Origin of the sequence: Candidatus Rhabdochlamydia oedothoracis (assembly GCF_019453995.1) — a bacterium.
Classification (GTDB): domain Bacteria; phylum Chlamydiota; class Chlamydiia; order Chlamydiales; family Rhabdochlamydiaceae; genus Rhabdochlamydia; species Rhabdochlamydia oedothoracis.
Map to the genome: position 1 here is coordinate 342,676 of NZ_CP075587.1, position 227,776 is coordinate 570,451.

Consider the following 227,776-nt stretch of genomic DNA (forward strand, 5'->3'; position numbering starts at 1 on the left):
ATCTCCTTAGCTTTTTACAATACTTTTGAGGAAATTGATTTTTTTATCCATGCTTTAAAAGAATGTCTTCTATTGCTAAAACCTGAAATTTCTTACTAACTAAAAACAAATAGATAGTTTTAAATTTTATTTTCTGTTAGCTTTTTATTATCTATTTTAAACAATTTTTTCTTTTATGAGTATAATTACCGACTATCCTTTAGGGGTAAAAACTATTTTTAATTCTAAGATCCTGTTTAAAATCTTTTCAAAAGTAGAGCAATAAAAGCAAGAACCACCATATTCAGGCTTGTATGTAGTTTTCTTTCGCAATTTTTTCATAGCCTGCGACATTTTTCTATCCACGCAAAAGAACGCTCTACAACCCATCTTTTGGGAATAACTGTAAAAGTATGAAGTGTATTTCTTTTGGCTATTTCTACTATACATCCTAATATCTCCTGCACGCTCTTTGCAAATTTTTCTCCAGAATATCCTCCATCTGCTAAAACATTTTTTACACCGAACAAATGGTTTTTATGTAGTGAAAATGCTTCTATACACCCATTTCTGTCAGTGATATTAGCGGCGGTAATGTGAATCGCATGAGGAAGCCCTTGGGTATCGACTGCTATATGTCTTTTTATTCCTAATATTTTTTTCCCTGCATCATATAGTCTTTTCAAGTTTGAAGTGCACAGAAGAATTAAAAAAAGAATAGGCAGGCGATGAAAGAATCTCTATTGTGATTTTTAACAATCAAACACAAGGAGAGACCTTGCCTAAAGGCTACCATCACCTAACCTATGACCAAAGATGTCAGATTTATATTTTAAAAGCTAGAGGAGATACATCTAGCTCAATAGCAAACATTCTAAAAGTTCATCATAGCACTATTAGTAGGGAACTTAAGAGAAATAAAGGGCAACGAGGATACCGTCATCAGCAAGCTCAAGAAAAAGCATTTCTTAGAAAAAATTCTCAGCCCAATAAAAAAATGACTCCTCAAATAGTTACCCGTATTGAAGAAAAAATCAAGTTGCAATGGAGCCCTATACAAATATCCGGATGGCTTAAAAGACATGGTAAAGAACATGTTAGTCATGAGACCATCTATAATCATATCTGGAAAGATAAACGACAGGGAGGACAGCTTTATAGAGAGCTCCGTCATCGAGGGAAAAAATATAACAAGCAGAGAAAGGGAGCTTCTGGAAGAGGGAACATGCCTGGTCGTATAGATATTAAGCAACGGCCTTGTATTGTAGAAAAAAAGACTCGTTTAGGAGACTGGGAACTAGATACAGTCATAGGGGCAGGACATAAAGGCGTAATTGTATCAATGGTAGAAAGAACTTCCAAGCTAACTAAGCTCGCCAAAGTTTCTCATAAAACTGCAGAGGAAGTAAGTCAAGCGTTAATTGAACAACTTAAACCTATCAAAGATTTTGTACACACATTAACAGCAGACAACGGAAAAGAATTTGCCTATCACCAAATGGTTAGTTTCGAGCTAGAGACAGACTTCTACTTTGCAACGCCCTACCATTCTTGGGAAAGAGGCTTAAATGAGCATACAAACGGACTAGTTAGGCAATATTTTCCTAAAACACAAAGCTTTTTAGATACGACTTCCAAGGATATAGAAAGGGTGGAAACTTTACTAAATAACAGACCTAGAAAGGCTCTCAACTTCGAAACTCCACTAGAAGTGTTTACGAGATTATCTACAAACATGCTATGCTCGGGTGCACAATAGATGTTTTTTCAAGTATTTATATGTTCTTTTTTGTGCACTTCAAGGTTGAAAGGGCCTATCCTTTCTTCTCCGCTGTATCAGTATTTTTAACACTTTGAGCATCAATAATTACAAAGCTTGTTTTCTCTTTCCGACCTCGCCAACCAATTTTTTTTAAAACTATTTCAAGAATACTCTTAGAATTTTTATCATCTTTTTTATTCCAAAGATGGAAATAATAATAACATAATTCCCATTTAGGATATTCTATGGGCAGGGCTTACGCATGAAGAATTTCCTTTGCACCTACTAGATCTAATAAATAATCTTTACGACATGATGCAATGAAGCGCCGTTTACGTAAACTGAATAGATGAAGAATGAATGAATCCTTCCATTTTATACTCCTTATGAAAAAGGAGCCAGAATCATTTTTTATCTCTCAATTATCAAGCAAAATCTTCATGCGTTGGCCCTGATTCTATGGGTAACATACGCCACTGGCAACCACTTTTTAAAATGTACAAAATTCCACAAAAAATATCATATAGATCAACTCTTCGTGGACGTGTTTTTTTGCGTGTAGACTCAAGTATTAGATGGATTTTGCTAAATTGTTTACGAGAAATATCGCTTGGATAAGAGCGGGTCATAACTACCTCCAAAGGTTTTATGAAAACTATCATTACTACTATATACTAGTTTGATTTCAAATTAAGAATTGCATAAATAGGTTTTTTTGAAAAAACTGCTCTATCTTGCAAGGAGATGTTATTTTTTGTATAAAAATGTTTATACATTCAAACTCTTAATTTAAATGCAAACGAGTATACTTGAGTCTACACGCAAAAAAACACGTCCACGACCTGAATATGATGGTTCTCGCTTTTATTGCTCTACTTTTGAAAAGATTTTAAACAGGATCTAAGAAGAGACTAAAGGCGTTAGAAGCAAAAGCAGCTCAAGATCACTATTTAGGCAAAAAGTGTATCATAGTCTAGAAGAACTGCAAATGGATGTGGATAAATGGCTAAAAGAGTACAATGAAGAGCGAGTCCATTCTGTGAAATATTGTTATGGGAAGACACCATGGCAAACCTTTCAGGATGCAAAGCATCTAGCACAAATGAAAATGCTAGATACATTATACCAAGTTGACACTAGACCTCTTTCAAAACCCATTAACATAGCTCCAGATTATAAATGCCCGCAATTAGATTGAAGCAAAGACCAAACCTTTTTCGTCTATTTCTATAACGATCAGCTAAAATTTTGAATCGCTTAAGCAGACCAATAGCATTTTCATTAATTACACGTTCTTTGGAAAGGAATTGATTATTTTTTTTGTCTTGTTTTGTTAAAGGATTTTTCTTGCTTCTTCTTTTAGGCATTTGGGTTTTAGCATGAAGCTTTTTAAGTCCTAGATACCCTCCATCTGTTAGAAGGTTTATTTCGGAATGAAACTTGATTTTAGAATCCTTAAATATCCTAAAATCATGTCTTCTACCTTTGGAAAAAAAGGTACAAATAATCTTTTTTGTGTCCTTGCTCATTACAAGCTGCGTCTTTAAGGTGTGCCTTTTCTTCTTCCCTGAGTAAAAATGTTTTTGTTTTTTTTAGGGCGCTCTATGGGTGTTTCTGTGGCATCTTCCATATCGCTTTTTAATAGCTCTTTACGTCCAGGCAGTGCAAATAGGGGATGTTTTATCAGGGTGTATTCTACCCATTTTATTGTTTTATAAGCTGTACTTTCACTGATATTATAGCGCTGGCTTATGTGAAAATAGGTTCTATACTCTCTTAGATACTCTAAGCTCATCAGTAACATGTCTTCTATTTTTAATTTATTGACGCGGCCTCCTCGGGCTTTTTTCTCTTTGTGACTTATCTCCAAAATCAAGCTCATTTGATCAAATGTGCTACGTTTTACTCCGGTTAATCTTCGGAATTTCTCGTTGTCTAAACTTTTTGCTTTTTCAAATTTCATCATGCCCTTACGTATTTTTAAGGGCATTATTTTATACAAGGGCTTTTTTATTTCCTAGTTTTGAAAGAGCTCTACTGTCAATGAAGTGCTGCCTGTCAACTCAAGTTCTGTCTAGGACAGATTTTAAACAGGCGCTAAAGAAAAAAACACCAGAATTTAAAGCTCTAGTGTTTTTTAAGGATTTTAGTTAGAAGTCAAGGTTTGCATGTAGTGTCCAGCCCTGGTAAGTTAAATCTCCTGATGAAGCTGAGATAAATAGACCTGGATTATATAAGAAACTTTGATGCAAATACACATGGTTTTCCCAGCCCAATTTCAATCCAAAGTGAAAGTCACAGAAGTTATAGTCCCAACCTAGTCCAAGTTGCAGATCTAGAATAGGTCTGCAAATATGGTAACTATCTACAAATGAATAAGCAACAGTTCCAAATTCATTTACAATTTGTTTGATAGATCCATATTCAATAGCACCAGCTACATTTCCGTAAAGGCTAAATCCACCACAAAAACTCCACTGTGTGTTAAGCCCTGATTCGATTCCAATTCCCCACCATTTAACTTTTCTGTTACTTGTTTGGTTAATTGTAGGATCGGCTATTACTCCAGAATAAGATGCACGTAACCTTTGGAGTAACCAATCAGATCTTAGCCCAAAGAAAGGTCGTAGTGTTACCCACTTGCTTACGAAAAACTCGCGACCTGTATTAAGGCTAAGTCGTTCAAGGCGATTATGGTAGTTTGCACTTGCAGTTGTAAAACCTACAAGAACGCTACTTAATACAAGGCCTGATTTTCTTAAAGCATTACCTTGAGCTGCTGTAGTATTACCTTGGCTACTGCTAATTAGATGTGTCCAAGAAAAATCTACATCCCAATTATCATGGGGCAGAGTATAATCCAGACCTATACGGAGTCCCCAATTATATTTTTGTTTTATTCGATCATTTCCCAAAGGAAGAGTAAAAGTTACTGATTCTATAGCATAGACAAGAGCATCTTCTTGTAACTGCCAAAGCAAAGCATCTGCAGATACTTGAAGATCCCATCCGTTTTTTCTTAAAGGCATTCCAGGGGGATTAAACGTTTCATTCGTTTTAAGACAGCAAAGGCAATTTTCTAGGTTATGCGTAGCACAATCGTTAATATCGGCATACGTAAAACTTGTTGCTAATAACATAGATGTAGCAATTATAGGCCACAACTTTTTCAAGTTCCATTGCATATAAGATTCCTCTTGAGTTTAGATTATTTAATTTCAATAAACGACAATTACACCAGATACAAATGCATAACAAAATTTTTTCCAAAGAGTGCATTTGGAGCATTTTTATGGCTTAACTGTAATTCTTATTTTTAACGTATCAATATCCATCTTATATTAATAAAAATAGATTGCAACTTTTTTTTTGAAAAAACTTATATCATTGAGAATAAAAAAACACCAGTTTAAGTGAATAGGTTCACTTAATCCTGGTGTCTATTTTTTTGCGGCAGCAAACACTTCACTTAGAAGTCAAAGCAAGCGTGTAATGTCCAACCTTGATAAGTCAGACTTCCACCAGAAGTGTTGTCTGAATAGTTAACTGTGTTATAAGACAAGAATCTGCTTTGATCAAAATACACATGGTTTTCCCAGCCCAATTTCAATCCAAAGTGAAAGTCACAGAAGTTATAGTCCCAACCTAGTCCAAGTTGTAGATCTAGAATAGGTCTGCAAATATGGTAACTTCTACTAAATGAAGCAGAATTGTTTTCCATAACACCTACCATGTTAATTTCATTCAATTGTAGTTTTTGTAGACCATACTCAATAGCAGTGGCTACATTTCCATAAATGCTAAATCCGTTACAAAAACTCCATTGTGTATTGAGCCCTGATTCAATACCCATTCCCCACCACTTATTTCTTTGATTAGTGAATTGGTCAGTTGTCACAGGATCTCCATTAACAACATTACTAAAACCATAAGATGTACGTAGCCTCTGACGTAACCAATCAGTTCTTAACCCAAAGAAAGGACGTAATGTTACCCACTTACTAACGAAGAACTCACGGCCTACATTAAGATTAATTTGATCAAGACGGTTGCGATATCTTGAATTTGCAACAGCATAACCCTCAAAAGGATTTTTTGCAGAAGCAAAACCTTGTGTTTTTATTAAAACATTTGATGGATCATTTGCTATAGAAGAGCCTTTGCGGCTGCTAATTAGGTGTGTCCAACAAAGAGCTACATCCCAATTATCATGAGGTAGAGTATAATCGAGGCCAATACGGAATCCCCAATTGTATTTACTTTTTACTTCATCAGCTCTAACAGGAAAGCCATTATTTGTTGTTTCTACCGCATAGCTAAGACCGTCTTCAAATAATTGCCATAAAAGAGCATCTGCAGATACTTGAAGGTCCCATCCGTTTCTAGTTAAAGGCATTGCAGCGGGGTTGATCATTCCATTTACGCCTCGTCTTTGCTCAAGGCTATTAAGACGATTTTCTATATTACGCAAGGACGCTGAATCACCAAAATCCGCATACGTAAAACTTGTTGCTAATAACATAGATGCGGCAATTGCGGGCCACACCTTTTTCAAATTCCATTGCATATAGATCCCCCTAGGTTTGGATCATTTAATTTCAATAAACGACAATTCGTAGCTGCCCACGGAGTTAATAACTTCTTTGTAAGAAATTAGCAATTCCGCAAGCAGCTACAATGTAGATATCTTGAAGATCACCGTACTTGCTTACAATGAGCTTTATAAACAGCTACATCTGATGCAAACTTGCCCTAAAATGAAAAAACTGCAATGAAGAATAATCTCTTTTAAAACATATTCTGAGCAGCATTTTTTTTTGATAGCTTTATTTGCATCATTTTTATGGCTTCACTGTAATTTTTATTACGAATTCAAGTCAACAAAAAATAGTATAAGTATGTGATTTTCCTTTTTTAATCGTTGTTAAAATCCTATGTCTGGGATAGGTTAAATATGCCTTATAACTATTTAGGAGGGGATTTTTGTTTTTTAGAGCATTAAATGAATTTCGTGTTTTTAGAACTTAAAAATCAAAAAAAACAATCAGAAAAAATATAAATATAAAAAGAATTTTTTCTAAATTTAATTAAAAACTTAAGACTATTAATAAGTAAAATTAGTTAATTTCAAATGCTATTGAAAGCTTTTTAGAATAACTTCTAGATCTTTTAAATACCCTAATGATTGTATGCCCATTTGTTGCAAAATGAAAAACCACGCAGCACAAAGAACTGCAAGTCCAAGTAATGACTTAAGAGACATGCCCAAAAAAGCAATTTGTACTTGAGGGGCTAATCTATTAGCGATTCCTAAAAACATCTCCGTCATTAATATAGCAATGATAGATGGAGCTGATAATTGAATACCAATTGATACGATTTTTCCGACTAGTGCCCAAACGCTTTGCCAAAAAGCTGCTTGAAAAGTAAAAAAATACGATGGGAGCATTTTATCTATGGGAATAATTGTATAAAAATCGAAAAGAGCATTAAAAAAATAAAAGATACCGTTTATTTGATAGAAGATCACAATCATGATGTAATTATAGAAAATACCAATAGAAGAAGAGGGAGTTTGCATAAAAGGATCTGTCACTTGCAAAGCGGAAGATCCTCTTAGAAAATCGATGTTTACTCCAGCTGTTTCTGCAATGTAGAAAGGGATTGTTATAAAAAACGCAAGAACAAATCCAAGAAAGAGTTCTTTGAAACAAAGAACAATATATTGAAAATTAAATCCGACCATTGTTTGAGAGGTCATAATCATTTGCGGTAAAAATACAAGGGTTAAACAAATCAAAAGACCCATTTTTACAGTGCTAGGAGCTTTATTTCCTAGAAAAGGAGCCAAACTTACAATAGGAGCAAAACGCATCAAACCTAGAAAAAATAAGGAAAGCAGTGCAAAGGGGTCTAGTTCAAAAAGTTTAGAAAAAAAAGCTAGGTAAGAGTCATTAGGGTTCATGTAAGGATCTTATACGAGGTTTATCTTAGCAAGATGGATTAAGGACGTTGTTTGTAAATCGTCAAATTCATACGCTTACTTATCCTCTTGCGCCAGATTAGAATCATAACAAATAATTGTAAAATGGAAACATGAGCAGAGCTATTAACATGAAGGCAGCAACTGCAGGCCCCAATTTAGTTTTTATAAGGAATTTGGTCAACAAAAAGTGAGTGTGAATGACGTTGTATGAAATCTTTAAGAGGCCCACTTAGGAAAATTTGTGAAGATATTATTGGTAAATTGTAAGATTTGTGAACTTAACCATCCTCCAACAATGAGCAAGGTAAAAATCACCGCAAATAGTTTGACCATGAAAGAGAGTGTTTGTTCTTGGATTTGTGTAGCCGCTTGAAAAACAGCAACGGTTAATCCGAGCAAAGTACTGATTAAGATAGGAGGCCCAGATAAAAGAAGAATCAATAACAGAGCTTGGTAGGAAAGCTGATAGATTTCTGTATTATACATAGTTTTTTTCCTTAAATTAGCGAAATGATAAAACTAGTCCCTGAATGATCAATGTCCATCCATCTACCATTACGATTAATAGTAATTTTAAGGGAAGCGCAATTGTTAAAGGAGATAACATCATCATGCCCATAGCGAGCAAAATATTAGAGGTCACTAGATCCACTACAAAGAAGGGCAAGTAGATTAGGACACCTATCTCAAAGGCAGCTTTGAGTTGTGAGGTAATAAAGGCAGGAATTAAAATGATAAAATCGTTGGGTTTTAACCCACCGCGAAACTCCTCTGGTATAGAGCGCTGAGCGAGTTGGTAAAAACCACCCATGTGTTTAGCAGTGGTATTTCTCTGTAAAAAATCACGCATGGGTTCTTTTGTAACATTGATTACATTTACCATGTATTGAGCGCTCTCAGCGGAAAATAAATTTGTAGGAGCTCTGTCTTTAATCTGATTTTCTCCCGCTTTATACATGGCTACAGCGGTGGGAAACATTACATAAATCGTCATTAAAAGAGCAATACCGCTTATGACTTGATTCGGTGGAGATTGCTGAATACCCAAAGCATTGCGTAAAAGAGACAATACAATCACAATTTTAATGTAAGAGGTTAAGAGCATAATGGCAAAAGGCAAAAGCGCAAAAGCCGTGATTGCTGTTAGCTCTTCTAAGATGGTAGGTGTTGGTGCTAGTTGCTCAATAGAAGGTGAAGAGGGAATGACTTCTTTTGCATATAAACAATCTCCTAAAAAAAGACAGGCTAGCAATACAAAAGAAAAAAGCAGAAGGCGTTTATGCATGTTAGTACCGTTTTTTTACCGAATTTAGTATATTCTTAGATTTTCTCTAAGAGAAAAAAGAGATTTTAAGTGCTTTAAGTTTATACTTTAAAATTACATGTATTTTTGAAAGGCGTGCTCTAGGGATTCCCAAAGTTTATCTATTTTGGCATTGATGATTCCACTATCTGTTTCAATAACACAGCCTCCTTGTTCAATATCGTCTCTTTCTTGAATCGTAAAGGTTTTTATTTGCTCGAGACTTTTTTTAAGAGTGGGTTTGTTTGCTTCTAGAATCTCTTTGTCTAACTTGTTGACATAGATGGTAATATCTGGACTTTGCTTCACGCTTTTAAGCGTTTCAGAAACGATTCGCACAATAGTTTCAGGATGTAAAGAGAGTTGTTGGCTAACGATTTTTTTAGCTGCTTGTAGAGCGAGAGGAAGTACTTTTTTTTGGAGTTCTGAATACCAAAAAAGCACTTTTTTTTCTAAATCTATAATATAAGTACTGAATTGCTCAAGTCCTTCATCAAAACCTTGTTGTTTTGCTTGGGCACGTAGTTTTTTACACTCTTTTTCCACCTTTTGTTTATAAAGAACAATATCTTCTTGTGCATGTTCAATAAGCATTTTTGTTTCTAATAAAATACTAAAATCTTTAGCAGGAATCACCTTTTCTGCTGTAGTTGGATGTATTTCACTTTGTTGAATGAATGTTAGAAATTTCATAAGTTAGCTTTGGTAATTAAGTTTTTTCATGAGTAACAGGATTTGATTTTTGAGCAGATTAGCTGCTTGTGGAGCAGTTGTAGCGGTAGATAACTTAGTTAATAACTTACCTTTTTTCCTTTCTAGACGATGACTTATATACCAAGTAAAGCTCGTATGAATAGGATAAATAGCTTTAGCTAATCGATTCATTCCTCTTTGTATTAATGCGTTTTTTAACACCTCTAAATCTGCAATCCATTCCGATAGCCCTATTTTTTTAAAGATCACAGGTTCTTTCTGAGTCAAAAGTTTTTTTAAATAAATAGACTGTTCCTTAGTAAGAGCGCTATCAATCAATTTTAATTTTTGCGTAGAGATAATTTGAGGAATTTCTACCGCTAAATCATGCATTGCTAGTAGTTCAATAAGGGTATTTAATTGTGTGGTACTTAAATCAAGCAAAGATAGTAAAGGATGCTGTGGTAAAAAGCAAGGAGGGATTAAGTTTTCAGGAGCAATTGTTTTAAATAGCTCTTGAGTTAAGTATTTTTTGGCTAAAACTGTGGGCTTTGGAAAGAATTGAGAGAGCATGAGCTCTTCTTTTAACCCTTGTATTTGTTGAAGGGGTAAACAAGAGATAAAAAGCTTAGCATCTTTTTCTGTAAGAGAACGCAGATAGGGAACAAACCAGGAAAAATGTATAGCATCAAGCTGTTTATATATAGAGGATTCTGTATCTGTTACCTCTATATTTTCTTTGTGAGATGTTTGTATTTCCGTTTGCATCTCTTCGGATAAGCAAGCAACCAAGTCTTTTTTTTTTTGAGAGGACATAATAAGAGAGCGTAATGTACAAAAAGCTACTTTATCCATGGCTTACTTTTCACTCTCAGGCGGTTCTATTGTTTCTTGTCTCTCTTTAAAGGGGGCGATTTTAAGCAGATTCCTCCAATTCCCTTTTTCTTTAAGGAGGGGATAGAACTTCCAAACCAGCCAACCGATGAGCAAAGCGAATATAAATAAGCAAAACATAAGAAGAAAGAAGACAACACGGAAACGAGAAGCTGATTGTTTGTTTAATATAATCGACCAAATGCTTACATATTCATTACCAGATCCTTCTAAAGGCTCGCTTATGGGCATTAATGAGACATCAATAAAGCGCGCACGATCTGAAATGACGGTAACATCATTGAGATCAAGACCTGTTACGCTACCAGATACAAGCCGTTTAATTTTAGAAGAAAGATGAGCATTAGGGTCATCGAATATTCCTTGATGTTTTACATAGACTGCCGCTGTAATTTTTTTTATTTTTTCTTGTTGTGATCCATAAGCCATAGAAGAAGTTTCACTAGAGGGAAAAGAAATTTGCACATCTGCATCCAACACCCCATCGATCTTACGGATCATATTAGCAATCTGTTCAGCAAGTCCTGCTTGATAACGAATGGTTTCTTCTTTTTCTGAAGACATCAAGCCCGCTTTTGCAAAAAGATCCAGTAAGCTCATCCCTTTTTTACGAGGCAATCCATTTTGATTTAAAATAGCCATAGCTTTTGTAGAATGAGTCTCATCAACTATGATGCTCCATTTTACAGCTTCATTTCCTGTTGCACCAGCTCCTGTGCTTACAGCTTGCATTTTCTCCGAAGAGATTCCTCTACTTGCTAGAAAGACGATGATCTCATTTGCCTCTCTTTCGTCGACATCATTTATGATGACCATATTACGATCACAGCTTATAAAAGTGAAAAGAAGAGAAATGAAGAGGTATTTTAAAATGTTGTTAATAGTCATAAATCAATAGTTGTAAAGATTGAAAATTGCCCAGTCTGTCATGCTTATGTGACAAGATATCCTATTTCTTAACTTATAGCAGTTTATCTTAGCTTCGTCAAATTAGAACTCTATTTTATTAGCAATGATTAATCCAATCAGGTCCGGGCCCAAAGCGACGCAAGAGATAATCTTTTATACCTTTTAGAGCTGCTTTATAAATTAGCAGTCTATCTCTTTTTTTTTCTTGCTCAGCTTTGGTGTAAAAAAAATTAAAACAAAGACACTGCATAGATCGTAACAAAGAGATTTTTAATAATTGAAGGATTTCAGGAATTAACACTCGTATATAGATGCTTAAAAGTTGGTTGCAAGCGCAGTTGCGTTCGATCCAAAGAAGGCGGTTACGCCACCAAAAATAGGTAATATGTGTTTTACCTTTAAAAGAAGCGGAAACTTTATGCCAAATTTTTGCAGAAGGGTAACTGATAATTTGAAACCCTTTGCGTTTTGCACGCATACAAAAATCAGATTCCTCCCAAATCAAAAAGAAGCGAGCTTCCAATAGTCCTATTTGTGCAAAAACTTCTTTTTTGATCATCATGGCAGCCCCGCAAACATAGTCGATACAGAAGGCTTCATCCCAATTCTCATCTAATGCATGCAGTCCGATTAAATCAAAGATTCCTTTCTTTGGATTCCAAGTTCCTCCAAAGTGATCTAATTTTCTCTCATTTTGCATGAGATAAATTTTAGCGCCAAGAACTCCTGCCTTAGGGAATTGTTGAAATCCTAACATGAAGTGCTTTAATAAATCAGAAGAAACCTTGGTATCATTGTTGAGCAGCAAAATAAAATCCGCTTTGTGATCTAAAGCGTATTGGATTCCCACATTATTACCACCGGTGAACCCTAAGTTGATTTGGTTTTCTAATAGCAGATGATGGGGAAATTGAAGCTTTATAGCAGAAATAGAACCATCATTTGATCCATTATCAACAATGACTATTTGATAGTTAGGGTAATCCAATGATTGCAGAGACTGTAGGCAGGTTAAGGTATCTTGTCTTCCATTCCAATTTACAATAATAATAAAAATCTTAGGAAGATAAGCTGAAGACATAAGAGGACCATCCCGCTTTGCGATATTCGCTTGCTGCTCGTTTTGGGTTTTCTGCTTGATAAATTCCTCGCCCCACAATGATTACATCACTGCCCGCTTTTGATAGCTGAGTATGGGGTTTGGTATGTCTGCGCTAAGCTATCCTTATCGTTAGCGGATTGAATGCCGGGTGTAAAGTAAATCCATTTCGGATTGTTGGAAATTTTTTTTAAGCAAGGGGCAACTTTTTCAAAAATACTTTGAACTGTAGTAATCATATCTTCAACGACTAAACAAAACTGCTTTTTATTAAAAATGCCCTCAATACTGGATTTAGTTCCATGTTCCTTAATCTCCTTACAGCGCATCAGCAAAGGCACTCCACAAATCAGACTAAACTCTAAAGAAGATGCAAGTTGCCAAAGGGCATCGCAGATTTCTTTTACGAGTTTTGGAAAAGAAATAATCCGTCTTAAGTCGATATAAATCAGAGATGTAATACCGCTTTTTAAAACAAAACGGCCAAATTGAATCGATCCTATGCTAAAAAGATCAAGGATCATTTTTTTAGTCTGTAATTGGATCATCTCTACTCTTTGGTATGATATTTTGTTGCTAAATAAGGATCCCACATCATACCTGTTGCGGTCATTGCAGCGTTAGCTTTTGCTTTAAAAAAAACAGAAAAATGCTCTGGTAGGGAAATACCCCCTACTCCGATTAAGGTAAGATCGAGCTTTTCTTTTTGGATGATTTCATGAGTTTGTGTAATAAACCGTATCGCAGTAGAGAGAATAGGTCCTCCACAAATACCACTTGTTGGTCTATCAGAACCCAAAGGAGAGTTTCCAGCTGAATCAACCACTCTAGAACTGACTGAGTTAATCCCAGAAATGGCTTGGATTCCACTTTGAGTAGCTGTGATTAGCACTTCTTGCAATAGTTGTTTAGACGGGAAAACACCCACTTTAATCATTAAAGGAATGGGATGAACAGCTTTAACAAGCGCTCTTCCAATTTCTGCAACAGCAGAGGGAGACAAATAAATAGCACCTTCTTTTGTCTTTACATTAGGGCAAGAGAAATTCGCTTCGATAATCTTAGCCCCTGCTGCTTTAGCTAAGGTGGCAACAGCTACAAAATCTTCTATAAAAGTACGCTCTTTTTGAAAGGAACCCGCTATGGAAACAACCATAACTTGCCCTTCTTGTAAATAAGCATTTGCACGAGGGATATCCTCTAATAGAAAAGCAGGTGATCTAGAAGGCATGCCAAAAGAGTTTGTGATCGCTAGATCCTCTATTTGCTTAGGTGGGAAAAGGACTTGTTTAACACTATATTTAGGATCATTTGCATGTATAGGGCCATTTGTGTCGACATAAATAATATTTGGCATGGAATGAGCTGCATATTCTTTACTACGAATGGTTTTATATACAGGAATGTCGTATCCCAATTTAGCTGCCAGTGAAATCCATTTGGAGTTTAATAAAGGTCCAGCTGCTACACCAATACAAGAGGCTACTGGGAATCCCAAAAAATTAAACATCGCTTCTCTAGAAGGAAGATTTCTTTTGGGAATCAATCCATCAAAGAAAGGACCCTCTTCTGCATTTTCTAGATAACTTTTTTTCATATCGTAAATAGGGAAGTGATCTGGATACCAGATAGGTAATTTAGTGGCAGGCATAGAGGTTATCTCCTAAGAGCCTGTTTAAAATCTTTTCAAAAGTAGAGCAATAAAAGCAAGAAGCACCATATTCAGGCTTGTATGTAGTTTTCTTTCGCAATTTTTCCATAGCCTGCGACATTTTTCTATCCACGCAAAAGAACGCTCTACAACCCATCTTTTGGGAATAACTGTAAAAGTATGAAGGGTATTTCTTTTGGCTATTTCTACTATACATCCTAATATCTCCTGCACACTCTTTGCAAATTTTTTTCCAGAATATCCTCCATCTGCTAAAACATTTTTTACACCGAACAAATGGTTTTTATGTAGTGAAAATGCTTCTATATACCCATTTCTGTCAGTGATATTAGCAGTGGTAATGTGAATCGCATGTGCTATATGTCTTTTTATTCCTGATATTTTTTTCCCTGCATCATATCCTTATCTTCTCCGCTATATCAGTATTTTTAACACTTTGAGCATCAATAATTACAAAGCTTGTTTTCTCTTTCCGACTACTGCTTTTTCTGACCTCGCCAACCAATTTTTTTTAAAACTATTTCAAGAATACTCTTAGAATTTTTATCATCTTTTTTATTCCAAAGAGGGAAATAATAATAACATAATTCCCATTTAGGATATTCTATGGGTAACATACGCCACTGGCAACCACTTTTTAAAGTGTACAAAATTCCACAAAAAATATCATATAGATCAACTCTTCGTGGATGTGTTTTTTTGCGTGTAGACTCAAGTATTAGATGGATTTTGCTAAATTGTTTACGAGAAATATCGCTTGGATAAGAGCGGGTCATAACTACCTCCAAAGGTTTTATGAAAACTATCATTATACCTTAATGAGAAGATTTTAAACAGGCTCTTAAAGCTAGCTTAAGCTAAAGAAGCCTGTTTAGCAGCTTCTTCTTTTCGAGTTCTATAGAGAATGAATAAATTACTTCCAACAATAACCATAGCGCCGATTAATGTATAGATATCTGGTGTTTTGTTCCAATAGGTAAAGTCAAGAGCTACTACCCAGAAGAAGGTAGAATAATCAATAGGAGCAAGAATTGAGGCTTGTGCAAAACGAAGTGATTGTGCAATAGCGTATTGAGCTCCAGCTGTCAGAACACCTACAATTGCAAAAAGACCCCAGTGGGCCCAAGGCATCGGTTTCCAAACAAGGTTAAACTGAGGAGATAGCCAATTTGTGTAAGACGAAGACATCAAACCTAAAATTAGCATCGCTACGATCATTACGAGGTTTGGGTAGATCGCAATAGCAAGGCTATGCTCTGTTGATGCTAAACGGCGCATGAGAATCTTGTTCAAAGCTCCGAGGAAAGTTGCAAAAAGAACCAGAAATGCTGCTGATTCCATTACACTTGATCCGGGGCGCATAGCAATGACAACTCCTATAAGACCAATTCCTACAGCAACCCATCTCTCGCGGGTTACTTTTTCTTTAAGCATCAACGAACCTAAGACAATCATGAAAAAGGGCGAGGTATAGCTAAATGTATAGATTGTCGTTAAAGAAGCGAGCGAAAAGGCAAACATAAAACAAAAAGTATATATCAAATTAACCGTTAGCCGGGTGAGATGGCTAGTTGGGTGTTTTGAATAAAGAATCTTACGCGGCCCTCCTTGGAAGTAAGTTGCAATAAAAAGAGGAACCAAACGAGTAAATGCGCGTAGCAGAGTGACTTGACAGACGCTATATGTGCCCATGAGATGTTTAATGAAAGCATCAGATAGCGGATAAAGCGCTAATCCAAGAATCATTAAACCAACTCCTAGTACAGCTTTATTTTGTAGTTTTCTATCTGCATTAGCCTCACATACCATAAACACTCCTTCTGATTCAAAAAATAAACCATGCTAAAGGGATTTTTTCCTCCATTATTCTTTAAATAATAGATATTTGTATATGTTTTTATTTTTTCTTACATATACAACAGCTTGGCATACATATACTACAACAAGAATGAGTAGGGTGACGAAGAAGCATCTGATTAGTTAATGTTTCTTCTTGTTCTATAATGGTAAGAACTGCTTGAATCCAATCAGGATGATGGTTGAGAGCAGGACAGCGAATAGCGGTTAACCCCTGCTTGCGAATGGATGGTAAATACAGTTTTTCGATTTCAAAAAGAGTTTCTATATGATCTGAAGTAAAGCTTAAAGGAATAACTACTACTGTTTTCCTATCTTGGGTCCAATTGCTAATCTCTTTGCATACATCACTTGTATAAGGACGAAGCCATTCTTGCTTATCAAATTGAGATTGATAAGATAAATGACAAATCGCTTGAGGAAACCGTTTTTTAAGAGCATGAAAACTTAAACCACATTCTTTTTCATAAGGATCCCCTGTACAAACAAACTTTCTAGGGATTGCATGGGCTGAAAAAAGCAAACATACCTCTTCTTCTTTAAGTTTGTGTTGGCTTAAACAAAGGCGGATCTGTTGCTCGAATGCATTAAGATATAAAGGATGGGTTGCATAAGATTTAATCCAAGAGAGCTGGTTTAAATTCTGCCCACATAAATTACGAGAGAAAAAAAGAGCTACGCTTCCTGTTGTAGCATAGCTAAATTGGGGGAACATAGGAAAAACTCGTATCTGATGATCTTTCGGTATTTGCTTAATGGCAGATAAAAAGCAAGCATGCGTTTTAGGCAAATAACGATGAAAAGTAAGAATAGGTGCTTTTCTATATTGCCGCAAAGTTGCAGCCATCTTTTCCGTATCCTCATAAATCGGCGATCTACCACCGATTTTTGCATATTCAGGAATAACTTTTAATGCACGCTTTTTTGCAATGCGGGTAAATAATAAACGATGAATAAAAGAAGGAAAGGGAGTGCGAATGACCTCTTGATCGGTAAGTAGCTCTGTTAAAAATCCTTCAACCTCTTGTAAATCTCTAGGACCGCCAAAATTGATAATGAGATAAGTATTTGACATAATTAGAACCTTAAACGATAAACATACACTTTTTTATCTTATTGTGTTACAGATCATTTTATGTTAAGGAAAATTTCCACCCTATTACTACTGGCTCTTCTTTGCTGCTGTGGAAGTAAAAACCACCAACAAAGAGTGGCTCTTGACCCTAGTTGGTATCCTTTGGATTTAGAGGATAAAAATGCGCAATTGGTAGGATTTTCTACAGAAATTTTGCAGAAGATTTCAGAAAAACTTCCACTTGCTAAAATTATAACAGATGCACACTACTTATTAGAAGACTTGTTCCAAGGAAAATATGAGGCTGTGCTCTCTTCTTTTCCTCCCTATAACTTTAACAAAGACCGCTTTGATTTTTCAGAAAGCTATTTAATGTTAGGTCCTGTAATTGTAGTAAATAAGTCATCCGATATCTCTTCTATCAAACAGTTAAAAGGCAAAGCTATCGGTGTACTCTCTGATGCTAATGCTTTATTAGTTGAATTGGTTCCTAATGTATTAATCCATCAATACACATCTAAAGCACAAGCCCTTGAAGATATAACTTCCGGTGTGCTTGATGCAGCTTTAATCGATATTCTAAGCGCTTATGCCTATTGCGAGGATCTCTATCAAGATAAGCTAAAGGTAGGATCCCTACCTTTAACCAATGAGGCTTTAAGACTGATTACAGCACGGGATAAAAATGGCTCTTTAATCAAAGCCTTTAATAAAGAGATTCATCGGTTAAAGCAGTCTGGAGAATATCAAAAAATAATTGATAAATGGGGCCTTCCACAAAAAGAGATAAAAAAATAAAGATATTTAAGAAGAATTTTTTACAGAGCCATTTGCACTAGCTGGAAAAATACGACATTTATCGTGCTCGCTATACTCTATTCTTATTTTTTCTAACTCTTTAAGATCAACTGGACAAGGTTGAATATCCCAAACTAATTTTGCATAATTTTTAATCGATTCATCGGAAGAAAAATTTCCCATGGCTGCTATGTTCTGCAAAGCATACTCTGCCCATTGTTGAGGTTTTAAAAATAGCTCTTCCACCGATTTTTGAATTCTATAATAATCTAATAAATCGCCTAAGACAAAGTAATAATCCGGTATATAACTCGCTTGGCTATGTAGCAAATTTTGATATAAATTACTAAGAGCTTGATGCTCTTCTTCTGTTTGTGTAAAACTTTGGTCGCGTAGAGAGTCAAGTGCTTTTCGAATAGAATCGTTTTGCATATAGATATCCCAAGGATTATAGTTGCCCGTATGGCGAATTAAATCATTCTCTAATGCGGTTTTACCAAAACAAAAGGGCCAAAAGCGGTCTGTTACCTGTTGATGCATCTCAATATTTGCTCCGTCTTCTGTTCCAATTGTCAAAGCTCCGTTCATTGCTAGCTTCATATTTCCAGTGCCAGATGCTTCTGTCCCTGCTGTAGAGATTTGCTCTGATAAATCTGCTGCAGGAATAATCATTTCTGCTTTTGATACGCTGTAATTCTCTATAAAAACCAATTTTAATTTCTGGTTTGTTTTAGGGTCTTGATTGATTCGCCTAGAAATACAGTAACTTAATTGAATGATTTGTTTAGCCACTTCATATCCAGGAGCTGCTTTACCAGCAATGAACACCATTCTTTTTATACGACGCGCTTCTGGATTTTCTTGAAGTTCATGATAGAGCATAATTACATGGATGAGATTCATCAGCTGTCTTTTATACTCGTGAATCCGTTTGATTTGTACATCAAAAAGCGCACTCTCGTCTAAAAAAGAGTAATGACCAACAGGCTTTCCTGTGCTATCGCGTATAGGATTTGTATGTTGCAAACACTCAAGCAAGGCTTGCTTATTTTTTTTCTTAATTTCTAAAAACTCTTTTTGAGAATCAAAATTATTAGTAAATGAGGCAAGCTTGCGTATTTCTTGAAACTGTGTAATCCACTGTTTACCAATTTTCTTTGTAATAAATGCAGCAAGAAGTGGATTGCAATCTAAAAGCCACCTTCTTGGAGTCACCCCATTGGTTACATTGACGAATTTTTCCGGATACATTTCATAAAAATCTTTAAAGATCTCTTTTTTTAAGATCTCTGTATGTAGAGCAGCTACTCCATTCACTCGATGTGATCCATAAATAGCTAAATTAGCCATCTTGACTCGGCCCTCTTCGATAATCGACATAGATCGTACTCTATCTTCATCTCCTGGGTATTTCTGACGAATCTGATTACAAAATTCTAGATTTATTTTTTCGATGATCGCGTATTGACGCGGCAATAGATACTGTAAACTACTTTGATTCCACTCTTCTAAAGACTCTCGCAGGATGGTGTGATTGGTAAAGTTACAACAAGTTTTTACAACGTTTAAGGCTTCTTCCCATCCAAAATCGTGCTCTGTTATGAGTAGTCGTTGCAGTTCTGCTATGGTCAGAGCTGGGTGAGTATCATTGATGTGAATGCGCACTTTATCCGCAAACTCATTCATATTTGAGAAAATAAAAAGATGTCTTCTGATGATATCTTGTAAGGAAGCGGATACAAGAAGAAATTCTTGTTTTAAACGAATTCTTTTGCCTGTTTCATTGTGGTCATTAGGATATAACACATCGGTGAGACTGGTGTTTTCTGCGGCTGCACCTAGCATTCCTGCATTGTAGCGCTGCAATTGAAAGTTTCGAGGAGATTCTTTTGTAGTCCATAAGCGCAGTGTATTTACTGTAAAATCGGGAGTTTCTTTGTATCCAATAATGGGAATATCGTAAGATAGGGCTCTTACTTCTTCATAATCTGTTAATTCATATACGTCTACGCCTTGTTTATTTTTACCAGGAATTGCTTTCCCTGCATAAAAAACAGAAGCGGCATGCATATCACGACGATATTCCCAAGGATTTTCATGCAATAGCCATGCCTCTGGCCTTTCTACCTGAATCCCATTACATACCGCTTGATCAAAAATGCCATATTGATAGCGGAGCCCAAATCCAATAGCTGGAATTTGCTGAGTAGCAAGTGAATCCATTAAACAAGCTGCTAATCTTCCTAAACCTCCATTGCCAAGACCTGGCTCTGGCTCAAAGCGTAATTCTTCTTGATAGGAGCGGTTTAACTGTTTAAATACATAGTTAATTAAATCAGTAGCATGAATATTTATAATGTTATTCTGACAAAAACGCCCAGGCATATATTCCATACACAAGTAAAACAGCATTCGCGCTTTTTTCTCTCTGTAGGTATGTATACAAGCAGTCCAATTAATCATGATCTCCTCACGTAATGTCAGAGCAAATGCACGATAAAACTCTTCTGGGCTAGCTTCATTAATCGTTACTCCCATTGTAGTAATCAAGTAATGTCTGATTTTTTGTATTAAATTATCCGCTTGAGTTTGCGTTTTCAAATCCATCCGTTTCCTTTACTACTTGAAATTCTTTCGAGCATTGTGTAATTACTTATTATCTAACATAAGCAAGAGTTAATGTGCAAAAATTTGACCTTATTGTAATTGGTTCAGGTCCTGCAGGGGAAAAAGCAGCTGTCAAAGCAGCTTATTTTGGTTATAAAGTAGCGATCATTGAAAAGGAAGAGCTATTTGGAGGAGCTGGAACAGTAACGGGAACTCTACCTTCTAAAACTCTTAAAGAAACCGCTTTGTATTTTTCTGATAAATTAGAAAAAGGTCTTTATGGCATTGATCGCACTTTTTCTCATGAAGCCTCTATGACAGCTTTTATGTATCGTAAGAATTTAGTAAAAGACTCCTCTTCTAAAGAGATTTTTCATAATTTATCGCGCCATCATGTCAGCATCTTTTATGGAGTAGCTAGTTTTGAAAATGCGCACAGCATTCATGTACAAGGTAAAGATCGTGTTTCACTCTTTGGAGAGTTTATCATCATTGCTACAGGATCCTACCCTTATCATCCAGCAAATATCCCTTTTGATAATAAGCGAATTCACGATTCTGATACTATTTTACAATTGACAAGACACCCTTCTTCCCTATGTATTGTAGGAGCTGGGGTCATTGGCTGTGAATATGCAACTATCTTTGCAACAATTGGAACCCATGTCTATTTGATTAACGATAAAGAAAAAATTCTCCCTCATCTTGATGAAGAGATCTCAAATACACTTGTAAAAGAAATGCAGAGCTCTGGCATTGATATCCTTTTTAATACCTCCATCGAATCTATTGATGTCCCCCCTTCTGATCAGACCCCTATAGAGGTTCATCTAAAGAACAACAAAAGTTTAGAAGTTGATATGTTCTTATTTGCCGCTGGACGCAGTGGAAATATAAAACAACTTAAATTAGAACAAGTGGGAGTTAAAACAGGAAAGAGAGAATTGATCATAGTAGATCATCAATATCGTACTAACATATCTAACATCTTTGCAGTTGGAGATGTCATTGGCTTTCCCGCTCTTGCTAGCACTAGCATGGAACAGGGCAGAATTGTAGTAGCTCATATTTTTCAAACACAAGATCTAGAACACTTACCCACCTATTTCCCTTATGGAATTTATACCATTCCAGAAGTATCTACCATAGGTTTAACCACTGAAGAAGCAAAAGAAAAAAACATTCTTTATGCTACAGGCAAAGCCTACTACGCCAATATGCCCAGAGGTAAAATTATGGGTGCAAAAACCGGAATGCTCAAACTGCTTTTTCATAAAGACACTCTACAAATCTTAGGAGTGCATATCATCGGAAGAATTGCTACTGAAATCATTCACTATGGCGTAATTCTCGTAGAAGATAAAAAAACACTGCACCACGTAATATCCCAAGTATTTAACTGCCCTACTCTGCACGATCTTTATAAATATGCAGCCTATGATGGATTAATCCAAACAACGTCAAAATTTAAATAAAGCGATCTTGCTACTCTTTAGATATTGACTCAACAAAGATACAGGTTTGCCATAACAAAAGAATTAGGAGAAATAAAGTTTTTGCAAGATTTGCAAAAATGGGAAAAACAGGAGCAGGATGGTTCTTGGGAATTAAACTTCATTTAATACTTAATGAAGTAGGAGAAATTCTAGCTTTTCAATTAACACCTGGAAATACATCAGACGTTTCTGTAGCTGATATTTTGTCGAAAGGAATTACTGGGAACTTATACGACGATAAAGGATACATTTCAGGAAAATTAGGAAAAAAGTTAATGGATAGAGGCTTGCAATTATACTGAAATGCATTAGAGCCTGTTTAAAATCTTCTCATTAAGGTATAATGATAGTTTTCATAAAACCTTTAGAGGTAGTTATGACCCGCTCTTATCCAAGCGATATTTCTCGTAAACAATTTAGCAAAATCCATCTAAATACTTGAGTCTACACGCAAAAAAACACGTCCACGAAGAGTTGATCTATATGATATTTTTTGTGGAATTTTGTACATTTTAAAAAGTGGTTGCCAGTGGCGTATGTTACCCATAGATTATCCTAAATGGGAATTATGTTATTATTATTTCCCTCTTTGGAATAAAAAAGATGATAAAAATTCTAAGAGTGTTCTTGAAATAGTTTTAAAAAAAATTGGTTGGCGAGGTCAGAAAAAGCAGTGGTCGGAAAGAGAAAACAAGCTTTGTAATTATTGATGCTCAAAGTGTTAAAAATACTGATACAGCGGAAAAGATAAGGATATGATGCAGGAATAAAAATACATATAGCAGTCGATACCCAAGGACTTCCTCATGCGATTCACATTACCACCGCTAATATCACGGACAGAAATGGGTGTATAGAAGCATTTTCACTACATAAAAACCATTTGTTCGGTGTAAAAAATGTTTTAGCAGATGGAGGATATTCTGGAGAAAAATTTGCAAAGAGTGTGCAGGAGATATTAGGATGTATAGTAGAAATAGCCAAAAGAAATACACTTCATACTTTTACAGTTATTCCCAAAAGATGGGTTGTAGAGCGTTCTTTTGCGTGGATAGAAAAATGTCGCAGGCTATGGAAAAATTGCGAAAGAAAACTACATACAAGCCTGAATATGGTGGTTCTTGCTTTTATTGCTCTACTTTTGAAAAGATTTTAAACAGGCTCTTAGACTATGTTGTTGTCAAAATCCCAAGGTGGGACACCCATAAACTACGCTCAACAGAGCGCAGAATTGGCACTGAAATGAAAAGCGTAGACGAAGTAATGGCAATGGGTAGAAGTTTTCCTGAAGCTCTGCAAAAAGCCATTCGCATGCTAAACATTGGAGCCGATGGATTAACCAGTTATCCTTATCCTATTGAAAACCTACTTCAAGAAATTCATGAAGCAACCGATAGGAGATTATTTGCTCTAGCTCTTTTTTTTGAAAAGGGAGCAACCCTTAAACAGGTACGAGCACTGTGTCAAATTGATCCTTGGTTTTTACTACATATCCAATCTATTACACAGCTTGCTTTTCTCTTAAAAAAACAACCTCTAACCAAAGACTTATTACGAAAAGCTAAACAATATGGATTCTCTGATCAGACCATTGGGAAAATAAAAAATATCTCTCAAGAAAAAGTACGAAAACTACGTCACCGTTATCAAATTTTTCCTGTAATTAAACAGATCGATACATTAGCTGGGGATTTTGATGCCAAAACCAATTACCTTTTTTTAAGCTATCATGGCATATCTCACGATATTCAACCGTTTAACTCTCCTCCTATAACTGTACTCGGCTCTGGCCCTTATTCGATTGGTTCATCTGTTGAATTTGATTGGTGTGCTGTGAACACATGTAGAACGCTCCGCTTCTTAAAAGAAAAAACAATTGTTATCAACTGCAATCCAGAAACCGTATCCACGGATTATGATGAATCAGATCGTTTGTACTTTGAAGAACTCACTTTTGAGAGGATTCGAGATATTGCAGACTTTGAAAACCCAAAAGGAATCATTGTATCTGTAGGGGGACACATTGCAAATAATTTAAGTGTAGCTCTTAATAAATACGGCTATCCCCTTATTCTTCCATGGCAACGCTTTGCTACAATTTCCGAAAAAGATCTCACAAATAGAAGGATTACAAAGTGAAAAAAACGGTTAAGTCTTTTAAAAGTTTTCTATTGAAGAAATTTGTAAAGATTTTGCGCTATTTTATCAAACAAAATGATATACAAGAACGATTCTTAGTCGTTTCTACTACTGGATTAGGAGATACCTTGTGGGGAACTCCTTCGATTCGCTCTCTTAGAGAACATTATCCCAAAGGATACATTGCAGTTCTAACGAGTCATATTGGAAAAGAATTACTGGAGAATAATCCTTATATCAACGATCTATTCTTATTAAAAAAACCCATAATCATTTCTCTTATCTCTCTTTATTCAAAGCTAAAGAAGAAAAAAATTTCCTATATTTTGTTCTTTCACGCCTCTCAAAGAATAGTTTTGCCTTTTGTATACTTACTAGGATCTAAAAAAATTATTGGCACGGAAGGATCAAACAAAGGACTCGATTCTTTGATTACTCATCTTCTTCCTAAAAAGCCACAGCATGAAATCGTAAGACGTCTAGAAATCATTGCAGCATTAATCGGTAAAAAACCCATTCATCATCAAATAGAAATTGCGTTAAGCCAACAAGATAAAAAAAACGCACTTCCTGTAATGGACCATTTACAAGATCATTCGCGTCCTTGTATCCTGCTCCATCCAGGGTCTAAAGATCTTTTCAAGCGTTGGCCTGCTTCTCATTTTATTGCTTTAGGCAATCTGTTAAGCACACAACATAAATGCCACATATTTATTACAGGTAATCAATCGGAAAAAGAACTAGTCCTGCAAATTGCTTCTAATATTCCCAATAGCACCTCCTTGATAGATCTGCCTTTAAAAACATTTGCTTTTCTTATTCAGAATATGGACATAATGGTTTGTAATGATACAGGCCCCATGCATATGGCTTTGGCTATAAAAACGCCTACCATTGCCATTTTTTGTCCTACAAATCCTCATTTGTGCGGTCCTTATGCTGTAAAAGACTATACAGTAATTGCAAAGAAAAAAACGTGTTCTCCTTGTCTACAAAAAAAATGTGTAAACCCCTTTTGTATGTTACAAATAGGAATGCAAGAAGTCTATGAAGCTGTTTTACATCAACTCTGTAAATCAGAAAAATTTGCTTTAAAAGCTTTAAGGAAACTTTCATGAATCATGCATTCAAAAATAGAATTATTATTTCCATTGAAAATTTTTCTAGCCATGAAATCCTCTACCTTTTAGAGCAAGCGCGCATCATGAAAAATTTTCCACCTCCACCCTCACTAAACACCTCTATTCTCGCTACCTGCTTTTACGAACCCTCCACTAGAACCCGTCTCTCTTTTGAAACGGCCATGCTTAAACTAGGAGGCCGGTTAATTGGATTTTCTGACGGGAAAAATACCTCTGCACAGAAAGGAGAATCGATTGAAGATACGATAAGAGTTATAGGATCTTTTACAGATGTCATTATATTGCGGCCTTCTTCTAAAGAATCTATATATCTGGCTCATAAAAGCACTAAAACGCCGGTTATTAACGCAGGCAATGGCACAGAAGAACACCCTACACAAACATTAACAGATCTGTTTACCATGCAAGAAATACAAAAAGACCTTCAAGGATTATCCGTTGCCTTTGTAGGGGATCTTAAATATGGGCGCACATTGCACTCTCTTTGTCTTGCATGCGCTTTATTTGGTATGCGTCTATTTTTTTGTTCTCCGGAAGGCTTGTCTCTTCCCCAGGAGACACTTGCCCATTTAACAAGAAAAAAAGTACAATTTTCCTTTCATCAAAATTTAGAAGAGATCATTCCCTGTTTAGAGCCTGTTTAAAATCTTCTCATTAAGGTATAATGATAGTTTTCATAAAACCTTTGGAGGTAGTTATGACCCGCTCTTATCCAAGCGATATCTCTCGTAAACAATTTAGCAAAATCCATCTAATACTTGAGTCTACACGCAAAAAAACACGTCCACGAAGAGTTGATCTATATGATATTTTTTGTGGAATTTTGTACATTTTAAAAAGTGGTTGCCAGTGGCGTATGTTACCCATAGAATATCCTAAATGGGAATTATGTTATTATTATTTCCCTCTTTGGAATAAAAAAGATGATAAAAATTCTAAGAGTATTCTTGAAATAGTTTTAAAAAAAATTAGTTGGCGAGGTCAGAAAAAGCAGTGGTCGGAAAGAAAAAACAAGCTTTGTAATTATTGATGCTCAAAGTGTTAAAAATACTGATACAGCGGAGAAGATAAGGATATGATGCAGGGAAAAAAATATCAGGAATAAAAAGACATATAGCAGTCGATACCCAAGGGCTTCCTCATGCGATTCACATTACCAACGCTAATATCACTGACAGAAATGGGTGTATATAGTGGTTCCGATTCAATCGCATAGAAAAATATAGGATTAACGACAAGTTTTAAGTCAACGACTTGAAACTTGTCGTTTATCCTACATTTCAAAATATCTGTTATTTTCGGTATCTCTTCTAAGAAGAATCCTCTAATTGCCTGAAAAAAAGTCACCGACGTTTCGTAATATCGATTGTATACCTTCTTTTCCTTTAAGATCTTCCACAAGCGTTCAATAGGATTCAAATTCGGCGAATAAGGAGGGAGATAGTGCACTTTAATCCTAGAAGACATCAGAAACTCTTCTAGTTTCTTATTTTTGTTTGATCTTGCATTATCCAAAATTACATGAATAATTCGAGCCTCTGTCTGTTTTTCTAGCTTCTTGAAAAAATCGAGCATTGCATCGGCATCAACTGTCTTATATTCCTCTGTAAAAATCTTCATTCCTGTCAGGCAAAGAGCTCCAGCAAAATGCAATCGCAATTGTTTCCCGGATGTCTGCAAAGTCTTTTGAACGCCTTTTCTCTGAGGTATTTCTGAACAGTGATAGGGCTTATCCGGAGTGTTTTAGCAAGATTTTTTGTTGAGATACCCTCATCATAGCCCAAAATTACACAAAGCCTATTCCGTTCAGAATAGTCTTTTGGATGCTTTAACTTGTGTTCTAAGTCAGCTCTCTGGCTAGGGATCAGTTTTTTCATACTCAATAGCTTAACACAAAACAAAATATTTTTCTATACGATTGAATCGGAACCACTATATACTGAAATGCATTAGAAAAAAGACTTTTCAAACACTAAATTCATTGAATTTTTCTCATTGATTGAGTTATAAATCTTACATCTATGCAACCTGAAGCGAACTTTTTAAAAATAAACCAAAAGACATCCTCAAAGGCTCGTCATCGCCATGAACGGGATAAAAGGCTATGCGATAGAATCAAATCTATTTTATTGTTAGATGAAGGGTGGACATACCCACAAGTAGCACATGCTTTACTCTTAGATGAGGATACGATAAGGCGTTACTATAAAACTTATTTAGAAGGTGGCAAAGAAGCATTGCTGAATTTGAACTATGCAGGAAAGGCATGCCGGCTCAATCAAGGCCAACTTAAACAACTAAAAATCTATGTAAAAGAAGAAGCTCCCAGTTCAGCTAAACAAGTTGTCAATTTTGCCAAAGACCACTTTGGAATATGTTATACACCATCAGCTATGGTTTCTTTATTGCATCGGTTAAACTTTACCTATAAAAAGCCTAAGCTGATTCCTGGAAAAGTGAATGAGAAAGCTAAAGAGCTTTTTTCACAAGAATTGCAAAATCTAGAAAAAGAACTCGCTCAAACAGATCAACTGCTTTATTTAGATGGGGTTCATCCTCAACACAATTCCAAACCCTCTTATGGATGGTATGAAAAAGGATCTAAGGCTATATTGCTAACAAATACAGGACGTAAACGTATCAATATCAATGGAGCCTTAGATGTAAAGCGCTTAGAAGTTACAACTCTTTCTTCCGACTCTATCAATGCGCAATCTACTCTTGATTTGTTTAAAAAATGGGAAGAAAAGTATCCTTTTGCACAAAGAATCGTGGTTATATGCGATAACGCTGCCTACTATAGGTCAAAAATCGTTGCAAATTACCTAAAAACATCCAGAGTAGAAATCAAATTCTTGCCTCCTTATTCTCCCGATCTCAATCTGATTGAACGCCTTTGGCGATTCATGAATAAAAAAGTCCGCAATAATCGATATTATGAAAAATTCTTAGATTTTAAGAAGGCAATTTGTGCTTTTTTTGAAAAAATTCCTAAATATCGGGAAGAACTGCAACCTCTTTTATCTAGGAAATTTTGCTTAGTTAAATCTTAATTTAAAAACAAACGAGTATAGAAGCATTTTCACTACATAAAAACCATTTGTTTGGTGTAAAAAATGTTTTAGCAGATGGAGGATATTCTGGAGAGAAATTTGCAAAGAGCGTGCAGGAGATATTAGGATGTATAGTAGAAATAGCCAAAAGAAATACACTTCATACTTTTACAGTTATTCCCAAAAGATGGGTTGTAGAGCGTTCTTTTGTGTGGATAGAAAAATGTCGCAGGCTATGGAAAATTGCGAAAGAAAACTACTACAAGCCTGAATATGGTGGTTCTTGCTTTTATTGCGCTACTTTTGAAAAGATTTTAAACAGGCTCTAAGTAATTTTTCCTTTCCCTCCATTTAGGAAAGAAGTATAGCAAAAATCTAATTACGCAAGAAGTCTAATGAATCGATATAAAAACTTATTTGCTTACTGCTTTGGCTTGAGAGAGCTGAGAAATAGTAGCTACACATTCCGATAGAGGAATAGGAACGCTTTTTTGTGATGCATATTCGATGTGCGCTCCGATAGAAGAGAGCTTTTCGACGATTTTCTCATACCCTCGTTTCAGATAGTGAACGCCGCTAAGTAAGCTGGTTTCAGGAGCGAGTAGTGCTGCTAAGACATAGGCGAATCCCGCGCGTAGATCGGGGATACAAATCTCTTTTGCATGAAGAGATGTTGGACCTTGGATCACAATGCTGTGTTGGTAATTTTGTGCAGCAAAGCGGCACAAACGACCTCCTAAACACTGGGTGAATAGTTGGATATCCGCCCCCATGCTTTTTAATGTTTCTATATATCCAAAGCGATTTTCATAAACCGTTTCATGGACAACAGAAGCTCCATGTGCTTGGGTTAGCAACACGACAAAGGGCTGTTGCCAATCGGTTAAAAACCCTGGATGTACATCGGTTTCTAAATGAATGCCACCGCGTAGAGAACCGTTGCAGAAGAATTCAATGCCGTTTTTCTTCACTTCAAAGCCTCCATTAACCTCGCGCAATCTATTTAAGAACGAGATCATCGGTTGATGCTGGGCACCTTCTACTAAAACTTTGCCTTTTGTACCAATAGCAGCTAAGGCAAAGGAAGCGGCTTCTGTGCGATCTGGAATGACTGTGTGCTCTACTTCGTAGAAAACCTTAGTCTGTTGGATGCGGATTGTGCGATCTACATCCATTTCAATGGTTACCCCTAGCTTTTGTAAAAAGAGCATCAGGTCAACGATTTCTGGTTCTATGGCTGCATTTTTAATAACGGTTGTGCCTTTTGCGCTAACAGCGGATAGAATGGTATTTTCTGTAGCTCCTACAGAAGGATAGGGCAGGGTAATGATATTTCCTACTAGACCATGATGTGCTCTTGCAAAATATGCACCTTCTTTTTTCATGCGGCGATATTCAATCTGTGCACCTAGCTTCTCTAATGCATGAATATGAAAATCAATAGGTCTTTTACCGATATTGCACCCACCAGCTGTTGGAACAATAATATCTTCATCAGTGCGGCCTAGAAGAGCGCCAATCATTAAAATAGGGATACGGTTAGAACCTGAAAAGCGTTGAGGAATGTAACAGCTTTTAAGCTCTGGTGTGATAATTTCAATGATTCCGCTTGAACGATCCCAAGCGATTTGAGACCCGATTTCTTGACAAAGCGCAACGGTTATCTCTACTTCAGAAATATCTGGCACATTATGGAAAATGCATTTTTTATTGGATAGAAGAGAGGCTACTAAAAGTTTAGTGATCGAATTTTTTGCGCCCGCTACTTTTACTTGACCTTTGAGGGGATGATTCCCTTTGATTTTTAGCATACTATTTAAGCCTTTGAGTAAACCTCAAGAATAGGAGGAATAGATCGTTTTGTCAAATGTTTGTCCTTAAATTGTAAGATTTTATCAAAGTTGATAGCGTAAAATAGCTATTGAGAAATAAGGATCTTTCATAGCATAACAGTTGTACTTAAGGTGAAATCATGAAAAAGAAAGTCAGATTAGGTCTTCTTTTTGGAGGCAAATCAACAGAACATGAGGTTTCTTTAATTTCAGCGAAAAACATTCTTGAAGCACTAGATCTAGAAAAATATGAGCCGGTTTTAATGAGTATTAATAAACAAGGGCAGTGGCATCTAGAAACCCAGGAAACTTTAAGAAAAATGGTTTTTTCTAATGCAATATTAGAGAATTTCACAGAGAAATTAGCCATTGTTCCAATAGAAGAATGTAAACAGATCGTGAGTTATAAAGATTCTAAGCTGCAAGAAAGTTTAGATTTGGATGTTATTTTTCCTATTTTACATGGAGTATATGGAGAAGATGGAACGATACAAGGATTATTACAATTAGCGAATATTCCTTTTGTAGGTGCTGGTGTGCTTGGCTCTGCTATGGGTATGGATAAAGATGTGATGAAACGTCTTTTGCAACAAGCTGATATTCCTGTAGCCCCTTTTATTTGTCTACATGATTACCAAGAGATTCCTGCTTTTGAAGAAGTTGTTCTCGAATTAGGTTGTCCTTTCTTTGTAAAACCCGCCAATACAGGATCTTCTATAGGAATAACCAAGGTAAGCAACCAAGTAACCTATCTTTTAGCGATCAAAAATGCTTTTTTATATGATCGCAAAATTTTGCTAGAAAAGTATGTTCAAGGAAGAGAAATCGAATGTGCTGTTTTAGGTAATGAAGATCTGCAGGCTTCTTTGCCAGGAGAAATAGAACCTTTACATGAGTTTTATTCTTATGAAGCGAAATATCTCGATGCTAAAAGAGCTAAGCTACATATTCCAGCTTCTCTTGCTAAAAAGCAGATTACACACATTCAAACAATGGCAATGACCGTTTTCCGAACCCTATGCTGTGAGGGTATGGCACGAGTGGACTTCTTTTTAACGAAAAATCAAGAACTTTTAGTTAATGAAATCAATACCATTCCTGGATTTACGCGAATTAGCATGTATCCTAAGTTGTGGGAGATCAGCGGTCTTTCCTATTCTCAACTCATCGATCAATTAATTCAGCTAGCTATTATACGACATGAAAAAAGGAAAAAAATACAAACTAGAATCGGAGGGTAAAAATGCCTTACACACGCATAGGGATTGGTCAGGATAGTCATCGATTTTTAGACCCAGGTGCGATCAAGCCCTGTATAATTGGAGGATTAATCTTTCCAGAAGCCCCTGGTTTAGATGCAGATTCAGATGGAGATGTGGTGTTTCATGCGATTTGTAACGCGATTACTTCTGTTACAGGTATTGCTATTTTAGGTGATATTGCTATTAAACTCTGTCATCAAGAAGGAGTGACCAGTTCGCAGATCTATCTGAAACATGCTTTAAAAACCTTAAGGAAACAAGAAGTACAACATGTGGCGCTTACCATTGAAGGCAAAAGGCCAAGACTACAAAATCGCGTTGATGAGATGCGTCAATCTATTGCAAGAGTGATGCAACTAGAGGTTTCTCAGGTAGGGATTACAGTAACTTCTGGCAATGGATTAACAGATTTTGGATGTGGCGATGGGTTGCAGTGTTTTTGCATTCTTACCACGATGGAATGTTAATACACTTCTTTCACATAGCGTTTTTGCTTTTTAAGGGCCTTGATATAGCTCAAGGCCTCTTTTTGGTTCATCTGTCCTTGGTTGCAAATGATTTGTTCTAGAGTGTTCTCTACGTCTTTAGACATCTGTTTTGCATCTCCACAAAGATAGAAATAGGCACCTTCTTGAAGCCAGCGCCAGATCTCTTGAGCTTGCATAAGAAGTTTATGTTGCACGTAGACTTTATCTTTTTGATCGCGAGAAAAAGCTAGATCAAGATGGAGCTTTTTGGTAGCAACTAGATTTTCCCAAAAATCTTGATAAAAGAAATCGTATTTTCGATTCCTTTCTCCAAAGAATAACCAGTTTTTCCCTGTATGTCCTTTAAAGATCCTTTCTTGAATAAAGCCTCTAAAGGGAGCTACCCCAGTTCCAGGTCCTACCATAATTACGGGAGCTGTTGGATCTTCTGGAAGGGTAAAGTCTGTAGTGGATTGTATGTAAACAGCTAGCTTAGTCTCTTCTAACTTGGCTAAGTTACATAAAAAATGACTTCCCGTCCCATATTGAATACGGTTATTTTTTTTATACTCTACTAAAACGACGGTCAATTCTAAACGATGGGGATAAGCTAGTTGTGAGGAGGCAATAGAATAAAATCGAGGTAATAGAGAAGAGAGGTTTTCACAAAATTTTTCGAGAGGAATGTTTGTAGCATCATATGTTTTTAAAAAGTCTATTAAATCGGTTTGGGTTAAATACCGATTTAAATGCTCTTTGGATTGAGGATGTAGTAGCTCTTCTAACCGTTGTTTTTCTTGGGAGTTTTGTGTATGTGCGCAAAATGTTTTTAACATATGAGAGGTCAATCGAGCGGTATTTACCTTTCTTATTAATAGCTCATATAAAGAAAGGGTTTTATTGCTACGAGCATAGTAAACCTGTTGCTCTAGATCTTGTTGTAGAAATTGGGAGATTTCTAATGCTATAAGGGGATCATTTTCAGGATAAATAGCGATGGCATCTCCCGGTTTAAAGGTAATAGCGGTATTTTGGATGTCTAGAACAAGATGGAATGTCTTTTTTGTTGACTCAGGTTTTGTTAAGAGTATACGCTCTGAAATAGAGATAAATGCTGGATTTTTTCGAGAGTATAGCTGGTTACAAACGGAAGAATCTTGGGGAATAGGCATAAAGATCAAAAGGTTGTTATGAAAGTACAGTGTTTTATTTTAGGGATTTCCTTGGGGCTTCTTTGTGCATGTACAGGTGGTGGTGGTTATCAGCGCCATTATATTATCTCCGACAAATCGGAGCAATCTTCTTGCGAAAGCTTCCATTAATTATAAAGATCTGCAATCTTTTGTATCCCATGCTTTTGTCAAGAAATCTAATTTTTTATTAGAAAGTCCACCTAAGTATTGAATAGCATTTAGCAACCTGGCGCGTACTCTATCTTTCCCTAGAAGTTCTACGGAGTCAAACAAAGGCAGTCCATGACGTTTTCCTGTAATAGCTCCATATAATAAGGGAATTACCATTTTTTTATGATGGATGTCAAATTTCTCAGAGACCTCATGAGAAGCTCTTTCAATCCCTGAGCGTTTCCAATTTTCCTGTGCATCCATACTCCAAATGATTGTCTGTAAAACAGAGGCACTTTTTTCTCTTGTCAATTGATTAGGACAGAACAATTCATCTGTATAGGTAAGGTTATTAAGAAACAAAAAGTCGCATAGCTGCATGAAATCGCCAAAGGTTTTCATACGTGTATGACAAAGAGGCATAAGTTTTTGCATAAAAGCATCATTGAATGACCACTCCTTGATTCTTTCCCATAAAGCATCCTCAGGGATGGTATTAATCAAGTATTGCTGGTTAAGCCAATCTAACTTTTGAATATCAAAATAGGCTCCAGAAGTACCAATACGAGAGGGTTCAAATTCACGGATAATTTCTTCTAAACCATAGATTTCCTTATCGTTTAACATGCTATAGCCCATTAGACTTAAGAAATTGATAAACGCTTCCTGTAGATATCCGCTATCTCGATAGTAGAAGATGGAAGTTGGATTTTTTCTTTTTGATAATTTTTTACCATCTTTGCCCAGAAGTAAAGGCATGTGCATAAAAACAGGAGGGGTCCATCCTAAACTTTCATAGAGAAAGATATGTTTAGGTGTTGAGCTCATCCATTCGTCTCCTCTAATGACATGAGAGATGTTCATGAGGTGATCATCAACTACATTTGCTAAATGATAGGTAGGAAATCCATCGGATTTGAGTAAAATCTGATCATCTATATCAGCCCAAGGACAGCTAATTCGTCCTTTAACTGCATCTTCAAAAACGCATTCGCCAGATAAAGGAATTTTAAGACGAACCACATAGGGTTGTCCTTCTTTTTCTCGTATAGCAACCTCTTCGGTATTTAAATTGCGATACCTACGATCATAGCCCAAGCGCTTTCCTAGTTTGCCTGCCATTTCTCGCATTTCAGAGATTTCTTGGGGAGTAGCAAAACATTTATAGGCTTTTTTTTGCTCTATTAACAGTTGGCAATATTTGCGATAAATATCAGTACGTTCTGATTGACGGTAAGGTCCAAAAGGGCCTCCAATATCGGGTCCTTCATTCCATGTAATACCGGTCCATTTAAGAGCTTCGTAAATATTTTTTTCACACTCTGGTCTAGAGCGGCTTTGATCTGTATCTTCAATTCTTAAAATGAATTCCCCACCAAAATGGTGAGCAAAAATGTAATTAAAAAGGGCCATGTATGCCGTACCTACATGGGGATCTCCTGTGGGAGATGGCGCAATGCGAACACGTACTTTTTTCATTTCTTACTTAAAATAAAAGAGGTTTTAGAAAGAATAATTTTTCACTATTAATAAATAGAAGGCAAGCCTTTTCTAAACTAATTCCTTTTAAGCAGATGGAGAGACAAGAGTTTTTTCTTTTTCTGTTAATAAAATATAATCTTTCATTACTTTAATTGTTTCTTCTAATTGTAAATCATTTAAACCAAAGAATAAGGTAGGCTCTCCTAGTTCATCTTTCTTTGCCATTTCTTTCAAAAAATTTTGATAATTTTTGTTAGAAGAAACTCGCTTTTCTGCATTTTTTTTCAAAAGGCTTAAGTTTTTAATAGGTAGAACCGATTGTCTGTCTTCTTGATAAAGCTTGCTAATCCTTTGTTTGTGGATAAAAGGAATATCAGCAAGGTTATCTTCAAAATGGGGCTCAATATGATCTGTTTCTACAGGAAACTTGGAATATTTCTCCCCTATTTCTAAGGTGGATAACACGCCAGGAAGCACAATATCACTTGTCACTCCAACGAGTTGGGGGCTTTTTCCCGAGGCTGTATAATACCTACCTCTAGTTACTTTATACTCTCCCTTAGGGTTTACTTTACCAAAATTATTGCATTCTAGAGTGAAGGTTTGAAAAGTTCCTTTTCCAAATGTTTCGGGATCGCCTATTATAATGGCTCTTCCATAGTCTTTAAGAGTTTGTGCTACGATTTCCGAAGAAGAAGCGCTCATGCGATTGGTAAGGACAATTAATGGACCATCCCACTCTTTTTTATTTTCTAAGTTGCGCAAGTGAAAAACCTTATCTTGGTTATCCTTAATAGAAACAACAATCCCTTTTGAAAGAAATAAACCACTCACCGCTACAGCTTCGGTTAACAGGCCTCCTGCGTTATTACGCAAATCAAGAATGATTCCTTTTAAAAGATAGTTTTTCTTAATTTCCTCTATAGCTTTAGCTAAATCGGTTGCAGAACTGCTGTGATTGTCTTGATAAAAGCAAAATAGATGTAAGATAGCAATCACACCATTACCATATGGCTCTATCTGTGTTTCCAATCTGGATTCTTTTAAAACGATTTCTCCGCGAATAAGCTCAATTTCTAGCTTGTTTTCTTTAACGTTTTCTCCTTCTTTTACCTCGCGCAGCACTGTTAAAATTACAGAAGATCCTTGAGGCCCGCGAATAAGTTCTACAGCTTCTATGATTTCTAAGCCTATAATTGGTTCGTTGTTTACAGCGACAATCCGATCTCCAATTTTTAGCTTATCAGGAAGGCTAGCTGGGCTTTTTTCTAGAATATGCACTACTGTAAGCCCATTAAGATCATCTCTTAACTGCGCTCCAATTCCAAATAAACGTTGTTGTACTTGAATCATAAATTGACTGGCTTCAGCGGGGGTAAAATAGATGGTTTGAGAATCTAAAGCTGAGCTTATGGATTTAAGAACATAAGATAAAACAATACGTTGTTTTTCTTGGTTTGTTTTCCCTTTTAAATCGTTTTCTCGACAGAGCCTTCTTTTTGTTAGTCTTTGTATAAACCGATCGCGGATATCGGGGTCTATTTTTGTTGCAGTGCGAAGTTGCAATGATTTAATACGCAATAGGCGATCTTTTAATACGTCTACATTTTTTGCCCATGGAATATCTTTAAATTCTAAGTGAGAAACATCTTCAGGAAGCGGGGTGTTTTCCAGCTGTTTTTCTAGAGAAGTCCTTCTGTCGATAGCCAGGAGCATCTGTTGGTGCATTTCTTCAAAAACGGTAAATTTTTCTAATGCATATTCCGCCAAAACCTTTTTCAGAAGCTCATCAGAGGGGTCTTTCCACTTAACTATTTCATAATCAAGGAAATAAGTTTTTAAAGGATCTAATTCTTCTAAGTAGTTTTTGAGGGCTCTTTTAATCAGTTCAGGGCTAAGTTGTTGATAAGAAACATGGTTTTTTAAAATTTCTTCTGTTTTTAGCCTTGTTTCTTTAGCTGTTAATTTAGGTGGTTCTACTGCTTCTAAGGCTATTAGCTTAACAATTAATGCGAATATAAGTAGAAGGTGAAGCATGATTCTAAGTCTTTGATTTTAAGTATAATAAAAACATTTATTTAAATATTCTATAATTTTAGCTTATGACAAAGTTAAAGTTTATAGCTAGAAAAAAGCAATTGTCTATTTCTGTTTTTCTAATAGCTGTTCTAATTTAAAAAATTAATATATGCTTGATTTCAATTCATTTATATGCCATAATAATTGTTCGAAGTAACAACTAAAATAGTTTAATTACTAATTTTAATCAAATAGCGCCTCTAGTTTATTGGTTTTTGCGGTTGATGGTTGCTTCAGTTTGATAAAAGATATCTTGATTTTTTGGAGGATATATAAAAATGGAAAGAGAAGAAATCCAAGGTGGATTAGAGGAATTAAATTCTTCAAGTAAGAAGGTTGTGTCGATTACAGAGGCGGCTAAGATCAATAATGTAACGCGACAGGCGATCTATGTAGCAATTAAGCAAAAAAAGCTTAAAGCTAAAAAAGATGCAACAAGATGGACAATTGATCTTGCAGATCTTGAGTTATATCGTAATGGAAAGTATTCCCGTACGAAATCGATGTATAACGGAGAACTTTTATTTGACAATCATAAAGGGTTTTATTCCGTTAATCAAGTTGCTCAAATATTAAATGTGCCTGCTCAGAAAGTATACTATGCAACACGCGTAGGACTTATGAAAGCACATCGTAGAGGAGCTGCTTGGGTAGTTCATGTCGATGATATTAAAGAATATCGAGAAAACTATCTAAATAAGAAAGTGCATCGTTTCGAAGCTGTATAAACTTAAATCTGAATCTCATGATTCGAGAGTTTCTTATGAAGTTTTTATAAAAACCACTAAGTACTTAAACTTAGTGGTTTTTATTTTTTCACTTATAAAATCAAGAATGCGATCAATGATTTATCTATATCTCAAAATTTACCCTGCAGCAGCGCGTATAATATCTGGATCATCTTTAAATTTTTTATGAATGACGAACAATAGAGCTAAGCTATTTTTCTTTTGACTTCCTTTTAATTTATAATAATTATTTAAAATTGAAAGCAAGGCTTTATATAGTTATATTATTGATGAAATTATTAACTCATTATTTTTTTAAAAATGAACTTTTCATTTCTGGCTAAATAATTTTGAACCGCAAGGTTTATACAAAAAAAAATAGAATTATTTTTTTCTTTACTTAATTTCATCTGTAAAAAGTATAAATTTATATACTACTATTAATTATAAAAATTTATATTTTAAATTTATTTTTAAATATATTTGTTTGATTTAATTGATATGTTTTTATTAAAATTTAATTTTTTATATACATATAATTTATGCTTCTGCTAAAAAACAAAAATTTGTTGAAATAAATAAGATTGTTTTTTCTATGGACTAAAAAATGCTTAAGATACACTTAGGAGCCATTAAATGGATTATTTTCGATAAGCTTTTAAGTTTTTATTTAAGCATAGTTTTTTGCTATTTTTGAAAAATAGAATATATAAAAATAAAATGTTAATTATATTTTTATAATATTCACTGTTTAGTTTAAAATTAAAGTATTATTAAAAGATAATTTTTTGCTTTCAACAAGATAATATGTGCTTTTTATAATTAATTATAACTATAAATTAGAGGTGTCTCTATGAATTCAATCGAACCCGCAGAGGAAAAAAAGTTTGTTACGCTATCAGAAGCGGCAAAAATTAATAAGGTGACACGTCAAGCTATTTATGTAGCGATTAAACAAAAAAAGTTAAAAGCTTATAAAAATCCAACTCGTTGGATTATTGATATGGAGGATTTAGATCAATATAAAAAAATGAAATACTCTCGTTCTAAGTCTATGCATAATGGAGAGTTACTGTTTGATAATAAAAAAGGGTATTATTCGATTCAGCAAGCTGCTAAATTATTAAAAGTGCCTTATCAAAAAATTTACTATGCAACACGTATTGGTCTATTAAAAGCCTGTCGTAAAGGATCCGCATGGATTGTGCATATTGATAATATTAAGCAATATCAAAGTTGCTATCTGAATAAAATGATTTCTAATATAGATGAGGATGTTTCCTAATTTATCAGAGAATTTAAAACAAACGCATCAGGACTTTTCATAAGATGCGTTTGTATTTTTAAGGAAAGCTAGCAAGCTGAAAGTCGCGAACTTGTAATTGGATGCTGGATTTATTTAAGAAGTTATTAATATGAGGAGTAAATGCAATATGTAGTATTAATTTTTTCTTAAGTAAACGCTGTCTCTTGTCGGCCATTCCAAAGGCAATACCTTCCAACATGCGATCTTGTTGTTCAAGATAGAGTTTAAGATGGGTTTTACCCACGATTTTTGGAGGCCAAATTTGTTTAGCATCACAATAGAGAATTGGGGCGGGGTTTTCATTTCCAAAAGGCTCGAGCAAATTAAAAGATTCCATAAAATCAAAGGTTAAATCTCCAAACTGTATATTTGCATTTAGATAAATTTTAGCAATGATATCCTGATCTTTGAGGTGAAGATTAGCGGCTTTTATAAATTGCTTTTTAAAAGCGGGAATGTTTTCTTCTTTAATGGTCAGACCTGCTGCAAAATCATGACCACCAAAGTTTTCCAAAAGGTCACTACTCTCACGCAAATGTTGTAAAAGAGGGAATTCAGGAATTGTTCTTATGGAGCCCTTTCCTAAGCCTTGATCAATGGAAATAACCACAGTTGGTCTATTATATTGCTTGGCAATACGAGCGGTAATAATGGGAATAATCCCAGGGTGCCATTTATTAGAAGAGATGACAATGGCTTTTTGACGAAGTATTTGAGGATTACGTAAAATATATTGTTCTAAGTCTTCAGAATCACGTCTTTCAATTTTTTGTCTTTCAATGTTATTTAAGTCTAATTCTTTTGCTAAGGATTCAGCTGCATTAGCATCTCGAATCAATAGCAATTCCACACCTTTAAGAGGATCTGCGATTCTTCCCAGGCTATTGAGACGGGGTGCTACTTTAGAAGCGATATCAATAGGAGTGATCTCTCCTAATTTAAGACTACAGATGAAAAATAACTTAGCAAGACCAATTCTTCTGGTTTTTCGCATTTGGCGTAGGCCATAACGCACAAGGATTCTATTTTCACCCAAAAGAGAACCCATATCAGCAATTGTACCTAAAGCAACTAAATCTAAATAGCGTTTAAGATCGATTTTTGTAGGACTAATAGATCCATTTGCGATCAAGGTATTTGTAATAGCGTGAGCTAGTTTGAAAGCAACTCCTACTCCGGTAAGATTTCGATTGGGATAAGTGCTGTTAAATAACTTGGGATTTAATGTGGCAATACAGTGAGGCAACTTCGAAGTAGGCTCATGATGGTCTGTTACAATTACATCGATATTTTTTTTAACAGCTTCCTGAATTTCATTAGCAGCGGTAATGCCGCAGTCCACTGTAATAATTAATTTACATTGTTTTTGGATAGCAAAGTCAATAGCATCAAGAATTAAACTCTGTTTAAGCGAATTGCGATTAGGTATATAGAAAAAGACATTTCCACAAATAAATCTTAAAAATTCTGTTAGAAGAGTCGCTGCTGTAATTCCATCGACATCATTATCTCCATAGATGAGAATATTCTCCTTTTGAGAAAGGGCTTGTAGGACGCGATGCACAGCTTTATCCATATCAGGAAAAAGATGCGGATCAAATAAATGGGGGAGTTTAGCATATAAAAAATCATGTATCTCTTCTAAAGTTTTAAAATTTCTAGAAGCTAGAACATAGGCTGTAACAGGATGAATGCTAAACTCTTTAATAATTGTTTTATGCCATTCTGGATCAACTTTGGGATAAACCCATATAGGATCGCAGTAGTTTAATATCATGCATGTATCCTATCGCTCATTTAATTTCATTTTGCTTAATTTCTGTAATTCCCGTTCACAAAAAAACTTCATCAGAGGGGCTGCAATGAACAATGATGATAGAGTTCCAAAAATGACACCAATAACCATAACTAAAGAAAATCCAAACAGAGTAGATCCGCCTAAGAATAAAAGAGGAACTAATACAAGCAAGGTAGTCCCTGATGTCATGAGGGTTCTGCTTAAAGTTACATTTAAAGAGTGATTCATGATATCGATTAAGCTCATTTTACGCATAAATTGCATATCTTCTCGAATCCTATCGAAAACGATAATTGTATCATTCAAAGAATATCCAATAATTGTCATAAGTGCTGCAATTGTATTCAGATCAATTTGAATGGGGACATGTAATCTATGTAAGATGGCAATAGCGGCTAAAGTAAAGAATAGATCATGAGCTAAACATAAAATAGCGCTGATTGCATAGTTAAATTCAAAGCGAATGGTAATATATATAAGAATACATAGCATAGCGATACTAATTCCAATTAAAGCATTGTTACGCATTGTATCAGAGAGCTGTCCGCTTACCTCTGTCCATTGCTTATTTAAGCTTTGTAGACTAGAAAGAGTTAATACAAGCCCTGATTTTTCTAATGATTGCACAACCCATACAATTTTTGGATTGGTTTGATAAGGGTAATTAGATTCTTTTAGGGTATATTCAAAAGGCAGATTAGCAAAAGGATGGCCCTCTTCTTGCAAGCTCTTACTCAAAAAGATACGAGCCTGATTGTTGGGAGTAAGCTCTCTTATCTGTATTTCATTACTGGTAGCACCAGCATTTATAAGGGCTTTTTCTATAGATTGTCTATAGTTGTTTTCTGTATTAGGAGTTAGTTCAACAGTAAGCGCATAACCTCCTCTAAAATCCATACCAAAAATGGTATTGCGTTGAGTAACTAGCATAAAAGAGCCTATTAGAATCACGCAAAAAGAAAGAAATAACGCAGGTTTTGCATATTTAAAGAAATTGAAGTCTTTCGTTTTAAACCAATTTAACATGTTCAGTTTTTTGTGATTGGGGTTCTCTACCCATTTAGAGAAGAAAAAGCGTGTCATAAAAAGTGCGGTGAACATGGAAGAGATAATTCCAATAATCATAGTAATAGCAAAAGCTTTAATAGGTCCTGAATCAAAATTCAGTAGAACTAAAGCTGCAATAATTGTAGTGACATTAGAGTCTAGGATTGCAGAGAAAGCTTTGCGATAGCCCACATGAATAGCCATAGCAATACGACCTGTTGTCTGAAACTCTTCGCGGATTCTTTCAAAGACTAAAACGTTTGCATCAACTGCCATGCCAACTGTTAAAATGATCCCTGCAATTCCAGCTAAACTCAAAGTTGCTTGTAGGTTTTGCAATGTGGCCCATAAAATCAATAGGTTAAAAATAACGGCAATTGAAGCAATCATTCCACCAAAGCGGTAATAACTTACCATAGCTGCTATAACGAGGCATAAGGCAATCATGGTTGCAATAATACCTTGTATTCTCTCTTTAGCTCCCAGCTCTGGAGATACATTTTTTTCAGCGAGAATATGAGGGGTAAAACTTAAAGAACCTGCTTTAAGGTCGGCTTCTAATTGGCTAATTTCTCTTTGTGTAAAGCTTCCAGTAATCATTCCGCTATCTTTTAATTCTGAGTCTAAAGTAGGGGAGCTAATTATAGATCCGTTGAGAATAACAGCCATACGCCAGCCTCTTCCTGCAGAAAAAGCTTCTCTAGCTGTGCCTTGAATTTTTTCTTTAGAGAACTGAGAAGTCCAAGCTAGTAAATTATCGCGGGGATATTGCTTATTTCCTGATTTATCTGTGAAGGCGCCTTTAACGGAAAATGCAAGAAAGTTTCCTTTAGAAGGGTCATAAGAAGCGTGAATATTTTCTAAATTAGAGCCTTCTAAAGCAAAATTACGAAACACAATAAGCAAAGGATGGGTTTGTCCATTCCAGCTAGTAAAGTCGCTTCCTCTAAGCATGGCAATTTTAGAATAGGTTTCATTAAAATTGCTGTTTATAGACCCGCTAAGAACAAAACGCAATCCATTTTCATAAAGTGTTTTAGCGGCTTCAGAACGAGGTTGCACTAATTCTGAGTCTAAAGAATCACCATATAAATGTTTGCTTGCAATTAAATGGATGTCTTCAATGTCTTTACAGTTGGTAACTACAGCTTCATTCCAAATTTCTTGTAAAAATTTTTGTGTAGCATCGGCTAGCTCTGGATTATTCGGGCTGAATTTTTCATTAACTATTTGAAAATACATCGAAGAGGACTTTATAAGATCACTAGCCGATAATCCTTGTGCACCAGGGAAATCTAGTGCAATAGTATTGCCTTCTTGGCGAATGTTTACCTCTGATACGCCCATCTTATTTATGCGGGCATATAGCTCATTGATCCCTTGCTTGATATCTATTGGGTCTACTACTGTTTTTCCGTTACGGTCGATGAGTTCTAATTGAACGGTTTTACCACCGGAGAGATCTAATCCCCAATGTAAAATCTTACGGTCATCTCCTCTAAAATATTTTTTTAAACTTAAGCAGAAATTATTCCAATAAATGTTATGAACAGGTTTTGGTACATCGTATTTGTTAACGCCTCTGGCCTGATTTTGGGCAGCAAAATAATCATCTCGCCATTTAAGTAGATCTTCATGCATTTGATTGAGGATTTTATTTTCGGTAAGTAGCCTTTGCTCAAGGTTAGTAAACTCTAGTATGGCAAAACGCTTTGTTCCAGAGACTTTAAAATTTTCTCTTGTTGATTTCATCAGGGTTTGATAGTAATTTTCCTGTTCAAAAATCAGATCCTGGCTAAATTCAGGATCAAAGGCATAACCTGCTGTAGAATAATCTACAAAGCCGCTTTTTTGTAGAATTTCACGAAGCTGGTTAAAATCTTGAATGAATTGGTTGGTTTGAGCGGACTGGCCCTCATTTTGCAAACGAGATAAAATTTTATCCATACCCTTAGCAACTACGTAAATAGAATGGGAACGAAATCCAGGCACAGGGGCCGCATCATAACTAGCTGGTGCATAGACAACTAAAGCGAGTTTTTGCTCTGCAAGTGGAAGGGTTTTATAAGTATCGTAGTCGTAAATAGGCAATGCATTACGTTGTAGATCGGGGTGAATGGGATGCCAAAAGCGTAAGAGCGTTTCTTTAACTTGAGAAGACATTTTATGCGCAATTTGGCCTAGATTCATAGCAAGAAAGCTTTTGCTATCGGATAACTGATTTAATGTGATTTCAAAACGACCTTGAAAAGGAGAAATTATTTCATCTGCTGATCTTGCAATGAAAGCGATTTCATTGTACATCAATTGATCTGCTTGATCCGCTAGATGAGAAGGCGGTAGACTTTTTTCTCTCATCGCTTCTACATCTTCATAAAGATCTAAAAAGATTTTTTCCTGGCTAAAATCAATAGAAATACTTTTAATAAAAGGGTTATATCCCTTTAGAGCAATTATTTGCGTATTATGATCCTGTGTCAAATTCTTTTGTAAATCTTCGTAAGCTAAAGGATTTTTGGCTTTTACAAATAGATCGAGATGTTTCTTGATAGCTTGGGTAGCTTGCTTGAGAGTTTGTGTTTTATCGCTTAAGGATTCAAGCCTTTGTTGCTCTAAAGTGGTTAAGAATATAGCTGTTTTTTCCGCTTGTGCTCTTTTATTTTGAAGCTGCTCTTTTTCTTTTACAAGCTTTGTCTGTAGAGCATCTAAGCTTTGAATCCAGCTTTGCATAAAACCGCGGCGATCATCTAGATTGCATTGAGTAAAGCTAGCAAAATAGCGCTCGGTGATTAAAGAGCTCTCCCCATATACATTGGTAAAGCTAAGAATATTTTTAGCAATTTGCACAAACTGATCTTCTTGAATCGCACCTGTTTGTTTTAAAGCATTTTGTAAATAAAGAGCATTTTGCGTAGAACCGGCAATCGAAGAGGCTATTTGTAGAGCGCGGTCTTGAACAATTTTCTCATAAAAGGGGGTAGGTTTTCCAAGAGAGTCCAACTTATGGGAGAATTGATAATAGGTATGGGCATCAAAATGGATAGGAATGCGTCTTTGCACAATAACCGTTCTGCTATTTGTATCGGTATCTTCATGTAAAAATAGCTGTGCAGGTAAAAAAGGAATCAGTTGACCTGCCCTAGGCAAATAAGTACGAAATAGGTTAGCTTCTTCTGTATTTTTAAAAGAAACTGTAATGAGTTGAGGTTGTCTAGCATCAAGAGCTATTGCTTGTGGTTTTACCTCAAGCAGATTGCAAAAAGAATATAGCCATTTTTCTGCTTCTTCTTCAAGCTGATTGACTCTTTCAGAGATAGAGACAGCGATTTGCTCTGCTTTTTTCCCTTCGATAGGTTGATGTAAAGGTTTAGTGTAATAAAAAACAGTAGGCAATATATTGTATACGGTAAGAGCAATAACAATAAAGAGTAGATATAACTGCCATTTTTTTTGCTTTTTCATGTAAATTCCCAATTGAGATCTAAAAGATTTTAACAGATTTAGAATACGGATAGTGTTCGATTCTGTCTATTAAAGAATTTTTTTACGATAGCAAACGCTCTTAAGTTTAAAGAGGAACACAAAAGACTTATTTTAAAGATAGATGCTTGTTTTTTTGAGTTAAAGTCAGTAAAAGATCATTTTAATTTATGAAAAGACTCGAAGTAACTCTTGACCCTCTATTTTTATTTTTCCCATTTCTAAATTAAGTTCGTTCACGATAAAAGGGTATTGCTCGAAGTCTTCAACAGAAACTCCTATAAATCCTTTTTTAGAGCGTAAAGGCACATAGCCCATATTATCGTTATACTGATCTTGATTGTGTTGTATCCTATGGACTTCAGAGCTATGAAATTTTATAACTTTTTTAATATGTTCTACTCCATGAGGATAATCTTTATTCTTTTCAAGAAGGGTCTCTATTGTTTTTGGGTCTATTTTGAAATAACTAACATCATAAGCATTTAAAACGCCTTTTTGGAAAAAATCGCGAACCATTTCTGAGGAATCTTTTATGTCATTTGCATCATTCAGAGTGCTAATTTTTTCGAATACATCTTTAAGATTAGCAATAAATTCTTCGGGGTTTTGTAATTCTCCTGATTGTAAAAGAGTTTTTCGATACCTCAATATGGAATCATATCGACTTCCTCCCTCATTACCCAGATTAAATCCTTCAGGTATTTTTTCTCTTGTGGTAGGAGAAATGTCATAGCATTTGAGATAGGTTTCAAATGTATTGCGATCATAAACGGTTTTACGATCTGTAGGATCTGTAATCACGCTGCGGGGAGCCCTTCCTAAAATGGAACACTGAATTTTACAGAGGATTGGATCGGTATCCTGTATGCTTTCACGGTATTGTGGTAAGTCTTTTCAAGTTTGAAGTGCACAGAAGAATTAAAAAAAGAATAGGCAGGCGATGAAAGAATCTCTATTGTGATTTTTAACAATCAAACACAAGGAGAGACCTTGCCTAAAGGCTACCATCACCTAACCTATGACCAAAGATGTCAGATTTATATTTTAAAAGCTAGAGGAGATACATCTAGCTCAATAGCAAACATTCTAAAAGTTCATCATAGCACTATTAGTAGGGAACTTAAGAGAAATAAAGGGCAACGAGGATACCGTCATCAGCAAGCTCAAGAAAAAGCATTTCTTAGAAAAAATTCTCAGCCCAATAAAAAAATGACTCCTCAAATAGTTACCCGTATTGAAGAAAAAATCAAGTTGCAATGGAGCCCTATACAAATATCCGGATGGCTTAAAAGACATGGTAAAGAACATGTTAGTCATGAGACCATCTATAATCATATCTGGAAAGATAAACGACAGGGAGGACAGCTTTATAGAGAGCTCCGTCATCGAGGGAAAAAATATAACAAGCAGAGAAAGGGAGCTTCTGGAAGAGGGAACATGCCTGGTCGTATAGATATTAAGCAACGGCCTTGTATTGTAGAAAAAAAGACTCGTTTAGGAGACTGGGAACTAGATACAGTCATAGGGGCAGGACATAAAGGCGTAATTGTATCAATGGTAGAAAGAACTTCCAAGCTAACTAAGCTCGCCAAAGTTTCTCATAAAACTGCAGAGGAAGTAAGTCAAGCGTTAATTGAACAACTTAAACCTATCAAAGATTTTGTACACACATTAACAGCAGACAACGGAAAAGAATTTGCCTATCACCAAATGGTTAGTTTCGAGCTAGAGACAGACTTCTACTTTGCAACGCCCTACCATTCTTGGGAAAGAGGCTTAAATGAGCATACAAACGGACTAGTTAGGCAATATTTTCCTAAAACACAAAGCTTTTTAGATACGACTTCCAAGGATATAGAAAGGGTGGAAACTTTACTAAATAACAGACCTAGAAAGGCTCTCAACTTCGAAACTCCACTAGAAGTGTTTACGAGATTATCTACAAACATGCTATGCTCGGGTGCACAATAGATGTTTTTTCAAGTATTTATATGTTCTTTTTTGTGCACTTCAAGGTTGAAAGGGCCGTAAATGAAAACTAATAGAGTCGATTGCTTTTTCTTCTAAAAGTTTCCAGAACTTGATCTTCTCTGTAATGCTAAAAAGAGGAAATGGAGGGTTACTGGGTACAGCATGAAATAATTCTTGAGCAGCTGAGTGCTCTAGTTTTCTATTTAAAATATTTAATAGCTCCTGTTGGGTACCTAAACGAGATATTCTCATATGTTGATTGATTAAATGCAGGACAGGTTCGGTCCTTACAAGCTTGAATCCTATTTCACTTGTAATAAAATCTAGCCCTTGATTGCTATTTATGAATTTTATCAGGATAAATCTACTGCTAAATAGAGCATAACAAACAGCCATCTTTAAAAATCCGTATGAATAGCTATCTTTAAACCGGCCCTTTCAACCTTGAAGTGCACAAAAAAGAACATATAAATACTTGAAAAAACATCTATTGTGCACCCGAGCATAGCATGTTTGTAGATAATCTCGTAAACACTTCTAGTGGAGTTTCGAAGTTGAGAGCCTTTCTAGGTCTGTTATTTAGTAAAGTTTCCACCCTTTCTATATCCTTGGAAGTCGTATCTAAAAAGCTTTGTGTTTTAGGAAAATATTGCCTAACTAGTCCGTTTGTATGCTCATTTAAGCCTCTTTCCCAAGAATGGTAGGGCGTTGCAAAGTAGAAGTCTGTCTCTAGCTCGAAACTAACCATTTGGTGATAGGCAAATTCTTTTCCGTTGTCTGCTGTTAATGTGTGTACAAAATCTTTGATAGGTTTAAGTTGTTCAATTAACGCTTGACTTACTTCCTCTGCAGTTTTATGAGAAACTTTGGCGAGCTTAGTTAGCTTGGAAGTTCTTTCTACCATTGATACAATTACGCCTTTATGTCCTGCCCCTATGACTGTATCTAGTTCCCAGTCTCCTAAACGAGTCTTTTTTTCTACAATACAAGGCCGTTGCTTAATATCTATACGACCAGGCATGTTCCCTCTTCCAGAAGCTCCCTTTCTCTGCTTGTTATATTTTTTCCCTCGATGACGGAGCTCTCTATAAAGCTGTCCTCCCTGTCGTTTATCTTTCCAGATATGATTATAGATGGTCTCATGACTAACATGTTCTTTACCATGTCTTTTAAGCCATCCGGATATTTGTATAGGGCTCCATTGCAACTTGATTTTTTCTTCAATACGGGTAACTATTTGAGGAGTCATTTTTTTATTGGGCTGAGAATTTTTTCTAAGAAATGCTTTTTCTTGAGCTTGCTGATGACGGTATCCTCGTTGCCCTTTATTTCTCTTAAGTTCCCTACTAATAGTGCTATGATGAACTTTTAGAATGTTTGCTATTGAGCTAGATGTATCTCCTCTAGCTTTTAAAATATAAATCTGACATCTTTGGTCATAGGTTAGGTGATGGTAGCCTTTAGGCAAGGTCTCTCCTTGTGTTTGATTGTTAAAAATCACAATAGAGATTCTTTCATCGCCTGCCTATTCTTTTTTTAATTCTTCTGTGCACTTCAAACTTGAAAAGACTACCCTATAATCTTTGTCAATCCTGGTGTAACTAATGTAGCAAGCCACATGTGGGAAACAATGATCGAAGTCGCTTTAAAAGCGAATTTAAGTCTAGTTGGGTAGTTAAGTCCTTGTAGAGCAGATTTCAAGGCAAAAAGACTTGCTCGAATGCGATCAACTCTTGATTCAAGATTAGATGGCTCTGATATTAAGTATTCAACTCCTTTAGGAATAACATACCAAGCAGCTGATGTAAGAATGATTTGGACCATTTTTTATTCCTTAATAATTATTGATCATGAACCTATCTTGAATTAAATTTACTGTTTTAAAGATACTTGCCGACTTAAGAAATTCATCCAATATCCCAGTAGTCCAAACATTAATAGTCCGTTCCAATATATTGCCTTTCTTTCCCAGCGCACTGTAAGACGACGGAAGCATGTCTTTAACCAAGAAATCGTTCTCTCAACGACCCAACGTTGCTTTTCAAGGTAGCAAATGCCTTTTATCTTATATCCCTTAGTGTTTCTTTTCCGAGCTATCAGAGGAAAAACCTCATGGGAAAGAACATCGATACGTGTTTGCTCTGAGTCATAACCTTTATCTGCTTCAATTATGGGTACTTTTCCCTGATTCCATGCTTTTTTAATGAAGGGAATGACTTTCCTAAGCAGAGGGATCACTTGTTTTTTCTCATCCCCGGATGCTGATGTAAAAGTGATTGCAAGAGGCTTTCCTGATTTTTCTACCAGTAAATGCGATGTCACGCCTTTACCTTTGTAGCCATAATCAACTTGCTCTCCTCCTCCGCTTCCGCTGGAAAAAAAAACCATCTACAGGGAGTCTCTGGGCATCAATACACCCCAGCTGTTCGGCAAGCTTAAGTAGCTCTTCTAAAAATTGATCTAAAAATCCAGCAGATTGCATTCTTCCAAGCCATGCGTGTGCTGTTGAGGGATGAGAAAACTCCTTGTTTCTAGGTGCATCTTTCCAAGGAGCTCATGTCCGAAGCACCCAGAAAATAGTATTTACTACAGGTCTCCATGGCGCTAATTTTCTTCCATAATGGTTACGATTTACCCATTTTTCCATTTGAGGTTCGAGTATTTTAAACTGTTCTTCATTTAATCCTTGCTTGCTCATGTCATCTGTCTTTAGTTAAAAAATAAAAAGATCAGGTATCATAGCGAAAATTTATATTCAATTCAAGATGGGTTCATAGTTAATTTATTTTGATTTAAGAGTTGGGTTTGCAAAAGTCTTCAATCAAATCTTCTTTTTTTGTTTTAATTTTTTCTATTTCTAGATTAAGCTCGCTTTTTATAAAACGAGATTGCTCGACTTCTTGAAGAGAGATGTTTTGGAAAGTTTCCTCTTTTCTATCATTTAGATCTTGATTATGTCTTCTCTTACAGGCTTTGCAAGAATCTAAAGCATGAAGATAGGAACTGTCATAAGCATTTAAAATGCCTTTTTGGAAAAAGGTACGAACCTTTTCTGAGGCGTCTTTTATGTCATTTGCATCATTTAGGGTGCCAATTTCTTCGAATATATCTTTAAGATTAGCAATAAATTCTTCTGGGTTTTGTAATTCTCCTGATTGTAAAAGAGTTTTTCGATACCTCAATATGGAATCATATCGACTCCCTCCTTCATATCTTACATCAAAGCTTTCAGGAATTTTTTTTCTTGTAACAGGAGAGGTTCTGCTGTGTTCAAGCCAAATTTTAAAGCTTTCATAATCATAAACCGTTTTTTCATTGGTCGGATCTGTAATTGTTCTTCGAATAGCTCTCAATGAAATAGGGCATTGGATTTGATTGAGAATTGGATCAGTGTCATGTATATCCTCAGCGTAAAGGGGCAATTCCTGAAGGGATGATTGCATATTTGCGATATAGCTTCTACATGACTTTATACGCCTTATGATGCTTGCTCCAGTTTCAATTAAGTCACCGTCTAAGTGATCTTCCCTAAAAGAACCTCTAATTTCATATTCTCTTGTTACATTTTCTGCCCTTATTGCATTGCTAAATATGGTATTAAACAATTCATCTCTTGCAGATGGGTTATAACCTCTTACTCTATCTAAAGGGGCTAAAGAGGAGTCAAAGAACCTGACAATAATACCCCCCTCTTCAAACAATGTCCTGGAATATTCAGGTGAATAGCTTGCATTTAGCAAATCGTAAGCGTCTGAAGGTCGTAGTTTCTTATCTAAGATGGAAATAAGCTGATCGCTTGCTAAACAGTCTGGTAAATGGCTTTTTATGAAGCGTAATATGTGGGTCTTAGTAAAAGAGAAAGAGGAAAAGATATTTATACACCTTAATCCCCATGAACTTGTCATATATTCTAATGCAGCATCACTCTTCATGAATTTTATGCAATCAGGTTTGCTGAGCTTGCAAATGAATAATATATGACAAGTAAATATCCTCCAAAATATAGAGTCAAAACCTTTAAAAGGCATGATTTTTTGAAAACCCGGCGCGATTAATATAGCAAGCCACATATTGGAATAATACATCGATGCCATACTTTTAAGATTCTCAATGAGGGGATTTGTATTAGCAAGTCTACTTAAAGTAGCTTTATAAGCAAAAAGCCTTGCTCGAACACGGTCAATCCTTGATTCAAGACTAGAGGGTCTAGATGTTAAGTAGTCTATTCCTTTAGGAAGAGCATACCAAGCAGCTGATGTAAGAATGATTTGCGCCATATTTTTTTCTATCTTTTATTTTTTTATAAATATTTTCATATTCGTATTAGACCTTAGCTTGTGCTAAATCAACTTTAAGAAGTTTAAGTGCTTCTTCTAGTGCTTTTTTTTGCATTTTATAATCGAGATATTTTTCTTGAGCATCCTTCTTGAATTGAGGATTTGATGAGGCTTTTTTAAGCTCATTTATCACTTCTCTTGTCTCTTCTATATCAATTATGGTGGATTCAGGGCCGAAGGCAAGAGATACAGGCCATCTAGGGGGGCATAAATCATTTTCTAAAGCTTGTTGTAAATTTCTCCATTCGTAATAGATGGGTTTGTTGTTATCTGATGCTCGTACAACTACCACTTTACGAATAGGTTTACCAGAGATTCTGCACATTCTTTTTTGAAAAACGGCTTCCCCGTGTAAGAGAAAGGGAATTGTATCGAAATGCGTAATATCCCTTCCCTCTATAATCGCTTCGCATTCTCTTAGCTTGCTTCTTATAGTTTGCAATTGTTCATGGATTTCTTGATCTAACAAATTCAATATTTCGAGGTTGCTACATCTTCCTTGGAGGGTTTCTTTATATCTTGATAGTAGATCTTGGTAAAATATTTGTACATTTGTTAGTTGGTTATTTATAGCTTCTTGTAGATCGATTTGGGTAGTTACGGTTTGTTGACTTGTAGCTGGCTGTTGAATTTGAAAGGCGTTTTTAGCAGTTTGTGAAGCCTGTAGAGCTGTTCTGTAAAGTGTTTTTAATTTTGATAAGAACATTTTTCTATGCATGTAGAGTATTTCAGCGCTTTCTATAGCGCTAAGACAAGTATTTAAATCTTCTCTATTATGCGCTATCTGCTGTATCTTAAGCATAGGCCCTTTCAACCTTGAAGTGCACAAAAAAGAACATATAAATACTTGAAAAAACATCTATTGTGCACCCGAGCATAGCATGTTTGTAGATAATCTCGTAAACACTTCTAGTGGAGTTTCGAAGTTGAGAGCCTTTCTAGGTCTGTTATTTAGTAAAGTTTCCACCCTTTCTATATCCTTGGAAGTCGTATCTAAAAAGCTTTGTGTTTTAGGAAAATATTGCCTAACTAGTCCGTTTGTATGCTCATTTAAGCCTCTTTCCCAAGAATGGTAGGGCGTTGCAAAGTAGAAGTCTGTCTCTAGCTCGAAACTAACCATTTGGTGATAGGCAAATTCTTTTCCGTTGTCTGCTGTTAATGTGTGTACAAAATCTTTGATAGGTTTAAGTTGTTCAATTAACGCTTGACTTACTTCCTCTGCAGTTTTATGAGAAACTTTGGCGAGCTTAGTTAGCTTGGAAGTTCTTTCTACCATTGATACAATTACGCCTTTATGTCCTGCCCCTATGACTGTATCTAGTTCCCAGTCTCCTAAACGAGTCTTTTTTTCTACAATACAAGGCCGTTGCTTAATATCTATACGACCAGGCATGTTCCCTCTTCCAGAAGCTCCCTTTCTCTGCTTGTTATATTTTTTCCCTCGATGACGGAGCTCTCTATAAAGCTGTCCTCCCTGTCGTTTATCTTTCCAGATATGATTATAGATGGTCTCATGACTAACATGTTCTTTACCATGTCTTTTAAGCCATCCGGATATTTGTATAGGGCTCCATTGCAACTTGATTTTTTCTTCAATACGGGTAACTATTTGAGGAGTCATTTTTTTATTGGGCTGAGAATTTTTTCTAAGAAATGCTTTTTCTTGAGCTTGCTGATGACGGTATCCTCGTTGCCCTTTATTTCTCTTAAGTTCCCTACTAATAGTGCTATGATGAACTTTTAGAATGTTTGCTATTGAGCTAGATGTATCTCCTCTAGCTTTTAAAATATAAATCTGACATCTTTGGTCATAGGTTAGGTGATGGTAGCCTTTAGGCAAGGTCTCTCCTTGTGTTTGATTGTTAAAAATCACAATAGAGATTCTTTCATCGCCTGCCTATTCTTTTTTTAATTCTTCTGTGCACTTCAAACTTGAAAAGACTATATATTTTGCAGTCTTAATTCCAGGCTTTACCTCAGAGGCAGCCATTTCCCATATATTTGCATAGTTCTCTGTACCCAACCCATCAATCCTATCAAGCAAATCCATTCCTGCTCGTGTGATGATGGCAGTGCTTGCTAGGTTGTGTAATTCTTCATCTGGTGAAAGATTAATTTTGCGAGCTACTAATTGTGATTCAGCTGCCATATTTATTCCGGTTACTAGAATAGAAGCTGTTTTTTTTGTTGTGCTCATATTAGGATTTTCATAAATTTTATTAAATTGTAATCCTGCTGAGATGGCACGATACATGGGAGGAATAAGACCAAAAGTATATGTTGTGCCCTGGCATATTGTATTGAATGCCCTATGAACCTATCTTGAATTGAATATAAATTTTCGCTATGATACCAGATCTTTTTATTTTTTAACTAAAGACAGATGACATGAGCAAGCAAGGATTAAATGAAGAACAGTTTAAAATACTCGAACCTCAAATGGAAAAATGGGTAAATCGTAACCATTATGGAAGAAAATTAGCGCCATGGAGACCTGTAGTGAATACTATTTTCTGGGTGCTTCGGACAGGAGCTCCTTGGAAAGATGCACCTAGAAACAAGGAGTTTTCTCATCCCTCAACAGCACACGCATGGCTTGGAAGAATGCAATCTGCTGGATTTTTAGATCAATTTTTAGAAGAGCTGCTTAAGCTTGCCGAACAGCTGGGGTGTATTGATGCCCAGAGACTCTCTGTAGATGGTTTTTTTTTCCAGCGGACGCGGAGGAGGAGAGCAAGTTGATTATGGCTACAAAGGTAAAGGCGTGACATCGCATTTACTGGTAGAAAAATCAGGAAAGCCTCTTGCAATCACTTTTACATCAGCATCCGGGGATGAGAAAAAACAAGTGATCCCTCTGCTTAGGAAAGTCATTCCCTTCATTAAAAAAGCATGGAATCAGGGAAAAGTACCCATACTTGAAGCAGATAAAGGTTATGACTCAGAGCAAACACGTATCGATGTTCTTTCCCATGAGGTTTTTCCTCTGATAGCTCGGAAAAGAAACACTAAGGGATATAAGATAAAAGGCATTTGCTACCTTGAAAAGCAACGTTGGGTCGTTGAGAGAACGATTTCTTGGTTAAAGACATGCTTCCGTCGTCTTACAGTGCGCTGGGAAAGAAAGGCAATATATTGGAACGGACTATTAATGTTTGGACTACTGGGATATTGGATGAATTTCTTAAGTCGGCAAGTATCTTTAAAACAGTAAATTTAATTCAAGATAGGTTCATATATTTGATCTATGGATGGAATACTCATATTTTCTCTATTTTTCTATAAATTTTAAGGATTGCTTGTTTCGGCTTGTAATTGTTGTTGTAAAAGAGGACTTGCTTCGAGATACTGCCATAGTTTAGAACCGTGCTCTCTAAGCCTATCTTCAATAATAAATTGTATGTCTGGTCGGTCAATCAGCTGATTAGCTGTCAATGGCTCCCTTGTAATCGGAGATAGGGATCTGACCATTAAACTATTTATAATAGCTGATCTTTCATACAAGGTAGGATTGTTTTGTCCTTGTTGACGATGACGAGTAGTAGGATCTTCCACGGGGTAACGAATAGGCTCAAGTGTAATAGGACAAATATATCTTCGTAATATCAGATCATCATGGAAAGCTGGAGGGATAGGAAAAGAATTCAAAATAGCTTCCGCTATTTCTTGAGGGTCATCATATCGACGGTTTAAGAATAAATGCCCAAATGCTCTTGCATAGATATTCTCATAGAAATTTCTATATAATTGTCCTGCTGAATTAATTAAACCAAATTCAAAGGCCATTTTCATCTTAAAAGCAATGTTAATTCGATTTTCTAGTTCTTTGAGTTTCCCTTTTTGCTCTAGTGTAGATTTTAAAGAACTATCTATAGAGGATGTGGGAGTTGTTTCAAGAGCACCATTTAGGCAGTGTTTTATTTCATAAGTAGATTTTTCTGCTGATACTCTTATGATATCCGATATAGGAAGGATTACCGCTCTTTCTAAGAACTGTAGTTCGGTCTCTATCTCTTCAGAGCGTTTTGGACCTTTGAAAATTTGAATAAGAAGATGTAAATATCTACTTGTAAGCTCTGAGTTTTTTAGACAAGCAAGAGCATGATTATCGCTTGGACTACAGGTTAATTTTTTTATTTCTGTTGCTGAAAATCCAAATAATGCTAGTCGATTAACGACGTTTGCAGTTTGTAAAATAGATGGTTCAGATTCACTGCATTCATCTACAGCTTGTACAACATGGAGGAAATCAAGAAATGTTGTTACGCATTTGGTTGCAATCCCTATAGAACTACTCATACTTATCTCCTTAAGATCCTTGAAATAAGGAGATGAAATTTTAAATTTCAACTGAATAAAAAGCAATTTTTTTAGAAAAGTCGAAAAACATGCTAATTTTTATTCTAGAAATATAAATAACTATTAAAAAATACAACTTTGAGAAATAGATCTGCTCCTAATTAGGCTGTTTAAGAGAAGCATGTTTTTATAGAAAAATCATCGATTCAAATCAAGCATTTGCTACACTCTTCTTTTTATTAAAAATACACAATTGCGACTTAAGAAGGTTTTGAAATATGTCTAGCATGATTGTGGTAGGGGCTCAATGGGGAGATGAGGGAAAAGGAAAAGTCACCGACCTATTAGCAAAATCAGCCGACTTTGTGGTTAGAGCTCAAGGAGGGAACAATGCAGGACATACCATTTTAATAGGTTCTCAAGAGCTTCGATTTCATTTAATTCCATCGGGTATTTTACATCCTAATACACATTGTCTGATCACAGGTGGTACTGTGATCGATCCAGGTTCTTTTTTAGAAGAAGTGGATTGTTTAAGAAAAGAAGGGATTGATTTTGCGGATCGGTTGTGGCTGTCTAATTATGCGCATGTGATTTTTCCCTATCATAAGCTACTAGACAAGTTGTATGAGAGTCGAAAGAAAGATCGAGCCATTGGAACCACGGGAAAAGGGATTGGACCTTGTTATGCGGACAGATCTAGCCGAATAGGAATTCGATTAGCAGAATTTGTGCGACCAGATATTTTAAGAAAAAGGTTACAGGCCAATCTTTTTTCAAAAAATCAAGAATTACAAATCATTTTTCAACAAGAGCCGCTACTATTGGATTCTTTATTAGAGGAATGTCATCAACTAGCTGCCAAGTTAAAACCTTTTATAGCGCCTGTTGAAGAGTGGATTGCTGAAGCCCTCAAAATGGGAAAGAAAGTGTTGTTTGAAGGAGCTCAGGGTACTCTTTTAGATAACAATTTTGGCTCTTATCCATATGTAACTTCTTCTAGCACGATTGCAGCAGGTGTTATTGCAGGGGCGGGAATTGGTCCAACGAAGATCGACCATGTTCTTGGCGTGGTAAAAACATACACAACGCGTGTAGGCGAAGGGCCTCTGCCAACTGCTTTTACAGAAAAAGAACAGAAAATGTTTGTTGCATCTAAAGTGCGTGAAATAGGAACAACAACTGGAAGAACAAGGCGCATGGGTTGGTTCGATGCCTGTTTGGTTCGTTATTCTGCAAGGTTAAATGGGCTCGATTCAATGGCTTTAACCAAATTGGATGTTTTAGATACATTAGATGAGATTAAAATTTGTACTCACTATCGCTTAGATGGGGTTACTTTGGAATCTCCTCCTGCTTTAATTGAAGATCTAGCACGAGTTGAGCCTATATATGAAGTGCTAGAAGGATGGAGAAAAGAAACATCTCAAGTTCCCTCTTATGAGGAGCTGCCAGAAAAAGCTATTTATTATCTTAAGCGAATTTCAGAATTAATAGATGTGCCCATTAGTATGATCTCATTAGGGCCTGATCGAAAGAGTACTCTTTTTTTACACCAATTCTTTAAAAAATAATTTACTATGCAGATGTTAAATGTTCCAGAAAGCGCTTTGGAAGATTCTTTAATTATAGATAAAAATATACTCCCAAAGCATGTTGCAATTATCATGGATGGGAATAGAAGGTGGGCTAAAAAAAACGGCTTGCCTAATATGATGGGACATTGGCAAGGTGCTAAAACCATCATTGATATTGTAACCGCTGCAATTAAATGGAATATAAAAGCATTAACGGTTTTTGCTTTTTCTACAGAAAATTGGCAAAGATCGCAGCAAGAAATAGATAATTTAATGTATCTATGTAAAATTTATTTGCGTAGATTTTGTTTTAAAATGATTAAAGAACAAGTGCGGTTGCAGACAATTGGAGATCTTACTAAAATACCAAAAGATGTTTATAAAACCATATGTGATGTAAAGAAAGCAACCGAAAATGGGAACCGAATTGATTTAGTATTAGCTATCAATTATGGTGGTAGAGATGACATTAAAAGAGCTCTTGTTAATATCGTAGAGGATGTTCAAAGTGGGCTTTTGAGCAGATCTGAAATTAATGAGCAACTAATTGCTCAATATTTAGATACTTCTTACTGGCCTGATCCAGATCTTCTCATTCGTACAAGTGGAGAAAAAAGACAAAGCAATTTTTTGCTTTGGCAACTTTCTTATAGCGAGTTTTATCACACAGAAGTGTTGTGGCCAGATTTTTCTGAAAAAGAGCTAATAAAAGCTTTATATCAATTTCAACAACGTCAAAGGCGATTTGGAGGCCTATGACCATAAAGAGAATGGCAGATTTAAGCTCTAGGCTAATGACCTCTATTTCAATAGGGGTTTGTGTCGCAACATTAATTATTTTTTCCCCTTTGCCTTTTGTTAGTCTTTTACTTATGTTCTTTGTAGCCGGAATTTCTGCTACTGGGGTTTGGGAATATGCGCAATTAGCTATTGCTAAAAAAAAGCGTCCAGCCACGCGATTAATGATGGCTATAGCAATTTTGGAAGTAATTGCTTTATATATATATCTGGTTTTTGTAGACCTTCCTCAACTGCCCATTTTAGTTGTGGCATTAGGTGTTATTGCTTTTTTTATACACCGTTTTAAAAGAGTAATAGGGGCTTTAAATGAGATTGCCATCGAATTTTTTGGAATTGTTTATGTAGCGGTGCCTTTGAGCTTAATCTTAGGAGTCCTTTATCCCAACCCTCATCATGGGTTTCCTCAGGAAGGGCGTTGGTGGCTTTTGTATTTAATTGTTGTCACCAAAATTACCGATGTAGGTGCTTATTTTGTAGGAAGACTTTGGGGAAAAAATAAATTGTGTCCTTCTTTAAGTCCTCAGAAAACAGTAGAAGGAGCAATTGCTGGATTTATTGGTGCTGTTTGTGCAAGCATAGCTATTCATAAACTAGCGGTTTATATGCAAGCAGAGTGGTTCCACCTTTCTTTTTCAGAGTCAATATGGCTTGGGATGTTAATTGGAATATTAGGGCAAGTAGGAGATTTAGCAGAATCTCTTTTAAAAAGAGATGCCGTTGTTAAAGATAGCAATGTTTTGCCTGGATTGGGGGGTGTGTTAGATATGGTAGACTCTTTACTCTTTACTACGCCTATTTTATATTTCTTTTTGCGGATGCATTAAAACTATGATCATTACTATTGATGGCCCTGCAGCAACAGGCAAAACAAGCGTTTCAAGACAAGTAGCTGAAAGATTGCATTTTACGTATTTTGACACAGGTGCTATGTATCGAGCATTTACTTGGTTTTTTCTTAAATCTCAAATTGCAATTGAACAAATAGAAAAGATGCAAAAACTAGTTGATCAATTCTCTTTTAGAATAGAAACAAAAGAGCACAGTAAAAGATATTTTGTAGGAGATAAAGATGTAACAGAAGAGATCAGGTCGTATCTTGTTACTTCTCATGTATCGGAAGTATCTGCTATAGATTGTGTTCGCTCTAAATTATTGGACATTCAAAGACAATGTGCTGCTCGGGGAGATTTTGTTTTTGAAGGTAGAGATTTGGGAACGGTTGTTTTTCCTCAAGCTGAAATTAAAATTTTTTTAACAGCTAATCCACGCATTCGAGCAGAAAGGCGTCTAGCTGAATTATTAGCCCAGTATCCTCAAGAAGAGCTGGAGCTAGCTAAACAATCTGTGCTAGCGGACTTATTAAAAAGAGATCATTATGATTCTACTCGATCAAATGCTCCCTTAAAATGTTCACCAGATGCATATAAAATTGATGCCTCTATATTGACTTTAAATGAAGTGGTTGATCAAATCATTCAATTGATCGCAGAAAAATATCCTGAAAAAATTCCATGATAAAACCTAGTTGGGCATCTGATAATTCTCTTTCTTTTCTCTATCGCATAGTAGTATTTTTTACCTGGTTATTCTTTAAAATTCTTTATCGACATAAGATATATGGACTAAAACATGTATATAAAGGAGCTGCAATTATTGCAGCGAATCATACATCTTTTTACGATCCCCCTATTTTAGCTATTTCATGGCCACAAGAAGTGCATTTTTTAGCAAGAGAGAGCTTATTTAAATATGCTTTATTTGGCCCCTTTATTCGAAAATTGAACTCCCATCCCGTGCAAGGGGATACGAGTAATAGTAGAGCATTTAAAGCTATCCAAGAGCTTTTAGCATCTGGAAAAAAAGTGATTCTCTTTCCAGAGGGAACAAGAGCTTATGAGGATCAATTGGGAGAATTAAAATCCGGAGTTGCTTTTTTAGTCTTTCGTTCTCAAATAGCTGTAATTCCTACTTATATTCATGGGACGTTTTCCATTTGGAATCGGGGAAGAAAGCTACCTAAATTATGGGGGAAAACGGCTTGTGTATTTGGCACCCCAATTTCTTACGAAGCATTTCAAGGCCTTGATAAAAAACAAGCGCAAAAAGCTCTTAAAGAGCGTCTAGCTGAATCTATACAAAATTTACGTACCTGGTATGAGAGAGGAGCTGAAGGAGACCCTCCTTAAGAAGTAATTAATTCTAGACCATTGCTTATTAAACATTTTTAATATGATTGTATAATGAAAAGGCAGAAAGTGCATGAACCTATCTTGAATTGAATATAAATTTTCGCTATGATACCAGATCTTTTTATTTTTTAACTAAAGACAGATGACATGAGCAAGCAAGGATTAAATGAAGAACAGTTTAAAATACTCGAACCTCAAATGGAAAAATGGGTAAATCGTAACCATTATGGAAGAAAATTAGCGCCATGGAGACCTGTAGTGAATACTATTTTCTGGGTGCTTCGGACAGGAGCTCCTTGGAAAGATGCACCTAGAAACAAGGAGTTTTCTCATCCCTCAACAGCACACGCATGGCTTGGAAGAATGCAATCTGCTGGATTTTTAGATCAATTTTTAGAAGAGCTGCTTAAGCTTGCCGAACAGCTGGGGTGTATTGATGCCCAGAGACTCTCTGTAGATGGTTTTTTTTTCCAGCGGACGCGGAGGAGGAGAGCAAGTTGATTATGGCTACAAAGGTAAAGGCGTGACATCGCATTTACTGGTAGAAAAATCAGGAAAGCCTCTTGCAATCACTTTTACATCAGCATCCGGGGATGAGAAAAAACAAGTGATCCCTCTGCTTAGGAAAGTCATTCCCTTCATTAAAAAAGCATGGAATCAGGGAAAAGTACCCATACTTGAAGCAGATAAAGGTTATGACTCAGAGCAAACACGTATCGATGTTCTTTCCCATGAGGTTTTTCCTCTGATAGCTCGGAAAAGAAACACTAAGGGATATAAGATAAAAGGCATTTGCTACCTTGAAAAGCAACGTTGGGTCGTTGAGAGAACGATTTCTTGGTTAAAGACATGCTTCCGTCGTCTTACAGTGCGCTGGGAAAGAAAGGCAATATATTGGAACGGACTATTAATGTTTGGACTACTGGGATATTGGATGAATTTCTTAAGTCGGCAAGTATCTTTAAAACAGTAAATTTAATTCAAGATAGGTTCATGATAAGTATAAACATATGATTTTTGTTCCAATAAGAGGTCTATAGTAGTGCCAATTCAAACGGCTAGCTTAATGGGGTTCAAGTCAACGACTTGAAACTTGTCGTTAATCCTATATTTTTCTATACGATTGAATCGGAACCAATATATTATCAAAAGTTGGCAAAAAAAACCAAAAATTTTTAGAATTAACCCACTCCATCACACTTTGGGACTAAACATCTAAAACGTTTCTACATTGATCTTTTTTTAAATAAGGTTTAGTTTTTTTGTTAAAGAAGTTTTTGCGGTCAAGATGACTCGAACATCCACCAGGTTGCCCTGACTAGAACCTGAATCTAGCGCGTCTACCAATTCCGCCATGACCGCGTAAGAAGGATATTGTATCGGAAAGAGGTTTTTAGTTTAAGCTAGATTAAAAACCAGAATGCGATTTAATCTAGTAGATTCCATGTAATAAGGAGAATAAACGCAATGAGTGAATTCATAAAAGAAATATTGGAAAACGACTTTGATAGAGAAACAAGCCAAGGAGCTGTATTGGTTGATTTTTTTGCCGATTGGTGTGGACCTTGTCGACAACTGACTCCTATTCTAGAGGAAGTGGCTAAAGAAGTAAAAGAGGTGAACTTTTTTAAGATAAACATTGATGCTGCTCAAGAAGTAGCTGCTCGTTTAGAGATTACTTCTATTCCTACGTTGGTTTTATTCTATAAGGGAAAAGAAGTAGATCGAGTTGTTGGTTTAATAGAAGCAGATGATCTAAAAACATTTCTTGCAAAAGCCAAGTAAATCTTATTTTTTAAGGCAGGTGTTTCACTTGCCTTAAAGCTACTTAATCCAATGTAGTACATCTCGAACAATAGACCAGCGTTTTTCTTGGGGAGCTGCAATTTCTGTTTTGCCTTTAACCCAAAGATCGTATTGCTTTTCCGTAAATCCTTGATTGTTTTTTAGTTCTAACCATTGGTTGAGATAGTTGAGAAACTTAGGACTGTCTGCATTAATAGCATAGCCTAAAGTATCTATTCCAATTGCAGGACTTGGAATCACAATACGGTAATTGCGGTGTTTTAAAATCCATGCAAGGGCTTGTTTTTCTTCCCATAGCAAAGCTACCTGCTTTCCTTTTACAGTGAATTCCTCAAAGTGATCCAAATAAATAATCCTGTCATTAGAAAAGAACTCATGGGCTACTTGCTCATAAGAAGATCCTTTAAGTGCAGCAATTTTTAGATCAGGATTGTTAAGAATTTTTTCCATGGAGGAAAATTTTTTACGCATTTTTTCTTCTGTAATCAAAATCAATCTTGCATCTAGATCAGATTTAGTAAAAGAAAGGTTTCTAAGTCTTTTTTCGTTCATGCTTAGTGCAGACATAGCAATATCGTATTTCTTCCCTTCTATATCGGAAATGACATTGTTGTAAGAAAGAGGCACTAATTCTAATTTACAGCCAAGGTCGTAAGCTAGTTCATAAGCAAAGGCTATGTCGTATCCGACTAAATGATTATTTACATTATAAAAACAAAAGGGGGCTACATTGGGATAATAACCCACTCTTAAAGTTTTAGTAGATAAAATGTGATCAAAAGCATCCCCTTCAAAAGGATTTGAGGGAGGAATCGTTTTGTAGACCTTTACGGGAATGGTAGAGGTAATTGTTAGTTCGTAGATGCTTTTAGCTTCATTTTTAATAGTTGGTAAAGGATTAAAAGATTTAAGGACAAGAAATAGTAGAACCATAGGAAGTAGAGTGAAAAAAGTTTTACTGATTATTCTATTCCACCTAAAAAGCAGCATATTACGACAAGAAAGGGTGATGAATAAAGAAAGAGAAGTAATTTGCATGGCAGATAACATGGACTGAAATCCAGAGGTAAAGGGGAGGGTCGTCAAATACAAGTTAATCGCATTAATCGGCAAGCCTAAGGAATCTAGAATGAAAGTTAAACTATTAATCCACGAGCCTAGTCCGACCGAGCCTAAGTTTGTCAAAAATGTAGTTACGAATAATTCAATTTGAGAAGAAAAACCTAATGGCAAACCATAAAAAATAGATATAAAAAATACAAATAAGGTAATGAAAAGAGCTCCTAGGGGTAGATTGAAAACAACAGACACAGTCCCTTGTATTTGTGTTTGAGCTTTTTCGTCGGTAGGATCAATAATGGCTGTTTCTTTTTTGAGCAATTCAATGATATAGGGCAAACAAACAATGACTACATTTGTCGTATAAGCAAGCACCAAAATAGGAAGAGTTTGTTGTAGCCATTTATAAGCAGGAATAGAGGTTAACATACTTGTAAGTCTGGGAAAAATCCAAAATATAATCGAACATGTTCCTAAAAGGTATAAGATTATATAAGTGCTAACTTGCTTAACGGTAGAAAGTTGAATCGTCCCTACTTGGTTGGATATAATTAAAAAAGTTCCAATCGGTGTAATCCGAGCAATCCAAGCCGTAATTCGTGTTAGTGCACTTACTAAATTTTGTAAACCATTCATAATTACATCTTTTTCTTTGAGGTGGATCAATGCAATTCCAATCAGAAGAGAAAAGATTACGATAGCTGGAACAATGTTATTGGTTAGATCGTAAAAAATATTGTCGGGAATGAGCAATTCAGCAAAGTTCAAATGAGGTGTATCGCTAGAGATATAACCAGATGTTTGAGGACTGCTAGAAAGGGGAAATAAATGAGAGACCGTGTAAATCATTAAAATATTAATGGTCCAAGCTAAACTAATAAAAAAGATACCGCGCTTTACAATTAATTTACCTTGAGCAGAGCTTAACTGTCCTACTCCATGGATAATAGCCCCAATTAAATAAGGGATAGCTGTAACTTTGAGGAGTTTAATGTATGCAGATGCATAAGAGGCAAAGACATCGCATAAATCGCCCAGGAATAGGCCAAAAAGAATCCCAAACACTGTGGCGATTGCCATTTGGAAAGCTAAAGAAATCTTAAATAAACGCATAAAATCTATGGGATTATCTAGTCATGGATCGTTATTGCATATCAGAGCAGTATGGGTAGATTTATGCAATTGGATTTTAGGATTTTTTTATAAAAACTAATGTCCTAACGTATATCTGTTTTGGGCTCAGCGATTTCCATAGGGTGTATATTTTCTTTTGAAGAAAGAGAATTATAAGAAGCATTTGCTTGAACAACTTCTATTTCAAAAGTCAAAAGAGAGTTAGGAGGAAGGTTATGATGCATCTTATAAGCAAAATCAGGGTGAATGTAGATAGTGCGTTTTTCTCCTTCTTTCATACCAATTAAACCTAAGCGCAGGCCCGTAATAATTTCATCGAGAAAAAGCACTTCTTCATTAGAATCATTAAAAACAGAACCATCGAGAAATTGTCCTTTATAGTGCACCAAAGGAGAAAAATGAGACTGGATTGCTTCTCCAGTGCCTGTTTTCTCTATACGATATTGAACCTTGCCATTTTCTATACTTACCACCGCTGCATCTATTGCATTTTTTTTGAGGAAGGTTTCTGCTTTTTCTAAATTTTCTTTAGATTCTTGCTCAAATGCTAGTTCTTTAGCAGCAACAATTGCTTCTACACACTCATTTTCTGTCATAGGGGATTCTTTCCCATCTGCAGCTTCTTGCAATCCTTTGATAACCTGTGCTAGATCAAGTTTGACTTTACCATTCTTTTCTAAGTCTTGTTGAATCAAATTTTTCCCAATCAGATGCCCAAAAGCTCGAGAAAGCTTTTCAATTTCATCGTGGTGAATAGCTGATCTGCCAGGAGGGCTTTCTTGACAAAGGGCAGCTTGCGTCATAAATAGAGCACAAGCTAATAAGAGATATTTTTTTGACTTCATGGGTTGCTACCTCGGAGCATAAATGAGTGTATTTGCTATTCATCTTAAATCTTATGTCCAAATGATTTCAATAGGTTCTATTTGAACTTTTAAGTCATTTAGTTGTTTTTTTTCTACTTTTGCAGGAGTTTGGATCATTAAATCACTAGCTTTTTGGGTCTTGGGAAAAGCAATCACATCTCTAATATTTTCTGTTTTTGCTAAAATCATTAATATGCGATCTAACCCAAAAGCAAATCCTAGATGAGGAGGGGCCCCATATTCCAGAGCCTCTACAAAAAAACCAAACTTTTCTTGAATGACATTTTTAGATAAATGAAGAATTTCAAATATTTTATTTTGTAATTCGCTATTGTGAATTCTCTGAGACCCTCCTCCAATTTCATACCCATTTAGCACAAGATCATAAGTCAGAGCACGCACTTTTAATGGATCTGTATTTAGTATTTCAAGATCTTCAGAGTGAGGAGAGGTGAAAGGATGATGCTCGCTTTCTATGCGCCTTTCATCCGTATTCCAACGAAGCAGTGGAAAATCTGTGACCCAAGCAAAATGCATATTAGATGGATCTATTAAATTTCTTTCTTTTGCAATTTTTCTGCGAAGATGATCTAGGCCTTGGTTGATTCTTGCCTCTTCTCCTCCTGCTATTAAAATCAAATCGCCTATCTCACATTGCATGCGGTTTTTTAGGTCTGTTAATAGTTCAGAGGAAAAGAACTTAGTAATGTTTGAGCTTAAGCTCTCAGATTGACACTTCATCCAAGCTAAGCCACTGACGCCAAATAAAGAAACAAATTGTGTATAGGTTTCTATTTCGCGGCGTGATAACTCTGCTCCATTTTTTACCAAAACAGCTTTGATACAACCTTTTTGCGCTAGCTGCTCGCGTAGAACGGTAAATTCGCTCTGTTCTATGATGTCGTCAAGACGCACAAGAGGCATTTTAAAGCGCAGATCTGGATGATCGGTTCCATAGCTTTCCAAACAGTCTTTATAACTCATTTTAGGGAAGGAAATCGATGAGGTATTAGGTGAAACAATTTGAATGATCTTAGTCATTAATTCTTCAATAATGCTCATGATATCTTCTGGTTTCCCAAAACTCATTTCAAGATCGATTTGGGTAAATTCAGGCTGTCTATCAGAGCGAAGGTCTTCATCGCGAAAACAAGGAGCGATCTGAAAATAGCGATCCATGCCAGATATCATCAATAATTGTTTGAATATTTGAGGTGATTGAGGTAATGCATAAAAATTACCCGGATAGATTCTAGAAGGTACAAGATAATCACGGGCTCCTTCTGGAGTGGATTTCCCTAGAATGGGTGTTGAAATTTCGACAAATCCCTGCTCACTCATAAAATTGCGGGTGGTTAACATCAATTGATGGCGCAGTAATAAATTATGGGCAACTAACCCTCTTCTGATATCTAGATAACGATATTTAAGCCGAAGCTCTTCATTTACCTCGATATCCTCATCACAAATAGAAAAAGGAGGTGTCTTAGAAGAAGATAAGATCTCTAATTCTTTTACGTAGATTTCTAACTCACCTGTGGGGAGTTTAGGATTAATCATTTTTTCAGTGCGCGCGATTACTTGACCTTTAACAGAAATAACCCATTCGCTACGTAAACGCGATGCCTGATCAAAAAGCTCTTCGGAAATGGTTTTAGGATCAAAAACGAGTTGGGTTAAGCCAAAGCGATCTCTAAGATCGATGAAGATGATACCTCCATGATCACGCCTGCGATGTATCCATCCGGATAGAGTGACGATTTTACCTATATGAGAGGATCTTAATTCTCCACAAGTGTGTGTTCTGCGATAGTCAAACATTAAGCCATCCTTTAAGATTATCGATTAAATGTTGAATTGAAAAAGTGTGAGATTCACGCGTTGCTAATTTTTTACAAGTGATTTTTCCTGAATGGATTTCCTCATCTCCAATCACTGCAATAGCGGTTGCTTGGAGTAGATTTGCAAGCTGCAAACCGTGTTGAATTTTTTTACCGCTTAAATCCATTTGTGCAGCAATATTTTTATGTTTAAGTTGCGTTGTCAGCTTAAAGGCTAATTGAGTAGCCTGATTGTTCATGGGTATTAAGAAAAGATTCGGTTTTAAAGGACCTGGAAAGAAAGCTTCTTGTTTTAACATCGTTTGCAATAAGCGCTCTAATCCTATAGCAAATCCTGCAGCTGGTAAGTTAGGACCACCCAAATCTGCTATTAGCCCATCATAGCGTCCGCCAGCTCCAACAGCATTTTGGGCTGCTAGCTGTTCTGAGGTGATTTCAAATACAGTATTGCTATAGTAATCTAATCCACGAACAAGCCTTGGTTCCACCTGGTAAGGGATCTTTAGTTGATTTAATTCATGTAATACTATTTGAAAATGCTCTTTTGCCTCTTTGCTTAAGTATTTGCTAATTAAAGGTGCATTTTTCAAGATTTTCTGATCTTGATCTAGCTTAGAATCTAGAACGCGCAAGACGTTTTTTTTAAGCCTTATTTGACTATCTTCTGATAATTGATCTTTATGAGGTGTAAGATATGATAACAAAGCTGCTTGATAAGCCATGCGAGATGAGTTATCACCGACAGAATTAATAGAAATAGATAGGTTTTTCAACCCCAGTCTCTGATAAATTTGATACATTAGGTCTATTAATTCTACATCTTGATAAGGATGCATTGTACCGATTGCTTCCACACCAAATTGATGTAGCTGCCGATAGCGCCCTGCTTGTGGCCTTTCATAGCGAAACATAGGTCCGATATAAAAAAATTTGTGAATACCCGGTGTTTGATAGAGATGATCACTAATGAAAGCGCGCACTACAGGAGCTGTCCCCTCTGGTCTTAAACTCAAAGAACGTCCTTTGCGGTCTAAAAAGGTATACATCTCCTTTGATACGATATCAGAGGACGCTCCAACGCCTCGTTCAAATAGTTCTGTGCGCTCAAAAATCGGAGTACGAATTTCTCTAAAGCCATGTTTTATAGCTTCTTCACGTAAAATCTGCTCTATGTAGGTCCATCGATGAGATTCCTTCCAAAGGTCTTCTTCTTTTGTCTCCTGTGGCAGAATATCGAAAGTTCCTTTTACAATTGGGTATTTCATATTAAATACTTTCCTAAAGTTCTTACGCGTTGATAGAAGAATTCTAAACTGTGGATTGCTAAAGAGTAAAGTGATTTTAAATACAGATTCGAAGGTACTAAAAAGAAACTTAAAAAAGCTTTTTTTCTAATCTTTTAAGAGAGGCTAATTTCTTTTCAACAAGAGGCACTGTGTAATAAAAAACTTACGTAAGAGGGTGTTGTTGCATTTAAGCCAAGCATGCCGTAGCTAAATAGATCATGCTCATACTAGTATACTCAAATATATTAGAAATAAGATTTACAGGTTGGGAAATACATAGATTTTTTCCAAATACTTTAATTATAATCGCATCCATATGTCGTTTAGAGGGCATTCTTATTAAAAAATAAATCTTTATAAATTCTTAATTTGAAATAAGATTAGTATATCGGTGATCAATACTAGATTTAAAAAAATATTTACATTTTAAATTTAAAAAAATATTGTAAATTAAGAAGTTACTATAATCTATTTTTTGAGGCAAGTCTATATGAAATCAATACGATTTTTTGTTTTGAATAGTTTAACGCTTTTTTCAGCTCACTTATGGAGTGCTTCGCTTACCGTTTCAACTAGTGAAGATAATGGACCAGGAAGTCTTAGACAAGCTATTTTAGAACTCAATAGTGCAATAGGAACATCACATACTATAACCATTAATGCAGGGTTGCCTACTATTACGCTTGCTAGTAGCTTACCCGTCATCCAAAAACCAGTATCCATTATCACCTCTGGAGGGATTCCTCAAGTAATCGATGGCAATGCCAATCAATTCCGCTTATTTGCTACAACTAAACCCCTAACAGTACAAAACTGTACTCTACAAAATGGTGGTGCTCTTGGAGGAAATGCAACAACCACCACTGGTGGTCCTGGTGGTGGAGCTGGAGGTGGGGGTGGACTAGGAGCAGGGGGCGGTATTTATATTGCACCAGGAAGCTCTGTTATCTTAAATAGTACTACTATTCAAAATAACATTGCGCGAGGAGGTGCTGGAGGAACTGGACAAAGTAACACAAATATTGCAAATGGAGGGTGTGGTGGTGGAGCTAGCTTTTCATCTGCAGACCCAAATAGCAATGGGCTTAGTTCAGGAGGAGGAGATAATCCTGGTCAAAGCGGTGTCAATGGAGGAAAAGGAGGGGCACAAGGAGGAGGAGATGGAGGAAAAAACACGCAAATTCTTACCGACGGGAAGGCAGGATCCGGTTATGGAGGAGGAGGAAATGGAGGTGGGAATGGTGGTGTTGGCCATATTGAATTACTAAAGCTCCCAGGTGGAGATTTTGGAGCTGGTGGTGGTGGTGGCGGTAGTGGAAGTGCTTATGGAATAGTAATAGCTGTTCCTGTATCAGATGAAAAATTAGCAGAAGAATATGACGTTTACATTGCTACCTTGGGTGGTAGGGGAGGCAAAGGCGGAGGCGGAGGCGGAGGTGCGGCAATTAACAGTAATGGTGGTGGTGGTGGTGGATTTGGTAGCGGTGGTGGCGGTGGCAGTAACATCTTGGATTTTATAACTGGAGCTGGTGGTGGTGGTGGTGGGTTTGGTGGCGGTGGTGGTGGTGGTAGTAGTGGCAAAAGCAGCGATAATAGGCAAACCGGCGGTGGCGGTGGCGGCGGTGGCTTTGGAGGAGGAGGTGGTGGAGCTGGTGGAAGTCGACAATATTTAGGTGGACTAGGCTATGGAGGAAGATATGGTGGAGATGGAGGAATGCAGAAGACAACAACTTCTTACGCAGGAGCTGGAGCAGGTGGAGCTGGAATTGGAGGAGCTATTTTTGTTTCTTATGATAGCGTTTTAACCATCCAAGACTCAGTCTCTTTAAGCGGTAATCAAGCAATCGGAGGAATAGCTGGAGCTTCAGATCCTGCTCTGTCTTTAGCGGCTACCGATGGACAAAGTTTTGCTAATGATGTGTTTTTATACACTGATGCTCAGTTGATCTTTGATAACGAAACAGATCTATCAGCAAATTTTGCTATCCAATCAGATCCAAAAAGCCCTTCAGATAGGGGAATTTTCAAACAAAATACCGGTACAGTCACACTTTCTTCAACAAGTAACAACTATAGAGGAGGAACTCAAATCAAAGAAGGAACGTTATCTATTGCAAGCGATGTACTCGGTGATTCGTCTGGTCCGATAGCTTTTTTTGGAGGCATTCTTGAAACTACCAGCTCTTTCTCCTTGTCTAGGAGCATTTTTCTTGCCCCTTTTGGCACAATTAGTGTGGATTCCTCTTGTATTTTAACTATTCCAGGAATAATTACAGGCCCTGGTAGTCTAATAAAATCAAATGACGGAACACTCGTTTTAACAGGGGCGAATGACTACATGGGGGGAACAACGGTAAGTGGTGGAACACTGCAAGGGAATACAACCAGTCTACAAGGAGACATTATCGATAATGCCATTCTAATTTTTGATCAAGAAAGCACAGGAACATATAATGGAAACATTTCAGGATCTGGCACTTTGATCAAGCAAAAGTTTGGATTGGTAAATTTTACCAATGACTCTTCAAGTTTTGCAGGCCAGGTAGCTGTCAATGTAGGAGCTCTTCTCGTCAATGGAAAATTAGGTGGCACATGCACTGTCGCACCTAACGGAGTGCTCGGTGGAGTGGGAACAATCGGTACGGTAATTAACGATGGCATCGTTGCACCAGGTAATTCGATTGGAACTCTAACCGTCAATGGAAATTATACACAAAGTTCAAGCGGTACATTAGCCATAGAGATCGATGTAATGGGAGAAAATGATCTACTACAAGTGATAGGGACTGCCTCGTTGAATGGGGCTCTTTCCATCAGACTTGAACCCGGAGTTTATTCAGAAGAAACAGTTTATACCTTTCTTACCGCAGAATCTGTTACAGGGCAATTTAGCAACTCTTTTAGCGATCAACGCCTAGTTTATACCGTCAATTATTTCCCTAACCAAGTTCAACTCTCTTTAAGTGCTCCTTCTTTAATTATAAGTATACCTAATTCTAGCTTGACCGGTAATGCGCGAGCTGTTGCAGATTATCTATTTTGTTCCTCCTTTGACTTCGCAGATATAGATCTCGATGCAGTGGCTAATGCTTTACTCCAGCTACCGATGGATGAATATGCAAAAGCACTTAAAAGCTTAACCCCTGCTGCATTTGGATCTCTGCCCTTAGTTGAACTCGAGAGCATTTTTAATCTTGCCAATGCCTTTTTTATGACAGGAGCTGGTCAAAGGTCTTATTGTTATACAGATATCGATGAACCTACGAATATTTGGGTCAACCATTTAGGGTTTATTTATTCACAAGAAGGGTGTCAAGAAGCTCCTGGCTTTAAGGCTCACACCTATGGAGTTGCAGTAGGAGCAGACCACCTGTTTATCGATCAGTGGAGCATAGGGGTAGGGATCGCGTACTCTCATGCCCAACTTGATTGGAAACATCAGATGGGGGATGCTTATGGTAACTCTGTGCATTTAGGTCCTTATATAAAGTACGACTCTGAAAATTTCTATTTTGATTTTCTGCTTTTAGGAGCAGGTAATTTCTATGATGTAGATCGAAAAATTGTATTTCCAGGGATTTCTAGAAAAGCGCATAGCGATCCTACTACTTGGAACTTCTCAGAGATTCTCTTAGCAGGGCTTAGATTAGAGCCCTTCAATGTAGACAATTTTTTCGTGCAACCTGAAATCAGGTTAGATCAAACCAACTCGTTCCAAGGAAAATTTAAAGAAAAAGGAGCTCAGTCTATCGACCTTTCTATAAAAGACAAATGCTCTTCCTTTTTACGCTCCTTGGTCAATATTAAAGTCACTAAAGAATCATGTATTAGTGGTTTTTGCTTAGTTCCTAGTGTCAATCTAGGTTGGTTGAGAACAACTCCTTTAATAGGCGGTCATTACACCTCTGGATTTAGAGGGAAAACATTTTGTGAACCAAATTTTTCGGCGACTAGCTTTCATCAAACAATCGATCAATTGCTCGTGGGTGCGCAATTTCTTATCTCTTGCCAGGGAGACTTCCAGTTATCTATTGGTTATGAAGGAACCTTTGGTAGAGGGACAAAAGTCAATGAAATGAATTTGGCTCTGGATTGGAAGTTTTAGATGTTTAGTCCCAAAGTGTGATGGAGTGGACTAATTCTAAAACTTTTTGGTTTTTTTTGCCAACTTTTGATAAAGTCTTTTCAAGTTTGATAGGCAGGCGATGAAAGAATCTCTATTGTGATTTTTAACAATCAAACACAAGGAGAGACCTTGCCTAAAGGCTACCATCACCTAACCTATGACCAAAGATGTCAGATTTATATTTTACAAGCTAGAGGAGATACATCTAGCTCAATAGCAAACATTCTAAAAGTTCATCATAGCACTATTAGTAGGGAACTTAAGAGAAATAAAGGGCAACGAGGATACCGTCATCAGCAAGCTCAAGAAAAAGCATTTCTTAGAAAAAATTCTCAGCCCAATAAAAAAATGACTCCTCCTCTCAACGACCCAACGTTGCTTTTCAAGGTAGCAAATGCCTTTTATCTTATATCCCTTGGTGTTTCTTTTCCGAGCTATCAGAGGAACAACCTCATGGGAAAGAACATCGATACGTGTTTGCTCTGAGTCATAACCTTTATCTGCTTCAAGTATGGGTACTTTTCCCTGATTCCATGCTTTTTTAATGAAGGGAATGACTTTCCTAAGCAGAGGGATCACTTGTTTTTTCTCATCCCCGGATGCTGATGTAAAAGTGATTGCAAGAGGCTTTCCTGATTTTTCTACCAGTAAATGCGATGTCACGCCTTTACCTTTGTAGCCATAATCAACTTGCTCTCCTCCTCCGCGTCCGCTGGAAAAAAAAACCATCTACAGAGAGTCTCTGGGCATCAATACACCCCAGCTGTTCGGCAAGCTTAAGCAGCTCTTCTAAAAATTGATCTAAAAATCCAGCAGATTGCATTCTTCCAAGCCATGCGTGTGCTGTTGAGGGATGAGAAAACTCCTTGTTTCTAGGTGCATCTTTCCAAGGAGCTCCTGTCCGAAGCACCCAGAAAATAGTATTCACTACAGGTCTCCATGGCGCTAATTTTCTTCCATAATGGTTACGATTTACCCATTTTTCCATTTGAGGTTCGAGTATTTTAAACTGTTCTTCATTTAATCCTTGCTTGCTCATGTCATCTGTCTTTAGTTAAAAAATAAAAAGATCTGGTATCATAGCGAAAATTTATATTCAATTCAAGATAGGTTCATTTACATTTAATACTTATATTAAATTTTCTTATAATTGGCCCTTTCAACCTTGAAGTGCACAAAAAAGAACATATAAATACTTGAAAAAACATCTATTGTGCACCCGAGCATAGCATGTTTGTAGATAATCTCGTAAACACTTCTAGTGGAGTTTCGAAGTTGAGAGCCTTTCTAGGTCTGTTATTTAGTAAAGTTTCCACCCTTTCTATATCCTTGGAAGTCGTATCTAAAAAGCTTTGTGTTTTAGGAAAATATTGCCTAACTAGTCCGTTTGTATGCTCATTTAAGCCTCTTTCCCAAGAATGGTAGGGCGTTGCAAAGTAGAAGTCTGTCTCTAGCTCGAAACTAACCATTTGGTGATAGGCAAATTCTTTTCCGTTGTCTGCTGTTAATGTGTGTACAAAATCTTTGATAGGTTTAAGTTGTTCAATTAACGCTTGACTTACTTCCTCTGCAGTTTTATGAGAAACTTTGGCGAGCTTAGTTAGCTTGGAAGTTCTTTCTACCATTGATACAATTACGCCTTTATGTCCTGCCCCTATGACTGTATCTAGTTCCCAGTCTCCTAAACGAGTCTTTTTTTCTACAATACAAGGCCGTTGCTTAATATCTATACGACCAGGCATGTTCCCTCTTCCAGAAGCTCCCTTTCTCTGCTTGTTATATTTTTTCCCTCGATGACGGAGCTCTCTATAAAGCTGTCCTCCCTGTCGTTTATCTTTCCAGATATGATTATAGATGGTCTCATGACTAACATGTTCTTTACCATGTCTTTTAAGCCATCCGGATATTTGTATAGGGCTCCATTGCAACTTGATTTTTTCTTCAATACGGGTAACTATTTGAGGAGTCATTTTTTTATTGGGCTGAGAATTTTTTCTAAGAAATGCTTTTTCTTGAGCTTGCTGATGACGGTATCCTCGTTGCCCTTTATTTCTCTTAAGTTCCCTACTAATAGTGCTATGATGAACTTTTAGAATGTTTGCTATTGAGCTAGATGTATCTCCTCTAGCTTTTAAAATATAAATCTGACATCTTTGGTCATAGGTTAGGTGATGGTAGCCTTTAGGCAAGGTCTCTCCTTGTGTTTGATTGTTAAAAATCACAATAGAGATTCTTTCATCGCCTGCCTATTCTTTTTTTAATTCTTCTGTGCACTTCAAACTTGAAAAGACTATTGTTGACTTTTTCTATTTATATTATTTAATATTTTTATAATTTTTTAAAAAATTGATCTTCGTTTTTTTAATTAATTATTTTAAATAATTCACCAAGGAATAATCATGACTACTTCTATTTCAAATACTAATCAAGAAACATGCGTAATATGCCAAGAAGATTATCAGGAGGAGAAAATATTTGATGTTACTAAGGTTGTTGAATTAGCATGTCATCATTTCTATCATATTGGTTGTATAGCACAATCTTTAAGACATCAAGAAAATGGACAAAGAGATCTAACTTGTTGTTATTGTACTCAAAAAGTTGCTTTATCAACTCGATCTGTACATGCTTTTGCTAATCAGGAAGTATTCCAGGAAAGGCTTGAAGAAATTAGAGAGGAATATAATTACGATGATGAAGTGATAGAGGCTGTTTCTGCTGTTGCTGACTTAAACACTTCTCTTAATGCTCTATCTATTTCATTCCCGCTGAACTCCGATGATGCTATAGCAAATCAGGAGAATGCAAAAAAACTAACTAATGCTATCTTTGATTTAGTTATAAAAAATGAGATGATTAAAGAAGATTTAAAAGTAACTGTATTACGAATTTTATCTGCTATGGTATTAGGAACTCGAGCTTTAAGATCTGTATATGATGAAGCAAGGAGCTGGAAAAGCATACCTTTTGAACATTGGCCCCGTAAGATTAAGGAAGAAGGTGTTTTAGTTCGATACGAAGATGAAGATATTAGAATACGTATTTCAGCAAATCAGCTTAAAAAAGTAGTAGATAAGATTTTTGTGGATGCTTTAGTTAGCCACTATCGCAAAAAAGCTGAGAATTTTTTGCAATCTGCCCGCTCTTGGGCTCCATGGATTTTGGGTGGAGCTGCAGTAACTGTATTAGCAGCAAAAAAGCTCTAGACAGACTTATAAGGCTTAATGCTCATTGCTATCTGTTTTTGCTAATCTAGAAAAAACAGGTAGCTTGTTAAGAGTTAATGCAAATCCTCCATTTCCCAATATACTAGTTTGATTTCAAATTAAGAATTGCATAACTAGGTTTTTTTGAAAAAACTGCTCTATCTTGCAAGAAGATGTTATCTTTTGTATAAAAATTTTTATATATTAAGCCTACATTCCTACCCCCTAGCGTATATTTTTGGAATCAGCTTTGTGCTATATATAGTGGTTCCGATTCAATCGTATAGAAAAATATTTTGTTTTGTGTTAAGCTATTGAGTATGAAAAAACTGATCCCTAGCCAGAGAGCTGACTTAGAACACAAGTTAAAGCATCCAAAAGACTATTCTGAACGGAATAGGCTTTGTGTAATTTTGGGCTATGATGAGGGTATCTCAACAAAAAATCTTGCTAAAACACTCCGGATAAGCCCTATCACTGTTCAGAAATACCTCAGAGAATATGATTCCGAAAATAAAACTGGAAGTAGCCCTCGAGGCGGTAGCAAATCAAAACTTTCACAAGACCAAAAAGAGTCTCTACTAAAACACCTACATGAAAAGACCTATCTTAAAGTCAAAGGGATCATAGCTTATGTGCATGAGCAATATGGGATAAAATATTCCCGAAGTGGCATGACAGATTGGCTCATACAGCACGGATTTGTTTATAAACGTCCTAAAAAGATTCCTGGGAAATTAGCTCCTGAAAAACAACGAATTTTCATAGAACAATATAGGGCTTTAAAGGAGACCTTAAACCCTGATGAAGAGATCTATTTCATAGATGCTGTGCATCCTGAACATCAGTCCCAAGCCGTATGTGGATGGATCAAAAAAGGCGTTCAAAAGACTTTGCAGACATCCGGGAAACAATTGCGATTGCATTTTGCTGGAGCTCTTTGCCTGACAGGAATGAAGATTTTTACAGAGGAATATAAGACAGTTGATGCCGATGCAATGCTCGATTTTTTCAAGAAGCTAGAAAAACAGACAGAGGCTCGAATTATTCATGTAATTTTGGATAATGCAAGATCAAACAAAAATAAGAAACTAGAAGAGTTTCTGATGTCTTCTAGGATTAAAGTGCACTATCTCCCTCCTTATTCGCCGAATTTGAATCCTATTGAACGCTTGTGGAAGATCTTAAAGGAAAAGAAGGTATACAATCGATATTACGAAACGTCGGTGACTTTTTTTCAGGCAATTAGAGGATTCTTCTTAGAAGAGATACCGAAAATAACAGATATTTTGAAATGTAGGATAAACGACAAGTTTCAAGTCGTTGACTTAAATCCCATTAAGCTAGCCGTTTGAATCGGCACTAGTATATAGTGGTTCCGATTCAATCGTATAGAAAAATATTTTGTTTTGTGTTAAGCTATTGAGTATGAAAAAACTGATCCCTAGCCAGAGAGCTGACTTAGAACACAAGTTAAAGCATCCAAAAGACTATTCTGAACGGAATAGGCTTTGTGTAATTTTGGGCTATGATGAGGGTATCTCAACAAAAAATCTTGCTAAAACACTCCGGATAAGCCCTATCACTGTTCAGAAATACCTCAGAGAATATGATTCCGAAAATAAAACTGGAAGTAGCCCTCGAGGCGGTAGCAAATCAAAACTTTCACAAGACCAAAAAGAGTCTCTACTAAAACACCTACATGAAAAGACCTATCTTAAAGTCAAAGGGATCATAGCTTATGTGCATGAGCAATATGGGATAAAATATTCCCGAAGTGGCATGACAGATTGGCTCATACAGCACGGATTTGTTTATAAACGTCCTAAAAAGATTCCTGGGAAATTAGCTCCTGAAAAACAACGAATTTTCATAGAACAATATAGGGCTTTAAAGGAGACCTTAAACCCTGATGAAGAGATCTATTTCATAGATGCTGTGCATCCTGAACATCAGTCCCAAGCCGTATGTGGATGGATCAAAAAAGGCGTTCAAAAGACTTTGCAGACATCCGGGAAACAATTGCGATTGCATTTTGCTGGAGCTCTTTGCCTGACAGGAATGAAGATTTTTACAGAGGAATATAAGACAGTTGATGCCGATGCAATGCTCGATTTTTTCAAGAAGCTAGAAAAACAGACAGAGGCTCGAATTATTCATGTAATTTTGGATAATGCAAGATCAAACAAAAATAAGAAACTAGAAGAGTTTCTGATGTCTTCTAGGATTAAAGTGCACTATCTCCCTCCTTATTCGCCGAATTTGAATCCTATTGAACGCTTGTGGAAGATCTTAAAGGAAAAGAAGGTATACAATCGATATTACGAAACGTCGGTGACTTTTTTTCAGGCAATTAGAGGATTCTTCTTAGAAGAGATACCGAAAATAACAGATATTTTGAAATGTAGGATAAACGACAAGTTTCAAGTCGTTGACTTAAATCCCATTAAGCTAGCCGTTTGAATCGGCACTAGTATATTCAAACTCTTAATTTGAATGTGAACGAGTATACATCCCATAATTGCACACAAAAAAGGGGTTGCTCCTTAAACGGATTAGGTTAAACTCTCCAATATAAACGAGATTTTTTCAAATCTCAAAACTGCTCGTTAGAAATATCGGCTTGGAGATCTTAATAAAGAATTAAGAAAATTTATATTCCCCTTTGTGTGCAATTAGAGAACGCTCCTCAAGGAGCGTTTGAAAGCAATTTATCTATGATTGAAGATAAAATTTTAATCCAGTCTGCTAAGTAACTCTTATCTTGTGTTTTTTGATAATCTATATGCAATTCTTGTAAAAGCTCCATAAAAGGAAAAGGGACCCACTTCTCACCCACATGTTCTTGGAGATAATAACCTAAAGAATGGTCTTCATTGGCGGGAAAGTGATTAATTATTTGAATAAGGTCTGCTATTTTTTTTAAAAAATCAGAGCCTTTTGATAGGGAAAGAGAGATAGGGTTGCAATCTTTGATGATTTTATGCCATAATAGCGAAAGTTTTTGTATGAACTCTAATTGATGACTAAGATCTTCTATAGAAAGTGAAATAAAGAGTTGTTTTAATTCTAAGAGATCTTGCTTTAAAGCTGCGGTGGATATCTTGTTTTTAAAAGAGAAGTGCATGGTAAACTTTTTAAAAAAGCAAACAAGTATGGAAGCTGGATTAGGATATATTAAATCTGTGGGGAATTGACTAAACGAATTATTTGACTTTTTGTTTTGCTCAACGCGATTCACAATGATTTTTTTATAGGGTTCTGAATTACTGGGTGGAATACTCATAACAAACCTTTAAAGAAAAGCATATACTAAGCTTTTTCTTTTAATGAGGAATATAAAAAAATAAATCAAGAAAAGAAGTCTAGAAAAAATATTAATTCATTTTCTTAAGACGCTTTTTGTTTTATAAACTTTAATAGGAGAAAGTTGTATATGAGCGTACTTAACATTCTAAGACCAGCTCCTTATGCTCCTGAAATTCAAGATCCCAATGAAGTTAAAGAACGTTATAAGTATTGGCGTTTTCGTATTTTTTATGGAATGTACATAGGTTATATATTTTACTATTTTACCCGTAAAAGTCTTACATTTGCTATGCCTGCTATGATGCAACAATTAGGCTTGCAAATTAGCGATTTGGGTATTTTAACTAGTGTTTTGTCTATTACCTATGGGATTAGTAAGTTCTTGAGCGGGGTTCTTGCTGATCGCTCCAATCCTAGATTTTTTATGGCCATCGGTTTGATTTTAACCGGTGTATTTAATGTGTTATTTGGTCTTTCCTCATGCGTGTGGCTATTTGCTCTGCTTTGGGGGTGCAATGGTTGGTTTCAAGGTTGGGGTTGGCCTCCTTGTGCCCGCTTGCTCACACACTGGTATTCCCAAAAAGAGAGGGGAACTTGGTGGGGCTTGTGGAATACTTCACATAGCGTAGGAGGAGCTATTATTCCTCTTATTGCTGCCTTTTGTGCACAAAAGTGGGGCTGGCGCTATGCAATGTATGTACCCGGCCTTACCTGTATTGGAATCGGTTTATTTTTAATTAATCGTTTAAGAGATACTCCTCAGTCTTTAGGATTACCAGCTATTGAAAAGTATAAAAATGATTATCCATCTGCAAAACATCAAGAAGAAAGGGAATTCTCTTCTAAGGAAATTTTACTTAAATATGTGCTGAACAATAAATATATTTGGGTGCTTGCCATTTCTTATTTTTTTGTTTATGTAATTCGCCAAGCTGTCAATGATTTTGGCGCGCTTTTTCTGATGAAAGCAAAAGGCTACTCCATGCTTAGCGCAAGCGGTAGTGTGTTTTGGTTTGAAGCTGGGGGAATTTTTGGTAGTTTATTTGCTGGTTGGGCTTCTGATAAAGTTTTTCAAGGGCGTCGTGGACCCATCAATGTATTATTTAGCTTAGCGGTGGTTCTAGCGATTGTAGGCTTGTATTGGGTTCCTCATGGTATGCTCTTTTTGGATTATGGATTGATGTTTACCATTGGATTTTTAATTTTTGGTCCGCAAATGTTAATTGGAATGTCCGCTGCTGAATTATCTCATAAAAAAGCTGCAGGGACTGCAACAGGATTTGCTGGTTGGTGGGCATATTTAGGAGCAGCTGCAGCAGGTTATCCAATTACCAAAGTAGTTGAAATTTGGGGCTGGCAGGGCTTTTTTGTTGTATTAGGTTCTTGTGGTGTAATTGCTGGTATTTTGCTAGCTCCTTTATGGGGCATGAAAAGCACTCCCCGTCCAGCTGTACAAGCTACTGAAAAATAGCCCTAAAAGGAGTTTAAGCCAACTTGTGTTGGCTTACAAAATTTTAAGATGAATTGGAATTCTCTTCATACGCATTCTCAATACTCTATTTTAAATGCAACAGCTTCTATAGAAAGTTTAGTAGCAAAAGCTGCTGAACATAAAATGACGGCCTTAGCTTTGACCGATCAAAACAATATGTATGGTACTGTTGAGTTCTTTAAAGCATGCATAAAAGAAAATATCAAACCCATTATTGGCTGTGAGCTTTATGTAGCTCCTGAGTCTCGTTTTGATAAAAAACGGTATCCAGGCTTGCCTCACGGTTTCCCTATTATCTTATTAGCTAAAGATAGCCAAGGATATCAAAACCTTTGCAAATTGAGTTCTCTAGCTCATCTAGAAGGGTTTTACTATACTCCTAGAATAGATCGAGATCTGTTGGCAGAATGTGCTAAGGGCCTGATTTGTCTCTCAGGTCCTTTCAATGGGATTTTAGGCCATTATATTATACAAAAAGATGAAGAGAAAACCCGCCAGGAAATTGCTTGGTTTCAGCAAATATTTGGTTCCGACTATTATTTTGAATTGCAACGTCATCAAATGCAGGAGGAAGACATTCGCTCTGATGGTTTTGAAAAAGAGGGTTGGCTTCATCAATTATATTTGGATAGCATAAATAAACAAAATACAGTCAATCAGAAATTGATCGCTCTTTCTTCTGAAATGCAGATTCCTTTGGTTGCTACCAATAATATTCATTATATTCATCGCAATGATTGGAATGCACATGAGATCTTAATGAATGTGCAATCAGGGGAACCTTGTGAAATCTGGGAAAAAGATTCATTTGGTAGCCTTAAGCAACGAGTGAAAAATCCAAAGAGACAAGTAAACTACACACATGAGTTGTATTTTAAAAGTTCCGATCTTATGTGTTCTCTTTTCGCTGATATCCCTTCTGCTATAGAAGAGACGTACAAAATCGCTGATAAATGCAATTTCTCTTTTGATTTTAAAGCTAAATATTACCCTGTTTTTACCCCTCCTCAATTAGAAGACTCTTCTTATACAGAGGAGATAAGACAAGAGGGCGTAGCGGCATTTTTGCGTCAATTGTGTGAGGAAGGGATTGTAAAAAGATATACGAATTCAAGTCTAGCCAAGGTTTCTGAAAAATATCCAGGACGTGATCCCCTAGAGGTTGTTAAAGAGCGTTTAGAATATGAATTAAATATTATTCTATCTAAAGGGATGGCTGATTATCTTTTAATTGTTTGGGACTTTATTTCTTGGGCAAAGAAAAAATATATTCCAGTAGGTCCAGGAAGAGGTTCTGGAGCAGGATCGATTATTTTGTATTTGATTGAAGTTACCGATATCGAACCTCTAAGATTTGATTTGTTCTTTGAAAGATTTATAAATCCAGAGCGAGTTTCTTATCCTGATATTGATGTAGATATTTGCATGGATAGACGATCTGAGGTAATCGACTACACAGTTGGTAAATACGGTAAGGACAAAGTAGCACAAATCATCACTTTTGGCACAATGAAAGCTAAAATGGCTATTAAAGACGTTGGAAGGGTTTTAAGTGTTCCTCTTGCTAGAGTCAATGAGATTGCTAAGTTAATTCCTGAAGATCTAAATATGACTCTAAGCAAGGCTTTAGAAATAGACCCTGAGCTTCGCAGGATTTATCAAGAAGATAAAGAAATCAAACAACTCATCGATATTGCTAAAACCCTAGAAGGGTCTGTGCGTAACACAGGGGTACATGCTGCTGGAATCATTATTAGCGCAGACCCTCTTATGCAAAGAATTCCCTTATGTAGTGCTAAGGATTCTGATATGGCAATTACGCAATTTTCCATGAAGCCAGTTGAGCAAGTAGGTATGCTTAAAATCGATTTTCTTGGGTTAAAGACCTTGACCTCTATTCAACACGCTGTCGATGCAATTAAGCAAAAAGAACAAAAAGAAATTGATTGGGTTAACTTAAATTTAGAGAATGAAAAAACTTTTGCATTGCTCAATCAAGGCAAGACGACGGGAATATTTCAATTAGAATCAGCGGGCATGCAAGATTTAGCACGCCAATTACATATCGATAAATTTGAAGAGATTATAGCAGTGGGCGCGTTATATCGCCCAGGACCTATGGAGATGATTCCCTCTTTTATTAATCGTAAACACGGCAAAGAGAGCATAGAAATAGATCATCTTTGGATGGAAGATATTCTTTCTGAAACCTACGGGATCATGGTTTATCAAGAGCAGGTTATGCAAATTGCAAGTCGTCTTGCTGGATACTCTTTAGGAGAAGGAGATGTCTTAAGGCGTGCAATGGGAAAAAAAGATAAAGAGGAGATGTTTAACCAACGGGAAAAATTTCGTTTAGGAGCAATCAAAAACAACTTAAGCGAGGAGATTGCTATGCGGGTTTTTGATAAAATTGAAAAATTTGCCTCTTATGGTTTTAACAAATCTCATGCAGCTGCCTATGGTTATTTAAGTTATGTAACAGCATATCTCAAAGCAAATTATCCTGGTGAATGGATGGCAGCTCTTATGACATCTGATTGCGATGATCTTTCTAAAGTGACTAAGCACATACGAGAATCACAAAAGATGGACATTGCTATTTTGCCACCCGATATTAATGAATCGGGTAAGCAATTTTTAGCTACGAAAAAAGGGATTCGCTTTGCCATGGGAGCTATTAAGGGGGTAGGAGAAGGAGTTGTCGATGTTATTTTAAAAGAGAGATTAAAAGGTAATTACAAATCTTTATTCGATTTTATTCAGCGTATTGATACAAGTAAGGTGGGCAAAAAGGTAATGGAGAGTTTAGTTGAAGCTGGTTGCTTTGATTTTACGAAATTCAGTAGAGCTGCCTTGCTAGCCAGTGTTGATCCTATGTTTAATGCTGCTTCCAAAGGACAAAAAGAAGCGGCAAAAGGCATTATGAGTCTTTTTGATCTTCTGGATGATTCTTCTCTTGAGCGCACACAAGTGCCTCAAGAAGTCCAAGAACTGCCACGACAAGCTATTCTGCGAAGAGAATACGAACTTTTAGGTGTTTATCTACATGAACATCCTTTAGATGAATATCGTACTTTATTAAAAAAACTTTCCTGTGTTTCTTTAGTTGAATTGGCAGATTTTAAAGACGGCCCTTGTCGAATTACCTGCATTATAGAAGGGGTTGCTATTAAGGTTTCTGCCAAAAATCAACGTAAATTTGCCATTCTTAAAATTAGTGATAATGAAGAGCGTTTTGAATTGCCCATTTGGTCAGATCTTTATGAGCAAAAAGCTTCTCTTATGGTAGAAAATCAGTTATTATATGCAATTGTTCACAAAGAAACCACAGAAGGGCAAATTCGTTTGCAGTGTCGCTGGCTAGATGATTTAACACGTGTAGATGAAGCAATGATTCAAGCCTGTGATCTAGCTTATACTCAGGCAAAGCAATTTAAACCTGTAAAATTTCGAGAAAAAAATAAGAATTCTGCTGTAGAAAAGAAACAAAAAATCATGAGAAAATTAAAAATTTTTATTGAATCCAATCGAGCTCATTTAAGCCATATCCTGTTGCTTAAAACCGCTTTTCGCTCGCATTCCGGTCAGAGCCCCGTTGAAATTTTATTTACAAAAGAGAGCAAACATCTAGGGGTGTTGTTAATAGAGCAAAATTGGGGCGTAGAACAATGCTTGGATTTAGAAAATAAAATTCGCTCTATCAGCAGTATTGATCAAATGCACTGGGAATAAAGCAATTGCTTTGTAACCTTATCATAGATTAAGGTTTAGATCTAAAATTTCAAAATTTATGGAATATTCATGAAAAAAATATATTACCTGTTTTTTCCTATTTTTTTATTATCATCATTACACGCTCGAGAAAACCCTCGTTTTGAGCAGCATCAAAGAGAAGCCTCTTCCGTTCAGGAGTGTTATAGTTTAGTTTTGGAAAGTTATCAAAATAAAAAATGGAATAAAGTCATAGAACAAGCTTTCCTACTTCTTGAAGAGTATCCTACAACGGTCTTTGCACAAGATGTGCTTTTTTATTTAGCTGTTAGCTATTTTGAATTAGAAGAATATGAAAAAGCTAATCATTATTTTTCTAGTTATTTAAAGAAACAAATGACTCCTAAATTCTTTGAAGAAGCTTTTATGTATAAGTTTAAAATAGCAGAAAAATATCGCACAGGCACAAAAAAAACTATACTCGGATTAAAGTGGATACCAGCAAGACAAGAAGCTTTAGATATTTATGAAGAGCTAATCTCTACTCTTCCTAATCATGAACTTACAGCCCAATCTCTATTTGCGAAAGCAGAGTTGCTCTTTAGAGGAAAAGATTATAAAGAAAGTATTGAAACTTATCAAAATTTAATACAGCAGTTCCCTAAGCATTTTTTAGCTATTAGAAGTTATGTAGAAATTGGACGCGTCTATCTTATCCAATCTCAAAAAGAATATGCAAATCAAGATTTTTTAGAACTAGCTACCATTAATCTGCATAGAATCTCTGCTAGCTTTCCAAGTGATGAAGCTGTTCATGAGATAGAGGATATGCTTTTGGATATGCAAGAGGTATATGCTAAAGATCTTTATGAGATTGCTCTTTTCTATCATCGTAAAAACCAGCCCACTGCTGCCTATTTGTACTATAAGCGTATTTTAACAACTTATCCAGCCACTGTTATAGCAAAAAAAGCAGAAAAAAAGATGGCTGAGTTACATCTAAATGCACAAGAAGAGAACCATGCATAAACTCTATTTCCTTTTAGTTTTGTGCTTAGGATGTAGATATCAATTTGAAATAGGTTCTGACGATCAGATCTTAGTCTGTGTTCCTTATATTAAAGGAGATATACAAGGTCAGTTAAATCAGGCTCTTATACGCGAGATCTGTACCTGCGATGGGTTTAATTATTGTTATGACTCTTCTTATTTATTACATATCACCATTATTTCTGATAAAGATGAGCCTATTGGATACCGATATGATCGAAATCTTGCCACTCAAACTTTAAGAAAAAATATTGTTAGCGTAGAGAACCGTAGGTTGATTACAGCAGAAGTGCAACTTATTGATAAAGAGACAAAGTGTGTAATAATAGGCCCTTTCCGAGTAAAAGCAAATGCTGATTTTGATTGCATTAATTCCGATTCTCTTAGAGATGTAGCAGTGGTCCTTCCTTTTCAAAGCCCACAACGGATGATTGATTTTTCCCTGGGACAACTCGATTCTGTAGAAGGAGCTCATGATGATAGTGCTCCAGTGGTGTATCAAGCATTGGCCAGAAAAATTGTAGAAGGATTGCTTGCTCAAAAATGGCAAATTAAGGAGCTGTAATATTTTGTAGGGAATTCAAGGTTTCTTGCATGGTTTTAGGTAGAGCAAAACATGCTTTATGCATACTTGGATGATAATAAGAAGTATGTATAGGGGTTTGAGAACGAAACGTTGATTAAGTATATAGTAGTGCTAATTCAAACGGCTAACTTAATGGGATTTAAGTCAACGACTTGAAACTTGTCGTTAATCCTATATTTTTCTATGCGATTGAATCGGAACTACTATATCTAGCGTAAGATTGCGTTATTCTGTATCAGAGGCAAATCCTATTTTTTTGTTAGATCAATAACAAAGGAATCGATTTCAACAAGTGTTACGGAGCAAATATTAGGGTGTTTAAGCACTTCTCGCGCAACTCCTCCATCTCCACCCCCAATAATGAGAACGTCTTGTACATTTCCATGAGCAAATAAAGGCACATGGGTAATCATTTCATGGTAAATAAATTCATCTTTAGTAGTAAATTGTATTGATCTATCAAGAGCTATTACTTTTCCAAACTCCTTATTTTCAAAGATCAAGACATCTTGATAAGAGGATTTTCCTTCCCATAAAATAGTTTCAATTTTAAAACTTTGAAAATAAGTTGGATACAAAGTGTCATGAAACCATTATTTGGTCATTGAGAATACCCCGCATTTGTTCGTTCAGTGAAATGTATTTAGGTTGAAAAATCTTCTTTAGAATAGGAAGGCTTAAGAATGGTTGGCTATTACCACACATTAGATCTCTTGCATAACCAATAAGCAATCTAAAATTTTAAAGTATTTTAATCCATGAGATATGATTGTTTAAGCGATATAGCTGGAAATGCTTTTGTTAAGATAGGAATCTATAAATGAAAGCTTTAAAATAAGGGGTTATGCAAGAAATCTATTAATAGATCAATAGCTGCATATTTTTTTTCAGGCCAAGAATGAATACTCTTATGGGATTCTGCTAAAAGAGCAATACCGCTAATGCCGCCGCTTGGTTCAAACCGATGTAGATGTAAAAGAGTCGCTTCACAAGCAGTAATACACTCATGTAGGGCATTTTTCATAATTTCGAGGTTATCTTAGATGATCTGCTTCCCAAAAATCTATAATCAGGCGCATCCCTGCATAACGCATACCGTTTTTTTCAATAAAGTGATCTTTATTTGATGAAGATGATTCCTGAAAAGATGACATTCATAAATCCTTATAGGTTAAAATAAGCTAAAAAGTAGATTTTCTTTTTAAAAAAAAATTTATCAACTCTATTTTTTAAATAGGTCTTTTTTGACAAGGAATAGTCAAATATTTGGAATTAGCTACAAATAAAAGGCTTAAATTCAAAAAATAGCTAAAATAAGAGGTGGGTTAGCACCTCTTATTTTTAAGATTTTTTGCCAATTGAAGAGATAACAGCTTCTGTATCTTGTACTTCTGTTAAGAAATGTTGTAGAATTTTTAAAATATATTTAGGTGTATTATACACCCCAGATGTAGTATATACTATTTCTAAATGTGGTTTATTGTGAGGTAAAAGAGCTATAAATGTTGTTGTAGTGGGTATTTCATTTACAATTTGTGGAACAATCCAAATGGCAAATTGCTCGTTAAATAACGTTACTTTATCAGGGGTCTCGATAATGTGGAAATATTGATCAAGCTCTGCATCTTCATATGTATAATCTAAATCACTGTGATTGAGCAACCCAAGGCTATTTAATAGCTTGAGATCCACATGAGTAATTCCATCAGGGAGCCACTTAGGCAAATTTTTAATAAATTCCTCATAGGCTTCTTCTAGCGATAGCGGGTCAATCATACCTTCTCCTTACCGTCAACTTAGCTTAGCTTTAAAACTAGCCTTGTGTCAAGTTTTTATTTTATATTTATTTAGTTGTATTATCTCATGTTAGAACTTCTATTTATGAGGGTGTCATAAAATCCTCATCTTGCGTAGTTAGCTACTTTTTTTAAAGAGATTGCGAAGATTTTTTTGTGACTTGTTTGAATTTAGCAATAGAAAATGCTTTATAAATATTAGTAAAACTAATTGACTTTCAATTAGATCAAGCTAAAATTTAAGAGATCGTTTAAAGTAAAAAGAGAGAAATAATATTTTTATATGATGCGATTTATATTTCTTTTTATATTAATCAGCCGATTAGCTAATACTGCTCTGCAAGTTGATATTTCCGCAAAAGCTGCTGTTTTAATGAATGCAGAAACAGGAGCTATTCTTTACGAAAAAAATGCTGATTTGCCTTTATATCCGGCTAGTATCACCAAAGTTATTACAGCCTTATACGCTTTAGAAAAACGGGGCGATCGATTAGATCAAATGGTTGAGATTTCAAAAGAAGCGGTTAGTAGTGTTTCTCCTCAAGCGAGAAGAGATAAATTAGGAGCTCATCCACCCTATCGTCTTGAATTTGGTGGATCGCTTATGGGATTAAAAGCAGCAGAGCTGGTTTCTGCTAAAGATCTATTCTATGGACTGATGCTTTCTTCGGGGAATGATGCGGCAAACGCACTAGCTGAATGGGTATCTGGAAACATACCGCAGTTTATGGAAGAATTAAATGAATATGTAAAATCTCTGGGATGTAAGCAAACAACTTTAACCACTCCTCATGGATTAACTCATACTCATCATAAAACAACTGCTTATGATATGTGTTTATTGACAAAAAAAGCTCTAGAGCAATTATTTTTTTGTGAGGTGGTTAAAACTATAAATTATTTAAAGCCAGCTAGTAATAAACAACCACAAGCAGAATTACTCCAACATAACTCTTTACTAAAGCCTGGTAAGTTTTATTACCCTAAGGCAATAGGGGTAAAGACAGGATACACTGCAAGCTCAGGGTATACTATAGTAGCAGCAGCAGCAGATCAAAATAGAAAAATGATAGTAGTGCTTATGGGTTGCGATAAGTTAGAACAGAGATATAGAGATACCATTGCTCTTTTTGAAGCAGGATTTAATGAACCAAAAATCAAAAGGACTCTCTTTTCTAAAAATTTTGATGTATTTAGCACCATACAAAAGAAGAGTAAAAGCCCGATTAAAGCCATTTTACACGAAGATGTAGTGATCCATTATTACGCTTCAGAGGAACCATTGATAAAACCGGAATTGGAATGGAAGCCTATTGCTTTTCCTATTCAACCAGGACAGCGATTAGCAACACTGTCTTTATATGATCAAAACAGTCAAGTTTTAGATGTCTATCCTTTATATGCAATGGAAAAAGTAAACTCTACTTTTTATTATCAAATTTTAGACAAATGTCTAAGTTGGAGCACCAACTTAAAGAGGTCAATGTCTTTACTTATGTTGGGATTAGGAATAGCGGTATTATTTTTTAGTTTTGTTTGGGTAAACAGACGCGCTTAAGTTGTGTAAATAAAGAAATAAATTCTTGTAAATTAAGTTCTTCTGGTCTTGCAGTTATAGGAAGGTGCATGGTTTGAAGAACCTGTTCAACGAACTTACTGGAAGCTAGGGGTTTTAAAGACGAGCGTAACATTTTTCTTTTCTGTTGAAAAGCACTACGAGTTAGAAAAAAAAATGCGTCTATATCATCTTTTAGAGCAGGTGGATTTAACCTGCAATGCACAACAGCAGATCTGACTTTTGGTTTAGGGAAGAAACAACTTGGATTAATGGTAAAAAGGAGTTTTGCTTGACAAAAAAAACTTACAAGTAAAGAGAGATGACTATAATGAGGAGTTTTTGAGGAAGCAATCATTCGATCAGCGTATTCTTTTTGTACCATAAAGGTTAAAGCATCAATCTTATCATAATGGGGAAGTAGTGTTAGTAAAATAGGGGTAGTAATGTGATAAGGAAGGTTTGCAACCACTTTGATTTTATTTTTTTTAGAGTCTAAAAATTTTTCTAAATCAAATAATAAAAAGTCTTCTTTTTCTATTGTTAAATTTCCTAAATCTTGCAAACGATGTAATTGCTCTGCAAATACAGAATCTTTTTCAATAGCTGTAACAATAGCCCCTTTTGTTAATAATGCTTCTGTTAGAGCGCCAGGTCCTGGTCCAATTTCTAAGACCACATCACCTGCTTGTATTTGAGCTGCATCTATAATTTTGCGTACGATATTGCCGTCAATGAGAAAATTTTGAGAGAGCGCTTTTTTAGCGTGAATATGAAAGAAGCGCAAAAACTCTTTAAGCACAGAGGGTTTATAAATGCTCATTGATAAGAAAAAGGTTTAAAGTCGGAATTTATATTCAGATCTTGCTCTGAAAAACCGTAACGAACTTTTAATTTTTTCATATAGTTTAATAAATGTAGAGCAATAGATTCCTGAATCAACCCATCTTTAATTTTTTCCGCTAATTTAGGAAACTCTGGTTTATTTATCATATCTTTTTCTTTGAGATAGAAAATACGATGTACAATAGATTGATCTTTATTCACTTGAGAAATAGGGGCGCTAAAATCTCCAGGATTTAATGTTTCTATTACCATCTTATGAGTTTGAGAAATCGATTGATCATCGCTTATGATTTCAGGGGTAAATAAAACAGTAGTGTCGGGGTTTTCTGATTGCAGATCTTTAGAAATATCTTGAAGATCTCTTTTCTCCTTTAGAAGCTCAAAAGCTAACTGTGCTAGTGCCTGAGAGATATTTTCATTCTCAGAATGAATAGTTAGCACTTGATAGCGCCATTTTTGAGATGCAGGATTCTTTTCGCAGTATGCTATATATTTTTCTTTGATGTCATTAGGTCTTACATGCAATGCCTCAGAATATACCTTGAAATACAACGTTTTTTCTGCAATCAGATCCTCAGAGACCATTTTACGTGCTTCTTCATAACTTAATTTTAAGCGATCTAAAGAGATCATTACATTTGGGCCGTATTTGCGTAGTAATTCCTCTCTTACTTCCGCATCAGTTGCTTTAACTCCTATTCGTTCTGCATCTAATAAAATTAATTCTTGGTCGAGCATTTTTTGTAGAGTATCTTTCCATTGTGCATTATAAAATTGATAGCGAGCTAATTTAGAATGTGCGAATTGGGGATAATGGCTATCAAAGATCATATCCATTTTTTTAACTACGTCGAGTACAGAATAAGTCTTGTTGTTAAATTTGGTTAAAATCCGATTATGAATGGTTATTTGTCCCGTTTCTTCAGAGATGATGGGATATTCCGAAAATTCTGCAGTATAGCATGTAGAAGAGAACGATCCTAAAAGGGGTAAAAGGAAGTAGATCAGTGATTTCATCATTTTTTATCCTTAATAAAGAGTCTGGTTTTTATAAGTATATTCTAAAGTTAGCTTATTTTACAAAGACTTGCCCATAGAATCCATCAGGATCCTTTGAGTCCAAAGGCAAAGTGCTAAAAGAAGAAGAAATAGTGTTTAATAAAAAAGTTTTTTTAAAATATTGAGTTTGTTCTTGGTTTTCTAATCGTAATACGCTACAGGTCATGTATACGATATGACCTCCTGGTTTGACAAAACGCAAAGCCTGCTTAAAGATCAGTCTTTGTTCTTCTAGTGTCTTCTGAAACATCTTTGAAGTGAAGCGCCATTTCATATCGGGATTTCTCCGCATTGTACCAGTCCCACTGCAAGGAGCATCAACTAATACCCAGTCAAATTTTTCATATAGAGATTTTTTTTGAGAAGAATCAGGAAGCAACAATTGAGCATTTTGTACGCCGGCTCTTTTTAAACGTTTTTTAGCTTCGATTAGGGTGTGCTTTCTAATATCATGTAAAAACAGCTGTCCTTTTCCTTGCATTTTAGGAGCGATCGCTAAAGATTTTCCGCCGCTTCCTGCACAAAAGTCGAGCACTAACTGCCCTGGTTCAACCGCAACTAGATCTGCAAGACGCTGGCTTGCTTCATCTTGCACCTCAAAATGACCCATTTTGAATTCGGGAAGAGTAAAAAAATTGACTCTTTTGGGTAAAATAATCGCTGTGTGAAACGAGCCACAAGTTGCAGCGAATTCCTTTTCCCATGTTTTTAATAGATTTTTTCGAGAAGTTTTTAACAGGTTAACTCTTACCGTTATAGGGGCTATAGAATTACTAGCTCGACAAAAAAAACGAGCTTTTTCTTCGCCTAAACTCTCTACAATCAAAGAAAAGAGTTCTTTGGGGAAACTTAAGCGTATATGTAAGGGAATCTGTGTATTATCAAAAAAATGATCCGGTTTTATTTGAATAAGTTTTTGGTATCTAGCTTCCCATGAAATAGGCTTATTACATAAATAATCCAACAGACCTTTCCACCTTACCATAGAATAAATATTTTCACATAAGACCTTCCGATCTTTAGAACCTATGGCTTTATGAAAACGAAAATATTCCTTTAGGAAACGATCTAAGGGAAGCATTTGGTTTTCATACTCAGAGAGAATAGCAAGTAGATGATGTTCTCGAAAGATTTTCTTTGTCATTTTTAAATTAAACTAGTTTTTTTGCTAGTATACATGCCATAATTGCACACAAAGAAGGGGTTGCTCCTTAAACGGAGTAGGTTAAACTCTCCAATATAAACGAGATTTTTTCAAATCTCAAAACCGCTCATTAAAGAGCAAAAAAAATGAGGAGCAACCTATGAAGCATTATATTGGATTAGATGTATCAATGAAAAGAACTTTTATCTGTGTATTAAATGAACAAGGTAAGATTGTCCATGAAGGTTCAGAAAAAACAGATCCTGATTTACTAGCAGATTATTTTTCCAAAAGAGATTTTCAAGAAATCGTTGTTGGCTTTGAAAGTGGATGTTTATCTCATTACCTAGTCACAGGATTTAGAAAAAGAGCTATAGATCCCCTATGTATGGATGCAAGGAAGCTGAGTACGATTCTTGCTTTGAAAATAAATAAGACAGACAAAAATGATGCACGAGGAATCGCAGAAGCCCTTCGATCAGGTATGTATACACGAGTACACTGTAAGCCCCAAGATTCAGTAGAAAAAAGCATTTTGTTAGTTTCCAGAAGAGCGCTAATTAAACAGCAAACGCAGTTAAAAAATACTGTAAGGGGCTTGCTTAAAAGTTACGGAATACGATTGGGATCTGTGGGATCCAAAAGATTTTCGTCTGTGGTTGTAAAGCAGATAGAAAAACAGGAAAAAAGTATTGTTCTGAGCATAACCTCTCTATTAAATACCTTTGATAAGGTAGTTGAGGAAGTAGAAAAACTGGATAAAGAAATGCTTAAGCTGGTCAGTCAAGATAAAGAAGTACAACGGCTTATGACAATCCCTGGCGTAGGACCTGTAACAGCATTAACCTATAAAACAGAAATTTTTGATCCCACTCGTTTTAACGATTCTAAATCAGTAGGAGCCTATCTTGGTATGACGCCTAAACAGTATGCCTCCGGAGAGGTGCAAAGACAGGGAAGAATTTCAAAATGTGGATCCAGTGAACTTAGATCTCTATTAGTTGAAGCCGGAATAGTAATGCTGACACGAAGTAAGAAATGGAGCAAGCTAAAAGCTTGGGGATTAAAAATCATGAGAAAAAAAGGAATGAAGAAAGCCGCCTTAGCAGTAGGTAGAAAGTTATCCGTAATTATGCATAAGATGCTGATTGAACAAAAAGAATTTATTTACGGTGAGCCAAAGGCAGCTTAAAAACGCATTTTTTTAGAAATAAAAACATTAGGAAAAGTGACTAAAATTTTTTGCAGGAGAAAACCGAAGAAATAGGTAAAGACGACAAATGAGTTGGCTCTTAGAAGCCGTAATATACATTGTCTTGCCCATTTCATTTCGGATAGCATAATGGAGCGAAGAATCTAAAATAGTTTTCTTCAAAAAGACTCCGCAGAGAACCCTGGACTTATCTCCCGCATTAAACTTTGCTGTCCTAAGATCTTAAAAAACGCCTTTTATTTTGCAAGCAAAATATCGGCTCGGAGAGCTTATGAAGAATTAAGAGAATTTATATTCCCCTTGTGTGCAATTAGAGAACTCGTTTATCTTTAAATTAAGATTTAACTAAGTAAAATTTCCTAGATAAAAGAGGCTGCAGTTCTTCCCGATATTTAGGAATGTTTTCAAAAAAGGCATAAATTGCCGTCTTGAAATCTAAGAATTTTTCATAATATCGATTATTGCGAACTTTTTTATTCATGAATCGCCAAAGGCGTTCAATCAGATTGAGATCGGGAGAATAAGGAGGTAAGAATTTGATTTCTACTCTGGATGTTTTTGGGTAATTTGCAACGGTTTTTGACCTATATTAGGCAGCATTATCGCATATAACCACGATTCTTTGTGCAAAAGGATACTTTTCTTCCCATTTTTTAAACAAATCAAGAGCAGATTGCGCATTGATAGAGTTGGAAGAAAGAGTTGTAAATTCTAAGCGCTTTACATCTAAAGCTCCATTGATATTGATACGTTTACGTCCTGTGTTCGTTAGCAATATAGCTTTAGATCCTTTTTCATACCATCCATAAGAGGGTTTCGAATTGTGTTGAGGATGAACCCCATCTAGAGAAAGCAGTTGATCTGTTTGAGCGAATTCTTTTTCCAATTCTTGTGAAAAAAGCTTTTTTGCTTCCTCATGCACTTTTCCAGGGATCAGCTTAGGCTTTTTATAGGTGAAGTTTAAGCGGTGCAGTAAAGAAACCATAGCTGATGGCGTATAACATATTCCAAAGCGGTCTTTGGCAAAATTAATGACTTGTTTAGCCGAATGGGGTGCTTCTTCTTTTACATAGATTTTTAGTTGCTCAAGCTGATTTTGACTGAGCCAGCAAGCTTTCCATGTATAGTTCAAATTTAGTAAGGCTTCTTTTCCGTCTTCTGAATAGATTTTATAATAACGTCTTATCGTATCGTCCTCGAGGAGTAAAGCATGTGCTACTTGTGGGTATGTCCACCCTTCATCTAACAATAAAATAGATTTGACTCTATCGCATAGCCTTTTATCCCGTTCATGGCGGTGACGGGCTTTAAGGATATCTTTTTGGTTTCTTGTGATAAAGTTCGCTTTTAGTTGCATATGAACAAAATTTATATCTCAATTCATTAGAAACTTTCAATAAGTTTAGCGCTTATAATGTCTTTTTTTTAATGGGTTTTAGTATATAGTAGTTCCGATTCAATCGTATAGAAAAATATAGGATTAATGACAAGTTTCAATTCGTTGACTTGAACCCCATTAAGCTAGCCGTTTGAATTGGCACTACTATATAAGCCATTTTAGATTAAATTTCTTGTGAAAACTAGTTGACTTTGCTCAGAGTTGTAATTATTTTTATAAAAAAAGAATGATAAGGGTATTTATGTTTCGATCCACGATTATATTTTTAGGCCGGGTTTGTATTAGTTTAATTTTTATAGCAACTGCTTTTCAAAAATTACTTGATTGGCAAGGAGCAGAGCAGCAGTTTATAACTGCTATACATAATTTAAGTGTGATAGGTGGGCAAAAGGAGTGGGTAAAACAAGGATTAGAAATGATTCTTTGTAGGTCATCGCTTGCCTTCTTTATGCAAACAATTATAGAGTTCCTAGGAGGTGTATGTATTTTTTTAGGGCTCTTTGTTCGCTTTGCAGCTTTTATTTTAGTTTTGATGGTCTTAGGGACAATACTGGTCTTTTATCCATTTTGGCTTGCATCAGGTATTGAGCGAGCATCGCAAATGACCTTGTTTTTACAACATTTAAGTATACTAGGAGGGCTTTTATTGTTGATGGGGTATAATCGAAGAAAAAAAGAAGTAATTATTCGTCATGATCCTATTATTCCGCCAAAAATAGATGATGTTTAGAGAATTTTACTTTTGTAAAATCCGCTTGAAGAAAATGATACCCTTTGGGTAGCTTTTTAGTAATAAAATAACTTTTTTGCTCATTTAGCAAATTAGAATTTAAAAATAATTTTTGAGGTATCTGTTGTCTTTCCCCTGTAAGCTATTAAGGAGTTCTGTTCTAACTATGCCGATTGTTGAAAGAAAACAACGCACTCTTCGAAAAAGTGTATCTATTTCAGGAATAGGGGTCTTTACCGGACAAGAAACCACTCTGACTTTTCATCCTTCTCTTGCAGACCAGGGGATTGTATTTCAGCGCACGGATCTGCTGAATGCGCCTAAGATTATCGCTTCGTTAGATTCTGTATACAGTACTCCTAGATGTACCATAATTGGTAACAAAAAGGCATCTATACAAATGGTTGAACATTTACTCGCTTCTTTGCGTGCTCACGAAATTGATAATGTATTCATTCAAGTCTCCGGTCCAGAAGTTCCTATATTGGATGGTAGTTCTAAAGATTTTTCTCAATTGATTGAAGAAACAGGTATAATAGAGTTAAGTGAAGAAAAAAAAATATTTTCTTTGCAATCACCTATATTCTGGTCCAATGAACAGGTTCAGATTATTGCAATTCCAGCTAATGAGTATCGGTTGAGTTATACTCTGCACTATCCTCATTGTTTAGGAATTGGTACGCAGTTTCATACGTTTGTTTTAAGCCAAGAGGAATTTGTTAAAGAAATTGCTTCTTGTCGCACTTTTTCTATTTATGAAGAAGTAGTTCCTATGATGGAAAAGGGGTTTATTAAAAGAGGCGGTTTAGAGAATGCAATTCTCGTAAAGGAAAATAAAGTGATTAATCCAGAAGGACTGCGTTATCCAAATGAAATGGCTCGTCATAAAATCTTAGATCTAATAGGGGATCTTTCTCTTATACCTATTTCCTTTTTAGCACATATTATCGCTATTCGTTCTGGACATACTTCTAATAATTTTTTTGCTAAATTGCTATATAATCAAATTAAAATGGAGAACTTTTGATGAGTGAAGCCCTTTCAGAGCAAAATATCGTTTTGAATATTAAGGAAATTGCCAAAATTTTGCCCCATCGTTATCCTTTCTTGCTCGTTGATAAAATCATTCACTTAAGCCTTGATGAGAATCGGATCGTTGGACAAAAAAGTGTTACGTTTAACGAACATTTCTTTCAAGGTCATTTCCCTGATGCTCCCATTATGCCCGGCGTTCTTGTATTGGAAGCTTTGGCTCAAACAGGAGGGATTTTAATTTACAAAAAAGGATTTCATGCAAAAACAGCTGTATTATTGAATATTCAAGATGCAAAGTTTCGCAAACCTGTTGTCCCAGGCGATATGTTAAGGCTAGAAGTATCCATGCTACACTTAAGTGGAAGTGGGGGGAAAATTTCAGCATGCGCAATAGTAAATGAGAAAGTAGTAACAGAAGCTAAAATTGGATTTGCGTTACTTGATAAAGATCAGCTTTAGCCTTAAATAATAAACATTAAAATTGGAAGTTCATGTCTCAGTCAAATATTCATCCTGCTGCTATCATCGAGCCCGGTGCAAAGATTGGTAGGAATGTTACAATTGAAGCGTATGCGATTATTAAAAAAAATGTTACGCTTGAAGATCATGTTGTTATTAAGTCTCATGCTTATATTGATGGTTATACCACAATTGGAAAAGGAACAATTGTATGGCCATCTGCAAGTATTGGCACAAAAACTCAAGACTTAAAATTTAAAGGGGAAAAAACTTTTGTTGTCATTGGAAAATATTGTGAAATCCGAGAGTTTACCACAATTAATTCCTCATGTAAAGAAGGCTCTGTAGTAAGTGTAGGAGACGGCTGCTTAATTATGGCGTATTGCCATATTGCTCATAATTGTCAAATTGGCAATCAAGTGATTATGGCAAATAATGCCATGTTAGCTGGTCATGTAATTGTGGAAGATCATGCAATTATTGGAGGAATGACTCCTGTTCATCAATTTGCACGCATAGGAAAGTATGCAATGGTAGGAGGATTTAGTCGGATTACACATGATGTTCCTCCTTATACCATTGGAGCAGGAACTCCTTATAAGCTAGGTGGATTGAATCTAGTTGGTTTAAGGCGCCATGGGTTTTCTCTAGAAGATCGTAAGGCTTTATCAAGGGCTTTTAAAATTACCTACCGAGCTAAATTACGTCTTTCTAAAGCATTAGAGCGGATTCATAGAGAAATTGAACCAACTATCCACATTCAGCACTGGATCAGTTTTTGTCGCAGCTCTCAGAGAGGATTAATTGGATTTCAAAAATCGGTTCAACAGTTAGTCGAAGAAGACTTCGATGAACTAGAAGAGTTAATTGAAGAGAGAGTATAGCTCTTCAATGAAAATCATTTTTTTTGGCACCTCTTCTTTTGCTGCGCAAATTTTATTTTATCTTGTACAAAATCAAGTTAATGTAATAGCTGTTGTTACGCGTCCCGATCGTCCAACAGGACGATCGTTAAAATCTTCTTTCCCTCCGGTAAAGCAAACCGCAATTCGATTAAATGTACCTATCTTTCAGCCTGAAAAAGCTTCTTCTCCAGAATTTGTTGCACAACTTAAAAGTCTACAAGCTGATCTTTTCATTGTGGTGGCTTATGGAGAGATTGTAAAAAAAGAAGTCTTAGACCTCCCTTCTTTGGGATGTATTAATATCCATGCAAGTCTGCTCCCTAAATATAGGGGAGCTGCTCCTATGCAAAGGTGTCTTATAAATGCAGAAAAAGAAACAGGTATTTCTATTATTGAAATGACTCCAAAAATGGATGCAGGGGATATCATATCTATGCAAAAAATCCCTATTCCTTTTGAAATGACTCATGGTGAGCTTGAAAAAGAGTTATGTGTATTAGCTCAAGAAATGATCTTACAAGTAATTGAGCAATTTAGAAATCATTCTATAAAAAGAATCCCACAAGATCATTCTCAAATGAGTTTAGCTCCAAAAATATCTGCTGAAGAAAAAGAAATTGACTGGGATCTTGATTCTCATCTATTGCATAACCGCATTCGAGCTTTATCCCCCTCCCCGGGTGCTTTTTGCATATTAGAGATAAAAAATCAAAAAAAGCGCCTTAAAATCCTACGCGCATTTCCAGAAAATCTCCCATCCTCAGAAAACCCGGGTTCTCTTGTTACATTAGGTAAAGAAGTAGAGGTTGTCTGCGGACAAGGAATATTGCGTCTTCTGGAAGTGCAACTCGAAGGCAAACGAGCTATGTCAGCATCTGATTGCTTTAATGGTCTTCAAAACCCAAAAATTATTTGATAAAAATTTTTTTTAAATATGCTACTTTCTAATAGATATTTATTTTTACTTAAGCTATAATCATATTCCTTTTAAATTTAAAATCCATTAAATCAAGGTTTGTTATTATGACTTCTCCTATTAAAATTGTTGCTTTACCAGTTCAATATATATGGCATGTGTCTGAAAAGATAGGGCTTAATAAGGCAATGCAAATTGGTTTTAAGTTTTTTAAAAGCTACGGGGATGAGCCAAAGGATTTAGCTAAGCTTTTTCAAGTTTTTAGCGAATGGGCTGTCGTTTTGTGTAAAAACAAATCTACTTTTAAAGGTTTCGAAACAGCTCAAAAAGTAGCTGCCTTTAGCAAGCAGGCAAAGTGTTTCTTAAGTTTTTCAGGAATTTGTACGCAATTAGTAAAAGCAAGAAATGCTTTAGTTCCACTAATCGAGCAAGAAAGAACTTTTACAGCCACAGCTTTGAAAACGGTTATTGATCAAGGAACTGGATTGTGTGCTAGTGCGGTTGATATCATAACGCTTTTGAATCTTCTTGGGTTTATATCTTCAAAAAATAAGTATATGTCAGCAATAAAAATAGGAAATTGTATTGCGACTGTTTTAGGCGCAATTTCACGTTTAGGAAGTGATGCTAATAACTTGCAAGAAGAATATGCACAAGGGCGTCTTGTGTCTAGAGCTAGTTGGAAAAAAACCGTTTCCATATTAGGACACGTCGCTGTTTTCTCTCTAGGGGCTCTCCCCTTGCTAGAACGCTTTAAAGGTTACAAGCCTTTAGATAAAAACTTTTTCTTAAAACTTAGTACAGTTTCTGTATTAAGCACATTATTTAATAAACATATTCAGTCTTTTCAAGTTTGAAGTGCACAGAAGAATTAAAAAAAGAATAGGCAGGCGATGAAAGAATCTCTATTGTGATTTTTAACAATCAAACACAAGGAGAGACCTTGCCTAAAGGCTACCATCACCTAACCTATGACCAAAGATGTCAGATTTATATTTTAAAAGCTAGAGGAGATACATCTAGCTCAATAGCAAACATTCTAAAAGTTCATCATAGCACTATTAGTAGGGAACTTAAGAGAAATAAAGGGCAACGAGGATACCGTCATCAGCAAGCTCAAGAAAAAGCATTTCTTAGAAAAAATTCTCAGCCCAATAAAAAAATGACTCCTCAAATAGTTACCCGTATTGAAGAAAAAATCAAGTTGCAATGGAGCCCTATACAAATATCCGGATGGCTTAAAAGACATGGTAAAGAACATGTTAGTCATGAGACCATCTATAATCATATCTGGAAAGATAAACGACAGGGAGGACAGCTTTATAGAGAGCTCCGTCATCGAGGGAAAAAATATAACAAGCAGAGAAAGGGAGCTTCTGGAAGAGGGAACATGCCTGGTCGTATAGATATTAAGCAACGGCCTTGTATTGTAGAAAAAAAGACTCGTTTAGGAGACTGGGAACTAGATACAGTCATAGGGGCAGGACATAAAGGCGTAATTGTATCAATGGTAGAAAGAACTTCCAAGCTAACTAAGCTCGCCAAAGTTTCTCATAAAACTGCAGAGGAAGTAAGTCAAGCGTTAATTGAACAACTTAAACCTATCAAAGATTTTGTACACACATTAACAGCAGACAACGGAAAAGAATTTGCCTATCACCAAATGGTTAGTTTCGAGCTAGAGACAGACTTCTACTTTGCAACGCCCTACCATTCTTGGGAAAGAGGCTTAAATGAGCATACAAACGGACTAGTTAGGCAATATTTTCCTAAAACACAAAGCTTTTTAGATACGACTTCCAAGGATATAGAAAGGGTGGAAACTTTACTAAATAACAGACCTAGAAAGGCTCTCAACTTCGAAACTCCACTAGAAGTGTTTACGAGATTATCTACAAACATGCTATGCTCGGGTGCACAATAGATGTTTTTTCAAGTATTTATATGTTCTTTTTTGTGCACTTCAAGGTTGAAAGGGCCTTCCAAAAAGTCTATTTTCAGCTTAAAATGATGAATAACATGAGTATGAACCTATAGTTATTTAAATCGACATTGATAAAACAGCTTGATCTAAGGCTTCGGATAAATTAGCTACAGTAGGTAAAAGTTCTCGGATTTTCGTTTTCATATTGGCCCAATATTTTTCGATAGGATTTAAGTCCGGTGAATAAGGCGGGAGAAAGAGCATTTCGTAATTGCAAGTTCCTTCAAAACACATCGGTGCCAGCAATTTCTTCACTTGTAGTGCCGAAATTACACTCTGTCTACCAAATCGTTTTCCTGAAATTCCTCCAAATATTTGTTTTCCCCTCGCGCTCCTCGCATATTGCCTATGCACATATTGACTGATTCCGCTCTGATCCAAATAGACCCTTTTTTCAGGAGAAATTGCCTCTATCTTTTTTAGATATTCCGCTCTTGCTTCCGCGTTCCTTTCCTTATAAAACGCAATCTTTTTTTTCTTGTAATCTTGAGTCTTTTCAAAGCGTAAATGCTTTGCAATGAACCTATCTTGAATTGAATATAAATTTTCGCTATGATACCAGATCTTTTTATTTTTTAACTAAAGACAGATGACATGAGCAAGCAAGGATTAAATGAAGAACAGTTTAAAATACTCGAACCTCAAATGGAAAAATGGGTAAATCGTAACCATTATGGAAGAAAATTAGCGCCATGGAGACCTGTAGTGAATACTATTTTCTGGGTGCTTCGGACAGGAGCTCCTTGGAAAGATGCACCTAGAAACAAGGAGTTTTCTCATCCCTCAACAGCACACGCATGGCTTGGAAGAATGCAATCTGCTGGATTTTTAGATCAATTTTTAGAAGAGCTGCTTAAGCTTGCCGAACAGCTGGGGTGTATTGATGCCCAGAGACTCTCTGTAGATGGTTTTTTTTTCCAGCGGACGCGGAGGAGGAGAGCAAGTTGATTATGGCTACAAAGGTAAAGGCGTGACATCGCATTTACTGGTAGAAAAATCAGGAAAGCCTCTTGCAATCACTTTTACATTAGCATCCGGGGATGAGAAAAAACAAGTGATCCCTCTGCTTAGGAAAGTCATTCCCTTCATTAAAAAAGCATGGAATCAGGGAAAAGTACCCATACTTGAAGCAGATAAAGGTTATGACTCAGAGCAAACACGTATCGATGTTCTTTCCCATGAGGTTTTTCCTCTGATAGCTCGGAAAAGAAACACTAAGGGATATAAGATAAAAGGCAGTTGCTACCTTGAAAAGCAACGTTGGGTCGTTGAGAGAACGATTTCTTGGTTAAAGACATGCTTCCGTTGTTCGGTGTAAAAAATGTTTTAGCAGATGGAGGATATTCTGGAGAAAAATTTGCAAAGAGTGTGCAGGAGATATTAGGATGTATAGTACAAATAGCCAAAAGAAATACACTTCATACTTTTACAGTTATTCCCAAAAGATGGGTTGTAGAGCGTTCTTTTGCGTGGATAGAAAAATGTCGCAGGCTATGGAAAAATTGCGAAAGAAAACTACATACAAGCCTGAATATGGTGGTTCTTGCTTTTATTGCTCTACTTTTGAAAAGATTTCAAACAGGCTCTTAGAGCTAACTTAAGAAAGCTGTGGCGCTATTAATATAGAGTCGATTTAATAAAATAAATAAGATAGAGCGCTAATATTAAATTAAGTATGATTTTTTATAGAAATATACTGGTTTGATTTCAGATCTAAGAATTGCATAACTAGGGTTTTTTTGAAAAACGTGTTATCTTTTGTGTAAAAATATTTATATATTCAAAATCTTAATTCGAATGCAAATGAGGATACTAAAAAGTCTATTTAGCCCTTCTTTAAGATGTTTAGTCCCAAAGTGTGATGGATTGGGTTAATTCTAAAATTTTTTGGTTTTTTTTGCCAACTTTTGATAGTATGCTCAAATGGTGTCAATCCCTTTACAGCTTTCAATCTTTTCGCAAAGTTATAGGCATTTAAAAAATTATATAAATGCTCTTTTAACTGCTGATGGGTTTGGTAGTGGTATCTTTTCGTGGTTTACTTTTGTTAACCGATGCTCTATCTGGTTTTCATCACATACTCGATCGAAAATGTGTGTAAAAGCATATAAATCTTGTTGCCTATGGGTAAATTGGATGCCGTTATACTCGTTTGTTTTTAAATTAAGATTTAACTAAGCAAAATTTCCTAGATAAAAGAGGCTGCAGTTCTTCCCGATATTTAGGAATGTTTTCAAAAAAGGCATAAATTGCCGTCAATCAATACCGATCCATCTTGGCTGGGTTTGGATGCTCTTTTTTTAGAGGTTCAAGCATCTAAGTGTTTTTTGCCTCAGCAGAAATATCATGAAAGGGCATTAGATGTTTATGATGTGGGAGAAGAGCTTTTAAGTGGAGTAGAGTTGCTCAATGATGCTAAGAAGCTAGCCGTTTTAATTTCTCTTTCTTCCGATCTGCAAAAGCGACTAGAAAAAGTAAATGAAGTTTTTTACCTTTTTACTCAAGTGTTCTATCTTTTTCAGGAGAGGTATCAAGGTTATTTGCATTACGCCTTAAGTTGTCATCCTAGAAAAATGTAGGATCTCTTTGCTTAAAATAGCGGAAATATCCGTAAAAATTTCTTTAGGAGTGCTTAAAAAGAACTTCAAGAAGTTAGATGGTTCAATACTTGCGTTAATGTAGTTGTATTTTAGTTTTAAAAATTTCTGCTCATCTATATGATAACAATGTGCTCTCTTCTCAATAAGGGAAAATTTTCCTTAAAAGAAAATGGATTTGCTTATGGATCTTAAGAGAAAAAGATTGAAACTTAGGGAATGGGGCTTTTTGCTCTTTGTTTTAGGGTTTATTTTCTCTTTGCTCATCATTTCTTGGCTATTGCCTAGATAAAAAGCAAAGAATGTAAAAAAGACGTTGAGGAAAAAATCAGCTTTTTGGTAGCCTCCTTGCTTAAGCCGCAATTAAAGGCTTAAAGAGCAAGAAAGTACAAAGCATTCATAAGCGCGTATACTCCTTGTTGCTGTCAGACACCTCTCATTCTGATGTTACTGTTTATAACAGTGCCTTTAAAAGAGATCACTCGCGGCGATAATCTGTATAATAAGGAAAAAGTATGACTTTAAAATTTCAGGGAAAGAAAAAAGGAATGACAATGCGATTTGATGCTCAAGGTAATCAAATTGTTTGCACAGTGATTTTGGTAGAGCCTAATGTCATAGCTCAAATTAAAAGTAGCCAAGGCAAAGATGGCTATAATGCTGTTCAGCTAGCGGCTTATAAGGTTAAACCTTCAAAGGTTAAAAATGTTTCTAAACCACTACAAGGCCATTTTGCAAAAGCAAAAATAGAGCCAAGATCTTCTTTAAAAGAATCTAGAGTAGAGAATGTAGAAGACTTTCAAGTGGCTCAAGAGCTTAATGTAAGCTATTTTAATGAGATTAGCTACGTAGATATTTCTGGTATTTCGAAAGGTAAAGGTCATCAAGGGGTTATGAAACGTCATAATTTTGCAGGCGGCCCTGCTTCTCATGGTTCTGGGTTTCATCGTCATGGTGGTTCAACTGGTATGCGTTCTACGCCAGGTCGTTGTTTGCCAGGACAAAAAAAGTCGGGTCGAATGGGAAACGAAATGGTAACCACGCAGAATTTGCGTGTAGTAAAAGTCGATTTAGAAAAGAATGTTATCCTTGTCGGGGGCGCTGTTCCAGGGCCGCGCAATGGATTAGTTTATATCTCAAAAGCAAAAAAGAAAGCGTAAGGGAGTTATAGTCGTGGCCTATCTAAAGGAATATAATTTATCTGGTAAAGAAGTAGGAAAAATTGAAATCGATGATGAACTACTCAGTCCAGCTGCAAATACGCAAATGATTAAAGATTATGTTACAGCTCTGCGCGCAAACGCTCGTCAGTGGTCCGCAAATACAAAAACAAGAGCAGAGGTAAATCATAGCGGTAAAAAACCTCATCCTCAAAAGGGTACTGGTAGAGCAAGGCAGGGTTATTTGGGTGCTCCTCAGTATAAAGGAGGAGGGCGTGTTCATGCTCCTAGGCCAAAATTTGATCAGCACGTAAAAATGAACAAAAAAGAGAAGCGTGCTGTCATTCGTCAATTGTTGATTGAAAAAGTATTGAATGATTCTCTGCATGTTTTGCAATTTGCAGAAATGAATAAGCCGCAAACAAAACAAGTTGTGCAATTTTTAAAGGCAAGAGATTTAGAAAATAAAAAGATTATTTTTTTAGCTGAGAGCGGTGATGAAGGACAGAGCACTATATTGCTAGAAAAATATCATACGCTATTTTTAAGTGCTCGTAATATTCTTGGATTGAGATTTCTTCCATTAACTATTGTAAATGGATATGACGTAATTGCTAATCAACATCTGATTGTGATGAATTCGGCTGTAGATCAGTTAAAAGTTCTATTGGGAGGACAGGGTTAATTATGTTAAAAAAGAGTCCTTACGATGTTATATTATCTCGTCATATAACAGAAAAAGCACTAGTTATGGAAAAATTACAATCCAATGAGAGTAATCCTTCTGTTAGGAAATGTAAAACTCCGAAGTATGTTTTTTTAGTTGCAAAAAAAGCGAATAAACAAGAGATCAAGCAAGCTCTTGAAAAGATTTACATCGATAAAAAAATTAAAGTTACATCTGTGAATACAATTACTATTAAGCCCAAAGCGAAGCGTGTAAGAGGACGTCTAGGAAAAAAAGCAGGTTTTAAAAAAGCCATTGTTTCCTTAGAGCCAGGGGATAATATTGAGGATAAAGGTTAAGCTAAGGAGCCTTGGAATCACTATGTTAAAAAAATTTCGACCCACTACAGCAGGGCAGCGTCATCTTGTTTTAACCAAGCAAGAAGCTTTAAGCTGTGTAAAGCCTGAAAAGTCTTTAATTGAAAAGAAAAAAAGAACAAATGGCCGTAACCACCATGGTCACATTACTTGTAGGCATAAAGGCGGTGGTCATAAGCGTTTTTATCGCATTGTTGACTTTAAAAGAGATAAAGAAAACATACCTGCTAAAGTAGCGTCTATTGAATACGATCCTAATCGAACAGCTGCTATTGCTCTATTGAACTATTTTGATGGAGAAAAGCGTTATATTTTAGCTCCACAGGGATTAAAAATAGGTGCTGTAATAGCAACAAATGATCAAGGGCGATTTGATGTGGGTTTTTGTATGCGTCTAAAGCATATGCCTCTTGGATCGGTTGTTCATAATATTGAACTCTATCCGGGGCGAGGTGGTCAGCTTGTGCGTTCAGCAGGTCTTTCTGCTCAATTAATGGCAAAAGCCGATAATGGATATGTGAACTTAAAAATGCCATCTGGAGAAGTAAGGCTCATTCATGAAAATTGTAGAGCTACTTTTGGGGCTGTTTCCAATCCAGAAAGGAATTTACGTGTTGAGGGAAAAGCAGGACGCTCTCGCTGGAGAGGAATTCGTCCAACTGTTCGAGGAACAGCAATGAACCCGGTGGATCACCCGCATGGAGGAGGAGAGGGTAAACATAATGGATACCTTCCACAAACCCCATGGGCAAAAGATACTAAGGGACGCCGCACGCGTTCTAAGAAGAAATCTAGTAAAATGATCGTTAAAGACCGTAGGAAATAGATTGGGAGTTTGAAGCTTATATGGGAAGATCGCTAAAAAAAGGGCCGTTTGTAGACCATCACTTGTTAGACAAAGTAAGTGTACAAAATAAAAATGGCAAAAAAAATCCTATCAAAACATGGTCACGACGATCCATGATTCTTCCTGAAATGATTGGACATACTTTTGATGTTCACAATGGAAAGAGGTTTATTAGTGTTTTCGTGTCCGATAATATGGTAGGTCATCGCCTTGGTGAATTTGCACCGACGAGAGTGTTTAAAGGACATGGATCGAAAAAAAGTACAGATAGTTCTAAATCTGCAACTTCAGGAAGAGGTTAAGAATTTATGCCACAAGCTTATGCGAAAACAAATTATGTGCGAATTAGTCCAAGAAAAGCGCGTTTAGCCGCTGATTTAATTAGAGGTCTCAAAGTTGAGGAGGCTGTAATACAATTGCGTTTTTGTAAATTAAAAGCAGGAATGCTTCTGCAAAAGACGTTAAACTCTGCAGTTGCTAATGCAGAAACACAGTTACAAGTTCAAAGGCGCGATTTAATTGTAAAAGAAGTGAGAGTGGATGTGGGCCCTGTTTTAAAGCGTGCCAAGCCAAAAAATAGAGGTGGAAGCCATCCAATTATGAAAAGAACTAGTCATTTTACAATAGCTGTTGCTGCTGAATAGAGGGGAAATAATGGGTCAAAAGACATCGCCGATTGGGTTTAGATTAATTAGAAATAAGAGATGGCGTTCTCTTTGGTATGCCAACAAACAAGAGTTTGGTGATTTACTAGGAGAGGATGATAGGATTCGTAAGCACTTGATGAAAAAGTCCTGTTGCGTAGGTACTTCTAGAATCGTTATTAGAAGAATGAGTGGTAAAGTAGAGGTGACTATTTATACAGCGCGCCCAGGCTTGGTTATTGGAAAAAAAGCTGCAGAACTCGATATCTTGAAGCAAGAACTTAGAAAGTTAACAGGAAAAGAGATTTGGATCGAAGTTGAAGAAATTAAAAGACCAGATCTTGAAGCGCAACTTGTAGCTGAAAATATAGCGAGACAGTTAGAGCGCCGAATCCCTTTTAGAAGAATTATGAAAAAGGCTATGCAAGCTACTATGGATGCAGGAGCTATTGGAATTAAAGTGCAAATTTCAGGACGTATTGGTGGTGCTGAAATCGCTCGTGTAGAGTGGTATATATTAGGAAGTGTTCCTTTGCATACACTGCGAGCTGATATTGATTATGCAACAGCCAGAGCGGAAACCACTTATGGTTCTATTGGAATCAAAGTGTGCATTAATAAAGGCGAAGACGAGATAAATCGATCAAAAGTAGTAGGAGGCTAACATGGCCCAAATGCCAGCTCGTACAAAATATAGAAAAACTCAAAAAGGAAGTCGTTCCGGCTTAAGTAAAAGTGGTAATTTTGTAGAATTCGGTGAATTTGGGATGAAAGTTCTCGAAAGAGGCGACATAAAAGCTAATCAAATTGAAGCTTGTAGAGTTGCCATTAATCGACATTTTCAGCGCCGTGGCCAAGTTTGGATTCGAATTTTTCCGCATAAGCCTGTAACTAGAAAGCCAGCTGAAACTCGTATGGGAAAAGGAAAAGGTGCAGTAGATCATTGGATAGCGGTTGTTCAACCTGGTAGAATATTGTTTGAAGTAGCTGGAGTATCTAAAACAGATGCCCAAGATGCATTAAAAAAAGCGGCAGCTAAATTAGGACTTCGTACTAGATTTGTTGAACGAGTAGAGCGAGTATAAAATAAGGTTTTACAAATGCCAAAAAAAGCAAAAGAATTAAGAGATCAATCAAAAGAAGAATTACAAGCTCTTTATGCCGATTTATCTAAAGAGATTTTCGAGTTGCGCAATGAGTTAAAGACAACACGTAAATTGGAAAAACCTCATTTAATTCGATTAAAAAAAAGAGATAGAGCAAGAGTCTTGACAGTCCTTCAAGAGAAAAAGGCATAAACGTAGGTAAAGAATGGAAAAACAAGCAGATCAAAAATGTAACACAAAGCGTAAAGTTAGAGAAGGTGTAGTTGTTTCTAACAAAATGCAAAAGACCGTTAAGGTTCGTGTAGATCGTACATTTAAGCACCCTAATTTTAATAAGGTGATTACACGCGGTAAAATCTATTACGCTCATGTTGAAGAAGAAGAAGTTGAGATCGGAAAGCTTGTAAAAATTATTGAAACGCGCCCTCTTTCAAAATTGAAAAGATGGCGTGTATTGCAAGTGCTTTGATGAAAAACAGATGCATAAATTACTAGGAATACAAAGGCCATGATTCAAGAAGAAACCGAATTAGAAGTAGCAGATAACACCGGTGCTAAGCGTGTGCGTTGTTTTAGAATTATAAAAAAAGGTTCTAAGCGTCCTCGTGCAGGTGTAGGCGATGTAATTATTTGCGCTGTAAAAGAATCTGATCCTAAAGGAACTGTTAAAAAGGGCAAAGTAGTTAAAGCTGTTATTGTTAGAACATGCAGTAGCATTTCTCGTAAAGATGGAAGCCAACTATCCTTTTTTGATAATAGCTGCGTAATTATCGATGACAAGGGAAATCCTCAAGGAACGCGTATTTTTGGTCCTATTGCACGTGAAGTGCGTGAAAGAGGTTATATTAAAATTACCTCGTTAGCACCAGAAGTGATTTAAGGGAGAATCTATGAGTAAGTGGATTAAGAAAGGTGACATTGTTGTTGTCATTTCAGGCAACGACAAAGGAAAGTCGGGTGAAGTGATTTCTCGAAATAAAGAGCGAATCTTAGTGCAAGGGGTGAATCTTCGTAAGAAGCATGCTAAGCGTCAAACGAAAGCTCCGGGTGCTGGGATTATAGAAATTGAAACGCCTATTCATATTTCCAATGTCTCTTTATGCAATAAAGAAAATCAGCCAGTGAAGGTCAAAGTGCGCTTTGCAGCTGATGGAGCTAAAGAGTTATTTTATTTGGAAGGGGATAAGCAAATTAAATTTCGCCAGGTTAAAAAACATTCATAAGTAGAAGATAAACAATGTCTAGATTACATAAACGCTATAAAGAAGTTGTAAAAAAAGAACTGCAAAACAAGTTTAAGTATTCCAACTTAATGCTTATTCCTCAGCTAAAGAAAATTGTAATTAGCATGGGGATAGCGGAAGCTTCTAAAGATAAAAATGCGATGCAAGCTTGCGTCAAGGAAATGGCATTGTTATCAGGACAGAAGCCGATTTTGACAAAATCACGTCGAGCAATTGCTAATTTTAAGCTACGTGAAGATCAACCAATTGGAGTAAAGGTTACTCTTAGAAGGCAGAGGATGTATGATTTCCTTGATCGTTTTTGTCACATTGTTTCTCCTCGTATTCGAGATTTTCGCGGCTTTAACCCTAAGTGCGATGGTAGAGGAAGTTATTCTTTAGGGATTCAAGAGCAGCAGATTTTTCCAGAGGTTATTTTAGATGAGATAAAGAGAACGCAAGGAATGAATATCACATTTGTGACGTCCGCAGAAACTGATGAAGAGTGTCTTGAGCTATTAACATCACTTGGACTTCCATTTAAAACAGCAGAATAAAGGTGAGGGAGAGAAAAAATCATGTCATTAAGTGATCCAATTGCAGATTTGCTAACAAGAATTCGCAATGCAAAAAGTGCTCGTCATCGCTTTGTCATTTTTAGACCCAGTAAAGTAAAACTAGCAGTTATAAAAGTATTGCAAGAAAATGGATTTGTTGGTGAGTGTCTTGTCAATGAAGAAAAAAGAGAAGCAAGGCTTTTTTTAAAATATGCTAACGGAAGAGAACCTGTGTTAAAGGGTTTAAAGCGCATGTCTTCTCCTTCTGCAAGGCAGTACGTTGGTTATCTTGAAATTCCAATTGTTTACGGTGGAATGGGAGTTGCAATTGTGTCTACTTCTAAAGGTATTCGCGATGGTAAAGCCGCTCGAAGGGATCGACTTGGCGGTGAGTTATTATGTGTGGTTTGGTAATTTAAGAAGAGGTAATTTATATGTCACGTCTTGGGAAAATGCCAATCTCACTTGCCGGGAAAAAAATAGATATTAAGATCCAAAACGGACAAGTTCAAGTAAAAGGTCCTAAAGGTGAATTATCCATTCCTGCAATTAAAGGGATTTTGGTGAAAATAGAAAATGATCATTTGTTTGTTTTAAAAGATGAGCAAATAGAAGTACACAATAAAGATTATGGTTTAGCTAGAGCTTTGATCAATAATATGATCACAGGTGTAAGCACGGGATTTGAAAAACGATTGAAGTTAGAAGGTGTTGGGTATCGTGCTCAAATTAAAGAAAATATGCTCGATTTGCAAATTGGGCGCTCTCATCCCACAGAACTTTTGATTCCTGAAGGAATTAAAATAACAGTGGAAAAAGGGGTATTAATCATTATTGAAGGAATAAGCAAGTTTCTCGTAGGGCATTTTGCTGCTGAAATACGCGCAGAAAAAAAACCTGAACCTTATAAAGGCAAGGGAATCCGCTATGAGAAAGAGCATGTACGTAAAAAGGCTGGTAAAGCAGCAAAGGGAAAAACAGGTTAATTTTAAGGTAGAGCTTTTATGCTTAATGAATTGCAAAGTCGAAATACAAAAAGAAAAAGGCGAAGTTTGCGTATCAGAAAACAAGTGCGCGGCTCTAGCGATAAGCCTCGACTTTCTGTATTTAAATCGCTGAAACACATTTGTGCACAGTTAATCGATGACAAAAAAGGGATCACTCTTGTAAGCGCAAGCACGTATACGCCGCTTTTACGTCAAAAGAATTTGGGCAAAAAAAGTAAACAAGCTGCACGGGAAGTGGGTATTTTATTAGCGAATGCCGCTAAACAAAAAAATATTCAATTCGTTGTATTCGATCGCGGCCATCATAAATATCATGGGTTGCTAGCAGAACTTGCAGATGCTGCACGTCAGTCAGGGTTACAATTTTAAGTTAAGGGATGTAACATGGAACAAAATAAAAGACGCGCTGAAGAATTTGGAACGGAATTTGAAGACAAGGTTCTGTACGTTAACCGCTGTTGTAAAGCAGTAAAAGGCGGAAAGAAGTTTAGCTTTTCTGCACTAGTTCTTGTAGGCGATAGACAAGGTAGAATTGGTTTTGGCTTTGCTAAAGCAAATGAAGTATCAGACGCTATTCGCAAAGCAACAGAATCTGCTCGTAAAAATATCTTTACATTTGAAATGGAAGGGTCTACAATTCCGCATGAAGTTTTAGTAGATTGGGATGGTTGCACAGTTCTACTAAAGCCAGCTCGAGATGGAACAGGTGTTATTGCAGGTTCAAAGGTTCGTTCTGTGCTAGAGCTTGCTGGAATAAAAGATGTAATTGCAAAGATCTATGGCTCTAATAATCCTTTGAATCAAGTGCAAGCAACATTAACCGCTTTGGAAGGTCTTGTAAATCGTCAAAAAAATCTAGTAAATAGAGGTTTAGCATCATGATGACTTTATCGCAATTAGCTAACACTCACAGACCCAAGAAAAAAGTGCAAAGAGTAGGACGAGGTGTTGGTTCGAAAAGAGGAAAGACCTGTGGTCGTGGTAATAAAGGTGATAAGGCTCGTCAAGGTTATAAATACCGCTTTGGACATGAAGGAGGGCAAATTCCTTTATATAAAAAGTTACCTACTCGAGGTTTTACCAATGGGCGTTTTACCTCTTATGTGTTTGCAATTAATCTCCAAATGATCGACAAGCTATACCAAGATGGAGAAGTAGTTAGCTTAAATACGCTGCAAGAGAAAGGCATTGCCCCTCGCAGAGTCTCTGGAGGATTAAAAATCTTATCCAATGGAGAGCTAACTAAAAAAGTTAGCATTGAAGCGCGCTTCTTTTCTCAAGCAACAGAAGAGAAGTTGAAGAAACAGGGTATTTCTTATCAAAAAATAACAAGCTAATGGAACGTTAGATATAAAATGATTGCAAAAATAGCTAAATTGCTTGTTATACCTGATCTTAGAAAAAAGATTTTTTTTACTCTTCTTATGTTAATTGCCTGTCGCATAGGTTCTTATATACCTGTGCCAGGTATTAATGGAGAATTAGCTGTGCAGCTTTTTCGTAGCACAGCAGGTGGTAGCCAAAATCTTTTCCAACTAATGGATATATTTTCTGGAGGAGCTTTTGCTCAAATGACTGTGATTGCTTTAGGGGTTATGCCTTACATATCCTCTTCGATCATTATGCAGTTAGTGATGGCGCTTGTTCCTACTATGCAAAGGGAAATTAAAGAAAATCCAGAAAGCGGGAAGCGCAAATTAGGACGCTGGACACGTACTCTTACTTTGTTTTTAGCGTTTTTTCAATCAGGGGTATTTGGAAGATTTGCTGTGCAATTAAATGCAGGAACGCCTGGCATTATTGCAAGCGAGGTTATGGATGTGCAATTTTTAGGAATTCCTTGGTTGTTTTATTTAATTATAATGACAACCATGACCACTGGAACCATTCTTTTGATGTGGATTGGCGAGCAGATTACGGAAAAAGGGATTGGTAATGGAATTAGCTTAATTATTACTGTTGGGATTCTTTCTTCTCTGCCAAGTACTTTGGGTTCTGTAATACGTCAGCTCAATTTAGATTCTCAAGAGCCAGGGCAGCTTACATTTTCTTCATTAGTTATTTTATCTGTTGTTTTTGTTCTTATTATAGTAGGAACTATTTTAATTATTCAGGGTCAAAGAAAGATTCCTCTTCAATATGCTAGACGAGTTGTAGGAAGACATGAAGTGCAAGGGGGGGGGAATGCATATATTCCTTTGAAAATAAACTATGCTGGAGTGATTCCTGTAATTTTTGCCTCTTCATTGTTAATGTTTCCTGCTACGATTGGGCAATTTATAGGCGCTAATTCTTGGGTTGGGAAATGCGCAAATGCTATTTCACCAGGGAGTTGGCTATATATGTTTATCTTTGTAATGCTGATTATTTTTTTCACGTACTTTTGGACGGCAACCCAGTTTCACCCAGAACAAATCGCGTCTGATATGAAAAAGAACGGGGCTTTTATTCCTGGGATTAAGCAAGGAAGATTTACTCAAGATTACTTGGAATTAACGATGAATAGAATTACGTTTGCAGGAGCTATTTTTCTTTCAATGATTGCAATTTTACCAACAATTATTGGAAAGCTACTACACGTGGACGCTAGTATCACATATTTTTTTGGAGGGACTTCTTTGCTCATTCTCGTAGGTGTTATTCTAGACACCTCTAAGCAAATAGAATCCCACTTATTAATGAAACGCTATGAAGGGTTTATGAAGAGAAGTCGGCTAAAAGGAATATAGAAGTTTTTTTAGTCGAATTAAGATAACAGGTCAATATTGTGAATAAATAAAAGATCTGATAATCTGCCTCAGATAATTGTTTAAAAAAGGAATTTGTTTCATGCCTAGAGTAATTGGAGTCGATATCCCAGATAACAAGCGGCTAGAAATTAGCTTGACGTATGTTTATGGTGTTGGTCGCGAGACATCAAAAGGAATTTGCAAGGAACTAGGACTAGATCCTAATATGAGAGCACATCGTTTAACACAAGATGAAATTGCAAAAATTAATGCTAAATTGCAATCCGACTACATAGTTGAAGGGGATCTTCGTCGCCAAGTTCAAGGAAATATTAAAAGATTGATTAGCATTCATTGCTATCGAGGAATGCGTCATCGTTTAGGTCTTCCTGTTCGTGGCCAGCGTACACGCTCTAATGCGCGTACTAGAAAAGGAAAGAGAAAAACAGTAGCGAACAAAAAGAAATAGAGGAGATTGAACTTTGGCTAAACAAGATACCCGTAAGGTAATGGTTAAAAAACCAACCATTGTTAAAAATAAAAAAAAGACGCATCGCAATGTTTCATCAGGCATTGCTCATGTTTCAGCAACCTTTAGTAATACAATTATTTCTATCACCGATTTAGCGGGTAATACAATTACTGCTTCTTCTGCTGGTAGAGTTGGATATACAGGTTCTCGTAAATCATCTGCTTTTGCAGCAAATATGGCAGCAGAAGATGCTGCAAAGCGAGCAATTACAATTAGCGGGATGAAAGAAGTGGAAGTAAACCTTTGTGGGCCTGGTACTGGAAGGGAATCTGCTGTAAAAGGATTACGCGGTGGTGGATTAGAAGTTACGTTTATTAGAGATGTAACCCCTATATCTCACAACGGATGCCGTGCACCTAAAAGACGAAGGGTATAAACCCGGTTTTTGCTATAAAAATATAAATAATACTGATTTTATCGGTATTTAAAGAAGAACTAGAAATTTTCAGGAGTTTGATCATGGCCATTAAATATGGCAAGTTTGAGTTGCCGTCAAAGATTAAGCTTGATGAAGCGAGCCGTTCTAAGACATTTGCTCGTTTTATTGCAGAGCCGTTTGAGAGAGGTTTTGGACACACTGTTGGGAATGCTTTGCGCAGAATCATGCTCAGCTCCTTAGAAGCTCCTGCTATTGTTTCTGTGCGTATCGAAGATGTCCCCCATGAGTATATGGCGATTGATGGCGTAATAGAAGATATGACAACAATTGTGTTAAATTTTAAAAGTGCTCTTTTACGCAAATTACCAATAGATGATGAGCTAGAGTCTCGTGAATTAAAGCAGATTTCTAAAATGCTGGATGTTACGCCAGAAATGCTTGAAAAAAACAATGGTCAATATGCAGTAACTCTACACGATTTGTTAGAAGAGTCTGAGTTTGACATATTCAATCCAGAGTTGGTGATTTTTACAGTCACTAAACCAATGATGCGTAAAATTGATTTAAAAATAGCAATTGGTCGTGGATATGTACCTGCTGAAAGGCATCCGATACAAGAAAACGTAGTGGATGAAATTTTATTGGATTCCGCTTTTTCTCCTGTAAGATTGGTAAATTACTTTGTGGAAAATACACGCGTAGGTCAAGATACAGATTTTGATCGTTTAATTTTGGAAGTGAATACAGATGGGCGTATTTCTCCTGAAGAAGCACTCACTTTTGCAACGCAAATTGGGATTTTACATTTTGAAGTTTTTGATGAATTAAATGTAGACATCTTAAGTTTTGATCAGGGAGAAATTAAACTCAATACGGATAAAGATGCTCTGATGGCTAAGCTTGCATTAAAAATTAATGAAATTGAGCTTTCTGTACGTTCAAGTAATTGTCTTTCTTTAGCTTGTATTGATACAATTGCAGAGCTGGTTGTCATGCCAGAACCTGAGCTTTTGAGATTTAGAAATTTTGGAAAGAAATCTCTAAATGAAATTAAAGATAAACTAAAAGGAATGGGTCTTTGGCTAGGAATGACTAAAGAAGACCTTGGGATGGATCTTCATAAGGATAACGTCAAAGAAGTTGTACAGGAATACTTAAGTAAAAAGGTAGGTCATCAAACATGAGACATCGCAAACACACCTTTAAAATAGGGCGAACTGCAAGCCATCGCCGCTGTATGATTGCTAATATGGTTAAGTCTTTAATTGTACATGGTCGAATTAAAACAACAGAGCGCAAAGCTTCCGAGCTTAAAAGACATGCAGACCACGTTGTAACTTTAGCTAAATCAAATGCTTTGGCTAATAAGCGCAAGATAGTTGGGGATTTAATGATTCGTTATAACTCATTAACCACAAAGGAAGCAAGAGCTGCTAAAGCAGGAGATACTTCTTCTTATAACATAGATCGTAGAGTAATGGGCAAGCTTGATGAGCTTGCAAAAAGATTTGCTAATCGAAATGGCGGATTTACACGCGTTCTAAAAGAAGGATATCGTGTAGGTGATGGAGCTTCTCTCTGTTATATTGAGTACCTTTCCGAATAAATTTATTTGATCTAAAAAAGTGTCTATCCATAGATGCTTTTTTAGAGATTGTTTTTCAAATTTCTAAATATATATTCTTATATTTTCTAAGAAATCTTAAGCCTTGTAGATATACAACCTTATGGATTAATCTTGAGGCTGTTTTGATATATAAAACGAAGACTCGATAAGGAGGAATACATGTCAATTCGAGTTGGTATTAATGGGTTTGGAAGAATTGGTCGTCTTATGCTAAGGATTATCAGTGAAAAGTGTCCAGATATCGACGTTGTTGCAATCAACGATCTTGTCCCACCCGAAGATCTAGCTTACTTATTAAAGTATGATTCTGTGCACCACACATTTCCTCACTGTGTTACAGCAGACGATAAGCATATAAACGTAAATAAAAAAAAGATTTTAGCTCTCTCTGAGAGAGAGCCTGAAAAACTTCCCTGGAAAGATTTAAAAGTAGATTATGTGATTGAATCAACAGGTTACTTTACCGATTTAGAGTCAGCGAATAAACATAGAAAGGCTGGCGCTAAAAGAGTTATTATTTCTGCTCCTGCAAAAGGAGAAGTTCCTACTTTTGTAATGGGGGTTAATCAAGAAAATTATAATCCACAGAAGGATTTTATTGTTTCTAATGCCTCTTGTACAACGAACTGTTTAGCACCTTTAACAAAAATACTACTCGATCATTTTGGGATAGAAGAAGGTTTGATGACCACTGTACATGCTATGACAGCTACACAGCATACAGTAGATAGCCCTTCTAGAAAAGATCGACGAGGGGGACGAGCTGCAAGTATAAACATTATTCCTTCATCTACGGGTGCAGCAAAAGCAGTAGCGCTTTGTTTGCCTGAAGTAAAAGGCAAATTAACAGGTATGGCATTACGCGTTCCTGTAATTGATGTTTCTGTTGTCGATCTTACAGTAAGGCTTACCAAAGCTACATCATATGAAGAAATCTGTGCTGTTATTCAAAAAGAAGCAAGAGGACCTATGAAGGGCATTGTCACCTATTGTGATGAAGATGTTGTTTCTTCTGACTTTATTGGTCATCCCTCTTCTTGTATTTTTGATAGACATGCGGGAATAAAATTAAATTCTCATTTTTATAAATTAATTGCTTGGTATGATAATGAAATGGGATACTCACATCGAGTCGTAGATTTGCTGCGATATATGGTATCCAAAGAAACCTTAAGCTAATAACATGGAATAAGATACGTGCATTTTACTCGAGAACCAACGATTGAAACAATTATTTCTCCTAGAGAAGAGGGCTATAAGCTTCTCGTGCGTAATACTAAAGGAGAAAAGGCAGAAGAATATTACGTTGATGCAGTGGAAGTTGTCTCTTTTGGTCGGGCTTTCTTTTTCCGTTCTCTAGAAAAGCCTAAAGCATTTTTAGTGCCTACAGGAGATTATGAGATTTTAGAAGTACGCGAAGCGCGCATTGCATTGAAAAATGTAAACCATGAGCGTTCCATTAAAATTGGAGGAGGTCGTGAAAATACGCGTGCTCCTGCTAAAGAAACTCCTACTCCTGAAAAAGAGTTAGCATCTGTAGTAGAGGAATCCTCTGCTTTAGAAACTGTTGAATCTACAACAGAAGAAGTGCGTGCGGATAAGCGTCGAGATCGCCATCGCCGTCGTCGTCGTCGTCATACCGATGAACAACAAGAACAACGCTCTCGCAGAGCAGATAGTTCTGAAAAAGAATCGAGCGAGTCAAAAGAAGAGCAAAAAGGAACAGATGAAGAAAAAATCCCATCACCTATGCTTATTTCTCCTCCTCCGATACTTATTTCAGAAACCCTGCTTAGCCGTTATAAAGATAAAGACTTAGGACAATCTCTTCTAGAAAAAAAAGAAGAGATTATCACTCACGAAGAAATTCTTGAGCAACAAGTAGAATCAAAAGTAGAAGAGAAAAAAGAAGAAGAGGATTCAGATAAAGATCCAGGTTCAGAAGGGACTGCTTTTAGTCGCTCTATTCTTAACCCTCCTACTTTTACAGAAAATATCAAAACCGATTTTTTATTCTGATATGAAGGCTCTTAAAAATTTAAGAGCCTTTTTTCTTGCTTTTTTTTTAAATACTCCAGTAAGCTCATGAGCCTCATCGCTTGGCTCGGATGGTGGAATGGTAGACACTAGGGACTTAAAATCCCTTGCTCGCAAGGGCGTGCAGGTTCGACTCCTGTTCCGAGCAATTTGATATAAGGTGGCAAAGGAAGCATTGCTGAATTTGAACTATGCAGGAAAGGCATGCCGGCTCAATCAAGGCCAGCTTAAACAACTAAAAATCTATGTAAAAGAAGAATCTCCCAGTTCAGCTAAACAAGTTGTCAATTTTGCCAAAGACCGCTTTGGAATATGTTATACGCCATCAGCACACCCATTTCTGTCAGTGATATTAGCAGTGGTAATGTGAATCGCATGAGGGAGCCCTTGGGTATCGACTGCTATATGTCTTTTTATTCCTGATATTTTTTCCCCTGCATCATATCCTTATCTTCTCCGCTGTATCAGTATTTTTAACACTTTGAGCATCAATAATTACAAAGCTTGTTTTCTCTTTCCGACCACTGCTTTTTCTGACCTCGCCAACCAATTTTTTTAAAACTATTTCAAGAATACTCTTAGAGCCTGTTTAAAATCTTTTCATTAAGGTATAATGATAGTTTTCATAAAACCTTTGGAGGTAGTTATGACCCGCTCTCATCCAAGCGATATTTCTCGTAAACAATTTAGCAAAATCCATCTAATACTTGAGTCTACACGCAAAAAAACACGTCCACGAAGAGTTGATCTATATGATATTTTTTGTGGAATTTTGTACATTTTAAAAAGTGGTTGCCAGTGGCGTATATTACCCATAGATTATCCTAAATGGGAATTATGTTATTATTATTTCCATCTTTGGAATAAAAAAGATGATAAAAGTTCTAAGAGCCTGTTTAAAATCTTTTCAAAAGTGAGGATATTCTGGAGAAAGATTTGCAAAGAGTGTACAGGAAATATTAGAATATAGTGGTTCCGATTCAATCGTATAGAAAAATATTTTGTTTTGTGTTAAGCTATTGAGTATGAAAAAACTGATCCCTAGCCAGAGAGCTGACTTAGAACACAAGTTAAAGCATCCAAAAGACTATTCTGAACGGAATAGGCTTTGTGTAATTTTGGGCTATGATGAGGGTATCTCAACAAAAAATCTTGCTAAAACACTCCGGATAAGCCCTATCACTGTTCAGAAATACCTCAGAGAATATGATTCCGAAAATAAAACTGGAAGTAGCCCTCGAGGCGGTAGCAAATCAAAACTTTCACAAGACCAAAAAGAGTCTCTACTAAAACACCTACATGAAAAGACCTATCTTAAAGTCAAAGGGATCATAGCTTATGTGCATGAGCAATATGGGATAAAATATTCCCGAAGTGGCATGACAGATTGGCTCATACAGCACGGATTTGTTTATAAACGTCCTAAAAAGATTCCTGGGAAATTAGATCCTGAAAAACAACGAATTTTCATAGAACAATATAGGGCTTTAAAGGAGACCTTAAACCCTGATGAAGAGATCTATTTCATAGATGCTGTGCATCCTGAACATCAGTCCCAAGCCGTATGTGGATGGATCAAAAAAGGCGTTCAAAAGACTTTGCAGACATCCGGGAAACAATTGCGATTGCATTTTGCTGGAGCTCTTTGCCTGACAGGAATGAAGATTTTTACAGAGGAATATAAGACAGTTGATGCCGATGCAATGCTCGATTTTTTCAAGAAGCTAGAAAAACAGACAGAGGCTCGAATTATTCATGTAATTTTGGATAATGCAAGATCAAACAAAAATAAGAAACTAGAAGAGTTTCTGATGTCTTCTAGGATTAAAGTGCACTATCTCCCTCCTTATTCGCCGAATTTGAATCCTATTGAACGCTTGTGGAAGATCTTAAAGGAAAAGAAGGTATACAATCGATATTACGAAACGTCGGTGACTTTTTTTCAGGCAATTAGAGGATTCTTCTTAGAAGAGATACCGAAAATAACAGATATTTTGAAATGTAGGATAAACGACAAGTTTCAAGTCGTTGACTTAAATCCCATTAAGCTAGCCGTTTGAATCGGCACTAGTATATATAGTAGAAATAGCAAAAAGAAATGCACTTCATACTTTTACAGTCATTTCTAGAAGATGGATTGTAAAGCGTTCTTTTGCGTGGATAGAAAAATGTCGCAGGCTATGGAAAAATTGAGAAAGAAAACTACATACAAGCCTGAATATGGTGGTTCTAGCTTTTATTGATCTACTTTTGAAAAGATTTTAAACAGGATCTTAAGGGAAAAGACGGTATACAATCGATATTACGAAACGTCGGTGACTTTTTTTCAGGTAATTAGAGGATTCTTCTTAGAAGAGATACCGAAAATAACAGATGTTTTGAAATGTAGGATTAACGACAAGTTTCAAGTCGTTGACTTGAACCCCATTAAGCTAGCCGTTTGAATCGGCACTACTATATACTAGTTTGATTTTAAATTAAGAATTGCATAACTAGGTTTTTTTGAAAAAACTGCTCTATTTTGTAAGAAGATGTTATCTTTTGTGTAAAAATGTTTATGTGCTTAAACTCTTAATTTGAATGCAAACGAGTATAACACGAAATACACTCTTGGCATTAGCTATGCCTGTTTCATATTTTTTTTGAAACTCTTGACTCTACTTTCAGTCATGCGGTTTTCTCTTATAACGGAGTAAACTTTCATTTTCAGTAAGTTTGCTTTTAAGATCAGCTAATCCGAATGATATATGCTTTTAGGTCCAAATTCAGAGGTTTTTTGTTTATGACGATTGTTCCAGCTGTAGAAAAAAGACTTTTCAAACACTAAATTCAAGGATTCTCTGTCTTTAGCTGCTCATTACAAGGTTCAAAAAAACTTATATTCACATTAACCAGAAATTTTCTTTGCCATTTTTCTAAAGATAAAAAAGTGAAAAGGAGCTAATGCATACCAATAAACTCTTCCTAGTACCCCTTTAGGTCGAAAGGTAGCCGTTTGGATTAAGAAATCTTTGTTTTCTTTATTTTCTATTTTGAATTGCAGCCAAGCTTCACCGGGAAGTTTCATGCCGGCGTATAAAATGAGATTAGCATTTTTTTTATCAGCACGTAAGACTCGCCAAAAATCAATAGCATCGCCCACTTGGATTTCTGAGGGGTGTCTTCTGCCGCGGTTTAATCCTACTCCTCCAATGAGACGATCCATCAATCCTCTTATTTTCCAGCACCAGTTAAGAGCATACCAGTTTGTATTTCCTCCAATACACCATATCCTTTCGATTACGGTGTTTTTAGAGTTGTGAAGAGGAACTATTTGTTTATTGATAAGACATCCTTCTATGGGGACTTGGACATATGTTTCGATATTAAGATTTGAGCTGTTAGGTTCCCAGGCATCCATCCAAGTAGAGAGCACTTCATTTTGTGTAATCTTTTTAAAAACCAATTCTAGTGCTTCTTGAAAGTTCAAGCAGTGATGGGGGAGGATTTGATGGATTTCGTTTTTTTGACAAATAGAGCTAATTCTCATGCTTTCTACTAAGTAAGAGCATAAAGAAAACCGTACGGAAGTAATAAATACAAGCCAGTAACTAGATAAACGAGGGGAGAGAACAGGAACATTAATTACCTGTCTTTTTAGTTTCCTAAACTTTGCATATTCTAGAATCAAGTCTTTAAACCGTAAAACATCAGGACCTCCAATATCAAAGATTTTGTGATAGCAATCTTCTTTTAGCATCACTTGTGTGAGGTAGAATAAGATATCCCGAATAGCGATTGGTTGACAGAGGGTATTGACCCACTTAGGGGCAATCATAAAGGGAAGTTTTTCGGTTAAATCGCGGATAATTTCAAAAGATGCACTGCCACTTCCAATGATAATGCTCGCTCGTAAGATAGTAGTGGGAATTGCGCTTCTTCTGAGAACTTCTTCAACTAGTAAACGCGATTTTAGATGAGGGGATAATTTCTTTTCATCATTTATGATCCCTCCTAAGTAGATGATTTGTTGGACATGAGTTTCTTTTATTCCTTTAACAAATTGATTAGCTACTTCTAGCTCAACAGTTATCAAGTTACTCATAATATCTGTCATAGAATGCACGAGATAATAAGCTACATCAATAGCTGTAGGCAGTTGAGATAATGTATCAGGGTTTTTTAGATCCCCCCATATATAATGCAGATTTGGTCGATTTTCGGAAAAAACAGATACGCCTTTAATGCGACATAAGGCATATACCTCATGTCCTTGGTCTAAAAGAGTATGGATCAAACGTTTTCCTACAAATCCAGTAGAACCAGTGATAAAGACTTTAGCCATAGATCAATAACTTGTTGGATCGAGTTTTACTTTGCCTTTAAAAACCTTATACACGTAGCTGACATAAAAGATGGATAGGGGAGCGCCTGCTAAGGCAACAATAAAAATCACCGATAAAGTAATAGGCGAAGAAGAACTATTAAAAATGGATAGGCTTAAATTCTTAGGATCTTTGCTGGAGATGATTAAATCGGGATAAGTTCCTATTGCGTAAAGCAACATTAAACTTAAAATAGCAATACAAGACCCAATAAAAGCCCAACCAAAGCGTTCTTTATATAATTGATAAGGGATGGAAAAAATGCCAAATAAACTAATGATTACAAAAATAACAAGACTTGGATGTTTAAAAATCCTATCCATCATAAAAGGAAAATATTCATACGTTGCTAACGTTGTCACCAGCCAAAGAGTTAGAAAGGTAATCACGAGTGGGTAAATTAATTTTACTAAATGTTTTTGGATATCACCCTCTGTTTTGATCAAGAGATATAAACATCCGTGAAGCGTAAAAAAGATCAATGTAAAACACGCTATTAAAAATGCGTAAGGGTTCATGAAGTGTAGTTGATCCCATAAAATGATGCCTGTGTGATTGAGTGGCATGCCTTGGATTAAATTACCTAAAATTAAACCAAGATCTATGGAGATGAATAAGCTAGCTAAAAAAAATAATACATCCCAAGTTCTACGCCAGAGAGAGGATTCTTTTTTACTACGAAATTCCATAGTAGCTGACCTAAACATAAAACCAAAGACCAAAAGCATCATCGGTATATACTAGTGCCGATTCAAACGGCTAGCTTAATGGGATTTAAGTCAACGACTTGAAACTTGTCGTTTATCCTACATTTCAAAATATCTGTTATTTTCGGTATCTCTTCTAAGAAGAATCCTCTAATTGCCTGAAAAAAAGTCACCGACGTTTCGTAATATCGATTGTATACCTTCTTTTCCTTTAAGATCTTCCACAAGCGTTCAATAGGATTCAAATTCGGCGAATAAGGAGGGAGATAGTGCACTTTAATCCTAGAAGACATCAGAAACTCTTCTAGTTTCTTATTTTTGTTTGATCTTGCATTATCCAAAATTACATGAATAATTCGAGCCTCTGTCTGTTTTTCTAGCTTCTTGAAAAAATCGAGCATTGCATCGGCATCAACTGTCTTATATTCCTCTGTAAAAATCTTCATTCCTGTCAGGCAAAGAGCTCCAGCAAAATGCAATCGCAATTGTTTCCCGGATGTCTGCAAAGTCTTTTGAACGCCTTTTTTGATCCATCCACATACGGCTTGGGACTGATGTTCAGGATGCACAGCATCTATGAAATAGATCTCTTCATCAGGGTTTAAGGTCTCCTTTAAAGCCCTATATTGTTCTATGAAAATTCGTTGTTTTTCAGGATCTAATTTCCCAGGAATCTTTTTAGGACGTTTATAAACAAATCCGTGCTGTATGAGCCAATCTGTCATGCCACTTCGGGAATATTTTATCCCATATTGCTCATGCACATAAGCTATGATCCCTTTGACTTTAAGATAGGTCTTTTCCTGTAGGTGTTTTAGTAGAGACTCTTTTTGGTCTTGTGAAAGTTTTGATTTGCTACCGCCTCGAGGGCTACTTCCAGTTTTATTTTCGGAATCATATTCTCTGAGGTATTTCTGAACAGTGATAGGGCTTATCCGGAGTGTTTTAGCAAGATTTTTTGTTGAGATACCCTCATCATAGCCCAAAATTACACAAAGCCTATTCCGTTCAGAATAGTCTTTTGGATGCTTTAACTTGTGTTCTAAGTCAGCTCTCTGGCTAGGGATCAGTTTTTTCATACTCAATAGCTTAACACAAAACAAAATATTTTTCTATACGATTGAATCGGAACCACTATATATAAGCCAGAGAGCAAGCTAGCAAATACCTTAGGAAACCCTGCTAAGAGGATTCCTGTTGAAATCACAATCCAAACAGAATTTCCATCCCATACCGGACCTATAGCATTTAAAAAAAACCTGCGCTCTTCATCTTTTCTAGCAAAAAGATGTAAACAGCCAAATCCTAGATCGAACCCATCCAATGTTGCATAAGCAATAGCAGAGAAGAGAAAAATAAAGAGGGCAATATGTTGCAAAATGAACATGCTCATCAGGATTTGTCCTTTAGATAGAGATCCCGATAGAGATCTTGATCTTCTGTTAAATTTTGACCGTGTTTGATCTTCTTATCGAGGAGGAATAGAAATAGAACGAAGAAGAGTAAATAGACGATAACAAAGAGAATGAAGGAAATAAGATTTTGCGCAACGGTTACCGTTTCAGAGAACCCCTCACTTGTTTTTAATAGTTTGTGAACAAGCCATAGCTGTCTTCCTATGCAAGAAGAATACCAACCAGCTATATTAGCCAACTGAGGCAGAATAACCGATAGAACCAAGAACCATTGTAGAACAGGAGCTAATACCCACTTTCTCTTCCACCACATATAAAGACCCATTAGAGAAGCAAACATCATCAATCCCCAACAAATAATCATCAGGTGATAAACCTGAAAGACGGGTTGGATTAAAGGCCATTCTTCGTAAGGAAACTCATTTAAGCCCAGCACTGTGGGTTTAAAATCACGATACACCAAAAAGCTCAGTAGTCCAGGAATAGGCAATCCATAAACCTTTTGCTTTTCCACATCTACCCAACCAAAAGCATAAGCGGGAGTATAAGGTTTTGTTTCAAAAACCCCTTCAAAAGCAGCGAGCTTAACAGGATTGTACCTAGCAATATCTCTTGCTAGAAAATCTGCAGAGATGAGTTGCAAAATACCTGTTATAAACGCCATCAAAACCCCTAATTTAAAGGAGCGCACAGCAAACTCATAATGCTGCTTTTTCATTAGATAATAGGCAGATACGCTGATGATTAAAAAGGCCCCTGTTAACCAAGCAGAAAGGAGGACATGTATAATGTGATCAATAGCTGTGGGATTAAACAACATCTGAACCCAGTTGGTCACTTGAGCAACAACAGTACCATCTGGTTGAGTGACTAATTCATAGCCTGCAGGATATTGCATCCACGAGTTAACTGCTACGATCCAAAACGCACTAAAATGCGCTCCAAAAGACACCAAAATTGTCGATAGAAAATGGATGTTAGAAGAAACCTTTTTCCAACCAAAGAGAAGAAGCCCTAAAAATCCCCCTTCAATTAAAAAAGCAAAAAAACCTTCCGCACTTAAAGCGCTACCAAATACATCTCCTACAAAACGAGAGTATCTAGCCCAATTGGTTCCTAAGCTAAATTGCAAAGGAATCCCTGTTGCTACTTCAAGAGCAAAAGTTAAGGCAAAGATCTTTAGCCAGAATTTGGTCATATCTTCCCAAACTTTCAACTTGGTTTTTAGATACATCCCTTCCATAAAAATCAAAGCTAAAGAAAGACCAATGCTCAGTGGGGGATAGATATAGTGAAAGGTCAACGTAAAGGCAAATTGCATACGAGATAGAATTTCTACTGTCATAACCACTCTGTAAAAAATATTTTTATATTACTTTAGTGAATCACGAATAGTAATTCATTATGACGAAAGCAAGGAATTGTCCAAGGAGGATCGTACCTTGCCAAAATACAGGGACCAGTAGGGGAATAGCCATGCTGTTCTATAAGTTCTAAAAGCAATCTTGTATTTTGTGTAGCTTTTTTTTCTGTACAAAACCCTGAAAAAGCAAGTGCTGCCCTTTTCTGTGTTTCTATCTGTTTTAGAAGAATCCGAGGATCCTTAGGAGAGGGGAGATCTGTAATCTTGTAGTTTATTGGCATGCTAAAAGCAATTAACCAATTTTTTTGTGTTAAATCTTCTGTTTGTTCTACAGGAGCTGTCATAGCAATTTTGGATTTAGTTGCATTTTGCCCAAAAATATAAGCTGCAAGAATATTAAAACCTTCTTTGGTAGCTTGTTCGAAATCATTTTGAATCCTTGTTTCTGCAATAACGCGCGGTTCATATTGCCTAATTTCAAAATTACCCCATTTTTTCAACACCAGATATTTGGGCCGATCTTTTTTATTTGCCAAGTTTTTCTTCTCCAATATGAAATTTATGAAAAAAACGATGAACTACAAGAGCAAAAATAATTGTAATAACCAACAGAAAAACAGTCCCGCTAAAAAGAGCGTAAGTGCCTGCAAAGATTTTTCCTCCTTTGGTTTCTATAGTTGCTAAAGGCCCCATGCCCAATAAGAGCATAGCAGCATTCTCATAAGCGTCGATCCAAACCATCTTCTCAAAGTGATGAAATCCAAACATACCTCCACTTAAAGACCCTAAAATAATCAAAAAAACCCATAGATACATTACGAGTTAAGCGCTTGAAAAACAATTTTGGATTTAAGCCGTAAGGATTTTTTTTAGTAAGCATAAGATATGTCTAGTACTTTTTTTTATCAGCATAGCAATCTAGCTAAAGCAATCAACAATTATTTTATTTCTGGAGAGGTTTTCAAAAAGAAATCAGAGAAGAGGTCTAAGAGTTCTTTATGTTTACAGATCTTTGCATAGAAAAATAAGCCTAAGATAAAAGCAAAAGCTTGTGTGAAAAAAGATAAAAGCTGAGAGGATACATGGCGAGTTAAGCCTAAAGAAGAGTTCAATAAGAAACCAATCCCAAAAGCACAAAGAGCTGCAAATGCACTAGCAAAAACGGTTTTAAATATTAAAGGCAAAAACAAAGGAGATTTCCATCCTGCTTTATGACTAAATTTATAGAGAATCCAATAATTGAGGTAGGCGCTTATGCTGGTCGCCAAAGCAGTGCTAATCACACCTAATTGCAACTGAAATACAAATAGGGTATTTAAAACGATATTAACAGCAACTGTAGCAACAGAGAGAAACATCGGTGTACGAAAATGATTCTGTGCATAAAAAATCGCAGAGAACAGAAGCACTAAGCTGCTAGGAACAAGACCCAAACTATATGCCCAAAGACAAAAAGTGGTTTTTACTACCGCTATTTCGGAAAAGTTTCCTCTGCCATATAACAAGTTAACCGAACTAGTACCGATTGCCAGAATGGCAAAAGTACAAGGGATCATCACCATCATGATCCGTTGATAACTAAAACTAAATAAGTTTTTTGCTTGTTCGATCTGTCCATTTTTCAAACATCTTGCAAGACGAGGAACGATTGTACTGACACAAGCAATTCCAAAAATAGCTAAGGCTAATTGCTCTAGTCGAATGGAATACCAAAGATAGGTAGGAGCCTTTACATCGATATATCTGGCGAATAGAGGATCAACAAAGGAATTGATTTGCATAGCTCCCACACCGATGATGCTTAAACTTAGCGTCTTTGCTAATGTTTGGACCTCTTCTGGGATTTGTAGATCAAACCACTGTCTCCAATTACCTCCAACACACCTCAATGTAGGCACAAAAGTAATTAGCCATTGTCCAAAAAAACCTATAGCAACCCACTTTGCTAAATATGGCATAGCTAGATCTGGAGCTTGATGACGTAATAAAAAAGCTGCTAGCATCCATATCATATTGCAGATAAAAGGTGCAAAGCTAGGAATAAAAAAATACTCATAACAATTGAGAACAGAAATATTAAGACCGTACATACAGATAAATAAAAGACCTGGTAGGAGCCAAGCCGTTAGCTTTAAGATTTCACGATTAGCATCTGAAATGGGCAAAGTTAAAAAAGCGGTAATGCCCCCTTCTGCCAGCAAGATAAAGCCTATTAGTAATAAAGAGAGCAAAAGACTTAACTTACAAAAAAAACGATTTGCTCTAGATTTATCTTGTACATGTATTTGCATAAAATGAGGGATAAAAGCTGATTGAAAAGGGCCTTCTCCTAAAAGACGCCTTAATAAATTAGAGAGCCGAAAAGCTACCATAAATGCAGCAACCGATGCATGATCGCCAAAAGCAAAGGCCATCACTAAATCGCGTCCCATACCACTCATACGGCTTAAAAGCGTTCCAGAAAAAAAACGCTTTATAGTAAGCCTTAAGCTTTTCTCCTCCAAAGCATCCTCACATTTGAGAGTGAGTGTAGAAGTGGCAGATTTTAAAGAGCAAGACAAAAAGTGTTCAGAGCAATTTACGAAGATCCGCCTGAAGCAAAGCAAAAGTCAAAACGGATCGCGAAGGGGAATTTGTTTTTTCTCTCCTTGGATGTGCACCTCTAAAAATCCCTGCATCAGACCTTCTTTCAATTCACCTTTTGTGAAAGAAACCACATCAGCAATCGCCTTTCCATATTCTGTCTGAGATTCCCCTTGAGAAGAAATTTTTGCTAGAAAAAATCGGCATTACAGAGGAGAGCACTCCATTGTCAGGGGGCTACTTGGCCTAGAAAATGCAAAGAGGATGCTACGAGTCCCGTTTCTTCTTGTAATTCGCGCAGAGCTGCTTCTTGTAAATCCACTCCTCCTCTAGGAAGCTCTAGTGCCAAGAGCGAGGGGCATACCGATAGATTACAATCAATGCTATACGGCCAAGGTAAAACCGGTAAACACTTTATATGCTCCGTGAACCAAAAGACTTGTTGTATCAAGATGGTTTTTAGGGTCCAGTAAATCATTGTCTAAAGCAACACCAAAAGCTACTGCAGCGAATAGCTTGGCTTGGCGCCGTAATCTGCAATATCGTCGAGTGCATGCCCTAGTATATAGTGGTTCCGATTCAATCGCATAGAAAAATATAGGATTAACGACAAGTTTCAAGTCGTTGACTTAAATCCCATTAAGTTAGCCGTTTGAATTAGCACTACTATATATTCTGTGATATCTTTAGCTTCGAATTCTGGGCTTAAAAGCCTTTCTATCGGCTTAGTTTCAAAAAACTGATGAGTCAAATAAAGCCTTCTATTCGTAAAACCTAATCCATTTATAATCATAGCAACCGCAGCTATGCCAGAACTGACTTTTCTTTGCTGATAACAGAAGATAAAAACTCTTTATGATCAACAAAGACCTAGCTGGAAAAAATATTTAGAGTCTTCTAGTAAAGGAGTCATAGAATACATACAAGAAATCATTTAAGCGGGCTGTATAACCATTTTTACAATGATTGCGTTTTAGCCAGTTGTTTCTTCAAAATGCAATGCTTCTGAGTTTAGGCAATATCTTTTGCCCGTTGGTTTGGGTCCATCATCAAAGAGATGTCCCAGATGTCCATCGCATCTACTACAGAGGACCTCTGTCCTTGTGCTAAATAAACTGGTGTCTTTTTGATAACTGAGGTTTTCTTCTATAATCGGCGCCCAAAAACTAGGCCATCCTGTTCCTGAATCGTATTTGGTATCTGAACTAAAAAGAGGAAGAGAGCAGCCTGCACAAAAATAAATCCCTTGTTTTTTTAGGTTATAGTACTTATTGTGGAAAGCATTTTCTGTTCCTTTTCGCCTAAGAATGTCGTATTGGTCAACGGAGAGCTTTTTTCTCCATTCTTGATCTGTTAAAAGAACCTTTTCTCCATCAAAATGATCTAAAGACAAGAGATCCTCCTTGTGAACGATAGTACTCATTATTAAACAATTAAAATTGCATTTCTTGTTTTTAACTTAAATTAAAAATAGGTGTCAATGAATTGTTTGTACGCAGTTTTTTATTATTTTTTTGTATAAATTTTGATAAATAATTATGATTTTTTGTTTTTAAATGATAAAAATATAAAAAAATTACGATTTATTAAATAAAACTACGATTTTTTATTGAATAAAAACTTTCTTCCTGAGAATGTGAAAATTATAGGGGTTAATATATTGAGCCTACTATAGGACTTACAATTAACAGGAGGAATCTTTTTTATGGCCACAAGAAAGACGGCAACTAAAAAAAGAACAGCTAAAAGCAAAACAACTAGGAAAGCAGCTCCAAAAAGAGCTAAAGCTAAAAGCAAAACAACTAGGAAAGCAGCTCCAAAAAGAGCTAAAGCTAAAAGCAAAACAACTAGGAAAGCAGCTCCAAAAAGAGCTAAAGCTACTAGAAGAAAATCTGCAAAGAGCACTAGCACCAAAAAAAGAAAAACCATATCTAGAAGAAGAAAAAAACCTTCTTTTTCCATGTTGGGTAGAAGCACAACAGGTGGTGAAGATTTAGGTCATCTTTACAGCTAACTTTTTAAAGATAACCTCGAGATAAATTTTTTCGAGGTTATCTTTGGCCCTTTCAACCTCGAAGTGCACAAAAAAGAACATATAAATACTTGAAAAAACATCTATTGTGCACCCGAGCATAGCATGTTTGTAGATAATCTCCTAAACACTTCTAGTGGAGTTTCGAAGTTGAGAGCCTTTCTAGGTCTGTTATTTAGTATAAGTTTCCACCCTTTCCATATCCTTGGAAGTTGTATCTAAAAAGCTTTGTGTTTTAGGAAAATATTGCCTAACTAGTCCGTTTGTATGCTCATTTAAGCCTCTTTCCCAAGAATGGTAGGGCGTTGCAAAGTAGAAGTCTGTCTCTAGCTCGAAACTAACCATTTGGTGATAGGCAAATTCTTTTCCGTTGTCTGCTGTTAATGTGTGTACAAAATCTTTGATAGGTTTAAGTTGTTCAATTAACGCTTGACTTACTTCCTCTGCAGTTTTATGAGAAACTTTGGCGAGCTTAGTTAGCTTGGAAGTTCTTTCTACCATTGATACAATTACGCCTTTATGTCCTGCCCCTATGACTGTATCTAGTTCCCAGTCTCCTAAACGAGTCTTTTTTTCTACAATACAAGGCCGTTGCTTAATATCTATACGACCAGGCATGTTCCCTCTTCCAGAAGCTCCCTTTCTCTGCTTGTTATATTTTTTCCCTCGATGACGGAGCTCTCTATAAAGCTGTCCTCCCTGTCGTTTATCTTTCCAGATATGATTATATACTAGTGCCGATTCAAACGGCTAGCTTAATGGGATTTAAGTCAACGACTTGAAACTTGTCGTTTATCCTACATTTCAAAATATCTGTTATTTTCGGTATCTCTTCTAAGAAGAATCCTCTAATTGCCTGAAAAAAAGTCACCGACGTTTCGTAATATCGATTGTATACCTTCTTTTCCTTTAAGATCTTCCACAAGCGTTCAATAGGATTCAAATTCGGCGAATAAGGAGGGAGATAGTGCACTTTAATCCTAGAAGACATCAGAAACTCTTCTAGTTTCTTATTTTTGTTTGATCTTGCATTATCCAAAATTACATGAATAATTCGAGCCTCTGTCTGTTTTTCTAGCTTCTTGAAAAAATCGAGCATTGCATCGGCATCAACTGTCTTATATTCCTCTGTAAAAATCTTCATTCCTGTCAGGCAAAGAGCTCCAGCAAAATGCAATCGCAATTGTTTCCCGGATGTCTGCAAAGTCTTTTGAACGCCTTTTTTGATCCATCCACATACGGCTTGGGACTGATGTTCAGGATGCACAGCATCTATGAAATAGATCTCTTCATCAGGGTTTAAGGTCTCCTTTAAAGCCCTATATTGTTCTATGAAAATTCGTTGTTTTTCAGGATCTAATTTCCCAGGAATCTTTTTAGGACGTTTATAAACAAATCCGTGCTGTATGAGCCAATCTGTCATGCCACTTCGGGAATATTTTATCCCATATTGCTCATGCACATAAGCTATGATCCCTTTGACTTTAAGATAGGTCTTTTCATGTAGGTGTTTTAGTAGAGACTCTTTTTGGTCTTGTGAAAGTTTTGATTTGCTACCGCCTCGAGGGCTACTTCCAGTTTTATTTTCGGAATCATATTCTCTGAGGTATTTCTGAACAGTGATAGGGCTTATCCGGAGTGTTTTAGCAAGATTTTTTGTTGAGATACCCTCATCATAGCCCAAAATTACACAAAGCCTATTCCGTTCAGAATAGTCTTTTGGATGCTTTAACTTGTGTTCTAAGTCAGCTCTCTGGCTAGGGATCAGTTTTTTCATACTCAATAGCTTAACACAAAACAAAATATTTTTCTATACGATTGAATCGGAACCACTATAGATGGTCTCATGACTAACATGTTCTTTACCATGTCTTTTAAGCCATCCGGATATTTGTATAGGGCTCCATTGCAACTTGATTTTTTCTTCAATACGGGTAACTATTTGAGGAGTCATTTTTTTATTGGGCTGAGAATTTTTTCTAAGAAATGCTTTTTCTTGAGCTTGCTGATGACGGTATCCTCGTTGCCCTTTATTTCTCTTAAGTTCCCTACTAATAGTGCTATGATGAACTTTTAGAATGTTTGCTATTGAGCTAGATGTATCTCCTCTAGCTTTTAAAATATAAATCTGACATCTTTGGTCATAGGTTAGGTGATGGTAGCCTTTAGGCAAGGTCTCTCCTTGTGTTTGATTGTTAAAAATCACAATAGAGATTCTTTCATCGCCTGCCTATTCTTTTTTTAATTCTTCTGTGCACTTCAAACTTGAAAAGACTTTTTAAAAAAAATTGGTTGGCGAGGTCAGAAAAAGCAGTGGTCGGAAAGAGAAAACAAGCTTTGTAATTATTGATGCTCAAAGTGTTAAAAATACTGATAAAGCGGAAAAGATAAGGATATGATGCAGGGAAAAAAATATCAGGAATAAAAAGACATATAGCAGTCGATAGCCAAGGGCTTCCTCATGCGATTCACATTACCACCGCTAATATCACTGACAGAAATGGGTGTATAGAAGCATTTTCACTACATAAAAACCATTTGTTCGGTGTAAAAAATGTTTTAGCAGATGGAGGATATTCTGGAGAAAAATTTGCAAAGAGTGTGCAGGAGATATTAGGATGTATAGTAGAAATAGCCAAAAGAAATACACTTCATACTTTTACAGTTATTCCCAAAAGATGGGTTGTAGAGCGTTCTTTTGCGTGGATAGAAAAATGTTGCAGGCTATGGAAAAATTGCGAAAGAAAACTACATACAAGCCTGAATATGGTGGTTCTTGCTTTTATTGCTCTACTTTTGAAAAGATTTTAAACAGGCTCTGAAAAATGTAATCGAGGACGTAGTGAGATAAGAGAAGTATGGGCGACTGAGAAATTAGATTGGTTACCTCAGCGTCAGATTTGGAAGAAGCTGCATAGCTTGATATGCGTAAAAGTACAGAAGAAATCGCAAGAGAGGAATAGCTGTGAAATTCGGTATTTTATTTCAAGTCTACCTGCTAACGCAGAACGTCTTGCAAAGGAAGTGCGTAATCACTGGAGCATCGAAAACAAATTGCATTGGCAACTTGATGTTAATTTCCGAGAGGATTTAAGTCGTATTAGAAAAGGAAATGGAGCTGAAAATCTATCTATAGTTCGATGGGCTACTTTGAATCTTTTACAAAAAGATAAGACAAGCAAGGTCAGTTTACCAGGGCAAACGCATGAAGATTTTGCTTGATAATTGAGAGATAAAAAATGATTCTGGCTCCTTTTTCATAAGGAGTATAAAATGGAAGGATTCATTCATTCTTCATCTATTATGATGCATTTTTTGAAATTACCAGACCCAAGAAAGACGCGCAATCAAATATGATAGCCTTCATGATATTATCAGCACATCTATGCATCATGTCGTAAAGATTATTTATAGTTATTTAAAATATTATTGATAAAGTTGTATATTTTTCTCCAACAAAATATATGGAGGTAGAGAAATGCCTAAACCATTATTCAATGGATCTAAGAAAACGAGTGCTTCAATACCTAGAAGAAAATAACGACAAAATGAAGGCCAGCCAGCTATTTCAAGTTGGGATTGCAACTGTCTACCGATGGGTAAAGCGTAAGAAACAAAGAGGAAACGTAGAACCTCTAAAAAAGAAAAGCACTTATAAGAAAATTGATGATCAGAGATTAATCGCTTATGTAGAAAAAAACCCCGATCATTTTTTATCAGAGATTGCAAAGCATTTTGGTTTGACTTTGCAAGCAATCTTTTACGCTTTGAAAAGACTCAAGATCACAAGAAAAAAAAGATTGCGTTTTATAAGGAAAGGAATGCGGAAGCAAGAGCGGAATATCTAAAAAAGATAGAAGCAATTTCTCCTGAAAAAAGGGTCTATTTGGATCAGAGCGGAATCAGTCAATATGTGCATAGGCAATATGCGAGGAGCGCGAGGGGAAAACAAATATTTGGAGGAATTTCAGGAAAACGATTTGGTAGACAGAGTGTAATTTCGGCACTACAAGGGAAGAAATTGCTGGCACCGATGTGTTTTGAAGGAACTTGCAATACGGATCTATTTAATGTATGGCTAAAACAGGAATTGATTCCAAATTTGACTCATGGCCAAGTTTTGATTCTCGATAACGCGAGCTTTCATAAATCAAAGACAACTAGAACATTGATAGAGGAAAGTGGATACGAAATGCTCTTTCTCCCGCCTTATTCACCGGACTTAAATCCTATCGAAAAATATTGGGCCAATATGAAAACGAAAATCCGAGAACTTTTACCTACTGTAGCTAATTTATCCGAAGCCTTAGATCAAGCTGTTTTATCAATGTCGATTTAAATAACTATATTAGATCTGGTAGGTGCAAAGGAAATTCTTCATGCGTAAGCCCTGGTCAGTTTACGTAAACGGCGCTTCATTGCATCATGTCGTAAAGATTATTTATTAGATCTAGTAGGTGCAAAGGAAATTCTTCATGCGTAAGCCCTGACCGCATCCCTATGAATCAATCCAATTTTGCTGGGTCCGTAAAACACCTAAAGAGTCTTTAACCGAAGAGTTATACTTAATAAGACGATGTAAAAAGCATAACTTAGCAATGTTTAAAAGTTGTTTATTGCTGTGGTTAATTAAATAGATCAATGTATGTAAATAATCGATCCATAAAGAATCGGGCTTATCATTAAGTAGATGAGCTAATTGTGTTGTGCTAAAAGGAACTTTTAGAGAAATGCTGGTTTCTGCAATCAGCAAAGGTAAAAGCAGAGCCTGTTTTTTTCTATGGGATTGCAGAGTATCGTTATAGTGTTCTAAATAATGAGATGCCTTTTTAAGGCTTCTGTGGATTAAAGGATTCGATACAATAGACTTGTAATTCGAAAATTCGTAGCTTGTAAACACAGCTTTTTCAGCTTTGAAGAGATCTAAAAAAGTAACTTATCAAACCTTGAATTAAGATTACAAGCCTTTTAATTATTCCGAAAAAAAAACTTTAACTTTTTCAGAAAAGTTGCCCTGAAGGGGATTATTACGCTCTGTTTCTAACTCTTGGAATTTTTTTAATAAATCTTTCTGATTACTAGTCAGGCGTATGGGTGTTTCGATCAGTAATTTTATAAGCAGGTCACCCTTAGATTTTCCTCGAACATTGGGAAAACCTCCTCCTTTAACTCTTAATATTTTCCCACTTTGAGTTCCATCAGGGATTGAAATACGAACATTTTCCCCTGTTGGAGTAGGGATCTCTTTTTTACATCCTAATGAGGCTTCTACAAAACTGATAGGAAATTCAACGATTACATTATCTCCATCTCTTTGGAAAACATTGTGGGGTTTGACCGTAATGAAGATGTAGAGGTCTCCAGCAGGGCCACCTCTTTCACCTACATCACCGTATTCAGACATGCGAAGACGCATCCCGGTATCAACACCAGCTGGTATTTTGATAGGAACTGTTTGCTTCTTCTTTACTCTGCCTGTTCCATGGCATGTTTTGCATGGATCGGTAATTGTTTTCCCCTGTCCATAACATTGATGACACACGCTTGACATGCTAAAAAAGCCGCGAGTCTGGTGAATTTGACCACATCCTCGGCAAGCAGGGCATTTTTTAACCCCATTAGCTGAAGCAGCTCCTAATCCATTACATGTGTTGCAGCATACATAATTGGTAACGCTAGCTTCCTTTTCTACCCCTTTTACAGCTTCTTCAAAAGAGAGTGTGACATTTATTTTTTTACTTGCTCCTTGTTGACCCCCTGCTTCTTCAGACCCCCCCCCTCCAAAAAAGGAATCAAAAACAGAATCATTACCACCACCACCACCAAAGGCGTGCATGAACGTACGCAGCGCTTCTTCCATAGAAGAAAAACTACCAGCACCACCTGAAGAAGATCCAAATCCTGCTGCTCTTGGATCATGGGTGCCATATTGATCGTAATGGCGTCTTTTTTCTTCGTCTCCTAGGATTTCGTAAGCTTGAGAGATTTTTTTGAACTTTTCTGTAGCTTCGGGATTTCCTTGGTTTTTATCAGGATGGTACTGAAGAGCATTTTTGCGATAAGCCGCTTTAATTTCTTCCTGGGTGGCATCGCGAGATATACCCAGCTCTTTATAATAATCGGAACTACTCATAATAAATGGGGTATTTTATGTTTGTAAAAGGCTAGTGTAGCATAAAGGATTGGTTTTCTGCCAATAATTTAGCAAAAGAGTCTTTAAAGTGCTAAAATCCTAAAAACCTTTTGGGTTTTTTATATTTTTGTGCAGCTTTTGATTTTGCTCGGCTTTTTACAGAGGGTTTATCATAACAAAGACGTGTTTTAGCGGACTTCATAATGCCTTCTTTATCGACTTTCTTTTTTAAAGCCCTCAAAGCTTTATCAAGAGGTTCTCCGGTGCGGACTTTAACGCTGGGCATGAACAATTTTTCCTTAAGTTACAAATTAATAATAAGCCAAATCATCTTAAGTTCTTAAAAATTAAGCCAAAGATAAAGATCTGTCGGCTCTCTTTTAAGATTTGATATCTAATCATCTTAAGGGAAAATCTGCTTATTTTTCAAATCTAAAAAATCTTAAAGCTTATATAGGAAGGGTATGATGGTAAAATATTTTTTGATTTGGGGAGATATTCTTTAGCAAAGGTAAGAGAGCCTGAGGATTAACAGCAGGTAAATAACGAGGAATAGAAAGGTCCAATGAGCTCTCAGAAATAATATAATCGCTGCCTGTGATTTTTTTACAAATTTCCAGGTTTTCTATAAATTCAGGATCTGTGCTTTCAAGGAAATTTTCCTTTTGCACTCCTTGAATAACTAAAGATCGGCCTGATTTATGGGGTAATAAAAAACTAAAACGACCTAAACGAGGGGGTAGATAAGCTAATGGAGAGTAAAAAGATTGGTAAACAACCTTTAATCCAAAACTCAAAGTTCTAGCAATAGTTACTCCAACCCTTGTGCCTGTGTAAGAGCCCGGACCTATACCAACGGCAATTTTATCTATTCTTGGATAGGAAGAAAGAAGACGCTCAATGCTGGGAAAAAAAGACGTAGATAATTGGTTTTCATGTATATAGGAATGGCATGCACAGATTATATCTGCTTTTGCAACAGCAATTAAGGCTATCGTGGAGCTGGTATCTAAAATAAGAGTATACATTTTTTCACAAAGAATTTGATTTAGATTAACAAAAATGACTAAAAATCACACCACTTTTAAACAATATTTCCATCTATAAATAGTTTGCTTTATTGCGCATATTTTCTAGAGCTGATAAATTGATGGCCTTTTATTAATGATGCATTCGATGTAATCCCAGTTAGGAGATTGTTTTTTGGATAGTCAAAAAGAACAGGAAGAGATTTTAAACGAAGAGAAAATGGAAGAAGCATTAGTCAAAGCTATGCAGAAATCTGTAAAAAATGAAAAAACAAGAAGCAAGAATGCTGAGTCTTTTCCTCATGAAGTATTTATAGTCCCTCTTAGTCGCCGTCCTTTTTTCCCGGGCATGGCTGCGCCTATTGTGGTTGAACCAGGCGCCTTTTACGAAATTCTCAAGCTAGTCGCCAAGTCAGAACATAAATGCATGGGTTTATTTTTAACCCGTAATGAGAATGCAAATATTTATAAGGTTGGCTTTGATGACTTGTATCAAGTAGGGGTTTTAGCACGTGTTTTGCGGATTATTCCTATGGAGCAAGGTGGGGCCCAGGTAGTTTTAAATATGGAAAAACGTATTTCTATACGCAAACCTTTTAAAACCCTTAAATATCTCAAAGCGCAGCTAACTTATCATCATGATGAAGTCAAACAGCTTTCCAAAGAGCTAAAAGCGTATTCAATTAGTATTATTACAACGATTAAAGAACTTTTGAAGTTAAACCCTTTATTTAAAGAAGAACTACAAATTTTCTTAGGGCATTCCGACTTTACCGAGCCCGGGAAATTAGCTGATTTTGCAGTAGCTTTAACAACAGCTAGCAGAGAAGAACTACAAGAAGTGCTAGAAACCTTTGATTTACAGGGTAGAATCGATAAGGCATTGCTTTTATTAAAAAAAGAAATTGATTTAAGCAAGTTGCAAAATAGTATTAATCAGAAGATAGAAGCCAATATTTCAGAAGCCCAACGCGATTTTTTTCTCAGACAGCAACTAAAGACCATTAAAAAAGAACTAGGTCTAGAGAAGGATGATAAAACCTGTGATGTAGAGAAATTTGAGGGGCGCTTAAAAAAAAGAGTCGTTCCTTCTGATGTCATGCAGGTCATTGAAGATGAAATGGAAAAGTTGGTTGTGCTAGAAGTCCAATCAGCCGAATACGCAGTATGTCGTAATTATCTAGATTGGTTAACGATTATTCCATGGGGTATTTATAACGAAGAGAAGCTAGATCTAAAGGTTGCAAAAAAAATACTCGAAAAAGATCACTATGGACTCAATGATATCAAGGAAAGAATTTTAGAATTCATTGCAGTAGGGAAGCTCTCTGGTGGAGTAAAAGGGAGTATTATTTGTTTGGTTGGTCCTCCAGGAGTGGGAAAAACCAGTATTGGAAAAAGCGTTGCAAGGGCTTTGAAAAGGCCTTTTTATCGATTTTCTGTAGGTGGTATGCGTGATGAGGCAGAAATCAAAGGACATCGCCGTACCTATATTGGGTCTATGCCAGGAAAACTTGTTCAAGCGCTTAAGTCTACTCAAGCGATGAATCCTGTCATTATGTTAGACGAGGTTGATAAGATGAGCTCCAGTTATCATGGAGATCCAGCTTCTGCTTTATTAGAGGTTTTAGACCCAGAACAGAATAAAGATTTTCTGGATCACTATCTGGATGTTCGTTGCGATTTATCCCATATTTTATTCATTGTCACAGCAAATATCCTAGACACCATTCCAGAGCCTTTGAAAGATCGCATGGATATCCTGCGTTTATCAGGTTATATCTCAGAAGAAAAGATACAAATTGCTCAAAAATATTTAATTCCCCGTAATCGCAAAAACATGGGATTAAAAACAACGGATATTAATTTTACTAAAGATGGAGTTTCTCAAATCATCAATGGGTATGCCCGAGAAGCAGGTGTTCGCAGCTTAGAAAATTATATCAAGAAAATTATGCGTAAAGTGGCTGTTTCTGTTGTTAATGCACAAGAAAAAGAGACAGAGTGTAAAAAGATTTCGATTTCCGAGAGTAATGTGAAAGATTTTCTAGGGAAGCCCATTTTTACCACAGATCGTTATTATGAAAGAACGCCTGTGGGTGTGTGTATGGGACTTGCTTGGACCTCTTTAGGAGGTGCTACTTTGTATGTGGAAGCAACTAAAGTACACGCGGAAAAGATGGAAATGAAATTAACAGGACAAGTGGGAGATGTGATGAAAGAATCCTCTCAAATTGCTTGGACTTTCTTACATAGCCAGGTGAATCGGTATGTTCCAGGAGGTAGCTTTTTTGAAAAGTCTCAGGTGCATCTACACATCCCTGAAGGAGCTACTCCAAAAGATGGACCTTCAGCGGGAATTACCATGGTAACGTCTTTGCTTTCCCTTTTAAAAGATCAACCTGTTATAGAAGATTTAGGGATGACAGGAGAATTAACGCTTACCGGTAAGATTTTACCCATTGGCGGGGTTAAGGAAAAATTGATCGCTGCAAAACGCTCCGGAGCTAAAGTATTAATTTTCCCATCGGAAAATCAACGTGATTACGATGAGCTTCCCACTTATGTCAAAAAAGGGATTCAGATGCATTTCGTATCGCACTATGATGAGGTATTTGATGTCGCATTTAGCAAGTAGTTCTTGCTTTGAAGAGAGCATTTGTAAAAAAGTGATCGAACCTAAAAATCTTCAAGAGACAATCAAGTATTTGCGTGAAGAAAAAAAAACAATAGCAACGCTCAATGGCTCTTTTGATCTTTTACATGAGGGACATTTAGAGATTATTTTTCAAGCTTCTTTGCAAGCTGATATATTGATTGTAGCTTTAAATACAGATGTATCTATTCAACGGTATAAGGATATAAAACGTCCAATTATTCCTTTAAAGCAGAGAGTTTTATTAATCGCTGCCTTGGAAATGGTTGATTATGTCACCTATTTTAATGAGATAGACCCTATACGGATTTTATCAGAAATTCGACCAGATGTACATGTCAATGGTTCTGAATATGGAAAAAATTGCATAGAAAAAGAAACCGTCATTAGGCAAAAAGGGAGAATACACATTGTAGAAAAAATTCCGGGATTATCTACTTCTTACATCATTAACAAGATTAAAAAAATATGCGATTAATAGGCCTTTTTGACACAGAGCAAAAAGCACTTAGCTTTCATTCTTTTTTATTGCAAAAAGGAATACAAAGCTCTTATGAACCAGATAATCCTTCTGCGGAAAAACCTTTTTATCGTATATGGATCCAAAGAGAAGAAGATTTTAAAGAAGCTTCAGAATTATTTTTGCAGTTTAATCAAAATCCCAATGACTCTTTATTTCAAATACAAGAAGAACCTAAAAAAGAAGAATTAATAGAGCCCTCTGTAGTTCAGATACAAACTTCTCGAAAATGGAGAGGGATTACTCCTCTTCTAATTTTTATCTGCTGTTTTTTATTTTTATGGAACTCTTTTCAAGAAAGCCAAATTATGAAAAATAAAGGAGCACTAGCCCTTCAGGTCTCTTTAACACCATTGATGCAAAAATTGCTGTTTGATTATCCAAAAGCCTTTAAGGAGTTAAACCAATTTGTTCAAGAGCATCCTATGAAAACCTTTCAAGGTGTAGATGAATTACCTTTAGAAACTCAATTAGAATTAAAAAAAATAGAAGCCATCCCTTCTTGGAAAGGGGTATTGCAGCTTTTCCCCACTATACAAAAAGAAGGCCTACAAGCGATAAGCAAAGTTCCGATGTTTGAAAAAATCAGACAGGGACAAGTTTGGCGTCTGATTACGCCTATTTTTCTGCATCGTGATTTTTTGCATATCCTTTTTAATATGGCTTGGCTTTTTCTATTTGGTAAGCAACTGGATTTGAAAATAGGTAAGAAAAAAATGCTTGTGTTAGTGCTTCTGATTGCCATAGCTAGCAATGTGGCACAATATATCATGAGCGGTCCTTATTTTATTGGAATTTCAGGCGTAGTAGTAGGAATGGGTGGATTTATTTGGGTGCGCCAAAAAAAAGCTCCCTGGGAAGGGTATTCTGTCCAAAAGAGCGCTCTTTTATTGTTATTTTTCTTTGTTGCCGCAATGGTCGTATTGGATGGAGTTATCTGGGGGATTAGGCTGTTTTATCATCTAGCGCCTACTTTGCAGATTGCTAATACCGCACACGTTGTAGGAGGTCTTACCGGAGCTTTTTTAGGATGTCTTTCTTGGTTTAAAAAAGGACTTGCATGAGTCAGCGTTGTTTAGTTATTTTAGGCTGCTCTAGTCAGCAACATACACGCACCCGCAATCACGGCGCTTATCTTTTACTTTGGAAAACCGAAGGCTTTTTATTTGACCCAGGAGAAGGAACGCAGAGACAATTTATCTTTGCAAATGTGGCTCCCACTTCTGTAACACGTATATTTATTAGTCATTTCCATGGGGATCACTGTTTAGGGTTGGGCTCTATGTTAATGCGCTTAAACCTGGATAAGGTTACACATCCAGTTCATTGCTATTATCCAGCTAGCGGCCAAACCTATTTTGAAAGATTGCGCTATGGGTCGATCTATCACCAACAAATTGAGATCGTCGAACATCCTGTTTTTGAGGAAGGAGTTGTTCATGAGGATGAGCAATTTTTGATTCAAGCGCGCTTTTTAGAACATGGAGTTGATAACTTAGCTTGGCGTGTTATAGAAAAAGACCAAATTAAATTTGATCAAAAAAAACTACAACAAGCTGGAATTTTTGGTCCTAATGTGCGTCTTTTAAAGGAGAAAAAAGAACTCATCATTCAAGGAAAAAAGATCAAATTAGAGGATGTAAGCTGGGTTCGCAAAGGAGATGTGGTCTCTATTGCCATCGATACTCTGGTTTGTCCTGCTCTTGTTGAAGTGGCAGATCACGCCAAACTCTTTCTCTGTGAAAGTACCTATTTAGAAGCTCATAGACATTTAGCTGGAAAGCATCACCATTTAACCTCTAAACAAGCAGCTAAAGCTGCCCTAGAAGCTCACGTAGACACATTGGTATTGACACATTTTTCTGCTCGTTATCAAGACTTAAATGAGTTTTTACAAGAAGCCTCTGTTATTTTTCCTAGAACAATTGTTGCAGAGGATTTAAAAGTCATTCCTTTTTAATTCTCAAGATCTTCCATAATAACGGTAAGCTCTCGAATAAGCATGTCCAAGCGATTTGGATGTTTTGTAAAATTATGTAAAACCAAACTTAAGTCAGAATCTTCTTCTATTTTAAAGTTAGTAGCTACTTTTAATAAGCTAGTCTCAGAAGCACTATTTGGACTGTATAAGGACTGATATAAGACATTATGCATAATATAGGCTGCATCTTTTAAATCTTCAGACGACGTCCTAGAGCTTTCTTCTATTTTTTCAACAAGGGAATTTACTTGTCTTATTCCATAGGCAAATTCTTCTAAAAATTGAGGATCTTTTGCTTTAACAGCATTTAGAGATTGTAATTTGGTTTTAAATTGCCCAATACTATCGTAAAGCTCTTTTTGTATTTTTTTAATCGGATCTTGAAAGGGCAAGGGAGAAGAAGGAAAGGAACCAGTGATTCTAATCATTTTAATTCTCTTCTTTTTTTTCTTTAAGCCTGCGCATAGGCTTTCTCTTTGTTTTTTTCTCCTCTACAGAGTTTGTTTGTGATAGGGGGTAGCTTCAAAACATAACTCCTTGTTTATTTTTAGTGTATCGCGTTTGTTTGGTTTTTTTGTCAAAAAAAATATTTAATAAAAGGTTTTTATAGAATAGATCTAATTTTTAAAAAATTTTTTATAAAAATTATAATCAAATAGGATAATCAATTCATTGAATTACAGACTTTGTCTATTAATAAATCATTAGGTTTTTTATTAGACATGCCATAATTGCACACAAAGAAGGGGTTACTTGTTTAGTCCCAAAGTGTGATGGAGTGGATTAATTCTAAAACTTTTTGGTTTTTTTTGCCAATTTTTGATAATATATACTAGTGCCGATTCAAACGGCTAGCTTAATGGGATTTAAGTCAACGACTTGAAACTTGTCGTTTATCCTACATTTCAAAATATCTGTTATTTTCGGTATCTCTTCAGTCTTTTCAAGTTTGAAGTGCACAGAAGAATTAAAAAAAGAATAGGCAGGCGATGAAAGAATCTCTATTGTGATTTTTAACAATCAAACACAAGGAGAGACCTTGCCTAAAGGCTACCATCACCTAACCTATGACCAAAGATGTCAGATTTATATTTTAAAAGCTAGAGGAGATACATCTAGCTCAATAGCAAACATTCTAAAAGTTCATCATAGCACTATTAGTAGGGAACTTAAGAGAAATAAAGGGCAACGAGGATACCGTCATCAGCAAGCTCAAGAAAAAGCATTTCTTAGAAAAAATTCTCAGCCCAATAAAAAAATGACTCCTCAAATAGTTACCCGTATTGAAGAAAAAATCAAGTTGCAATGGAGCCCTATACAAATATCCGGATGGCTTAAAAGACATGGTAAAGAACATGTTAGTCATGAGACCATCTATAATCATATCTGGAAAGATAAACGACAGGGAGGACAGCTTTATAGAGAGCTCCGTCATCGAGGGAAAAAATATAACAAGCAGAGAAAGGGAGCTTCTGGAAGAGGGAACATGCCTGGTCGTATAGATATTAAGCAACGGCCTTGTATTGTAGAAAAAAAGACTCGTTTAGGAGACTGGGAACTAGATACAGTCATAGGGGCAGGACATAAAGGCGTAATTGTATCAATGGTAGAAAGAACTTCCAAGCTAACTAAGCTCGCCAAAGTTTCTCATAAAACTGCAGAGGAAGTAAGTCAAGCGTTAATTGAACAACTTAAACCTATCAAAGATTTTGTACACACATTAACAGCAGACAACGGAAAAGAATTTGCCTATCACCAAATGGTTAGTTTCGAGCTAGAGACAGACTTCTACTTTGCAACGCCCTACCATTCTTGGGAAAGAGGCTTAAATGAGCATACAAACGGACTAGTTAGGCAATATTTTCCTAAAACACAAAGCTTTTTAGATACGACTTCCAAGGATATAGAAAGGGTGGAAACTTTACTAAATAACAGACCTAGAAAGGCTCTCAACTTCGAAACTCCACTAGAAGTGTTTACGAGATTATCTACAAACATGCTATGCTCGGGTGCACAATAGATGTTTTTTCAAGTATTTATATGTTCTTTTTTGTGCACTTCAAGGTTGAAAGGGCCAAAGATAAACGACAGGGAGGACAGCTTTATAGAGAGCTCCGTCATCGAGGGAAAAAATATAACAAGCAGAGAAAGGGAGCTTCTGGAAGAGGGAACATGCCTGGTCGTATAGATATTAAGCAACGGCCTTGTATTGTAGAAAAAAAGACTCGTTTAGGAGACTGGGAACTAGATACAGTCATAGGGGCAGGACATAAAGGCGTAATTGTATCAATGGTAGAAAGAACTTCCAAGCTAACTAAGCTCGCCAAAGTTTCTCATAAAACTGCAGAGGAAGTAAGTCAAGCGTTAATTGAACAACTTAAACCTATCAAAGATTTTGTACACACATTAACAGCAGACAACGGAAAAGAATTTGCCTATCACCAAATGGTTAGTTTCGAGCTAGAGACAGACTTCTACTTTGCAACGCCCTACCATTCTTGGGAAAGAGGCTTAAATGAGCATACAAACGGACTAGTTAGGCAATATTTTCCTAAAACACAAAGCTTTTTAGATACGACTTCCAAGGATATAGAAAGGGTGGAAACTTTACTAAATAACAGACCTAGAAAGGCTCTCAACTTCGAAACTCCACTAGAAGTGTTTACGAGATTATCTACAAACATGCTATGCTCGGGTGCACAATAGATGTTTTTTCAAGTATTTATATGTTCTTTTTTGTGCACTTCAAGGTTGAAAGGGCCCATTGAAAAATAAGAGAAAAACTCCTAAAAGAAAACACGCAAGAGTAACTACAGGCTTATTTGATTCTAAAAAAGAGTACCAAGAGTTGCTATCAACTTGTAGAGAAAAGTATCCAGACCAGACTGACCTTAATATATTTTTGTTTGCAAGAGAATGTATAATGCACCAGGAAACTGAAATAAAACTCAATCGGAAGGAGTGCCAAGCAATTGTAGGAGGATTAAAAATCACCGACTTTAAAAAGATTCCCTATATATTAAAGGATGATTTTCAAGATAGAATTTGTGGTATTTCTAAAAAGCCGATTTATAAAGTAGTTGCTATACGAGAATCAGCTGATAGTGACCCGATTTATTATGAATGGTCTAATTTAGTTAGAGCTGTTGAAAATGAAAAGGTTCCAGAAAACTGGCCTAAAACCGTGCTGTTTGGCCCTGAAGAAGTTGTAGTAGATCATTTAGCAACAAAAAATATACAAAACAGACTAAAAAAAGCTGCCTTAAAGTCTAACATTACACGAAGAGCACGGGCAGTTCTTAAGCAACTTGATAAACAAAAAGGGTTCTTAGAAGCAATGAAAGAGCTTAGTCTAGCAGATATAGTTGGGTGCAAGATAGATAAAGAATGTATATCATCAATCGATGATAGATTACTGAGCAATGCCAAATTAGACATAGAGAAATTAAGGGGGGAGGAATGTCTTCAATAATTCTTACTTCAGCCGTTTGGTATATCCTTCCCAAAGGAATAAAATACTTAACGACAGATTGCGAAACTCCTTCCCAATCAAAAATGAGGTACATTCGAACAAAATTATTGGGTTGCAAACATGCTTTGGAAAATCTTGCTCATACAAATGCACTTACAAAATTTTTCTATAAGGTCTTAGAAATTCCTTATGCTCGTATGTGGATTGCTGTATTGACTGCTCCCGTTGTTAAACAAGTCCTGCCTTTTAAGTCCCCTACGGATAGGTTGTTACAAATAGCTATCTGTTATTCTCTATTTAGTTCTAAGTATTTTTTGCAAAGCTTTATGAAAAGTTCGCAAGGAATAGAATGCATTGCTAGTCTTTGGGTCTTGAAAATACTACATACCGGTGTAGGTTTGGACTTTATAAAGAGTCTTTTATCTGAAAATCTTTGGAAAACATACCCTTTTAAACAGATGAGGACAGTCTTAGAACTTCGATTACACCCTTCTGATGCCTATGATTTTTTAAGAGCAAAAGATAAAGAGGGTTTATTAAACGTCTTAGAAAGGATAAAGCATTATAAATCCGATAGAGAAGTTAAGCAGTTGCTAACTATCGTAAAAAGCAGACATCCGGAGAGATTTGGTATTTTAGAAGAAGATCCTCTAGCGCATCTGCCCCAAAAAACTCGAGAAATATTATTCAGTCTATCTAATTTTGGAAGCAATCGTAGTATTTTGGATGAAGCAAGGGGGAATAGAATTTTCTTACAAGAGTTGTTTAGAGGTTTTTCTAGCTTATGGGAATATGTATCAGACATACCCAGCTACGTATTCCCATCTCTAATGGAGAGTCAGTATGAGCGTTTACTTCCCGAACTCCCTGATTATCCTGAAGACATACACGATACCGATCCGATTCTCAGTAGGATCCAGTGCTCTCTTTTACTCAGACCGATTCGATCTGCTGTTGTAGATCCCACGAATCAGCAAACCATTTATGATTTAGGTGCTTTAAAAGCGTATCTTAAACATGATAGCGTTTCTCCTATTACAAGAAAAGAGATCCCCGTAGATTTTGATCCAAAATCAGATAGAGGGAGTAAATATGATACGATACTTAGATATCGAAAGGCTTGTTTGCGACTAGAAAAGTTAAAAGATCCTAAAGAGTTTATGGCTAACCTTAAGCAGGTGTTTACGGAGATTTCTCAGCTAAACAGCCCAAGCCATGTTAAACAAGCCTCAAAAGAGGTTCGTGACTTTTTTCAAGAAGGATTTTTAAATACGTATGATACTAGAGGTCTTGAATATAATGATTGGACGAGAGATTTTGCTCGTAGAACGGGTGTTACTGATCAGGCACAATATTTCTATTGGGAATGTAAATTGAGGCATAATTATGATCTGAATATGCGTGATGCATTTACTAATTTTGGAGTGAAAAAGTGGATAAGACTTCCTGATGAAATACTTGGACCTGAAGATTTTGATGCATTGGGGAACAGAAAGCCGGTTGAGTCTTTTGCGCCTACGATTGAAAATTTTGACCAATACCGTTTTATCAAGGAAGAAGTTAAAAGAGAAATACAAAAAATTCAAACAGAGAAAGAAGAATTAATCCAAGCTTTTTCGTAGATTGTTTAAAAAAGGGATATTTTATGTTACTAAATCAATGTATCTATAGTGGTTCCGATTCAATCGTATAGAAAAATATTTTGTTTTGTGTTAAGCTATTGAGCATGAAAAAACTGACCCCTAGCCAGAGAGCTGACTTAGAACACAAGTTAAAGCATCCAAAAGACTATTCTGAACGGAATAGGCTTTGTGTAATTTTGGGCTATGATGAGGGTATCTCAACAAAAAATCTTGCTAAAACGCTCCGGATAAGCCCTATCACTGTTCAGGAATACCTCAGAGAATATGATTCCGAAAATAAAACTGGAAGTAGCCCTCGAGGCGGTAGCAAATCAAAACTTTCACAAGACCAAACAGAGTCTCTAACACCTACAGGAAAAGACCTATCTTAAAGTCAAAGGGATCATAGCTTATGTGCATGAGCAATAGGGGATAAAATATTCCCGAAGTGGCATGACAGATTGGCTCATACAGCACGGATTTGCTTATAAACGCCCTAAAAAGATTCCTGGGAAATTAGATCCTGAAAAACAACGAATTTTCATAGAACAATATAGGGCTTTAAAGGAGACCTTAAACCCTGATGAAGAGATCTATTTCATAGACGCTGTGCATCCTGAACATCAGTCCCAAGCCGTATGTGGATGGATCAAAAAAGGCGTTCAAAAGACTTTGCAGACATCCGGGAAACAATTGCGATTGCATTTTGCTAGAGCTCTTTGCCTGACAGGAATGAAGATTTTTACAGAGGAATATAAGACAGTTGATGCCGATGCAATGCTCGATTTTTTCAAGAAGCTAGAAAAACAGACAGAGCCTCGAATGATTCATGTAACTTTGGATAATGCGAGATCAAACAAAAATAAGAAACTAGAAGAGTTTCTGATGTCTTCTAGAATTAAAGTGCACTATCTCCCTCCTTATTCGCCGAATTTGAACCCTATTGAACGCTTGTGGAAGATCTTAGAGCCTGTTTAAAATCTTCTCATTAAGGTATAATGATAGTTTTCATAAAACCTTTGGAGGTAGTTATGACCCGCTCTTATCCAAGCGATATTTCTCGTAAACAATTTAGCAAAATCCATCTAATACTTGAGTCTACACGCAAAAAAACACGTCCACGAAGAGTTGATCTATAGGATATTTTTTGTGGAATTTTGTACATTTTAAAAAGTGGTTGCCAGTGGCGTATGTTACCCATAGAATATCCTAAATGGGAATGATGTGATTATTATTTCCCTCTTTGGAATAAAAAAGAGGATAAAAATTCTAAGAGCATTCTTGAAATAGTTTTAAAAAAAATGGGTTGGCGAGGTCAGAAAAAGCAGTGGTCGAAAAGAGAAAACAAGCTTTGTAATTATTGATGCTCAAAGTGTTAAAAATACTGATACAGCGGAAAAGATAAGGATATGATGCAGGGAAAAAAATATCAGGAATAAAAAGACATATAGCAGTCGATAGCCAAGGGCTTCCTCATGCGATTCACATTACCACCGCTAATATCACTGACAGAAATGGGTGTATAGAAGCATTTTCACTACATAAAAACCATTTGTTCGGTGTAAAAAATGTTTTAGCAGATGGAGGATATTCTGGAGAAAAATTTGCAAAGAGTGTGCAGGAGATATTAGGATGTATAGTAGAAATAGCCAAAAGAAATACACTTCATACTTTTACAGTTATTCCCAAAAGATGGGTTGTAGAGCTTTCTTTTGCGTGGATAGAAAAATGTCGCAGGCTATGGAAAAATTGCGAAAGAAAACTACATACAAGCCTGAATATGGTGGTTCTTGCTTTTATTGCTCTACTTTTGAAAAGATTTTAAACAGGCTCTTAAAGGAAAAGACGGTATACAATCGATATTACGAAACGTCGGTGACTTTTTTTCAGGCAATTAGAGGATTCTTCTTAGAAGAGATACCGAAAATAACAGATATTTTGAAATGTAGGATAAACGACAAGTTTCAAGTCGTTGACTTAAATCCCATTAAGCTAGCCGTTTGAATCGGCACTAGTATAGAACCTATTTTCACATAAGCCAGAGCTATAATATCAGTGAAAGTACAGCTTATAAAACAATAAAATGGGTAGAATACACCCTGATAAAACATCCCCTATTTGCACTGCCTGGACGTAAAGAGCTATTAAAAAGCGATATGGAATATGATGTTATTTTAATAGATGCCACAGAAACACCCGTAGAAATAGACGAAAAAGGTTTGGTCTTCGGTTCAATCTAATTGCGGGCATTTATAATCTGGAGCTATGTTAATGGGTTTTGAAAGAGGTCTATTGTTAAAAATCACAATAGAGATTCTTTCATCGCCTGCCTATTCTTTTTTTAATTCTTCTGTGCACTTCAAACTTGAAAAGACTTCTAATTATCAGCGCATTTCTTGCCCCCAATTCTTCCCAAGAACCATGAATAATCTAAAATTTTAAAGAGTTTTAGTCCATGAGATATGATTGTTTATAGGTATCTATAAATGAGAGCTTTATCTAATGAAACAGCTTTTACGTCTTTGCTGATTACTAATCACAGCCGCTACAATCGCAAAAGCTGAAGCTACATTGAGAGATTGCTTAAAGCCATAGAGGGGAATTTGCAGAGCTTGATCAGCCATAGATAATGCTCGATCAGATAACCCGTATTCTTCATTTCCTAATAAGAGGGTAAACTCTTTAGGAAAGGTGAAGTCAAATAGCGAGGGAGCATTTGGAACGGTTTCTAAAGCAATTAAAGGCTTGGGGAGTTGTTTCAAGGATCTATTTTGATAGCAGCTTACTTTATCAAAGGTAAACATCGAGGTTTTTTGCACTTTAGGGTTATCAATATAGGGGGTTTGCTTAGCGAAGTAAATGGGGCCTAAGCGAAATGCTTCTACTGTTCGAATAATGCTACCCACATTAAAAGCAGAGCGAATGTTATCTAGGTAAACCCCTATTTGTAAAAAAGGGATATCAGAATCGATATCTGATTTCTGATGAGATGCAAACAGATTGTGTTCTTGCCAAGATTGACCTATTTGCGCTAAGTGAAAATGATAACGATCACAGAGCGCTTTGATATCTTGCAAATCAAGTAAGGGCAATTCCAGCCAGGATTCTATGCGGCGGTAGAGCGTATCTTTAGCTTTAAGATGATAATAGCGTAAAGTACGCGCTGCCCAGGTGTGGCGCATTTTTACAGATAGCTTAAGAAACTCTGTTTCTGTATAGCTTAAAGCTCTATTTAGTTGCTCTAGCTGCAAGATATCCCTCTAAGTTTCCTTCAAATACACATGGTTTTGCAGTTTCAAATGCGATGATTTTATTGGTTGCATTGTTCAATAGATCACGGTCATGGCTAGCAACAATGACTGTGCCTTTGAAATCCTCTAATGCCCAAGATAGGGCAGATACCGCTTCTAAATCTAAATGGTTATTTGGCTCATCTAGTAGTAAAACATTATAGTTGCACAACATAATACCACCTAAGATTAACCTAGCGGTTTCTCCCCCTGATAGATGTGCGATTGATTTAAAAGCATCATCTCCGGAAAAAAGCATTTTCCCTAAGATGCTACGTATATCTTGATCGTTGACTCCTTCTCTTCTATTTTTGAGCCAATCAAAGGCTGTCATATTACTTTTCTTATCGATTACTTCAGAATGATTTTGGGGGAAATAACCAATTTGAACTTGATGTCCTACTTCAATAAAGCCGCTATCTAGGGGTAGTATTCCTGCTAAGAGCTTGATGAGTGTGGTTTTCCCTTTACCGTTATTTCCAATCAATCCAATTTTATCTCCTCGACTGACTTCAAAATTGAGGAGGTTGAAAACAAGAGTCTCATCATAGGATTTAGAGATATCTTTGACTTTGAAAACCGTTTGCCCAGAGACTTTTTCAGGGGGATAAAAACGAATATAGGGGCGTTGAATATTGGATTTTTTTAACTCTTGAGGCTCTAATCGTTCGATTTCTCGTAGACGAGATTGTACTTGACTAGCGCGTGTTCCTGCGCTAAAGCGTGCAACGAACTCTTTGAGTTGGGCTGCCTTTTTCTCTTTTGATTTGTTTTCTAACTCTGTTTTTTCCCGGAGCGATGTTTTTGCAACTAACATATCGTTATAATTACCAGGATAGATAATGATGGTTTCATAATCTAAGTCAGCAATCTGTGTTGTTACCGCATTTAAGAAATGGCGATCGTGACTTACAACAATCAGGACCCCATTGTAATTGTGTAGAAATCTCTCTAGCCAACCGATCGATTCTAAATCGAGGTGGTTGGTTGGTTCGTCTAATAAAAGAGCTTCTGGACTGCCAAATAATGCTTGGCAGAGCAAAACTCGAAACTGTCTATCCGAGGGAAGAGAATGCATTTTTTTATGATGCCATTCAGGGGGAATACCTATGCCATTTAAGAATACTTCTGCATCGGATTCCGCACTATACCCATCTTCTTCTGCAATGATTTCTTCTAATTCACCTAAACGAATTCCAATCGCATCGGTTATTTCCAATTCATAAAGAGCATCTCTTTCCGACAAGGCTTCTGCAAGGCGTTTATTGCCCGTGATTACCACATCAATTACTTTCATCTCGCTAAACTGTGCAATATTTTGTTTGAGAAATCCCACTTTCCTAGGTAATGTTACAGATCCAGAAGAGGGCTCGTCTATTCCTAAAATAATATTAAACAAAGTAGACTTGCCAGCCCCATTTGGACCGGTAAGTCCATAGCGGCAGCCTGAGTTAAAGGTAATCGTTACATCTTCAAAAAGAGTTCGGGCGCCTATTTTTTTAGAAATATCTCGTAGTGTAATCATAATTTTAGCCTATTTCAGAAAATTGCCTCGTATTCTAGCATAGATAGAAAAGGAGAACAAGCGTTATGGCTGAATTAAGCTTTTCCAAAGCATGTGCGCTTTTTTTGCATTATCTATCCACTGCAAAACAGGTCTCTCAGCATACATTGCGTAACTACAGTATTGATATGCAAGAGTTTGAGCATTTTTTTCAAAATATAATTTTACTTATGCCAGAGTTAGATATAAAAAAAAATGCCTCTTCTTTTTTAATGCAGAAGGTAGATAAAAAGGCGATTCGTAGCTATTTAGCATTTTTAGCAGAAAAACAGCTCTCTAAAAAAACGATTCATCGCAGATTGTCTTGCTTGCGTTCTTTTTTTACCTATTTAGTAAAACACAAGAAGCTAGAAACAAATCCTCTAACTGAGCTTGCTACTCCAAAATTAGAAAAAAAAATCCCTACTTCTTTGAGTTATCAACAAATAGAGCAACTACTAGCACAACCTAATACAAAGACCTATTTAGGCTATAGAGATCGATGCATTATGGAGTTGTTCTATAGTAGCGGGTTGCGTTTGAGTGAGTTAATCGGGTTAAATAGACAGGATGTAAATATACAAGGTTTATTGATCAAAGTTCGTGGCAAAGGGAAAAAAGAAAGAGTAGTTCCTATTACTCAAACCGCAGCTCATTGGCTAGATAACTATATAAACCATTCTCTTCGAGATCAAGATAGCTCTTCTCATCGAAGAGAGGAAGACCCTCAAGCTGTTTTTTTAAATAAGTGGGGTAAAAGATTGAGTTCTCGTTCCATCGATCGTCATTTTACGCAATACCTCAAAGCAAGCGGTTTAGCAGCTACCATTACACCTCATACCATTCGGCATACCATTGCAACACATTGGCTAGAAAAGGGGATGGATTTAAAAACCATTCAAATGTTGCTTGGACATAATAGTTTGGCTACCACCACGATTTATACACAAGTTTCTTCTCGTTTGAAGAGAGAAGTGTATGATAAAGCACATCCTCTAGCACAAGAAAAGACGGGAAAGCATTAAGCCGGATTCTGTCGTTGAGCAATCATTCATCTAGGAGGTCTGTTGCCAAACCCCTCAAGCGATTTTATTCTAATGAGCTCTGCGGAAAAACAGATTGTTCATAAAAACAACGCTCATTACTTTCTTGCTTCAGATAGGGTTTATCTCACCTCTCATCTCTGAGAGTGGGGCTAACTCTTAAAGCTAGCATTTTCAGCCTGTCCTGTTAGGGCGGTGTATTTTCTGTTATACTTTCCGTAGCCTTGCAGCCCCCAGTCTTTCACTGGTATCTTTTCCTGCGAAGTCCAGACTTTCCTCTGTTTATTAAAAACAGCGATTGCTTAGCTTTCCCCGTGCAAAATTTTCTAAGCGCGTCGACGCCTGCGCTTAGTGGCAACAGCTGTCCCTTCGGTAGACTCACTATCTTGCCAATAATGGATACGTGAGCAATGCTCGCAAAAAAAGAGATTATCTCCCTTGCGTACTAAATTTTCATGTTGTGCGGTAAGGGTGATATGGCAACCACTACATGTGCGATTTTCAATAGGAACTACTACGCGATCTTTTTTATTATGCAATAATCTTTCATAGATGCGTAAAATTTCAGAGTTAGCAAGACCTGCGAGTTGCTCTCTTTTCTCTTTAATGGTAGAGCCTTCTTGATTGATTAAATCCACACTTTGCCTGATCTCTTTTTCCAAAGCCAAGCTGCTCTCTTCAGAGTTTTTTAAACTTTCTTTAATCTTATCTAAAAGCTCTTCTTCTGATACTTTTCGATCTACTAAATCAGAAACCTTTTGCTCAACGGCAAGGCGCTCTCTTTCAGCATGGGTCATCTCTTGTGTAAGAGCATTAAATTCATCAGCTTTTTTAACATTGCTCTGTTGTGTTTCTAATTTTTTGATCCTTGCGTTGATATCGTGAATTTTTTGTTCGAGAAGTTCAATGCTCTTATCAAAATCTTTAATCTCTTGTTCTTTGTCTGTGATTTGAGAGTATAAATCTTTTCGTAATTCTTCAAGTTGGGTTAATTCCTTAACGCGTTCTTTTTTTACTCGCATAAGACGAATCATCTTCATGTCGAGCTCTTGAATATCTAAGATTTTCTTGAGTTCTTCTAATAACATGGGTATCTCTTTTGGGTAGCTTTAAAGCAGAGGTTATATAAGCGTACTTATAGGCTAATAGGTTATATGTTTTCTCTAATATCTCGCAAGTGTAAAAAATATAAAGATAAATTTTGAGATTGCTAGAGGTATTTTGTTCCTGGTGTAAAAAGTATTAAAATCACCAAAAGAATAGTTAAGAAAATTTTTTGATAGGAATTTTATGGCTTTTAAATTCGAAATTTTTGGCCGAATGTCTCCTTGTGGAGATATTTTCTATCAATACAAAAGGTAATTTAATTCGATTATTTATATTTTCTTTCTTTGAAATAGATTGCTCTCAGATTGGGATTCCCTCTTTTGGCTAAATGTGATAAAAACAAGGTCGTATTATGGTAAGCTTAGGAGGATAGATGTCTTATTTAGAAAACTATTTTAATAGAGTTCCTCATGAGCTAAGAAAAAGCAGCGCCATTGCTTTTATGGCTGCTTTTGATCATTTGAAGACAAATAATCCCTTTATTGTAGAAAAAATGATTCAAGAGCTTCAGGATCAGCGTTGTTTTTTAAAACTAATTGCCTCTGAAAACTACTGTTCTGAATCTGTGCAATTATCTATGGGAAACTGGCTGACGGATAAATACGCAGAAGGATATCCCTACCATCGATTTTATGCAGGGTGTGACAATATTGATGCTATTGAGGCTGCTTGTGTGAATGAAGCAAAAGCCCTATTTCAATGTGAACATGCTTATGTGCAACCTCATTCAGGAGCAGATTCTAATCTTGTGGCTTTTTGGGCGATTTTGGTAGAGCGTATCCAAAATAAGCAAGTAGAGAAGTTAGGCAAAAAAAATATCAATGATCTTTCTAATGAGGAGTACGAGCAAGTACGTCAGCTCCTTGTGAATCAAAAAGTGTTGGGGATGTCTCTTAACTCCGGAGGGCACCTAACCCATGGGTATCGGTATAATATTTCTGCTAAAATGATGCAGGCTTTTTGCTATGAAGTAGATCCTAATACCTATTTATTGGATTATAAAAAAATTAGTGAGATTGCAAAACGGGAAAAACCTGCTATTTTGATCGCTGGCTATTCAGCTTACTCACGGAAAATTAACTTTGCTAAAATGCGTGAAATAGCAGATAGCGTAGGAGCTGTTTTGCTTGTGGATATGGCACATTTTGCAGGTCTTGTTGCTGGAAAGGTGATGGTGGGAGAATATAACCCTATACCTTATGCACAGATCATCACTTCCACAACCCATAAAACCCTAAGAGGGCCTAGAGGGGGGATAATCCTTTGTCAAAAAGAGTTTAGAGAAGTGGTTGATAAGGGTTGTCCGATTACTTTAGGAGGGCCACTTCCTCACGTCATTGCCGCCAAAGCCGTTGCTTTTAAAGAGGCAAATACACCCTCTTTTTGCGTCTATGCAGAACAAGTAGTAAAAAATGCTCAAGCGTTAGCAAACAAATTAATGCATCATGGGGTTCATGTTCTTACTGGAGGAACAGAAAACCACCTGATGGTTTTTGAGGTTCCCTCTTCTTTTGGTTTGACTGGATTACAAGCTGAAAATGCTCTTAGACAGGCGCATTTTACAGTGAATCGCAACAGCATACCTTTTGATAAAAATGGGCCTTGGTTTACTTCAGGTATACGTATAGGAACAGCTGCTTTAACTACTTTGGGAATGAAAGAGCAAGAGATGATACAAATTGCAGATTGGATTTATCTATTGCTTAAACATACAAAACCTGCTAAAGCAGAAAAAGGAAATAGCCGTTCTTTAGTAGAAATTGACTCTTCTATTCTCAAGGAGATTCAAAAACACATAAGTATTTTATTAAAACGGTTCCCTCTATATCCAGATTTGATCTTTGATTGAAAAAAAAGGATGTAACCCTAGATAATGTTTTTGCCAGATGCTAAAAATGAGACTGAAAAAAATGAGGTATTTATGTCGTTAGTGAGCCAAAGGCAAGAAGCGAATCAGAAATTCCCTTTAGGATCGCTCGATGATAAGATTGATGAAGTACTGCTTAAATCCAGAAGAATTTTCTTTTGTGATGCTGTAGATAGCAGTACTGCTCGTAATGCAATTCGCAAATTATGGTACTTGGAGTTAATGAATCCAGGTAAGCCTATTTTATTTATTATTAATTCACCGGGTGGATCAGTTGATGCGGGTTTTGCTGTTTGGGATCAGGTTAAGATGATCACTTCACCTGTGACAACGCTTGTTACAGGGATTGCTGCTTCTATGGGTTCTGTTTTAAGTCTATGTGCTGCTCCCGGAAAGCGTTTTGCAACCCCCCATTCCCGTTTTATGATTCATCAACCTTCTATTCATTCCGTGATTCGCGGACAAGCGACCGATTTGGAAATTCAAGCAAGAGAAATCTTGAAAACCAGAAAGGGAATTGTAGATATCTATGTAGAAGCAACACGAAAGCAAGCAGAAGAGATTGATAAAGCGTTAGATCGTGATATGTGGATGAGTGCAGATGAGGCCTTAGAATTTGGTCTACTTGATAAAGTGGTTTCTAGTTATCAAGATCTAGAAGCGTGATTTTTACTAAATACCATGGAATTGGTAACGATTTTATATTGATCGATCAGAGAAGATCTCCTATAGAGGAGAGTACTTTTTTTGTTCAAATACCCAGAATCTGTGATAGACATTTGGGAATAGGAGCAGATGGGGTGCTCTTGCTTGAAAGTTCTAAACGTTCTGATCTACAAATGCGCATCTTCAATAGCGATGGTAGTGAAGCTGATATGTGCGGCAATGGGATTAGGTGCGTTGCTGATTATGAGATTGCGCACAAACCTAAAATTGAAATCGAAACGAGAAATGGTGTATTTACCTGCTGGCGTAAAGAAGACCAAATAGGGGTTGATTTAAAACAACCTTTAATCTGTCATTGGCCAATGAAAATCCATGAATGGAGTGTCTATGTGGTTAAAGTTGGTGTTCCTCACGCAGTTGTTTTTTTGTCCTCGTTTGATCAAATTGATCTCATAAAGATAGCTCAAGAGATTCGATCTGTCTTTATTTCTGAAGGGATAAATGTAAATTTTGCAAGCTTTTTAAAAGGACAGCTTGTTGTTCGCACTTATGAGAGAGGAGTAGAAAATGAGACCATTTCTTGTGGTACGGGTTTTGCTGCCGTTGCATTTGTTGTGAGTAAACTCTATAACTTCCCACAGCCTATTTTGATAGCAAGTGCTTCTGATAAGATGACTAAACAGATGAAGTTTTTTATTTCTACAAAGGGAAATATACAGATGCTAGCAGAAGCCTGCCGAGTATTTTCAGGCAGTTTGCATTTAGCTTAAATTTTTTAAGCATATTGCAAACATATCGATAGCTAGGCATGCTCACAAATAAGGGGAACTCTATCTTAAAATTTTTACATCATGTCTGAATTTTCTTTTTCGCAAAAAAATCTAACAAAAGCTAAACAGCTATTGTTAGAACAATCTGTTAGAAAAATTTTATTTTCAGAAGCGACCTATCAAATAGAAATATTTGATAAAGAAAATACACATTCTTTTTCACCTTTTTTACATATAGATGATCAAGGAAAAATTCTAGAGGGATTTTGTTCCTGTGATGAAGCCGAAGAGACCCAATCCTGTGCACATCTTGCTGCTGCGTATTTAACTATTTTTAATGGGAATCTACAACCTCTGCATGTGCGTTTTCGTCATAGTTTTTGGAATTGCTTATGTCAAATTTTTTGTAGTCGACATGGATATAAAACAAATGTACTACGAAAAAAGGAAAAAGCTTATGAAATTAAATCCTCTACGAATAAACTTCTTTTTCATATAAAATCTTTAACCGCTGCAACCAAAAAATATTTACATACACTTTTTTTTGAACGAACGATTGAAACAGAAGAAACCTCTCTTAAATTTTCTAATTTGACTCCTGAAGAGCTGCAATTGTGGAAAGAAGGAAATCCTAGCCATCGACTAAAATATGAATTGTGTTTTTGGTCTGATCTTGCAAAATGGCTAATGTTGCTCCAGGAGAGGAAAAAACCTTATACCATTTCTTTTGAAGAAAAGGAAAAGCAGCTTCCTGATTGGCTAACGATTCAATTTACTGGTTTATTAAAAATAAAATGTTATCTCTCAGAGGTCCATTGGCCACAGTTAATTCCTGTTTTAAAAACAGTAGATTCACCGCTTATTGTTCATGGACAACCCTATTCCTATATTCGAGCTATTCATTATAATGAAGTGGATAAAAAACTTTTTATCGAAATGGATCAATCCCAAAAACAGCAACAAGAAGAAAAAGCCAAAGGGACTTCTGTAGGAGACTTTGTTTTTATTCCTAAAAAAGGCTTTTTTCCTGCTACCATAGATCCTATTTTTGAACAAAGAGAGATTTCTGCACAAAAAATTGGAAAAATATTTTTTAAGCATGCACCCATTTTACAGAGATTTTTGAATAAACCAATGCATTTGGGCAACAATTGCATTCAATATGATCTTTTTTTTGATATAGAAGAGAGACTACATATTGAATGTTTCCTCTTTGAAAAAAAAGATCTACAAAAAAAATCCTCTGCGCGATTTGGCAATTGGGTTTATCTAGAAAAAAAAGGATTTTTTCGAGTAGAAAATTGGTTATTTGATGGTATTACAAAAATTATCGAAAGAGCTGATGTTTCAGAATTTGTTTCTCAGCATAGAGCGTGGCTTAATAATTTTCCTCTCTTTCAAACACATGTCTACACCATTGAATCTCAATTGCGCTTTTTTGTGACAGCATCAAAGCAGCTGAAATTTGAATCCGCTATAGAAATACTTGAAGCAGAGGATAAAATCAGCGATTTCGGAGCATGGATTTATGTAAAAGATCAAGGGTTTTTTGCCAAGCGCACTCAGCTACAAGCGGGTTCTATCCATTCAGGGTTAACGATTGAAAAAGATCGAATTGCAGAATTCATTCAGATGCATCGAGAAGAATTGGAAGGTATTAAAGGATTTTTTTCCCCTATCTGTCCTATTCTAAAAAGTGGCTATGAAATTAGCCTGAAAAATGGGCAAATTTTTGTGCAATCCGTTATGCAATTTTTACCCGAGTATCAGGATAAAAATGTGCAAGTCTTCGATGAATTTACCTATGTGGAAAATCAAGGATTTTACGAGATTGCTTTTGAGCAGCAATTAAAGAAAAAATACGTGCCAAGTGCTTTTATTCCTAAAGAGCAAGAGGCTAATTTTGTCTTGTATGATTTAAATACGTTAGTAGACCAGATTATTGTTCTACAAAAGGAATTAACTAAACCACATTCGTTGCAATTAGAAATACGTAATTTAGAACATAAAAAAAAAAAATCCCACTTTCAATGGCATATGCGGCTTGTGTTTATCAGTGAGCTTGGAGAAGTAGATGCAAAAGAGATTTGGCAAGCAATCATGGGAAATCGTCCTTATCTTTTTACACCAGCTGGCCTTATCATCTTGAAACAATCTCGCTTTAATTGGTTAAAAGCGATTCGTAAACAGCAATGGGATGCGAAATCTTTTCTAAAATGTACAACACTAGATTGGTTGCGATTAACCGTTTTTGAAGAGATAAAAGCTCCAGAAGGGAGGTCTACACAAGCTGTGCAGACCAGGAAATGGTTAGAGAGCATTTCTCAATTTGAAACACAAACCCCAATGGATCTAACCGGATTTCAAAGTAGGCTACGGGCTTATCAGGAAACAGGAGTCAATTGGCTTTGGTTTTTATATACCTATGGACTCTCAGGAATGCTTTGTGATGAGATGGGTCTTGGCAAAACGCATCAAGCTATGGGTCTTATTGCGGCTGTATTTAATTATTTGCAAAAAAGAGCTAAGTTTCTAGTGGTTTGCCCTACCTCCGTTATATACCATTGGGAAGAATTATTAAAAAATTTTTTGCCAAAGGTGCGAGTTCTAACTTTTTATGGGGTAGGGCGCAATTTTGATCTTTTTACAACACAAGCAGACCTTTTATTAACTTCTTATGGGGTATTGCGCAGTGAGAAAACCCTTCTTTCTCAATATACCTTTGATCTTATCATTTTTGATGAAGTGCAAAATGCCAAAAATTCCCAATCCCAAACGCATAAAGCTTTGAAAACCCTTCATGCACATATGCGTCTTGGATTAACCGGAACGCCTATTGAAAATAGTTTACTAGAACTAAGATCCTTATTTGAAGTGATTGTGCCAGGATACTTACCCCAAGAAGCTCACTTTAAACATCTATTTGTCAATCCGATTGAAAAAGGACAAGACCAAGCTAGAAAAGCGCTGCTCAAGCGATTAGTCGATCCTTTTATTTTACGACGTAAGAAAAAAGAAGTGTTACTAGAGCTACCGGAAAAAATTGAGGAAATTTCTTATTGTGATCTTTCTGAAGAGCAAAAAAAAATGTATAAGGCTGCTTTTTTTCAACAGAAAAGTCAACTTATGCAGCAAATAGAAGATGAAAAGAAACCACTTCCCTATCTACATGTATTTGCTTTGTTATCCACTCTAAAGCAGATTTGCGATCATCCCTGTCTCATTAATAAGCAATTCGATGAATTCCATAAACATCAGTCAGGAAAATGGGACTTGTTTGTCCAACTATTGCAAGAGACAAGAGATAGTGGACAAAAACTTGTAGTGTTTTCGCAATACCTAAATATGCTTAATCTCATTGAAAAATATCTCAAAGAACAGAACATTGGCTTTGCGGGCATTAGAGGGAGTACGCGTAATCGCAGAGAGATGCTCGATAGATTTAAACAAGACCCTGCTTGTGTTGTTTTTGTTGCTTCTCTACAAGCAGCTGGTGTTGGAGTAGATCTTGTGTCTGCATCCGTTGTGATTCATTACGATCGCTGGTGGAATCCAGCGCGTGAAAATCAAGCAACCGATCGTGTACATCGCATTGGTCAAAATCGAGGTGTACAAGTATTTAAATTAGTCACTAAAAACACCATTGAAGAACACATTCACAAGTTGATCGAAAAAAAGCAAGCGCTCATGGAAGGGGTTATTGAGTTCACAGATCAGGATCAAATCAAAAAATTAAACCGTGAAGAATTAATCCATTTGGTGCACCTAATCGATCAGGATGTAAAAAAAATATAAAAATTTACAATAAATTCTCTGAAGAAGTACGCTAGATCTCTTTTTTAGAGGGTGTTTTCAAATGAAATATATTGTTATTTTTGTGCTTATCATTGTTGGCGCATTTTTCTTTTTTCCCTTTATCAAACCTAAAAGCAAAATGTCAGTTCTTCGCCTCAATATGAAAACAGAACCCAAAACCATGGATCCGCGCAAAGGAGTAGATAGATACTCCATGCAAATGCATTTTTTATTTTTTGAAGGGCTTGTGAAAGCATATCCGGACCAATCTATGAAACTAGCTCAAGCTAAATCCTACGAAGTATCAGAAGATAAACTCACCTATACTTTTCACTTAAGAGACACCGTTTGGTCTAATAACACCCCTGTTACGGCTTACGATTTTGAACAAACCTGGAAAGATATTCTTAGATCCGATTTTCCCTCAATGAGTGCATCGTTATTCTCTTCTATAAAAAATGCAGATGCAGCAAAACAAGGGCTTGTTTCTCTAGATGAAGTGGGGATTAAAGCAATAGATGCAAAAACCCTTGTGATTACTTTAGGAATACCGAATCCTTATCTTTTCAAATTGCTATCTTTTAGTGCTTTTTTTCCTGTAAATATAGAAAACGATCGAAAAAATCCCCATTGGCCTGAAAAGGTAGGACCTAATTTTTTATGTAACGGTCCTTATCTATTAGAAAAGTGGATCCCTAGCAATCAAGTCGTTGCTAAACGTAATCCTCAATACCGAAAGACAGAAGATCTACATCCAGAAAAAATCATTTTTAACATAGTTGAAAATGATGCAATAACGTTAGAGATGTTTGAGAAGGGTTTAGTGGATGTAATTGGAGATTGTCTAACCAGTATTCCTTTAGAAGCGCTTCCTGATTTAGAAAAAAAATGGAGCATTTCTCGTGCGCCAAAACCCTCTTCTCTATTCATTAATCTTAATACAGATAAAGTCCCCTTTAATAATTCTAAAATTCGCAGGGCACTTGGGCTCGCGATTAATCGGCGAGAATTAATCGAAATATCTGGTATGGATCAGAATCAAGCAAACCTATCAGCAACGAGTATGATTCCTCCTTGTTTAAAAGAAAATCGCTGTTGTTCTTTTTTTAAAGATCATGATATCATTCAAGCACGCGTTTTGCTGGAAGAAGGATTAAAAGAACTAGGGCTTACCAAAGAGGTTTTTGCATCTGTTGTTCTTTACTATTATGCCTATTCTTCTGGAACAAATAAATTGATGCAAATCATCCAACAGCAATGGTTAAAGGCTTTGGATCTTTTCATTAAGATAGAGTGTTTAGAGTTTGGAGTTGCAATAGACAAACTCATCAGGAGAGATTATTCTATGGGTTTTGCTTGTTGGATTGCCATGTTCGACGACCCTATGAATTCTCTTGGAAAATTTAAATCTAAAATGCATGCAACCAACTTCTGTAACTGGGAAAGTCCAGAATACACGCAATTACTTAACCAATCTTTTTACGAAGAAGGGGAAGCGAGATTGGATATTCTGGAACAAGCGGAAAAAGTTTTTTTAAGCGAGATGCCCTATATTCCTTTATATCATGAGGACTATGTATATATCATAAACCCACGGCTGCCTTTTACCATCCCGCTTTGGTGTAATGATCGGATGTTAATACCTTCAAAAGGTACAAAATAATTGTCATGCAGAAAAATATAATCCAAACAGAAAGGTTAATTCTACGACCTTGGAAAAAAAAAGATCTTGAGTCGTTTGCAAAGCTTAATCAAGATCCACGAGTCATGGAATATTTTCCCTCTTTAAAAAGCTATAAAGAGATTCAGGAAGAATATAATCGTATCGTAGAAGATTTTAAAAAAGAGGGTTTTGGGCTTTGGGCGGTTTCTATAATAGGAGGCGCTGATTTTATCGGTTTTATTGGTTTAAACCGTGTGAAGTTCACAGCACATTTTACACCAGCTGTTGAAATAGGTTGGAGATTAATGGCTGATTACTGGGGCAAAGGGTATGCAACAGAAGGAGCCATGGCTTGCTTGAAATATGGGTTTGAAACGTTGCATCTTGACGAAATCGTCAGTTTTACAACACTTGCAAACAAGCGCTCCGTAGCTGTTATGGAAAGAATCGGGATGTCACGTAATCCAAAAGATGATTTTGACCATCCGAAATTAGCAGAAGGTCATCCCTTAAGAATACATGTGTTATATCGGTTACAAGCAAATGAATGGAAGTGCTTAGTAAAGTCTAGTAAATGTTGAATTTTCTTCTATTCATTTAAATTGCTCCTTTTCTTCAGCTTTTAGCTATTTTATCTCTATATAAGCCATTAAATGTTTTTACCTCAGCAGAGGTAGAAAAGCCTATGTTAGACCCAAGAATCTAGATTATTTTAACTGCTCAAGTTTTTTTCTAGCAAAGCTATAATTTCATCTTGTACATCTGTATTTACTCCATCTTCAAGTTCTAGTTTTTTACCACAACCATTTGGACATTTAGGATCTTCACCCTTATTTATAGCAGCTGTTATAGTTATTTAAAATATTATTGATAAAGTTGTATATTTTTCTCCAACAAAATATATGGAGGTAGAGAAATGCCTAAACCTTATTCAATGGATCTAAGAAAACGAGTGCTTCAATACCTAGAAGAAAATAACGACAAAATGAAGGCCAGCCAGCTATTTCAAGTTGGGATTGCAACTGTCTACCGATGGGTAAAGCGTAAGAAACAAAGAGGAAACGTAGAACCTCTAAAAAAGAAAAGCACTTATAAGAAAATTGATGATCAGAGATTAATCGCTTATGTAGAAAAAAACCCCGATCATTTTTTATCAGAGATTGCAAAGCATTTTGGTTTGACTTTGCAAGCAATCTTTTACGCTTTGAAAAGACTCAAGATCACAAGAAAAAAAAGATTGCGTTTTATAAGGAAAGGAATGCGGAAGCAAGAGCGGAATATCTAAAAAAGATAGAAGCAATTTCTCCTGAAAAAAGGGTCTATTTGGATCAGAGCGGAATCAGTCAATATGTGCATAGGCAATATGCGAGGAGCGCGAGGGGAAAACAAATATTTGGAGGAATTTCAGGAAAACGATTTGGTAGACAGAGTGTAATTTCGGCACTACAAGGGAAGAAATTGCTGGCACCGATGTGTTTTGAAGGAACTTGCAATACGGATCTATTTAATGTATGGCTAAAACAGGAATTGATTCCAAATTTGACTCATGGCCAAGTTTTGATTCTCGATAACGCGAGCTTTCATAAATCAAAGACAACTAGAACATTGATAGAGGAAAGTGGATACGAAATGCTCTTTCTCCCGCCTTATTCACCGGACTTAAATCCTATCGAAAAATATTGGGCCAATATGAAAACGAAAATCCGAGAACTTTTACCTACTGTAGCTAATTTATCCGAAGCCTTAGATCAAGCTGTTTTATCAATGTCGATTTAAATAACTATATTAAAGGATCTATTGTTTTTTTATCCCAGATGTGTAGGGGATTATCTTTTTCTCGAATAGGTAGAGATGGAAAGCTTAGTAAAGTCTTATCTATTAGATTCGATATAAATAGGGTTTAATTATTCTGTAGACAAGAATGGATATGATACAAATGCTTATCAGAAGTGCAAAACTTACAAAAGGCACTCCTATCATATATAAACGATATTTTATGAGCACTTTAGCTAAAGCAAGTTCTCTTATTTGGTTTAATATTAGGAAAGAAACACCAGTAGCAAGACAGCTATTTAATACTTTAAATTTGGTGGGAACAAAACTAGATAAAAGGGTAGGAGGCTGCAAAAAAGGGTCAGGGGTTTCAGGAAAAAAATATTTAAAAGCAATCGCTTGTGTGTCGTATGTTAGGCAGTACAAAAAATGACAAGCTAAAGTATTGGAACAAGTAAAGGTTTTAGAGCAGAAAGGAAAGATTAAAGCAGGTCCAACAAGTCTAAGAATACTAACCATAAATAACACCTAAATTTCATTATTATACCTTAAAATAAGATATCTTTTCAATTTTGAAGCACAGAAAAATTAAAAAAAAATAGGCAAGCGATGAAAGAATCTCTATTATCAAAAGTTGGCAAAAAAAACCAAAAAGTTTTAGAATTAACCCACTCCATCATGCTTAGAGCCTGTTTAAAATCTTCTCATTAAGGTATAATGATAGTTTTCATAAAACCTTTGGAGGTAGTTATGACCCGCTCTTATCCAAGCGATATTTCTCGTAAACAATTTAGCAAAATCCATCTAATACTTGAGTCTACACGCAAAAAAACACGTCCACGAAGAGTTGATCTATATGATATTTTTTGTGGAATTTTGTACATTTTAAAAAGTGGTTGCCAGTGGCGTATGTTACCCATAGAATATCCTAAATGGGAATTATGTTATTATTATTTCCATCTTTGGAATAAAAAAGATGATAAAAATTCTAAGAGTATTCTTGAAATAGTTTTAAAAAAAATTGGTTGGCAAGATCAGAAAAAGCAGTGGTCGGAAAGGGAAAACAAGCTTTGTAATTATTGATGCTCAAAGTGTTAAAAATACTGATACAGCGGAGAAGATAAGGATATGATGCAGGGAAAAAAATATGAGGAATAAAAAGACATATAGCAGTCGATACCCAAGGGCTTCCTCATGCGATTCACATTACCACTGCTAATATCACTGACAGAAATGGGTGTATAGAAGCATTTTCACTACATAAAAACCATTTGTTCGGTGTAAAAAATGTTTTAGCAGATGGAGGATATTCTGGAGAAAAATTTGCAAAGAGTGTGCAGGAGATATTAGGATGTATAGTAGAAATAGCCAAAAGAAATACACTTCATACTTTTACAGTTATTCCCAAAAGATGGGTTGTAGAGCGTTCTTTTGCGTGGATAGAAAAATGTCGCAGGCTATGGAAAAATTGCGAAAGAAAACTACATACAAGCCTGAATATGCTGGTTCTTGCTTTTATTGCTCTACTTTTGAAAAGATTTTAAACAGGCTCTTAGAAGAGATACCGAAAATAACAGATGTTTTGAAATGTAGGATAAACGATAAGTTTCAAGTCGTTGACTTGAACCCCATTAAGCTAGCCGTTTGAATCGGCACTACTATATAATTAATTTGGCCCTTTCAACCTTGAAGTGCACAAAAAAGAACATATAAATACTTGAAAAAACATCTATTGTGCACCCGAGCATAGCATGTTTGTAGATAATCTCGTAAACACTTCTAGTGGAGTTTCGAAGTTGAGAGCCTTTCTAGGTCTGTTATTTAGTAAAGTTTCCACCCTTTCTATATCCTTGGAAGTCGTATCTAAAAAGCTTTGTGTTTTAGGAAAATATTGCCTAACTAGTCCGTTTGTATGCTCATTTAAGCCTCTTTCCCAAGAATGGTAGGGCGTTGCAAAGTAGAAGTCTGTCTCTAGCTCGAAACTAACCATTTGGTGATAGGCAAATTCTTTTCCGTTGTCTGCTGTTAATGTGTGTACAAAATCTTTGATAGGTTTAAGTTGTTCAATTAACGCTTGACTTACTTCCTCTGCAGTTTTATGAGAAACTTTGGCGAGCTTAGTTAGCTTGGAAGTTCTTTCTACCATTGATACAATTACGCCTTTATGTCCTGCCCCTATGACTGTATCTAGTTCCCAGTCTCCTAAACGAGTCTTTTTTTCTACAATACAAGGCCGTTGCTTAATATCTATACGACCAGGCATGTTCCCTCTTCCAGAAGCTCCCTTTCTCTGCTTGTTATATTTTTTCCCTCGATGACGGAGCTCTCTATAAAGCTGTCCTCCCTGTCGTTTATCTTTCCAGATATGATTATAGATGGTCTCATGACTAACATGTTCTTTACCATGTCTTTTAAGCCATCCGGATATTTGTATAGGGCTCCATTGCAACTTGATTTTTTCTTCAATACGGGTAACTATTTGAGGAGTCATTTTTTTATTGGGCTGAGAATTTTTTCTAAGAAATGCTTTTTCTTGAGCTTGCTGATGACGGTATCCTCGTTGCCCTTTATTTCTCTTAAGTTCCCTACTAATAGTGCTATGATGAACTTTTAGAATGTTTGCTATTGAGCTAGATGTATCTCCTCTAGCTTTTAAAATATAAATCTGACATCTTTGGTCATAGGTTAGGTGATGGTAGCCTTTAGGCAAGGTCTCTCCTTGTGTTTGATTGTTAAAAATCACAATAGAGATTCTTTCATCGCCTGCCTATTCTTTTTTTAATTCTTCTGTGCACTTCAAACTTGAAAAGACTGTATCTAAAAAGCTTTGTGTTTTAGGAAAATATTGCCTAACTAGTCCGTTTGTATGCTCATTTAAGCCTCTTTCCCAAGAATGGTAGGGCGTTGCAAAGTAGAAGTCTGTCTCTAGCTCGAAACTAACCATTTGGTGATAGGCAAATTCTTTTCCGTTGTCTGCTGTTAATGTGTGTACAAAATCTTTGATAGGTTTAAGTTGTTCAATTAACGCTTGACTTACTTCCTCTGCAGTTTTATGAGAAACTTTGGCGAGCTTAGTTAGCTTGGAAGTTCTTTCTACCATTGATACAATTACGCCTTTATGTCCTGCCCCTATGACTGTATCTAGTTCCCAGTCTCCTAAACGAGTCTTTTTTTCTACAATACAAGGCCGTTGCTTAATATCTATACGACCAGGCATGTTCCCTCTTCCAGAAGCTCCCTTTCTCTGCTTGTTATATTTTTTCCCTCGATGACGGAGCTCTCTATAAAGCTGTCCTCCCTGTCGTTTATCTTTCCAGATATGATTATAGATGGTCTCATGACTAACATGTTCTTTACCATGTCTTTTAAGCCATCCGGATATTTGTATAGGGCTCCATTGCAACTTGATTTTTTCTTCAATACGGGTAACTATTTGAGGAGTCATTTTTTTATTGGGCTGAGAATTTTTTCTAAGAAATGCTTTTTCTTGAGCTTGCTGATGACGGTATCCTCGTTGCCCTTTATTTCTCTTAAGTTCCCTACTAATAGTGCTATGATGAACTTTTAGAATGTTTGCTATTGAGCTAGATGTATCTCCTCTAGCTTTTAAAATATAAATCTGACATCTTTGGTCATAGGTTAGGTGATGGTAGCCTTTAGGCAAGGTCTCTCCTTGTGTTTGATTGTTAAAAATCACAATAGAGATTCTTTCATCGCCTGCCTATTCTTTTTTTAATTCTTCTGTGCACTTCAAACTTGAAAAGACTTTATTAAAATCCAATCAACTGCGGCAGAACCTTTCTCAAACACGATCCCTGGAGTTTTCTGCAATAAGAAGTATAAATTTATCCGAGTTGCTGCAGACCACATAAGTAGATTATGTCTAGCTCTTTTTTATCAAATAATTTCTTCTTGCTGTAGGATTGTGCACTCTCCTGGTGCTCAGCATTATTACGAATCCCTGGCTCGTTATTCGCTTCAAAAAGCAACAAATTTCTTTACCTATATAAAATTTGGAAATGAAATCCTTGATTTCTCTTTGAATACCCCAAATAAAATCAAAGATTTCCGGGAGATTGACGAAATAAAGGCACTAAAAAACTTATATGGCGATACAATTATTAATCAAAGGATAAAAAAAATACAAGATACTTGCGCCATAAGCAAACTTCGTAGATTAGAAATAGGAGAAGGATGCTGTTTAGGCATGAGCTATGATTTTATTTCTAGCTACCTTATGAATGTAAAATTAGGAAAGCCCCCATTAGAAGCTGTTGTCAGTCGTTACAAAGATGGAGCTCCAGATAAGGCTGTGCTTGAACACATCTTCTATAGCGCTACGCATGGGCCTATTCCCTATGAAGAACAGAAAAATTTTGTAGATAAATACTTTAGTAAAATAGAAGAAGACTTCGAAAGAAAGAAGGAATCTTTGGCAAAAATGACAGTTGAAGAACAATATGCTGCGTTAGCACAAATTAAACTAGATTTCAACATACAGTTAAATAAAATAAAAGAATTACCATTAAAATACTATTTAAAAAACGAAGAGGATGTAATAAGCTCTTATGAGCTTACCATAAATATGAATGAAAGTGCTGTTTATAAATTCAAAAAAAGGGAAGAAGAACTTTCTTTTGAAAATTTTACAAAAAATTTAATAGCAGGAGTTTATAAGATAGGAATTTTACTAGAGGGACATAAGGGACATGCAATGGTCTATATTAAAACAAAGGAAGGGCAACATATCATTTACGATCCTAATTTAGGAATTCTAGCAGTTGCTCCGTCTGTATCCGCAACAAAATTATACGAAATAGTAAAGAGTTATACAAAAGAAGAAAATTTCAGTCTTTTCAAGTTTGAAGTGCACAGAAGAATTAAAAAAAGAATAGGCAGGCGATGAAAGAATCTCTATTGTGATTTTTAACAATCAAACACAAGGAGAGACCTTGCCTAAAGGCTACCATCACCTAACCTATGACCAAAGATGTCAGATTTATATTTTAAAAGCTAGAGGAGATACATCTAGCTCAATAGCAAACATTCTAAAAGTTCATCATAGCACTATTAGTAGGGAACTTAAGAGAAATAAAGGGCAACGAGGATACCGTCATCAGCAAGCTCAAGAAAAAGCATTTCTTAGAAAAAATTCTCAGCCCAATAAAAAAATGACTCCTCAAATAGTTACCCGTATTGAAGAAAAAATCAAGTTGCAATGGAGCCCTATACAAATATCCGGATGGCTTAAAAGACATGGTAAAGAACATGTTAGTCATGAGACCATCTATAATCATATCTGGAAAGATAAACGACAGGGAGGACAGCTTTATAGAGAGCTCCGTCATCGAGGGAAAAAATATAACAAGCAGAGAAAGGGAGCTTCTGGAAGAGGGAACATGCCTGGTCGTATAGATATTAAGCAACGGCCTTGTATTGTAGAAAAAAAGACTCGTTTAGGAGACTGGGAACTAGATACAGTCATAGGGGCAGGACATAAAGGCGTAATTGTATCAATGGTAGAAAGAACTTCCAAGCTAACTAAGCTCGCCAAAGTTTCTCATAAAACTGCAGAGGAAGTAAGTCAAGCGTTAATTGAACAACTTAAACCTATCAAAGATTTTGTACACACATTAACAGCAGACAACGGAAAAGAATTTGCCTATCACCAAATGGTTAGTTTCGAGCTAGAGACAGACTTCTACTTTGCAACGCCCTACCATTCTTGGGAAAGAGGCTTAAATGAGCATACAAACGGACTAGTTAGGCAATATTTTCCTAAAACACAAAGCTTTTTAGATACGACTTCCAAGGATATAGAAAGGGTGGAAACTTTACTAAATAACAGACCTAGAAAGGCTCTCAACTTCGAAACTCCACTAGAAGTGTTTACGAGATTATCTACAAACATGCTATGCTCGGGTGCACAATAGATGTTTTTTCAAGTATTTATATGTTCTTTTTTGTGCACTTCAAGGTTGAAAGGGCCTTCGATGTTACCTTTTTCTCATGTGTACTAGATTGAGATTTAATCTGACTTTGTTTAGATAAGAAGTAAAACAAACTTGTAGTAAATATGAACATATGAACCCATCTTGAATTGAATATAAATTTTCGTTAAGATGCATGGTTTTTTTATTATTTAACCAAAGAATAACATCTTCTTGCAAGATAGAGCAGTTTTTTCAAAAAAATCTATTTATGCAATTCTTAATTTGAAATCAAACTAGTATAAATTTATACTCTTAAAATTTCATTAGACTTCTTGCGTAATTAGATTTTTGCTATACTTCTTTTCTAAATGGAGGGATCAGAAACTCTTCTAGTTTCTTATTTTTGTTTGATCTCGCATTATCCAAAATTACATGAATAATTCGAGCCTCTGTCTGTTTTTCTAGCTTCTTGAAAAAATCGAGCATTGCATCGGCATCAACTGTCTTATATTCCTCTGTAAAAATCTTCATTCCTGTCAGGCAAAGAGCTCCAGAAAAATGCAATCGCAATTGTTTCCCGGATGTCTACAAAGTCTTTTGAACGCCTTTTTTGATCCATCCACATACGGCTTGGGACTGATGTTCAGGATGCACAGCATCTATGAAATAGATCTCTTCATCAGGGTTTAATGTCTCCTTTAAAGCCATATATTGTTCTATGAAAATTCGTTGTTTTTCAGGATCTAATTTCCCAGGAATCTTTTTAGGACGTTTATAAACAAATCCGTGCTGTATGAGCTAATCTGTCATGCCACTTCGGGAATATTTTATCCCATATTGCTCATGCACGTAAGCTATGATCCCTTTGACTTTAAGATAGGTCTTTTCCTGTAGGTGTTTTAGTAGAGACTCTGTTTGGTCTTGTGAAAGTTTTGATTTGCTACCGCCTCGAGGGCTACTTCCAGTTTTATTTTCGGAATCATAACCACTATAGAAGCATTTTCACTACATAAAAACCATTTGTTCGGTGTAAAAAATGTTTTAGCAAAGGATATTCTGGAGAAAAATTTGCAAAGAGTGTGCAGGAGATATTTAGGATGTATAGTAGAAATAGCCAAATTGATTGGGAAAAGTACATGAAGATATTAAGAGACTGTTTAAAATCTTTTCAAAAGTAGAGCAATAAAAGCAAGAACCACCATATTCAGGCTTGTATGTAGTTTTCTTTCCCAATTTTTCCATAGCCTGCGACATTTTTCTATCCACGCAAAAGAACGCTCTACAACCCATCTTTTGGGAATAACTGTAAAAGTATGAAGGGTATTTCTTTTGGCTATTTCTACTATACATCCTAATATCTCCTGCACACTCTTTGCAAATTTTTCTCCAGAATATCCTCCATCTGCTAAAACATTTTTTACACCGAACAAATGGTTTTTATGTAGTGAAAATGCTTCTATACTAGTGCCGATTCAAACGGCTAGCTTAATGGGATTTAAGTCAACGACTTGAAACTTGTCGTTTATCCTACATTTCAAAATATCTGTTATTTTCGGTATCTCTTCTAAGAAGAATCCTCTAATTGCCTGAAAAAAAGTCACCGACGTTTCGTAATATCGATTGTATACCTTCTTTTCCTTTAAGATCTTCCACAAGCGTTCAATAGGATTCAAATTCGGCGAATAAGGAGGGAGATAGTGCACTTTAATCCTAGAAGACATCAGAAACTCTTCTAGTTTCTTATTTTTGTTTGATCTTGCATTATCCAAAATTACATGAATAATTCGAGCCTCTGTCTGTTTTTCTAGCTTCTTGAAAAAATCGAGCATTGCATCGGCATCAACTGTCTTATATTCCTCTGTAAAAATCTTCATTCCTGTCAGGCAAAGAGCTCCAGCAAAATGCAATCGCAATTGTTTCCCGGATGTCTGCAAAGTCTTTTGAACGCCTTTTTTGATCCATCCACATACGGCTTGGGACTGATGTTCAGGATGCACAGCATCTATGAAATAGATCTCTTCATCAGGGTTTAAGGTCTCCTTTAAAGCCCTATATTGTTCTATGAAAATTCGTTGTTTTTCAGGATCTAATTTCCCAGGAATCTTTTTAGGACGTTTATAAACAAATCCGTGCTGTATGAGCCAATCTGTCATGCCACTTCGGGAATATTTTATCCCATATTGCTCATGCACATAAGCTATGATCCCTTTGACTTTAAGATAGGTCTTTTCCTGTAGGTGTTTTAGTAGAGACTCTTTTTGGTCTTGTGAAAGTTTTGATTTGCTACCGCCTCGAGGGCTACTTCCAGTTTTATTTTCGGAATCATATTCTCTGAGGTATTTCTGAACAGTGATAGGGCTTATCCGGAGTGTTTTAGCAAGATTTTTTGTTGAGATACCCTCATCATAGCCCAAAATTACACAAAGCCTATTCCGTTCAGAATAGTCTTTTGGATGCTTTAACTTGTGTTCTAAGTCAGCTCTCTGGCTAGGGATCAGTTTTTTCATACTCAATAGCTTAACACAAAACAAAATATTTTTCTATACGATTGAATCGGAACCACTATATACACCCATTTCTGTCAGTGATATTAGCGGTGGTAATGTGAATCGCATGAGGAAGCCCTTGGGTATCGACTGCTATATGTCTTTTTATTCCTGATATTTTTTCCCCTGCATCATATCCTTATCTTCTCCGCTGTATCAGTATTTTTAACACTTTGAGCATCAATAATTACAAAGCTTGTTTTCTCTTTCCGACCACTGCTTTTTCTGATCTTGAACCTATCTTGAATTGAATATAAATTTTCGCTATGATACCAGATCTTTTTATTTTTTAACTAAAGACAGATGACATGAGCAAGCAAGGATTAAATGAAGAACAGTTTAAAATACTCGAACCTCAAATGGAAAAATGGGTAAATCGTAACCATTATGGAAGAAAATTAGCGCCATGGAGACCTGTAGTGAATACTATTTTCTGGGTGCTTCGGACAGGAGCTCCTTGGAAAGATGCACCTAGAAACAAGGAGTTTTCTCATCCCTCAACAGCACACGCATGGCTTGGAAGAATGCAATCTGCTGGATTTTTAGATCAATTTTTAGAAGAGCTGCTTAAGCTTGCCGAACAGCTGGGGTGTATTGATGCCCAGAGACTCTCTGTAGATGGTTTTTTTTTCCAGCGGACGCGGAGGAGGAGAGCAAGTTGATTATGGCTACAAAGGTAAAGGCGTGACATCGCATTTACTGGTAGAAAAATCAGGAAAGCCTCTTGCAATCACTTTTACATCAGCATCCGGGGATGAGAAAAAACAAGTGATCCCTCTGCTTAGGAAAGTCATTCCCTTCATTAAAAAAGCATGGAATCAGGGAAAAGTACCCATACTTGAAGCAGATAAAGGTTATGACTCAGAGCAAACACGTATCGATGTTCTTTCCCATGAGGTTTTTCCTCTGATAGCTCGGAAAAGAAACACTAAGGGATATAAGATAAAAGGCATTTGCTACCTTGAAAAGCAACGTTGGGTCGTTGAGAGAACGATTTCTTGGTTAAAGACATGCTTCCGTCGTCTTACAGTGCGCTGGGAAAGAAAGGCAATATATTGGAACGGACTATTAATGTTTGGACTACTGGGATATTGGATGAATTTCTTAAGTCGGCAAGTATCTTTAAAACAGTAAATTTAATTCAAGATAGGTTCTTGCCAACCAATTTTTTTTAAAACTATTTCAAGAATACTCTTAGAATTTTTATTATCTTTTTTATTCCAAAGATGGAAATAATAATAACATAATTCCCATTTAGGATATTCTATGGGTAACATACGCCACTGGCAACCACTTTTTAAAATGTACAAAATTCCACAAAAAATATCATATAGATCAACTCTTCGTGGACGTGTTTTTTTGCGTGTAGACTCAAGTATTAGATGGATTTTGCTAAATTGTTTACGAGAAATATCGCTTGGATAAGAGCGGGTCATAACTACCTCCAAAGGTTTTATGAAAACTATCATTATACCTTAATGAGAAGATTTTAAACAGGTTCTTAGGCAGATTTTAGCTTAAGAACCCTTGTATTTATCTGCAATTTTCTCTACACTGCCCTATTTATGTGCCGATGTGGCGGAATGGTAGACGCGGTAGACTCAAAATCTACTTTTAGCGATAAAGTGCTGGTTCGAGTCCAGTCATCGGTATTAATAACCTCAGTTTTGGGTTTTAGTCAATAAATAAGCCCCAATTACTCTACACAAGAAATATTTCTAAGTTAATAATTATAAGCAACTAATATTATATGTATCTATCAGGGCTTACGCATGAAGAATTTCCTTTGCACCTACCAGATCTAATAAATAATCTTTACGACATGATGCAATAGACCTCTTGCGTAGTTAAATAAAAATTTCATAATTGTAGATTCCAGCAATAAGATGTCCTAGACAGAACTTGAGTTGACAGACAGCACTTCATTGACAGTGTCAATTTGGTGTAATGTGTCTAGCATTTTCATTTGTGCTAGGTGCTTTGCATCCTGAAATGTTTGCCATGGTGTCTTCCCATAACAATAGATTTCTTGCATAACCCCTTATTTTAAAGCTTTCATTTATAGATTCCTAATCTTAACAAAAGCATTTCCAGCTATATCTCTCAAACAATCATATCTCCTTGATTAAAATACTTTAAAATTTTAGATTGCTTATTGGTTATGCAAGAGATCTAATATTTCCCAAAATGGACTCGCTCTTCATTGTACTCTTTTACATATTTATCCACATCCATTTGCAGTTCTTCTAGACTATGATAAACTTTTTGCCTAAATGCTGATGCATAAAATTCATTTTGAATCGTCTGATGAAACCTCTCACAGATTCCGTTGGTTTGAGGATGCCTTGCCTTTGTTCGAGTATGTTCAATATCTTCTATTGTAAGATAAGCTCATATTCATGGTATTCCCGACTCCCACAGTACTCTGTCCCTCTACGGTTAAGTATTCTTAACACTCTTAACTCTTGTTCTTCAAACCAGGGTATTGTTTTATCATTTAATACTTCTGCTACTACTAGTGCATTTTTTCTGTCATACAACTTAGTAAAAGCAACTTTACTATAGGTGTCAATCACTGTTTGCTGATAGATCCTTCCCACACCTTTAATAGTGCCTACATAATAGGTATCTTGTGCAACAAGATAGCCGGGGTGTTGTGTTTCTATTTCACCATGCGCTTCTTTAGCTTTTTCAAGCGCTCTTAATTGATCTTCTGTAAAGATCAAGTGATCTTGAGCTGCTTTTGCTTCTAACGCCTTTAGTCTCTTCTTAGAGCCTGTTTAAAATCTTTTCAAAAAACGAGAAGATTTTAAAACAGGCTCTAAAGAATTATCCTTTACTAAAACCTAATCTACCCCACTCAATTTATAAATTGTCTTGTCGTGAAGCTTGTTGAAGAGCCGGATGCGGTAAGTTCCGCAAGTCCGGTTCTGTGAGGGATGCGTAATGGAAGTTACGCATCTACTCGATAGAGGTTTCATCAGAATCATTTTTTATCTCTCAATTATCAAGCGAAATCTTCATGCATTGGCCCTGTAATTGAGTATGGCCTTGTCTCTGTGAAGTTTTTAAGTTATTAGCAAGACGTAAACTATGCTGGCATCTTCTTTTTTTCTTAAACATGAAAATACCAGCTAATAAACTTCCAGTTGCAAATAGAGCTAATCCTATTAATGCAATCCCTCGTTGAATATTTGTTGATTTAGTTATTTTAGGTTCTGTTGTTGTGGTTGGTTCAGGTATTGCTGTTGAAGTAGCAGCTGTTGGTTTTGTTTGTTTAACTGTTGTTTCTGGAGCAGTTGTTGATTGAGTTAGTTCAAATATTGTAGTTGGCTTTTCTGAACTTTTTTTATATCGAGTTGATCTACTACACTGCTCTTCTAATTGAGCAATCGTGCTCTCTTTTTCTTTTAAAGAGCTATTACATACCTGATTTTCTTTACGGCAATTATCACGATCAGTAACCAGGCTTCTCAAGAATTTTGACGATACCTCGGTAGTAGTTGCTATTACTTTATATCTTTTATGTCTTGCATGAATACGCTTTGACCGTGGAATATTTCCATACTTTGGATCTGTAAACCCATTTCCAATTTTCACCTTAGCCACTCTATCTATTTAAGGAAGTATACTATTATTATTCCCTATATTAAATGGAGTTGGAGATCCATTGATTGCTATACTTGAATTGATAAAGCTCATTTTTATTTCCTAAGATTAAATTGTTCAACTTTTTAAAAAACAAGAATACGAAGGCTTATTTATTGCAAAATTTCGCGAAAATAAATACCCTAATAACGCTGAAGTTATTCTTTGAAATACATTATCTTGAATTTTGTGCATACATAAATCGTCAAAATCTTTCGACTATACTATACATGCCATAATTGCACACAAAAGAAGAGGTTGCTCCTTAAACGGAGTAGGTTAAACTCTCCAATATAAACGAGATTTTTTCAAATCTCAAAACCGCTCATTAAAGAGCAAAAAAATGAGGAGCAACCCATGAAGCATTATATTGGATTAGATGTATCAATGAAAAGAACTTTTATCTGTGTATTAAATGAACAAGGTAAGATTGTCCATGAAGGTTCAGAAAAAACAGATCCTGATTTACTAGCAGATGATTTTTCCAAAAGAGATTTTCAAGAAATCGTTGTTGGCTTTGAAAGTGGATGTTTATCTCATTACCTAGTCACAGGATTTAGAAAAAGAGCTATAGATCCCCTATGTATGGATGCAAGGAAGCTGAGTACGATTCTTGCTTTGAAAATAAATAAGACAGACAAAAATGATGCACGAGGAATCGCAGAAGCCCTTCGATCAGGTATGTATACACGAGTACACTGTAAGCCCCAAGATTCAGTAGAAAAAAGCATTTTGTTAGTTTCCAGAAGAGCGCTAATTAAACAGCAAACGCAGAAATACTGTAAGGGGCTTGCTTAAAAGTTACGGAATACGATTGGGATCTGTGGGATCCAAAAGATTTTCGTCTGTGGTTGTAAAGCAGATAGAAAAACAGGAAAAAAGTATTGTTCTGAGCATAACCTCTCTATTAAATACCTTTGATAAGGTAGTTGAGGAAGTAGAAAAACTGGATAAAGAAATGCTTAAGCTGGTCAGTCAAGATAAAGAAGTACAACGGCTTATGACAATCCCTGGCGTAGGACCTGTAACAGCATTAACCTATAAAACAGAAATTTTTGATCCCACTCGTTTTAACGATTCTAAATCAGTAGGAGCCTATCTTGGTATGACGCCTAAACAGTATGCCTCCGGAGAGGTGCAAAGACAGGGAAGAATTTCAAAATGTGGATCCAGTGAACTTAGATCTCTATTAGTTGAAGCCGGAATAGTAATGCTGACACGAAGTAAGAAATGGAGCAAGCTAAAAGCTTGGGGATGAAAAATCATGAGAAAAAAAGGAATGAAGAAAGCCGCCTTAGCAGTAGGTAGAAAGTTATCCGTAATTATGCACAAGATGCTGATTGAACAAAAAGAATTTATTTACGGTGAGCCAAAGGCAGCTTAAAAACGCATTTTTTTAGAAATAAAAACATTAGGAAAAGTGACTAAAATTTTTTGCAGGAGAAAACCGAAGAAATAGGTAAAGACGACAAATGAGTTGGCTCTTAGAAGCCGTAATATACTAGTGCCGATTCAAACGGCTAGCTTAATGGGATTTAAGTCAACGACTTGAAACTTGTCGTTTATCCTACATTTCAAAATATCTGTTATTTTCGGTATCTCTTCTAAGAAGAATCCTCTAATTGCCTGAAAAAAAGTCACCGACGTTTCGTAATATCGATTGTATACCTTCTTTTCCTTTAAGATCTTCCACAAGCGTTCAATAGGATTCAAATTCGGCGAATAAGGAGGGAGATAGTGCACTTTAATCCTAGAAGACATCAGAAACTCTTCTAGTTTCTTATTTTTGTTTGATCTTGCATTATCCAAAATTACATGAATAATTCGAGCCTCTGTCTGTTTTTCTAGCTTCTTGAAAAAATCGAGCATTGCATCGGCATCAACTGTCTTATATTCCTCTGTAAAAATCTTCATTCCTGTCAGGCAAAGAGCTCCAGCAAAATGCAATCGCAATTGTTTCCCGGATGTCTGCAAAGTCTTTTGAACGCCTTTTTTGATCCATCCACATACGGCTTGGGACTGATGTTCAGGATGCACAGCATCTATGAAATAGATCTCTTCATCAGGGTTTAAGGTCTCCTTTAAAGCCCTATATTGTTCTATGAAAATTCGTTGTTTTTCAGGATCTAATTTCCCAGGAATCTTTTTAGGACGTTTATAAACAAATCCGTGCTGTATGAGCCAATCTGTCATGCCACTTCGGGAATATTTTATCCCATATTGCTCATGCACATAAGCTATGATCCCTTTGACTTTAAGATAGGTCTTTTCATGTAGGTGTTTTAGTAGAGACTCTTTTTGGTCTTGTGAAAGTTTTGATTTGCTACCGCCTCGAGGGCTACTTCCAGTTTTATTTTCGGAATCATATTCTCTGAGGTATTTCTGAACAGTGATAGGGCTTATCCGGAGTGTTTTAGCAAGATTTTTTGTTGAGATACCCTCATCATAGCCCAAAATTACACAAAGCCTATTCCGTTCAGAATAGTCTTTTGGATGCTTTAACTTGTGTTCTAAGTCAGCTCTCTGGCTAGGGATCAGTTTTTTCATACTCAATAGCTTAACACAAAACAAAATATTTTTCTATACGATTGAATCGGAACCACTATATACATTGTCTTGCCCATTTCATTTCGGATAGCATAATGGAGCGAAGAATCTAAAATAGTTTTCTTCAAAAAGATTCCGCAGAGAACCCTGGACTTATCTCCCGCATTAAACTTTGCTGTCCTAAGATCTTAAAAAACGCCTTTTATTTTGCAAGCAAAATATCGGCTCGGAGAGCTTATGAAGAATTAAGAGAATTTATATTCCCCTTGTGTGCAATTAGAGAACTCGTTTGCATTCAAATTAAGAGTTTGAATACATAAACATTTTTATACAAAAGATAATATCTTCTTGCAAGATAGAGCAGCTTTTTCAAAAAAAACCAGTTATGCAATTCTTAATTTGAAATCAAACTAGTATATAGTGGTTCCGATTCAATCGTATAGAAAAATATTTTGTTTTGTGTTAAGCTATTGAGTATGAAAAAACTGACCCCTAGCCAGAGAGCTGACTTAGAACACAAGTTAAAGCATCCAAAAGACTATTCTGAACGGAATAGGCTTTGTGTAATTTTGGGCTATGATGAGGGTATCTCAACAAAAAATCTTGCTAAAACACTCCGGATAAGCCCTATCACTGTTCAGAAATACCTCAGAGAATATGATTCCGAAAATAAAACTGGAAGTAGCCCTCGAGGCGGTAGCAAATCAAAACTTTCACAAGACCAAACAGAGTCTCTACTAAAACACCTACAGGAAAAGACCTATCTTAAAGTCAAAGGGATCATAGCTTATGTGCATGAGCAATATGGGATAAAATATTCCCGAAGTGGCATGACAGATTGGCTCATACAGCACGGATTTGTTTATAAACGTCCTAAAAAGATTCCTGGGAAATTAGCTCCTGAAAAACAACGAATTTTCATAGAACAATATAGGGCTTTAAAGGAGACATTAAACCCTGATGAAGAGATCTATTTCATAGATGCTGTGCATCCTGAACATCAGTCCCAAGCCGTATGTGGATGGATCAAAAAAGGCGTTCAAAAGACTTTGCAGACATCTGGGAAACAATTGCGATTGCATTTTGCTGGAGCTCTTTGCCTGACAGGAATGAAGATTGTTACAGAGGAATATAAGACAGTTGATGCCAATGCAATGCTCGATTTTTTCAAGAAGCTAGAAAAACAGACAGAGGCTCGAATTATTCATGTAATTTTGGATAATGCAAGATCAAACAAAAATAAGAAACTAGAAGAGTTTCTGATGTCTTCTAGGATTAAAGTGCACTATCTCCCTCCTTATTCGCCGAATTTGAATCCTATTGAACGCTTGTGGAAGATCTTAAAGGAAAAGAAGGTATACAATCGATATTACGAAACGTCGGTGACTTTTTTTCAGGCAATTAGAGGATTCTTCTTAGAAGAGATACCGAAAATAATAGATATTTTGAAATGTAGGATAAACGACAAGTTTCAAGTCGTTGACTTAAATCCCATTAAGCTAGCCGTTTGAATCGGCACTAGTATAGATCAGGGCTTACGCATGAAGAATTTCCTTTGCACCTACCAGATCTAATAAATAATCTTTACGACATGATGCAATGAAGCGTCGTTTACCTAAACTGACCTTGCTTGTCTTATCTTTTTGTAAAAGATTCAAAGTAGCCCGTCGAACTATAGATAGATTTTCAGCTCCAGTTCCTTCAATAATCACAGCTAGCTTCTTCCGGTATAACGTCCTGTGCTTGTTCAAAAAAGTTATGAGCTTCTGCATGTAAGTGGTCTTGATTGCCTTTAAGGGCAATAACATAATCTCCTCCCTGGGAACAAATCTGTTCTACTACTATTTTGTGACAAACGGCTGCATCGATTGTTACAACAACTCCTTTAATATAGTAAGAAGGCTTTGAATGGTCTCTATTTCCTTTCCTTTTTATACTCCTTATGAAAAAGGAGCCAGAATCATTTTTTATCTCTCAATTATCAAGCAAAATCTTCATGCGTTGGCCCTGTATATCAGATATAAATTAATAATCAATTAACAATTGTATAGTATAATTATTATTAATTAACATTAATAGATTCATTTAAATGAAAAACGAGAATATGACAAAAATTTTTTTAGAACCTTCTATTCAGGTCTTACAAAACACCACGATAGATAATCCAAGAGATAACCTAGAAAAAGAAGACATAAAAAATTGTTTTAATAATTGTAAACCTAATGTTTCTCAAAGCCATGTTACCCTTGATTCAAAAAACGTAGAACAAGTATGGATGCCTGCTTTTTTTACTTTATCAGTAGACCCTAGTTTTACTGAAGACGGAAAGTTTTTGCTAAAAAATGCGCATGTAGAACATTTGGTAAAAAGCAATCAAAAATTTTTTTTAAGCTTTCCTCGTTGGATAAAACAGATAATTAATTATATAAAAAAGTATTTTAATTCATCTCAAAAAGACTGGAGAATATATACATGTTTTCAAGATCTAAAAAAGATAGAAAAAGAATGGAATCTGATTGCTAGATCTATGGGAATAACTTACGTACCTGATACGGATGAGGGGACTATATGGCAGCCTAAAGCTTTTTATCTATTCCAAAGAGTAGAGAATCAATTTTATGAAAAACTGTCAGAGATTGGAAACTTAATTTACGAAGAAGATGATAAAAAACGTATGTTTCCAAGCGAATTATTTTTACCTATGCATAAGTTATATGCTCCGCAAAACCCCTCTTGGAATATAGAAAATATTTTACAATCGGCAAAGAAGGGAGAAGCGATCGAAAATTTGGATATAGTTCGTATTGCTGAATTCGGTTACCAAACGCTTTCAAAGAATGTTTGTAAGGGAACAGATTTTTATATGTCTCATTCATTATTTGCAAATGATATAAAAGATTATGCAAATAGTTTGGTAGTAGCCATAAGAAAACTAAGACGTGCTTTACGCGAAGAAGAAGATCTTCATAAATATGAAGAACTATTCAATGAATTTAAAACTTGTTGGAATGCTTATATAGATTCTAATCCGCTTTTACAAGAATTATCTATAGTGTATTCAAATAATAATTTCTTTAAAGATTTCTATAATTTTTTAGAAAAATCTACTCAAGACATTCTTTATCCTAGGTCAAGTGATGTAGAAGATTTTACAAGAAGATTTACGGTTCCTTGTGATAAGTATAAAAAAATAGGCTATAAAAAAGTAGAAAAAGCATTCAAAAAATTATTACCCCATTCTTCTACGACAAAACTTTTAAAAATACAAGAAGAGCTAGCTAGAGCTAACTCTATATAAGGTTTAGTTGTTGTGTGCTAAAAATTCACAAATTAACGGTACATTAATCAAGATAGGAAAAGGCACCTGGTCGATTGCAGGAGATACGAGAAGTTGCCCTGAAAAAGCACCAGCATCCAAAGAGAGGTATTCAGGAATCTCACCAGACCTAATTATGCTTTTTTGGATTTTATCATTTTTTTGAGACTTTTCTTTAATGGAAATCGTCATTCCCGGACGGACAAAAAAAGACCTGCGGTCTACTTTCTTACCATTTACCAATACATGTCCATGAGATACTAATTGCTGAGCTGCAAAAATAGTCGGCGCTAATTTTAAGCGGTAAACCATATTATCTAATCTGCATTCTAATCTCTCGATAAAAACAGCAGGGGTATTTCCCTTTGCTTTTGAAGCTTCTTTATAGTAGCGCACAACCTGAGTGGTTGTCAGCATACCATAAACAGCTTTTAACTTTTGTTGCTCTTCTAGCTGAAGGCCATAATCAGACTTTTTCTTTCTTTTACTTCCATGCATTCCCGGAGGATTTGGCTTATGTAGTAACGGATTACGAGCTTTGCCGAATATATTTGCCCCAAAACGTCTTGCGACACGATTTTTTGGGCCGGTGTATCGAACCATGGTAATCTCCTAATAAGACTGCTTATTTTAATGACATAAAAAGATGTATCCTAATCTACCCGTGATTTTTTGTAAATGGAGCTTTTTTTGTTAAAAAATAATCTATGATATTGTCAGGTTTGCTTTTCAGCGCTATACTTCTCTTTTAAACAAGGGTATTGACTTATGCAAAAAGATTATTGGATTATAGCCTATTATATATTTACTCCTATTGAAGACCCCTTAAAAGAGGTACAGAGGCAGCAAAAATTTCTAGAAAATAAAGATATTAAGTGTCGGATCTATATTGCTCATAATGGGATTAATGCCCAAATAAGCGGTTGTAAAACCGATGCTCAAATCTACCTAGAGTGGATGAAAAAGGATGCACGTTTTAAAGAAATTTCTTTTAAAATAGATTTTTACGATGAGCATGTATTCCCCAAAGCCTGCGTGAAATTTCGGAAGCAGCTTGTAGCTTTAGATGAAGAGGTGGATTTAGAATTAACAGGTACACACGTTTCCCCTAAAGAATGGAAAGAGATGTTGGAAAATCGCGATGAAAGCGTTTTGCTAATCGATGTGCGCAATCAATATGAATGGGAACTGGGTCATTTTGTGGGAGCTGAGCTTCCTTGCTTAAAAAACTTTAGAGATTTTTCTCCCTATGCAAAAAAATTAAAAAATCATTATGACCCTAACCAGACAAAGGTCATGATGTACTGTACTGGTGGTATTCGATGCGAACTGTATTCTGCTCTGCTAAAAAAAGAAGGTTTTTCTGAGATCTATCAGTTAGATGGTGGTGTAATTAATTATGGAAAACAAGAAAGTACCGCACATTGGAGAGGCAAGTTATTTGTATTTGACGATCGCTTATCCGTTTGTATAGATGAAAAAGTAGATGAAGTAATCAGCCATTGTTCTCATTGCAAAACAAGTAGTGATACATATTATAATTGTGCAAATATGGATTGCAATGAGCTTTTCTTATGTTGCCTTACTTGTGCAGAAAAATTCAAAGGCTGTTGTAGTGATACTTGCATGTCTGCTGGTAGGGTAAGGCTTTATCAGGCGGTCACGCGTCCTAAGCCTTTTCGTCGGTATTCCTCCAAAGAGAACGGATTAAATTAAGCATGAGTTTTTGTGTGTCATCAAGCACAACGGTAAGTCCTGGTTTGATTCCCTCTTCGGAAAGTTCAAAGGCTTTCATAGTATTGCAAATGCGACCATCAAGACGTATGCCTATCCCTTGAATGCCGATCATGTTTCCCCAATCTGCAAACATGGTAAGGGTTAGCTCACATGCGGTAATCAGGAAAAAGACTTGCTTATCTGGATGGGCAAAAATAAGCTCGAAGCACTTTTCTCCAATATAATGAACGGTAGGAATAAATAAAGGAATGATATGAGCTCTATTAGGTAGAGCATTTACCGCTTTACCAATAAAACACTGGCGACATACCGGATGATTGGGATCGTGAATACAGTCAGCTGAAAACCGTTTTGAAGGGCATTCAAAAGGTTTATGACAATAGGAAAATCCTATGACAAGAAGATGGTTTTTATGACAAGCTAAGCGCTTTTCAAAGGTGGCCAAATCTTTTACCCCATAAAAGAAAAGATCTTGGTCTCGAGAGTAAGATTTTGTAAATAAAGAAGAGATAAAACGATAGCTATGTTTTATCGGCGCACGAAAAAAATAGCGCCAAAAAATTTTTTTCTTATCGCGGGTGAGTAAATATTTTGTACTTTTCCATGTAAGATTGCAGGAAGTGTCTTTGGTAATACCAGGCATTTGTGGAAGAGAGGAGAGAGTTTTCAACGGATGGGTTTTTTGATAGGATTTTTGCCCTTGATCCCATTTTTCTTCCGCTTCTTCCCAGCTGGATTGGTTATTCCAAATCTTCAAGTTATGATTCATAAACCATGAATATAGTTTAAAAGGAGATATTTGTGTCAGAGCTATTTTATCATTTAGATATTTCTCAAAAATCTCAAATGGTTATTACACTACCAAAAAAATTTTCCCAGAGAAAAGAAACCTTGCTAGCAGCTAAATCCCTTTTAGAAAAAAACGCACTAGATCTTTTATGGAAACAATTACCTACCCATGTAGAAGAGGGAATAAGGTTTCTTATCTCCTCAGGAATTGCATTTGAATTACTTAAGCTTCTTAGTGGCACAGGTAGATTGCTCTATAAAGGACAAAAGATCATTATCGATCCTTTTACAAAGGCAGAAGGATTTATTCAAGCAAAAGCCTTAAATGAGACACAAGTAGAAATCTGTGCAAGATTTAAGCTTGGTAGACAAGAAGAGCCTTTGGCCAGCTGTACAGCTGTTTTTTGGGGAAGTCCTCAATGGATTCTCTATGCTGGAGTTGTACGTCTATTAGACACAGAAGTGTCTTTAAAATGGCTAAAAATTCCAGAGACTATCTTACAAAAAAAAGAACTACAGGAGTTTCTAGAAGAAAAAGAGGGCATAACCTGGTTAGAAGAAATTTCAAACGATCCTTTGCCTTTTATTTGTTTAACAGATCGACATGGAGGATTTGCCAATTTATGGTTTGATTATGGAATACGAGGAAAAATACCAGCTTTTGAAGAAAAAGAGTTTTTTTGGCGTAAAAAGACCCTAGAAAAGCAATGGGAACAAGACCTATTAGAAACCGATTTTAGCAAAAAAAAAGTGGGGGATTCTTCTTATTATTGTCCGCTAGATAAAGTAGCCAAAAGTATTACATTTTTAATTGAAATCGGCTGGAAAGTATTTGATCATCAAAACAAGCAAGTGGTTTGTTTAGGACAAGAAACCCTATTGTTAGAAGAGCGCCCTCAAGCTTGGCTTGTACGCGCTGAGTTTGATTATCAAGGTCATAGAGCTAATTTACAACAGGTAATAGGGGCTTTTAATCGTAGATCTTGCTTTGTAGAATTAGCTGCTCATACAGTCGGTCTAATCGATTTGAAAAAAATAGAAGAGAAATGGGCAGATCTTTCAGAGTTAGAGTTTGATCAAGAAGGAGTCTACCTTCCCTTTAGGCAATTAGGATTGCTCTCTGAGGAAAAGAATCCTCTAGAGATCTTTAAGCACTTAAATCATGCTCTTCAACCAGTTGTTCTAGGAGAGAAATTCAAAGGGCAACTGTTCACTTATCAGAATCAAGGGTTGATCTGGCTTTCTTTTCTAGAGAAAAATCAAGTAGGGGGGCTTTTAGCTGATGAAATGGGTTTAGGTAAAACCATCCAAGTAATAGCCTTTCTTTCACAACTAGAGCTCAAACAATCTTGTTTGATTGTAGTTCCTACGTCTTTATTATTTAATTGGCAAAATGAATGTGCTCGGTTTTTTCCTAGCTGCCCGATTCGTATACATGCAGGCAAAGAGAGAATAAAAACCCTTCCCTCTATCCCATCAATCATTCTTACTTCCTATGCTGTTTTACGTATAGACCAGGTATTGTTTACCTCTTTAGATTTTCAACTGGTTATCTTAGATGAAGCACAAGTCATTAAAAACCCAGATAGTCAAATAGCTGAAGTCTGTTTTCAGCTGCGATCAAAGATGCGAGTGGCTATTACAGGGACACCTATAGAAAATAGACTAGAGGATTTCTTCTCGCTTTTTTATTTTCTTAATCCAGGCTTATTAGGTGAGCGTAAACAGTTTCAAGCAGAAGCGCTTGCATCTCAAGTAGACAGTCGTTATTTAAAGCGCATACAAAAGCTCATCAGGCCGTTTATTTTGCGTCGCACAAAAAAGCAAGTAGCGCTTGATCTTCCAGAAAAACTCGAACAGACCATTTGGGTAGAAATGAGCGAAGAGCAGCGCAACATTTATGAAAAATATCTACAGTCCACGCGTGTTAAGCTCCGATCAAAAGGTACCAATCAACAAATGCAGATTTTAGAAGCCATTTTGCGCCTAAGGCAAATTTGCGCCCACCCTTTGCTAGTAGATCCTACTGCCCAAGATCTCTATCAATACAGCGGGAAGTTTTCCAAAGTTATGGCTGATTTAGCAGAAGTGATAGAAGAAAAGAGAAAGGTTCTTTTTTATAGTCAATTCACTTCAATGCTACATTTGATGAAAAAAGAGGCTCAAAATCGGAATTGGAAGTACGTCTATTTAGATGGGAGCACAAAAAATCGAGAACAGGTTGTATCTCAGTTTCAAGAAGACGACCAAACCCTTCTTTTTTTTATTAGCTTAAAAGCAGGAGGAGTTGGTTTAAATTTGACCAAAGCCGACTATGTCTTCCTGTATGACCCTTGGTGGAATATAGCAATAGAGAATCAAGCTATTGATCGAGCCCACAGGTTAGGAAGGTCTAACCAAGTGATTGCTAGGCGTTATGTAACCGCTTTAAGCATTGAGGAGAAAATCATGGGCCTTAAAAAACATAAGCAACAGCTCTCTCAAACCCTTATGGAAGATTTAAGCAATATAGAAGCCCTTTCTTTAGAAGATTTGATCCATCTACTAGATTAAAACCAAAAGTTGAGCTATAGAGCCTTGCTCTATAACTCATATTTCTATATATTTGAGTTATAGAAGAGAGGTCTATAACTCATGCCCTGGAACTGGGAATTACCCGACTGGCCCCAATTTAGCTACCATCTCGACCAAATAGCTTTAAAAGAAAGGCAGTTTCTTTTAGAAGTAGACACTGCCTGCGCCTTTCTAAAAAATATAGGAGATCAGGAATACAGCCGGTTTGTCGTAGAGATTCTTAGTTTGGAGGGTTTAGAAAGTGCGAGAATTGAAGGAGAGTTTCTTGATAGAGAAAGCTTGCAATCATCGATTAAACAACACTTTAGCTTACGTGCATCTCCCAACCAAGAGACCAATAAAGAATCTCGAATGGCTAAACTTCTTTGTGATGTTTATCAATCCTTTGATCAACCATTGACTCAAGAGATGCTCTTTAGATGGCATTTCGAACTGTTTAATAATCAATCAAATATTGATTGTGGAAGATATCGCACTCATATTGAACCCATGCAGATTGTTTCTCATCGATATGGCTCTTCAAAGGTTTTTTTTGAAGCTCCCTCATCAGTAAAAGTTCCCAATGAAATGGCAGCATTCATTAATTGGTTTAATTCTACAAATGCATTGCTATCTATTCTAGGAAAAGCGGCCATTGCTCATGTGTATTTTGAGAGCATTCACCCTTTTAAAGACGGAAACGGCAGAATTGGCCGTGTTTTAGTGGAAAAGGTTCTTTCTCAAGGCATTGGACACCCGGTATTAATTGCTGTTTCAAAAGTATTAGAAAAACAAAAAAAAGAATACTATACAGCTATTGAAAGATGTAATCGCACTCTAGAAATAGATCATTGGATTGCATTTTTTGCAGATGTGATCTTGCAGGCTCAAAGTCAATCGATGAACCTTCTTTGCTTTTTGATTGAAAAATCAAAGCTGTTGACAGCTCTTTCTGGACGACTCAATCCACGTCAGGAAAAGGTTTTATTGAGGATGTTTGCAGAGGGCCTAAGCGGTTTTCAAGGGGGATTGAGTGCTGATAACTATATTGTGATAGCAAAGACCTCTAGAGCAACAGCAACACGCGATTTAGCAGACCTAGTTCATAAAAGGGCCTTAGTAAAAACCGGAGAGCTTCGCCACACCCGTTATTGGTTAAACCTGCCCATAAGAATTAATCCTCTTCTTTAAGATCTTGTTCGATCATTTCCTTAGCTGCAAATTTAAGTGTTTTGAGCCCTTCAACAAAGCCAATTTCTTTAAGTAAAATGTCGAGATAGCGCAGTTCTGTCTGAAGCTGGTCATTGACCGACTCTAGTTCGGAAATCTTTTTTAACAGTTCTTCTTTTTTCATAAAATCTCTTCAATTAGGCAAAAAGGGGGTAAAATAATGCCTTTGATTTATCTGTATACATACTTAAACAAGGCTTTTTTAAGATATAGATGAAATGAGTCAATATAAAGTTTTTTGAATATAACTCATTTATTTGTAGTTAATTACAGGTATTAAAAAAATAGTTTTTTAAATAAGTTAATACATGTTTTAATTTAAGTTTTCATAATTAATTAACAATTGTTTGTTATATAGTTATTTAAAATATTATTGATAAAGTTGTATATTTTTCTCCAACAAAATATATGGAGGTAGAGAAATGCCTAAACCTTATTCAATGGATCTAAGAAAACGAGTGCTTCAATACCTAGAAGAAAATAACGACAAAATGAAGGCCAGCCAGCTATTTCAAGTTGGGATTGCAACTGTCTACCGATGGGTAAAGCGTAAGAAACAAAGAGGAAACGTAGAACCTCTAAAAAAGAAAAGCACTTATAAGAAAATTGATGATCAGAGATTAATCGCTTATGTAGAAAAAAACCCCGATCATTTTTTATCAGAGATTGCAAAGCATTTTGGTTTGACTTTGCAAGCAATCTTTTACGCTTTGAAAAGACTCAAGATCACAAGAAAAAAAAGATTGCGTTTTATAAGGAAAGGAATGCGGAAGCAAGAGCGGAATATCTAAAAAAGATAGAAGCAATTTCTCCTGAAAAAAGGGTCTATTTGGATCAGAGCGGAATCAGTCAATATGTGCATAGGCAATATGCGAGGAGCGCGAGGGGAAAACAAATATTTGGAGGAATTTCAGGAAAACGATTTGGTAGACAGAGTGTAATTTCGGCACTACAAGGGAAGAAATTGCTGGCACCGATGTGTTTTGAAGGAACTTGCAATACGGATCTATTTAATGTATGGCTAAAACAGGAATTGATTCCAAATTTGACTCATGGCCAAGTTTTGATTCTCGATAACGCGAGCTTTCATAAATCAAAGACAACTAGAACATTGATAGAGGAAAGTGGATACAAAATGCTCTTTCTCCCGCCTTATTCACCGGACTTAAATCCTATCGAAAAATATTGGGCCAATATGAAAACGAAAATCCGAGAACTTTTACCTACTGTAGCTAATTTATCCGAAGCCTTAGATCAAGCTGTTTTATCAATGTCGATTTAAATAACTATAACAAAATCTCTTAATAATAAGAACAATATAAAAAGAGAATTTATGAGTGCAAATATAAACACAAGAGTTTTAGAATTAGTAGGTTCTGCTTGGAAAAAAGTAAAAGAAAGGGTTTTAGAAGTTACAACTCTTTCTTCCGACTCTATCAATGCGCAATCTACTCTTGATTTGTTTAAAAAATGGGAAGAAAAGTATCCTTTTGCACAAAGAATCGTGGTTATATGCGATAATGCTGCCTACTATAGGTCAAAAATTGTTGCAAATTACCTAAAAACATCCAGAGTAGAAATCAAATTCTTGCCTCCTTATTCTCCCGATCTCAATCTGATTGAACGCCTTTGGCGATTCATGAATAAAAAAGTTCGCAATAATCGATATTAGACTTCTTGCGTAATTAGATTTTTGCTATACTTCCTTCCTAAATGGAGGGAAAGGAAAAATTACTTAGAACTTCAATCACTCTCACCCGAGCAATTTAGAAGACTGACAGGAGTGAAACGAAAAACTTTTGAAGAAAAGGTCTTAATTTTATGGGAAGAGCAAAACAAAAGATATAGAAAAGCTAGGAGAAAAGGCTTACTTAAGCCTAGAAGACAAGCTTTTAAAGACTTTAGAATATTTGAGAGAATATCGAACGTATTTTCACACAGGTTGTAGTTACGGTCTGAGAGAAAGCGCATGTTATCGAGCCTGCAGATGGGTAGAAGACACATGGATTAAAAGCAAGAAGTTTTCACAGCCTGGGAAAAAAGCTCTTCTTAAGAGAGACATGGAATACGAAGTAATTCTTATAGATGCATCAGAAACACCTATAGAGCGTCCCCAAAAAAAGACAAAGATAAAAAGAGGATAAAAAATCGCAATAATAGACAGAAGCATTTTTACTCCGGAAAAAAGAAAAAGCATACGATCAAAATAGTCGTAGATAAGAAAACGAAAAAAGTTGTCAGAATAAACTTTTGTAATGGCAAAAAACATGTTTTTGCTCTTTAATGAGCGGTTTTGAGATTTGAAAAAATCTCGTTTATATTGGAGAGTTTAACTTACTCCGTTTAAGGAGCAACCCCTTCTTTGTGAGCAATTATGGAAAGTTATTTTTGCAAATCGATTTTCGACCCTAGAGCTGTTGCTTTAACTGCAGTAGGCGGATGTATAGCAGGAAGATTTTGTGGGATTTCCCCCATGCATGGAGCAATTTATGCAGTTACTAGCCGTAGTGTTGGTACAGTTGCGGCTATAATTCATATAGGTTTATTTACTAGATCTGTAAGACTTATGAATAGCTTTTCAAAATTTCTTGTAACGCCTTTACTAATGACTAGAGCTTACCTAGTTTTTACAGCTGGTAATAAAGCCCTTTCTTTAATAGGAAAACCACTTATTTTTACGACCGCGGTAAAAGTTTCTCTAATTTTAGGGATCACCAGCTTTTTTTCCGATTTATTAATTAATTATATTAAAGATCGGGCTTTCAAAAATTAAAAAAGAATATTTATGATTGTGCTTCTCTAAACCGATTGGATTTAGAATTGTTTATAATGTGTTATTTGCTGTAAAATAAATTGTTATTATTTTATAAAAATTAAAACTACTTTATAATAATTCTCTAATCAAACGGCCCTTTCAACCTTGAAGTGCACAAAAAAGAACATATAAATACTTGAAAAAACATCTATTGTGCACCCGAGCATAGCATGTTTGTAGATAATCTCGTAAACACTTCTAGTGGAGTTTCGAAGTTGAGAGCCTTTCTAGGTCTGTTATTTAGTAAAGTTTCCACCCTTTCTATATCCTTGGAAGTCGTATCTAAAAAGCTTTGTGTTTTAGGAAAATATTGCCTAACTAGTCCGTTTGTATGCTCATTTAAGCCTCTTTCCCAAGAATGGTAGGGCGTTGCAAAGTAGAAGTCTGTCTCTAGCTCGAAACTAACCATTTGGTGATAGGCAAATTCTTTTCCGTTGTCTGCTGTTAATGTGTGTACAAAATCTTTGATAGGTTTAAGTTGTTCAATTAACGCTTGACTTACTTCCTCTGCAGTTTTATGAGAAACTTTGGCGAGCTTAGTTAGCTTGGAAGTTCTTTCTACCATTGATACAATTACGCCTTTATGTCCTGCCCCTATGACTGTATCTAGTTCCCAGTCTCCTAAACGAGTCTTTTTTTCTACAATACAAGGCCGTTGCTTAATATCTATACGACCAGGCATGTTCCCTCTTCCAGAAGCTCCCTTTCTCTGCTTGTTATATTTTTTCCCTCGATGACGGAGCTCTCTATAAAGCTGTCCTCCCTGTCGTTTATCTTTCCAGATATGATTATAGATGGTCTCATGACTAACATGTTCTTTACCATGTCTTTTAAGCCATCCGGATATTTGTATAGGGCTCCATTGCAACTTGATTTTTTCTTCAATACGGGTAACTATTTGAGGAGTCATTTTTTTATTGGGCTGAGAATTTTTTCTAAGAAATGCTTTTTCTTGAGCTTGCTGATGACGGTATCCTCGTTGCCCTTTATTTCTCTTAAGTTCCCTACTAATAGTGCTATGATGAACTTTTAGAATGTTTGCTATTGAGCTAGATGTATCTCCTCTAGCTTTTAAAATATAAATCTGACATCTTTGGTCATAGGTTAGGTGATGGTAGCCTTTAGGCAAGGTCTCTCCTTGTGTTTGATTGTTAAAAATCACAATAGAGATTCTTTCATCGCCTGCCTATTCTTTTTTTAATTCTTCTGTGCACTTCAAACTTGAAAAGACTAAAGCAATAGTGGTCATTTAGCTGCTTCTTGGGTAGATTTAATCAAAAATAAACTGCTCTTACTAGAGCAACCTATGGAATTTATGAATGTTTGTTTAAGCTATGTGGCAGGGAATGGAGCTTTATATTTATTAGGAAAACAACCAGTTGGCTTGCTTGAAGCAACGGGAATCTTTTTTTCTTCTGCGGTTTTTGCGGTTCTAGCTGACTCATCCATTGATTTGGCTAAAGGCAAAAGAGTTGCTCTTTAGAGAATCAAATCCATTTCGAATTGTAATAGAGCTTGTTTAATGGAAAGATCATAAGCAAAGCCTCCTATGTTGTGAGCTGCTACTACTCGATGGCAGGGAATAAAAAGAGGAAATGGGTTGCTTTTACAAGCAGATCCGACAGCGCGGGCTGCTTTTGGATGACCGATTGTAGAAGCGAGATTACCATAAGTGACTAGCTGTGCAAAAGGTAGATTTTGCAAATGAATCAATACTTTTTGGTAAAATAGAGGAAGCTTAGGCAGGTTAAAGCTTAAGGGACTGGGATCTTTTCGATAACTGTACTGAGCTAACCATTTTATAATGGTTTGCTCTGTATCAAGATCGCACTCTTTAGAGATACAGCATGCAAAATACGATGACTTAGTCAGGGTTACTTTAGATAGAATGCTGTCTTTGCATTCTATCTGTACACAAATAGAAGGGCCTTGATTAAATGAATGTTGCATAAACTTTTAGCAAAGGAGAACGTATCCTAAGTTGTGCTATTGGATGTGTATTTTTACATCCTCTGATATATCTGCAACGATTTGATCCATTTGGTTATAATCATCAAATTTCTTTTTACTGACAGGTTGCCCTGCATAAAACCAATGTTGCTGGATATCAGAGTCGGTATAATAAATAGTAGATCCGTGTTTAAGGTCATTTTCCCAATTGATTTCCTGAGTTAATAAATCACCATCGGTGTAATGTCTTTCAGTTCCGTTTTTTTGGTTATTTAAATAAGAAATTTCTAGATAGCGGTTGCCATTTCTAAAATAAGTAGCCTTTCCGTGTAGCTGCCCGTTCACCCATTCTTCTAAAGCAAGAGGTTCTCCGCTAGCTGTAAATGTTTGTTTATTCCCATTGAGTTTGCCTAGGGCATAATAGGAGATTGACTCAGGAGCTCCATTTGGGTAATACGTTTCTTTTTTTACTGTATAACCGTCTTCAACCACTTCTTTAGAAAGCAGCGTTCCTGTTTGGTCTCGAGAAATACGAATGCCATCTCCCTTTTCCACTCGTGCTTCTATTTCATTTAGAGCAGTAAAGTATTGTCCTTCTATGAGTTCATTTCCTGCGTATTCTTCAACCATCATAGGACAACCTTCTACATACCAACTGGTAAGAGAGTAACGCTGAGGGGAGAGTTGAATCCACTCTTGTAAAGGCATGGAATTAGAGTTATAACTCGTTTCCTTAACTTTTTGGCCTTGATTATAGATGATGCATTTTTCAATCGCTTGACTATGAGCAAAGGTATAAGTGGTAGGACCGTGTAACTTACCATTTTCATAGGTAGATATAACAGTCACGCCATCGCTAAGAGCTGTAATTACTTGTCCTGGATAATTATGCTCTTGCCATTCTTCTTTAGGAACAGGGTAGCCGTATTTGTGGATATAACGCTTAGATATAACGCTCGTCTTTTCGTTGTTATCATGAACGCAGCCAGATAAGATAAAAGCCGTACCGCTCATAAGGATAAACAGGTGTCTTTTCATGATGAACCTCATTTTAAGATAAAATATGTAATTGTTCTAACTCCTTCATCACTGTTTCTACAATCCGGCTATGTTCCTTTTCAACGGCTTCAAAAGCAATGGTCTTAAGTTTATCGCGATAGAACAGACGAAAAGTTATGTTCTTTCTATCATTGCCGATTTGAGAGCTTTTGTAAAGATCTAAAAGAGTAATTTCCTCAAGAAGTAAAGAAGAGTTTGCTTTAATGATTTCTAAAATAGAGCCAACAGGTGTTTTATCCGCTATGGTAATTGTCCAATCTCTTTCTGAGCCAGGGAAAGAAATAAGGGATTTAATAAGCGGCGTCTGTTTAATAAAAGGCGTAAGCTCTTCTGTATTTATTTCTGCGAAATAGATTCGTTGTTCAATACCAAGTTCTGAGCTATGTTTAGGATGTAGTTCCCCTAAAGAGCCAATAATGCTGTCTTGGCACATGATAATTGCTTGTCTATTGGGATGGAAATTATGCAGGTGTGAAGGATGAAAACTAATGGGTTCAACATGAAGAAGAGCGCACAGATTTTCAATGATCCCTTTTACATCAAAAAAATCATAAGCTCGGGGTTTAGGATCGATGTGGTAAGGAGAATTTTTCCCGGTTAGAATAATTCCAATAGCTGATTGTTCAATATATTCTCCCTTTAGATGGAAGTAGATTTTACCTATTTCAAATCCTGATAGATCTTGATTTTCTCGATCGTAGTTGTGTTTAACCACTTGCAGAAGACCCGGTAGAAGAGAAGATCTTAAAATAGACTGATCAAGGGAGTGGGGTTGTAGCACAGAAATACAAGAGCTAGCAGGAAGTGTGTTTTCAGAGGTCTTTTTAGATTGATCTGGGCTGATCAAATTGCAGGTTATAAATTCTTGAAGACTCTCTTCTAGCAGATAAGTACGAAGTTGTTGGTCTAACCGATAAGCCGCGCAATGCACAAGAGGAGAAGAAATATGCACAGCAGGTGTTTTAACAATATTGTTATAGCCATATAACCGAGCTATTTCTTCAATCAAATCGATTTCAAGATTTAAATCATGTCGAAAAAAAGGAACAAGAATTTGAAACTGCTCTACAGATTGTTCAGTTACATGCATACCTGCAGAAAAGAGGATCGTGAATATATCAGAAGGATTCAGTTGTGTGCCTAAAATATGATTTACACGTTTTAGCCTGCAAATTATTTTTTTAGGGGCAAAAGAGCTTGTCTTTTGATCGATCATTCCTTTAACAATTTTTCCACCAGCAACTTTTTGTAGGAGATAGGCAGCGTAATCTAATGCTTTAGGAATAAAGTTGGGGTCTATTCCTTTCTCGAATCTCTGTGAGGCATCGGTCTTTGTTTTAAGCCATTTACTGCTTTTGCGAATCGATTGTGGAGTAAAATAAGCAGCTTCGATTAACACATCAGATGTCTTATCTGAAACAGCAGAACTCTTTCCTCCGATAACACCTGCGAACGCTAAAGGTTTTTCTGGATCGCAAATCATCAAAACATCTGGAGGAATGAGGCGGTTCATCGAATCGAGCGTTTCTAATTCAGAAAAGTACGTTTTAGAAGTAATTTGAAGAGTATGATCTGCAATGGTTTGGTAGTCAAAAATATGTAAGGGTTGACCTAACTCTTGTAAAATGAGATTTCCCACATCGACAACATTGTTAACACTACGAAAGCCCGCTTGTTCTAATTTTTTTTGTAACCAAAGAGGTGAAGGTCCCACTGAAACCCCTTGCAGCATTCTGCAGGCATATCTTTGGCATTGAGTTGGATCAAGGAGTTCTACTTTAATAAGATCCTTTATCGATATTTCTTCTTCTAGAGAAAAAGAGGGAAACTTCACAGGAATTTGTAAAAGAGCAGATAAATCCCGTGCGATTCCGTAGACACTCATGGCGTGCCCTAAGTTTGGAGTCAAAGATAGTTGAAGAATGGTGTCGTTAAATTTCTCTTTTAAATCAGTGCCCTCTTCTATTTGATCAGACAGTTCCAAAATACCATCTGCACTATCTAAAAGTCCTAACTCATCTGCTGCGCAGAGCATTCCATGAGATTCAATACCACGTAGCTTGCTTTTTGTGATTTTTACAGATCTGCCATCTAGATAGAGAATTGCGCCTATTTGAGCTAAAGCTACACGCATTCCTGCACGACAATTATCAGCTCCGCATACCACCTGCAGAACTTGCCTACCGTTGCTTACCTTAGTTACTTTTAAATGATCAGAATTAGGATGGGAAACAACTTCTAAAATAGTCGCCGCTACAACATTACTGAACTTAAGAGGGTTTTCGATTACTTCATCTACCTCAATTCCACCTAGTGTTAATACTTGGCATAAATCATGAGTAGATAAGTTAATATCTATATATTCTTTTAAGGAAGACAATGAGACTTTCATAAAACAAAAGGACAAATTAGTATTAAACTGCAGATCTTATACCAAATTTGAATATCTCGGAACAGGAAATAATGCGCGTTACTTCTGAAAATAGCCCTTGGATTACTCGTACAAAGAGGCTTACCCAAGCTTTAATTATTAGTGGAACATTGAACGTTAGTCTTTTAGGTACTTTTTTTTATTTTGTGATTAAAGATAAAAATGATTCTTTATCCATTGAATTGAAACCATTGACCACTGAAGCAAAAATGCCATCTACTAGCAATTTAGAGATCTTGCGCTCCTATTCTGTTTTATCCTATCAACAACTCCTCATCTGTTTAGAAAATCAAGATTTTGTAGAGCAGGGTATTAGGAAAAGAGATCTTGCTCTTTCTTGTCTTGTTGCTTTTCACCACTTTAATTTAGATAAGGCTCTAGGGGGTATCCCTCTACAAAAGAGGTCGATTCTCTTAAGTCAAGAGAAAGGATCAGAGGTGATAGAAGTGCCTGTTTTTCCAGGATTAGCAGACTATCAATTTCAAGCAATTGTGCATTTTGCAAAAACGGAGAAATGGCCCTTTACCGCTCAAGGTTTATTTTATGAACTAAAGCGCTCTATTCCACCTTATCACTCTTCCTTAATCAATGCTTTCTCTCTTACCTCAGAATATCACAGTGTCTACATGCTTTTTTCTAAAATAGGGATTTCTTGCTCAACAAACCAATTAATCGACCTGCTTTGCGAAGGAGAATGGATAGATCTTGCAAACTTTTCTTTATCTCAAAGAGTAGCTTTAGATTTATCCATGCAACAATGTCGCTCATTTTTGTTAGTCTACTTGGAAAAAAGATCTAAAACAGCCGCTCTTCTATTATTGGAAAGCAGCCCAGAATTTTGTTTACAACAGTTAGAAGATCGACATATTTTACTTTTTTTTGATTTATTCAATGATTCTCCTCATCTATTAAAAAATCTATCGAAGGGATTGCTTTCAGCCCCACGTACAGATGCTGTATGGCAACTAGCAGCACAAGCATTAGGCTATTCACAAATTCCGGCAAAAAAAATAGAAAAATCTCTTTGTAAAACATACAAAGTACAAGCAGGGGATAACTTATGGAAAATCGCACGCGCACACAAAGTGAGCATTAAAGAGATCATGCAGATCAACCAATTAGAAACCGATAAGATCCGCCCAGGACGTTGTTTACAAATTCCTGTCCGCTAAGGAACGGGGTCATTCCCTCCAGGATGCCAAGGGTGGCATTTTACTATACGTTTTACAATCAACCATAATGCTTTATATCCATGAACATGGATGGCTTCTATTGCGTAATCAGAACAACTGGGAAAAAAGCGACAACAATTACCTAAAAGAGGGCTAATGGTAAACTGATATAAGCGGATGCATAGAAGGGGAATTTTTTTTAGCATGATAGTTTTTTTTCTGCGCGAATCATATAGTAATCGATAAAACCTTTTTCATATGCTTCAACCCATTTTGGAGTATGGTTTTTCTTGCTCATAGATTGCATGGCCCATCTACAAAATCCGTGGAAAACAAAAGCTCCAATAGAAACTATCTTAATATTTTTAAAGACAGCTTGTTCTAAAAAAATCTTAGCATCGTGAATAGGAATTGCAAATTGAGTTCCTATAATACTTTGAGGAATGAGATCTTTGATTTCTCTTTTACTCTTTTCCTTAGTAAAAAAAAAGTGGTAATTGCAAGTACTCCATCCTCTTTTAATATTCTATAGCTTTCTTGCGCAAAATCGAAGAAACTATAGAAATGTTGGGCTGCTTCTATAGAAATTGCAAAGTTGAAGGTATTTGATAGAAATCCTGAACGATTAGATAAACCCTGTTTAAATTTTAAAGCCAGACTTGGGTAATTTTTCACACATTTTTGAATTTGAGAAACAACTAAATCTATACCATAGCTATTATGGTTCTTTTCAGAAAGCAAGTGAACCCCATGCCCTCTTCCGCAACCTATCTCGATTATAGTAGCTGTTGAAACTTCATTAATTCCTGAAAACTCAAAGAGATTTTTATATAGATCTAATTGGCTTTTTTCTCGAACTTCTAACGGAATAGTATTCGGTACATGCTCCTAATATCCAAAATTAATGCATCCTAATCTACATGTGGGAAATAATTCATTTGTCTCTTGATGCCAGGTATCTTTTCCATAGCAATTGAGCACTTCATCGATTGCATCTTGGTATGCAATATTATTTTCTTTATAGGACAGTATATAGTGGTTCCGATTCAATCGTATAGAAAAATATTTTGTTTTGTGTTAAGCTATTGAGTATGAAAAAACTGATCCCTAGCCAGAGAGCTGACTTAGAACACAAGTTAAAGCATCCAAAAGACTATTCTGAACGGAATAGGCTTTGTGTAATTTTGGGCTATGATGAGGGTATCTCAACAAAAAATCTTGCTAAAGCACTTCGGATAAGCCCTATCACTGTTCAGGAATACCTCAGAGAATATGATTCCGAAAATAAAACTGGAAGTAGCCCTCGAGGCGGTAGCAAATCAAAACCTTCACAAGACCAAACAGAGTCTCTACTAAAACACCTACAGGAAAAGACCTATCTTAAAGTCAAAGGGATCATAGCTTATGTGCATGAGCAATATGGGATAAAATATTCCCAAAGCGGCATGACAGATTGGCTCATACAGCACGGATTTGCTTATAAACGTCCTAAAAAGATTCCTGGGAAATTAGATCCTGAAAAACAACGAATTTTCATAGAACAATATAGGGCTTTAAAGGAGACCTTAAACCCTGATGAAGAGATCTATTTCATAGATGCTGTGCATCCTGAACATCAGTCCCAAGCCGTATGTGGATAGATCAAAAAAGGCGTTCAAAAGACTTTGCAGACATCCGGGAAACAATTGCGATTGCATTTTGCTGGAGCTCTTTGCCTGACAGGAATGAAGATTTTTACAGAGGAATATAAGACAGTTGATGCCGATGCAATGCTCGATTTTTTCAAGAAGCTAGAAAAACAGACAGAGGCTCGAATTATTCATGTAATTTTGGATAATGCAAGATCAAACAAAAATAAGAAACTAGAAGAGTTTCTGATGTCTTCTAGGATTAAAGTGCACTATCTCCCTCCTTATTCGCCGAATTTGAATCCTATTGAACGCTTGTGGAAGATCTTAAAGGAAAAGACGGTATACAATCGATATTACGAAACGTCGGTGACTTTTTTTCAGGCAATTAGAGGATTCTTCTTAGAAGAGATACCGAAAATAACAGATATTTTGAAATGTAGGATAAACGACAAGTTTCAAGTCGTTGACTTAAATCCCATTAAGCTAGCCGTTTGAATCGGCACTAGTATATTCATCTTATTATCCCATGTAATGCTTTTTCTTGAGCTTGCTGATGACGGTATCCTCGTTGCCCTTTATTTCTCTTAAGTTCCCTACTAATAGTGCTATGATGAACTTTTAGAATGGTTGCTATTGAGCTAGATGTATCTCCTCTAGCTTGTAAAATATAAATATGTTATACACCATCAGCTATGGTTTCTTTATTGCATCGGTTAAACTTATACCTAATAAAAAGCCTAAGCTGATTCCTGGAAAAGTGAATGAGGAAGCTAAAGAGCTTTTTTCACAAGAATTGCAAAATCTAGAAAAAGAACTCGTTCAAACAGATCAACTGCTTTATTTAGATGGGGTTCATCCTCAACACAATTCCAAACCCTCTTATGGATGGTATGAAAAAGGATCTAAGGCTATATTGCTAACAAATACAGGACGTAAACGTATCAATATCAATGGAGCCTTAGATGTAAAGCGCTTAGAGCCTGTTTAAAATCTTCTCATTAAGGTATAATAATAGTTTTCATAAAACCTTTGGAGGTAGTTATGACCCGCTCTTATCCAAGCGATATTTCTCGTAAACAATTTAGCAAAATCCATCTAATACTTGAGTCTACACGCAAAAAAACACGTCCACGAAGAGTTGATCTATATGATATTTTTTGTGGAATTTTGTACATTTTAAAAAGTGGTTGCCAGTGGCGTATGTTACCCATAGAATATCCTAAATGGGAATGATGTGATTATTATTTCCATCTTTGGAATAAAAAAGATGATAAAAATTCTAAGAGTATTCTTGAAATAGTTTTAAAAAAAATTGGTTGGCGAGGTCAGAAAAAGCAGTGGTCGGAAAGAGAAAATAAGCTTTGTAATTATTGATGCTCAAAGTGTTAAAAATACTGATACAGCGGAAAAGATAAGAATATGATGCAGGGAAAAAAATATCAGGAATAAAAAGACATATAGCAGTCGATACCCAAGGGCTCCCTCATGCGATTCACATTACCACTGCTAATATCACTGACAGAAATGGGTGTATAGAAGCATTTTCACTACATAAAAACCATTGGAGGATATTCTGGAGAAAAATTTGCAAAGAGTGTGCAGGAGATATTAGGATGTATAGTAGAAATAGCTAAAAGAAATACACTTCATACTTTTACAGTTATTCCCAAAAGATGGGTTGTAGAGCGTTCTTTTGCGTGGATAGAAAAATGTCGCAGGCTATGGAAAAATTGCGAAAGAAAACTACATACAAGCCTGAATATGGTGGTTCTTGCTTTTATTGCTCTACTTTTGAAAAGATTTTAAACAGGCTCTTAAAAAGAAAAACTAACATCGATGCGGAGAAATATATGCAGAACTCTTTTTTTAATACACTCACATCTTTAGATGGTACAGAATACAAGTATTACTCTTTGCCTAAATTAGCAAAACAGTTAGGGATTGATTTATCCAGGCTACCGATCTGTATTCGGATTATGTTAGAATCTATCTTACGCAATTGTGATGGTAAGCGTATTAGAAAAGAAGATGTTGAGCATTTGGCGCATTGGAATAAGGAACCCTTGGAATACGATATTCCTTTTATAGTAGCACGTGTTTTGTTACAGGATTTTACCGGTGTTCCTTTGCTTGTTGACTTAGCTGCTATGCGCGATGCAATGGCTAAACAAGGATTAGATCCTAAAAAAATCGAACCTATTGTCCCAGTGGAGTTAGTAATAGATCATTCTGTACAAGTAGACAGATCAGGAACACCAGATGCGTTTTTATTCAATTTGGAAATTGAATTTCAACGCAATCGAGAAAGATATGAATTTTTGAACTGGGGAGAGCAGGCTTTTAAAACGGTTAAAATCATTCCTCCTGGAATTGGTATTGTCCATCAAATTAATTTAGAACATCTAGCTAGCCTTGTAACAGAGAAAGATAAGCTATTATATTTTGATACTGTTGTAGGAACTGATTCACATACTACAATGGTGAATGGACTAGGGGTGCTTGGTTGGGGTGTGGGGGGGATTGAAGCAGAAGCTGCTATGTTAGGACAGCCTTATTTTTTGCAAGCTCCTGAGGTAATCGGAGTGTATTTATCGGGCAAATTATTAGATAGAGTAACGGCAACTGATTTGACTTTGAGGATTACAGAGCTGTTACGCAGTGAAAAAGTAGTAGGTAAGTTTATTGAATTTTTTGGGGAAGGAGCTGCTACCTTAACTCTTGCAGATCGTGCTACAATTGGAAATATGGCACCTGAATATGGAGCGACCATCGGTTTTTTTCCAACCGATGACCAAACAATGAGCTATCTACAAATGACAGGGCGCACTAAAGAGGAGATAGAAAGAGTTAAACAATATCTACAAGCGCAAGAAATGTATGGAATGCCTCTTTCCAATCAAATTGATTATACACGTGTCATTCAGTTGGATTTATTCAGTATTAAACCCTGTGTTGCAGGTCCTAAGCGTCCTCAGGATCGGATTGATTTAGAGCAAGTAAAAAAGCGATTTAATCACTTGTTCTTAGCTCCTATCTCAAAAGGGGGTTATGGTAAAAAAGAAGAAGATAAAAAGACCTGTATTGCAACTCATTCTGATGGAAATTTCCATCTACATGAACCGCATATCATGGGAGGAACTCCTTGTCTAGTCAAAGAGAATACTACTACTTGGAGCGAAACCGAGATGGTGACTAATCGTCCTTTAAATTATAGTGTCATTAATCCAGGCTATACGCAGCATTCTTCGCGAGATATTCATCTAAAACATGGATCAGTAGTGATTGCTGCTATTACTAGTTGTACAAACACTAGTAATCCTTCTGTAATGATTGGAGCCGGACTAATAGCTAAAAAAGCAGTAGAAAAGGGACTGCAGGTCAATCGTTCTATTAAGACAAGTTTGGCTCCTGGATCACGTGTAGTTACCGATTATTTACAAAAAGCTGGGTTACAAAAGTATTTAGATGTGTTGGGTTTTAATTTAGTTGCTTATGGGTGCACAACCTGCATTGGTAATAGCGGTCCCTTAGATGAAAAGATTGAAAATGCGATTAAGCAATACGATTTAATAGTAGCTAGTGTATTAAGCGGTAATCGTAATTTTGAAGCACGGATTCATGGATCTGTTAAGGCTAATTTTTTGATGTCACCTCCCCTTGTAGTAGCCTATGCTCTAGCAGGGAATATGGATATTGATTTTGAGAAAGATCCATTGGGCTATGATTTAGTGGGGAATCCTGTTTTTTTAGTCGATATTTGGCCTTCTGCAAAAGAGATCAAAGAGACCATTTTTCAAGCAATGCAGCCTGAGATGTTTAAAAAGCGCTATGAACATATTTTAGAGGAGAATCCTCTTTGGAAAAAAATAGAAAAAAAGACTGGGTCTCAATATGCATGGGATAAAAAAAGCACCTATATCCAGTGTCCTCCTTTTTTTGAACATTTTTCTAAAAAGTTACCTATTCGACCAAAGCTTACCGGTATGAGACCACTTGCTTTGTTTGGTGATTCTATTACTACAGATCATATCTCTCCAGCTGGCGCTTTTAGAGCAAATTCTGCTGCTGGTAAGTATTTGATTGAGCATGGTGTTAATGAAACAGATTTTAATAGCTATGGTAGTAGAAGAGGAAACCACCATATTATGATGAGAGGTACATTTGCTAATCTACGTATTCGTAATCAGATGCTCAAAGGAAAAGAGGGTGGTTTTACCAAGCTCATGCCCGAGGGAAAAGAAATGCAGATATTTGAAGCGTGTCAGAAATATGCGGAGCGTAAAGTCCCTTTAATCGTTTTTGCTGGCAGTGATTATGGGATGGGTAGTTCCCGTGACTGGGCAGCCAAAGGAACAGCATTGCTTGGTGTGCGTGCTGTGGTAGCACGTAGTTTTGAGCGCATACATCGCAGTAACTTAGTGGGTATGGGAGTGCTTCCTTTGCAGTTTCAAGAAAATGCTAGTTGGGAAAGCCTTCAGATTAATGGTACGGAAACATTTGACCTAATGGGTTTAGAAAAGGAATGTAAACCACATCAAAAGGTTATTTTAAAGATTTATCGAGAAGATGGCTCCACTCAAGAAACATCTTTATTGGTTAGAATCGATTCTGTAGTTGAGGTGGATTATTATTTGCAGCGAGGGATCTTGCCTTATGTACTTAGAGCCTGTTTAAAATCTTCTCATTAAGGTATAATGATAGTTTTCATAAAACCTTTGGAGGTAGTTATGACCCGCTCTTATCCAAGCGATATTTCTCGTAAACAATTTAGAAAAATCCATCTAATACTTGAGTCTACACGCAAAAAAACACGTCCACGAATAGTTGATCTATACTAGTGCCGATTCAAACGGCTAGCTTAATGGGATTTAAGTCAACGACTTGAAACTTGTCGTTTATCCTACATTTCAAAATATAGTTATTTAAAATATTATTGATAAAGTTGTATATTTTTCTCCAACAAAATATATGGAGGTAGAGAAATGCCTAAACCTTATTCAATGGATCTAAGAAAACGAGTGCTTCAATACCTAGAAGAAAATAACGACAAAATGAAGGCCAGCCAGCTATTTCAAGTTGGGATTGCAACTGTCTACCGATGGGTAAAGCGTAAGAAACAAAGAGGAAACGTAGAACCTCTAAAAAAGAAAAGCACTTATAAGAAAATTGATGATCAGAGATTAATCGCTTATGTAGAAAAAAACCCCGATCATTTTTTATCAGAGATTGCAAAGCATTTTGGTTTGACTTTGCAAGCAATCTTTTACGCTTTGAAAAGACTCAAGATCACAAGAAAAAAAAGATTGCGTTTTATAAGGAAAGGAATGCGGAAGCAAGAGCGGAATATCTAAAAAAGATAGAAGCAATTTCTCCTGAAAAAAGGGTCTATTTGGATCAGAGCGGAATCAGTCAATATGTGCATAGGCAATATGCGAGGAGCGCGAGGGGAAAACAAATATTTGGAGGAATTTCAGGAAAACGATTTGGTAGACAGAGTGTAATTTCGGCACTACAAGGGAAGAAATTGCTGGCACCGATGTGTTTTGAAGGAACTTGCAATACGGATCTATTTAATGTATGGCTAAAACAGGAATTGATTCCAAATTTGACTCATGGCCAAGTTTTGATTCTCGATAACGCGAGCTTTCATAAATCAAAGACAACTAGAACATTGATAGAGGAAAGTGGATACGAAATGCTCTTTCTCCCGCCTTATTCACCGGACTTAAATCCTATCGAAAAATATTGGGCCAATATGAAAACGAAAATCCGAGAACTTTTACCTACTGTAGCTAATTTATCCGAAGCCTTAGATCAAGCTGTTTTATCAATGTCGATTTAAATAACTATATCTGTTATTTTCGGTATCTCTTCTAAGAAGAATCCTCTAATTGCCTGAAAAAAAGTCACCGACGTTTCGTAATATCGATTGTATACCTTCTTTTCCTTTAAGATCTTCCACAAGCGTTCAATAGGATTCAAATTCGGCGAATAAGGAGGGAGATAGTGCACTTTAATCCTAGAAGACATCAGAAACTCTTCTAGTTTCTTATTTTTGTTTGATCTTGCATTATCCAAAATTACATGAATAATTCGAGCCTCTGTCTGTTTTTCTAGCTTCTTGAAAAAATCGAGCATTGCATCGGCATCAACTGTCTTATATTCCTCTGTAAAAATCTTCATTCCTGTCAGGCAAAGAGCTCCAGCAAAATGCAATCGCAATTGTTTCCCGGATGTCTGCAAAGTCTTTTGAACGCCTTTTTTGATCCATCCACATACGGCTTGGGACTGATGTTCAGGATGCACAGCATCTATGAAATAGATCTCTTCATCAGGGTTTAAGGTCTCCTTTAAAGCCCTATATTGTTCTATGAAAATTCGTTGTTTTTCAGGAGCTAATTTCCCAGGAATCTTTTTAGGACGTTTATAAACAAATCCGTGCTGTATGAGCCAATCTGTCATGCCACTTCGGGAATATTTTATCCCATATTGCTCATGCACATAAGCTATGATCCCTTTGACTTTAAGATAGGTCTTTTCCTGTAGGTGTTTTAGTAGAGACTCTGTTTGGTCTTGTGAAAGTTTTGATTTGCTACCGCCTCGAGGGCTACTTCCAGTTTTATTTTCGGAATCATATTCTCTGAGGTATTTCTGAACAGTGATAGGGCTTATCCGGAGTGTTTTAGCAAGATTTTTTGTTGAGATACCCTCATCATAGCCCAAAATTACACAAAGCCTATTCCGTTCAGAATAGTCTTTTGGATGCTTTAACTTGTGTTCTAAGTCAGCTCTCTGGCTAGGGATCAGTTTTTTCATACTCAATAGCTTAACACAAAACAAAATATTTTTCTATACGATTGAATCGGAACCACTATATATGATATTTTTTGTGGAATTTTGTACATTTTAAAAAGTGGTTGTCAGTGGCGTATGTTACCCATAGAATATCCTAAATGGGAATTATAGTTATTTAAATCGACATTGATAAAACAGCTTGATCTAAGGCTTCGGATAAATTAGCTACAGTAGGTAAAAGTTCTCGGATTTTCGTTTTCATATTGGCCCAATATTTTTCGATAGGATTTAAGTCCGGTGAATAAGGCGGGAGAAAGAGCATTTCGTATCCACTTTCCTCTATCAATGTTCTAGTTGTCTTTGATTTATGAAAGCTCGCGTTATCGAGAATCAAAACTTGGCCATGAGTCAAATTTGGAATCAATTCCTGTTTTAGCCATACATTAAATAGATCCGTATTGCAAGTTCCTTCAAAACACATCGGTGCCAGCAATTTCTTCCCTTGTAGTGCCGAAATTACACTCTGTCTACCAAATCGTTTTCCTGAAATTCCTCCAAATATTTGTTTTCCCCTCGCGCTCCTCGCATATTGCCTATGCACATATTGACTGATTCCGCTCTGATCCAAATAGACCCTTTTTTCAGGAGAAATTGCTTCTATCTTTTTTAGATATTCCGCTCTTGCTTCCGCATTCCTTTCCTTATAAAACGCAATCTTTTTTTTCTTGTGATCTTGAGTCTTTTCAAAGCGTAAAAGATTGCTTGCAAAGTCAAACCAAAATGCTTTGCAATCTCTGATAAAAAATGATCGGGGTTTTTTTCTACATAAGCGATTAATCTCTGATCATCAATTTTCTTATAAGTGCTTTTCTTTTTTAGAGGTTCTACGTTTCCTCTTTGTTTCTTACGCTTTACCCATCGGTAGACAGTTGCAATCCCAACTTGAAATAGCTGGCTGGCCTTCATTTTGTCGTTATTTTCTTCTAGGTATTGAAGCACTCGTTTTCTTAGATCCATTGAATAAGGTTTAGGCATTTCTCTACCTCCATATATTTTGTTGGAGAAAAATATACAACTTTATCAATAATATTTTAAATAACTATATGTGATTATTATTTCCCTCTTTGGAATAAAAAAGATGGCCCTTTCAACCTTGAAGTGCACAAAAAAGAACATATAAATACTTGAAAAAACATCTATTGTGCACCCGAGCATAGCATGTTTGTAGATAATCTCGTAAACACTTCTAGTGGAGTTTCGAAGTTGAGAGCCTTTCTAGGTCTGTTATTTAGTAAAGTTTCCACCCTTTCTATATCCTTGGAAGTCGTATCTAAAAAGCTTTGTGTTTTAGGAAAATATTGCCTAACTAGTCCGTTTGTATGCTCATTTAAGCCTCTTTCCCAAGAATGGTAGGGCGTTGCAAAGTAGAAGTCTGTCTCTAGCTCGAAACTAACCATTTGGTGATAGGCAAATTCTTTTCCGTTGTCTGCTGTTAATGTGTGTACAAAATCTTTGATAGGTTTAAGTTGTTCAATTAACGCTTGACTTACTTCCTCTGCAGTTTTATGAGAAACTTTGGCGAGCTTAGTTAGCTTGGAAGTTCTTTCTACCATTGATACAATTACGCCTTTATGTCCTGCCCCTATGACTGTATCTAGTTCCCAGTCTCCTAAACGAGTCTTTTTTTCTACAATACAAGGCCGTTGCTTAATATCTATACGACCAGGCATGTTCCCTCTTCCAGAAGCTCCCTTTCTCTGCTTGTTATATTTTTTCCCTCGATGACGGAGCTCTCTATAAAGCTGTCCTCCCTGTCGTTTATCTTTCCAGATATGATTATAGATGGTCTCATGACTAACATGTTCTTTACCATGTCTTTTAAGCCATCCGGATATTTGTATAGGGCTCCATTGCAACTTGATTTTTTCTTCAATACGGGTAACTATTTGAGGAGTCATTTTTTTATTGGGCTGAGAATTTTTTCTAAGAAATGCTTTTTCTTGAGCTTGCTGATGACGGTATCCTCGTTGCCCTTTATTTCTCTTAAGTTCCCTACTAATAGTGCTATGATGAACTTTTAGAATGTTTGCTATTGAGCTAGATGTATCTCCTCTAGCTTTTAAAATATAAATCTGACATCTTTGGTCATAGGTTAGGTGATGGTAGCCTTTAGGCAAGGTCTCTCCTTGTGTTTGATTGTTAAAAATCACAATAGAGATTCTTTCATCGCCTGCCTATTCTTTTTTTAATTCTTCTGTGCACTTCAAACTTGAAAAGACTGATGATAAAAATTCTAAGAGTATTCTTGAAATAGTTTTAAAAAAAATTGGTTGACGAGGTCAGAAAAAGCAGTGGTCGGAAAGAGAAAACAAGCTTTGTAATTATTGATGCTCAAAGTGTTAAAAATACTGATACAGCGGAGAAGAAAGGATATGATGCAGGGAAAAAAATATCAGGAATAAAAAGACATATAGCAGTCGATAGCCAAGGGCTTCCTCATGGGAAAAATTGCGAAAGAAAACTACATACAAGCCTGAATATGGTGGTTCTTGCTTTTTATGCGATAACGCTGCCTACTATTAGGTCAAAAATCGTTGCAAATTACCTAAAAACATCCAGAGTAGAAATCAAATTCTTGCCTCCTTATTCTCCCGATCTCAATCTGATTGAACGCCTTTGGCGATTCATGAATAAAAAAGTCCGCAATAATCGATATTATGAAAAATTCTTAGCCTTTAAGAAGGCAATTTGTGCTTTTTTTGAAAATATTCCTAAATATCGGGAAGAACCGCAACCTCTTTTATCTAGGAAATTTTGCTTAGTTAAATCTTAATTTAAAAACAAACGAGTTCTCTAATTGCACACAAGGGGAATATAAATTCTCTTAATTCTTCATAAGCTCTCCGAGCCGATATTTTGCTTGCAAAATAAAAGGCATTTTTTAAGATCTTAGGACAGCAAAGTTTAATGCGGGAGATAAGTCCAGGGTTCTCTGCGGAGTCTTTTTGAAGAAAACTATTTTAGATTCTTCGCTCCATTATGCTATCCGAAATGAAATGGGCAAGACAATGTATATTACGGCTTCTAAGAGCCAACTCATTTGTCGTCTTTACCTATTTCTTCGGTTTTCTCCTGCAAAAAATTTTAGTCACTTTTCCTAATGTTTTTATTTAGTCTTTTCAAGTTTGAAGTGCACAGAAGAATTAAAAAAAGAATAGGCAGGCGATGAAAGAATCTCTATTGTGATTTTTAACAATCAAACACAAGGAGAGACCTTGCCTAAAGGCTACCATCACCTAACCTATGACCAAAGATGTCAGATTTATATTTTAAAAGCTAGAGGAGATACATCTAGCTCAATAGCAAACATTCTAAAAGTTCATCATAGCACTATTAGTAGGGAACTTAAGAGAAATAAAGGGCAACGAGGATACCGTCATCAGCAAGCTCAAGAAAAAGCATTTCTTAGAAAAAATTCTCAGCCCAATAAAAAAATGACTCCTCAAATAGTTACCCGTATTGAAGAAAAAATCAAGTTGCAATGGAGCCCTATACAAATATCCGGATGGCTTAAAAGACATGGTAAAGAACATGTTAGTCATGAGACCATCTATAATCATATCTGGAAAGATAAACGACAGGGAGGACAGCTTTATAGAGAGCTCCGTCATCGAGGGAAAAAATATAACAAGCAGAGAAAGGGAGCTTCTGGAAGAGGGAACATGCCTGGTCGTATAGATATTAAGCAACGGCCTTGTATTGTAGAAAAAAAGACTCGTTTAGGAGACTGGGAACTAGATACAGTCATAGGGGCAGGACATAAAGGCGTAATTGTATCAATGGTAGAAAGAACTTCCAAGCTAACTAAGCTCGCCAAAGTTTCTCATAAAACTGCAGAGGAAGTAAGTCAAGCGTTAATTGAACAACTTAAACCTATCAAAGATTTTGTACACACATTAACAGCAGACAACGGAAAAGAATTTGCCTATCACCAAATGGTTAGTTTCGAGCTAGAGACAGACTTCTACTTTGCAACGCCCTACCATTCTTGGGAAAGAGGCTTAAATGAGCATACAAACGGACTAGTTAGGCAATATTTTCCTAAAACACAAAGCTTTTTAGATACGACTTCCAAGGATATAGAAAGGGTGGAAACTTTACTAAATAACAGACCTAGAAAGGCTCTCAACTTCGAAACTCCACTAGAAGTGTTTACGAGATTATCTACAAACATGCTATGCTCGGGTGCACAATAGATGTTTTTTCAAGTATTTATATGTTCTTTTTTGTGCACTTCAAGGTTGAAAGGGCCTTTCTAAAAAAATGCGTTTTTAAGCTGCCTTTGGCTCACCGTAAATAAATTCTTTTTGTTCAATCAGCATCTTGTGCATAATTACGGATAACTTTCTACCTACTGCTAAGGCGGCTTTCTTCATTCCTTTTTTTCTCATGATTTTTAATCCCCAAGCTTTTAGCTTGCTCCATTTCTTACTTCGTGTCAGCATTACTATTCCGGCTTCAACTAATAGAGATCTAAGTTCACTGGATCCACATTTTGAAATTCTTCCCTGTCTTTGCACCTCTCCGGAGGCATACTGTTTAGGCGTCATACCAAGATAGGCTCCTACTGGTTTAGAATCGTTAAAACGAGTGGGATCAAAAATTTCTGTTTTATAGGTTAATGCTGTTACAGGTCCTACGCCAGGGATTGTCATAAGCCGTTGTACTTCTTTATCTTGACTGACCAGCTTAAGCATTTCTTTATCCAGTTTTTCTACTTCCTCAACTACCTTATCAAAGGTATTTAATAGAGAGGTTATGCTCAGAACAATACTTTTTTCCTGTTTTTCTATCTGCTTTACAACCACAGACGAAAATCTTTTGGATCCCACAGATCCCAATCGTATTCCGTAACTTTTAAGCAAGCCCCTTACAGTATTTTTTAACTGCGTTTGCTGTTTAATTAGCGCTCTTCTGGAAACTAACAAAATGCTTTTTTCTACTGAATCTTGGGGCTTACAGTGTACTCATGTATACATACCTGATCGAAGGGCTTCTGCGATTCCTCTTTCAAAGCCAACAACGATTTCTTGAAAATCTCTTTTGGAAAAATCATCTGCTAGTAAATCAGGATCTGTTTTTTCTGAACCTTCATGGACAATCTTACCTTGTTCATTTAATACACAGATAAAAGTTCTTTTCATTGATACATCTCATCCAATATAATGCTTCATGGGTTGCTCCTCATTTTTTTGCTCTTTAATGAGCGGTTTTGAGATTTGAAAAAATCTCGTTTATATTGGAGAGTTTAACCTACTCCGTTTAAGGAGCAACCCCTTCTTTGTGTGCAATTATGGCATGTATACACAAATGACGGATCGTAGGCTATGAAATTTTTTATTTAATTAAATAATATGGAAGAGATCGTGTAGAACAGCCAAAGTTACTTCGATAAAAATAAGTAAGATGATTGTCCACTCTAAACGAGAACTGTGTTGATGATTAATCTCATTGGATAGGATTTGAAAGAGTTCATGCATAACGTTGAGTTTTTTATTGAGGACCTCAACACGTTTATTGATATCGAGATAATGAGAAGTGCGTCTATAGAAGGGTTCTAGTTCAGGGTAATCCCAAAAGAATTCTGGAGTATCAAGGCTTTCACTATGCAAATTAATAAAATTACGCTCAATGAATATATAACCCATTTTCTGATAGATCTCTTTACGAGAAAGGGGGATTTTGCCTTTTTGAGCTAAATCGCTAGGGAGGTGTTTTGTGCGTTCAATATTTTTTTGTACAAGATCTTCAAAAATAATTAATTTAACCGATTGAGCTAAGCCATGTGAAATGGCTAATTTGGTTAAATCATTTTGATTTTGTAACACAATTTCATCTTCTTCTATCTTGAAATTATCCCCATAGACATAGGTGAATTCATCTAATTCTAATTTACCAGGATCTTTTTCAAATGTTTTTAGAGAATCCAGAATCTCTTTTTCTTCCTCTTCACTAAATCCCCAACAAACAACTACTCCATAAGAAAAGCAAAAAACATCTTTTTTTTCCTGTTTATCTTCTTGAAGCTGGAGGTGGATTACATCGCGAAATAGCTGGCAGATACCCATCCTCTGCAAGTATTGGAATAAGCGAGGGATATCATAAGAGGAAGCTGTGCAATAACAAGTACAACGCATAAGTTTTTTCATATCAGCTAGGTTTAATTCTAAAGAATAGAGCAAAAGCAATTTTACTTGAATTGATTTTAACAAAACCATTAAGATCTTTTCTTAAATATTGCGGGGGTGGCGGAATTGGTAGACGCGCTACCTTGAGGTGGTAGTGGGTTTTCTCGTGGGGGTTCGAGTCCCCCCTCTCGCATGATTTTAAGGCTGCTTCTCTCTGTTTCTAAATCGATTATCCGGAATTGTCTAGCCTACATTCCTAGACCTAAAAGATAAAAATATGGGATTCTAAAACAAGTCTTTTCAAGTTTGAAGTGCACAGAAGAATTAAAAAAAGAATAGGCAGGCGATGAAAGAATCTCTATTGTGATTTTTAACAATCAAACACAAGGAGAGACCTTGCCTAAAGGCTACCATCACCTAACCTATGACCAAAGATGTCAGATTTATATTTTAAAAGCTAGAGGAGATACATCTAGCTCAATAGCAAACATTCTAAAAGTTCATCATAGCACTATTAGTAGGGAACTTAAGAGAAATAAAGGGCAACGAGGATACCGTCATCAGCAAGCTCAAGAAAAAGCATTTCTTAGAAAAAATTCTCAGCCCAATAAAAAAATGACTCCTCAAATAGTTACCCGTATTGAAGAAAAAATCAAGTTGCAATGGAGCCCTATACAAATATCCGGATGGCTTAAAAGACATGGTAAAGAACATGTTAGTCATGAGACCATCTATAATCATATCTGGAAAGATAAACGACAGGGAGGACAGCTTTATAGAGAGCTCCGTCATCGAGGGAAAAAATATAACAAGCAGAGAAAGGGAGCTTCTGGAAGAGGGAACATGCCTGGTCGTATAGATATTAAGCAACGGCCTTGTATTGTAGAAAAAAAGACTCGTTTAGGAGACTGGGAACTAGATACAGTCATAGGGGCAGGACATAAAGGCGTAATTGTATCAATGGTAGAAAGAACTTCCAAGCTAACTAAGCTCGCCAAAGTTTCTCATAAAACTGCAGAGGAAGTAAGTCAAGCGTTAATTGAACAACTTAAACCTATCAAAGATTTTGTACACACATTAACAGCAGACAACGGAAAAGAATTTGCCTATCACCAAATGGTTAGTTTCGAGCTAGAGACAGACTTCTACTTTGCAACGCCCTACCATTCTTGGGAAAGAGGCTTAAATGAGCATACAAACGGACTAGTTAGGCAATATTTTCCTAAAACACAAAGCTTTTTAGATACGACTTCCAAGGATATAGAAAGGGTGGAAACTTTACTAAATAACAGACCTAGAAAGGCTCTCAACTTCGAAACTCCACTAGAAGTGTTTACGAGATTATCTACAAACATGCTATGCTCGGGTGCACAATAGATGTTTTTTCAAGTATTTATATGTTCTTTTTTGTGCACTTCAAGGTTGAAAGGGCCCTTCTAACAGGGAGGGTATCTAGGACTTAAAAAGCTTCATGCTAAAACCCAAATGCCTAAAAGAAGAAGCAAGAAAAATCCTTTAACAAAACAAGACAAAAAAAATAATCAATTCCTCTCCAAAGAACGTGTAATTAATGAAAATGCTATTGGTCTGCTTAAGCGATTCAAAATTTTAGCTGATCGTTATAGAAATAGACGAAAAAGGTTTGGTCTTCGGTTCAATCTAATTGCGGGCATTTATAATCTGGAGCTATGTTAATGGGTTTTGAAAGAGGTCTATTTTTTAGTTGATCATTTACAGTTTCAATAATAGCTCTTTTACGAAGAAGTACTTTATCCCGGAGATTCATGAACTTATTTTTCATTTGGGCAAGGTCTCTCCTTGTGTTTGATTGTTAAAAATCACAATAGAGATTCTTTCATCGCCTGCCTATTCTTTTTTTTAATTCTTCTGTGCACTTCAAACTTGAAAAGATAAGGTTTATTTCGGAATGAAACTTGATTTTAGAATCCTTAAATATCCTAAAATCATGTCTTCTACCTTTGGAAAAAAACGACTTGAAACTTGTCGTTAATCCTATATTTTTCTATACGATTGAATCGGAACCAATATAGACTCTCTTAGAGCCTGTTTAAAGTCTTTTCAAAAGTAGAGCAATAAAAGCGAGAACCACCATAGGTATCTCTCAAAAGAAGTTCCAGTCAATAGATTTCTTGCATAACCCCTTATTTTAAAGCTTTCATTTATAGATTCCTAATCTTAACAAAAGCATTTCCAGCTATGAACCTATCTTGAATTAAATTTACTGTTTTAAAGATACTTGCCGACTTAAGAAATTCATCCAATATCCCAGTAGTCCAAACATTAATAGTCCGTTCCAATATATTGCCTTTCTTTCCCAGCGCACTGTAAGACGACGGAAGCATGTCTTTAACCAAGAAATCGTTCTCTCAACGACCCAACGTTGCTTTTCAAGGTAGCAAATGCCTTTTATCTTATATCCCTTAGTGTTTCTTTTCCGAGCTATCAGAGGAAAAACCTCATGGGAAAGAACATCGATACGTGTTTGCTCTGAGTCATAACCTTTATCTGCTTCAAGTATGGGTACTTTTCCCTGATTCCATGCTTTTTTAATGAAGGGAATGACTTTCCTAAGCAGAGGGATCACTTGTTTTTTCTCATCCCCGGATGCTGATGTAAAAGTGATTGCAAGAGGCTTTCCTGATTTTTCTACCAGTAAATGCGATGTCACGCCTTTACCTTTGTAGCCATAATCAACTTGCTCTCCTCCTCCGCGTCCGCTGGAAAAAAAAACCATCTACAGAGAGTCTCTGGGCATCAATACACCCCAGCTGTTCGGCAAGCTTAAGCAGCTCTTCTAAAAATTGATCTAAAAATCCAGCAGATTGCATTCTTCCAAGCCATGCGTGTGCTGTTGAGGGATGAGAAAACTCCTTGTTTCTAGGTGCATCTTTCCAAGGAGCTCCTGTCCGAAGCACCCAGAAAATAGTATTCACTACAGGTCTCCATGGCGCTAATTTTCTTCCATAATGGTTACGATTTACCCATTTTTCCATTTGAGGTTCGAGTATTTTAAACTGTTCTTCATTTAATCCTTGCTTGCTCATGTCATCTGTCTTTAGTTAAAAAATAAAAAGATCTGGTATCATAGCGAAAATTTATATTCAATTCAAGATAGGTTCATATCGCTCAAACAATCATATCTCCTGGATTAAAATACTTTAAAATTTTAGATTGCTTATTGCTTATTGCTTATTGCTTATTGCTTATTGCTTATTGCTTATTGCTTATTGCTTATTGCTTATTGCTTATTGCTTATTGCTTATTGCTTATTGCTTATTGCTTATTGCTTATTGCTTATTGCTTATTGCTTATTGCTTATTGCTTATTGCTTATTGGTTATGCAAGAGATCTAATGATCTTTTACTGAAAAATGCTCTTTATCAATCCGGGCCATATAAAAGAAAAGATATGCCTTACAATAAAAAATGGCTTCACAAAGAGTTTGAAAAAAAAATTACAGTTGTAAATTGGAAAGCAGCACAACGTGATGTAGAAAATTTTCTTAGGCCAAAAGATAGAAAATTTGTCGAGAATTGGAACGCAGCATTTTTCCAAAAACAAATTGAAAAAATAGAATTGGTTTCTATGTAAATTAAGTAATTTTAAGTTTCTTCAGCTTGAGTTTCATTAATTTTAGATTGCAAAGAGGGTTTATGGAACAGCAAAAGCAAAAAGGCGCCTAAAGCAATGCCTGAGGCAGTCAAATAGATGAGAGTATAATGTAGAAAGAAAAGCCCAATGACTATTGGAGCTGCGATTTGTACCATTGCAATAACAGCTTGGCTCAATCCCATAATTTCTCCTTGAATACTCGGTAAAGCAGAAAAGGAGATTAGGTTAAATATGTTTGCTGCTGTAAAAGAAGAAATAAAAGCTGCTGTGCAATCAAAAACAGACAAAGATACAAACTTATGAGTAAAAGAAGCTATGCAAAATAACAGACTTAAAGCTAATAAACCGTAGCAGGGAATATTAGCTAAAGAAACCCGTTTGATTAAAAGACGATTAATTAAAGAACTTCCTAGAATCCAGCTAAGTCCTAAAAAACATAAAGTGATCCAGGTCGGAGGGGAATTAAATTCTAAAAAAGAATAGGAAGAAAAAGATTGAAAAACCAACATCCAACTTAATAAAAACAAGGATTGGATGAGAAATAAAAAACGCAATTTAGAAATGCGAAAAACTCGGATCAGTTTTTTCGGCCCCTCAGTAAGCTCCCATTTGATTTTCTTCTTTTTCAGATGATGTGTTTCTTTTAATAAATAAATTAAGATTATTAAATTAATGATCCCCATAAGGGCTGCTATCATAAAAGGCAATGAAGGGGAGAAATGAGGATCAAATTTACGATTGGCCAGAACTCCTCCGGCAAACATAGCACATAACCAACCAAGTCCTCCTATACCAGTTAGATAACCAAAATATTTGGAACGCTTTGTATGATCGGGATGTAAATCGGAGATTGTGGTTAAACATAAACCGGTATTCCCTGAAAAAAAACCAGATATTAACCGTCCTAGAACCAATAAAATAAAATGGGAAATATAAAAAGCAAAGGCAACGAGCAAGTGACCCAAAACCATTCCAGTAATGGTAATATAAAACGACTTCTTTCTTCCGATTGTATCTGAAATGCTTCCTATTAAAGGTGAACCAAAAAGCAAAGCTAAAGGAAAAACTGTCCCTAAGGTAGTAAGGCTGACATTTTTCCAAAATAAACTAGAGGTGATTAGATGGGATTGGGAACCGAGAATAACAGAGGATAAAACGGGAATAACAAGTGCTAAGCTAAAATTATCGATAAAATAGAGTAAAAAAATTGGAAAAGAGGCCTTCATAATTTTAAAATAAATGTTTCAAGTATTTTCTTGAAAGATCTGATTGATTTTTTCGTTCAAATCTTTTGATAAAGCATAGTTTTGAATTTGAGAAAAGGTGGTTGCATAAGCCAATGTCAATAAGGTATCCCATTGCTCTTGTGAAAATCTAAAAGAAAATTTTGGTGCATGAAAGCTGCAAAAACTTTCTCCATAATGAAGTGCCCTTGCTTCTTTTTCACATTGGCTACAAAAAGGTTGCAGGGCAAGCAATCCTTCCTGTTTGAGCAATTTTAGACAAAAGCTATTGGTTAAGACGTCTGTATTCTCAAAATAGGGGATAGCTTTCAAGCATTTAGAGAAAAATTGATAGACTTTAGGAGCTGGTTTGTGAGGTAATTGAGAAGTTAATATGATTTGTACTAGATTTGCTGCTGCTTGGATGTGTTGCATTTTTGTACGCAATTGTAGATGCTCGCTTAAAACCGATCCATCTACAAAATGCATGAGACTGCCTTTACCCCGATAAAAAAGATATTCACCCTTACAAAGAGGGGAGCTTAATGCCAATTTATCCGTTCTTTTAGCCGAGATTCCTTTAATGATAAATTGCAGCACCCCATAACAATTGGTAAAAACCGTGACGATCCGATTCTTATCTTGATAGGGCAGAGAACGTAAAACAATCCCTTCTGTTTTTTCATATTCCATAGAATTTACGCATAGTTTATTTTCTCTTTGAAAAGAAGATGGGGATTGTTTTTTTACCTTTAAGAGAGTAATCTATCTTGAACTTCAAAGTTTAGCACCGATAGCTCAATCGGATAGAGTACCCGGCTTCGAACCGGGTGGTTACAGGTTCAAGTCCTGTTCGGTGCAATTTTTTTAAAAGTTTAAAGATTTAGAAGGTTTATGCGACAAAAAAAAGCAAAAAATGTCGCAGAAATGTCGTAGAAAAAATCAATCTAGGTTTATTCGATAATGGGTAACTTTTTTCTCTCCTATTTGGTAAATCAGCTTTTTCTCTACTAAATCGGAAAGATCTCTTTGTAAAGTACGTCTATTTATAGACGGGTAAAATGATTCATATTGTTGAATAGTAAAGTCTTCATTTGTTTCCAGCAATTGTTGTAATATCTGTTTTTGCCTTTTGGAAAGTTTGTATTTTGCTATCATAATAGCTAACTTCATAGCATGAGTGCCTTTAAGTTGAATTTCGTGCATTTGAGTTTCTAGAGCCTTGGAAAAATATTCTAGCCAAACAGTCATATCCATATTCTTGTCTTTAACAGACTGAATAGCTTTGTAATAATTGGCTCGATTCCGGTCGTAATATTCACTTATTGTAAAAAGTTTTTTAAAATCATACCCGAATTTATAAAGACACAAAGTGGACAAAAGTCGGGTCGTTCTACCGTTGCCGTCTAGAAAAGGGTGGATATGAACTAATTGAAATTGTGCAATGCCAGATACAAGGACAGCGGGAATGATTTGCTCATTTTGTATCCAAGCCAATAGTTGAGCCATAAGAAAAGGGACTTCATAAGCTGTTGGTGGAGTATAAATGATCTCTTTGGTTTTTGAATTCGCTACATAGTTTTGGACATTTCTATATTGACGTGGTTGGGCATTGTTTCCTCGAACGTCATCGACTAGTTTTTTATGGATTTCTCGGATTAACGCTTCAGTAATAGGTTTTTGAGAGACCAGATAATCAGATACAAAATCAAAAGCTTTTTTATAATTTAACAATTCTCTTACATTTTCAACATCTACTCTGGATAGCTTCTTTCCGGAAAGGAGCTTTTCAGATTGATCTAGGCTTAAATGAGTGCCTTCAATATGAGTAGTATGATGAGCTTCGAGAATAAGAGCTCTAGCCTGCATCTTAGCCATCCAATCTTCTGAGAGTATGGCAGCTTCTAGAAAACCGCGAGTGTGTTCAATAGAGGTTAAAGCATTTGCTATAGAAAGAGTAATAGTGAATTTTGGGGAAAATTGCATAGCTTTTATATGTTTTTTTATTTGAAGTATGTCATAAAAACCAACCATGCTCAAGGTTTATTATTGCTAAAAGACCTAAGAAAAAAACCTTCTGTTCATACATGAATGTTATCGTTTTGATAACATTCATGTATTTGCTAATTTTAAACGAAAAAGATCTTTAAACAACTAACCTCATGAATATTGATCATTTTGGCTTGATAGGAGTATAATCGAAATGCAATCGGTTTAACAGCATAAGAGGTATTATGAACGACAAAAACAAATTTGAACAAGATCTTGGTTACCGTATTGATATTATCGGGCGCCAGGTTCAAGTAACCGATTCGATAAAAAACCACATTTGGAATAAACTCTCCAAAATTGAACGTTTGCATAATCACATCTTGCGTCTACATGTTACATTAGAAGTTCATAAGGTTGAACATACCTGTGTATTAATAGTCAAACTCGATCATCTTAAGATTAAAGCACAAGCTACAAGTACAGATATGTATGTTTCCATTGATCGAGCAATTGATCGATTACATACTTTAATCCGTCGGTATAAAGATAAGATTCGAGATCATCATCAAAAAGTATCTACAACAGTAGATATGGTGGTAGATATCTTTAAAAAATCTGAAGTAGATCAAATTAATGCAGAGATAGAAGAGGAAAACCGAGAAAGGGAAATACAAGCTCTTTTGCCTCCCATGATTATTGACACAAAAGTGAAACCTCTTAAGACACTTAATACAGAAGAGGCTCTTATGAAAATAGACCTCTCACAAGATCAGTTTTTAATTTTTCGCTCAGAAGAAGATCGTAAATTAAAAGTTCTCTATCGTCGTAAGGACGGTCATTATGGCCTTATCCGACCCGAATAATGATAAGCCTTGGCTTATCGACAAGATGCGTGGCGTTGCTATTCGAGCAACGCCTGAAGAAAAAATCAGACAAAAATTATTACATGTTCTGATTGAAGAACTCTTTTTTCCTAAGGAATACGTCGTCGTGGAAAAAGCACTTAGCGAATTGCCTCACCTTCAAGGAAAGCGTGTACCAAAAAGGCGTCTTGATATTTTATGCTATTTTCCTAGGCATGATCAGCTCCTGCCTTTATTGCTGATTGAATGTAAGAGAAGTGGGGAGAGAAAGCAGGCTTTAAGTCAGGTAAGTGGATATAATTATTGGGTGAAAGCTCCCTTTGTCGCTGTAGCAAATCAAGAAGGTATTTTGTTTAAGTATTTAGATGTAGATTCAAATGAAATGGTTATAAAAGAAGGATTACCTTCCTATCAGGATTTAATTGCATGTTGCAAATAGTAAATAGTCTGGATCATTTAGAATCTTGTGATACGGATGTTTTATCTGTATTTGATGTAAATTTACTTCCTCGTTTAGATAAATGGCTTTTAGAAAACCCCAAAAGGTTTTTAGTTTGTATAGAAAAAAATTTGCAGGCTTTTTTACAAGCGAAAGTTCAATGGCAAAATCCACAAATTAGATTGTATCATTGGGATTCTAATGCTAGTTTATGTCATAGAATTGTCTGGGAGTTTTGTCTTTTACGTTTGACTCAAGTAGCTATAGATGAAGAAGAGCGTATCTTCTCCAAAATGCTCGAAGAGATGCATATCCAAGTGTATCTCTTGATTTCTGATTTCCGCGACCTAGGAGAGGTTATCATAGCTAACCTATTACAAAACATAGGCCAAATACCGGTGTCTCTTCTTGGAAAATCTTTAGAAAATTGCTGTCAAAATGTACCCGCAATCATTTGTGGAGCGGGCCCATCATTAGATGGACAAATACCCACGCTGATTCAAGCGCAAGAGAGAGCTTTGTTATTTGGCGCAGGTTCTGCTATGTGTGCTTTAGAAACGCAAGGGGTTTATCCGCACTTCGGGGTAGCTTTTGATCCAGATCCTCCTCCTAGTCGATATTTAACACAAACAGGCTATGAAACGCCCTATTTTTACCAGTCTAGGATCTCTTCTAGACAGCTTGCTTTTTTACATGGCCAAAAAATATGGATGCCCGATTCAGCTAATTATCCTTTAGAAAAATGGATCTATCAAGAGTTAGGCCTTAATTATCCATTAATGGATAGCGGGTTTACAGCAGCTAATTTTTGCGCATTGATTGCAGCCCATTTGGGATGTAATCCCATTATTTGTGTAGGTATGGACTTTTGTTCTCCAGAAAATCAAGTATACGCAGCAGGTATGCAAGCAGACCAGGGAAATTGGGTGGAGTGTATCAATGCAAAGAAAGAAAAGAGAATCTCAAAACCAGATTGGTTAGCAAGCGCTTCTTGGTTAGATCAATTTGCTGAAAAGAATAAAGAAATCAAATGGATATATACCGATCAAGAAGCAATGCCTTTAGCACATGTCAAATACCTTCCTTTAGAACAAGTTTCATTGCCAAGCGCTTTTGATACCACCTCTTTTAGTTACGCACTAACAGCTCGAGCAGCTAGATCTGAAATTACCCAAGAAAGCGTACGAGCTGTTTTGCATAAATTGAGTAATAGCTTTACAGAAGCGCTTGATCTATGCGATCAATTGCTAAAACTATGGGAAAAGCATTACCCCCACTCTATTTTGGAAACAGGAGAGCTTGCTCTATTAGAATCTGATTTAGCGCAAAATATTTGTGTACAGAAGCTTTTGCTGCCGCTTTGGGAAATTTGGAAATGGCCTATTTTAAGACAAGAAGAACATCTTCCCACAAGAGTTCTGCATCAGCATTTATTTTTTAAAAAAGCAGTTGAAATCCATTTGTCTACTTTCAAGAGTTTAAAAATATGATAAAAGAAAACTATGTGTTCACTCAAGAGAAGCTAATTATATATGATGAAGAATTGGGATTGGATGTTCAACATGAACATTTCTGTCCTTATCTTCCTCAATCTCTTGAATCACCAAATCTGGTTCTAACAAATACCCAGGCTTATTTGATCCATGAAGGGAAGCAACAAGGAGAGTGTCGTTGGTTTTTTGAAGATAAAACCTGCCAAGCCATTTTGTTTTACGATCAAGGTTTTTTACATGGACCCTCTACTTTTTTTAGCCCTCAAGGGCAAATTCTCACAAAGAGCTGGTACTATTTGGGTAAAAAAGTAGGGAAAACGCGTTATTTTTACTATTCTCAAAAACCAGCGAGTATACAAAGGTTTGTAGACGGAAAACCCGAAGGTTTGCAGGAGTATTTCTATGAAACAGGTGGTATCAAAAGCCACATACCTTATCGCTTGCATCAATTAGATGGGCAGGTGCGTCTTTTTTGGGAATCAGGTTGGCTAAAAAGATCCATTGATTATCAAAATGGACAAAAACATGGCTGGGATCGGCTTTGGAATGAAGAGCAGGTTCTTATAGATGAGGGTTGTTATGAAAAAGGAGAATCCATAGGAGTGCATCGTCATTTTTTCTGTAATCAAATTTTGCGTGAGGAAAAAGTTTTCCATACACCAAAGCGCTATGATCGTAAACGTTGGGATCAAAAAGGACAGCTAATACTAGAAGGGATTTATACATCTGACTGCAATTATATAGAAAAAACCTACTGCAATGCACAAATGACTACTTCAAAAGAGGGGATATGGGATGGGAAAAAGCTTTGTTGGAAATAGTTCTTTAGATCTTTTAAGCGAAAGATATCCGGAGCTTGTTTTTTTATTGAATTTCTCCAGCTCTTGCGAAGCTTTGCCCGAAGAGGAGTTTATCCCAGAGTTTAAAGCTGTTGAGGTTTTGTATATTTATGGAATTGGTGGGTCTAGTGCTTATCCTAGTCTAAAAAAATGGGTCTTGGAAGAAAAAACAAGAAGAGTGGTTTTCTTAGAGGATTCGCTCAGTGCAATAGAGAGATTTTTATCTTCTACTTACAGTGAGCAAATCCTTCAAGATAGTCAAATGTTTCTATCCTATCTAGAAGAGCCTTATGCAAAAAAATTAGAAGAGATTGTATCTAACTATCCATTAGAACATGTTTTTATCCAAGCGACCAAGTCTTATCGCAGAAAACCTCAGTTTGAACAGCTGTGTCTACAACTCTTAAGGATTACAACTGTTGTACATGCAGGCACGACAGAGATTCTAAAAGCTCATCACATGCTAGCAAATCTCATGAGGAATATCTCTAAGTGGCCTCATTCTTTTTTAGCTAATCGATTTCAAGGGCAATTTGTAAATGTTCCTGCAATTATTTGTGGAGCAGGTCCTTCTTTATTAGATGCAATAGAGCCCTTGAAGAATTTGCAAGATCGCGCGCTGATTCTGGCAGGAGGCTCAGCCATTACTGCTTTGAGTAATCAAGGTATAACTCCACATCTAAATATAGCAGCTGATCCTAATTTTGAAGAATTTGAAAGATTAAAAACGGCATCTGCATATGAAACCCCGCTCATTTATGCAACCAGAGTGCATCCAGATATTTGGAATACGTGTAATGGGCAGATGGGGTATCTTGTTTCTGATACAGGAGGTATCTGTGAAAAACATTTTGAAAATCTGCTTGGGATAAATCATCAAGCAGTGGGACCTGATCTAGGGATGGAAGCTTTATCTGTAACTACCCTTAGCCTAGCCTTTGCTGCAGAAATGGGTTGTAATCCCATTGTTTTTATCGGGGTAGATCTATCGTATACCGGTATGCAAAAATATGCAGAAAAAGTAGTATCTCATTCCGCTATCGATCCTAAAATGCTGCAAGAGAATACACAAGCCTCAGAAAAGCTTTTGCGCCGAAAGAATGTTAAAGGTGAACTTGTTTACACCACGGTAAAGTGGATAATGGAATCAGAATGCATTGCTTCTTTTGCTAAAAAACATAAAAGTTGCCGATTTATCAATGCGACAAGTGGCCTTGGGTTTAAAGACATAGAAAACTCTTCATTAGAAGAGGTTTCTATGGATTGGAAACCCATCGACCTACATGCTGCTATTCATCAAAAAATGCAGCTCTATCAATTAGATCTCCGTTTTAGCGAAGCCATTGCATCTGAAAAGGAAAAACTTTGTTCGAGCATTTTACGCTTACAAGAAATGACACTACGTATGTTAAAAATAACCCATCAAGCTTTTGCACAAGAGGTAAGTATACCCACAGCTAAAATGACTCTCTTAGAATTTGATTTTCAAGAGGAACTGGCTCTAAATGCTTTATTTCCTTTTTTAGATTCAACGCTTGATCGCCTATTAGATCCTTGCGAAAAACGAAAGAGAAGTGATAAAGAAATGCTTAAACATTTCCTAGAAAAATATACCAGTTGGAAAGAGGTCTTAGAACATGTGATTGAGCAAAATCTTATGGGATAAGGATGAAACAAGTCATTTTCTTATTATTTTTGATAGGCTGCTCTGGTATGGAGCAATCAGAGCAGAAAAAACTGCGCAGACTAAATGCTAAGGGTGAATTTATTCACCGCAACCATGATGAGTATCATTATCAGATCGATATTCCCAAACATAGAATAAGAGAGCCTTATCCTTGGGAAAAGGGATATGTAGGACAGCAAATAAAGATCTCTAAAGAGTATTTTCGCTGTAAGGGTTCAGGATTCAATCCTCCACGAATTGAAGAAAATCAAACCTACTTTGATTGCGGCGGGTGTCACACACATTCTCTTCCTATACATCAAGGCAAAGAATTTATCTATCCTATTTTGATCGATCTTTTGAACTTCGTACAAGAAAAAACTCGCTCTAAAGTAATTATTACCTGTGGGCATCGCTGTCCTGCTCACAATACTTATGCCGATAGCTTGAATTCTACTTCCAAACACATGATTGGTGCAGAAGTGGATTTTTATGTAGAGGGGATGCAAGAGTATCCGGAAAAAATCATTGCTATTTTACAACAATATTATCAGGAGAACCCTTCATATACCCAACAAGAGTATCTAGAATTTGAAAGATCCTATCATCATTTAGATGTATCTGTCCCTGCATGGTACAATAAAGAAATCTTGATTCAACTCTATCAAAGAAAAGAAGGACGTGATTATGACAATCAACACAAATATCCTTATATCTGTATCCAAGTCCGTTATGATAAAGAAGCGAAAGAAAGAGTCATTTACAGTTGGCCTAAAGCTTTTAAGGGATTTAGGCGTTATTAATTTCTTGGAGAAACTAAGATGTCTAGGATTAGCAATAGCCTTAATTCTGGTAAATACGGCCTGCAAAGCAGATCCTATTTATGACAATATACAGGCCATAATTGCACACAAAGAAGGGGTTACCCCTTAAACGAAGTAGGTTAAACTCTCCAATATGAAGAGATTTTTTTAAAATCTCAAAACCGCTCATTAAAGAGCAAAAAAAATTAGGAGCAACCCCTTCTTTGTGTGCAATTATGGCCTGTACATGAGATCTTAAATTAAACTGGCATATCTTTAATACAGGGCTTACGCATGAAGAATTTCCTTTGCACCTACCAGATCTAATAAATAATCTTTACGACATGATGCAATGAAGCGCCGTTTATGTAAACTGACCTTGCTTGTCTTATCTTTTTGTAAAAGATTCAAAGTAGCCCGTCGAACTATAGATAGATTTTCAGCTCCATTTCCTTTTCTAACACGACTTAAATCCTCTCGGAAATTAACATCAAGTTGCCAATGCAATTTGTTTTCGATGCTCCAGTGATTACGCACTTCCTTTGCAAGACGTTCTGCATTAGCAGGTAGACTTAAAATACCGAATTTCACAGCTATTCCTCTCTTGCGATTTCTTCTGTAC

The 227,776-nt window shown here is 36.2% G+C and carries 235 protein-coding genes, 5 tRNA genes, 1 other RNA gene and 34 pseudogenes (1 of these 275 cut by a window edge); 151 read left to right on the top strand and 124 right to left on the bottom strand.

Annotation, left to right across the window (positions count from 1 at the left end):
• Positions 1-99 carry the end of an aminotransferase class V-fold PLP-dependent enzyme gene (locus tag RHABOEDO_RS01810; RefSeq protein ID WP_245397540.1) on the top strand. Its footprint begins 1,143 nt before the window's first position, so the window shows 99 of its 1,242 coding nt (coding positions 1,144-1,242); the start codon falls outside the window, past its left edge; the stop codon is at positions 97-99.
• A gap of 137 nt (positions 100-236) precedes the next feature.
• Here the strand turns inward: RHABOEDO_RS01810 and RHABOEDO_RS01815 are convergent.
• Positions 237-653: pseudogene (locus tag RHABOEDO_RS01815) on the bottom strand (IS5 family transposase); the annotation flags it as partial.
• Between the two features lie 71 nt (positions 654-724).
• Here RHABOEDO_RS01815 and RHABOEDO_RS01820 point away from each other — a divergent pair.
• Positions 725-1,738: an IS30 family transposase gene (locus tag RHABOEDO_RS01820; protein WP_215216525.1), complete on the top strand. Its 1,014-nt coding sequence runs from the start codon at positions 725-727 to the stop codon at positions 1,736-1,738.
• A gap of 428 nt (positions 1,739-2,166) precedes the next feature.
• On the opposite strand, the gene RHABOEDO_RS01825 is transcribed toward RHABOEDO_RS01820, so the two are convergent.
• Positions 2,167-2,370 (bottom strand): transposase, encoded by a 204-nt coding sequence (locus RHABOEDO_RS01825; RefSeq protein ID WP_434062179.1) that lies wholly within the window; start codon positions 2,368-2,370, stop codon positions 2,167-2,169.
• Between the two features lie 332 nt (positions 2,371-2,702).
• On the opposite strand from RHABOEDO_RS01825, the gene RHABOEDO_RS11385 reads away from it, so the two are divergent.
• The gene (locus RHABOEDO_RS11385; RefSeq protein ID WP_434062175.1) at positions 2,703-2,939 is read left to right on the top strand and encodes a hypothetical protein; all 237 of its coding nucleotides are present in this window, start codon (positions 2,703-2,705) and stop codon (positions 2,937-2,939) included.
• Here the strand turns inward: RHABOEDO_RS11385 and RHABOEDO_RS01835 are convergent.
• The 16 genes and pseudogenes from RHABOEDO_RS01835 to hemH form a co-directional block, all read right to left on the bottom strand.
• A protein-coding gene (locus RHABOEDO_RS01835) for an IS5 family transposase (RefSeq protein ID WP_220017859.1) occupies positions 2,899-3,704 on the bottom strand; the annotation gives its coding sequence in 2 pieces (ribosomal slippage) (positions 2,899-3,335 and positions 3,335-3,704; 807 coding nt in all). The genes RHABOEDO_RS11385 and RHABOEDO_RS01835 overlap by 41 nt on opposite strands.
• A gap of 187 nt (positions 3,705-3,891) precedes the next feature.
• On the bottom strand, positions 3,892-4,926 hold the full coding sequence (locus RHABOEDO_RS01840) for an Lpg1974 family pore-forming outer membrane protein (RefSeq protein WP_215217119.1): 1,035 nt from the start codon (positions 4,924-4,926) through the stop codon (positions 3,892-3,894).
• Between the two features lie 284 nt (positions 4,927-5,210).
• A complete protein-coding gene (locus RHABOEDO_RS01845) occupies positions 5,211-6,287 on the bottom strand; it encodes an Lpg1974 family pore-forming outer membrane protein (protein WP_245397584.1) in 1,077 nt (358 codons plus the stop codon).
• A gap of 588 nt (positions 6,288-6,875) precedes the next feature.
• Positions 6,876-7,706 carry an EscT/YscT/HrcT family type III secretion system export apparatus protein gene (locus RHABOEDO_RS01850; RefSeq protein WP_215217117.1) on the bottom strand — a complete coding sequence of 277 codons (831 nt, stop codon included), beginning with the start codon at positions 7,704-7,706 and terminating at the stop codon, positions 6,876-6,878.
• Positions 7,707-7,943: 237 nt separating this feature from the next.
• The gene (sctS, locus tag RHABOEDO_RS01855) at positions 7,944-8,213 is read right to left on the bottom strand and encodes a type III secretion system export apparatus subunit SctS (RefSeq protein WP_215217116.1); all 270 of its coding nucleotides are present in this window, start codon (positions 8,211-8,213) and stop codon (positions 7,944-7,946) included.
• Positions 8,214-8,229: 16 nt separating this feature from the next.
• Positions 8,230-9,012: a type III secretion system export apparatus subunit SctR gene (gene sctR / locus RHABOEDO_RS01860; RefSeq protein ID WP_215217115.1), complete on the bottom strand. Its 783-nt coding sequence runs from the start codon at positions 9,010-9,012 to the stop codon at positions 8,230-8,232.
• A gap of 93 nt (positions 9,013-9,105) precedes the next feature.
• Positions 9,106-9,723: a FliH/SctL family protein gene (locus RHABOEDO_RS01865; RefSeq protein WP_215217114.1), complete on the bottom strand. Its 618-nt coding sequence runs from the start codon at positions 9,721-9,723 to the stop codon at positions 9,106-9,108.
• A 3-nt stretch (positions 9,724-9,726) separates the two neighbouring features.
• A complete protein-coding gene (locus RHABOEDO_RS01870; RefSeq protein WP_220017701.1) occupies positions 9,727-10,539 on the bottom strand; it encodes a hypothetical protein in 813 nt (270 codons plus the stop codon).
• Positions 10,540-10,581: 42 nt separating this feature from the next.
• A complete protein-coding gene (locus RHABOEDO_RS01875) occupies positions 10,582-11,505 on the bottom strand; it encodes an EscJ/YscJ/HrcJ family type III secretion inner membrane ring protein (RefSeq protein ID WP_215217112.1) in 924 nt (307 codons plus the stop codon).
• 118 nt (positions 11,506-11,623) lie between these two features.
• Positions 11,624-12,607 carry a glycosyltransferase family 2 protein gene (locus RHABOEDO_RS01880; RefSeq protein WP_215217111.1) on the bottom strand — a complete coding sequence of 328 codons (984 nt, stop codon included), beginning with the start codon at positions 12,605-12,607 and terminating at the stop codon, positions 11,624-11,626.
• Positions 12,585-12,683: a hypothetical protein gene (locus RHABOEDO_RS11390; RefSeq protein ID WP_350339697.1), complete on the bottom strand. Its 99-nt coding sequence runs from the start codon at positions 12,681-12,683 to the stop codon at positions 12,585-12,587. Before RHABOEDO_RS11390 ends, RHABOEDO_RS01880 begins: the two co-directional genes overlap by 23 nt.
• 10 nt (positions 12,684-12,693) lie before the next feature.
• A complete protein-coding gene (locus tag RHABOEDO_RS01885; protein ID WP_215217110.1) occupies positions 12,694-13,173 on the bottom strand; it encodes a type I phosphoribosyltransferase in 480 nt (159 codons plus the stop codon).
• Between the two features lie 2 nt (positions 13,174-13,175).
• Positions 13,176-14,276: a beta/alpha barrel domain-containing protein gene (locus RHABOEDO_RS01890; protein WP_215217109.1), complete on the bottom strand. Its 1,101-nt coding sequence runs from the start codon at positions 14,274-14,276 to the stop codon at positions 13,176-13,178.
• A gap of 24 nt (positions 14,277-14,300) precedes the next feature.
• Positions 14,301-15,073: pseudogene (locus tag RHABOEDO_RS01895) on the bottom strand (IS5 family transposase).
• Positions 15,074-15,149: 76 nt separating this feature from the next.
• The gene (locus tag RHABOEDO_RS01900) at positions 15,150-16,106 is read right to left on the bottom strand and encodes a DMT family transporter (RefSeq protein WP_215217401.1); all 957 of its coding nucleotides are present in this window, start codon (positions 16,104-16,106) and stop codon (positions 15,150-15,152) included.
• 88 nt (positions 16,107-16,194) lie between these two features.
• On the bottom strand, positions 16,195-17,229 hold the full coding sequence (gene hemH / locus RHABOEDO_RS01905) for a ferrochelatase (RefSeq protein WP_215217400.1): 1,035 nt from the start codon (positions 17,227-17,229) through the stop codon (positions 16,195-16,197).
• Positions 17,230-17,289: 60 nt separating this feature from the next.
• Here hemH and RHABOEDO_RS01910 point away from each other — a divergent pair, with 60 nt between their 5' ends.
• Positions 17,290-18,027: a substrate-binding periplasmic protein gene (locus RHABOEDO_RS01910; RefSeq protein ID WP_215217399.1), complete on the top strand. Its 738-nt coding sequence runs from the start codon at positions 17,290-17,292 to the stop codon at positions 18,025-18,027.
• A gap of 6 nt (positions 18,028-18,033) precedes the next feature.
• Here the strand turns inward: RHABOEDO_RS01910 and glgP are convergent, their stop codons facing one another.
• Positions 18,034-20,628: a glycogen/starch/alpha-glucan family phosphorylase gene (gene glgP, locus RHABOEDO_RS01915; protein ID WP_245397541.1), complete on the bottom strand. Its 2,595-nt coding sequence runs from the start codon at positions 20,626-20,628 to the stop codon at positions 18,034-18,036.
• An 80-nt stretch (positions 20,629-20,708) separates the two neighbouring features.
• On the opposite strand from glgP, the gene sthA reads away from it, so the two are divergent.
• The 7 genes and pseudogenes from sthA to RHABOEDO_RS01950 all read left to right on the top strand — a co-directional run.
• The gene (gene sthA / locus RHABOEDO_RS01920) at positions 20,709-22,109 is read left to right on the top strand and encodes a Si-specific NAD(P)(+) transhydrogenase (protein ID WP_215217397.1); all 1,401 of its coding nucleotides are present in this window, start codon (positions 20,709-20,711) and stop codon (positions 22,107-22,109) included.
• A gap of 23 nt (positions 22,110-22,132) precedes the next feature.
• Positions 22,133-22,429: pseudogene (locus tag RHABOEDO_RS01925) on the top strand (transposase); the annotation flags it as partial.
• Between the two features lie 77 nt (positions 22,430-22,506).
• Positions 22,507-23,286, top strand: a pseudogene (locus RHABOEDO_RS01930) (IS5 family transposase).
• A gap of 86 nt (positions 23,287-23,372) precedes the next feature.
• Entirely contained in the window at positions 23,373-24,269 is an 897-nt protein-coding gene (locus tag RHABOEDO_RS01935) for a carbamoyl phosphate synthase preATP-grasp domain-containing protein (RefSeq protein WP_245397585.1), read from the top strand.
• A gap of 53 nt (positions 24,270-24,322) precedes the next feature.
• Positions 24,323-25,387, top strand: coding sequence for a glycosyltransferase family 9 protein (locus RHABOEDO_RS01940; RefSeq protein WP_220017703.1), 1,065 nt, complete (start codon positions 24,323-24,325; stop codon positions 25,385-25,387).
• A complete protein-coding gene (locus tag RHABOEDO_RS01945) occupies positions 25,384-26,055 on the top strand; it encodes an aspartate/ornithine carbamoyltransferase family protein (RefSeq protein ID WP_215217699.1) in 672 nt (223 codons plus the stop codon). The genes RHABOEDO_RS01940 and RHABOEDO_RS01945 overlap by 4 nt, the downstream gene beginning before the upstream one ends.
• 53 nt (positions 26,056-26,108) lie before the next feature.
• A pseudogene (locus tag RHABOEDO_RS01950) lies at positions 26,109-26,602 on the top strand (IS5 family transposase); the annotation flags it as partial.
• Here the strand turns inward: RHABOEDO_RS01950 and RHABOEDO_RS01955 are convergent.
• Positions 26,507-27,091, bottom strand: a complete 585-nt coding sequence (locus RHABOEDO_RS01955) for an IS630 family transposase (RefSeq protein ID WP_320412782.1) — start codon at positions 27,089-27,091, stop codon at positions 26,507-26,509. The pseudogene RHABOEDO_RS01950 and the gene RHABOEDO_RS01955 sit on opposite strands and share 96 nt — an antisense overlap.
• A complete protein-coding gene (locus tag RHABOEDO_RS01960) occupies positions 27,037-27,288 on the bottom strand; it encodes a helix-turn-helix domain-containing protein (RefSeq protein ID WP_220017705.1) in 252 nt (83 codons plus the stop codon). Before RHABOEDO_RS01960 ends, RHABOEDO_RS01955 begins: the two co-directional genes overlap by 55 nt.
• 144 nt (positions 27,289-27,432) lie before the next feature.
• On the opposite strand from RHABOEDO_RS01960, the gene RHABOEDO_RS01965 reads away from it, so the two are divergent.
• Together RHABOEDO_RS01965 and RHABOEDO_RS01970 are read left to right on the top strand one after the other, a co-directional pair.
• Positions 27,433-28,464: an IS630 family transposase gene (locus RHABOEDO_RS01965; protein WP_220017706.1), complete on the top strand. Its 1,032-nt coding sequence runs from the start codon at positions 27,433-27,435 to the stop codon at positions 28,462-28,464.
• A 56-nt stretch (positions 28,465-28,520) separates the two neighbouring features.
• A pseudogene (locus RHABOEDO_RS01970) lies at positions 28,521-28,782 on the top strand (transposase); the annotation flags it as partial.
• A gap of 95 nt (positions 28,783-28,877) precedes the next feature.
• On the opposite strand, the gene murA reads toward RHABOEDO_RS01970, so the two are convergent.
• Positions 28,878-30,275, bottom strand: a complete 1,398-nt coding sequence (gene murA, locus RHABOEDO_RS01975; RefSeq protein ID WP_215216777.1) for a UDP-N-acetylglucosamine 1-carboxyvinyltransferase — start codon at positions 30,273-30,275, stop codon at positions 28,878-28,880.
• 161 nt (positions 30,276-30,436) lie between these two features.
• On the opposite strand from murA, the gene ddlA reads away from it, so the two are divergent.
• Positions 30,437-31,537 carry a D-alanine--D-alanine ligase gene (gene ddlA, locus RHABOEDO_RS01980; RefSeq protein ID WP_220017707.1) on the top strand — a complete coding sequence of 367 codons (1,101 nt, stop codon included), beginning with the start codon at positions 30,437-30,439 and terminating at the stop codon, positions 31,535-31,537.
• Positions 31,538-31,539: 2 nt separating this feature from the next.
• A complete protein-coding gene (ispF, locus tag RHABOEDO_RS01985) occupies positions 31,540-32,025 on the top strand; it encodes a 2-C-methyl-D-erythritol 2,4-cyclodiphosphate synthase (RefSeq protein WP_215216775.1) in 486 nt (161 codons plus the stop codon).
• Here the strand turns inward: ispF and RHABOEDO_RS01990 are convergent.
• From RHABOEDO_RS01990 to tsp, 3 genes are all read right to left on the bottom strand, one after another.
• Entirely contained in the window at positions 32,022-33,197 is a 1,176-nt protein-coding gene (locus tag RHABOEDO_RS01990) for a diflavin oxidoreductase (protein ID WP_215216774.1), read from the bottom strand. The two genes, ispF and RHABOEDO_RS01990, sit on opposite strands and share 4 nt — an antisense overlap.
• A 150-nt stretch (positions 33,198-33,347) precedes the next feature.
• Positions 33,348-34,847 (bottom strand): glutamate--tRNA ligase, encoded by a 1,500-nt coding sequence (gene gltX, locus RHABOEDO_RS01995; protein ID WP_215216773.1) that lies wholly within the window; start codon positions 34,845-34,847, stop codon positions 33,348-33,350.
• 87 nt (positions 34,848-34,934) lie between these two features.
• Complete coding sequence (gene tsp / locus RHABOEDO_RS02000; RefSeq protein ID WP_215216772.1) at positions 34,935-36,887, bottom strand: tail-specific protease Tsp; 1,953 nt, start codon at positions 36,885-36,887, stop codon at positions 34,935-34,937.
• Positions 36,888-37,207: 320 nt separating this feature from the next.
• On the opposite strand from tsp, the gene RHABOEDO_RS02005 reads away from it, so the two are divergent.
• Together RHABOEDO_RS02005 and RHABOEDO_RS02010 are read left to right on the top strand one after the other, a co-directional pair.
• Complete coding sequence (locus RHABOEDO_RS02005) at positions 37,208-37,657, top strand: helix-turn-helix domain-containing protein (RefSeq protein ID WP_215216771.1); 450 nt, start codon at positions 37,208-37,210, stop codon at positions 37,655-37,657.
• An 853-nt stretch (positions 37,658-38,510) separates the two neighbouring features.
• Positions 38,511-38,942 (top strand): helix-turn-helix domain-containing protein, encoded by a 432-nt coding sequence (locus RHABOEDO_RS02010; RefSeq protein WP_215216770.1) that lies wholly within the window; start codon positions 38,511-38,513, stop codon positions 38,940-38,942.
• A 58-nt stretch (positions 38,943-39,000) separates the two neighbouring features.
• Here RHABOEDO_RS02010 and recJ read toward each other — a convergent pair whose 3' ends face one another.
• The 3 genes from recJ to RHABOEDO_RS02025 all read right to left on the bottom strand — a co-directional run bounded on the left by recJ (position 39,001) and on the right by RHABOEDO_RS02025 (position 46,092).
• Positions 39,001-40,740: a single-stranded-DNA-specific exonuclease RecJ gene (gene recJ / locus RHABOEDO_RS02015; RefSeq protein WP_215216769.1), complete on the bottom strand. Its 1,740-nt coding sequence runs from the start codon at positions 40,738-40,740 to the stop codon at positions 39,001-39,003.
• A gap of 9 nt (positions 40,741-40,749) precedes the next feature.
• Complete coding sequence (gene secD / locus RHABOEDO_RS02020) at positions 40,750-45,270, bottom strand: protein translocase subunit SecD (protein WP_215216768.1); 4,521 nt, start codon at positions 45,268-45,270, stop codon at positions 40,750-40,752.
• Between the two features lie 186 nt (positions 45,271-45,456).
• Complete coding sequence (locus RHABOEDO_RS02025; protein ID WP_215216767.1) at positions 45,457-46,092, bottom strand: hypothetical protein; 636 nt, start codon at positions 46,090-46,092, stop codon at positions 45,457-45,459.
• A 156-nt stretch (positions 46,093-46,248) separates the two neighbouring features.
• Between RHABOEDO_RS02025 and RHABOEDO_RS02030 the strand changes: the two genes are divergently transcribed.
• Complete coding sequence (locus tag RHABOEDO_RS02030; RefSeq protein ID WP_215216525.1) at positions 46,249-47,262, top strand: IS30 family transposase; 1,014 nt, start codon at positions 46,249-46,251, stop codon at positions 47,260-47,262.
• Between the two features lie 39 nt (positions 47,263-47,301).
• Here RHABOEDO_RS02030 and RHABOEDO_RS02035 read toward each other — a convergent pair whose 3' ends face one another.
• The 10 genes from RHABOEDO_RS02035 to RHABOEDO_RS02080 form a co-directional block, all read right to left on the bottom strand.
• Positions 47,302-47,514 carry a hypothetical protein gene (locus RHABOEDO_RS02035; protein ID WP_220017709.1) on the bottom strand — a complete coding sequence of 71 codons (213 nt, stop codon included), beginning with the start codon at positions 47,512-47,514 and terminating at the stop codon, positions 47,302-47,304.
• Positions 47,515-47,749: 235 nt separating this feature from the next.
• Positions 47,750-48,763 (bottom strand): IS30 family transposase, encoded by a 1,014-nt coding sequence (locus RHABOEDO_RS02040; RefSeq protein WP_215216525.1) that lies wholly within the window; start codon positions 48,761-48,763, stop codon positions 47,750-47,752.
• Positions 48,764-48,831: 68 nt separating this feature from the next.
• Positions 48,832-49,086 (bottom strand): hypothetical protein, encoded by a 255-nt coding sequence (locus RHABOEDO_RS02045; RefSeq protein ID WP_220017710.1) that lies wholly within the window; start codon positions 49,084-49,086, stop codon positions 48,832-48,834.
• Between the two features lie 48 nt (positions 49,087-49,134).
• Positions 49,135-49,650, bottom strand: coding sequence for a transposase (locus RHABOEDO_RS02050; RefSeq protein WP_220017711.1), 516 nt, complete (start codon positions 49,648-49,650; stop codon positions 49,135-49,137).
• The gene (locus tag RHABOEDO_RS02055; RefSeq protein ID WP_220017712.1) at positions 49,607-49,744 is read right to left on the bottom strand and encodes a hypothetical protein; all 138 of its coding nucleotides are present in this window, start codon (positions 49,742-49,744) and stop codon (positions 49,607-49,609) included. The genes RHABOEDO_RS02050 and RHABOEDO_RS02055 overlap by 44 nt, the downstream gene beginning before the upstream one ends.
• A 72-nt stretch (positions 49,745-49,816) precedes the next feature.
• The gene (locus RHABOEDO_RS02060; protein ID WP_220017713.1) at positions 49,817-49,960 is read right to left on the bottom strand and encodes a transposase; all 144 of its coding nucleotides are present in this window, start codon (positions 49,958-49,960) and stop codon (positions 49,817-49,819) included.
• 94 nt (positions 49,961-50,054) lie between these two features.
• Positions 50,055-51,539 (bottom strand): RING finger protein, encoded by a 1,485-nt coding sequence (locus RHABOEDO_RS02065; RefSeq protein WP_215217739.1) that lies wholly within the window; start codon positions 51,537-51,539, stop codon positions 50,055-50,057.
• Between the two features lie 46 nt (positions 51,540-51,585).
• The gene (locus tag RHABOEDO_RS02070; protein ID WP_215217738.1) at positions 51,586-52,401 is read right to left on the bottom strand and encodes a hypothetical protein; all 816 of its coding nucleotides are present in this window, start codon (positions 52,399-52,401) and stop codon (positions 51,586-51,588) included.
• A 57-nt stretch (positions 52,402-52,458) separates the two neighbouring features.
• Positions 52,459-53,472 (bottom strand): IS30 family transposase, encoded by a 1,014-nt coding sequence (locus RHABOEDO_RS02075; protein ID WP_215216525.1) that lies wholly within the window; start codon positions 53,470-53,472, stop codon positions 52,459-52,461.
• A gap of 24 nt (positions 53,473-53,496) precedes the next feature.
• Positions 53,497-53,853 (bottom strand): hypothetical protein, encoded by a 357-nt coding sequence (locus RHABOEDO_RS02080; RefSeq protein ID WP_220017714.1) that lies wholly within the window; start codon positions 53,851-53,853, stop codon positions 53,497-53,499.
• Positions 53,854-53,987: 134 nt separating this feature from the next.
• On the opposite strand from RHABOEDO_RS02080, the gene RHABOEDO_RS02085 reads away from it, so the two are divergent.
• Entirely contained in the window at positions 53,988-54,341 is a 354-nt protein-coding gene (locus tag RHABOEDO_RS02085; RefSeq protein ID WP_215217041.1) for a transposase, read from the top strand.
• Positions 54,298-54,813: a transposase gene (locus RHABOEDO_RS02090; protein WP_215216393.1), complete on the top strand. Its 516-nt coding sequence runs from the start codon at positions 54,298-54,300 to the stop codon at positions 54,811-54,813. The genes RHABOEDO_RS02085 and RHABOEDO_RS02090 overlap by 44 nt, the downstream gene beginning before the upstream one ends.
• A 74-nt stretch (positions 54,814-54,887) precedes the next feature.
• Here the strand turns inward: RHABOEDO_RS02090 and RHABOEDO_RS02095 are convergent, their stop codons facing one another.
• Positions 54,888-55,898: an RING finger protein gene (locus RHABOEDO_RS02095; protein WP_215217513.1), complete on the bottom strand. Its 1,011-nt coding sequence runs from the start codon at positions 55,896-55,898 to the stop codon at positions 54,888-54,890.
• A 278-nt stretch (positions 55,899-56,176) separates the two neighbouring features.
• Between RHABOEDO_RS02095 and RHABOEDO_RS02100 the strand changes: the two genes are divergently transcribed.
• From RHABOEDO_RS02100 to RHABOEDO_RS02130, 7 genes are all read left to right on the top strand, one after another.
• Positions 56,177-57,472, top strand: a complete 1,296-nt coding sequence (locus tag RHABOEDO_RS02100; protein ID WP_215217512.1) for an adenylosuccinate synthase — start codon at positions 56,177-56,179, stop codon at positions 57,470-57,472.
• Positions 57,473-57,478: 6 nt separating this feature from the next.
• On the top strand, positions 57,479-58,234 hold the full coding sequence (gene uppS, locus RHABOEDO_RS02105; RefSeq protein ID WP_215217511.1) for an undecaprenyl pyrophosphate synthase: 756 nt from the start codon (positions 57,479-57,481) through the stop codon (positions 58,232-58,234).
• Positions 58,235-58,245: 11 nt separating this feature from the next.
• Positions 58,246-59,100, top strand: coding sequence for a phosphatidate cytidylyltransferase (locus tag RHABOEDO_RS02110; RefSeq protein ID WP_220017715.1), 855 nt, complete (start codon positions 58,246-58,248; stop codon positions 59,098-59,100).
• Positions 59,101-59,104: 4 nt separating this feature from the next.
• Positions 59,105-59,791, top strand: coding sequence for a (d)CMP kinase (gene cmk / locus RHABOEDO_RS02115; protein ID WP_215217509.1), 687 nt, complete (start codon positions 59,105-59,107; stop codon positions 59,789-59,791).
• Complete coding sequence (locus tag RHABOEDO_RS02120; RefSeq protein ID WP_215217508.1) at positions 59,788-60,462, top strand: lysophospholipid acyltransferase family protein; 675 nt, start codon at positions 59,788-59,790, stop codon at positions 60,460-60,462. Before cmk ends, RHABOEDO_RS02120 begins: the two co-directional genes overlap by 4 nt.
• Before the next feature lie 150 nt (positions 60,463-60,612).
• Positions 60,613-60,966 carry a transposase gene (locus tag RHABOEDO_RS02125; RefSeq protein ID WP_215217041.1) on the top strand — a complete coding sequence of 118 codons (354 nt, stop codon included), beginning with the start codon at positions 60,613-60,615 and terminating at the stop codon, positions 60,964-60,966.
• Entirely contained in the window at positions 60,923-61,438 is a 516-nt protein-coding gene (locus RHABOEDO_RS02130) for a transposase (protein WP_215216393.1), read from the top strand. Before RHABOEDO_RS02125 ends, RHABOEDO_RS02130 begins: the two co-directional genes overlap by 44 nt.
• A 305-nt stretch (positions 61,439-61,743) precedes the next feature.
• Here the strand turns inward: RHABOEDO_RS02130 and RHABOEDO_RS02135 are convergent.
• A tRNA-Leu gene (locus RHABOEDO_RS02135) sits at positions 61,744-61,827 on the bottom strand.
• A 105-nt stretch (positions 61,828-61,932) separates the two neighbouring features.
• On the opposite strand from RHABOEDO_RS02135, the gene trxA reads away from it, so the two are divergent.
• Positions 61,933-62,250: a thioredoxin gene (gene trxA, locus RHABOEDO_RS02140; protein WP_215217086.1), complete on the top strand. Its 318-nt coding sequence runs from the start codon at positions 61,933-61,935 to the stop codon at positions 62,248-62,250.
• A gap of 39 nt (positions 62,251-62,289) precedes the next feature.
• On the opposite strand, the gene RHABOEDO_RS02145 is transcribed toward trxA, so the two are convergent.
• From RHABOEDO_RS02145 to hisS, 4 genes are all read right to left on the bottom strand, one after another.
• The gene (locus RHABOEDO_RS02145; protein ID WP_215217085.1) at positions 62,290-64,443 is read right to left on the bottom strand and encodes a cation:dicarboxylate symporter family transporter; all 2,154 of its coding nucleotides are present in this window, start codon (positions 64,441-64,443) and stop codon (positions 62,290-62,292) included.
• Between the two features lie 104 nt (positions 64,444-64,547).
• Positions 64,548-65,309 carry an FKBP-type peptidyl-prolyl cis-trans isomerase gene (locus RHABOEDO_RS02150; protein WP_215217084.1) on the bottom strand — a complete coding sequence of 254 codons (762 nt, stop codon included), beginning with the start codon at positions 65,307-65,309 and terminating at the stop codon, positions 64,548-64,550.
• Positions 65,310-65,360: 51 nt separating this feature from the next.
• Positions 65,361-67,151, bottom strand: coding sequence for an aspartate--tRNA ligase (gene aspS, locus RHABOEDO_RS02155; protein ID WP_215217083.1), 1,791 nt, complete (start codon positions 67,149-67,151; stop codon positions 65,361-65,363).
• The gene (hisS, locus tag RHABOEDO_RS02160) at positions 67,144-68,436 is read right to left on the bottom strand and encodes a histidine--tRNA ligase (protein ID WP_215217082.1); all 1,293 of its coding nucleotides are present in this window, start codon (positions 68,434-68,436) and stop codon (positions 67,144-67,146) included. The genes aspS and hisS overlap by 8 nt, the downstream gene beginning before the upstream one ends.
• 511 nt (positions 68,437-68,947) lie before the next feature.
• Between hisS and RHABOEDO_RS02165 the strand changes: the two genes are divergently transcribed.
• Positions 68,948-72,562 carry an autotransporter outer membrane beta-barrel domain-containing protein gene (locus RHABOEDO_RS02165; protein ID WP_215217081.1) on the top strand — a complete coding sequence of 1,205 codons (3,615 nt, stop codon included), beginning with the start codon at positions 68,948-68,950 and terminating at the stop codon, positions 72,560-72,562.
• A gap of 117 nt (positions 72,563-72,679) precedes the next feature.
• On the top strand, positions 72,680-73,069 hold the full coding sequence (locus RHABOEDO_RS11675; protein WP_245397542.1) for a helix-turn-helix domain-containing protein: 390 nt from the start codon (positions 72,680-72,682) through the stop codon (positions 73,067-73,069).
• On the opposite strand, the pseudogene RHABOEDO_RS11680 reads toward RHABOEDO_RS11675, so the two are convergent.
• From RHABOEDO_RS11680 to RHABOEDO_RS02180, 3 genes and pseudogenes are all read right to left on the bottom strand, one after another.
• Positions 73,025-73,312: pseudogene (locus RHABOEDO_RS11680) on the bottom strand (transposase); the annotation flags it as partial. The gene RHABOEDO_RS11675 and the pseudogene RHABOEDO_RS11680 sit on opposite strands and share 45 nt — an antisense overlap.
• Positions 73,269-73,622: a transposase gene (locus tag RHABOEDO_RS02175; RefSeq protein WP_215217041.1), complete on the bottom strand. Its 354-nt coding sequence runs from the start codon at positions 73,620-73,622 to the stop codon at positions 73,269-73,271. The pseudogene RHABOEDO_RS11680 and the gene RHABOEDO_RS02175, both read right to left, overlap by 44 nt.
• A gap of 169 nt (positions 73,623-73,791) precedes the next feature.
• The gene (locus RHABOEDO_RS02180; RefSeq protein WP_215216525.1) at positions 73,792-74,805 is read right to left on the bottom strand and encodes an IS30 family transposase; all 1,014 of its coding nucleotides are present in this window, start codon (positions 74,803-74,805) and stop codon (positions 73,792-73,794) included.
• 177 nt (positions 74,806-74,982) lie between these two features.
• Here RHABOEDO_RS02180 and RHABOEDO_RS02185 point away from each other — a divergent pair, with 177 nt between their 5' ends.
• The 3 genes from RHABOEDO_RS02185 (at position 74,983) to RHABOEDO_RS02195 (ending at position 78,252) form a co-directional block, all read left to right on the top strand.
• Positions 74,983-75,789, top strand: a complete 807-nt coding sequence (locus RHABOEDO_RS02185) for an RING finger protein (protein ID WP_220017717.1) — start codon at positions 74,983-74,985, stop codon at positions 75,787-75,789.
• Positions 75,790-76,109: 320 nt separating this feature from the next.
• A complete protein-coding gene (locus RHABOEDO_RS02190; RefSeq protein WP_220017632.1) occupies positions 76,110-77,144 on the top strand; it encodes an IS630 family transposase in 1,035 nt (344 codons plus the stop codon).
• A 73-nt stretch (positions 77,145-77,217) separates the two neighbouring features.
• The gene (locus RHABOEDO_RS02195; protein WP_220017632.1) at positions 77,218-78,252 is read left to right on the top strand and encodes an IS630 family transposase; all 1,035 of its coding nucleotides are present in this window, start codon (positions 77,218-77,220) and stop codon (positions 78,250-78,252) included.
• A 226-nt stretch (positions 78,253-78,478) separates the two neighbouring features.
• On the opposite strand, the gene RHABOEDO_RS02200 is transcribed toward RHABOEDO_RS02195, so the two are convergent.
• Positions 78,479-78,916 (bottom strand): hypothetical protein, encoded by a 438-nt coding sequence (locus RHABOEDO_RS02200; RefSeq protein WP_220017718.1) that lies wholly within the window; start codon positions 78,914-78,916, stop codon positions 78,479-78,481.
• A gap of 309 nt (positions 78,917-79,225) precedes the next feature.
• Here RHABOEDO_RS02200 and uhpC point away from each other — a divergent pair, with 309 nt between their 5' ends.
• The 4 genes from uhpC (at position 79,226) to RHABOEDO_RS02220 (ending at position 85,919) form a co-directional block, all read left to right on the top strand.
• Positions 79,226-80,569 (top strand): MFS transporter family glucose-6-phosphate receptor UhpC, encoded by a 1,344-nt coding sequence (uhpC, locus tag RHABOEDO_RS02205; protein WP_215217335.1) that lies wholly within the window; start codon positions 79,226-79,228, stop codon positions 80,567-80,569.
• Positions 80,570-80,617: 48 nt separating this feature from the next.
• A complete protein-coding gene (dnaE, locus tag RHABOEDO_RS02210; RefSeq protein ID WP_215217334.1) occupies positions 80,618-84,325 on the top strand; it encodes a DNA polymerase III subunit alpha in 3,708 nt (1,235 codons plus the stop codon).
• 69 nt (positions 84,326-84,394) lie between these two features.
• Positions 84,395-85,333, top strand: coding sequence for a tetratricopeptide repeat protein (locus tag RHABOEDO_RS02215; protein ID WP_215217333.1), 939 nt, complete (start codon positions 84,395-84,397; stop codon positions 85,331-85,333).
• Entirely contained in the window at positions 85,326-85,919 is a 594-nt protein-coding gene (locus tag RHABOEDO_RS02220; RefSeq protein ID WP_215217332.1) for a hypothetical protein, read from the top strand. The genes RHABOEDO_RS02215 and RHABOEDO_RS02220 overlap by 8 nt, the downstream gene beginning before the upstream one ends.
• A gap of 269 nt (positions 85,920-86,188) precedes the next feature.
• On the opposite strand, the gene RHABOEDO_RS02225 is transcribed toward RHABOEDO_RS02220, so the two are convergent.
• The 4 genes and pseudogenes from RHABOEDO_RS02225 to RHABOEDO_RS02235 all read right to left on the bottom strand — a co-directional run bounded on the left by RHABOEDO_RS02225 (position 86,189) and on the right by RHABOEDO_RS02235 (position 87,716).
• The gene (locus tag RHABOEDO_RS02225) at positions 86,189-86,410 is read right to left on the bottom strand and encodes a spermine/spermidine synthase domain-containing protein (RefSeq protein WP_320412790.1); all 222 of its coding nucleotides are present in this window, start codon (positions 86,408-86,410) and stop codon (positions 86,189-86,191) included.
• A pseudogene (locus RHABOEDO_RS11220) lies at positions 86,393-86,521 on the bottom strand (polyamine aminopropyltransferase); the annotation flags it as partial. The gene RHABOEDO_RS02225 and the pseudogene RHABOEDO_RS11220, both read right to left, overlap by 18 nt.
• 248 nt (positions 86,522-86,769) lie before the next feature.
• Positions 86,770-86,964 (bottom strand): S-adenosylmethionine decarboxylase family protein, encoded by a 195-nt coding sequence (locus tag RHABOEDO_RS02230; RefSeq protein WP_215217473.1) that lies wholly within the window; start codon positions 86,962-86,964, stop codon positions 86,770-86,772.
• 317 nt (positions 86,965-87,281) lie between these two features.
• Positions 87,282-87,716 carry a hypothetical protein gene (locus RHABOEDO_RS02235; protein ID WP_215217472.1) on the bottom strand — a complete coding sequence of 145 codons (435 nt, stop codon included), beginning with the start codon at positions 87,714-87,716 and terminating at the stop codon, positions 87,282-87,284.
• A 303-nt stretch (positions 87,717-88,019) separates the two neighbouring features.
• Between RHABOEDO_RS02235 and RHABOEDO_RS02240 the strand changes: the two genes are divergently transcribed.
• On the top strand, positions 88,020-89,294 hold the full coding sequence (locus tag RHABOEDO_RS02240; RefSeq protein ID WP_215217471.1) for a D-alanyl-D-alanine carboxypeptidase family protein: 1,275 nt from the start codon (positions 88,020-88,022) through the stop codon (positions 89,292-89,294).
• On the opposite strand, the gene rsmA is transcribed toward RHABOEDO_RS02240, so the two are convergent.
• From rsmA to RHABOEDO_RS02255, 3 genes are read right to left on the bottom strand one after another with little or no spacing between them, the layout of a single operon-like run.
• On the bottom strand, positions 89,263-90,114 hold the full coding sequence (gene rsmA, locus RHABOEDO_RS02245) for a 16S rRNA (adenine(1518)-N(6)/adenine(1519)-N(6))-dimethyltransferase RsmA (protein WP_215217470.1): 852 nt from the start codon (positions 90,112-90,114) through the stop codon (positions 89,263-89,265). The two genes, RHABOEDO_RS02240 and rsmA, sit on opposite strands and share 32 nt — an antisense overlap.
• Entirely contained in the window at positions 90,111-91,154 is a 1,044-nt protein-coding gene (locus RHABOEDO_RS02250; RefSeq protein WP_220017719.1) for a hypothetical protein, read from the bottom strand. The genes rsmA and RHABOEDO_RS02250 overlap by 4 nt, the downstream gene beginning before the upstream one ends.
• A 55-nt stretch (positions 91,155-91,209) precedes the next feature.
• On the bottom strand, positions 91,210-92,277 hold the full coding sequence (locus RHABOEDO_RS02255; RefSeq protein ID WP_245397543.1) for an RsmB/NOP family class I SAM-dependent RNA methyltransferase: 1,068 nt from the start codon (positions 92,275-92,277) through the stop codon (positions 91,210-91,212).
• Positions 92,278-92,500: 223 nt separating this feature from the next.
• Here RHABOEDO_RS02255 and RHABOEDO_RS02260 point away from each other — a divergent pair, with 223 nt between their 5' ends.
• Complete coding sequence (locus RHABOEDO_RS02260; protein WP_220017406.1) at positions 92,501-93,532, top strand: IS110 family RNA-guided transposase; 1,032 nt, start codon at positions 92,501-92,503, stop codon at positions 93,530-93,532.
• Between the two features lie 355 nt (positions 93,533-93,887).
• Here the strand turns inward: RHABOEDO_RS02260 and RHABOEDO_RS11405 are convergent.
• Positions 93,888-94,124: pseudogene (locus tag RHABOEDO_RS11405) on the bottom strand (transposase); the annotation flags it as partial.
• Between the two features lie 18 nt (positions 94,125-94,142).
• On the bottom strand, positions 94,143-94,910 hold the full coding sequence (locus RHABOEDO_RS02270) for an IS630 family transposase (RefSeq protein ID WP_215217488.1): 768 nt from the start codon (positions 94,908-94,910) through the stop codon (positions 94,143-94,145).
• 283 nt (positions 94,911-95,193) lie between these two features.
• Between RHABOEDO_RS02270 and RHABOEDO_RS02275 the strand changes: the two genes are divergently transcribed.
• From RHABOEDO_RS02275 to RHABOEDO_RS02305, 7 genes are all read left to right on the top strand, one after another.
• On the top strand, positions 95,194-95,682 hold the full coding sequence (locus tag RHABOEDO_RS02275; RefSeq protein WP_215217489.1) for a DoxX family protein: 489 nt from the start codon (positions 95,194-95,196) through the stop codon (positions 95,680-95,682).
• 166 nt (positions 95,683-95,848) lie between these two features.
• A complete protein-coding gene (gene lpxC, locus RHABOEDO_RS02280) occupies positions 95,849-96,709 on the top strand; it encodes a UDP-3-O-acyl-N-acetylglucosamine deacetylase (RefSeq protein WP_215217490.1) in 861 nt (286 codons plus the stop codon).
• On the top strand, positions 96,709-97,176 hold the full coding sequence (gene fabZ / locus RHABOEDO_RS02285; RefSeq protein WP_215217495.1) for a 3-hydroxyacyl-ACP dehydratase FabZ: 468 nt from the start codon (positions 96,709-96,711) through the stop codon (positions 97,174-97,176). The genes lpxC and fabZ overlap by 1 nt, the downstream gene beginning before the upstream one ends.
• Positions 97,177-97,208: 32 nt before the next feature.
• On the top strand, positions 97,209-98,060 hold the full coding sequence (lpxA, locus tag RHABOEDO_RS02290) for an acyl-ACP--UDP-N-acetylglucosamine O-acyltransferase (protein WP_215217491.1): 852 nt from the start codon (positions 97,209-97,211) through the stop codon (positions 98,058-98,060).
• A gap of 7 nt (positions 98,061-98,067) precedes the next feature.
• Positions 98,068-98,997 (top strand): methionyl-tRNA formyltransferase, encoded by a 930-nt coding sequence (gene fmt / locus RHABOEDO_RS02295; RefSeq protein ID WP_215217492.1) that lies wholly within the window; start codon positions 98,068-98,070, stop codon positions 98,995-98,997.
• 107 nt (positions 98,998-99,104) lie between these two features.
• Positions 99,105-99,854, top strand: coding sequence for a hypothetical protein (locus RHABOEDO_RS02300; protein WP_215217493.1), 750 nt, complete (start codon positions 99,105-99,107; stop codon positions 99,852-99,854).
• Between the two features lie 53 nt (positions 99,855-99,907).
• Positions 99,908-100,921, top strand: coding sequence for an IS30 family transposase (locus RHABOEDO_RS02305; protein WP_215216525.1), 1,014 nt, complete (start codon positions 99,908-99,910; stop codon positions 100,919-100,921).
• Between the two features lie 117 nt (positions 100,922-101,038).
• On the opposite strand, the gene RHABOEDO_RS02310 is transcribed toward RHABOEDO_RS02305, so the two are convergent.
• The gene (locus RHABOEDO_RS02310) at positions 101,039-101,362 is read right to left on the bottom strand and encodes a transposase (protein ID WP_220017720.1); all 324 of its coding nucleotides are present in this window, start codon (positions 101,360-101,362) and stop codon (positions 101,039-101,041) included.
• A gap of 38 nt (positions 101,363-101,400) precedes the next feature.
• A complete protein-coding gene (locus RHABOEDO_RS11410; protein WP_350339700.1) occupies positions 101,401-101,553 on the bottom strand; it encodes an IS630 transposase-related protein in 153 nt (50 codons plus the stop codon).
• 22 nt (positions 101,554-101,575) lie between these two features.
• Between RHABOEDO_RS11410 and RHABOEDO_RS02320 the strand changes: the two genes are divergently transcribed.
• The 3 genes and pseudogenes from RHABOEDO_RS02320 to RHABOEDO_RS02330 all read left to right on the top strand — a co-directional run.
• Positions 101,576-101,929 (top strand): transposase, encoded by a 354-nt coding sequence (locus RHABOEDO_RS02320; protein WP_215217041.1) that lies wholly within the window; start codon positions 101,576-101,578, stop codon positions 101,927-101,929.
• The gene (locus RHABOEDO_RS02325; protein WP_220017722.1) at positions 101,886-102,299 is read left to right on the top strand and encodes a transposase; all 414 of its coding nucleotides are present in this window, start codon (positions 101,886-101,888) and stop codon (positions 102,297-102,299) included. The genes RHABOEDO_RS02320 and RHABOEDO_RS02325 overlap by 44 nt, the downstream gene beginning before the upstream one ends.
• Positions 102,296-102,571 (top strand): annotated as a pseudogene (locus RHABOEDO_RS02330) (transposase); the annotation flags it as partial. The gene RHABOEDO_RS02325 and the pseudogene RHABOEDO_RS02330, both read left to right, overlap by 4 nt.
• Before the next feature lie 235 nt (positions 102,572-102,806).
• On the opposite strand, the pseudogene RHABOEDO_RS10680 reads toward RHABOEDO_RS02330, so the two are convergent.
• Positions 102,807-103,125, bottom strand: a pseudogene (locus tag RHABOEDO_RS10680) (IS481 family transposase); the annotation flags it as partial.
• Between the two features lie 105 nt (positions 103,126-103,230).
• On the opposite strand from RHABOEDO_RS10680, the gene RHABOEDO_RS02340 reads away from it, so the two are divergent.
• The 28 genes from RHABOEDO_RS02340 (at position 103,231) to RHABOEDO_RS02475 (ending at position 118,840) form a co-directional block, all read left to right on the top strand.
• Positions 103,231-103,560, top strand: a complete 330-nt coding sequence (locus tag RHABOEDO_RS02340; RefSeq protein WP_215216796.1) for a hypothetical protein — start codon at positions 103,231-103,233, stop codon at positions 103,558-103,560.
• 533 nt (positions 103,561-104,093) lie between these two features.
• Entirely contained in the window at positions 104,094-104,738 is a 645-nt protein-coding gene (gene rplC, locus RHABOEDO_RS02345; protein WP_215216797.1) for a 50S ribosomal protein L3, read from the top strand.
• Positions 104,739-104,799: 61 nt separating this feature from the next.
• Complete coding sequence (rplD, locus tag RHABOEDO_RS02350) at positions 104,800-105,423, top strand: 50S ribosomal protein L4 (protein WP_434062180.1); 624 nt, start codon at positions 104,800-104,802, stop codon at positions 105,421-105,423.
• A 2-nt stretch (positions 105,424-105,425) separates the two neighbouring features.
• Positions 105,426-105,764 (top strand): 50S ribosomal protein L23, encoded by a 339-nt coding sequence (gene rplW, locus RHABOEDO_RS02355; RefSeq protein WP_215216799.1) that lies wholly within the window; start codon positions 105,426-105,428, stop codon positions 105,762-105,764.
• Between the two features lie 22 nt (positions 105,765-105,786).
• Positions 105,787-106,608: a 50S ribosomal protein L2 gene (gene rplB, locus RHABOEDO_RS02360; RefSeq protein ID WP_215216800.1), complete on the top strand. Its 822-nt coding sequence runs from the start codon at positions 105,787-105,789 to the stop codon at positions 106,606-106,608.
• Positions 106,609-106,628: 20 nt separating this feature from the next.
• Entirely contained in the window at positions 106,629-106,931 is a 303-nt protein-coding gene (gene rpsS, locus RHABOEDO_RS02365) for a 30S ribosomal protein S19 (protein ID WP_215216801.1), read from the top strand.
• Between the two features lie 6 nt (positions 106,932-106,937).
• A complete protein-coding gene (gene rplV / locus RHABOEDO_RS02370; RefSeq protein WP_215216802.1) occupies positions 106,938-107,273 on the top strand; it encodes a 50S ribosomal protein L22 in 336 nt (111 codons plus the stop codon).
• 10 nt (positions 107,274-107,283) lie between these two features.
• Entirely contained in the window at positions 107,284-107,937 is a 654-nt protein-coding gene (gene rpsC, locus RHABOEDO_RS02375) for a 30S ribosomal protein S3 (RefSeq protein WP_215216803.1), read from the top strand.
• Between the two features lies 1 nt (position 107,938).
• Complete coding sequence (gene rplP / locus RHABOEDO_RS02380) at positions 107,939-108,358, top strand: 50S ribosomal protein L16 (RefSeq protein ID WP_215216804.1); 420 nt, start codon at positions 107,939-107,941, stop codon at positions 108,356-108,358.
• A 15-nt stretch (positions 108,359-108,373) separates the two neighbouring features.
• The gene (gene rpmC, locus RHABOEDO_RS02385; RefSeq protein WP_215216805.1) at positions 108,374-108,571 is read left to right on the top strand and encodes a 50S ribosomal protein L29; all 198 of its coding nucleotides are present in this window, start codon (positions 108,374-108,376) and stop codon (positions 108,569-108,571) included.
• Between the two features lie 13 nt (positions 108,572-108,584).
• Positions 108,585-108,848 (top strand): 30S ribosomal protein S17, encoded by a 264-nt coding sequence (gene rpsQ / locus RHABOEDO_RS02390; RefSeq protein WP_215216806.1) that lies wholly within the window; start codon positions 108,585-108,587, stop codon positions 108,846-108,848.
• Between the two features lie 39 nt (positions 108,849-108,887).
• On the top strand, positions 108,888-109,259 hold the full coding sequence (rplN, locus tag RHABOEDO_RS02395; RefSeq protein WP_215216807.1) for a 50S ribosomal protein L14: 372 nt from the start codon (positions 108,888-108,890) through the stop codon (positions 109,257-109,259).
• 10 nt (positions 109,260-109,269) lie between these two features.
• Positions 109,270-109,602 (top strand): 50S ribosomal protein L24, encoded by a 333-nt coding sequence (rplX, locus tag RHABOEDO_RS02400; protein WP_215216808.1) that lies wholly within the window; start codon positions 109,270-109,272, stop codon positions 109,600-109,602.
• Positions 109,603-109,616: 14 nt separating this feature from the next.
• A complete protein-coding gene (gene rplE / locus RHABOEDO_RS02405) occupies positions 109,617-110,159 on the top strand; it encodes a 50S ribosomal protein L5 (protein ID WP_215216809.1) in 543 nt (180 codons plus the stop codon).
• A gap of 21 nt (positions 110,160-110,180) precedes the next feature.
• On the top strand, positions 110,181-110,573 hold the full coding sequence (rpsH, locus tag RHABOEDO_RS02410; RefSeq protein ID WP_194845551.1) for a 30S ribosomal protein S8: 393 nt from the start codon (positions 110,181-110,183) through the stop codon (positions 110,571-110,573).
• A 20-nt stretch (positions 110,574-110,593) separates the two neighbouring features.
• Positions 110,594-111,145: a 50S ribosomal protein L6 gene (gene rplF / locus RHABOEDO_RS02415; protein WP_215216810.1), complete on the top strand. Its 552-nt coding sequence runs from the start codon at positions 110,594-110,596 to the stop codon at positions 111,143-111,145.
• An 18-nt stretch (positions 111,146-111,163) separates the two neighbouring features.
• Complete coding sequence (gene rplR, locus RHABOEDO_RS02420; protein WP_215216811.1) at positions 111,164-111,535, top strand: 50S ribosomal protein L18; 372 nt, start codon at positions 111,164-111,166, stop codon at positions 111,533-111,535.
• A gap of 15 nt (positions 111,536-111,550) precedes the next feature.
• A complete protein-coding gene (rpsE, locus tag RHABOEDO_RS02425) occupies positions 111,551-112,048 on the top strand; it encodes a 30S ribosomal protein S5 (RefSeq protein WP_215216812.1) in 498 nt (165 codons plus the stop codon).
• The gene (rplO, locus tag RHABOEDO_RS02430) at positions 112,048-112,503 is read left to right on the top strand and encodes a 50S ribosomal protein L15 (protein WP_281069560.1); all 456 of its coding nucleotides are present in this window, start codon (positions 112,048-112,050) and stop codon (positions 112,501-112,503) included. Before rpsE ends, rplO begins: the two co-directional genes overlap by 1 nt.
• 21 nt (positions 112,504-112,524) lie before the next feature.
• A complete protein-coding gene (secY, locus tag RHABOEDO_RS02435) occupies positions 112,525-113,895 on the top strand; it encodes a preprotein translocase subunit SecY (RefSeq protein ID WP_350339701.1) in 1,371 nt (456 codons plus the stop codon).
• Positions 113,896-113,995: 100 nt separating this feature from the next.
• Entirely contained in the window at positions 113,996-114,364 is a 369-nt protein-coding gene (rpsM, locus tag RHABOEDO_RS02440; RefSeq protein WP_215216815.1) for a 30S ribosomal protein S13, read from the top strand.
• A 40-nt stretch (positions 114,365-114,404) separates the two neighbouring features.
• Entirely contained in the window at positions 114,405-114,803 is a 399-nt protein-coding gene (rpsK, locus tag RHABOEDO_RS02445) for a 30S ribosomal protein S11 (RefSeq protein WP_215216821.1), read from the top strand.
• Positions 114,804-114,886: 83 nt separating this feature from the next.
• Positions 114,887-115,990, top strand: coding sequence for a DNA-directed RNA polymerase subunit alpha (locus RHABOEDO_RS02450; protein WP_215216816.1), 1,104 nt, complete (start codon positions 114,887-114,889; stop codon positions 115,988-115,990).
• Positions 115,987-116,412 (top strand): 50S ribosomal protein L17, encoded by a 426-nt coding sequence (rplQ, locus tag RHABOEDO_RS02455; protein ID WP_215216817.1) that lies wholly within the window; start codon positions 115,987-115,989, stop codon positions 116,410-116,412. Before RHABOEDO_RS02450 ends, rplQ begins: the two co-directional genes overlap by 4 nt.
• A gap of 180 nt (positions 116,413-116,592) precedes the next feature.
• Positions 116,593-117,612 carry a type I glyceraldehyde-3-phosphate dehydrogenase gene (gene gap / locus RHABOEDO_RS02460; RefSeq protein WP_215216818.1) on the top strand — a complete coding sequence of 340 codons (1,020 nt, stop codon included), beginning with the start codon at positions 116,593-116,595 and terminating at the stop codon, positions 117,610-117,612.
• Positions 117,613-117,630: 18 nt separating this feature from the next.
• Positions 117,631-118,452, top strand: coding sequence for a hypothetical protein (locus RHABOEDO_RS02465; RefSeq protein WP_215216819.1), 822 nt, complete (start codon positions 117,631-117,633; stop codon positions 118,450-118,452).
• An 83-nt stretch (positions 118,453-118,535) separates the two neighbouring features.
• Positions 118,536-118,618, top strand: a tRNA-Leu gene (locus tag RHABOEDO_RS02470).
• A 12-nt stretch (positions 118,619-118,630) separates the two neighbouring features.
• Positions 118,631-118,840, top strand: coding sequence for a hypothetical protein (locus tag RHABOEDO_RS02475; protein ID WP_215216822.1), 210 nt, complete (start codon positions 118,631-118,633; stop codon positions 118,838-118,840).
• Here RHABOEDO_RS02475 and RHABOEDO_RS02480 read toward each other — a convergent pair.
• Positions 118,804-119,047: pseudogene (locus RHABOEDO_RS02480) on the bottom strand (transposase); the annotation flags it as partial. The gene RHABOEDO_RS02475 and the pseudogene RHABOEDO_RS02480 sit on opposite strands and share 37 nt — an antisense overlap.
• 69 nt (positions 119,048-119,116) lie before the next feature.
• Here RHABOEDO_RS02480 and RHABOEDO_RS10685 point away from each other — a divergent pair.
• The 4 genes and pseudogenes from RHABOEDO_RS10685 to RHABOEDO_RS11080 form a co-directional block, all read left to right on the top strand.
• A pseudogene (locus RHABOEDO_RS10685) lies at positions 119,117-119,306 on the top strand (transposase); the annotation flags it as partial.
• 189 nt (positions 119,307-119,495) lie between these two features.
• Complete coding sequence (locus RHABOEDO_RS02490; protein WP_220017482.1) at positions 119,496-120,530, top strand: IS630 family transposase; 1,035 nt, start codon at positions 119,496-119,498, stop codon at positions 120,528-120,530.
• A gap of 19 nt (positions 120,531-120,549) precedes the next feature.
• Positions 120,550-120,735 (top strand): annotated as a pseudogene (locus RHABOEDO_RS02495) (IS5/IS1182 family transposase); the annotation flags it as partial.
• A gap of 50 nt (positions 120,736-120,785) precedes the next feature.
• Positions 120,786-120,914 (top strand): hypothetical protein, encoded by a 129-nt coding sequence (locus RHABOEDO_RS11080; RefSeq protein ID WP_256439937.1) that lies wholly within the window; start codon positions 120,786-120,788, stop codon positions 120,912-120,914.
• Between the two features lie 443 nt (positions 120,915-121,357).
• Here the strand turns inward: RHABOEDO_RS11080 and RHABOEDO_RS02500 are convergent, their stop codons facing one another.
• From RHABOEDO_RS02500 to RHABOEDO_RS02570, 15 genes are all read right to left on the bottom strand, one after another.
• Complete coding sequence (locus RHABOEDO_RS02500) at positions 121,358-122,794, bottom strand: SDR family oxidoreductase (protein ID WP_215217686.1); 1,437 nt, start codon at positions 122,792-122,794, stop codon at positions 121,358-121,360.
• Positions 122,795-122,797: 3 nt separating this feature from the next.
• The gene (locus RHABOEDO_RS02505) at positions 122,798-123,565 is read right to left on the bottom strand and encodes a cytochrome d ubiquinol oxidase subunit II (RefSeq protein ID WP_320412350.1); all 768 of its coding nucleotides are present in this window, start codon (positions 123,563-123,565) and stop codon (positions 122,798-122,800) included.
• 20 nt (positions 123,566-123,585) lie between these two features.
• Entirely contained in the window at positions 123,586-124,620 is a 1,035-nt protein-coding gene (locus tag RHABOEDO_RS02510) for an IS630 family transposase (RefSeq protein ID WP_215216421.1), read from the bottom strand.
• 2 nt (positions 124,621-124,622) lie between these two features.
• The gene (locus tag RHABOEDO_RS02515) at positions 124,623-124,934 is read right to left on the bottom strand and encodes a cytochrome d ubiquinol oxidase subunit II (RefSeq protein ID WP_215217459.1); all 312 of its coding nucleotides are present in this window, start codon (positions 124,932-124,934) and stop codon (positions 124,623-124,625) included.
• Complete coding sequence (locus RHABOEDO_RS02520) at positions 124,934-126,301, bottom strand: cytochrome ubiquinol oxidase subunit I (RefSeq protein WP_215217460.1); 1,368 nt, start codon at positions 126,299-126,301, stop codon at positions 124,934-124,936. The genes RHABOEDO_RS02515 and RHABOEDO_RS02520 overlap by 1 nt, the downstream gene beginning before the upstream one ends.
• A gap of 32 nt (positions 126,302-126,333) precedes the next feature.
• Complete coding sequence (locus RHABOEDO_RS02525) at positions 126,334-126,870, bottom strand: SOUL family heme-binding protein (protein ID WP_320412346.1); 537 nt, start codon at positions 126,868-126,870, stop codon at positions 126,334-126,336.
• A complete protein-coding gene (locus RHABOEDO_RS02530) occupies positions 126,845-127,135 on the bottom strand; it encodes a hypothetical protein (RefSeq protein WP_245397547.1) in 291 nt (96 codons plus the stop codon). The genes RHABOEDO_RS02525 and RHABOEDO_RS02530 overlap by 26 nt, the downstream gene beginning before the upstream one ends.
• 122 nt (positions 127,136-127,257) lie before the next feature.
• Positions 127,258-128,925, bottom strand: a complete 1,668-nt coding sequence (gene murJ, locus RHABOEDO_RS02535; protein WP_320412785.1) for a murein biosynthesis integral membrane protein MurJ — start codon at positions 128,923-128,925, stop codon at positions 127,258-127,260.
• A gap of 206 nt (positions 128,926-129,131) precedes the next feature.
• Positions 129,132-129,251, bottom strand: a complete 120-nt coding sequence (locus tag RHABOEDO_RS02540) for an NUDIX domain-containing protein (RefSeq protein WP_220017725.1) — start codon at positions 129,249-129,251, stop codon at positions 129,132-129,134.
• Positions 129,252-129,518: 267 nt separating this feature from the next.
• Complete coding sequence (locus RHABOEDO_RS11415) at positions 129,519-129,746, bottom strand: DUF4277 domain-containing protein (protein ID WP_256439922.1); 228 nt, start codon at positions 129,744-129,746, stop codon at positions 129,519-129,521.
• 129 nt (positions 129,747-129,875) lie between these two features.
• A complete protein-coding gene (msrB, locus tag RHABOEDO_RS02550; RefSeq protein ID WP_245397548.1) occupies positions 129,876-130,295 on the bottom strand; it encodes a peptide-methionine (R)-S-oxide reductase MsrB in 420 nt (139 codons plus the stop codon).
• Between the two features lie 203 nt (positions 130,296-130,498).
• Complete coding sequence (locus RHABOEDO_RS02555; RefSeq protein ID WP_220017726.1) at positions 130,499-130,744, bottom strand: hypothetical protein; 246 nt, start codon at positions 130,742-130,744, stop codon at positions 130,499-130,501.
• 361 nt (positions 130,745-131,105) lie between these two features.
• A complete protein-coding gene (locus tag RHABOEDO_RS02560; RefSeq protein WP_220017863.1) occupies positions 131,106-131,654 on the bottom strand; it encodes an IS30 family transposase in 549 nt (182 codons plus the stop codon).
• A 22-nt stretch (positions 131,655-131,676) separates the two neighbouring features.
• Entirely contained in the window at positions 131,677-132,711 is a 1,035-nt protein-coding gene (locus tag RHABOEDO_RS02565) for an IS630 family transposase (RefSeq protein ID WP_220017482.1), read from the bottom strand.
• 33 nt (positions 132,712-132,744) lie between these two features.
• Positions 132,745-133,140 (bottom strand): helix-turn-helix domain-containing protein, encoded by a 396-nt coding sequence (locus RHABOEDO_RS02570; protein WP_220017727.1) that lies wholly within the window; start codon positions 133,138-133,140, stop codon positions 132,745-132,747.
• Positions 133,141-133,216: 76 nt separating this feature from the next.
• Between RHABOEDO_RS02570 and RHABOEDO_RS02575 the strand changes: the two are divergent.
• The 4 genes and pseudogenes from RHABOEDO_RS02575 to RHABOEDO_RS02590 all read left to right on the top strand — a co-directional run.
• Positions 133,217-133,745 (top strand): annotated as a pseudogene (locus RHABOEDO_RS02575) (IS5 family transposase); the annotation flags it as partial.
• A 27-nt stretch (positions 133,746-133,772) separates the two neighbouring features.
• Positions 133,773-134,156 (top strand): annotated as a pseudogene (locus tag RHABOEDO_RS02580) (ISAs1 family transposase); the annotation flags it as partial.
• A gap of 275 nt (positions 134,157-134,431) precedes the next feature.
• Positions 134,432-134,782, top strand: a complete 351-nt coding sequence (locus tag RHABOEDO_RS02585) for an IS630 transposase-related protein (protein ID WP_220017728.1) — start codon at positions 134,432-134,434, stop codon at positions 134,780-134,782.
• A 5-nt stretch (positions 134,783-134,787) separates the two neighbouring features.
• Positions 134,788-135,273: an IS630 family transposase gene (locus RHABOEDO_RS02590; RefSeq protein ID WP_245397582.1), complete on the top strand. Its 486-nt coding sequence runs from the start codon at positions 134,788-134,790 to the stop codon at positions 135,271-135,273.
• A 159-nt stretch (positions 135,274-135,432) separates the two neighbouring features.
• Here the strand turns inward: RHABOEDO_RS02590 and RHABOEDO_RS02595 are convergent, their stop codons facing one another.
• The 4 genes from RHABOEDO_RS02595 to tsaB form a co-directional block, all read right to left on the bottom strand.
• On the bottom strand, positions 135,433-135,834 hold the full coding sequence (locus RHABOEDO_RS02595; protein ID WP_215217228.1) for a hypothetical protein: 402 nt from the start codon (positions 135,832-135,834) through the stop codon (positions 135,433-135,435).
• Between the two features lie 72 nt (positions 135,835-135,906).
• The gene (dnaJ, locus tag RHABOEDO_RS02600; protein ID WP_215217229.1) at positions 135,907-137,067 is read right to left on the bottom strand and encodes a molecular chaperone DnaJ; all 1,161 of its coding nucleotides are present in this window, start codon (positions 137,065-137,067) and stop codon (positions 135,907-135,909) included.
• Between the two features lie 91 nt (positions 137,068-137,158).
• Positions 137,159-137,353 (bottom strand): 30S ribosomal protein S21, encoded by a 195-nt coding sequence (gene rpsU / locus RHABOEDO_RS02605; RefSeq protein WP_138107149.1) that lies wholly within the window; start codon positions 137,351-137,353, stop codon positions 137,159-137,161.
• Between the two features lie 163 nt (positions 137,354-137,516).
• Positions 137,517-138,095 (bottom strand): tRNA (adenosine(37)-N6)-threonylcarbamoyltransferase complex dimerization subunit type 1 TsaB, encoded by a 579-nt coding sequence (gene tsaB / locus RHABOEDO_RS02610; RefSeq protein ID WP_215217230.1) that lies wholly within the window; start codon positions 138,093-138,095, stop codon positions 137,517-137,519.
• Positions 138,096-138,315: 220 nt separating this feature from the next.
• Here tsaB and lon point away from each other — a divergent pair, with 220 nt between their 5' ends.
• Genes lon through RHABOEDO_RS02630 form a run of 4 tightly spaced genes read left to right on the top strand, consistent with a single transcriptional unit; the run spans position 138,316 to position 143,231 of the window.
• Complete coding sequence (gene lon / locus RHABOEDO_RS02615; protein WP_215217235.1) at positions 138,316-140,733, top strand: endopeptidase La; 2,418 nt, start codon at positions 138,316-138,318, stop codon at positions 140,731-140,733.
• A complete protein-coding gene (locus RHABOEDO_RS02620) occupies positions 140,714-141,229 on the top strand; it encodes an adenylyltransferase/cytidyltransferase family protein (protein ID WP_215217231.1) in 516 nt (171 codons plus the stop codon). Before lon ends, RHABOEDO_RS02620 begins: the two co-directional genes overlap by 20 nt.
• A complete protein-coding gene (locus RHABOEDO_RS02625; RefSeq protein WP_215217232.1) occupies positions 141,220-142,335 on the top strand; it encodes a rhomboid family intramembrane serine protease in 1,116 nt (371 codons plus the stop codon). The genes RHABOEDO_RS02620 and RHABOEDO_RS02625 overlap by 10 nt, the downstream gene beginning before the upstream one ends.
• Positions 142,332-143,231, top strand: a complete 900-nt coding sequence (locus RHABOEDO_RS02630) for a ribonuclease Z (protein WP_215217233.1) — start codon at positions 142,332-142,334, stop codon at positions 143,229-143,231. The genes RHABOEDO_RS02625 and RHABOEDO_RS02630 overlap by 4 nt, the downstream gene beginning before the upstream one ends.
• On the opposite strand, the gene RHABOEDO_RS02635 is transcribed toward RHABOEDO_RS02630, so the two are convergent.
• Both RHABOEDO_RS02635 and RHABOEDO_RS02640 read right to left on the bottom strand, forming a co-directional pair.
• Positions 143,228-143,680, bottom strand: coding sequence for a hypothetical protein (locus RHABOEDO_RS02635; RefSeq protein WP_215217234.1), 453 nt, complete (start codon positions 143,678-143,680; stop codon positions 143,228-143,230). The genes RHABOEDO_RS02630 and RHABOEDO_RS02635 overlap by 4 nt on opposite strands.
• Before the next feature lie 415 nt (positions 143,681-144,095).
• A complete protein-coding gene (locus RHABOEDO_RS02640) occupies positions 144,096-144,272 on the bottom strand; it encodes a hypothetical protein (protein ID WP_220017729.1) in 177 nt (58 codons plus the stop codon).
• On the opposite strand from RHABOEDO_RS02640, the gene RHABOEDO_RS02645 reads away from it, so the two are divergent.
• The 9 genes and pseudogenes from RHABOEDO_RS02645 to RHABOEDO_RS02685 all read left to right on the top strand — a co-directional run.
• Positions 144,259-145,272 carry an IS30 family transposase gene (locus RHABOEDO_RS02645; RefSeq protein WP_215216525.1) on the top strand — a complete coding sequence of 338 codons (1,014 nt, stop codon included), beginning with the start codon at positions 144,259-144,261 and terminating at the stop codon, positions 145,270-145,272. The genes RHABOEDO_RS02640 and RHABOEDO_RS02645 overlap by 14 nt on opposite strands.
• Positions 145,273-145,304: 32 nt before the next feature.
• Entirely contained in the window at positions 145,305-145,958 is a 654-nt protein-coding gene (locus RHABOEDO_RS02650) for an IS30 family transposase (protein WP_220017730.1), read from the top strand.
• Between the two features lie 58 nt (positions 145,959-146,016).
• Positions 146,017-146,724 carry a hypothetical protein gene (locus tag RHABOEDO_RS02655; protein ID WP_215217731.1) on the top strand — a complete coding sequence of 236 codons (708 nt, stop codon included), beginning with the start codon at positions 146,017-146,019 and terminating at the stop codon, positions 146,722-146,724.
• The gene (locus RHABOEDO_RS02660; RefSeq protein ID WP_215217730.1) at positions 146,712-148,346 is read left to right on the top strand and encodes a hypothetical protein; all 1,635 of its coding nucleotides are present in this window, start codon (positions 146,712-146,714) and stop codon (positions 148,344-148,346) included. Before RHABOEDO_RS02655 ends, RHABOEDO_RS02660 begins: the two co-directional genes overlap by 13 nt.
• 104 nt (positions 148,347-148,450) lie before the next feature.
• On the top strand, positions 148,451-148,738 hold the full coding sequence (locus RHABOEDO_RS02665) for a helix-turn-helix domain-containing protein (protein ID WP_220017444.1): 288 nt from the start codon (positions 148,451-148,453) through the stop codon (positions 148,736-148,738).
• A gap of 40 nt (positions 148,739-148,778) precedes the next feature.
• Positions 148,779-149,324, top strand: coding sequence for an IS630 family transposase (locus RHABOEDO_RS02670; protein WP_281069561.1), 546 nt, complete (start codon positions 148,779-148,781; stop codon positions 149,322-149,324).
• 53 nt (positions 149,325-149,377) lie between these two features.
• Positions 149,378-150,171 (top strand): annotated as a pseudogene (locus RHABOEDO_RS02675) (IS5 family transposase).
• Positions 150,075-150,350: a hypothetical protein gene (locus tag RHABOEDO_RS02680; RefSeq protein WP_220017908.1), complete on the top strand. Its 276-nt coding sequence runs from the start codon at positions 150,075-150,077 to the stop codon at positions 150,348-150,350. The pseudogene RHABOEDO_RS02675 and the gene RHABOEDO_RS02680 overlap by 97 nt, the downstream one beginning before the upstream one ends.
• 11 nt (positions 150,351-150,361) lie before the next feature.
• Positions 150,362-150,562 (top strand): annotated as a pseudogene (locus RHABOEDO_RS02685) (transposase family protein); the annotation flags it as partial.
• Between the two features lie 279 nt (positions 150,563-150,841).
• Here the strand turns inward: RHABOEDO_RS02685 and RHABOEDO_RS02690 are convergent.
• Both RHABOEDO_RS02690 and RHABOEDO_RS02695 read right to left on the bottom strand, forming a co-directional pair.
• Complete coding sequence (locus RHABOEDO_RS02690) at positions 150,842-151,597, bottom strand: TrmH family RNA methyltransferase (protein WP_215216889.1); 756 nt, start codon at positions 151,595-151,597, stop codon at positions 150,842-150,844.
• Positions 151,575-153,164 carry an ABC-F family ATP-binding cassette domain-containing protein gene (locus RHABOEDO_RS02695; protein WP_434062181.1) on the bottom strand — a complete coding sequence of 530 codons (1,590 nt, stop codon included), beginning with the start codon at positions 153,162-153,164 and terminating at the stop codon, positions 151,575-151,577. The genes RHABOEDO_RS02690 and RHABOEDO_RS02695 overlap by 23 nt, the downstream gene beginning before the upstream one ends.
• 62 nt (positions 153,165-153,226) lie before the next feature.
• Between RHABOEDO_RS02695 and RHABOEDO_RS02700 the strand changes: the two are divergent.
• Positions 153,227-154,174, top strand: a pseudogene (locus tag RHABOEDO_RS02700) (tyrosine recombinase XerC); the annotation flags it as partial.
• Between the two features lie 12 nt (positions 154,175-154,186).
• Here the strand turns inward: RHABOEDO_RS02700 and rnpB are convergent.
• Together rnpB and cdsZ are read right to left on the bottom strand one after the other, a co-directional pair.
• An RNA gene (gene rnpB, locus RHABOEDO_RS02705) (RNase P RNA component class A) lies at positions 154,187-154,536 on the bottom strand.
• A gap of 12 nt (positions 154,537-154,548) precedes the next feature.
• A complete protein-coding gene (cdsZ, locus tag RHABOEDO_RS02710; protein WP_215216891.1) occupies positions 154,549-155,310 on the bottom strand; it encodes a zinc ribbon domain regulatory protein CdsZ in 762 nt (253 codons plus the stop codon).
• Positions 155,311-155,702: 392 nt separating this feature from the next.
• Between cdsZ and RHABOEDO_RS02715 the strand changes: the two genes are divergently transcribed.
• The 10 genes and pseudogenes from RHABOEDO_RS02715 (at position 155,703) to RHABOEDO_RS02760 (ending at position 167,407) form a co-directional block, all read left to right on the top strand.
• A complete protein-coding gene (locus RHABOEDO_RS02715) occupies positions 155,703-157,178 on the top strand; it encodes a glycine hydroxymethyltransferase (protein WP_215216892.1) in 1,476 nt (491 codons plus the stop codon).
• 72 nt (positions 157,179-157,250) lie between these two features.
• A complete protein-coding gene (locus tag RHABOEDO_RS02720) occupies positions 157,251-157,862 on the top strand; it encodes an ATP-dependent Clp protease proteolytic subunit (protein ID WP_215216893.1) in 612 nt (203 codons plus the stop codon).
• Entirely contained in the window at positions 157,859-158,632 is a 774-nt protein-coding gene (gene dapF / locus RHABOEDO_RS02725) for a diaminopimelate epimerase (protein WP_215216894.1), read from the top strand. Before RHABOEDO_RS02720 ends, dapF begins: the two co-directional genes overlap by 4 nt.
• A gap of 132 nt (positions 158,633-158,764) precedes the next feature.
• Complete coding sequence (locus RHABOEDO_RS02730) at positions 158,765-162,427, top strand: DEAD/DEAH box helicase (RefSeq protein WP_215216895.1); 3,663 nt, start codon at positions 158,765-158,767, stop codon at positions 162,425-162,427.
• Between the two features lie 139 nt (positions 162,428-162,566).
• Positions 162,567-164,090 (top strand): peptide ABC transporter substrate-binding protein, encoded by a 1,524-nt coding sequence (locus RHABOEDO_RS02735; protein WP_215216896.1) that lies wholly within the window; start codon positions 162,567-162,569, stop codon positions 164,088-164,090.
• A 5-nt stretch (positions 164,091-164,095) separates the two neighbouring features.
• Positions 164,096-164,671 (top strand): GNAT family N-acetyltransferase, encoded by a 576-nt coding sequence (locus RHABOEDO_RS02740; protein WP_215216897.1) that lies wholly within the window; start codon positions 164,096-164,098, stop codon positions 164,669-164,671.
• Between the two features lie 335 nt (positions 164,672-165,006).
• The gene (locus RHABOEDO_RS02745; protein ID WP_215216866.1) at positions 165,007-165,375 is read left to right on the top strand and encodes an IS630 transposase-related protein; all 369 of its coding nucleotides are present in this window, start codon (positions 165,007-165,009) and stop codon (positions 165,373-165,375) included.
• Positions 165,376-165,380: 5 nt separating this feature from the next.
• Entirely contained in the window at positions 165,381-165,866 is a 486-nt protein-coding gene (locus RHABOEDO_RS02750; protein WP_245397582.1) for an IS630 family transposase, read from the top strand.
• A 145-nt stretch (positions 165,867-166,011) separates the two neighbouring features.
• A complete protein-coding gene (locus RHABOEDO_RS02755) occupies positions 166,012-166,296 on the top strand; it encodes a hypothetical protein (protein ID WP_220017732.1) in 285 nt (94 codons plus the stop codon).
• 317 nt (positions 166,297-166,613) lie between these two features.
• A pseudogene (locus RHABOEDO_RS02760) lies at positions 166,614-167,407 on the top strand (IS5 family transposase).
• Between the two features lie 185 nt (positions 167,408-167,592).
• Here the strand turns inward: RHABOEDO_RS02760 and RHABOEDO_RS02765 are convergent.
• Both RHABOEDO_RS02765 and RHABOEDO_RS02770 read right to left on the bottom strand, forming a co-directional pair.
• Complete coding sequence (locus tag RHABOEDO_RS02765; RefSeq protein ID WP_215216525.1) at positions 167,593-168,606, bottom strand: IS30 family transposase; 1,014 nt, start codon at positions 168,604-168,606, stop codon at positions 167,593-167,595.
• 24 nt (positions 168,607-168,630) lie between these two features.
• Complete coding sequence (locus RHABOEDO_RS02770; RefSeq protein ID WP_220017434.1) at positions 168,631-169,560, bottom strand: IS30 family transposase; 930 nt, start codon at positions 169,558-169,560, stop codon at positions 168,631-168,633.
• A 228-nt stretch (positions 169,561-169,788) separates the two neighbouring features.
• On the opposite strand from RHABOEDO_RS02770, the gene RHABOEDO_RS02775 reads away from it, so the two are divergent.
• Positions 169,789-170,769 carry a hypothetical protein gene (locus RHABOEDO_RS02775; RefSeq protein WP_220017733.1) on the top strand — a complete coding sequence of 327 codons (981 nt, stop codon included), beginning with the start codon at positions 169,789-169,791 and terminating at the stop codon, positions 170,767-170,769.
• 13 nt (positions 170,770-170,782) lie between these two features.
• Entirely contained in the window at positions 170,783-171,796 is a 1,014-nt protein-coding gene (locus RHABOEDO_RS02780; RefSeq protein WP_215216525.1) for an IS30 family transposase, read from the top strand.
• Between the two features lie 351 nt (positions 171,797-172,147).
• Here the strand turns inward: RHABOEDO_RS02780 and RHABOEDO_RS02785 are convergent, their stop codons facing one another.
• The 6 genes and pseudogenes from RHABOEDO_RS02785 to RHABOEDO_RS02800 form a co-directional block, all read right to left on the bottom strand.
• A complete protein-coding gene (locus RHABOEDO_RS02785; protein WP_220017734.1) occupies positions 172,148-172,360 on the bottom strand; it encodes a transposase in 213 nt (70 codons plus the stop codon).
• Positions 172,361-172,381: 21 nt separating this feature from the next.
• Positions 172,382-172,504 (bottom strand): hypothetical protein, encoded by a 123-nt coding sequence (locus RHABOEDO_RS11085; RefSeq protein ID WP_281069555.1) that lies wholly within the window; start codon positions 172,502-172,504, stop codon positions 172,382-172,384.
• A 12-nt stretch (positions 172,505-172,516) separates the two neighbouring features.
• Positions 172,517-172,591 (bottom strand): annotated as a pseudogene (locus RHABOEDO_RS11685) (helix-turn-helix domain-containing protein); the annotation flags it as partial.
• A gap of 362 nt (positions 172,592-172,953) precedes the next feature.
• Positions 172,954-173,226 (bottom strand): annotated as a pseudogene (locus tag RHABOEDO_RS02790) (transposase); the annotation flags it as partial.
• A 42-nt stretch (positions 173,227-173,268) separates the two neighbouring features.
• Positions 173,269-174,303: an IS630 family transposase gene (locus RHABOEDO_RS02795; protein WP_215216421.1), complete on the bottom strand. Its 1,035-nt coding sequence runs from the start codon at positions 174,301-174,303 to the stop codon at positions 173,269-173,271.
• 58 nt (positions 174,304-174,361) lie between these two features.
• Positions 174,362-174,569 (bottom strand): annotated as a pseudogene (locus RHABOEDO_RS02800) (transposase); the annotation flags it as partial.
• An 81-nt stretch (positions 174,570-174,650) separates the two neighbouring features.
• On the opposite strand from RHABOEDO_RS02800, the gene RHABOEDO_RS02805 reads away from it, so the two are divergent.
• Positions 174,651-175,004 carry a transposase gene (locus RHABOEDO_RS02805; protein WP_215217041.1) on the top strand — a complete coding sequence of 118 codons (354 nt, stop codon included), beginning with the start codon at positions 174,651-174,653 and terminating at the stop codon, positions 175,002-175,004.
• Entirely contained in the window at positions 174,961-175,476 is a 516-nt protein-coding gene (locus RHABOEDO_RS02810; protein WP_215216393.1) for a transposase, read from the top strand. The genes RHABOEDO_RS02805 and RHABOEDO_RS02810 overlap by 44 nt, the downstream gene beginning before the upstream one ends.
• Positions 175,477-175,478: 2 nt before the next feature.
• Here RHABOEDO_RS02810 and RHABOEDO_RS02815 read toward each other — a convergent pair whose 3' ends face one another.
• A complete protein-coding gene (locus tag RHABOEDO_RS02815) occupies positions 175,479-175,811 on the bottom strand; it encodes a transposase (protein ID WP_220017735.1) in 333 nt (110 codons plus the stop codon).
• A 100-nt stretch (positions 175,812-175,911) separates the two neighbouring features.
• Here RHABOEDO_RS02815 and RHABOEDO_RS02820 point away from each other — a divergent pair.
• Positions 175,912-175,994, top strand: a tRNA-Leu gene (locus tag RHABOEDO_RS02820).
• Positions 175,995-176,233: 239 nt separating this feature from the next.
• Here the strand turns inward: RHABOEDO_RS02820 and RHABOEDO_RS02825 are convergent.
• From RHABOEDO_RS02825 to RHABOEDO_RS02840, 3 genes and pseudogenes are all read right to left on the bottom strand, one after another.
• The gene (locus tag RHABOEDO_RS02825; RefSeq protein ID WP_215217727.1) at positions 176,234-176,377 is read right to left on the bottom strand and encodes a hypothetical protein; all 144 of its coding nucleotides are present in this window, start codon (positions 176,375-176,377) and stop codon (positions 176,234-176,236) included.
• 143 nt (positions 176,378-176,520) lie between these two features.
• Positions 176,521-177,113: pseudogene (locus RHABOEDO_RS10690) on the bottom strand (integrase core domain-containing protein); the annotation flags it as partial.
• 229 nt (positions 177,114-177,342) lie between these two features.
• Complete coding sequence (locus RHABOEDO_RS02840) at positions 177,343-177,942, bottom strand: hypothetical protein (RefSeq protein ID WP_220017737.1); 600 nt, start codon at positions 177,940-177,942, stop codon at positions 177,343-177,345.
• Positions 177,943-178,347: 405 nt separating this feature from the next.
• Between RHABOEDO_RS02840 and RHABOEDO_RS02845 the strand changes: the two genes are divergently transcribed.
• Both RHABOEDO_RS02845 and RHABOEDO_RS02850 read left to right on the top strand, forming a co-directional pair.
• Entirely contained in the window at positions 178,348-178,788 is a 441-nt protein-coding gene (locus tag RHABOEDO_RS02845; protein ID WP_220017738.1) for an IS110 family transposase, read from the top strand.
• A complete protein-coding gene (locus tag RHABOEDO_RS02850) occupies positions 178,781-179,248 on the top strand; it encodes a transposase (RefSeq protein ID WP_220017739.1) in 468 nt (155 codons plus the stop codon). Before RHABOEDO_RS02845 ends, RHABOEDO_RS02850 begins: the two co-directional genes overlap by 8 nt.
• 254 nt (positions 179,249-179,502) lie before the next feature.
• Here the strand turns inward: RHABOEDO_RS02850 and RHABOEDO_RS02855 are convergent, their stop codons facing one another.
• A complete protein-coding gene (locus RHABOEDO_RS02855) occupies positions 179,503-180,537 on the bottom strand; it encodes an IS630 family transposase (protein WP_220017482.1) in 1,035 nt (344 codons plus the stop codon).
• Positions 180,538-181,013: 476 nt separating this feature from the next.
• Between RHABOEDO_RS02855 and RHABOEDO_RS02860 the strand changes: the two genes are divergently transcribed.
• Positions 181,014-182,048, top strand: coding sequence for an IS630 family transposase (locus RHABOEDO_RS02860; RefSeq protein WP_220017740.1), 1,035 nt, complete (start codon positions 181,014-181,016; stop codon positions 182,046-182,048).
• A gap of 24 nt (positions 182,049-182,072) precedes the next feature.
• Here the strand turns inward: RHABOEDO_RS02860 and RHABOEDO_RS02865 are convergent, their stop codons facing one another.
• The gene (locus RHABOEDO_RS02865; RefSeq protein ID WP_220017741.1) at positions 182,073-182,249 is read right to left on the bottom strand and encodes a hypothetical protein; all 177 of its coding nucleotides are present in this window, start codon (positions 182,247-182,249) and stop codon (positions 182,073-182,075) included.
• A gap of 392 nt (positions 182,250-182,641) precedes the next feature.
• On the opposite strand from RHABOEDO_RS02865, the gene RHABOEDO_RS02870 reads away from it, so the two are divergent.
• Positions 182,642-183,835 (top strand): hypothetical protein, encoded by a 1,194-nt coding sequence (locus RHABOEDO_RS02870; protein ID WP_215217276.1) that lies wholly within the window; start codon positions 182,642-182,644, stop codon positions 183,833-183,835.
• A gap of 3 nt (positions 183,836-183,838) precedes the next feature.
• Here RHABOEDO_RS02870 and rpsD read toward each other — a convergent pair whose 3' ends face one another.
• Positions 183,839-184,456: a 30S ribosomal protein S4 gene (rpsD, locus tag RHABOEDO_RS02875; RefSeq protein WP_215217275.1), complete on the bottom strand. Its 618-nt coding sequence runs from the start codon at positions 184,454-184,456 to the stop codon at positions 183,839-183,841.
• A gap of 165 nt (positions 184,457-184,621) precedes the next feature.
• On the opposite strand from rpsD, the gene trhO reads away from it, so the two are divergent.
• Complete coding sequence (trhO, locus tag RHABOEDO_RS02880) at positions 184,622-185,569, top strand: oxygen-dependent tRNA uridine(34) hydroxylase TrhO (RefSeq protein WP_215217274.1); 948 nt, start codon at positions 184,622-184,624, stop codon at positions 185,567-185,569.
• Here trhO and RHABOEDO_RS02885 read toward each other — a convergent pair.
• Complete coding sequence (locus RHABOEDO_RS02885; protein WP_215217273.1) at positions 185,523-186,359, bottom strand: hypothetical protein; 837 nt, start codon at positions 186,357-186,359, stop codon at positions 185,523-185,525. The genes trhO and RHABOEDO_RS02885 overlap by 47 nt on opposite strands.
• Before the next feature lie 32 nt (positions 186,360-186,391).
• Here RHABOEDO_RS02885 and RHABOEDO_RS02890 point away from each other — a divergent pair, with 32 nt between their 5' ends.
• Together RHABOEDO_RS02890 and RHABOEDO_RS02895 are read left to right on the top strand one after the other, a co-directional pair.
• A complete protein-coding gene (locus RHABOEDO_RS02890; RefSeq protein WP_215217272.1) occupies positions 186,392-188,932 on the top strand; it encodes a DEAD/DEAH box helicase in 2,541 nt (846 codons plus the stop codon).
• 81 nt (positions 188,933-189,013) lie between these two features.
• Positions 189,014-190,123 (top strand): Fic family protein, encoded by a 1,110-nt coding sequence (locus RHABOEDO_RS02895; RefSeq protein WP_215217271.1) that lies wholly within the window; start codon positions 189,014-189,016, stop codon positions 190,121-190,123.
• Here the strand turns inward: RHABOEDO_RS02895 and RHABOEDO_RS02900 are convergent.
• Complete coding sequence (locus RHABOEDO_RS02900) at positions 190,107-190,286, bottom strand: hypothetical protein (RefSeq protein ID WP_215217270.1); 180 nt, start codon at positions 190,284-190,286, stop codon at positions 190,107-190,109. The two genes, RHABOEDO_RS02895 and RHABOEDO_RS02900, sit on opposite strands and share 17 nt — an antisense overlap.
• 298 nt (positions 190,287-190,584) lie before the next feature.
• Here RHABOEDO_RS02900 and RHABOEDO_RS02905 point away from each other — a divergent pair, with 298 nt between their 5' ends.
• The 5 genes and pseudogenes from RHABOEDO_RS02905 (at position 190,585) to RHABOEDO_RS02925 (ending at position 192,935) form a co-directional block, all read left to right on the top strand.
• On the top strand, positions 190,585-190,953 hold the full coding sequence (locus tag RHABOEDO_RS02905) for an IS630 transposase-related protein (protein WP_215216866.1): 369 nt from the start codon (positions 190,585-190,587) through the stop codon (positions 190,951-190,953).
• A 5-nt stretch (positions 190,954-190,958) separates the two neighbouring features.
• Positions 190,959-191,444: an IS630 family transposase gene (locus RHABOEDO_RS02910; protein ID WP_245397589.1), complete on the top strand. Its 486-nt coding sequence runs from the start codon at positions 190,959-190,961 to the stop codon at positions 191,442-191,444.
• Between the two features lie 51 nt (positions 191,445-191,495).
• Positions 191,496-191,834 (top strand): transposase, encoded by a 339-nt coding sequence (locus RHABOEDO_RS02915; RefSeq protein ID WP_220017742.1) that lies wholly within the window; start codon positions 191,496-191,498, stop codon positions 191,832-191,834.
• Between the two features lie 21 nt (positions 191,835-191,855).
• A pseudogene (locus RHABOEDO_RS10695) lies at positions 191,856-192,443 on the top strand (helix-turn-helix domain-containing protein); the annotation flags it as partial.
• A 93-nt stretch (positions 192,444-192,536) separates the two neighbouring features.
• Positions 192,537-192,935 carry a hypothetical protein gene (locus RHABOEDO_RS02925; RefSeq protein WP_215217791.1) on the top strand — a complete coding sequence of 133 codons (399 nt, stop codon included), beginning with the start codon at positions 192,537-192,539 and terminating at the stop codon, positions 192,933-192,935.
• A 190-nt stretch (positions 192,936-193,125) separates the two neighbouring features.
• Here RHABOEDO_RS02925 and RHABOEDO_RS02930 read toward each other — a convergent pair whose 3' ends face one another.
• Positions 193,126-194,139, bottom strand: a complete 1,014-nt coding sequence (locus RHABOEDO_RS02930) for an IS30 family transposase (RefSeq protein ID WP_215216525.1) — start codon at positions 194,137-194,139, stop codon at positions 193,126-193,128.
• Between the two features lie 144 nt (positions 194,140-194,283).
• Between RHABOEDO_RS02930 and RHABOEDO_RS02935 the strand changes: the two genes are divergently transcribed.
• Positions 194,284-194,460 (top strand): hypothetical protein, encoded by a 177-nt coding sequence (locus RHABOEDO_RS02935; RefSeq protein ID WP_220017744.1) that lies wholly within the window; start codon positions 194,284-194,286, stop codon positions 194,458-194,460.
• Here RHABOEDO_RS02935 and RHABOEDO_RS02940 read toward each other — a convergent pair.
• From RHABOEDO_RS02940 to pheT, 3 genes are read right to left on the bottom strand one after another with little or no spacing between them, the layout of a single operon-like run.
• The gene (locus RHABOEDO_RS02940; RefSeq protein ID WP_215217426.1) at positions 194,457-194,927 is read right to left on the bottom strand and encodes a methylated-DNA--[protein]-cysteine S-methyltransferase; all 471 of its coding nucleotides are present in this window, start codon (positions 194,925-194,927) and stop codon (positions 194,457-194,459) included. The genes RHABOEDO_RS02935 and RHABOEDO_RS02940 overlap by 4 nt on opposite strands.
• 36 nt (positions 194,928-194,963) lie before the next feature.
• The gene (locus RHABOEDO_RS02945) at positions 194,964-195,941 is read right to left on the bottom strand and encodes a toxin-antitoxin system YwqK family antitoxin (RefSeq protein WP_220017745.1); all 978 of its coding nucleotides are present in this window, start codon (positions 195,939-195,941) and stop codon (positions 194,964-194,966) included.
• 37 nt (positions 195,942-195,978) lie between these two features.
• Complete coding sequence (gene pheT / locus RHABOEDO_RS02950) at positions 195,979-198,366, bottom strand: phenylalanine--tRNA ligase subunit beta (RefSeq protein WP_220017746.1); 2,388 nt, start codon at positions 198,364-198,366, stop codon at positions 195,979-195,981.
• A gap of 83 nt (positions 198,367-198,449) precedes the next feature.
• Between pheT and RHABOEDO_RS02955 the strand changes: the two genes are divergently transcribed.
• The gene (locus RHABOEDO_RS02955) at positions 198,450-199,589 is read left to right on the top strand and encodes a LysM peptidoglycan-binding domain-containing protein (RefSeq protein WP_215217423.1); all 1,140 of its coding nucleotides are present in this window, start codon (positions 198,450-198,452) and stop codon (positions 199,587-199,589) included.
• Here the strand turns inward: RHABOEDO_RS02955 and yidD are convergent.
• On the bottom strand, positions 199,586-199,795 hold the full coding sequence (yidD, locus tag RHABOEDO_RS02960; protein WP_215217422.1) for a membrane protein insertion efficiency factor YidD: 210 nt from the start codon (positions 199,793-199,795) through the stop codon (positions 199,586-199,588). The two genes, RHABOEDO_RS02955 and yidD, sit on opposite strands and share 4 nt — an antisense overlap.
• Positions 199,796-200,015: 220 nt before the next feature.
• Positions 200,016-200,459: a class I SAM-dependent methyltransferase gene (locus RHABOEDO_RS02965; RefSeq protein WP_215217428.1), complete on the bottom strand. Its 444-nt coding sequence runs from the start codon at positions 200,457-200,459 to the stop codon at positions 200,016-200,018.
• A gap of 221 nt (positions 200,460-200,680) precedes the next feature.
• Between RHABOEDO_RS02965 and RHABOEDO_RS02970 the strand changes: the two genes are divergently transcribed.
• Positions 200,681-201,229 (top strand): helix-turn-helix domain-containing protein, encoded by a 549-nt coding sequence (locus tag RHABOEDO_RS02970; RefSeq protein WP_220017747.1) that lies wholly within the window; start codon positions 200,681-200,683, stop codon positions 201,227-201,229.
• Positions 201,230-201,715: an IS630 family transposase gene (locus RHABOEDO_RS02975; RefSeq protein WP_281069562.1), complete on the top strand. Its 486-nt coding sequence runs from the start codon at positions 201,230-201,232 to the stop codon at positions 201,713-201,715.
• 16 nt (positions 201,716-201,731) lie between these two features.
• On the opposite strand, the gene RHABOEDO_RS11420 is transcribed toward RHABOEDO_RS02975, so the two are convergent.
• On the bottom strand, positions 201,732-201,893 hold the full coding sequence (locus RHABOEDO_RS11420) for a helix-turn-helix domain-containing protein (RefSeq protein WP_220017866.1): 162 nt from the start codon (positions 201,891-201,893) through the stop codon (positions 201,732-201,734).
• Here RHABOEDO_RS11420 and RHABOEDO_RS02985 point away from each other — a divergent pair, their 5' ends adjacent.
• From RHABOEDO_RS02985 to RHABOEDO_RS03010, 6 genes and pseudogenes are all read left to right on the top strand, one after another.
• Complete coding sequence (locus RHABOEDO_RS02985; RefSeq protein ID WP_220017749.1) at positions 201,894-202,208, top strand: hypothetical protein; 315 nt, start codon at positions 201,894-201,896, stop codon at positions 202,206-202,208.
• 53 nt (positions 202,209-202,261) lie between these two features.
• Positions 202,262-203,026, top strand: a pseudogene (locus RHABOEDO_RS02990) (IS5 family transposase).
• A gap of 44 nt (positions 203,027-203,070) precedes the next feature.
• On the top strand, positions 203,071-205,908 hold the full coding sequence (locus tag RHABOEDO_RS02995; protein ID WP_215217693.1) for an aconitate hydratase: 2,838 nt from the start codon (positions 203,071-203,073) through the stop codon (positions 205,906-205,908).
• Between the two features lie 39 nt (positions 205,909-205,947).
• Positions 205,948-206,055: pseudogene (locus RHABOEDO_RS03000) on the top strand (IS5/IS1182 family transposase); the annotation flags it as partial.
• A 147-nt stretch (positions 206,056-206,202) separates the two neighbouring features.
• A complete protein-coding gene (locus RHABOEDO_RS03005; RefSeq protein WP_215216866.1) occupies positions 206,203-206,571 on the top strand; it encodes an IS630 transposase-related protein in 369 nt (122 codons plus the stop codon).
• A 5-nt stretch (positions 206,572-206,576) separates the two neighbouring features.
• A complete protein-coding gene (locus tag RHABOEDO_RS03010) occupies positions 206,577-207,062 on the top strand; it encodes an IS630 family transposase (RefSeq protein ID WP_245397582.1) in 486 nt (161 codons plus the stop codon).
• Here the strand turns inward: RHABOEDO_RS03010 and RHABOEDO_RS03015 are convergent.
• Positions 207,059-208,036 carry an IS630 family transposase gene (locus RHABOEDO_RS03015; protein ID WP_220017750.1) on the bottom strand — a complete coding sequence of 326 codons (978 nt, stop codon included), beginning with the start codon at positions 208,034-208,036 and terminating at the stop codon, positions 207,059-207,061. The genes RHABOEDO_RS03010 and RHABOEDO_RS03015 overlap by 4 nt on opposite strands.
• A 57-nt stretch (positions 208,037-208,093) precedes the next feature.
• Between RHABOEDO_RS03015 and RHABOEDO_RS11425 the strand changes: the two are divergent.
• Positions 208,094-208,177: pseudogene (locus tag RHABOEDO_RS11425) on the top strand (transposase); the annotation flags it as partial.
• A gap of 13 nt (positions 208,178-208,190) precedes the next feature.
• Here RHABOEDO_RS11425 and RHABOEDO_RS03025 read toward each other — a convergent pair.
• The 3 genes from RHABOEDO_RS03025 to RHABOEDO_RS03035 form a co-directional block, all read right to left on the bottom strand.
• Positions 208,191-208,730, bottom strand: a complete 540-nt coding sequence (locus RHABOEDO_RS03025) for an IS630 family transposase (protein WP_320412789.1) — start codon at positions 208,728-208,730, stop codon at positions 208,191-208,193.
• Complete coding sequence (locus RHABOEDO_RS03030) at positions 208,682-209,050, bottom strand: IS630 transposase-related protein (protein WP_215216866.1); 369 nt, start codon at positions 209,048-209,050, stop codon at positions 208,682-208,684. The genes RHABOEDO_RS03025 and RHABOEDO_RS03030 overlap by 49 nt, the downstream gene beginning before the upstream one ends.
• 161 nt (positions 209,051-209,211) lie before the next feature.
• Positions 209,212-210,225: an IS30 family transposase gene (locus RHABOEDO_RS03035; RefSeq protein WP_215216525.1), complete on the bottom strand. Its 1,014-nt coding sequence runs from the start codon at positions 210,223-210,225 to the stop codon at positions 209,212-209,214.
• An 85-nt stretch (positions 210,226-210,310) separates the two neighbouring features.
• Between RHABOEDO_RS03035 and RHABOEDO_RS03040 the strand changes: the two are divergent.
• The 3 genes and pseudogenes from RHABOEDO_RS03040 to RHABOEDO_RS03050 form a co-directional block, all read left to right on the top strand.
• Positions 210,311-210,515 (top strand): annotated as a pseudogene (locus tag RHABOEDO_RS03040) (transposase); the annotation flags it as partial.
• An 87-nt stretch (positions 210,516-210,602) separates the two neighbouring features.
• Positions 210,603-210,848: pseudogene (locus RHABOEDO_RS11690) on the top strand (transposase); the annotation flags it as partial.
• Between the two features lie 409 nt (positions 210,849-211,257).
• Positions 211,258-212,271 (top strand): IS30 family transposase, encoded by a 1,014-nt coding sequence (locus RHABOEDO_RS03050; RefSeq protein WP_215216525.1) that lies wholly within the window; start codon positions 211,258-211,260, stop codon positions 212,269-212,271.
• 75 nt (positions 212,272-212,346) lie between these two features.
• On the opposite strand, the pseudogene RHABOEDO_RS03055 reads toward RHABOEDO_RS03050, so the two are convergent.
• The 3 genes and pseudogenes from RHABOEDO_RS03055 to RHABOEDO_RS03065 all read right to left on the bottom strand — a co-directional run.
• Positions 212,347-213,027, bottom strand: a pseudogene (locus RHABOEDO_RS03055) (IS110 family RNA-guided transposase); the annotation flags it as partial.
• Between the two features lie 15 nt (positions 213,028-213,042).
• Complete coding sequence (locus RHABOEDO_RS03060; RefSeq protein ID WP_220017752.1) at positions 213,043-213,219, bottom strand: hypothetical protein; 177 nt, start codon at positions 213,217-213,219, stop codon at positions 213,043-213,045.
• A gap of 201 nt (positions 213,220-213,420) precedes the next feature.
• Positions 213,421-214,224: an RMD1 family protein gene (locus tag RHABOEDO_RS03065; protein WP_245397551.1), complete on the bottom strand. Its 804-nt coding sequence runs from the start codon at positions 214,222-214,224 to the stop codon at positions 213,421-213,423.
• 90 nt (positions 214,225-214,314) lie between these two features.
• Here RHABOEDO_RS03065 and RHABOEDO_RS03070 point away from each other — a divergent pair.
• The 3 genes and pseudogenes from RHABOEDO_RS03070 to RHABOEDO_RS03080 all read left to right on the top strand — a co-directional run.
• Positions 214,315-214,396 (top strand) — tRNA-Leu (locus tag RHABOEDO_RS03070).
• A gap of 170 nt (positions 214,397-214,566) precedes the next feature.
• Complete coding sequence (locus RHABOEDO_RS03075; protein ID WP_215216525.1) at positions 214,567-215,580, top strand: IS30 family transposase; 1,014 nt, start codon at positions 214,567-214,569, stop codon at positions 215,578-215,580.
• 69 nt (positions 215,581-215,649) lie between these two features.
• Positions 215,650-215,898 (top strand): annotated as a pseudogene (locus RHABOEDO_RS03080) (transposase family protein); the annotation flags it as partial.
• 19 nt (positions 215,899-215,917) lie between these two features.
• Here the strand turns inward: RHABOEDO_RS03080 and RHABOEDO_RS03085 are convergent.
• From RHABOEDO_RS03085 to RHABOEDO_RS03095, 3 genes and pseudogenes are all read right to left on the bottom strand, one after another.
• Positions 215,918-216,004 (bottom strand): annotated as a pseudogene (locus RHABOEDO_RS03085) (transposase); the annotation flags it as partial.
• Between the two features lie 438 nt (positions 216,005-216,442).
• Complete coding sequence (locus RHABOEDO_RS03090; RefSeq protein WP_215216393.1) at positions 216,443-216,958, bottom strand: transposase; 516 nt, start codon at positions 216,956-216,958, stop codon at positions 216,443-216,445.
• Entirely contained in the window at positions 216,915-217,268 is a 354-nt protein-coding gene (locus RHABOEDO_RS03095) for a transposase (protein ID WP_215217041.1), read from the bottom strand. Before RHABOEDO_RS03095 ends, RHABOEDO_RS03090 begins: the two co-directional genes overlap by 44 nt.
• 169 nt (positions 217,269-217,437) lie before the next feature.
• Between RHABOEDO_RS03095 and RHABOEDO_RS03100 the strand changes: the two genes are divergently transcribed.
• Positions 217,438-217,815, top strand: coding sequence for a hypothetical protein (locus RHABOEDO_RS03100; protein WP_220017753.1), 378 nt, complete (start codon positions 217,438-217,440; stop codon positions 217,813-217,815).
• 11 nt (positions 217,816-217,826) lie between these two features.
• On the opposite strand, the gene RHABOEDO_RS03105 is transcribed toward RHABOEDO_RS03100, so the two are convergent.
• Both RHABOEDO_RS03105 and recO read right to left on the bottom strand, forming a co-directional pair.
• Positions 217,827-219,062 carry an MFS transporter gene (locus tag RHABOEDO_RS03105; protein WP_215217157.1) on the bottom strand — a complete coding sequence of 412 codons (1,236 nt, stop codon included), beginning with the start codon at positions 219,060-219,062 and terminating at the stop codon, positions 217,827-217,829.
• A gap of 18 nt (positions 219,063-219,080) precedes the next feature.
• Positions 219,081-219,752, bottom strand: a complete 672-nt coding sequence (gene recO, locus RHABOEDO_RS03110) for a DNA repair protein RecO (protein WP_215217156.1) — start codon at positions 219,750-219,752, stop codon at positions 219,081-219,083.
• Positions 219,753-219,846: 94 nt separating this feature from the next.
• Here recO and RHABOEDO_RS03115 point away from each other — a divergent pair.
• Positions 219,847-219,920, top strand: a tRNA-Arg gene (locus tag RHABOEDO_RS03115).
• An 81-nt stretch (positions 219,921-220,001) separates the two neighbouring features.
• Here the strand turns inward: RHABOEDO_RS03115 and RHABOEDO_RS03120 are convergent.
• The gene (locus RHABOEDO_RS03120; RefSeq protein ID WP_281069556.1) at positions 220,002-221,093 is read right to left on the bottom strand and encodes a Fic family protein; all 1,092 of its coding nucleotides are present in this window, start codon (positions 221,091-221,093) and stop codon (positions 220,002-220,004) included.
• 200 nt (positions 221,094-221,293) lie between these two features.
• Between RHABOEDO_RS03120 and hpf the strand changes: the two genes are divergently transcribed.
• The 6 genes from hpf to RHABOEDO_RS03150 are packed head-to-tail and all read left to right on the top strand — an operon-like array spanning position 221,294 to position 227,154.
• Positions 221,294-221,914, top strand: coding sequence for a ribosome hibernation-promoting factor, HPF/YfiA family (hpf, locus tag RHABOEDO_RS03125; protein WP_215217154.1), 621 nt, complete (start codon positions 221,294-221,296; stop codon positions 221,912-221,914).
• A complete protein-coding gene (locus tag RHABOEDO_RS03130; protein WP_215217153.1) occupies positions 221,892-222,353 on the top strand; it encodes a type I restriction enzyme HsdR N-terminal domain-containing protein in 462 nt (153 codons plus the stop codon). The genes hpf and RHABOEDO_RS03130 overlap by 23 nt, the downstream gene beginning before the upstream one ends.
• Positions 222,344-223,843, top strand: coding sequence for a motility associated factor glycosyltransferase family protein (locus tag RHABOEDO_RS03135; RefSeq protein WP_220017754.1), 1,500 nt, complete (start codon positions 222,344-222,346; stop codon positions 223,841-223,843). The genes RHABOEDO_RS03130 and RHABOEDO_RS03135 overlap by 10 nt, the downstream gene beginning before the upstream one ends.
• A 14-nt stretch (positions 223,844-223,857) precedes the next feature.
• Positions 223,858-224,667, top strand: coding sequence for a toxin-antitoxin system YwqK family antitoxin (locus RHABOEDO_RS03140; protein ID WP_220017755.1), 810 nt, complete (start codon positions 223,858-223,860; stop codon positions 224,665-224,667).
• Positions 224,642-226,351 carry a motility associated factor glycosyltransferase family protein gene (locus tag RHABOEDO_RS03145; protein WP_215217150.1) on the top strand — a complete coding sequence of 570 codons (1,710 nt, stop codon included), beginning with the start codon at positions 224,642-224,644 and terminating at the stop codon, positions 226,349-226,351. The genes RHABOEDO_RS03140 and RHABOEDO_RS03145 overlap by 26 nt, the downstream gene beginning before the upstream one ends.
• A gap of 47 nt (positions 226,352-226,398) precedes the next feature.
• The gene (locus tag RHABOEDO_RS03150; protein ID WP_220017756.1) at positions 226,399-227,154 is read left to right on the top strand and encodes a hypothetical protein; all 756 of its coding nucleotides are present in this window, start codon (positions 226,399-226,401) and stop codon (positions 227,152-227,154) included.
• 288 nt (positions 227,155-227,442) lie between these two features.
• Here the strand turns inward: RHABOEDO_RS03150 and RHABOEDO_RS03155 are convergent.
• Positions 227,443-227,754 (bottom strand): annotated as a pseudogene (locus RHABOEDO_RS03155) (ISAs1 family transposase); the annotation flags it as partial.
• Positions 227,755-227,776: the final 22 nt, after the last annotated feature.

Coding starts and splice junctions, on each gene's coding strand:
- RHABOEDO_RS01825 (WP_434062179.1), bottom strand. CDS start 2,370: ATGACCCGCTCTTATCCAAGCGATATTTCTCGTAAACAATTTAGCAAA.
- RHABOEDO_RS01840 (WP_215217119.1), bottom strand. CDS start 4,926: ATGCAATGGAACTTGAAAAAGTTGTGGCCTATAATTGCTACATCTATG.
- RHABOEDO_RS01850 (WP_215217117.1), bottom strand. CDS start 7,706: ATGAACCCTAATGACTCTTACCTAGCTTTTTTTTCTAAACTTTTTGAA.
- sctS (WP_215217116.1), bottom strand. CDS start 8,213: ATGTATAATACAGAAATCTATCAGCTTTCCTACCAAGCTCTGTTATTG.
- sctR (WP_215217115.1), bottom strand. CDS start 9,012: ATGCATAAACGCCTTCTGCTTTTTTCTTTTGTATTGCTAGCCTGTCTT.
- RHABOEDO_RS01865 (WP_215217114.1), bottom strand. CDS start 9,723: ATGAAATTTCTAACATTCATTCAACAAAGTGAAATACATCCAACTACA.
- RHABOEDO_RS01870 (WP_220017701.1), bottom strand. CDS start 10,539: ATGTCCTCTCAAAAAAAAAAAGACTTGGTTGCTTGCTTATCCGAAGAG.
- RHABOEDO_RS01875 (WP_215217112.1), bottom strand. CDS start 11,505: ATGACTATTAACAACATTTTAAAATACCTCTTCATTTCTCTTCTTTTC.
- RHABOEDO_RS01880 (WP_215217111.1), bottom strand. CDS start 12,607: ATGTCTTCAGCTTATCTTCCTAAGATTTTTATTATTATTGTAAATTGG.
- RHABOEDO_RS01885 (WP_215217110.1), bottom strand. CDS start 13,173: ATGATCCAATTACAGACTAAAAAAATGATCCTTGATCTTTTTAGCATA.
- RHABOEDO_RS01890 (WP_215217109.1), bottom strand. CDS start 14,276: ATGCCTGCCACTAAATTACCTATCTGGTATCCAGATCACTTCCCTATT.
- RHABOEDO_RS01900 (WP_215217401.1), bottom strand. CDS start 16,106: ATGGTATGTGAGGCTAATGCAGATAGAAAACTACAAAATAAAGCTGTA.
- hemH (WP_215217400.1), bottom strand. CDS start 17,229: ATGTCAAATACTTATCTCATTATCAATTTTGGCGGTCCTAGAGATTTA.
- RHABOEDO_RS01910 (WP_215217399.1), top strand. CDS start 17,290: ATGTTAAGGAAAATTTCCACCCTATTACTACTGGCTCTTCTTTGCTGC.
- RHABOEDO_RS01935 (WP_245397585.1), top strand. CDS start 23,373: ATGAAAAGCGTAGACGAAGTAATGGCAATGGGTAGAAGTTTTCCTGAA.
- RHABOEDO_RS01945 (WP_215217699.1), top strand. CDS start 25,384: ATGAATCATGCATTCAAAAATAGAATTATTATTTCCATTGAAAATTTT.
- RHABOEDO_RS01960 (WP_220017705.1), bottom strand. CDS start 27,288: ATGAAAAAACTGATCCCTAGCCAGAGAGCTGACTTAGAACACAAGTTA.
- RHABOEDO_RS01965 (WP_220017706.1), top strand. CDS start 27,433: ATGCAACCTGAAGCGAACTTTTTAAAAATAAACCAAAAGACATCCTCA.
- murA (WP_215216777.1), bottom strand. CDS start 30,275: ATGCTAAAAATCAAAGGGAATCATCCCCTCAAAGGTCAAGTAAAAGTA.
- ddlA (WP_220017707.1), top strand. CDS start 30,437: ATGAAAAAGAAAGTCAGATTAGGTCTTCTTTTTGGAGGCAAATCAACA.
- ispF (WP_215216775.1), top strand. CDS start 31,540: ATGCCTTACACACGCATAGGGATTGGTCAGGATAGTCATCGATTTTTA.
- RHABOEDO_RS01990 (WP_215216774.1), bottom strand. CDS start 33,197: ATGCCTATTCCCCAAGATTCTTCCGTTTGTAACCAGCTATACTCTCGA.
- gltX (WP_215216773.1), bottom strand. CDS start 34,847: ATGAAAAAAGTACGTGTTCGCATTGCGCCATCTCCCACAGGAGATCCC.
- tsp (WP_215216772.1), bottom strand. CDS start 36,887: ATGCTTCACCTTCTACTTATATTCGCATTAATTGTTAAGCTAATAGCC.
- RHABOEDO_RS02005 (WP_215216771.1), top strand. CDS start 37,208: ATGGAAAGAGAAGAAATCCAAGGTGGATTAGAGGAATTAAATTCTTCA.
- RHABOEDO_RS02010 (WP_215216770.1), top strand. CDS start 38,511: ATGAATTCAATCGAACCCGCAGAGGAAAAAAAGTTTGTTACGCTATCA.
- recJ (WP_215216769.1), bottom strand. CDS start 40,740: ATGATATTAAACTACTGCGATCCTATATGGGTTTATCCCAAAGTTGAT.
- secD (WP_215216768.1), bottom strand. CDS start 45,270: ATGAAAAAGCAAAAAAAATGGCAGTTATATCTACTCTTTATTGTTATT.
- RHABOEDO_RS02035 (WP_220017709.1), bottom strand. CDS start 47,514: ATGAGAATATCTCGTTTAGGTACCCAACAGGAGCTATTAAATATTTTA.
- RHABOEDO_RS02045 (WP_220017710.1), bottom strand. CDS start 49,086: ATGGTCCAAATCATTCTTACATCAGCTGCTTGGTATGTTATTCCTAAA.
- RHABOEDO_RS02050 (WP_220017711.1), bottom strand. CDS start 49,650: ATGGTTTTTTTTTCCAGCGGAAGCGGAGGAGGAGAGCAAGTTGATTAT.
- RHABOEDO_RS02055 (WP_220017712.1), bottom strand. CDS start 49,744: ATGCAATCTGCTGGATTTTTAGATCAATTTTTAGAAGAGCTACTTAAG.
- RHABOEDO_RS02060 (WP_220017713.1), bottom strand. CDS start 49,960: ATGAGCAAGCAAGGATTAAATGAAGAACAGTTTAAAATACTCGAACCT.
- RHABOEDO_RS02065 (WP_215217739.1), bottom strand. CDS start 51,539: ATGGCGCAAATCATTCTTACATCAGCTGCTTGGTATGCTCTTCCTAAA.
- RHABOEDO_RS02070 (WP_215217738.1), bottom strand. CDS start 52,401: ATGCTTAAGATACAGCAGATAGCGCATAATAGAGAAGATTTAAATACT.
- RHABOEDO_RS02080 (WP_220017714.1), bottom strand. CDS start 53,853: ATGTATCGTGCCATCTCAGCAGGATTACAATTTAATAAAATTTATGAA.
- RHABOEDO_RS02085 (WP_215217041.1), top strand. CDS start 53,988: ATGAGCAAGCAAGGATTAAATGAAGAACAGTTTAAAATACTCGAACCT.
- RHABOEDO_RS02090 (WP_215216393.1), top strand. CDS start 54,298: ATGGTTTTTTTTTCCAGCGGACGCGGAGGAGGAGAGCAAGTTGATTAT.
- RHABOEDO_RS02095 (WP_215217513.1), bottom strand. CDS start 55,898: ATGAGTAGTTCTATAGGGATTGCAACCAAATGCGTAACAACATTTCTT.
- RHABOEDO_RS02100 (WP_215217512.1), top strand. CDS start 56,177: ATGTCTAGCATGATTGTGGTAGGGGCTCAATGGGGAGATGAGGGAAAA.
- uppS (WP_215217511.1), top strand. CDS start 57,479: ATGCAGATGTTAAATGTTCCAGAAAGCGCTTTGGAAGATTCTTTAATT.
- RHABOEDO_RS02110 (WP_220017715.1), top strand. CDS start 58,246: ATGGCAGATTTAAGCTCTAGGCTAATGACCTCTATTTCAATAGGGGTT.
- cmk (WP_215217509.1), top strand. CDS start 59,105: ATGATCATTACTATTGATGGCCCTGCAGCAACAGGCAAAACAAGCGTT.
- RHABOEDO_RS02120 (WP_215217508.1), top strand. CDS start 59,788: ATGATAAAACCTAGTTGGGCATCTGATAATTCTCTTTCTTTTCTCTAT.
- RHABOEDO_RS02125 (WP_215217041.1), top strand. CDS start 60,613: ATGAGCAAGCAAGGATTAAATGAAGAACAGTTTAAAATACTCGAACCT.
- RHABOEDO_RS02130 (WP_215216393.1), top strand. CDS start 60,923: ATGGTTTTTTTTTCCAGCGGACGCGGAGGAGGAGAGCAAGTTGATTAT.
- trxA (WP_215217086.1), top strand. CDS start 61,933: ATGAGTGAATTCATAAAAGAAATATTGGAAAACGACTTTGATAGAGAA.
- RHABOEDO_RS02145 (WP_215217085.1), bottom strand. CDS start 64,443: ATGCGTTTATTTAAGATTTCTTTAGCTTTCCAAATGGCAATCGCCACA.
- RHABOEDO_RS02150 (WP_215217084.1), bottom strand. CDS start 65,309: ATGAAGTCAAAAAAATATCTCTTATTAGCTTGTGCTCTATTTATGACG.
- aspS (WP_215217083.1), bottom strand. CDS start 67,151: ATGTTTGACTATCGCAGAACACACACTTGTGGAGAATTAAGATCCTCT.
- hisS (WP_215217082.1), bottom strand. CDS start 68,436: ATGAAATACCCAATTGTAAAAGGAACTTTCGATATTCTGCCACAGGAG.
- RHABOEDO_RS02165 (WP_215217081.1), top strand. CDS start 68,948: ATGAAATCAATACGATTTTTTGTTTTGAATAGTTTAACGCTTTTTTCA.
- RHABOEDO_RS02175 (WP_215217041.1), bottom strand. CDS start 73,622: ATGAGCAAGCAAGGATTAAATGAAGAACAGTTTAAAATACTCGAACCT.
- RHABOEDO_RS02185 (WP_220017717.1), top strand. CDS start 74,983: ATGACTACTTCTATTTCAAATACTAATCAAGAAACATGCGTAATATGC.
- RHABOEDO_RS02190 (WP_220017632.1), top strand. CDS start 76,110: ATGAAAAAACTGATCCCTAGCCAGAGAGCTGACTTAGAACACAAGTTA.
- RHABOEDO_RS02195 (WP_220017632.1), top strand. CDS start 77,218: ATGAAAAAACTGATCCCTAGCCAGAGAGCTGACTTAGAACACAAGTTA.
- RHABOEDO_RS02200 (WP_220017718.1), bottom strand. CDS start 78,916: ATGCACTTCTCTTTTAAAAACAAGATATCCACCGCAGCTTTAAAGCAA.
- uhpC (WP_215217335.1), top strand. CDS start 79,226: ATGAGCGTACTTAACATTCTAAGACCAGCTCCTTATGCTCCTGAAATT.
- dnaE (WP_215217334.1), top strand. CDS start 80,618: ATGAATTGGAATTCTCTTCATACGCATTCTCAATACTCTATTTTAAAT.
- RHABOEDO_RS02215 (WP_215217333.1), top strand. CDS start 84,395: ATGAAAAAAATATATTACCTGTTTTTTCCTATTTTTTTATTATCATCA.
- RHABOEDO_RS02220 (WP_215217332.1), top strand. CDS start 85,326: ATGCATAAACTCTATTTCCTTTTAGTTTTGTGCTTAGGATGTAGATAT.
- RHABOEDO_RS02230 (WP_215217473.1), bottom strand. CDS start 86,964: ATGAAAAATGCCCTACATGAGTGTATTACTGCTTGTGAAGCGACTCTT.
- RHABOEDO_RS02235 (WP_215217472.1), bottom strand. CDS start 87,716: ATGATTGACCCGCTATCGCTAGAAGAAGCCTATGAGGAATTTATTAAA.
- RHABOEDO_RS02240 (WP_215217471.1), top strand. CDS start 88,020: ATGATGCGATTTATATTTCTTTTTATATTAATCAGCCGATTAGCTAAT.
- rsmA (WP_215217470.1), bottom strand. CDS start 90,114: ATGAGCATTTATAAACCCTCTGTGCTTAAAGAGTTTTTGCGCTTCTTT.
- RHABOEDO_RS02250 (WP_220017719.1), bottom strand. CDS start 91,154: ATGAAATCACTGATCTACTTCCTTTTACCCCTTTTAGGATCGTTCTCT.
- RHABOEDO_RS02255 (WP_245397543.1), bottom strand. CDS start 92,277: ATGCTTCCCTTAGATCGTTTCCTAAAGGAATATTTTCGTTTTCATAAA.
- RHABOEDO_RS02260 (WP_220017406.1), top strand. CDS start 92,501: ATGAAGCATTATATTGGATTAGATGTATCAATGAAAAGAACTTTTATC.
- RHABOEDO_RS02270 (WP_215217488.1), bottom strand. CDS start 94,910: ATGCAACTAAAAGCGAACTTTATCACAAGAAACCAAAAAGATATCCTT.
- RHABOEDO_RS02275 (WP_215217489.1), top strand. CDS start 95,194: ATGTTTCGATCCACGATTATATTTTTAGGCCGGGTTTGTATTAGTTTA.
- lpxC (WP_215217490.1), top strand. CDS start 95,849: ATGCCGATTGTTGAAAGAAAACAACGCACTCTTCGAAAAAGTGTATCT.
- fabZ (WP_215217495.1), top strand. CDS start 96,709: ATGAGTGAAGCCCTTTCAGAGCAAAATATCGTTTTGAATATTAAGGAA.
- lpxA (WP_215217491.1), top strand. CDS start 97,209: ATGTCTCAGTCAAATATTCATCCTGCTGCTATCATCGAGCCCGGTGCA.
- fmt (WP_215217492.1), top strand. CDS start 98,068: ATGAAAATCATTTTTTTTGGCACCTCTTCTTTTGCTGCGCAAATTTTA.
- RHABOEDO_RS02300 (WP_215217493.1), top strand. CDS start 99,105: ATGACTTCTCCTATTAAAATTGTTGCTTTACCAGTTCAATATATATGG.
- RHABOEDO_RS02320 (WP_215217041.1), top strand. CDS start 101,576: ATGAGCAAGCAAGGATTAAATGAAGAACAGTTTAAAATACTCGAACCT.
- RHABOEDO_RS02325 (WP_220017722.1), top strand. CDS start 101,886: ATGGTTTTTTTTTCCAGCGGACGCGGAGGAGGAGAGCAAGTTGATTAT.
- rplC (WP_215216797.1), top strand. CDS start 104,094: ATGACTTTAAAATTTCAGGGAAAGAAAAAAGGAATGACAATGCGATTT.
- rplW (WP_215216799.1), top strand. CDS start 105,426: ATGTTAAAAAAGAGTCCTTACGATGTTATATTATCTCGTCATATAACA.
- rplB (WP_215216800.1), top strand. CDS start 105,787: ATGTTAAAAAAATTTCGACCCACTACAGCAGGGCAGCGTCATCTTGTT.
- rpsS (WP_215216801.1), top strand. CDS start 106,629: ATGGGAAGATCGCTAAAAAAAGGGCCGTTTGTAGACCATCACTTGTTA.
- rplV (WP_215216802.1), top strand. CDS start 106,938: ATGCCACAAGCTTATGCGAAAACAAATTATGTGCGAATTAGTCCAAGA.
- rpsC (WP_215216803.1), top strand. CDS start 107,284: ATGGGTCAAAAGACATCGCCGATTGGGTTTAGATTAATTAGAAATAAG.
- rplP (WP_215216804.1), top strand. CDS start 107,939: ATGGCCCAAATGCCAGCTCGTACAAAATATAGAAAAACTCAAAAAGGA.
- rpmC (WP_215216805.1), top strand. CDS start 108,374: ATGCCAAAAAAAGCAAAAGAATTAAGAGATCAATCAAAAGAAGAATTA.
- rpsQ (WP_215216806.1), top strand. CDS start 108,585: ATGGAAAAACAAGCAGATCAAAAATGTAACACAAAGCGTAAAGTTAGA.
- rplN (WP_215216807.1), top strand. CDS start 108,888: ATGATTCAAGAAGAAACCGAATTAGAAGTAGCAGATAACACCGGTGCT.
- rplX (WP_215216808.1), top strand. CDS start 109,270: ATGAGTAAGTGGATTAAGAAAGGTGACATTGTTGTTGTCATTTCAGGC.
- rplE (WP_215216809.1), top strand. CDS start 109,617: ATGTCTAGATTACATAAACGCTATAAAGAAGTTGTAAAAAAAGAACTG.
- rpsH (WP_194845551.1), top strand. CDS start 110,181: ATGTCATTAAGTGATCCAATTGCAGATTTGCTAACAAGAATTCGCAAT.
- rplF (WP_215216810.1), top strand. CDS start 110,594: ATGTCACGTCTTGGGAAAATGCCAATCTCACTTGCCGGGAAAAAAATA.
- rplR (WP_215216811.1), top strand. CDS start 111,164: ATGCTTAATGAATTGCAAAGTCGAAATACAAAAAGAAAAAGGCGAAGT.
- rpsE (WP_215216812.1), top strand. CDS start 111,551: ATGGAACAAAATAAAAGACGCGCTGAAGAATTTGGAACGGAATTTGAA.
- rplO (WP_281069560.1), top strand. CDS start 112,048: ATGACTTTATCGCAATTAGCTAACACTCACAGACCCAAGAAAAAAGTG.
- rpsM (WP_215216815.1), top strand. CDS start 113,996: ATGCCTAGAGTAATTGGAGTCGATATCCCAGATAACAAGCGGCTAGAA.
- rpsK (WP_215216821.1), top strand. CDS start 114,405: ATGGTTAAAAAACCAACCATTGTTAAAAATAAAAAAAAGACGCATCGC.
- RHABOEDO_RS02450 (WP_215216816.1), top strand. CDS start 114,887: ATGGCCATTAAATATGGCAAGTTTGAGTTGCCGTCAAAGATTAAGCTT.
- rplQ (WP_215216817.1), top strand. CDS start 115,987: ATGAGACATCGCAAACACACCTTTAAAATAGGGCGAACTGCAAGCCAT.
- gap (WP_215216818.1), top strand. CDS start 116,593: ATGTCAATTCGAGTTGGTATTAATGGGTTTGGAAGAATTGGTCGTCTT.
- RHABOEDO_RS02490 (WP_220017482.1), top strand. CDS start 119,496: ATGAAAAAACTGATCCCTAGCCAGAGAGCTGACTTAGAACACAAGTTA.
- RHABOEDO_RS02500 (WP_215217686.1), bottom strand. CDS start 122,794: ATGGCTAAAGTCTTTATCACTGGTTCTACTGGATTTGTAGGAAAACGT.
- RHABOEDO_RS02505 (WP_320412350.1), bottom strand. CDS start 123,565: ATGATGCTTTTGGTCTTTGGTTTTATGTTTAGGTCAGCTACTATGGAA.
- RHABOEDO_RS02510 (WP_215216421.1), bottom strand. CDS start 124,620: ATGAAAAAACTGATCCCTAGCCAGAGAGCTGACTTAGAACACAAGTTA.
- RHABOEDO_RS02515 (WP_215217459.1), bottom strand. CDS start 124,934: ATGAGCATGTTCATTTTGCAACATATTGCCCTCTTTATTTTTCTCTTC.
- RHABOEDO_RS02520 (WP_215217460.1), bottom strand. CDS start 126,301: ATGACAGTAGAAATTCTATCTCGTATGCAATTTGCCTTTACGTTGACC.
- RHABOEDO_RS02530 (WP_245397547.1), bottom strand. CDS start 127,135: ATGTATCTATGGGTTTTTTTGATTATTTTAGGGTCTTTAAGTGGAGGT.
- RHABOEDO_RS02565 (WP_220017482.1), bottom strand. CDS start 132,711: ATGAAAAAACTGATCCCTAGCCAGAGAGCTGACTTAGAACACAAGTTA.
- RHABOEDO_RS02585 (WP_220017728.1), top strand. CDS start 134,432: ATGGATCTAAGAAAACGAGTGCTTCAATACCTAGAAGAAAATAACGAC.
- dnaJ (WP_215217229.1), bottom strand. CDS start 137,067: ATGAGTAGTTCCGATTATTATAAAGAGCTGGGTATATCTCGCGATGCC.
- rpsU (WP_138107149.1), bottom strand. CDS start 137,353: ATGCCCAGCGTTAAAGTCCGCACCGGAGAACCTCTTGATAAAGCTTTG.
- tsaB (WP_215217230.1), bottom strand. CDS start 138,095: ATGTATACTCTTATTTTAGATACCAGCTCCACGATAGCCTTAATTGCT.
- lon (WP_215217235.1), top strand. CDS start 138,316: ATGGAAGAAGCATTAGTCAAAGCTATGCAGAAATCTGTAAAAAATGAA.
- RHABOEDO_RS02620 (WP_215217231.1), top strand. CDS start 140,714: ATGTCGCATTTAGCAAGTAGTTCTTGCTTTGAAGAGAGCATTTGTAAA.
- RHABOEDO_RS02625 (WP_215217232.1), top strand. CDS start 141,220: ATGCGATTAATAGGCCTTTTTGACACAGAGCAAAAAGCACTTAGCTTT.
- RHABOEDO_RS02630 (WP_215217233.1), top strand. CDS start 142,332: ATGAGTCAGCGTTGTTTAGTTATTTTAGGCTGCTCTAGTCAGCAACAT.
- RHABOEDO_RS02635 (WP_215217234.1), bottom strand. CDS start 143,680: ATGATTAGAATCACTGGTTCCTTTCCTTCTTCTCCCTTGCCCTTTCAA.
- RHABOEDO_RS02660 (WP_215217730.1), top strand. CDS start 146,712: ATGTCTTCAATAATTCTTACTTCAGCCGTTTGGTATATCCTTCCCAAA.
- RHABOEDO_RS02665 (WP_220017444.1), top strand. CDS start 148,451: ATGAAAAAACTGACCCCTAGCCAGAGAGCTGACTTAGAACACAAGTTA.
- RHABOEDO_RS02680 (WP_220017908.1), top strand. CDS start 150,075: ATGTCGCAGGCTATGGAAAAATTGCGAAAGAAAACTACATACAAGCCT.
- cdsZ (WP_215216891.1), bottom strand. CDS start 155,310: ATGTTATTAGAAGAACTCAAGAAAATCTTAGATATTCAAGAGCTCGAC.
- RHABOEDO_RS02715 (WP_215216892.1), top strand. CDS start 155,703: ATGTCTTATTTAGAAAACTATTTTAATAGAGTTCCTCATGAGCTAAGA.
- RHABOEDO_RS02720 (WP_215216893.1), top strand. CDS start 157,251: ATGTCGTTAGTGAGCCAAAGGCAAGAAGCGAATCAGAAATTCCCTTTA.
- RHABOEDO_RS02735 (WP_215216896.1), top strand. CDS start 162,567: ATGTCAGTTCTTCGCCTCAATATGAAAACAGAACCCAAAACCATGGAT.
- RHABOEDO_RS02740 (WP_215216897.1), top strand. CDS start 164,096: ATGCAGAAAAATATAATCCAAACAGAAAGGTTAATTCTACGACCTTGG.
- RHABOEDO_RS02745 (WP_215216866.1), top strand. CDS start 165,007: ATGCCTAAACCTTATTCAATGGATCTAAGAAAACGAGTGCTTCAATAC.
- RHABOEDO_RS02755 (WP_220017732.1), top strand. CDS start 166,012: ATGGATATGATACAAATGCTTATCAGAAGTGCAAAACTTACAAAAGGC.
- RHABOEDO_RS11085 (WP_281069555.1), bottom strand. CDS start 172,504: ATGGCTTTAAAGGAGACATTAAACCCTGATGAAGAGATCTATTTCATA.
- RHABOEDO_RS02795 (WP_215216421.1), bottom strand. CDS start 174,303: ATGAAAAAACTGATCCCTAGCCAGAGAGCTGACTTAGAACACAAGTTA.
- RHABOEDO_RS02805 (WP_215217041.1), top strand. CDS start 174,651: ATGAGCAAGCAAGGATTAAATGAAGAACAGTTTAAAATACTCGAACCT.
- RHABOEDO_RS02810 (WP_215216393.1), top strand. CDS start 174,961: ATGGTTTTTTTTTCCAGCGGACGCGGAGGAGGAGAGCAAGTTGATTAT.
- RHABOEDO_RS02815 (WP_220017735.1), bottom strand. CDS start 175,811: ATGATAGTTTTCATAAAACCTTTGGAGGTAGTTATGACCCGCTCTTAT.
- RHABOEDO_RS02825 (WP_215217727.1), bottom strand. CDS start 176,377: ATGCAAGAAATCTATTGTTATGGGAAGACACCATGGCAAACATTTCAG.
- RHABOEDO_RS02845 (WP_220017738.1), top strand. CDS start 178,348: ATGAAGCATTATATTGGATTAGATGTATCAATGAAAAGAACTTTTATC.
- RHABOEDO_RS02855 (WP_220017482.1), bottom strand. CDS start 180,537: ATGAAAAAACTGATCCCTAGCCAGAGAGCTGACTTAGAACACAAGTTA.
- RHABOEDO_RS02860 (WP_220017740.1), top strand. CDS start 181,014: ATGAAAAAACTGACCCCTAGCCAGAGAGCTGACTTAGAACACAAGTTA.
- RHABOEDO_RS02870 (WP_215217276.1), top strand. CDS start 182,642: ATGACAAAAATTTTTTTAGAACCTTCTATTCAGGTCTTACAAAACACC.
- rpsD (WP_215217275.1), bottom strand. CDS start 184,456: ATGGTTCGATACACCGGCCCAAAAAATCGTGTCGCAAGACGTTTTGGG.
- trhO (WP_215217274.1), top strand. CDS start 184,622: ATGCAAAAAGATTATTGGATTATAGCCTATTATATATTTACTCCTATT.
- RHABOEDO_RS02885 (WP_215217273.1), bottom strand. CDS start 186,359: ATGAATCATAACTTGAAGATTTGGAATAACCAATCCAGCTGGGAAGAA.
- RHABOEDO_RS02895 (WP_215217271.1), top strand. CDS start 189,014: ATGCCCTGGAACTGGGAATTACCCGACTGGCCCCAATTTAGCTACCAT.
- RHABOEDO_RS02900 (WP_215217270.1), bottom strand. CDS start 190,286: ATGAAAAAAGAAGAACTGTTAAAAAAGATTTCCGAACTAGAGTCGGTC.
- RHABOEDO_RS02905 (WP_215216866.1), top strand. CDS start 190,585: ATGCCTAAACCTTATTCAATGGATCTAAGAAAACGAGTGCTTCAATAC.
- RHABOEDO_RS02915 (WP_220017742.1), top strand. CDS start 191,496: ATGAGTGCAAATATAAACACAAGAGTTTTAGAATTAGTAGGTTCTGCT.
- RHABOEDO_RS02925 (WP_215217791.1), top strand. CDS start 192,537: ATGGAAAGTTATTTTTGCAAATCGATTTTCGACCCTAGAGCTGTTGCT.
- RHABOEDO_RS02935 (WP_220017744.1), top strand. CDS start 194,284: ATGGAATTTATGAATGTTTGTTTAAGCTATGTGGCAGGGAATGGAGCT.
- RHABOEDO_RS02940 (WP_215217426.1), bottom strand. CDS start 194,927: ATGCAACATTCATTTAATCAAGGCCCTTCTATTTGTGTACAGATAGAA.
- RHABOEDO_RS02945 (WP_220017745.1), bottom strand. CDS start 195,941: ATGAGCGGTACGGCTTTTATCTTATCTGGCTGCGTTCATGATAACAAC.
- RHABOEDO_RS02955 (WP_215217423.1), top strand. CDS start 198,450: ATGCGCGTTACTTCTGAAAATAGCCCTTGGATTACTCGTACAAAGAGG.
- yidD (WP_215217422.1), bottom strand. CDS start 199,795: ATGCTAAAAAAAATTCCCCTTCTATGCATCCGCTTATATCAGTTTACC.
- RHABOEDO_RS02970 (WP_220017747.1), top strand. CDS start 200,681: ATGAAAAAACTGATCCCTAGCCAGAGAGCTGACTTAGAACACAAGTTA.
- RHABOEDO_RS02985 (WP_220017749.1), top strand. CDS start 201,894: ATGTTATACACCATCAGCTATGGTTTCTTTATTGCATCGGTTAAACTT.
- RHABOEDO_RS02995 (WP_215217693.1), top strand. CDS start 203,071: ATGCAGAACTCTTTTTTTAATACACTCACATCTTTAGATGGTACAGAA.
- RHABOEDO_RS03005 (WP_215216866.1), top strand. CDS start 206,203: ATGCCTAAACCTTATTCAATGGATCTAAGAAAACGAGTGCTTCAATAC.
- RHABOEDO_RS03015 (WP_220017750.1), bottom strand. CDS start 208,036: ATGAAAAAACTGATCCCTAGCCAGAGAGCTGACTTAGAACACAAGTTA.
- RHABOEDO_RS03030 (WP_215216866.1), bottom strand. CDS start 209,050: ATGCCTAAACCTTATTCAATGGATCTAAGAAAACGAGTGCTTCAATAC.
- RHABOEDO_RS03060 (WP_220017752.1), bottom strand. CDS start 213,219: ATGAAAAGAACTTTTATCTGTGTATTAAATGAACAAGGTAAGATTGTC.
- RHABOEDO_RS03065 (WP_245397551.1), bottom strand. CDS start 214,224: ATGAAAAAACTTATGCGTTGTACTTGTTATTGCACAGCTTCCTCTTAT.
- RHABOEDO_RS03090 (WP_215216393.1), bottom strand. CDS start 216,958: ATGGTTTTTTTTTCCAGCGGACGCGGAGGAGGAGAGCAAGTTGATTAT.
- RHABOEDO_RS03095 (WP_215217041.1), bottom strand. CDS start 217,268: ATGAGCAAGCAAGGATTAAATGAAGAACAGTTTAAAATACTCGAACCT.
- RHABOEDO_RS03105 (WP_215217157.1), bottom strand. CDS start 219,062: ATGAAGGCCTCTTTTCCAATTTTTTTACTCTATTTTATCGATAATTTT.
- recO (WP_215217156.1), bottom strand. CDS start 219,752: ATGGAATATGAAAAAACAGAAGGGATTGTTTTACGTTCTCTGCCCTAT.
- RHABOEDO_RS03120 (WP_281069556.1), bottom strand. CDS start 221,093: ATGGTTGGTTTTTATGACATACTTCAAATAAAAAAACATATAAAAGCT.
- hpf (WP_215217154.1), top strand. CDS start 221,294: ATGAACGACAAAAACAAATTTGAACAAGATCTTGGTTACCGTATTGAT.
- RHABOEDO_RS03130 (WP_215217153.1), top strand. CDS start 221,892: ATGGCCTTATCCGACCCGAATAATGATAAGCCTTGGCTTATCGACAAG.
- RHABOEDO_RS03145 (WP_215217150.1), top strand. CDS start 224,642: ATGGGAAAAAGCTTTGTTGGAAATAGTTCTTTAGATCTTTTAAGCGAA.
- RHABOEDO_RS03150 (WP_220017756.1), top strand. CDS start 226,399: ATGGAGCAATCAGAGCAGAAAAAACTGCGCAGACTAAATGCTAAGGGT.